Source organism: Variovorax glucosi, from assembly GCF_051216695.1.
Taxonomy (GTDB): Bacteria; Pseudomonadota; Gammaproteobacteria; order Burkholderiales; family Burkholderiaceae_C; genus Variovorax.
Genome location: NZ_JBPJZE010000001.1, coordinates 54186 through 280614, shown reverse-complemented (window position 1 = coordinate 280614; position 226429 = coordinate 54186). Strand labels below are relative to the sequence as shown.

Below are 226429 nucleotides of genomic sequence, written 5' to 3'. Positions count from 1 at the left end.
ACCGCTTCAACCTGAGCTTTCACGACCGCCTTCTGCAACTGGCCGGCAACGCCAAGCTGATCGCCACCTACCGCAAGCTGGTCAACGAACTCTCGCTGTTCCGTCGGCAGAACCTCACCAACGAGTCGATGACCGTCTACTCGCGCGAGCATCGACAGATCGTCAAGGCGATCGCTGCCGGCGACCCCGAGGCAGCAGGTCAGGCGATGTACCAGCATGTGATGAACAGCCGCGAACGCACGCTGCGCAACTACGAGCAGAAGCAGGCAGCAGCAACAGCCACTCCATCGCCGAGTGGCACGGTAAAGCAGATCAGGATCGAGGCATGACATGGCACTGACGCTCGCCGATATCGAGACCCTTTTTGCCAAGCACGGTGCGGCCCAGTACAGCGGCGAACCTGTCACGCAGCTCGAACATGCGCTGCAGACGGCGCGGCTCGCTGAAGAAGCCGGTGCCGACGACGAGCTGGTCACCGCCGCACTGCTGCACGACCTCGGCCATCTGCTGAATGACCAGGGCGAGTCGCCGACCCTGCGCGGCATCGACGACATGCACCAGTACTTCGCCCTGCCCTTCCTGCGCGGCCTGTTCGGCGAGCGGCTGCTGGATTCGATCCGGTGGCATGTCGACGCCAAGCGCTATCTCTGCGCGACGCGGCCCGGCTACTGGTCGCATCTTTCGGACGACTCGAAAAGAAGTCTCGCGCTGCAAGGCGGGAGTTTCAGTCCCGAAGATGCAGCCGCCTTCATCGCCCGCAAGCATGCGGGCGACGCTGTCGCGGTGCGTCTGTGGGACGATCTCGCGAAAGCGCCAGCCAGGCCGACACCGCCGCTCGCGCACTATCTGGCGATTGCCGAGCGCTGCGTGCAGAACCGAGCCGATCCCGGCGCGCCGCGTTGACGACGCCCATTTTCCTGGCCGTTCTCTGCGGCGCGTTTCTTCATGCCGGATGGAATGCACTGATCAAATCGGGCCGCGACAAGCAGCTCGATACCGCGCTCATCCACAGTCTCGGTTTTTTCGTGGCTTTGCCATTGCTGCTCTGGACCGGACTGCCGGACCGCGCCGCCTGGCCGTTCATTGCCGCATCGACGATCGTCCACGTGGGCTACTACATCGCGCTGGCAGGCGCCTACAGGCACGGCGACCTCGGCCTGACCTATCCGGTGATGCGCGGCAGCGCCCCGTTGCTGGTGGCGCTCGCGGGCTTTCTCTTCATCGGCGAGCAGCTTTCGGTATGGGCCTGGCTGGGCGTAGCGGTGATCTGCGCCGGCGTCCTGATGCTCGGCATGTCGCCGGCGGCGCTGCATGCGGGCAGCGCAGTACAAAGAAAGAAAGCGCTGCGGTTCGCCTTCGCCAACGCAGCGATCATTGCGCTCTACACAGTCATCGACGGTCAGGGCGTGCGCGCGTCGGGCGATGCGCTGGCTTATGTCGCGGCGCTGTTTCTTTTCGACGGCTTGCCGTACCTGGTGCTGGTCATGTGGCAACGCGGTGAACAGCGCGGCGCCGCGCTGCGCTACATGGCTGGCCGTTGGAAACTGTGCCTCGTCGGCACTGTCGCGTCACTCGGAAGCTACGGCATCGCGCTGTGGGCCATGACACATGCGCCCGTCGCGCTGGTCGCCGCGTTGCGAGAGACATCGGTGCTGTTCGCCGCCGTGATCGGCACGCTGCTGCTGCGCGAGCCTTTCGGCTGGCAGCGCGCCGCCGGTACGCTGGTCATCGTCTGCGGCGTGATGACCTTGCGGATCGGCTGACGTTGGCGCTCAAGGCAATCAGGCCTTGCGCACGCAATCCGCGTAGTAACGCTTCTTCCCGGTTTCGTCGACACGCGCGACCAAGCCGTGGATATCGGTCTCGAAGCCTGGGCACTCCTTGTTGAACTCGCGCGCGAACTTGAGATAGTCGACGATCTTCTTGTTGAAGACCTCGCCCGGGATCAGCAGCGGAATGCCCGGCGGGTACGGCGTGATGAGGCTGGTCGTGATGCGGCCTTCGAGCTCGTCGATTTCCACGCGCTCGGTCTTCCGATGCGCGATGTGCGCAAATGCATCGCTCGGTTTCATGGCAGGCGTCAGGTCGCTCAAGTACATCTCGGTCGTCAGGCGCGCGACGTCGAAGCGCGCATACAGCTTGTGGATGTGCTGGCAGAGATCGCGCAAGCCGAGCTTTTCGTAGCCCGGATGCAGTTGGCAGAACTCCGGCAGGATGCGCCACATCGGCTGGTTGCGGGCGTAGTCGTCCTTGAACTGCTGCAGCGCCGTCAGCAGCGTGTTCCAGCGACCCTTGGTGATGCCGATCGTGAACATGATGAAGAAGCTGTACAGGCCGGTCTTCTCGACGATCACGCCGTGCTCGGCCAAGAACTTGGTCACCACGCTGGCCGGGATGCCGGTGTCGGCGAACTTGCCCTGCAGGTCGAGGCCCGGCGTGACCACTGTCGACTTGATCGGGTCGAGCATGTTGAAGCCGTCGGCCAGCTTGCCGAAGCCGTGCCAGTTGCGCTTCGCGCTCTTGGCCTTGCTGTCGGTGCTGCCCTCGCCCTTCATGATCCAGTCTTCGGCACGGCCGATGCCTTCCTCGACGAGCTTTTCGGGACCCCAGACCTTGAACCACCATTCGTCCTTGCCGAATTCTTCTTCGACCTTGCGCATGGCGCGGCGGAAATCGAGCGCTTCAAGGATGCTTTCTTCCACCAGCGCGGTGCCGCCGGGCGGCTCCATCATGGCGGCAGCCACGTCGCAACTCGCGATGATCGCGTACTGCGGGCTGGTCGACGAGTGCATCAGGTAGGCCTCGTTGAACAGGTCCCGGTCGAGCGCGCGGTTCTGCGAATCCTGCACCAGCACGTGGCTGGCCTGGCTGATGCCGGCGAGCAGCTTGTGCGTCGACTGCGTCGCGAACACCAGCGAGTCCTTTGGACGCACCCGGCGCTTGCCCATCGCGTGATACGCGCCGTAGAACGGATGGAAAGCCGCATGCGGCAGCCAGGCTTCATCGAAATGCAGCGTGTCGACATAGCCGTCGAGCATCGCCTTGATCGTCTCGGTGTTGTAGATGACGCCGTCGTAGGTCGACTGCGTAAGCGTCATGACGCGCGGCTTGATCTTGTCGTGATCGACACCGGCCAGCAGCGGATTCGCCTTGATCTTGGCCTTGATCGCACTCTGTTCGAACTCGCTTTTCGGGATCGGACCGATGATGCCGAAATGGTTGCGTGTGGGCTTCATGAACACCGGAATCGCGCCGGTCATGATGATCGCGTGCAGGATCGACTTGTGGCAGTTGCGGTCGACCACCACGACGTCGTCCGGTGCCACGGTGTGGTGCCACACCATCTTGTTGCTGGTGCTGGTTCCGTTGGTGACGAAGAAGCAATGGTCGGCATTGAAGATGCGCGCCGCGTTTCGCTCGCTGGCAGCCACCGGGCCGGTGTGGTCGAGCAGCTGGCCGAGTTCTTCGACCGCATTGCAGACGTCGGCGCGCAGCATGTTCTCGCCGAAGAACTGGTGGAACATCCGGCCGACCGGGCTCTTCAGAAACGCCACGCCGCCCGAATGCCCCGGACAGTGCCAAGAATACGAGCCGTCTTCCGCGTAGTCGATCAGCGCCTTGAAGAACGGCGGCTGCACGCCTTCGAGATAGCTCTTTGCCTCGCGGATGATGTGACGCGCGACGAACTCCGGCGTGTCCTCGAACATGTGGATGAAACCGTGCAGCTCGCGCAGGATGTCGTTCGGGATGTGGCGCGCGGTCTTGGTTTCGCCGTAGATGTAGATCGGTACGTCCGCGTTCTTGCGTCGCACTTCGCCGATGAATGTGCGGAGGTTGAGCACGGCCGGATCGAGATCGGGACCGACGGTGAATTCCTCGTCGTCGATCGACAGGATGAAGGCGCTGGCGCGGCTCTGCTGCTGCGCGAACTGGCTGAGGTCGCCGTAGCTCGTGACGCCAAGCACTTCGAAACCTTCGGTTTCGATGGCGTCCGCGAGCGCGCGGATGCCGAGGCCCGAGGTGTTCTCGGAGCGGAAGTCCTCGTCGATGATGACGATCGGAAAACGGAATTTCATGCGGGCGGCTCCAGGGGCGCGGGGAAGGCAAGGCAAATAACGAAGAGGGGCGAGTGTACGGAATTCACAAGAATGTCGGCGTCGCCTTATGACTGAGAATGACAGCGTTCAACTAAAAGGAGATGACATGGCGGACTCCACCTGGTGGTGGCTCATAGCAGGAGGCGCCATCGTGCTCGAATTGCTGTCGGGTACCGTCTATCTCCTGCTGCTCGGCATCGGCTTCGCCGCCGCGGCGCTTTCGGCCCACGCGGGCTTCGGGCTCACCGCTCAGATCCTCGTCGCCGCGCTCGTGGGGGTCGGAGCGGTCGCCGTCTGGTATGCCGTGCGCCGCGGACGTCCTGCCGAAGCGCCCAGCCGGTCGAACCGCGACGTCAATCTCGACATCGGCCAGCAGGTGCAGGTCGACGCATGGAACGACGACGGCACGGCTACGGTGCGGTACCGAGGCGCGCAATGGACCGTCGTCCAGACTGCGAGCCGGAAGACGGCATTTCCACCCTCCCCAGGCATACATCGGGTCGTCGAAGTCGTGGGCAGCCGCCTCGTCGTCGACAAGATCTGAATTGCTTCCTCCCTGAAACCCAACCCTTCCACCTTCAAGGAACGCTCAATGGATTTCGCCGTACCCATGGTCATTCTGGTGATAGCCGTCATCTTCATCAGTCAGTCGGTCAAGTTCGTGCCGCAACAGAACGCCTGGGTGCGCGAGCGCCTAGGCAAATATCACAACACGATGACGCCCGGGCCCAACTTCCTGATTCCGTTCATCGACAAGGTCGCCTACAAGCACAGCCTGAAGGAAATACCGCTCGACGTACCGAGCCAGATCTGCATCACGCGTGACAACACGCAGTTGCAGGTCGACGGCATCCTGTATTTCCAGGTGACCGACCCGATGCGCGCGAGCTACGGCTCCTCGAACTACATCGTCGCGGTGACGCAGTTGGCCCAGACGTCGCTGCGCAGCGTGATCGGCAAGCTCGAGCTGGACAAGACTTTCGAGGAGCGCGACATCATCAATGCGCAGGTTGTTGCGGCCATCGACGAAGCGGCCCTGAACTGGGGCGTGAAAGTCCTGCGCTATGAAATAAAGGATCTGACGCCACCCAAGGAGATCCTGCAGGCGATGCAGCGCCAGATCACGGCCGAACGCGAAAAACGTGCGCTCATCGCCGCATCCGAAGGCCGGCGTCAGGAGCAGATCAACATCGCAACCGGCGAACGCGAGGCGTTCATCGCCCGTTCGGAAGGCGAAAAGCAGGCGCAGATCAACAACGCCCAGGGTGAAGCTGCCGCGATCACCGCGGTAGCCGAAGCGAATGCTTTTGCCATCGAGCGCGTGGCTGCCGCGATCCGCCAACCGGGCGGCGAGCAAGCGGTCCAATTGAAAGTCGCCGAGCGCGCTGTCGACGCTTACAGCAAGGTGGCTGCAGATGCAAAGACGACACTGATCGTGCCAAGCAACATGACCGACACGGCGGCGCTGATCGCATCGGCCATGCAAATGGTTCAGACAGGAAAGTCGGTCGGTCAGGTTTGAGATCGACGCATCGGCTGTTGCTATAATCGAGAGCTTCGCGGAACGGTGGATGAGCGGTTTAAGTCGCACGCCTGGAAAGCGTGTGAGGGTTAATAGCCCTCCGCGGGTTCGAATCCCGCCTGTTCCGCCAGAAGATTGAGTTAGAACGCTGATACAGAAATCGGAAATTCCAATTCCGGCATCACTCGGCAAACGAGAGAGCCCCTTCCAAGGGGCTATTTTCGTTGGCTTTACGCGCTCCGTTTCCAAGGAAAGTCATGCTCGCTCGCACACTCGACACCACCAAGGCGGTCGCCGTAGAGGTTCGCCGTGCCGCTGAAGATCTCGCCGTCGTAGCTACTGTCCTCGAACAGGAGCTCCCGGAAGAGGTTCAGGTCGGCGATGTCGCGTTGGCTATAGCCCACGCCGACGAGCTCGAGCAAAAGCTTTCGGCCTCGGCTGCAAAGCTGGTCGAAGCGAATGAAGCATTGGCACACGAAATCGAAAAACGTGTCGAGGTCACCAGGCAGCGCGATGAAAGCGAAGCGCGCGTTGCCGAACTGACAAAGGAAGTCGACGACTCCCGAGCGTCCTGATCCCGGCTCTAGGTTTTCGATAGTCCAGAACCTGAAAAAGGGCCCGAGGGCCCTTTTTTTTGCGGGCGATATCGCGTTGAAGCGATACCGCGTCCGACTACGCTCAGCGCACGACGGCGATTTGCGTGCGCGCACCGCCCTTGTACGTGTACAGCGTCAGAGCGCCGTTCTTGATGTCGCCCTTTTCGTCGAATGCGATCGGACCGGTCAGGCCCTTGTATTCGATCTTGCTGATTTCCGGCAGATACTTTTCCGGTTCTGAAGAACCGGCCTTGACCATCGCAGCGGCAAGCACTTCGACTGCGTCGTATACATACGGTGCATAGATCTGGACTTCGACGCCGTTCTTTTCCTTGAACTTCGTCTTCCAGGCATCCAGCGGCGCCTTGAAGTCACCGTCGACACCGCCAGCTTCGGCGCAGACGACCATGTCTTCGCCGATGGCATCGCCTGCCAGCTTGGCCAGTTCGCCAGTGCACATGCCGTCGCCGCCCATGAACTTGACGTTCAGGCCGAGTTGCTTGACCTGCTTGAGCATCGGGCCTGCGACGGCGTCCATGCCGCCGAAGAACAGCACGTCTGGCTTCGTGCCCTTGAGCTTGGTCAGGATGGCGTTGAAGTCGGTCGACTTGTCGGTGGTGAATTCGTGGCCGACGATGGTCGCGCCGGCAGCCTTGGCTGCCTTTTCGAATTCTTCGGCGACGCCTTGTCCGTAAGCGGTACGGTCGTCGATCACGGCAATGCTCTTGCCCTTCAGCGTTTCGACGGCGTAGCGGCCGAGCGTGCCGCCCAGTTGCGTGTCGTCGGCGACGACGCGGAATGCGGTCTTGAAGCCTTGACGCGTGTACTTGGGATTCGTCGCCGACGGCGAGATCTGGGGAATGCCGGCATCGCTGTACAGCTTGGATGCAGGGATCGTGGTGCCCGAATTCAGGTGGCCGACGATGCCGTTGACCTTGCTGTCGACCAGCTTCTGCGCAACGGCAGTACCTTGCTTGGGATCGCCAGCGTCGTCTTCTGCGATCAGTTCAAACTTGGCGACGCGGTCACCGATCTTCAGGCCGCGTGCGTTCAGGTCTTCGATCGCCATGCGTGCGCCGAATTCATTGTCCTTGCCCAGATGGGCGATCGCACCGCTGGTCGGTCCGACATGCCCGATCTTGACCAGGAGCGCGTCGACGGGGGCGGCGGCAGGAGCCGCTGCGGTAGGGGCGGAAGTGGCGGCAGGTGCTGCAGCTTCTTCTTTTTTGCCACAAGCCACGAGCGTGAGCGCAGCGAGTGCGACTGCAGTCCATTTCAATTGCATGAGAACCTCCAAGGAACGTATTGAATGAGTAGAAAAACGGTCTTTTGAACCGTGCACGACATCGGAGCAAGTTCCGCGCCGCCCTGAGTCCGTCGGCATCTTCGCACCTTTGAACGGGGCGGAGTGTAGCTGAGGCTGCACCAATTTCAGGCGAGGGTAGACCCAGGGTTTGCACGCAGTTCCCGAGCCAGGGCATCGGTCACGAGACGGCGCAATACTTTCTCGATTTCGCTGCGCAACTGAGGAACCATTACGTCGAGCTGCGCCTGAACGGCAGCCGCCACGACATCGCTCAGTTCGTTCTCCAGCGACGCGTCGACGCGTTCGAGCACCCGCTGCAGGAGTTCCTCTTCCAGTGCCACATTCTCTTCATTGGTGCGTTGGGAGGCAGGGTCGAGATCGAGCGCCATCGTGGTGCGGGAATCGGGTGTATCGATAACGGCCGCGATCTCGTTCTCGCCCTCCGGCTCGATCACCGTCGTCAGCGTCGGAACGAAGCGAGGCGGCGTGCGTGGCGTGCTGGCGACGGTCATGATGCACGCCCGACGGCCTGGAAATCATGCCGGACGATTGCGTACCCGCGATCGGCGTAATGGCGCCAACGCGAGCGAGCGGTCTGCCGATCGCCCTCGTCGTCGCTCACGATGTCGATCAGCCTCTCGAAGCGTTCGAAACCGGTCGGCACTTCCGCGCCGAGATTCAGCAACACCTGCCGATGCGGCAACTGGGCCGTATCGCGTCCGGCAAGCACCACGGGCGAGCGTGCCAGTACGGCCGGCTCGGCATCGATGCCGCAATGCGCGATGAAATCGACTGCCGAAAGCTGCCAGAGCGCCAGGTCGATGGCATCGAGCACTGCATCGTCGCCGACGACCACCACCTGAGCGCCGCGCGCTGCGACCGCTTTGCGGAGAAGCCGGCAGGCGTAATTCACCTTGTCGGGTGTATTGAAGTGGAAGTCGATGCCCGTCACGTCGACATCACTCAGGCAACACGCGTCTTGCGGGCAACCTTGCGCGGTGCCGGGACAGGCGTCGCGGCTTCCGATTCAGTGGCGGCGCGGTCGAGCAGATAGGTCAGAAGCAAGCCGACCGGACGGCCGGTAGAGCCCTTCGCCGCCCCGCTTTTCCAGGCGCTGCCGGCGATGTCGAGATGCGCCCACGGGAAGTCCCCGACGAAACGCTGCAGGAACTTCGCTGCAGTGATGGCGCCACCGGCACGGCCGCCGATGTTCGCCACATCCGCGAAATTGCTCTTCAGGCCGTCGGCGTACTCGTCGTCCAGCGGCATGCGCCAGCAACGGTCCTGCGAGCGCTCGCCGGCAGCCGAGAGCGCCGCCGCCAGCGCGTCGTCGCTGGAGAACAGTCCGCTGCGCACGCCACCCAAGGCGACCACGCAGGCACCGGTCAGGGTCGCGATGTCGATCACTGCAGCCGGATTGAAACGCTTCGCGTACGTGAGCGCGTCGCACAGGATGAGGCGTCCTTCGGCGTCGGTGTTGAGCACCTCGATTGTCTGGCCGCTCATGCTGGTGACGACGTCGCCAGGCTTGATGGCCCGGCCGTCGTTCATGTTCTCGCAAGACGGGATCAGGCCGATGACGTTGATCGCCGGCTTGATCTCGCCAAGGGCACGGAAGACGCCGATGACACTGGCCGCGCCGCACATGTCGTACTTCATCTCGTCCATGTCGGCAGCCGGCTTCATCGACACGCCACCGGTGTCGAAGGTGATGCCCTTGCCGATCAGCACGACGGGCGCAGCGTCTTTCGCTCCGCCCTGGTAGCGCATCACCACGAAGCGCAATGGCTCGTCGGAGCCCTTGGCGACCGCGGCGAACGAGCCCATGCCGAGCTTGGCGACTTCCTTCGGTCCGAGGACTTCGACCTTGATGCGCGGCAGCGCGCCGAGCTCTGCCGCAGCATCGGCGAGCATCGTCGGCGTGGCGTAGTTGGCAGGACGATTGCCCCATTCCTTGGCCAGCTCGACGCCCGCGACGGTGGCGCCGGCGGTCGCGAAGGCATCGGACACGTCGGACGCATTCGGCACGCCGAGCACGAGCTGGCGAATGCTGCGCGCATCGACCTTCGGCTTTGTGGTCGTGTAGACGTAGCTCGCATCGGCGGCTGCATACACGGCCGCATGGACGCTCGCATCGTCTGCAACGTGAGCGAACACGATCGAAAGACGCTTCGGATTGGCTGTCTTTACTGCGTTGACCGCAGCAGTCACGGCGCTGCGCACCGAGGCCGGCTTCCCGTCGCCGACGGAAACGAGCACCACGCGTGGCGAGACGATGCCCGCAGGGCGGTAGAGTGACAGCAGACGGCCCGCTTTTTCCGGCAGGTCGCCGGCTTTGCGTACTTCGTCGATGAGTGCCGCCAACACATCCTTCGATGCAGCGACGGCCTTTACCGTCTTGGCGGGGGTGTTGTCCGGTCCGACGAGCACGATGAGTGCGTCGGTCTTTTCGCTGACCGCCTGGGCGGTCGTGAGGGTCTTGAGCTGGAAGTCCATAATCCTTTTTTTCCCTCGACGATGTTATTCCATTCCTCTCTCCGCAAGGAGCTGGCCCGAAGCTTCGGTGCCACGCTCGTCGTCCTGGCCACGATCGTGATGACCATGATGCTGATCCGCACGCTCGGCCTGGCGTCGAAGGGCAGCGTCAATCCGTCGGATGTACTGCTGGTCATGGCTTACACGGTGCTCGGCTACATGCCGACCATTCTCAGCCTCAGTCTTTTCGTCTCGATCGTCGGCACGCTTTCGCGCATGTATCGCGACAGCGAGATGGTGATCTGGTTCTCGAGCGGCCGCAGCCTGATCGATTTCATCAAGCCGCTGTTCGGCTTCGCGTGGCCGGTGCTGGTGACGATCACGGTACTGGCTCTGGTCGGTTGGCCGTGGGCCAATTCGCAGACCCAGGGCATGCGCGACCAATACGAACGCCGCGGCGATCTCGAGCGCATCGCGCCGGGCGAATTCCGCGAATCGTCGGGCCGTAACCGCGTGTTCTTCATCGACAAGGACACGCCCGATGGCGCGACCGCGACCAACGTCTTCATCTCGTCGATCGAGCGCAACCTGCAGATCATCACCTCGGCGAAGACCGGCAACATAGACAACATCGGCGACATCCGTTACCTGATGCTGGGCAACGGCCAGCGGCTGGAGCGGCCGCTCGACGGCGCGACCGGCCTGAAGATCAGCGAATTTGAGACCTACGGCGCGAAGATCGGCAGCGACGTCGTCACGTCGACTGACGACACGCCGGTGCGTGCCCGCTCGACCCGCATGCTGATCTCGGATCCGAGCCCGGTGAACCAGGGCGAACTCGGATGGCGCCTGGGACTGCTGTTTGCAGGAATCAACTTCGTGCTGCTGGCGCTGACGCTCTCGAGCGTGAACCCGCGCGTCGGAAGAAGCGGCAACCTCATGCTGGCGCTGTTTTCGTTCATCGTCTACTACAACCTGCTGAATCTGGGACAGAGCTGGGTGGCCTCCGGGCGCTTCAGCGTGGTGGCCTTCATGCTGATGCTTCACGGCGGCCTGATGGCACTGGTCCTGCTATGGCTGGCCAAGCGCAACAACAACTGGGGTCGCCGTGCGAAAGCGCCCCCCCCGCCGACCCCTTCCCGCACGCCGGTAGCCCACGTTTGAAAACAATCCGTCACCTGATCTACAGCGAGATCCTGAGGTCCGTGGCTTTCGTCACGCTCGGGTTCCTGAGCCTGTTCTTCTTCTTCGACTTCGTCGACGAACTTCAAAGCATCAGCCGCTCGTCCGGCGACGGCTACGGAGCGCCGCAAGCGCTCGCGTACGTGGCACTGCTCATTCCGAGTCACCTCTACGAACTGCTCCCCATCGCGGTGCTCATCGGCACCATTTTCGTGATGGCGCGTCTTGCGCAAAGCTCCGAATACACGATCCTGCGCACCAGCGGCCTGGGTCCGTGGCGCGCGCTGCGGACGCTTCTGGTGCTGGGACTCGGCTTCGTAGTGCTGACCTTCGCCGTCGGCGACTACGTCGCGCCGTATGCCGACCGCGCGGCGCAACTGCTCAAGACGCGCTTCCGCGGCGAAGTCTTCGCGACGACCGGCACCACCGGAGCGTGGCTCAAGGAAAAGCAGGGCGCGATGTCGTATGCCGTCAACGTGAGCGCGCTGAACCGGGACGGCACTCTTGCGGCGCCGCGCATCTTCGAGTTCGATTCGAGGGGGTTCGTGGCCTCGCAGACCTCGGCCGCTTCGGCGCGCATCGAGGGCGACAGTTGGGTGCTCTCGAATGTCGACCGGCAGCAGTACGACACGCGCAGTACCAGCGATACCGCGCATATCAAGAACACCCGGATGCCGGAAATGCGCTGGCCGACGACGCTGACGAGCGAAATGGTCTCGGTCGCGCTGCTTAAACCCGACCGCATGCCGACGATCGATCTCTTCGAATACATCCGCCACCTCGAAGCCAACGGGCAGACGGCCCAGCGCTATGAGATCCAGTTCTGGCGCAAGGTGTTCTATCCGCTGTCCTGCCTGGTGATGGTGGTGCTGGCCCTGCCATTTGCGTATCTGCACTTCCGGCAGTCCGGCATCACGAGCTACGTGTTCGGTGGCGTGATGATCGGCATCAGCTTTTTCCTGCTGAACAATGTGTTCGGCTATATCGGCAACCTCGGAACCTGGCTGCCTTGGCTGACGGCGGCGGCGCCGGGACTGATATATACCGTGATGTCGCTGGCCGCGTTCGGCTGGCTGGTACTGAGGCGTTGACTATGCAAGGCATGCGAGGGGTGATTCTTTTTGCGCACGGTTCGAGGGATCCGCGCTGGCGCGATCCGATGGAAAGCGTTGCCGAGCGCATGCGTGCGCAGGAGCCGGGAACCGCGGTGATGTGCGCGTTTCTGGAGTTGGCAACGCCCGACATCGCAGAGGCCGCTTCGACGTTGATATCGGACGGCGCCCGAAGCCTTCGCGTCGTGCCGATGTTCCTCGGAATGGGCAAGCATGCGCGCGAAGACCTGCCGGAGCTGGTCGACGCATTGCGCCTGGCACATCCCGACGTTCCGGTTTCTGTCGCGCGCGCAATCGGCGAGGAGGCTGAAGTCACCGACCTCCTGGCGCAGATTGCCCTGCGGTCCTGACCCGGATCGAATTCGATAGATTCCGAAGGCATAATGAAGTCCGTAGAAAGACGGAATCTGTTATGAATCTTCATCAATTCAAGTTTGTGCAGGAGGCTGTCCGGCGCAACCTGAACCTGACCGAGGCTGCCAAGGCACTGCATACATCGCAGCCCGGCGTGTCCAAGGCGATCATCGAACTCGAGGAAGAGCTCGGTATCGAGATCTTCGCCCGCCACGGCAAGCGGCTCAAGCGCGTGACCGAGCCCGGCGAGCACGTGATCAAGAGCATCGAACTGATCATGCGCGAGGTCGGCAACCTGAAGCGTATCGGCGAGCAATTCAGCGCGCAGGACAGCGGCACGCTCTCCATCGCGACCACCCACACCCAGGCACGCTACGTATTGCCGATTCCGGTGGCCAATCTGCGAGAGGCGTACCCGAAGGTGAACGTCAGCCTGCACCAGGGCTCGCCCGATCAGGTCGCGCGAATGGTGATCGACGAAATCGCCGAGATCGGCATCGCTACCGAATCGCTCGACGGATATGCCGAGCTGGTCACCCTGCCCTGCTACGAATGGCAGCATGTGCTGGTGTTGCCCAAGGGACATCTGCTGGCCGAAAAGGAACGGGTGTCGCTCGAGGACATCGCGGCCGAGCCGATCATCACGTACCACCCGTCGTTCACCGGCCGGACGCGCATCGACCACGCCTTCGCGCAGAAGAAACTCACGCCGCGCATCGCGCTCGAAGCCATCGATTCGGACGTGATCAAGACCTATGTGCGTCTCGGTCTGGGCATCGGCATCGTGGCCGAGATGGCTGTTCGCGACGACACCAATGCCGATCTGGTCGTTCGTCCGATGGGCCACATCTTCGGCACCAATATCGCCCGCGTGGCTTTCAAGCGCAGCGCCTATCTGCGCAACTTCGTCTTCAAGTTCGCCGAATTGCTCAGCGACCGGCTCGATCGCAACCTCATCGCCAAGGCCCTCAGCGGCCATTCGCAGGACTACGAACTGTGACTTCCAATTTCGCTTCCACCGTACCGAACACGCCTCGCACGCCCGCTGTCGCCACCAAGCTGCCGGCCGTGGGAACGACGATCTTCACAGTCATGTCGGCACTCGCCGCCGAGAAGAATGCGGTCAACCTCGGCCAGGGCTTTCCGGATTTCGACTGCGATCCGGTTTTGCGCAATGCGGTGACACAGGCCATGGCCGAAGGCCACAACCAGTATCCGCCGATGCCCGGCGTGGCTGTGTTGCGCACCGCCGTGGCTGACAAAGTCGCCGCGCTGTACGACCACCGCTACGACCCGGCGACCGATATCACCATCACCGCCGGTGCGACGCAGGCGATCATCACGATCATCCTCGCCATCGCGCATCCCGGCGACGAGGTCATCGTGCTGGAACCCTGCTACGACGCGTACGTACCGAGCATCGAGCTGGCCGGCGGCGTCGTGGTCCGCGTGCCGCTGACGCCGGGCTCCTTCCGCCCCGATTTCGACAAGATCCGCGCCGCGCTGACGCCGAAAACCCGCGCGATCGTGGTCAACACGCCGCACAACCCGAGCGCGACCGTCTGGACAGCCGCCGAAATGCGGACGCTCGAAGAAATGCTCGCACCGACCGACGTCCTGGTGATCGCGGACGAGGTCTACGAGCACATGGTGTTCGACGGCGTGCGGCATGAAAGCGTCGCTCGTTACCCGAATCTGGCAGCTCGCAGCTTCATCGTCAGCAGTTTCGGCAAGACCTATCACGTGACCGGGTGGAAAGTCGGCTACGTCGCAGCGGCAGCGCCGCTGACGGCCGAATTCCGCAAGGTGCACCAGTTCAATGTGTTCACGGTCAATACGCCCATGCAGTACGCGCTGGCCCACTACATGGAGAGCCCCGCACCGTATCTGGATCTGCCGGCGTTCTATCAGCGCAAGCGCGATCTCTTCGCGGAAGGCCTGGCCAAAACCCGTTTCAAACTTCTTCCAAGCGCAGGCACCTATTTCCAGTGCGTGGACATCACCGATGTCAGCGATCTTGGAGAAGCGGATTTCTGCAAATGGCTTGCAACCGAAATCGGCGTAGCGGCGATTCCGCTTTCCGCGTTCTACGGCGATGGATTCGACCAACGCGTCGTTCGCTTCTGCTTCGCCAAGAAGGACGAGACCCTCCGACACGCACTCGGCCGGCTCGCGAAGCTCTGACGGTCATTGTCGACATCCCCTGACCAAGAGAAGGGCTTTTATCGCTTTTCGAGACGAAACCAGGGCGACAAGATGAGGCCATTCAAATTCGAATGTTCTCTGGAGAAATATATGTCCACCATCCTGCTGGTCGTGCTGATTCTGTTGCTGATTGGCGTGTTGCCTACCTGGGGTCACAGCAAGAGCTGGGGTTACGGCCCAAGCGGCGGTCTCGGTCTGGTGCTCGTCGTGGTCATCGTGCTCTTGGTGATGGGACGAATCTGACGAATCTGCCGAATTGACAAATGCCCGTCCCGGTCATGCCGCGACGGGCATTTTTCCGGATGCATGACGCCGCTGCGAATACAGATCCAGCGCCCTGTATGCAACGACCGACACTCCGAAAGCAACCGCGAAGTAAATTGCGGGCGATTGGATCGATGTCCGCTTCAACAACTCGAACACCGGAATGTGCAACATATAGAGAGGGAACGACACATCGCCCAGCATTCGCATCCACGACGAAGGCCTGCCGCCTGAACCCTGGCGAAGAATGTTTCGAAAGAGGAATACCACCGCTGCGAGGGTGCACATCCGGAGGATGAATGAGATGAGGTCGCTCTGGACGAATTGCGCCATCTCTCCATGCTTGAAACGATAGCCAGCCTGTATGGAAATACTCAGCGCTATGTAAATGGCGAACATCGCGGCAATCGATCGCATGATGTTGCCATTGCCATCGTGATTGCCACTGATGTCCCTGATGTCCCTGTTTCGCGCAAGCCGCATGCCCGACAGCCAGATGAATGCCAGCAACAACAGGTTCACGCCGAAAACGGTTCCAGAGTAATACGTCCAGTGAAAAAGCGTTCGTCCGCAGGTGTAGGCGCAAAACGCAACGAATGAAACTGCAACGAGGCGCTTCACCGTCTTGTCGGACAGGGTGAACAACAGCGGCGTCAGGCAATAAAGCCAGAATTCCAGAGATAGGCTCCATGCAGGTCCGACGATCGATGTAGGAACGACCAGCTGGTTCAAGAAGAGCAGATTGACGATCCACTCCGAAGCCGCAGGCAGCGCCTGGCTGCCCGTATACAGGACGATCCCCATTAAAACCAGGCTCGCCAGATACACCGGATAGATCCGCTTGATCCGGCGCCAGAGGAACTGTTCGGGCTCCTTGCGAAACGAAACGCCGATCGAATATCCGCTGACCAGCAGGAATCCGAGAATCGCCTCGAACGTCCCCAACATCGGAATGACGGTGAAGACGCCGATCGGCATCATCTCGGCCAGATGGTTGAAGGCGACAATGGACGCCAGCACGAACCGGAGCGCTGCTAGCTTGCTCCATGGGTCCACGGGAAGGGTTTGACTGGCTGTACCGCTCATAGCGGCCGCAGTCTATCGGCGTAGTACCTATGACATATTGCGCATATTGATACACCGTGCTGGCTGCGGGCCTTACCGGTTATTCGGCGCGAATGTCGTTCGCCTTGACGATTTCTCCATAGAGCTTGTAGTAATCACGCGTCAGCTTGGCAAGTTGCTCCGGCGAGCCGCCGCCGGGTTCGTCGCCGCGATCGACGATGCCCTTCCGGATATTTTCATCGGCCAGGGCGACGTTCATTGCGGCATTGGCTTTCCTGACGATGTCCGCCGGCAGGCCCGGAGGGCCGTAGAGGCCGATGAACGAGATGATCTCGAAATCCTTCAAGCCGGCTTCGGTCGCAGTCGGAATGTCCGGAAAAGCCGGAACGCGCTTGGGGCCGGTCACGATCAGCGGGCGCAACTGGCCCGACTTGATGAACGGCACCACGACAGAAGCGGCATCGAACATGGCGCTGACGCGACCGGCGATCAGATCGGTCATGGCCGGGCCGCTGCCCTTGTACGGCACGTGGTTCATTTTCGGCTTGCCGATGCGTTCGCGGAACAGTTCCATCGTCGCGTGCGTCAGGCTGCCGGGGCCGGCGGATGCGTAATCGATGTCCTTGCCCATCTTGTCCTGCGCCTTCACGAACGCAATGAACTCCTGGAGATTCTTTGCCGGCACCGTGTTGGGCACCGCCAGGATCAGGGACGACTGCAGCATCAACCCGATCGGCGTGAGCTTCAGCGGGTCGGCCATCGCCGTGTTGCGGTAAGTGTGCGGATTCAGGGTGACGGTGCCGTTGCCGACCAGCAGGCGGTAACCGTCCGCGGGCGCGCGCATGACGTTGTCGGTACCAATGTTGCCTCCGGCGCCGGCCCGGTTGTCGATCACGACGCCCTGCCCCAGTTCCTTCTGCATGCCGACCGTGACCATCCGGCCGGCAAAATCGGTTTGGCCACCCGGTGGATAACCGACCACCAGCGTCACGGTCTTGGTCGGCCAGGCGCCCTGGGCCCATGCCGGCGAACCGGCTGCAGTCAGTCCGGCGGCTGCAAGACCGATCTGGAGCGCCGAACGGCGCGAAAAAGACTGTTTCTTCTTGTCGGTCGAATGCATTTCTTCGTCTCCGGGTTGTATTGCAATACCTTGGCCGGCGTTTATGCCATGACATGCATCCGTCGGCAGCTATCCCTGGGACGTCGACGGGTCTATTGCGCCAATTGCGCCCAGGCCTTGTCCAGCCGCTTTGCGCTCACCGGCTGCGGCGTGCGCAACTCCTGTGCGAAGAAACTCACGCGCAACTCCTCGAGCAGCCAGCGGAATTCGAGCATCCTGTCGTCGACCACGCCCTTGCGTTCCGCGACCAGACGCCAATAGCGCTGCTCCTGCGGCCGCAATTCGGTCAGCTTGGCTGCGTCGCGGGCCGGATCGGCACGCAGCTTGTCGAGCCGTGCGGTGATCGCCTTGAGATAACGCGAGAAATGCTGCAGCTGCGTCCACGGCGTGTCGGCGATGAAGCGCTTGCCGACCAGGCGCTGAAGCTGCTGCGCGGTGTCGGCCGTGACTTCTGGCTGAATCTTCGTGTCCTTGATCTTGCGCACTGCCACTGCGTAGTCGGTCAGGATCGCCGCAGCCAGACGCGCGACCTCGTTCGCGATCAGCGTCAGTCGCCCTCTTCCCTCGTCGATGCGGCGCTTGAAGGCGAATTCGTCGGTCGGCAGCGGCTCCTGCAGGAACGCCCGGTCGAGCGCGACGTCGACGATCTGCGCGCGCAATTCGTCCGCGGTGCCGAGCGGCATGTAGGCGACGGCCATCTTCTGCAGATCCGGAATGTTCTTTTCAAGATACTTCAGCGCGTCCTTCAGCTGCAGCGCAAACAGCCGCCGCAGGCCGGCGCGGTGTTTCGCGGCCGATACGGCAGGCTCATCGAAAACCTCAATCGTCACCGCATCGCCGACATCGACCAGCGCCGGAAAGCCGACCAGCGACTGCGCGCCGCGCCGGACTTCCATCAGCTCGGGCAATTCGCCGAAAGTCCAGGCGGTGTAACGCGCCCCGGCCGGCAGCGACGGCGAAGCAGGCGCTGCGCTCGCCTGCTTCGCCTTGGCAGGTGCATCCGAAGCACCCGGCTTGCCGGCGCTCGGCACGGCCGGCGCAGCGCGCACGTTCAATCCAGCCAGCGCCTGGAACGCGCCCCGCGCCTGCGTTCCGAGTTCCGCCTTCAGCGCGCCGAGGTTGCGGCCCATGCCGAGCTGGCGGCCGTGCTCGTCGACGACGCGCAGATTCATGAACAGATGCGGCGGCAGCATGTCGAGCTTGAAATCGGCACGCAGCACATCGATGCTGGTCAGCGCGCGCGCGCGCTTCAACAGCACGTCGGTCAGCGAGCCCGCGCCGAAAACGTCGGGCTCGGCCAAGCTTTCGGTCAACTTGGCAGCCGATTCGGGCAGCGGCACCAGCCGTGAACGCGGACGCTGCGGCAGGCTCTTGAGCAGCGCCTGGATCTTGTCCTTCAGCATGCCGGTGACCAGCCACTCACATCGCTCCTCGTTGACCTGGTTCAGCACGAACAGCGGCACGGTAACGGTCAGGCCGTCCTTCGCGTCGCCAGGTTCATGCAAATAGGTGGCCGCGCAATCCACGCCGCCGAGTCGCACGGTCGCCGGGAACGACTGCACCGTGATGCCCGCCGCCTGATGGCGCATCAACTCGTCGCGCGACAGGAAAAGCAGACGCGGCTGGGCGCGGGAATTTTCCTTGTACCAATGCTCGAAAGTCGTGCCGCTCGAGATGTCCGGAGGCAGCTGGGCATCGTAGAAGGCATAGATCAGCTCGTCGTCGACCAGCACGTCCTGGCGACGCGACTTGTGCTCCAGCCCTTCGACTTCCTGAATCAGCTTGCGGTTGGTCGCCAGGAACGGCAGCTTGCTGTCCCACTGACCGCCGACCAGCGCCTCGCGGATGAAGATCTCGCGCGCGCCGACCGGGTCGATGTTGGAGAAATCCATGCGCCGACCGCTGTAGATCACTAGGCCGTACAGCGTGGCGCGCTCCAGCGCCGTCACCTGCGCGCCTTTTTTCTCCCAGTGCGGGTCGAGCAGCTGCTTCTTCAGCAGATGCCCGGCGACCTCTTCCAGCCACTGCGGCTCTATGTTGGCAATGCCGCGACCGAACAGCCGCGTCGTCTCGACCAGCTCGGCCGTGACGATCCAGCGCCCCGGCTTCTTGCGCAGATGTGCGCCCGGATGCGGGAAGAACTTGATGCCGCGCGCGCCCAGATACTCGCCCGATGGCCGTCCGCCGCCCTGCTGCTGTGTCGGCGCACCCCCGCCCCCGCTCGGCGCCTCTTCCATCTTCCAGCCGATGTTGCCCAGCAGGCCGGCGAGCATCGACAGGTGGAGCGCCTCGTAGCTGGCCGGCTGCGTGTTGAACTTCCACTTGTGCTCGGCGACGACCGTGAGCAGCTGCGAATGGATGTCCCGCCATTCGCGCACGCGCCGGATGTTGACGAAGTTCTGGCGCAGCAACTGCTCGTACTGGCGGTTGCTCAGCTTGTGTGTCGGCTGGGTTTCGGCCACGGCCGCAGGCGCCGCAGCGGCAACCAGTCGCTGCGCGATCGGCAGCACCGCAGCGCTCGCGCGTCTTGGCTGCAGACCTTGTGCCGCCTGCATCTCGCGCCGGGTCGTCGCGACCGGCGCGCCGCCTCTGGCATCGCCGAGCCATTTCCACAGCGTCAGGTAGCCGCAGAACTCGCTCTTCTCATCATCGAACTTGGCATGCGCCTGATCGGCCTGCTGCTGCATGTCCATCGGGCGATCGCGCACGTCCTGCACGCTGAGCGCGCTGGCGATGACCAGCACTTCCTCCAGCGCGCCACGCGAGCGTGCTTCTAGAATCATCCGGCCGACGCGCGGGTCGAGCGGCAGACGCGAAAGTTCTCGGCCGATGTGGGTCAGCTCATTGGCATCGTCGACCGCGCCGAGTTCGTTCAGGAGCTGGTAGCCGTCGGCAATCGCACGCCGCTGCGGCGGCTCCAGGAAAGGAAACTGCTCGACATCGCCCAGGTGCAGCGACTTCATCCGCAGAATCACGCTGGCCAGCGACGAGCGCAGGATTTCCGGATCGGTGAATCGTGGCCGGCCCTGGAAATCCTTCTCGTCGTAGAGCCGGATGCAGATGCCGTTCGCCACGCGCCCGCATCGTCCGGCGCGCTGGTTGGCAGCCGCCTGGCTGATCGGCTCGACCAGCAACTGCTCGACCTTGCTGCGGAAGCTGTAGCGCTTAACCCGCGCCGTCCCGGCGTCGATCACGTAGCGCGTACCCGGCACCGTCAGCGAGGTTTCCGCGACATTCGTTGCCAGCACGATCCGCCGGCCGTTGTGGCTTTCGAAGATGCGGTCCTGCTCTGCGGGAGAAAGTCGTGCAAAGAGCGGCAGCACTTCGGCATTGCGCATCACCGGCTGATTCGCCAGATGACGGCGCAGATGATCGGTCGCCTCGCGGATTTCTCGTTCGCCGGGCAGGAAGATCAGGATGTCGCCGGCGTTGTGCGGATCGCGCCAGAGCTCGTCGACGCCGTCGGCAATCGCATCGTTGATGTCGTATTCGCGCGACTCCTCGTAAGGTCGATAGCGCTGCTCGACCGGGAACGTGCGACCGGACACATAGATGACCGGCGCCGGGCCTTTCGCCGACTTGAAGTGCTGCGCGAAGCGGTCGGCGTCGATGGTCGCCGAGGTCACGATGATCTTCAGGTCGGGCCGGCGCGGAAGAATCTCGCGCAGGTAGCCGAGCAGGAAGTCGATATTCAGCGACCGCTCATGGGCTTCGTCGATGATGATCGTGTCGTAGGCCTTGAGCAGCGGATCGGTCTGCGTCTCGGCCAGCAGGATGCCGTCGGTCATCAGCTTGACCGACGCGTCGCGGCTCAGCCTGTCCTGGAAGCGCACCTTGAAACCGACCACGTCGCCGAGTGGCGTCTTCAGCTCTTCGGCAATGCGCTTGGCCACGGAGCTGGCGGCGATCCGCCGCGGCTGCGTGTGCCCGATCAGCTTGCCCTGTCCCGGCGGGCTGTTCAGCTTTCCGCGGCCCAGCAGCAGCGCGATCTTCGGCAATTGCGTCGTCTTGCCGGAGCCGGTTTCGCCGCAGACGATCACGACCTGATTGGCGGCGATGGCTTCGGCAATCTCTTCGCGGCGGGCGGAAACGGGGAGCGATTCGGGGAATTCGATGGCGAGCTTCGGGCGCGCAGCTGGGATTGCGGGCACGGAAGAACTGGGAGTGCGAGGTGAGGCAGGCGTGGGGGAACTCATGGGATACGCGATTATCTCATTACACGAGTTCACGTGCTACACTGATTCTCGCAAAGCCCTTCCAGGAGATATCTGATGGCCAATCTCACCGTATCGATCGACGAGAACCTGATTCGCAGGGCAAGAGTCCGCGCCATCAACGAGGGCACGTCGGTGAGCGCCCGCATCCGGGAGTTCGTTGCCGACTACGCGCAGGGCAGCGACAGGCGCAAGAGCGCTGGCGAGGCTTTTCTGGCGGCAGCTCGACGCAGCACAGCCAACAGCGAGGGGGCGTCCTGGTCGCGCGACGATGCGAACGATCGTGTCGTCGGCGGTCGCGAGGCTTCCGGTTCGTGATCACATTCTTCGATACGAACATACTGGTCTATACCGTCGATGCAGGCGATCCGGTCCGCCGGGAAATCGCGATCGACCGATTCGCTCGTGCCGTGAAGGAAGAAGAAGTGGTGTTGAGCACGCAGGTGCTGCAGGAGTTCTACAACATCACCACCCGGAAGCTCAAGCCGCCGTTGAGCGCGCGCGAGGCCGCAAGCCAGGTCGAGAAGCTCTGCGCCTTCGAGGTGGTCGGTGCCAGCGGCAACAGCATCGTCGACGCCATCGAGCTGCATCAGAAACACCTCCTGAACTGGTGGGATGCACTCATCCTCGAAGCCGCCTTGCGCGCAAACGCCGACGTTCTGGTTTCGCAGGACGGACAGCACGGTCGTCGGTTCGGCAAACTCGTCGTCGAGAATCCGTTCATGTCCGACTGAACGGACCGGTCCCATCCACTCCATCGCATCCGTCATCGAATGTCCGCAGTCTTCAATTTCACCTTCGTCCCCTGGTTCCGCTCGGTCGCGCCGTACATCCACATGCACCGCGGCAAGACCTTCGTGGTCGGAATCGCGGGCGAAGCGATCGCGGCAGGCAAACTCCAGAACATCGCGCAGGACCTGGCGCTGATCCAGTCGATGGGCGTCAAGGTCGTGCTGGTGCACGGCTTCCGGCCGCAGGTCAACGAGCAGTTACGGGCCAAGGGCCACGAGGCGCGCTACTCGCACGGCATGCGCATCACAGACGAAGTGGCACTGGATTCGGCACAGGAAGCCGCCGGCCAGCTGCGCTACGAAATCGAGGCCGCTTTCAGCCAGGGCTTGCCGAACACGCCGATGGCCGGTTCGACGGTGCGCGTCATTTCAGGTAACTTCATCACCGCGCGACCGGTTGGCGTGATCGACGGCGTGGACTTCAAGCATTCGGGACTGGTACGCAAGGTTGACAGCGTCGGCATCCGCCACACGCTGGATTACGGCGCGATGGTGCTGATGTCGCCGTTCGGTTTTTCGCCGACGGGCGAGGCCTTCAACCTGACGATGGAGGAAGTCGCGACCAGCGTGGCAATCTCTATCCAGGCCGACAAGCTGATCTTCCTGACCGAGATTGCCGGCATCCGCATCGACAGCGAGATGCCGGTGAGCGAAGACAACCCGATCGACACCGAGCTTCCGCTGGACGCCGCCAAGAAATTGCTGGCGACGCTGTCGCCAGCGCAACGTCCGACCGACACCGCGTTCTATCTTCAGCATTGCGTCAAGGCCTGCGAAGCCGGCGTCGAGCGCAGCCATATCCTGCCGTTTTCGGTCGATGGCTCGCTGCTGCTGGAGGTTTACGTACACGACGGCATCGGCACGATGGTTGTCGACGAGAAGCTCGAATCGCTGCGCCAGGCCACGGCCGACGACATCGGCGGCATCCTGCAGCTGATCGAGCCCTTCGAGCGCGACGGCACGCTGGTCAAGCGCGACCGCACCGAGATCGAGCGCGACGTCGATCACTACACGGTCATCGAGCACGACGGCGTGATCTTCGGCTGCGCGGCGCTTTATCCGTACCCGGACGAACGCACGGCCGAGATGGCGGCGCTTACGGTGTCGCCGCAATCGCAGGCGCAGGGCGACGGCGAGCGCATCCTGAAGCGCGTCGAGCAGCGCGCCCGCGCCATGGGCTTGCAGAGCATCTTCGTGCTTACGACGCGCACGATGCACTGGTTCATCAAGCGCGGCTTCGTTCAGGTCGATCCGGAATGGCTGCCTGACGAACGCAAGCGCAAATACAACCGGGATCGTCGCAGTCAGGTGCTGGTGAAGAAGTTCAACTGAGCGGCGAGCGCCTTCAACCGACCAGCGTCTGGTATGCGGCGCGGGTCGTCGGCGACACAGAGTCGAGCAGCAACGCATAAGACGTCTGGTGGCGCGCCATCATCCGCGCCGAAGCCACGGTCTTGGAGCGGCAGAACCAGTGGCAGGTGTGCTGCATCAGGAACAGCTCAGCCGACATCGTGAAAGCCTTGGCCTTCGGCGACAGCTGCTGGACATTGTCAGCAGCGCCGGCGATGCCGCGCGCGTGGATCGCCAGCGCCTTGCGCAGATCGAAGGTGGCGGTCGGCAACAACTTGTCGGCGTAAGGTACGGCAAACGGCAGCTTGCTGACGCGGGCCTGCGATTCGTCGACCTTGGAGAAGCCTGTCGCAAATCGGCCGAACTGCGACGATACCGATTGTTCGCTGGAGGCAAGCAGGTTCCAGATCTGGTCGCGCCGCTCTGGATCGTCTTCGCCCAGGCAGCGGAGGTAGCCCTGGGTCAGGCTCTCCATCAACTTCTCGATCTGGTATTCGCCGAGGTGGCTGCCGAGCAGGGCGATTCGGCGGGCCTGCTCCCTGGATTTGAGAACGTAGGCGCCGCCGAGGAGCAAGGCGGCCAGAAGAAGAAGGTCCATGAAGCGGGCGGTCGGTGCGCGAAGTAAGAATCAGCGCACATTGTCCGCGACAAGCGGACCCGCAAACCAGCGCGCCGATCAGCGCTGGCGCATGGGCATTCGGTCGATCTCGGCGAACACCGCCTCCAGTTTCACATCGGCGCCTTCGGTCATCTTGATTCCGCCATCCTTGCCGATCAGCAGGAACCTCGGCTTGCCGTCGGCCGGAATATCGAGTGCCTGCAGCATGGCGCGCGTGCGACGCGGGCCAAGCAGCTTGCCGTCGCGGCGCCCTTCGCCGGCGATGACGGTGTAAAGCACCATGTCGCGATCGATGAATGCCTCGCGCGACGTTGTCTTCCTGAGCGTTTGCTGCACCCGCTGCAGCAGCGCATCGTCGGCGGTCGGCACTACGATAACGATCGGCCGCGTCTTCCAGCGCTCGGCCGTCAGCGGGTTGTCGGCTGAAGTTGCCGCGGCAATTGGTGAAATGGCCAGTGCGACGATCGTGAAAGCGAACACGAACGGCAGACAGCGGGCGAATTGGCGTAGGTTCACGGTCTTCAACCTCCGGAAAGGAACGTGACCGCCACGATATCCGACCGGCGCCGCTAAGGGCTGGATTCAGGCTTCAGCTTTGTTCGCGGGACGCAGCCTGCTGCTCAAATTGCTACCACCCCCGAATTTGAGGGCCTCGAAAACGGCGGGCAGGACCTTCTTCGGGTCTTTGGAGATGTCCATGGAAGTGCTCAGTTCGCCAAGCAGAAATGGATGGACGTTTCTATTGTTGCAAAGTTCGTTGAACGCCGATTTCGACATCGAAGCCAAATGATCTTTGGCTTTCATCATTTGGCCATTGCGGACTTCGCTTACGACACGGATCAAATCGCTGACGGCTATTCTTTCGAGAGCCGAATAGTTATGACTCACGGCATTTGCAGAGCCAGGCTGCAGGAGCGATTGCAACGCGCTGTCGTTCGAGATGCTGCGCGAAAAAGATGGCGCCTCCTTTTTCGGCATCGCCGATGAATCGCGAAGGTTTGCCGATTTACCGATGGATGCTGAGGCATGGGCTGAATTGATGTTGGGCGCGGAGGACATGACGTTTTTTCAGTAAAAGGTAGAGGTCGCAGGTTAAGGCGGCATCTTTGAATCCTCAGTCGGAACGCTCCGAATCGCTTTGCATGCGGCCCTCCGATACGCTGGTGTCGATTGCTGAACTTCAGCCTTCGATTTTTGGGCGAAGTTTGCTGCTCAGTTCGCTCGCGCCAAGGTTCTTGAGCACGCCAAACACTTCTGCGAGCACTTTCTTGGGGTCTTTGGAACTGTCCATCGCCTTGCTGAGTTCGCCAAGCAGCATCGGATGAATATTGTTCTTCTTGAAGAATTGGCCAAGGTCGTAGTGCGACATCGTGTCCAGCCGGTCTTTGGCTTTCGAGAGGTCGCCCTGTCGAACATCTCGTACGACCCGCATGAGATCGCCGACAGCGGCTTTCTCGAGAAAAGAATAGTTCGCAATGACGCCGTTGCTGGCGCATGCCGACTGGAGTTGCGGCAGCCGCTCGCCGTCCGTTCGGACTCGCGAGAAAGGCTCCGCTATCGTCTTCGGACTTTTGGGATCTGCCGCAGCCGCGTCGCGTGGCGCGAGTTTTCCGATGAGAGAAGCGGCGCCAGCCGAATGAAGATTCGTGACAGACATGAGGTTCTTTCGAATGAAGGGGAGACGCAGCAGGTTATTGCGGCATTCCTGAAAACCCGGTCGGAACGCTCCGAAACTGAATCCTTCAGTGCGGCCGTGCAGGCGGCGTACCCCGTCAGGCGGATGCTGCGGGACGAAGGCGGCTGCTCAGGCTGCTCGCGCCAGACAGGTCCAGCACCCTGAAGACCTCGTTGAGTGCTGAGTAAGCCTCTGCGCGACCGTAGATCGCGATCTTGAGTTGTCCGAGCAGTGCCGGGTCGATCTTCCGGTCCACGAAGAAGCGGTCGAGATCGGCCGTCGACATCATCTCCAGTCGCTGCTTCGCCGCCGGCACATCATCGGCTTCGAGATCGCGGATGATGCGCAGCAGGTCGCCGATCACGGCCCTCTCCAAAAAGGGACGGCTGGGCTTCTTGCCGTCGACCTGGCCGGCCTCGCTCGTACCCGCCGTGGATCGCGCATCGGCATCGCGCGAGAAGACGAGCGGCTCGTTCTTTGCGGTCGCGGAAGCGCCGAGCGAATGGTCTTTGCGGGCGACTGCAGCAGCAGCGACGCCGGGAGTGGTGGCGGGAATCGACATGGGGTTCCTCAAGCTGGTCATGGAAAACCGACCTTACGACGCCCCCTTTCCGATTGCGGTCGGATTGCTCCTAAACCCGCGGCACTTCGTCCCGAAGGTATCGGCTACTTCTTCAGCCCCTGCAGCTTCGCGAACGCACTCGCCATCTGCCCCGCAGGCTGCGGCGAACTGTCGCGACGGGGTTGCTGTTGCTGACTGCGTCCAGCGCCCTGGAAGCGGCTGTCTCGGTTGTCGCCGCTGTCTCGGTTGTCGCGCCCTCCCCGCTCCCCACCCTGCCGGGCCGGCGCTGCGTCGAGCTTCATCGTCAGCGCGATCCGTTTGCGCGCCACGTCGACTTCCACAACCCTCACCTTCACGATGTCGCCAGTCTTCACGACTTCTCGCGCGTCGTTGACGAATTTGTGGCTCAGCTGGCTCACATGCACGAGCCCATCCTGATGCACGCCCAGATCGATGAACGCGCCGAACTGCGCAACGTTGCTCACCGTGCCCTCCAGCACCATGCCTTCGACCAGATCCTTGATGTCGTCGACACCGTCGTTGAAGCGCGCGACCTTGAAGTCCGGGCGCGGGTCGCGGCCCGGTTTCTCCAGCTCGCCGAGGATGTCCTTGACGGTAATGACGCCAAATTTTTCGTTGGCGAAGAGCTCTGGCCTGAGCGTCTTGAGCATGTCCGCGCGGCCCATCAGCTCGGTAATCGGCCTGCCGGTCTTCAGCATGATCTGCTCGACCAACGGATAGGTTTCCGGATGCACGCCGGTAATGTCCAGAGGGTTGCTGCCATCGCGCACCCGCAGGAAGCCAGCGCTTTGCTCGAAAGCCTTCGGCCCAAAACCGGTGACTTCGAGCAGCTGCTTGCGCGTGGAAAACGCGCCATTCGCTTCGCGCCAACGCACCACCGCTTTCGCCACGCTCGCCGACAGCCCCGAAACGCGCGACAGCAGCGGCACGCTGGCCGTGTTCAGGTCGACGCCGACCGAATTCACGCAGTCTTCGACCACCGCATGCAGCGTGCGCGCGAGTTCGCTCTGGTTCACGTCGTGCTGATACTGGCCGACGCCGATCGATTTCGGATCGATCTTCACCAGCTCCGCCAGCGGATCCTGCAGACGCCGCGCGATGCTGGCCGCGCCACGCAGGCTGACGTCGACGTCGGGCATTTCCTGCGACGCGAACTCGCTGGCCGAGTAGACAGAGGCGCCGGCTTCGCTGACGACGACCTTTTCGATGGCCACAGCCGGCGAGCCGGCCTGATCGGCCATCTTCGCAAGCAGCTTGATCAGATCCGCCGCCAGCTTGTCCGTTTCCCGGCTCGCCGTGCCGTTGCCGATCGCGATCAGGTTCACGCCGTGCCTGGTGCAGAGCTTGCCGAGCGTGTGCAGCGAACCTTCCCAATCCTTGCGCGGTTCATGCGGGAACACGGTCGCGGTCTCAACCAGCTTTCCCGTGGCATCGACCACCGCGACCTTCACGCCGGTACGAATGCCGGGGTCGAGCCCCAGCACGACGCGCGGGCCGGCAGGTGCGGCGAGCAACAGGTCGCGCAGGTTGTCCGCGAAGACCTTGATCGCGGTCTTCTCGGCGTCTTCGCGCAGCCGGGTGAACAGGTCGCGCTCCGTCGAAAGCGACAGCTTCACACGCCAGGTCCAGGCCACGCACTTGCGCAGCAGATCGTCCGACGGACGGCCCGAATGGATCCAGCCGAGATGGATCGCGATCCGGCCTTCGGCGATCGACGGCTTGCCGGGTTCCGGCTCGACCGGCAGCACCAGCTTCGCATCGAGGATGTCGAGCCCGCGCCCGCGGAACACGGCCAGCGCGCGGTGCGACGGCACGCGGCCGATCGGCTCGTCGTAGGCGAAGTAGTCGCGGAACTTGGCGATGTCGGCATTGTTCTCGTCCTTGCCCGACATCAGCGTTGACTTGAACAATCCCTCGGCCCAGAGCCATTCGCGCAGGCGCTGCACCAGCGTCGCGTCTTCGGCCCAGCGCTCGGCGAGGATGTCGCGGACACCGTCGAGCACGGCCGGAACGGTGGAGAAATCCGGGCCCGGCTTGCCATCGTCAAGCGTTTCGGCTGGCTTGATGAAGGCCTTCGCTTCGACCGCCGGATCGCGCGTCGGATCGGCGAATAGCATGTCGGCCAGCGGCTCGATGCCGGATTCACGCGCGATCTGGCCTTTGGTGCGGCGCTTCTGCTTGAACGGCAGGTAGATGTCTTCCAGCTCCTGCTTGGTGCCGACCGTGGCGATGGCGATGCGCAGCGCGTCGGTCAGCTTGCCCTGTTCGTCGATGCTTTTCATCACGGCGGTGCGACGGTCTTCGAGTTCGCGAAGGTAGGAAAGACGCGCTTCGAGTTCGCGCAGCTGGATGTCGTCGAGGCCGTCGGTCGCCTCCTTGCGATAACGGGCGATGAAGGGAACCGTGGCGCCGCTGTCGAGAAGCTCGATGGCGGATTTCACCTGGTGCTCGCCGACCCTGATTTCCTCGGCGAGCTGGCGGATGATTTTTTGCATTTCTGGAACGTTCCTGGCAGGCGCCGCCGGCCTGCGAGATAAAGCAGACAAGTTTGCCATAGCGTCTCCGGCGCTCACGTCACAATCCCGGGCGTATGTCCACCCTCCGAAAACTGCTCCGCGCACTGGCCACGATCCTGATGGTGCCGGTGCTGCTGTTCGAGGAATGGGGCTGGGAGCCGCTGGCAGCCCAGGTTTCGAAGCTCGCGCGCCTGCCTTTGTGGGCGCGTCTGGAAGACCGGGTGAGGAACCTGCCGCCCTGGGGCGCCGTCATGGTTTTCTTCCTGCCGGTGGTGATGCTGTTCCCCATCAAGCTGGCGGCGCTTTTCCTGTTCGGCCGCAGCCACTATGCAAGCGGTTTCGCGCTGCTCGCAGGCGCAAAGCTGGTCGGAACCGCCATCCTGGCGCGGCTTTTCCAGCTGGTGAAGCCGACGCTGTTGACCATCGGCTGGTTCGGGCGCTGGTATCCGCGCTGGACCGGCTGGAAGGACCAAGTACTTGACCGCGTGCGCATGAGCGCGCCGTGGCGCACAGTGCGTGCGCTCAAGGCTGGCACGCGCCGTCGCTGGCGTGCTTTCCGGCTGGGTGTCATGCAGGCATTCCGCCGTGTATTCAATTCTTAATATTCCACAACTAACGTCCACGTCCCTGCCTGGCTCCAAGGACTGCCGCACATGCGCCTCGATTTCCGCTCCCTACTTCTTATCATCCCCGCCTTCGCTGCAATTTCCACAGCACTTCTGCCCGGCACCTCCACTGCAGCCGAAACTCCCGAAACGACGGCCGTCCCCGAAGCCGAAAACTGGAACGCCCATCTCCAGGCCACCTATGTCTGGCAGCGCAAGCCGTCTTTCGCAGCCGCGTACTCGGGTCCGAACAGCCTGACGACCGACCGTGAGCGCAGCTACTCGTTCACCGCCACCGCATTTTTCGGTGCGCGACTGTGGCGCGGCGGCGAGCTGTACTTCAACGCCGAAGGCGCGCAAGGCGTTCCGCTTTCCAACCTGACCGGCTTCGGCGGCTTCACCAACGGCGAAATGGCGCGCTCCTCCGGCCCGAATCTGCGCATTTACCGCGCTCGTTTCTTCCTGCGCCAGACCTGGGACGGCGGCGGCGAGCAGACGCCGGTCGAATCCGGTGCCAATCAGCTCGCGGGCACGCACGACAGCCGCCGCTGGGTGCTGACCGCCGGCAATCTGTCGGTGCTCGACCTGTTCGACGGCAACGCCTACAGCCACGACCCACGCACGCAGTTCCTCAACTGGTCGGTGATGACGCACGGCGCCTTCGACTATGCGGCCGACGCGCGCGGCTATTCCTGGGGCGTGGCACTGGAGTGGTACCACGACGAATGGGCGGTGCGCGGCGGGCGATTCATACAGCCGATCGATCCGAACGGCCAGAAGCTCGACAACAATCCCTTCAAGCACTACGGCGACCAGATCGAAATCGAGCGCGGTCACGACATCGCCGGCCAGCCAGGCAAGGTGCGGCTTCTGGCCTTCAACAATCGCGCGCGAATGACGCGCTATGCCGACGCCAACGCGCTCGCCCAGCAGACCGGTACCGTGCCGGACATCAACGCCGCACGCTACGGCGCGCAGATGAAGCGCGGCTTCGGCATGAATATCGAACAGGCCGTGAACGACGACGTCGGCCTGTTCGCCCGTGCCAGCTGGGCCGACGGCAAGACCGAAACCTATGCGTTCACCGATATCGACCGCTCCGTCTCGGGCGGCGTGACCGTCAAGGGTTCGGCATGGAATCGCGCTCAGGACACCGTCGGCCTCGCGCTGGCTCAGAACGCCATCTCCAAGGCCCAGCGCGACTATCTGGCCGCTGGCGGCATCGCCTTCTTCATCGGCGACGGACGTCTTCGCTACCGGCAGGAAGGCATCGTCGAGGCGTTCTACAACATCAACGTGACCAGGGGGACCTGGATAACCTTCGACTGGCAATACATCCGCAATCCGGCTTACAACGCCGACCGCGGTCCTGTCCATGTCGGATCGGTGCGTCTGCATACGGAGTTCTGATATCTGGAAAACGTTTCTCCTGTTCCTCGCGCCGATGTTGCTCAGCAACATCCTGCAGTCGCTCTCCGGCACGCTGAACAACGTCTACGTCGGGCAGATGCTGGGGGTCGGCGCGCTGGCTGCCGTGTCGAGCTTCTTTCCGGTGATGTTCTTCTTCATCGCCTTCACGATCGGGCTCGGCGCGGGCGCCTCGGTGCTCATCGGCCAGGCCTGGGGCGCGCGTGACACGGCCAAGGTCAAGGCGGTCGCCGGCACCACGCTGACGGTCGGCGTGATCTTCGGTCTGCTGGTCGCGGTCTTCGGCGGAACCTTCACCACGCCGCTGCTTGCCGCACTCGGTACCCCGCCCGACATCCTGGACGACGCGACCCGCTATGCGCGGATCATGCTGATCGCCATGCCGGGTCTGTTCGTCTTCCTGCTGTCGACCGCGATGCTGCGCGGCATTGGGGACACTGTCACGCCGCTTTTCACGCTCGGCATTTCGACCTGCATCGGCCTGTTGCTCACGCCGGCGCTGATCCGCGGCTGGGGCGGATTGCCGATGCTGGGCGTCGCCAGCGGCGCTGCTGCGACGGTGGTCTCCTTCATCGTGGCGACGGTCTGGCTGGCTCTCCGGCTGCGCAGCAAGAAAAGTGCGCTGGCGCCCGACGCGGAATTCGCTCGCAGCCTTCGCGTCGATCCGAAGATCCTGCTGACGGTCCTGAAGGTCGGCGTGCCGACGGGCGTGCAGATGATCGTGATCTCGGTCGCGGAAATCGCGCTGCTGTCGGTGGTCAACGGCTACGGCTCCGACGCCACAGCGGCTTACGGTGCCGTGAACCAGGTCGTCGCGTACGTGCAGTTTCCGGCCATCTCGATCGCGATCACGGCCTCGATCCTCGGCGCGCAGGCCATCGGCGCCGGACGGGTCGACGAACTGGGCATCATCGCCCGGACGGGCCTGCTGATGAACCTGGCGCTAACCGGCACGCTGGTGCTGCTCGGCTACCTTTTCTCGCGCCACATCATGGGCGCGTTCATCACCAGCGAGCCGGTGATCGACGTCGCGCAGTCGCTGCTGCACATCATGCTGTGGAGCACGGTGGTATTCGGCATGGCGTCGGTGCTGTCGGGGATCATGCGGGCGAGCGGATCCGTGCTGGTGCCGACCTGCATTTCCATCGCCTGCATCGTGCTGATCGAAGTGCCGGTAGCCTGGGTGATGAGCCACCGTATCGGCCTGAACGGTGTGTGGGTCGCGTACCCGGTGACTTTCCTGGCGATGTTCGCGCTGCAGAGCGCGTACTACCGGCTGGTCTGGCGGAAGAAGGCGATCAGGCGGCTGATCTAGGCATTGTCCGCAGAGACGAAAATCAGGGTCGAGGCGCATTCGGGCGCCTGAACAACAAGGAGCCAGACATGGGCGCGCAATGGAAAGCAAAACACAAGGACCTGGCCGCGAATGCCAAGGGTCGCTTGTTCGGCAAACTGGCCAAGGAAATCATGATCGCCGCACGCGGCGGTGCCGATCCGGCGCTCAACTCGCGGCTGCGGCTGGTCGCCGAGCAGGCGCGCAAGGTGTCGATGCCGAAGGAAACGCTGGAGCGCGCCATCAAGAAAGGCGCGGGCCTCACCGGCGAGGCGGTTCATTTCGAGCACGTGATCTACGAAGGCTTCGCGCCCCACCGCGTTCCGCTGATGGTCGAATGCCTGACGGACAACGTGAATCGCACAGCGCCTGAAATGCGTGTGCTGTTTCGCAAGGGCCAGCTCGGCACGTCCGGCTCGGTCGCCTGGGATTTCGACCATCTCGGCATGATCGAAGCCGAGCCGTCGAAGCCGGATGCCGATGCGGAAGTCGCAGCCATCGAGGCCGGCGCGCAAGACTTCGAGCCCGGCTCCGAAGACGGTCACACGCTGTTCCTGACCGATCCGACAGATCTCGACATCGTCAGCCGCGCCCTGCCCGCGCAAGGTTTCACGGTGATCGCGGCGAAGCTGGGCTACAAGGCGAAGAACCCGGTCGATCCGGCCAGCCTGAGCGCGGAGGATCTGGAAGAGGTGGAGACGTTCCTGGCTGCGATCGATGCGAACGACGATGTGCAGAATGTTTATGTGGGGTTGGGTGGATAGTCGATCGAAGCAGAGCTCACCGTCGCACGTGCTTCGCCTTGCGCTGCTTTGGCCCCACACCCAAAGCAGCACGGGCCAGTGCATCGGCCTCGGCGTTGCGTGAGCGCGGTATCCAGACCATTTCGATCGATTCGAACGTCGCAACGAGGTCACGTGCGGCGTCGAACATGACGGCCAACCGTGCGATGGGTTCGGCGGCCGGGCCAGTGCCGCCGCCAAGCTGACCCACCACGATGCTGTTGTCGCTGTAGACCCTGGCGGCTGTTGCACCCAGAGTCTTCAGCTGCTCCAGTGCCAAAGTCACAGCCCGAAGCTCGGCCTCGTTGTTGCACCCGGCACCTTGCGGCGATTGCGACAACTCAAATCGGCTGCCATCCGGCGCTACGACGACGGCGCCGAGCCCCATCCGGCCCGGGTTAGGTATCGCGCTGCCATCGCACCATACGGTCCAAGTCGTCACCTCTGAAAGTGACAACCGCTCAGCCGCAACCGACCGCCGTGCCCGGCGCCGAAGTCCGCGTCAGATTGCCGACGTGTCGCGCGATCGCATCCGCAGCCTTCGCGGTCACCCGCTGAGCGCCTTGCGCCAACGCGTCGATGCCGCCGCCGACCGGCTCGCTGCCCGTCCACTGGCAGGTCGTGCTGCGCTCGCCGTCCGAGCGGCGCACGGTCCAGCTGAAAGCCGCATCGACGCGGCTGTTCTCGACGGCGTCGAAGTTCTGCAACTGCACTGCAATCCGCCAGGCCGGCTGCGCGGGTTGCCGTCCGCCTTTTGTCAGATCGACAGCGCCGAGTCGCGATGCGATGCCGCTGGCCAGCGCGTCGCGCATCTCGTTCTCGAACGACGACGCCCAGCGGTGCTGCTCCAGCAGCTCGACTTCCGCACTGGCCCTTCCGCTTGCGGGCGCCTTGCGCACAAGCATCTGCGGACGCGCGAGACGTTCCGCCATCGCAACCGGAGCGAGCTCGATGAACATCGGCACGGCAGAGGCGTTCGCAGGCACGACTCGCGAATCGGCAGGGGCGGCCAGCGTGAAGTAGCGGTCCGGCGGACTCGCGCAGCCGGCAACCAGCAAGGCAGCGGCACATGCGGCCAAGCCAGAAAAGATCTTCGAAAACGGCTTCATTTCTTGTCGTCCGGTTTGCCGCGCAGCAGCGATTCGGGATGGCGCTCGAGGTAATCGGTCAGTACGCGGACCGATCCGGCGGCGCGGGTCAGTTCCTGCAGCATCTGGCGCATGTCGGTCTGCAACGGCGAATCTTCCGCCAGCGTGCGCTCGGCGCTGCTGATGGTCTTGCGCGCGTCCTTCATGGCTGCGGTGATCTCCGGAGACACGTCGTTGTTCAGCGTGCGCGTGAGTTGCTCGGCGCCCTTCAGCGTCTTGTCGAGCGTCGCCAGCGAGGTGCGCACGTCCTTGCCGATCTCCTCGAACGGCACCTTGTTGACCTTGCCGACGATTTCCTGCACCTGCGACTGCAGCTCGTCGAGGCTGTTCTGCATCGTTGGCAGTTCGGACGGCGTCTTCGACGCATCGATCTTCACGACCGGCGCCTTGGGGAAGAAGTCGAGCGCCACGTAGACCTGGCCGGTCAGCAGATTGCCGGTGCGCAACTGAGCGCGCAGCCCCTTGGCAATCAGGAAGTTAAGCCTTTGCCGGCGCTGCGCATCGGTTTCCTGCGGCCTGGCGGGTTGCCCGACTACGCCCGCGACCGGACGCCGCAGACGATCGGGATAGATCTGGACCAGCACCGGCATGCGGAATTCGCGCTCGTCGCGGTCGAACTGCACGCCGATCGACTTGACCTCGCCGATCACGACGCCGCGGAAATCGACCGGCGCACCGGGCGACAGACCGCGCAACGACTGGTTGAAGTACATCAGCACGGTTTCGGCCGGGCCGTCCGGCACCTTCATTGCGGCGGATTCGTCTTCGGCCAGCGCGAACGCCGTGTTCTCCTGCGCGAACGGTCCGGGTGTGTCTTCGGGTGCGCGAAAGGCGATGCCGCCGAGCAGGATGGTGGCAAGCGACTGCGTGCGTAACGTCAGACCGCTGGCGTTGATCTGCATGTCGAGCCCGCTGGCATGCCAGAAACGGGTGTTGGCGCCGACGAACTTCTCGTAGGGCGCATTGACGAAGATACGCAGCGTGACGCCACGACCGTCCGGGTCCAGCTCGAAAGCCGCAACCTGCCCGACCTTGATGCGTCGGTAATACACCGGCGAGCCAACATCGAGCGAGCCGATGTCGTTGGCGCGCAGCAGGTACTGCTGGCCCGATGCATCGCGGGTCACGATGGGTGGCGTTTCGAGGCCGGTGAACTCCTTGGCGCTTTCGTCGGAAACACCGGCATCGGCGCCGATGTAGGCGCCGGAAAGCAGGGTACCAAGCCCCGAAATCCCCGATGTGTCCAGCCGCGGGCGGACCACCCAGTAACGCGTGTCCTGAGCGATGAAGGCGTCAGCATCCTTGTTGAGCTGCACCGTGACGGCAACATGCGAACGGTCGCGCGCCAGGCGGATCTTCTCGACGATGCCGATCTGCACATCCTTGTACTTCACCGCCGTCTTGTTCGCTTCAAGGCCTTCCGCCGTCTTGAAGGTCAGCTCGATCTCCGGCCCTTTGGACAGCAGAATGCGGGCGACGAGCGTGAAGCCGACCAGCGCCGCGACAACCGGGATCAGCCAGATCAGCGACGGCAGCCAGTTGCGCCTCCGCACGACCTTGGGGCGCGGCGGCACTGCAGGCGGCGGCAGCGCAGACGCAGACGCATCCGGCTGATTCTCTGGGTTGTTTTCGCTGCTGCTGCTCATTGGGATGTTTTGGTCATGTCGTCGATGTTCTCGGACTCTTCAATCTCGTCGTCGGGATGGCCGTCCCAGGTCAGCTTGGGGTCGAAGCTCAGCGATGCGAGCATCGTGAGCACGACGACCGCACCGAAGGCCGCGATGCCGACACCGGCTGTGATTTCGGCGAATCCCTGGATCCGCACGAGCCCGGCCAGCAGCGCCACCACGAAGACGTCGAGCATCGACCAGCGGCCGATCAGCTCGATCAGGTGATAGAGCTTCGCTCGCTCCTCGCGCCGCCAGTTGCTGCGCCGCTGGGCGCTGACGACAAGCACGAACAGTGCCGCCAGCTTGAACAGCGGCACCAGAAAACTCGCGACGAAGATGATCGCCGCGAGCCCATAGGAGCCGCTGACCCAGAAGAAGATGATGCCGCTGAGAATGGTGTCGTTCGAAGTTCCAAGCAGCGAACGCGTGATCATCACCGGCAGCATGTTGGCCGGTATGTACATCAGGCAGGCAGAGATCAGGAACGCCCAGGTGCGGTTCAGGCTGTCGGGCTTCCGGATGTGCAGGCGCGTGCCGCAACGGCCGCAGGCTTCTCCGTCGGCGGCACCTTTCCAAACCGTGCCGCAGTGCCGGCAGCCGATCAGGCCCAGATCGATGGCGCGCGCGACCGTCACGAAACCCGATCTCCGGCGGCGATCTCTTCGGCTACCTCGACGCCGACCTCGTCTTTCTGCGCGTCGTCGAGCATCTCCCAGAAGCCGCGCGGATCGAAAGCCAGAATGGCGGTCAGCAGCACGGTCAGGGCCATGAAAGCCCAGAGTGCCGGCCCGGGAATCACCGTCGCGAGGCCCGACAGTTTCACCAGCGCAACCAGCACGCCGAGCAGAAAGACTTCCACCATGCCCCAGGGGCGTAGCGATTGCATGGCGCGCACCATCCACGCGAACCCCTTGACGCGCCGGTGGCGCTGCAACGGAACCAGCAGCCACAGCAGGAAAAGCAGCTGAAGCAGCGGAAACAGCAGCGTGGTCACGAGCACCAGCAGCGCCACCAGAGACATGTTCTCGCCGGTCAGCGTGACGATGGCGCCGGCCAGCGTGGTCTGGCTGTGCAGGCCGCGCAATTCGATCTCGACAATTGGAAAAAGATTGGCGATCGCGAACATGATCAATCCGGCAACCGTCAGCGGCAGCAGCCGGCTCTGCTGCGTGCCGGAATGGCGATCGAGTTCGGTGCCGCAACGCGGGCAACTCGCCACCTCGCGACGACGCAACGGCGCGCGCGCATACACCGCATCGCAGCCCTCGCAGACGACGAGTTCGCTATCCGGCTTCATTCGCCCACCGTCCGCAGACGCAGGCAGCTGAAGACGCCTGCAACAGCCGCGAATCCGGCTGCGAGCACCAGCGCGATCAACGGTCCGAGGCCGTGCTGCGGGCTCCACACGCTGAAAACCGCCGCTACGACCACGGCGCCCAGCGTCTGGCCGGTGAGCCGCGCCGTGCCCAGCATGCCGCTTGCTGCGCCGCTGCGGTGCTTTGGCGGCGCGGTCACGATCGTGTGGTTGTTGGGCGACTGGAACAGCCCAAAACCGGCGCCGCACAGTGCCATCCGCCATGCGATGTCGAAGTTGGACGGCTCGGCCGGCAGTGCGGCCAGCAGCGCGAGGCCGGTCGCCAGCAGGCCGAGGCCGATGCCTCCCAGAAGGCCGTCCGGATACCGCCCGATCAGCCTGCCGGCGATCGGCGCCATCACGATGATCGCCAGCGGCCAGGCGGTGATCAGCAGACCGGCCTGGAGATGCGTGCGCCCGTAGACGTCCAGAAGCAGGAACGGAAGTGCGATGTAAGACAGCATTTGCGCAGCAAAAGCAGCTACCGACGTACCCATGGAAAGGGCAAAGACCGGTATGCGCATCAGGTCGATCGGAAACAGAGGCACCGCGAACGATCGCTGCCGGCGCAGGTAGACGAAGCCGATGGCACCGCCGGCTGCAAGCATCCCTAACGCGCCTGTGGTCGACACCGGCGGCGTTGCGCCGGGCACCGCCGATGCGCGAACCCCAAGCCCGTCGGCGCCGAGAAAGATCAGCGCGAACATCAGGATGTTGAGCAGCACGTCGACCCAGGTGAAGCGAGCCCCACCGGCCACTGCCAGCGCATTGAACGGCAAAGCCTTGCGGCCGAGCAGCACCACGGCGATTCCCAACGGCACATTGAAGGCGAAGAGCCACGGCCACGACGCCACCGAAAGAATCGCAGCGGCCACGGAAGGCCCGGCGACGGAGGCCGTTGCGACCACCATCGAATTGATCGCCATGCCGCGACCGAGACTGGCGGACGGATAGATCAGCCGCACGATCGCCGCGTTGACGCTCATGATCCCGGCCGCGCCCAGGCCTTGGAGCGCGCGAGCGGCGATTAGCGTGCCGAGCGAGTTGGACAGCGTGGCGGTGAGGGACGCAAGCGCAAAGACCGACATGCCGATGAGATAGACGCGACGGTATCCGATGCGATCTCCCAGCGAAGCCAACGGAAGCAGCAGAACCAGGATGGCGATCTGGTAGGCATTCACGACCCAGATCGCCTGCGCCGGGCTGGCGCTGAGTTCGCGCGCGATCCCAGGCAGCGCGAGGTTGACGATGGTGCCGTCCAGCACGGCAACACCGATCCCGAGGATCATCACCAGCATCGCCCTGTAACGCTGTGGCAGCGGCAGGCCGTCGACCGGAGCGCGCGCGCCAGCAGGCTCCAGATTCACGGCGGAAGATGCGGTGCCGGACGCCATGTCAGGTCGTCGGCAGAAGGCCCGAAACGGAAGCGACCTTGAAAAATTGAAAAGAGATCATTGCACCTATTGTCGCCATGCCCGCGATGGGCGGCTGTAGGCGCGGCGCGGGAGCTCGATGCTGGCTGTGCGCTATCGGTCGGCTACAGCACTCAGAACTCGAAACCCTTCGATGCAGACGCTGACGTGTCGCCGACGGACTTTGCTTGCGTGCTCATGTTTGGCGTTTCCGGCATTTTGTTAAGGGCGTCGTTTGCCCAACTTGCGACTCTCATTGCTCTTAATTCTTTATTCATTCCCATATTAGGACCATCTGCTTCATTGATGAATTTTCTCGCATCGCTGTCCTTATGGAAGAGCTTTTCCATTTCCTCCATCGCAGGGCCCTTGACGCCGCTTGCCTTGAGCGAGTCGTATGTTTCAAGCAATTCCTTGCCGTCGATCTGACCGCTCTTGAATGATTGCAACGCATCCTTCAGTACTGCCGCTCCCTCCTGATTGTCCGAGCGTCGCTGATTCAATCCTGCCGCAAGATTTCCGATTTCGGGATTTCTGAATTCCGCGCCGGACGTTGCACGCGCGCCTGAAGGTTGCCCGATCGATAAGCTCATATTGATTCCTTGTGGATTAGACAAGCACAGTCGCTATTGTCTAATCGCGCATTCTCACTTCGGCGCACAAGGAGTCGAGCGTCGGAATAATCTCAAAAACACCCGCGGAAAATCAACTTCCAGGATTGCCCCGACAGCCCCGCAGACTCGATCTCTCAAACTCTCAATTTCTCAACTGCGCCCGCAACTGCACCCCGATGTCAGGCCGCTCAAGAAACGGATCCGCCGGATTCGTCCCCGAGACGATGTGTTCCATCCGGCTCTTCACATTGCCCAGCGCCTTCGGATGGCTGAACACATAGAACTGATTCGTTTCGATCGCGTCGAATACTTTCGCCGCCACGTCGGCCGCACTCACCTTTCCGCTTCCCACCGCCTTGGCGATCATCGCGCGGCCGATCAGCTGGCTCTTCGTTTCCTCGCCGGCGGGCAACACACCGGGCCGGTTGCGATCGCTGGTCGTGATGCCGGTCGGTACGAAATACGGGCACAGCAGACTCGCACCGATCTGGTCGGTAACGAGCGCCAGATCTTGGTACAGCGTTTCGGTGAGGCTCACGACCGCCGCCTTGGCCGCGTTGTAGATGCCCATGTTCGGCGGCGTCAGCAGACCGGCCATGCTTGCGGTGTTGACGACATGTCCGCGCCATGACGGGTCTTGCGCGGCGGCTTCGAGCATCATCGGCACGAACAGGCGCACGCCGTGGACCACGCCCATCAGGTCGACGCCGAGAACCCAGTCCCAGTCGGCCGCGCTGTTCTCCCAGACCAGTCCACCGGCGCCGACGCCCGCGTTGTTGAAGACGAAATGCGGCGCGCCGAAACGTGCTTTCACCTCCAGCGCCAGCGCTTCCATCTGCGCGGCGTCCGCAACATCGACCTTGCGAGCGAGAACCGAAACGCCCATCGCCTCCATCTCGGACCGAGCCGCTTCGAGCGCGTCCTGCTGCACGTCGACCAGCACCAGATTCATTCCGCGCGCCGCGCCTATGCGTGCGCATTCGAGTCCGAAACCGGAACCGGCGCCGGTCAGCACCGCCGTCTTGCCGTTGAAATCCGCAATCATGGCGCGCCCGTTTCCGCCAGTTTCAACACGTAGCCGATGCGCGGGAAATGCACATGGACCGTACCGGCGCGCTCGTCCGTACGGCGCAACGTGTAGTGCATGCGGCTGGCGGCAACCAGCTCGCCGACGGTTTCCTCGAGCCCGAAAGTCTCGGCGCGGATCGAAACCTGGCTGCCACGCGGGATACCGTGGTCGTCCTGAAACGTGCTGTCGCTCAGCAGCGGGCGAGATGCTGCCGGTGTTGCTGCCTTGGAAACTGCAAGCGCTTCCTCCGCTGTCATCGGCGTCGACGCGCCATGGCCGATGTCAGCCATGCGGTCCATCCAGTCGATGACGGCCGGCGTCAGTTCCAGTATGTCCTTGACCGCATCGATCCGGCGGGTGTACCAGAGCGGGTGGTAGGCGGAAAAGTCCGCGATGCACGGCACTTCGCCGAGCAAAAAGGGCTTGTCGTCGAGCATGTCCGAGAGCCGGCGCAGGTACGACTTGTACGCGCCCGCCGCATCGGCCGGCCGCAGCCGCGTCATGCCGCTGGCGCTCATCTTTCCGCGGTCTTCGCCGAAAGCCTTTGCCGCTTCCGGCGGCATGCCGGAGAAAACTTCCGCCGCGCCTTTCGGTTGCAGGTTGTAGGCCATCGCGGCCCAGAACAGCGTGCTGTCGGCCCACTGCGCGAGGATGCGCGACATGCCCTTCTCAGGCTCCGGGTAGGCGGTCGGCATCGGCGCGATGTGTTCGAGCACGTCGGCGATCAGCGCCGTGTCGCAGTAGATATCGTTGCCGATCTGCAGCACGGGCGTGCGACGGTAGCCACCGGTCAGCGCCTCGAGGTCGGGCTTCGGCATGATGGCCGGGATCGAAACCGACTTCCACGCCAGCTTCTTGTGGCCCAGCAGCAACCGGACTTTTTCCGAGAACGGCGAGCGCGAATAATTGTGGAGGATCAGGTCGGACATTGCTTCTCCTTGCGTTCGTTCAGACGAGCTTGACGATCTGCTTGCCGAAATTCCGGCCCTTGAGCAGCCCGAGGAAGGCCTCCGGCGCCGATTCGATGCCGACCGCCACCGATTCGCGCGGCCGCAGCTTGCCGCTGGCAACCAGCCCGGCCAGTTCCTTCAGCGCCTCCGGCCAGACTTCCATGTGTTCGCTGACGATGAAGCCTTCGATCTTGAGCCGGTTGACGAGGATCAGCGCCGGGTTGGTCATCGGCAGAGGCTTGCCGTCGTAGCCGGCGATCATTCCGCACAGCGCGACGCGGGCGAAGGCGTTGGTACGCAACAGCACGGCGTCGAAGATGTAGCCGCCGACGTTCTCGAAGTAGCCGTCGATGCCATCCGGGCACGCTTCCTTCAATGCCTGGCTCATGCTCTTGACGTCGGGATGCAGTTTGTAGTCGACCGCGACATCGAAGCCGAGTTCTTCGGTGAGATAGCGGCACTTGTCGGGACCGCCGGCGATGCCGACCGTGCGGCAGCCGCGCGCCTTGGCCAGCGCACCGAACGCGCTGCCGACAGCGCCGCTCGCAGCCGACACCACCACCGTGTCGCCGGCCTTCGGCGCGATGATCTTCACCAATCCGTACCAGGCCGTGACACCCGGCATGCCGACCGCGCCGAGGTAGTGCGACAGCGGCACATGCGTCGTGTCGACCCTGCGCAGCGCGCCGGGCTGCGACGCGTCGACCACGCTGTATTCCTGCCAGCCGCCGAAACCGACGACCTGCTCGCCGACAGCGTATTTGGGATGCCTGCTCTCCACGATCTCGCCAACTGTCCCGCCCTGCATTATCTGACCGACCGGTTGCGGCGCCGCATAGCTTTTCGAGTCGTTCATCCGACCGCGCATGTACGGGTCGAGGCTCATGAAGTGGTGGCGCACCAGCACCTCGTTGTCCTTCAACGGCGGCGTCTCGGTGGTCACCAATTTGAAGTTGCTCGCAACCGCCTCGCCGTCGGGACGGTTGTCGAGCAGTTGTTGTCGGTTCGTGGGCATGGTGCGCTCCTGTTTCGTTGTGAGAGGTCAGTCCGTCGATGGCAGGCGGTCGATCACGCCCCGCTTCTTGACGTACTTGAACGTGCCGGTCGAATGCGCGCAAGCCCGTCCCGCTTCGTCGTAGATGGTCGCTTCTACGAACGCGATGGAAGCCGTGCGATGCATCAGCCGGCCGCGCGCATGCAACGGCCCGACCGACGGCTGCATGAAGCTGGTCTTCATCTCGATGGTGACGACGCCGTCCTCGGGCGTGTCGCTGCGTGCGGCTGCGGCCATCGTCACGTCGAGCAGCGTCATGCAGGCACCGCCGTGCGTCACGTCGAAGGTGTTCAGATGCTCGGGCTTCGCCGTGTAGAGGATCTCGGATTCGCCGTTCTCGAACTTCACCAGCTCGAAGCCGAGATGGCGCGCGAACGGAATCAGCCGGGCATAGGAGAGCTTGTCGACAGCGCCGGTCATGCGCCGGTTACCACGCTCACGCCGCCATCCACCGCCAGCCACTGCCCGGTGATGTGCTTGCCGGCGTCGCTGGCGTACAGCAGCGTGATGCCCTTCAGGTCTTCGTCGTCGCCTAACCGGCGCAACGGCGCGTGCGAAATCATCTTGTCCTCGCCCATCGATTCGATCAGGCCCGAAGCCATCTTCGTCTTGAAGAAACCGGGGCAGATCGCATTCACGTTGATGCCGTACTTGCCCCATTCGGCAGCCAGCGTGCGCGTGAAGCCGATGACGGCCGTCTTCGAGGTGTTGTACGCGATCGTCTGCATTTCCGGCGGGTTGCCGTTCAGGCCGGCGATGGAGGCGATGTTGATGATGCGACCGCTCTTCTTCGGAATCATCCAGAGGTTGGCGACCTGCTGTGCCAGCACGAAGTAGCCGCGCACGTTGAGGTTCATCACCTTGTCCCAGGCCTGCACCGGATGCGATTCGGCAGGCGCGCCCCAGCTGGCGCCGGCGTTGTTGATCAGGATGTCGATGGCGCCCATGCGCTCCAGCGTCTGGTCGGCCAGGCGACGCGTGTCTTCTTCCTTGCCGCAGTCGGCGGCGATCCAGCGCGCGTCGATGCCCGCGGCCTGCAGGTCGGCGGTCGCGTGTTCCAGATCGTCGGCCTTGCGGGAACTCAGCATGATGCGCGCGCCGGCCTCGCCGAGCGCATGCGCCATCTGCAACCCCAGCCCGCGCGAGCCGCCGGTGATCAGCGCAGTCTTGCCGGTGAGGTCGAACAGCGTTTGAACGTTTCGCGTCATGGTTTCGGGTCTTTCAGCCGTGAACGTACATAGATGAGAACGATACCGGTGACGATCGCCGCCACGCACGGCACGACGATCGACCAGCCGATGGCGGCGTCTTCGTCGAGCGTGGCAATGCCGAGCGCGAGACCGAAACCGCCGATGAAGATCAGCAGCCAGGTCCACTTTTCGAGCCGGACATAGGGATTGGGCGCATCGGCGGACGCAGCGACGAGGCCGTCGACGTGTTGGTCGGCAGGCGTGCGCGGGGGACGTGGCGATTGCGGCGAACGCGGCGAACCTGGATGTTGCGGGGAATTCGGCGGAGTGGGCGTAGCCATCAGAAAGCGTCCTCTGGGAGTGCCATGCAGGTCGGATCGCGACCCTCGACGACCCCGAGCCACGCGCCGATCTTCGGCAGTTCGTAATGAAAGAAATAACGGGTTGCGCCGAGCCGGCCCTGGGTCGCGGGCAGCGAAGACGCGGGGTCGCGCTCCAGGGAGCGCTGCGCGACATCGAGCCAGGTCCAGGCCAGCACGGTATGGCCGAAGGCCTGCATATAGGGTACCGCGTTCGCGAGGGCTTCCTGCGGATCGCCTGTCGCCCAGGCGGATCGGGTTGCGGAGACGATGCGCGCCGTAGCCGCGTCCAGCGCTGCCGCGTAATCGGCGAGCGACGGTTCGGCTGCCGCACGCCGCGCCGTCGCACCGATACGTCGACCCAGCAGCGCGAGCCCGCGCCCCTCCTCCATCACAACCTTCCGTCCCAGCAGATCGGCCGCCTGGATACCGTGCGTTCCCTCGTGGATCATATTGAGCCGGTTGTCGCGCCAGTACTGCTCGACCGGGAAATCACGCGTGTAGCCGTAGCCGCCATGCACCTGTATGGCGAGCGAATTGGCTTCGAGGCACCACTCGCTGGGCCAGCTCTTGGCGATAGGCGTCAGCACTTCGAGCAGCAGCCGCGCATCGTCGGCGGCCTGCGGATCGTCGGCGGAAGCAGCGGTCTTCTGCTCGTCGACCAATCTCGCGCAGTACAGCATCAGCGCCAGCGCGCCCTCGCAATACGACTTCTGCGCCAGCAACATGCGGCGCACGTCGGCATGTTCGATGATGCGAACCTGCGGCCGCGCGGCATCCTTGCCACCACCCGCCTTGCCGATCAGCCGGCCTTGCGGCCGGTTCTTCGCGTAGTCGAGCGACGCTTCGTATCCGGCCATACCGAGCATCGTCGCCGCCATGCCGATCCCGATCCGGGCCTCGTTCATCATGTGGAACATGCAGTGCAAGCCCTTGCCAGCCTCGCCGACGAGATAGCCGACCGCGCCGGCCTTGCCGTCAACGGGAAAGCGCCCTTCACCGAAATTGAGCAACGTGTTCGTCGTCCCGCGCCAGCCGAGCTTGTGGTTGAGGCCGGCGAGCGCGACATCGTTGCGCTCGCCAGTGAGATTGCCTTCGGTGTCGACCAGCTTCTTCGGAACGATGAACAGAGAAATGCCGCGCGTGCCCGGAACCAGTTTGCCCTCGACGTCCGGGATCTTCGCCAGCACGATATGGACGATGTTCTCGGTCAGCTCGTGGTCGCCGGACGAGATCCACATCTTGTTGCCGGTCAGCCGGTAGCGCGGGCCGAGCGGGTCGATCTCGAAGTCGGCGCCGTCCGGCACCGCCCGGGTCGCCACGTCGCTGAGCGACGAACCGGCTTGCGGTTCCGACAGGCACATCGTCCCTGACCACCGCCCCGCGAACTCGTTGTGCGCAAACACTTCTTTCTGCATCGGCGTGCCGTGGACCATCAGCAGGTTCGCGTTGCCGCTGGTCAGCATGCCGGAGCCGATGCTTACCGATGCCTTGGCGAAGAACGCATTGGCCGCCGCCTGCACGGTGTACGGCAACTGCATGCCGCCGATCTCGTAATCCTGCGCCGCGCTCAACATGCCGGACGCCGCGAACGCCGCATGCGCGTCGTGAGTGGCTTGCGGTAGCACGACTTTTTCGCCGTCGAAGCGCGGCTCCTGCGTGTCGATGGTGCGGTTGTGCGGCGCGTACTTTTCACGTGCGATGCGCTCGCAGGTGTCGAGCACCGCATCGAAGGTTTCGCGAGAGTGGTCGGCGAAGCGCTCCCGCCGGTTCAGCGACTCCGCGTCGAGCCAGTCGTAGAGCAGGAAATCGAGGGTCTGGCGGAAGGTCATCGGAACGCTCTCAAAGGACTTCGAAAACTCCCGCAGCGCCCATCCCGCCGCCGATGCACATCGTCACCAGCACCTTCTTCGCGCCGCGCCGCTTGCCTTCGATCAGCGCATGCCCGGTCAATCGCTGGCCGCTGACGCCGTACGGATGTCCGACCGCAATTGCGCCGCCGTCCACGTTCAGCCGATCCGCCGGAATTCCCAGCTTGTCGCGGCAGTAGATCACCTGCACCGCGAAGGCTTCGTTGAGTTCCCACAGGTCGATGTCGTTCACCGTCAGGCCCAGGCGCTTGAGCACCTTCGGGATTGCGAAGACGGGGCCGATGCCCATCTCGTCGGGCTCGCAGCCCGCAACCGCAAAGCCGAGGAAGCGGCCGAGCGGCTTCAGTCCCTTGCGCTCGGCGTACGTCTCGTCGACCACCACGCAGGCACCGCCGCCGTCCGAGAACTGGCTGGCATTGCCGGCGGAAATCACACCGCCGGGAATCGCCGGGCGGATGCCGCTGATGCCTTCCTTGGTCGTGCCGGCGCGGATGCCTTCGTCGTTCTCGACGGTGACTTCCTTCGTGCGCAGACCCAGCACCGCGTCGGCAAAACCGGCAGTCACCGTGATCGGCGCGATTTCGTCCCTGAAGCGGCCGGCTTCGAGCGCGGCCGTGGCCTTCTGCTGGCTCGACGCGCCGTATTCGTCCATCGCGTCGCGGCCGATGTTGTAGCGCTTGGCAACCTGCTCGGCCGTCTGCAGCATGTTCCAGTAGATCTCGGGCTTGTTCCTGACCAGCCACGGGTCGGAGATCATGTGGCGGTTGGCTTCGTTCTGCACGCACGAAATGCTCTCGACGCCGCCGGCCACGTAGACCTCGCCTTCGCCCGCGATGATGCGTTGTGCCGCGGTCGCGATGGTCTGCAGCCCGGACGAACAGAAGCGGTTGATGGTCATGCCCGACGTGGTGATCGGCAGGCCGGCGCGCAGCGCGATCTGGCGCGCGATGTTGGAGCCGGTCGCGCCTTCCGGCGTCGCGCAACCCATGATCACGTCATCTACTTCGGCGCCGTCGATGCCGGCGCGAGCCACCGCGTGCTGCACGGCATGGCCGCCGAGCGTCGCGCCGTGGGTCATGTTGAAGGCGCCTTTCCAGCTCTTGGCAAGCGGCGTGCGGGCGGTCGAAACGATTACGGCATTGGTCATGTGAGTCTTCCTGATGGGATGGTTCTGATCAGCTGAACTTCTTGCCTTCGGCCACCAGCTTCTGCAGCAGTGGCGCGGGCTGCCAGAACTGGCCGTCGTCGCGCGGGTTCTTCGCGAATCGCTTCATCGATTCGGCCACGTTGTAGAGGCCGACCTCGTTCGCGTAATGCATCGGACCGCCGCGCCACAGCGGGAAGCCGTAGCCGGTGAGGTAGACCATGTCGATGTCGCCGGACTTGCTGGCGATACCGTCTTCGAGGATGTGCGCGCCTTCGTTCACCAACGAATAAACCAGCCGCTGCACGATCTCCTCGTCGCCGATCTTGCGCGGCACGATGCCTTCGTCCTTGCGGTGCTGCTCGATCAGTTCCGCCACCACCGGGCTCGGAATCGCGTCGCGCTTGCCCGGTGCATAGTCGTACCAGCCGGCACCGGTCTTCTGGCCGAAGCGGCCGAGTTCGCAGAGCTTGTCGGCGGTGCGGCTGTACTTCATGTCGGCACGCTCGGTCGCGCGGCGCTTGCGGATGGCCCAGCCGATGTCGTTGCCCGCCAGGTCGCCCATGCGGAACGGACCCATCGCGAAACCGAACTTCTCGACCGCGCGATCGACCTGTTGCGGCGTGCAGCCTTCGTCGAGCAGAAAGCCGGCCTGCCGCGAATACTGCTCGATCATGCGATTGCCGATGAAACCGTCGCACACACCGGAAACCACGGCCGTCTTCCTGATCTTCTTCGCCAGCGACATCACGGTTGCCAGCACGTCCTTGCCGGTCTTCGCGCCGCGCACGACTTCAAGCAGCTTCATCACGTTGGCCGGACTGAAGAAGTGCATGCCGACCACGTCCTGCGGACGCCTGGTGAAGGCGGCGATCTTGTCGACGTCAAGCGTGGAGGTGTTCGACGCGAGGATGGCGCCAGGCTTGGCTATCTCGTCGAGCTGCGTGAAGACCTTCTCCTTGACGCCCAGTTCCTCGAACACCGCTTCGATGATGAGGTCGGCATCCTTCAGGTCGGCGTAGTCGAGCGTGGTCGACAGCAGCGCCATGCGCTCGTCGTATTTCTCCTGCTTGAGTTTGCCCTTCTTGACCTGCGATTCGTAGTTCTTGCGGATGGTCGCGATGCCGCGGTCCAGCGCTTCCTGCTTCATCTCCAGAATCTTCACCGGGATACCGGCGTTCAGGAAGTTCATCGAGATGCCGCCGCCCATCGTGCCGGCGCCGATCACGCCGACGGTCTTTATCTGGCGCTGCGGCGTGTCGGCCGCGACATCGGGCACCTTGGACGCAGCGCGCTCGGCCATGAACAGATGACGCAACGCCGACGATTCGGGCGACAGCATCAGTTCTGTGAACAGGCGGCGCTCTTCGGCAATGCCGGCGTCGAACTTCATCGTGGTCGATGCGCGCACCGCTTCCAGGCACTTGACCGGCGCGGGGTAGTTCTTCGACATGCCCGTCACCATGTTCCGCGCGAAAGCGAAATACGCTTCGCCGTTCGGGTGCTTGCTCGGCAGATTGCGAACCAGCGGCAGGTCTTCGGGCTTGGTGCCGGCGACCTTCTTCGCGAAGTCGATCGCTTCGTCGAGCACCGTTTCCGCCGATTCGGAAAGCTTGTCGAACAGCTTCTGGCCGTGCAGCGAGGCCAGCACCTCGCTCTTCACCGCTTCGCCGCTGACGATCATGTTGAGTGCGGTCTCGACGCCCAGCACGCGCGGCAGGCGCTGCGTACCGCCCGCGCCCGGCAGCAGGCCGAGCTTGACTTCGGGCAGCGCGACGCTGGTGCCCGGCGCGACGACGCGGTAGTGGCAGCCGAGCGCCAGTTCCAGCCCGCCACCCATGACGACCGAATGGATGGCCGCGACGATCGGCTTCTGCGACGCTTCGAGCGCCAGGATCACGCTTCCGAGGTTCGGCTCCTGCGCCGCTTTCGGCGTGCCGAATTCCTTTATGTCCGCACCACCCGAAAACGCTTTTCCGGCGCCAGTGATGACGATCGACTTGATTGCGTCGTCAGCATTCGCCTTGTCCAGGCCGTCGGTGATGCCGACGCGTGTCGCGAAGCCGAGCCCGTTGACGGGAGGATTCGCCAGCGTGATCACGGCGACATCGCCGACCACTTTGTATTCAGCCGTCATGCTTTTTTCCTTCGAAAAATAATAAAAATTCTAGGCATTTGGGAGGGACAGGCAACCGTCGGAAGTCGCTGGTGGGACTCTGCGTTTTCGAGCTTAGACCTCAAGCCACTCCTTGCGCGTCGCCGCATCCGCACGCAGGCTCGCCGGCGTGCCGTCGAACACGATGCTGCCGTGGCCCATCACCAGCGCGCGGTCGGAGATCCGCATCGCAATCGTCAGCTTCTGCTCGATCAGCAGCACCGAAATGCCGCGCTCTTTGAGCCGTTGCAGGTAGTCGCCGACCAGTTCGACGATCTTCGGCGCCAGCCCTTCGGTCGGCTCGTCGATGATGATCAGGTCGGGGTCGCCCATCAGCGTGCGGCACAGCGTCAGCATCTGCTGCTCGCCGCCAGAAAGCACGCCGGCTTCGGTGTGCTGCCGCTCCTTGAGACGCGGGAACATCCCGTACATGTCGTCGAAGGACCAGCGGCTTTTCGCGGCGCTTGCAGCGCTTGCGCTCTTCTGGCCAAGCATCAAGTTCTGGTGAACGGTGAGCTTGGAGAACACGTCGCGGTTCTCGGGCACGTAGCCGATGCCCAGGTGCGCGATCTCGTAGGCCTTGCGGCGCAGGATGTCCTTGCCCTTCCACTGCAGCAAGCCTTCCGCATGCACGAGCCCCATCACGGCCTTCGCAGTCGTCGACCGGCCCGATCCGTTGCGGCCCAGCAGCGCGACGATCTCGCCGGCGCCGACCTCGAACGTCACGCCGTGCAGCACGTGGCTCTTGCCGTAATAGGCGTGCAGGTCCTGAAGTTTCAGCATCTCAATGACCTCCCTGCGCGTCGATACCGGCAATTCCTGCGACTCCATCCGCAACCGGCGCACCCAGATACGCCTCCTGCACACGCGGATTCGCGCGTACGGCTTCGGGCGTGTCGAACGCGATCACCTCGCCGTAGACCACAACCGCGATCCTGTCCGCGAGTCCGAACACCACGCCCATGTCGTGCTCGACCGTGAGCAGCGTGCGCCCGACCGTGACTTCCTTGATCAGCGCGATGAAGTGCGTCGTCTCAGTCTTGCTCATGCCAGCGGTCGGTTCGTCGAGCAGGATCACGCTGGCGCCGCCCGCGATGGTCACGCCGATTTCCAGCGCGCGCTGTTCGGCGTAAGTGAGGTTCACGGCGAGCACGTCGCGCTTGGACGCGAGCCCGACCTGGACCAGCAGTTGCTCGGTGCGCTCGTTCGCATCGTGCATGCGCGAGAGAAACCGCAGCAGCGTGTATCGATAACCGAGGCTCCACAGCACGCCGCAGCGCAGGTTTTCGAACACACTCAGCTTCGGGAAGATGTTGGTGATCTGGAAGCTGCGCGACAAGCCCATCCGGTTGATCTCGTACGGCTGCCTGCCGTCGATGCGCTGGCCGTGCAGTTCGACCGAGCCGCTCGTCGGCGCGAGACGTCCGCTGATGAGATTGAACAGCGTCGACTTGCCCGCGCCGTTCGGCCCGATGACGGCAACGCGCTCGCCGGCCTTCACCGACAGGTTCGCGCCGCGGATGATTTCGGTCCTGCCGAAGTTCTTGCGAAGGTCGGTCAGCTCCAGCGCCGGCGAGGTTTCATTCTTGTAAGTCGATTCGCTCATGCAATCTCCGTGCGCCGCATGTCGAGTTCGATTGCTTCCTGCGCGTGCCCCCATGCCTGCACGAAGCGCCGGCGCACGACTTCAAGCATCGCGCCACCGACCAGCACCAGCGCCGCCGACACGATCCATGCCGTGGCGGTCGAGGTATCGAGCGCAAAACCGAAGAACTGCAGCGTCGGCCCGACGGCCGAATTGAGCTGCCGGTGATAGAGCATTTCGATCAGTGCGGCCGCGCCTGCCACCATCACGGCGCCAGTCGCGAGCAGGCCGGCATACAGCGCCCAGAACGGCTTGAAGCGGCCGAACCTGGCGACTCGGATATTCATCATCACCAGGCTCGCCACGCCGCCCGGCGCGAACATCACCATGAACAGGAACACGAGGCCCAGGTACAGCAGCCACGCCTTGCTGAGTTCCGACAGCAGCACCGAAGCGAACACCAGCAGCACCGCGCCGATGATCGGGCCGAAGAAGAAGCCGGCGCCGCCGAGAAAAGTGAACAGCAGATAGCTGCCGGAGCGCACGCTGTTCAGACTGTCCGCTGCGTTGACGATCTCGAAATTGATGGCAGCCAGCCCGCCGCCGATGCCCGCGAAAAACCCGGCGACCATGAACGCGAAGTAACGGACTCGCTGCGTGCTATAGCCGATGAACTCGACGCGCTCGGGGTTGTCGCGCACCGCGTTCAGGATTCGGCCGAGCGGCGTGCCGGTGAAGGCATACATCAGCGCGGTGCAAACGAAGCAGTAGGCGGCGATCAGGTAGTAGACCTGGATCTGCGGCCCGAAGCTGAAACCGAGGAACGGCATGCCATAGACGCGGTTGGCGGTCACCCCGCCTTCGCCGCCGAAGAACGTCGGAAACATCAATGCCATCGATGCGACGAGTTCGCCGAGGCCCAGCGTGATCATGGCGAAGGTGGTGCCGGATTTCTTGGTGCTGACATAGCCGAACAGTGCCGCGAAGAACAGTCCGCCGAGCCCGCCGACCAGCGGAATCAGCACCAGCGGAATCGGCATCTTGCCGCCCGAAGCCAGGTTCATCGCATGCACCGCGATGAAGGAGCCGAGACCCGTGTAGACCGCATGGCCGAAGCTCAGCATGCCGCCCTGCCCGAGCAGGATGTTGTAGCTCAGGCAGATGACGATGAGGTAGCCGATCTGCGAGAGCATGGTCAGCGCGAGGCTGCTGCGGAAAAGCATCGGCGCCACGATGAGCGCGATGGCGAACAGCGCCCAGACGGCGATGCGGGTGAAGTTGGGTTTCATCTCAATCTTCCCGCGTTCCGAGCAGGCCGCGCGGCCGGAAGATCAGGATCAGCACCAGGAAAAGATACGGCAGGATCGGCGCGACCTGTGAGATCGTGAGCTTGAGCAGCTCGTAGCCGAAGGTCTGGTCGGTGACCGCAACGCCGAGCGCGCGAAGGCCCGTGGCGGCCGACCAGTCGAGCGCCACCGCGAAGGTCTGCACGACGCCGATCAGCAGCGACGCCAGAAATGCGCCGGCCAGCGAACCCATGCCGCCGACCACCACCACCACGAAGATGATCGAGCCGACCGATGCGGCCATCGCCGGCTCGGTCACGTAAGTGTTCCCGCCGATGACGCCAGCCAGTCCCGCAAGTGCCGCGCCGCCGCCGAAGACCAGCATGAACACGCGCGGCACGTTGTGGCCCAGCGCCTCGACCATCTCCGGATGCTTGAGCGCAGCCTGGATCACCAGCCCGATGCGGGTGCGCGTGAGCAGCAGCCACACGGCCAGCAGCATGAGCAGCGCCACGGCCATGATGAATGAGCGCGACTTGGGAAACTGCGTGCCGTACAGCGTGAACAGCGGCCCTTGAAGTTGCGTCGGCAATCCGTACGGCACCGTCGACCGACCCCACACCAGCTGCACCACCTCGAGGATCAGATAGGACAGCCCGAATGTCACCAGCAACTCGGGCACGTGACCGAACTTGTGGACCCGTCGCAGGCTGTAGCGCTCGAAAGCCGCGCCGAGCGCGAACACAGCCAGCGGCGCCAGCACCAGCGCCGGCCAGAAACCGACGACGCCGGAGATGGTGTAGGCCAGGTAGGCGCCCAGCATGTAGAAGCTGGTGTGGGCGAAATTGAGCACGCCCATCATGCTGAAGATCAGCGTCAGGCCCGAACTCAGCATGAACAGCAGCAGCCCGTAGCTGACGCCGTTGAGCAGCGAGATGGCGAAGAATTCTGCGTTCAAGGTCGCTTCATCTGGCAAGACGTCGGCGTGCTCGCCACGTAGGCCTCATAGAACTTCACGGGCGCCAGCGTGTAGCCGGTGTTCTCGGGGCTGTACGGATTCTTCGCGTCGGCCTTCTGCCAGCGGGTGATGTACAGGCCCTGCTGGAGTTGATGGTCGGCCTTGCGCATCTCGACCTCGCCGTTGAAGCTGTTGAACTTCATGCCTTCCAGCGCCGCCGCCACCTTCAACGGGTCTGTCGACTTGCTCTTGACGAAGGCCTCGTTCATCATCGCGAACACGGTGTAGATGTCGGCTGTGTAGAGGTCGTCATTGAATTTCTTCTTGTACTCGGCCATGAGCGGCTGCATCACGCCGCTCGCGTTGTAGTGGGTATAGCCGACCTGCAACACCTTGCCATCGGACGCCGCGCCCATTGCAGTCGGTGTGCCCGTGGTGGCCGCGTAGTAGGTGTAGAACTTGACGTTCAGGCCGGCATCGTTCGACGCCTTGATCAGCAGCGCCAGGTCGGAACCCCAGTTGCCGGTGATGACCGTGTCGGCGCCCGACTGCTTGATCTTCGCGATGTAGGGCGCGAAGTCGCGCACCTGGGCCAGCGGGTGCAGGTCGTCGCCGACGATCTCTATGTCCGGCCTTTTCTTCTTAAGGTTTTCCTTGGCGAACTTAGACACCTGCTGGCCGTGCGAATAGTTCTGGTTGATCAGGTAGACCTTCTTGATCTCCGGCTGCTCCTTCATGTACGTCGTCAACGTTTCCATCTTCATGGAAGTGTCGGCATCCAGCCGGAAATGCCAGTAGCTGCACTTGCTGTTGGTGAGGTCGGGGTCGACAGCCGCATAGTTGAAGAACAGCACTTCCTTGCCGGGATTGCGGCCGTTGTGTTTCTCAAGCGCATCGATGATCGCCAGCGCGGGTCCCGATCCGTTCCCCTGCACCACGTAACGCGCACCCTGGTCCATGGCCGAGCGCAGCGCGCTGGTGGTTTCCTGCGGACTGAGCTTGTTGTCGATGCCGATGATCTCGAACTTCACGCCAGCAGCGTTCTTCTTGTTGAACTCTTCGGCGAGGAATTGGAAGGTCTTCAGCTGATTTGTGCCGACCGCGGCCATCAGCCCTGACAGCGGATCGAGCCAGGCGATCTTGACCGTCTCGCCCTTCTGCGCAAAAGCCATCGATGCGCTGAGAGCGCCTGCGGCAACGAGTGCCATGCCAACTGGATTCATTTCTTGTCTCCTGGTCTCTTCGTGTGAAGGCGACGCGAGGTTACAAGCCTTTGAACGCACGACCGTCAGGGATTGCCCGTAACGCCCGCGCATCGGAAACGCATCGCTATCCCGTTGGCGACATGTTCCTACCGCAAGGTAGAAAAATTGCGGCGATCAGATCGTCGGCAGCGTGTACCCGCGCAATTGCTCGCGCAGTTTCGCCTTGAGCATCTTGCCGGTCGCACCAATGGGAATCGACTCGACGAAGATGACATCGTCGGGCACCTGCCACTTGGCGGTCTTGCCTTCGTAGAACCTCAGCAGCTCCTCGCGCGTCACTTCCGCACCGGGACGCCTGACCACCGCGATCACCGGCCGCTCGTCCCACTTCGGGTGCGCCACGCCGATGCAGGCGGCCATCGCGACAGCCGGATGCGCGACCGCGATGTTCTCGATGTCGATGGAACTGATCCACTCGCCGCCCGACTTGATCACGTCCTTGCTGCGGTCGGTGATCTGCAGGTAGCCGTCGGGATCGATGGTCGCCACGTCGCCGGTCGGAAACCAGCCGTGGCCGTTGGCGTCCGGTACCAGCGGATCGCCGCCCTCGCCCTTGTAGTACGCCTTCACGATCCACGGCCCCTTGACCATCAGGTCGCCATAGGCCTTGCCGTCCCAGGCCAGCTCGGCACCCTCGCCGTCGACGATCTTCATGTCGACACCGAAGATCGCCCGCCCCTGTTTCAGGCGAATCGCGTTCTGCGCTTCGGCCGGCTGCGCAAGGTGCTTGTTCTTGAGCGTGCACAGCGTGCCGAGCGGGCTCATCTCCGTCATGCCCCAGGCGTGCAGCACGTCGACGCCGTAATCCTGCTGGAATGCCTGGATCATGGCCGGCGGGCATGCGGAGCCGCCGATGACGGTGCGCGTCAGGCTGCTGAAGCGCAGACCGCCCGGCTTCATGTGCGTCAGCAGCATCTGCCAGACCGTCGGCACGCCGGCCGCGAAAGTCACCTGCTCCGCCTCGATCAGCTCGTAGACCGATTTGCCGTCCAGCGCAGGACCGGGAAACACCACCTTGCAACCCGTCAGCGCGGCCGAGTACGGCAGACCCCAGGCGTTGACGTGGAACATCGGCACGACGGGCAGCACCGAATCGCGGGCCGAAAGGCACATCACGTCCGGCAGCGCCGCACCATAGGCGTGCAGGATCGTCGAGCGGTGGCTGTAGAGCGCGGCCTTCGGATTGCCGGTCGTGCCGCTCGTGTAGCACATGCTGGACGCGGTGTTCTCGTCGAAGGTCGGCCAGGCGTAGGTGTCGGACTGCGCGCCGATCCAGCTTTCGTAGCTTTCCAGGTTCGGTACGCCGCTGTCAGCGGGCAGGCGGTCGGCATCGCAGAGCGCAATCCATTTGCGAACGCCCGGGCACCTGGCGTGCACCGCCTGCACCAGTGGCAGGAAGCTCAGGTCGAAGCACAGGATCTTGTCTTCCGCATGATTCGCGATCCACGCAATCTGATCGGGATGCAGGCGCGGGTTGATGGTGTGCAGCACCCGGCCGGAACCGCTGACGCCGTAGTAAAGCTCCAGATGCCGGTAACCGTTCCAGGCCAATGTCGCGACCCGGTCGCCGAAACCCAGGTTTTCGCCGTCCAGCGCATTCGCCGCCTGGCGGGACCGCCGGGCCACGTCAGCCCATGTGTAGCGGTGAATGTCGCCCTCGACACGCCGCGAAACGATCTCGCCGTCGCCATGATGGCGCTCGGCGAATTCGATCAGCGACGAGATCAACAGCGGTTGGTCCTGCATCAAGCCCAGCATCGGGTGCACTCCTGGAAAATTTGAATTGTTGCCCAGCGTTCCGCAGCGACGTAGGGGGATTGCCCGTAATCCGCGAGTCGGCATGCGACGTACGGGAAAATCGACCCATGAGCTCGACATTCCCCGCCACCGAGGCAGACACCGAAACCCCGACCGCCCTGCCCTGGCGCAACGGTTTCGTCCGGCTCGGTTCTGCCTTCTCGACAAGGCTGCAGCCGACGGCGATCAGCGCGCCTTACTGGGTCGGCCGCAGCGATGCGCTTGTCGACGAACTCGGCCTTCCGGCCGGCTGGATCGACTCGGCGGAGGCTCTCGCCGCGCTGGCGGGCAACGCGGTCCTATCGGGCAGCGAGCCGTCGGCGAGCGTCTACAGCGGACATCAGTTCGGTGTCTGGGCCGGACAACTCGGAGACGGCCGTGCGATCCTGCTCGGCGAAATCGAAACGCCGCACGGTCCGCGCGAACTGCAGCTCAAAGGCGCTGGACGCACGCCCTATTCGCGCGGCGGCGACGGCCGGGCCGTGCTGCGGTCGAGCATCCGGGAATTCCTTTGCAGCGAGGCGATGCACGGCCTCGGCATCCCGACCACGCGCGCGCTGGCCGTGATCGGCTCCGACCAGCCAGTACGCCGGGAGGAAATCGAAACTGCTGCCGTCGTCGCACGCACGTCGCCGAGCTTCGTCCGCTTCGGTCATTTCGAGCACTTCGCGCATTCGGCAACCGACCGCACCGTCGAACTTAAGGCGCTGGCCGACGAAGTCATCGACCAGCACTACCCGGAATGCCGCACATCCGGACGCTTCGGCGGCAACGCCTACGCCGCGTTCCTGGAGGCGGTCAGCGAACGCACCGCGAAGCTGCTTGCCCAGTGGCAGGCAGTGGGTTTCTGCCACGGCGTGATGAACACCGACAACATGAGCATCCTCGGGCTCACCATCGACTACGGGCCGTTCCAGTTCCTCGACGGCTTCGATCCGGCGCACATCTGCAACCACAGCGATACGTCGGGACGCTATGCCTTCAATCAGCAGCCGAACGTCGCGTACTGGAATCTGCATGCGCTGGCGCAGGCGCTGCTGCCGCTGATCGGCGAGCAGGAAGTGGCCGTGGCCGCGCTGGCGTCTTACAAGACCGTGTTTCCGGAAGCGTACGACGCCCGAATGCGCGAAAAGCTGGGATTGAGCCACACCGCAGAAGATGCAAAAGATCCCGAAGACGATCGCGCGCTGATCGACGGCGTTCTGCGTCTGCTGGCGACCGAGCGCACCGACTGGACGATTTTCTGGCGCCGGCTTTCCGACTGCGGCGAACGCGGCGAGACGGCGCCCGTGCGGGACCTGTTCATCGACCGCTCCGGCATCGACGCATGGCTGCCGCGCTGGCTCGAGAAGCGCAACGCAACCGCCTCGATGCTGCCCATGCACCGGATCAATCCGAATTTCGTGCTGCGCAACCATCTCGGCCAGCAGGCGATCGAGCTGGCGCAGCGAAAGGACTTCTCGGGCGTCGCGACCTTGCTGAATCTTCTCGAAACCCCATTTGAAGAACACGCCGGCTACGAGACGTACGCCGGCTTCCCGCCCGACTGGGCCTCCACGATCGAAATCAGCTGCTCATCATGACCAACTCATCTTCCTCATCCGCCACGCCCAAGATCCAGAAAACCGATGCCGAATGGAAAGCCGTGCTTGCCGAAAAGGGCGCCGAGCCTGCCGCTTTCCAGGTGACGCGGCATGCCGCCACCGAGCGACCGTACACCGGAAAGTACGAAGCCAACTGGGCCGACGGCTCCTATCACTGCGTCTGCTGCGGCGCGAAACTGTTCGAGTCCGGCACCAAATTCGACGCCGGCTGCGGCTGGCCAAGCTTTTCGGAAGAAGCGGTGCCTGGCGCAATCACCGATATCGTCGACCGTTCGCACGGCATGACGCGCACGGAAAACGTCTGCACCAACTGCGGCGCGCACCTCGGTCACGTGTTCCCGGATGGCCCGACCGAGACCGGGTTACGCTATTGCATGAATTCGGCTTCGCTCGATTTCACGCCAAAAGACTGAACTGCCCGCTCGCGGCCACTTGATGAAACTACTGCTCGACTTCTTCCCCATCCTGCTTTTCTTCGTCGCCTTCAAGCTGGCCGACATCTATGTCGCCACAGGCGTGCTGATGGCCGCTACGGTGCTCCAGATGGCGATCACCTATGCCATCGAGCGCAAGCTGCAGGCGATGCAGAAGGCAACGCTGGTGCTGATCCTCCTGTTCGGCACGCTGACCTTGGTGCTGCACGACGACCGTTTCATCAAATGGAAGCCAACCGTGCTTTATGCAGCAATGGCGATCGGCCTGGCGGTCGCGCTCTGGGGTTTCCGGAAGAATTTCCTGCAAACCATGCTCGGCGCCCAATTGCAGTTGCCGACGCGGATCTGGACGCACCTGAACATCGCCTGGATCGGCTACTGCCTTTTCATGTCCGCCATCAACGCCTACGTCGCGCTGTATTTCAGCACCGAGGCCTGGGTCAATTTCAAGCTCTGGGGATATGCCTTCCCGATCGTTTTCCTGATCGCACAGGGTCTGTACATCTCGCCTCATCTCAAATCGGAAGACAAGCCCGCCGCATGACCGGAACATTTCTCCCGACCGCCGTCGATCTCGACAAGGCGCTGCGCAGTTCGATGGCGCCCACATCTCTCGAGGTCATCGACGAAAGTGCCCAGCACGCCGGGCATTCCGGCGCAGGCACCGAAGGCTACGGCACCCACTTCCGCGTGCGCATCGCTTCGCCGCTGTTCGAAGGGAAGTCGAGGGTGGCGAGACATCGGCTTGTGTATGATTCATTGCACTTTTTCATCGCTCAGGGCGTCCACGCCATCGCGATCGAAACGCTCTGAAAACCATCCGAGTTCCGACGCTCGACGTCGTTCCGTAAATACCTTCCCAATGAAAAACAAAACCCTCAAGACCATTGCGGTCGCGGCCGTCCTGAGCGCAGCCTCGATCGGCGCCTTTGCACAGAACGTCGCCATCGTGAACGGCAAAGCCGTGCCCAAGGCGCGACTGGATGTACTTGCACAGCAACTCGCAGCAGCCGGCCGGCCCGTCACGCCTGAAATGGCGCCCCAATTGCGCGAAGAAGTCATCGCCCGCGAAATCTTCATGCAGGAGGCGCAAAAGCAAGGTTTAGAAGCGACCGACGACTACAAGAGCCAACTCGAACTTGCGCGCCAGGCCATTCTGATCCGCACGCTTTTCGAGAACTACCGCAAGCAAAGTCCGGTAACCGACGCAGACGTCCAGGCGGAATACGACAAGTTCGTTGCGGCCAATGGCGGCAAGGAATTCAAGGCGCGCCATATCCTGGTCGAGACGGAAGATCAGGCGAAGAAGATCATCGCCGACCTGAACAAGGGTGCGAAATTCGAAGACCTGGCGAAGAAGCTGAGCAAGGATCCAGGATCGGGCGCCAACGGCGGCGATCTCGACTGGGCTGCACCAGCCAGCTTCGTTCCCGAATTCTCGGAAGCGATGATGAAACTCGGCAAGGGCCAGACCACCGCGGTTCCGGTCAAATCGCAATTCGGCTACCACGTGATCCGCGTCGACGACATACGTCAGGCGCAATTGCCGAAGATCGACGAAGTGAAGCCGCAAGTCACGCAGCAATTGCAGCAGCAGCGCCTTCAGAAATACCAGGAAGATCTTCGCGCCAAGGCGAAGGTGGAATAAAAAAAGCGGCTCCGGCCGCTTTTTTTATGTCCAACGAGTCGAGGGCGCTTAGCCGACCCACTTGCGCGCATTGCGCCAGATCTGCATCCATGGGCTCAAGTCATCTGGCTTGCCCGATGTCCAGCTCATCTGGATGTTGCGGAAAACGCGCTCCGGATGCGGCATCAGCGCGGTAAACCGACCATCCGGCGTGGTCACCGCGGTCAGCCCTTCCGCGCTTCCGTTTGGATTGAACGGATATTGCACAGTCGGCTTGCCCTGGTTGTCGACGAACCGCATTGCCGGAACAACGCGGCTCGCGTCGCCTCGACGATCGAAGTCGGCATAGCCCTCGCCGTGCGCAACCGCGATCGGCAGGCGGCTTCCGGCCATTCCGGTGAAGAACAGGCTCGGCGATTCAAGCACCTCGACCATCGAAAGACGCGCTTCGAAGCGCTCGCTCCGATTTGTCGTGAAGCGCGGCCAGGCTTCGGCGCCGGGGATGATGTCCGCAAGCTCTGCGAACATCTGGCAACCGTTGCAGACGCCCAAGCCGAAGGTGTCTGCACGGCTGAAGAACGACTGGAATTGCGCTGCAAGCTTCGGATTGAAGGTGATGCTTCGCGCCCAGCCGATGCCCGCGCCCAACGTGTCGCCGTAGCTGAAACCGCCGCAGGCGACCACGCCCTTGAAGTCGGCCAGATCGGCACGGCCGGTCTGCAGATCGGTCATGTGGACGTCGTGAGCGTCGAAACCGGCTTCGGTGAAGGCATAGGCCATTTCGACGTGCGAGTTGACGCCTTGCTCCCGGAGGATGGCGACTTTCGGGCGGGACTGGAGTATTGCGGGCGCGTCGAGGTTGCTGCCCGGCGCCAGGAAGAGATGCAGGCCGGGATCGGCTACATCACCCGCGGCAGCATGTTCCGCATCTGCGCAGGCAGGATTGTCGCGTTCGTGGGCGATCTTCCAGCTCACCGAATCCCAGACCTGATGCAGGTCGTGCAGCGTCGCGCTGAACACCGATTTCGCGTCCCGCCAGACTTCGAGCTTGCCCTTGCCGGCGTCCATGGTGGAGCTTTCGGGGCGCGTCTTGCCGACGAAGTGACTGCAGGCGCTCAGATTGTGCGAGCGCAACAACTGCATGACCTCGTTGCGCTCGGCGGTCCGGACCTGCAGCAGCATGCCCAGCTCCTCGCTGAACAGCGCCTTGAGCGTCAGTTCTTCGCGACGCGCGCCGACCTGCGTTGCCCAGTTCTTGGCATCGCCGGTTTCCATGCGGCTGTCGGAAATGCCGTCGCCTTCGGTCACCAGCATGTCGACGTTCAGTGCGACGCCGACATGGCCGGCAAAAGCCATTTCGCAGGCTGCCGCGAAAAGGCCGCCGTCGCTGCGGTCGTGCATCGCGAGAATCTTGCCGCCGGCGCGCAACGCATTCACCGCGGCGACCAGGCTGACCAGGTCTTGCGGATGGTCCAGATCGGGGACGACATCGCCACTCTGCCCCAACGTCTGCGCCAGGATGCTGCCGGCCATACGGTGCTGTCCGCGACCGAGGTCGATCAGCACCAGCGTCGTATCGGCTTCGTCGCGATCGAGTTGCGGCGTCAGGGTACCGCGCACATCGGCCAGCGTGGCGAAGGCCGTGACGATCAGGCTGACCGGCGAAGTGACCTTCTTCTTCTCTGCGCCGTCCGACCACTGGGTGCGCATCGACAGCGAATCCTTGCCGACCGGAATCGAAATCCCGAGCGCCGGACACAACTCGAGACCGACCGCCTTTACCGTCTCGTACAACGCCGCATCTTCTCCCGGCTCGCCGCAGGCGGCCATCCAGTTGGCCGACAACTTGACCCGCGACAGCTCGATCGGCGCCGACAGCAGATTGGTGATGGCCTCGGCCACCGCCATCCGGCCCGACGCGGGCGCGTCGAGCGCGGCCAGCGGCGTGCGCTCGCCCATGCTCATCGCCTCGCCGGCGAAGCCCTTGTAGTCGGCCAGCGTCACGGCGCAATCGGCTACCGGCACCTGCCACGGGCCGACCATCTGATCGCGATGCGTCATGCCGCCGACCGTGCGGTCGCCGATGGTGATGAGGAAGCGCTTCGACGCGACGGTCGGATGCGAGAGAACGTCGATCGCCGCTTTTTGCAGGTCGACGCCGGTCAGGTCGAGCGGCTTGAAGCTGCGCGTGACGGTCCTGACGTCGCGCAGCATCTTCGGCGGCTTGCCGAGCAGGACATCCATCGGCATGTCCACCGGCTGGGCAGCGGCGCCCTCGTCCGCAACCACCAGCTGGCGCTCTTCGGTCGCGACGCCCACCACCGAGAACGGACAGCGTTCGCGCTCGCAGAAGGCCTGGAACTGCGCCAGCGATTCCGGCGCGATGGCCAGAACGTAACGTTCCTGGCTTTCGTTGCACCAGATCTCCTTCGGCGCCATGCCGGATTCTTCGAGCGGCACCGCGCGCAGGTCGAATCGGGCGCCTCGCCCGGCGTCGTTGGTCAGTTCGGGGAACGCATTCGAAAGCCCGCCCGCACCGACGTCGTGGATTGCAAGGATCGGATTCGCCGCGCCTTGCTGCCAGCAATGGTTGATGACTTCCTGCGCGCGGCGCTCGATCTCCGGATTGCCGCGCTGCACCGAGTCGAAGTCGAGCTCGGCCGCGTTGGCGCCGGTCGCCATCGAACTCGCCGCGCTGCCGCCCATGCCGATGCGCATGCCCGGACCGCCGAGCTGGATCAGCAGCGAACCGGCAGGAAACAGGATCTTCTTCGTCTGCGTCGCGTCGATGCTGCCGAGGCCGCCGGCGATCATGATCGGCTTGTGATAGCCGCGCTGGACCGTAGCGCCGTCGGTGCCGGTGCTTTCGATGGCCTGTTCGTATTCGCGGAAATAGCCCAGCAGGTTCGGCCGGCCGAACTCGTTGTTGAATGCCGCGCCACCGAGCGGGCCCTCGGTCATGATCTGCAGCGGACTGGCGATATGCGCCGGCTTGCCGTAGTGCGCCTGTTGTCCGTCTTCGGGCCAGAGCTTCGACACGGTGAAACCGGTCAGGCCCGCCTTAGGTTTGGAGCCGCGGCCAGTCGCTCCCTCGTCGCGGATCTCCCCTCCGGCGCCGGTCGATGCGCCAGGAAACGGCGAAATGGCGGTCGGATGGTTGTGCGTCTCGACCTTCATGAGCACGTGGCTGAGCGTCGACTCCTTGGTGTAGCTTCCGCCGGCCGTTGACCGATCTGCGTCGCTGCGCGGCACGAAGCGTTCGATCTGCGTGCCCTCCATCACCGATGCGTTGTCGGCATAGGCGATCACCGTGTGCTGCGGACTCTGGCGCTCGGTGTGCCGGATCATCCCGAACAGGCTGTGCGACTGCGCCTCGCCATCGATGACGAAGTCGGCGTTGAAGATCTTGTGCCGGCAATGTTCGCTGTTGGCCTGCGCAAACATCATCAGCTCGACGTCGCTCGGATTGCGGCCGAGCCGGGTGAAGGCATCGACCAGATAGTCGATCTCGTCTTCCGCCAGCGCCAGGCCGAATTCGGCGTTGGCGGAAACCAGCGCCGCGCGACCGCCGCCCGACACGTCGACCTGCGCCATCGCCTGCGCCGGAAGTTCGGCGAAAAGCGCGGCGGCACCGTCGATGCCGGGCAGCACCGATTCGGTCATGCGGTCATGAAGCAGTGCAGCGACGACGGCCAGCGCATCGCCCTGGAGCACCGGCGTCTTGCCGAGCGTGCGGTCCAGCAGCGGCGCCTTCAGCGCGAGGTGGAATTGCGTGACGCGTTCGACACGGCGCAGCACCAGACCGCAGTTGTGGGCGATATCGGTGGCTTTCGACGCCCACGGCGAGACGGTGCCGAGGCGCGGCGTGACGACCAGTTCGGTCACGCCCTTGCTTTTCGGTGCGACGAACGGGTCGCCATAAGCAAGCAGAGAAGCGAAGCGCGCGCGCGCGGCATCGTCGGGAATGCTGTCGGTGACCACCAGATGGACAAAACGAGCCGTGATGGCGTCGATTCGCGAATCGACGGCCTGGAGCCGGGGAAGCAACTGGCGGGCGCGAAAGTCGCTGAGCGCGCTGCCGCCCTCGAACACGGTCACGACGGGTGGGCGGGTTGGGGTGGTCTGCGTCACGTGGCTGCCGAGTGAAAAAGAGCTCACAATTTTAGGCTACGCGACTGGGGACTTGGCTCAGGCCGTCGAACCGTCGCGGCGACGGGTGGGATAATTGTTTCATGAGCATTACCTACCACGACGCCGACGGCGCAGCCGCGATGCGCGTTGCCGGGCGCCTCTCTTCCGAGGTCCTGGACTACCTCACGCCTTTCGTCAAACCCGGTGTCACCACCAATGAGCTCGACCGCCTGGCGGGCGAGTTCATGGTGAAGCAGGGCACGACTTCGGCCTGCCTCGGCTACATGGGCGCAAGCTCCGTGCCGTACCCGAAGAACACGTGCACATCGCTGAATCACGTGGTCTGCCACGGGATTCCGAACGACAAGCCGCTCAAAAAGGGCGACATCCTGAACATCGACGTGACCGTCGTGAACGACGGCTGGTTCGGCGACAACAGCCGCATGTTCATCGTCGGCGACGCGTCGATCGCGGCCAAGCGGCTGGTGCAGATCACCTACGAGGCGATGTGGCACGGCATCCTGCAGGTTCGCCCCGGCGCACGGCTGGGCGATGTCGGGCATGCGATCCAGAAATTCGCCGAAGGTCACGGCTATTCGGTGGTGCGCGAATTCTGCGGCCACGGCGTCGGGCGCAATTTCCATGAGGAGCCGCAGGTTCTGCATTACGGCCGGCCCGGGACGCTCGACGAACTCAGGCCCGGCATGATCTTCACCATCGAGCCGATGATCAACGCCGGAAAGCGCGACATCAAGGAAGACGCCAAGGGCGGCCAGTACGACGGCTGGACGATCGTCACGCGCGACCACTCGCTGTCCGCGCAGTGGGAACACACGGTGCTGGTCACCGAAACCGGCTACGAGGTACTGACGTTGTCTGCCGGCAGCCTGCCGCCGCCGGCCTTCGTCACCGAGGCTGCGGCCGCGCCCCGCGTTGCTGCCACCGCTTCCGCTGCCTGACCGCGAACGCGCCGTGATCGAAGTCGCGAAGGTCGATGTCGCCACCCTGCGCGAGGCTTACCGTGCGCGGAAGCTGGCGCTGTTCGATACGCTGCGATTCGCCCGCGCACCGACGCGCAGCGTGCACGCGGTGTTGCGCCAGATTTCGGCGCTGGCCGACGAAACGCTGATCGCTCTCTGGACCGACGCGGGCTTCGGAAATTCGTTGACGCTGGCTGCCGTCGGCGGTTTCGGTCGCGGCGAGCTGTTTCCGTACTCCGATGTCGATGTGCTGCTCCTGCTGCCGGACGCCAACGCAGTGCAGGTCGAGCCGGCTCGGATCGAGGCTTTCATCGGCAATTGCTGGGATGCGGGGCTGGAGATCGGCTCCAGCGTGCGCACGCTCGTCGAATGCCTCGACGAAGCGGCGAGAGACGTCACCGTCCAGACGTCGCTGCTCGAGGCACGGCTGGTCACCGGAGACAAGAAACTCTTCACCAATTTTCGGAAACAGTTCTTCTCGGCCATCGATGCCAAGGCCTTCTTCGCGGCCAAATCGCAGGAAATGCGTCATCGACATCACAAGTTCGACGACACGCCTTATGCGCTGGAGCCGAATTGCAAGGAGTCGCCCGGCGGCCTGCGCGACCTGCAGAGCATTCTCTGGATCACCAAGGCGGCGGGTTTCGGCAATCGCTGGGAGGATCTGTCGAAGAACGGGTTGGCGACGCCGTTCGAAATCCGGCAGATCAAGCGAAACGAGGCGCTGCTGAGCTTGGTACGTGCGCGCCTGCATGTCACGGCCAACCGGCGCGAAGATCGCCTGGTGTTCGACCTCCAGACGGCGGTTGCCGCGACTTTCGGCTATGTCGGCGAGTCCCAGCGCAAGGCGAGCGAAGCGCTGATGCGGCGCTACTACTGGGCCGCGAAGGCCGTCACTCAGCTTTCGCAGATCCTGATGCTCAACATCGCCGAGCGGCTGCAACCGCTGGCCGAACAGCCGACCCGCATCAACGACCGTTTCCTCGAGAAGGCCGGAATGATCGAGGTCGCGAGCGACGACCTCTACCTCAAGGATCCGCACGCGATCCTGGAGACCTTCCTGCTCTACCAGAAGACCATCGGCGTGAAGGGCCTGTCGGCACGCACGTTGCGCGCGCTCTACAACGCGCGCCAGGTCATGGACAGCAAATTCCGCAACGACCGCGTGAACCATATCACGTTCATGCGCATGCTGCTGGAGCCGCGCGGCATCACCCACGCGTTCCGGCTCATGAACCAGACTTCGGTGCTGGGCCGTTACCTGCGACCGTTCCGCGGCATCGTCGGGCAGATGCAGCACGACCTCTTCCACGTCTACACGGTCGACCAGCACATCCTGATGGTGCTGCGCAACGTGCGGCGTTTCTTCATCGCCGAGCATGCGCACGAATACCCGTTCTGCTCGCAGCTCGCGGCGGGCTGGGACAAGCCGTGGATCATGTACGTGGCGGCGCTGTTCCACGACATCGCCAAGGGCCGCGGCGGTGACCATTCCACGCTCGGCGCGCGCGACGTGCAGCGTTTCTGCCGCCAGCACGACATTCCACGCGAAGACGCGAAGCTGATCGAGTTCCTGGTGTCCGAACACCTGACCATGAGCACCGTCGCGCAGAAACAGGACCTGAGCGACCCCGAAATCATCGGCGCTTTCGCAAAACGCGTCGGGAGCGAGCGCTACCTGACCGCGCTTTACCTGCTGACCATCGCGGACATTCGCGGCACGTCTCCCCGCGTCTGGAACGCATGGAAAGGCAAGCTGCTGGAAGACCTCTATCGCGCGACATCGCGCGCGCTCGGCGGCCACATGCCCGACCCGGACGCCGAAGTCGAATCCCGCAAACGCGAGGCGCTGATCGAACTGGCGCTTCACGCGATGCCTTTCGAATCGCACAAGGCGCTCTGGGAAACGCTGGACGTCGGCTACTTCATGCGTCACGACGCTTCTGAAATCGCGTGGCACACCAAGCAGTTGTCGCGCCATGTGCGTCTGAAGGGCGCGCCGATCGACTTCAAGGCGCCGCCGATCGTGCGGGCGCGTCTTTCTCCGGTCGGCGAAGGGCTGCAGGTGGTGGTCTATACGCCCGACCAGCAGGATCTGTTCGCGCGCATCTGCGGATATTTCGACCAGTCGTCGTTCAGCATCCTGGATGCAAAGGTACACACGACCAGCACCGGTTATGCGCTGGACACCTTCCAGGTCGTGATGGCGTTCATCCCGGAGCATTACCGGGATCTCATCAGCATGGTGGAAACCGGGCTGGCCGGAACGCTCGCGGCCGCCGGTCCGCTCCCGGCACCTAGCAAGGGACGGGTCTCGCGGCGCGTTCGCAGCTTCCCGATACAGCCGCGCATCAACCTGACACCCGACGACAAGGCCCAGCGCTGGCTGTTGAACATTTCGGCAAGCGACCGGCCGGGACTTCTGTATTCCGTGGCGCGGGTTCTGGCGCGGCATCAGCTCAACATGCAGTTCGCCAAGGTCACGACGCTGGGCGAGCGGGTCGAGGACACCTTCTTGATCAGCGGACCTGATTTGCAGGGGCAACGTGCCCAGTTGGCCATCGAGACCGAACTGTTCGACGCACTGGCTTCCTGACGTCCTGAAAACGTTGCGTCCGGTTTTGAACTGTCATCGTGACGGTCGACAATTTCGCTGACAATCAGCCGCTATTTTGGCAATTGCATTCAATCGAAAGGATTTCTCATGACCCGTAACGACGACACCGGCAAACTGATTCTTCGCCTCGCACTCGGTATCCTCATCCTGATGCACGGCATTGCAAAACTCAGCTCCGGCGTCGGCGGAATTGCAGGAATGCTGACATCGCATGGCTTGCCTTCAGGCCTTGCGTATCTTGCATATATCGGTGAGGTCGTGGCGCCGGTGCTTTTGATCGTTGGCCTCTTCACGCGGCCTGCGGCGCTGGTCATTGCAATCAATATGGTGTTTGCAATCTACCTTGCGCACATGTCGCAGCTTTTCACCATCGGCAAGACCGGTGGCTGGGCGCTTGAACTGCAAGGCATGTTCCTTTTCGCCGCCATCGCAGTCGCGTTCCTGGGTGCCGGACGATTCAGCATCGGTGGGATATCCGGCAAATTCAACTGATACAGCCCGACAACTGATGCAGCTGATGCAACTGAAGAAATTCAGTCGTCCGCTGCGTCCAGCCCGGGAAACAGCACTTCAGTAAATCCGAAGCGTGAGAAATCGCGGACGCGCATCGGATAAAGAATGCCATACAGGTGATCCACTTCATGCTGCACGACCCGCGCATGAAATCCGCTCACCGTGCGGTCGATAGGGTCGCCGTACAAATCGAATCCGGTATAGCGCACTTCTAGGAAACGCGGGACCACGCCGCGGAGTCCGGGAACCGAAAGGCATCCTTCCCAACCCTCTTCTTTCGCTGCTCCGATTGCAGTCACGACCGGATTCAACAGGACCGTGCGCGGCACGACAGGCGCATCGGGGTAGCGCGGATTGGGTCCGTCGGTGCCGAAGATCACCAGTTGAAGATCGACGCCGATTTGCGGCGCTGCGAGTCCCGCACCGTTCACGGCCCGCATCGTGTCGAACATGTCCTTCACCAAAAGGTGAAGCTCATCGGTGTCGAATTCGGCAACCGGTTGCGCAGTGCGCAGCAGCCGCGGATCGCCCATCTTCAATATTTCGCGCTCAGCCATTCGAATCGAGCCTAATTGTTGCCCTGCTGCACGGACGTGCCCTGGTTCGGATTTGCGGTGTGACCATATTGAACCGGTGCGCCTGCACCCTGATTGATCGGGCGTCCGCCACCACCACCCTGGCCGAAATTCGGCGGACGACCCGGATTCACGGATGGTTGCGTCGGACGGCCGGGCGGGCGAACGCCCTGACCCGGACGTCCTCGATCTCCTCGATCTCCGCGATCTCCGCGGTCATTACGGTCATTACGGTCATATCGACCGTCGTAACCGCCGCGGCGGTAATTGTCGATCTGCACGCCGCCATAAACCGGGCTGCCGCCGTAATAGGGACGACCACCGTAGTAGCCGCCTCCACCGCCGTAATAGCTTTCCTGGTAATAGACCGACGGTGCCGGGGCGGGCGCACCGTAATAGTAGGAATCGGAATAGCCGCCCACCGGAACGCCGACGCAGCCGCTGAGCAGCACGATCCCACCGGCACCCGCTGCCATGGTTGCGATCCGACGGAAGATATTTGTTTTCATGAACTTTCCTTGTTCGACGCCCCGATAACGGGAGGCGCTTGGCCGTATCAGGGAATGTCGATTCCTTTTTCAAGGATTTCCAGCATGCCCCCTTCATCGATTACCTTGACGCCCAACAAGTTCGCTTTTTCGAGCTTGCTGCCGGCTTCGGCGCCGGCGACCACGTAATCGGTCTTCTTGCTCACCGACCCCGCGACCTTGGCTCCGGCCGCTTCCAGCTTGTCTTTCGCTTCGTCCCGCGACAGCGTAGGAAGCGTGCCGGTGATCACGAAAGTCTTACCCGCTAACGGTTTGGGTGGCTTCGCGGTTGGCTCGAATTCTTCCCAATGCAGGCCGCACGCCCGCAATTGTTCGACGACTTCGCGGTTGTGCGGCTGATCGAAGAAGGTTCGCAGGCTGGTCGCGACGACCGGTCCGACGTCTGCGACCTCTAGCAACGCATCCTCGCTGGCATCCATGATCGCGTCCAGCTTGCCGAAATGTTTCGCCATTTCCTTGGCCGTACTTTCGCCGATGTGACGAATGCCGAGGCCGAAAAGAAAGCGCGACAGCGTCGTCTGCTTCGATTTCTCCAGCGCTTCGACCAGGTTGGCCGCCGACTTGTCCGCCATGCGCGCCAGCCCGGCCAGCGCGACGAAACCCAGTCGGTAGAGATCGGGCAGCGTCCTGACCAGATCCGCGTCGACCATCTGCTCGACCAGCTTGTCGCCCAGACCCTCGATATCGAGCGCGCGACGGGCCGCGAAATGCAGGATCGCTTCCTTTCGCTGCGCCGCGCAGAACAGTCCTCCCGTGCAGCGGTAGTCGACCTCGCCCTCTTCCCGCAGCGCGTCGGACCCGCAAACCGGGCACTTTCGCGGCATCGTGAACTGCGGGCCACGTTCTTCCGGCAAGCGCGCCAGGCTGTCGGGCGCCAGACCGACGACCTCCGGAATCACGTCGCCCGCACGCCGGACGATCACCGTGTCGCCGATGCGCACGTCCTTGCGGCGCGCCTCGTCTTCGTTGTGCAGCGTCGCGTTGGTCACCGTCACGCCGCCGACGAAAACCGGCGCCAGCTTTGCGACCGGCGTCAGCTTGCCGGTGCGCCCGACCTGCACCTCGATCGCCAGCACTTCCGTCAGCTGCTCCTGCGCCGGGTATTTGTGCGCCACCGCCCAGCGCGGCTCGCGCGAGACGAAGCCGAGCTGCCGCTGCAACGCCACGCTGTCGACCTTGTAGACGACACCGTCGATGTCGTACGGCAAGGCGTCGCGTTCCAGCCGGATCTTCTCGTGGAACGCGATCAGCTCGTCGGCGCCACTCGCGCGCTGCGTCTGCCGGGCCACGGCAAAGCGCCAATCGCCGAATTGCGCCAGCAAATCGTGCTGCGTCTCGAATTCCGGCCCGCCCTCTTCCGGCGGCGTGATCTCGCCCAGTCCGTAGGCGAAAAAGCTGAGCTTGCGGTCGTTCGTGATTGCCGCGTCGAGCTGCCGAACCGCGCCGGCTGCCGCGTTGCGCGGGTTTACGAACAGTTTTTCGTTCTTCTGGCCCTTGGCGATCTTCTCGCGCTGGCGATCGTTGAGCTTCTCGAACTCGTCTCGCCGCATGTAGACCTCGCCACGCACCTCGACCACCGGCGGCGCGCCTTCGAGCTTCAACGGAATCTGCCGGACGGTGCGAATGCCGGCCGTCACGTCTTCGCCGATTTCGCCGTCGCCGCGCGTCGCGGCCTGCACCAGACGGCCGCTCTCGTAGCGCAGGTTCATCGCCAGACCGTCGAACTTCAGTTCGCAGACGTAGACCACCGGCGGCGCGTCCGGTGCCAGCCCCAGCTCGCGGCGCACGCGCGTGTCGAAGGCGATCGCGCCAGCGGCCGTGATGTCGGTTTCGGTGCGGATAGAAAGCATCGGCACCTTGTGACGCACCTTGGCAAAACCTTCGAGTGCCTTGCCGCCGACGCGCTGCGTTGGCGAATCCGGCGTGCGTAAGGCGGGATTGGCATCCTCGAGTTCCTGCAGTCGCCGGAACAACCGGTCGTACTCGGCGTCGGGCAGCAGCGGCGCATCGAGCACGTAATAAAGATGCGCATGATGGCGGAGCTGCTCGGTGAGAGCAGCGATCTCGTGGGCGGCTGCGGAAACGTCGGACATGGGAAACCAGGAACAGGGTCGGAAAGAATCAGCTGAAAAGTCGGCGCGCCAACGGTGAGCCGGCAGCCAGGTCGCGAGACTCGAGCGTGTCGTAAAGCTGCTCCAGGTCGGCGCCGATGATGTCCATGGTCTCGTCGCGCAGCATCTGCCCGTCGCCGTCGGTGACGACGCCGTCCATCTCCAGCGCCAGCGCGGCGGCGGCCTCGCGCATCCGCGCAAAGGGCTTTTCGCTGCGATCGACCTGCGGGACGTCGAGGCTCAGCGTGAGTTCGCGGATCGCCGACTGGGCCGGATCGTCGGCGAGTGCGGCCTGCGTGTCGAAAGACAGCCCGATGATTGGCGGCATGCCGGCCTCGCCGGCCGGCAGCACCATCCGCCCAGGAATCATCCCGAACACGAAACCCAGCCGCGCGGCATTCTGTTGCACATAGCCGGGACTCCACGCCGCATGCCGCGCGCGCAGCACGAAACCGAGCTGCGCATCGTGACCGCTGGCGAACTGGTCGAGCTCGCGGGCGCGCGCCACTTCATCGAGCATTTCCGGGAATTCGGGGCCGCCGTTGAGCGCGTCGGCAAAGGCCTGCGCCTTCATCACGAACTCCGAATATTCGATCTCGTTCAACGCGCCGGTGCGGTTGGCAAGCTGCACGCCAATCTGGAAAGCGCCGTAACGCTGGCCTGCCACTGGCGTTTCCCATTCGCCGTTGTGCTCGTTCAGGCCTTCGACCGCGACCGGCTTGCTGCCCGCGCGACGCGTCGGCGGCATCGCGGCGATGGCCGCATCGCCCGACACCAGGCCGTCGAGCGACACCGGCGCGATGATGTCGATCAGCGGATCGAGCCCGCCGCGGCGCTCTGCCGTCATCGCGATCGGCATGGCGCTGGGCGCCGGCAGATCGGGATCGAACAATGGTTCGTGGCGCTCGTTGCCGGGCGTCGGATGCGGCTCGATGTGCAGCACCGGCCCGTCGTCGTCGCCCGAGCCGCCGCGGTTCAACTCGCCGAACGATGTGGTTCCGAACGATGTCGGCGTCGCGCCTTCGGACATGTCGGGCTGGCGCGGCGAATTCCGGCGCGACGCCCAGGTGTTGTAGGCCACCAGTCCGGCAAGCACGAGGCCCCCGAGGATGGCGAGGGCGACGGTGAGACTGCTCATGAAGGAAAACTCGCTGTCGAAATCGCTGTCGAAATGTATGGCGCGGAAGGAACTGGCATCGTCAGGCGGGCTCGACCATCGACACCGCGGACTCCATGTCCACCGCCACGATGCGCGAAACGCCCTGCTCCTGCATCGTCACGCCGATCAACTGCTCGGCCATTTCCATGGCGATCTTGTTGTGGCTGATGAACAGGAATTGCGTACTTTTGCTCATGGCTGTAACCAGTTTGGCATACCGCTCGGTATTCGCGTCGTCCAGCGGGGCATCGACCTCGTCCAGCAGGCAGAACGGCGCCGGATTCAGCTGGAAGATTGCGAACACCAGCGCGATGGCGGTCAGCGCCTTTTCTCCGCCGGACAGCAGATGGATGGTCTGGTTCTTCTTGCCGGGCGGCTGCGCCAGCACCTGGACGCCGGCATCGAGAATTTCGTCGCCGGTCATCACCAGGCGCGCGTTGCCGCCGCCGAACAGCTCCGGGAACATGCGGCTGAAATGTTCGTTGACGATATTGAAGGTGCCGCCGAGCAGCTCGCGCGTCTCGATGTCGATCTTGCGGATCGCGTCTTCGAGCGTGCCGATGGCTTCGTTCAGGTCGGCGGACTGCGCGTCGAGGAACAGCTTTCGCTCGCTCGCCAGCGTGAGCTCGTCGAGCGCGGCCAGATTGACGGCGCCCAGCGCAGTCACTTCGCGATTCAAACGGTCGATCTCGCCTTGCAGGCCGGTGAGCCGCACATTGCCGGTCTCGATCGACAGTGCGATGGCTTCCAGATCGGCCTTGGCATCTTCCAGCAGCGTCGCATATTGCTCGAAGCCGAGACGCGCCGCCTGTTCCTTAAGCTGGAATTCGGTGATGCGCTGACGCAACGGCTCCAACTCGCGTTCCAGCTGCAACCGGCGCTCGTCACTCGAGCGCAGCTGAAGCGTGAGCCCGTCGTATTCGCTGCGCGCCCGCCCGAGCGCCGTTTCGCGCTCCAGCTTGAGCGCGACCGCATCCTGCAGGCCAGCCTGCGCCGCCGCATCCGACAGCCGGGCGAGTTCGGCCTGCGCGCGTTCCAGTTCGTCCGCGAGAGACACCGTCTGCTGCGCCGCCGTGTCGATGGCCCGCCCGAGCTCGCCGCGCCGTGCTTCGACGCTGCGACGGGTGAAGGTCGCTTCCTGCGCCTGGCGTTCGAGCCCGCGATGCTGTTCGCGGCTGGCGGCGAGCGCGCGGCCGGCCTCGATCACGCGCTCGTCGAGCTGCGCGTGGCGCTCCTGGCTGTCGGCCAGCTGCATGTCGAGTTCCTCGAAGCGACCTTCGGCGGCGACGCGGCGCTCCTGCAGGTCTTCGAGTTGCGCATCGACTTCACCGAGGTCGGCGGCGAGCTGTTCGCTGCGCGCGCGCGTCTGCTCTGCGAGCTGGGTCAGGCGGAGCGTCTCTACCTGCAGTGCATGCGCCGACGACTGCGTCTCCGCAGCCTCGCGGCGGACGGCGACCAGGCGCTGCGCCACATCGGCGTAGGCGGCTTCGGCGCGGACCAGCGCGGTGCGCGCCTCGTCGCTGATCAGCGTCTGGGCGCGCAACTGGCGCTCCAGGTTTTCTATTTCCTGCTGACGCGCAAGCAAGCCGGCTTGTTCCGAATCCGGCGCGTAAAAGCTCACGCTGTGCGCGCCGACCGCATGGCCGCTCTGCAGATAGATGACTTCACCGGGCTGGAGCTTGTCGCGCTGCGCGAGCGCTTCATCGAAGCTCTCTGCCGTGCGGCAACCGTTCAGCCATCCGACCAGCAGCGCCTGCAAGCCGGCATCGCTCACACGCAGCAGATCGGACAGGCGCGGCAGATCTGTCGGCTCCGCAGACGGCGCTGCATCGGAAGGCGGGCTGTAGAACGCCAGCTTGGCCGGCGGCGCCGAACCCGCAAAAGCCCGGACCATGTCGAGCCGCGAGACTTCCAGCGCGCCGAGCCGCTCGCGCAGCGCGGATTCCAGCGCGTTCTCCCAACCCTGCGCGATGTGGATGCGGCTCCACAGCCCTTGCAGGCCGTCGAGCCCATGCTTCGCGAGCCACGGCGCGAGCTTGCCGTCGGTCTTGACCTTTTCCTGCAGCGTGCGCAGCGCCTCCAGCCGCGCCGAGAACTCGGCATGGCGCGCGCCTTCGGTGTTGACGGCCAGCTGCGCAGTTCGGCGGTCATCGTCGCGCTGCGGCACGGTTTCCTGCAGATCCTGCAGCCGGGCGTCGGCTTCGGCGGCAGCTTCCTGTGCCGCTTCGAACTGCGCCTGCATCTCGCGGAGCTTCTCTTCGTCGGGCGCGGCCAGCGATTGCCTGTCGCTGCGCAGGCGTTCGCTGCGGAGCGTGAGCTGGCGGCTCTGTTCCTCGATGTTGCGCTGGTCGGCGGCCAGCACCTGGATCTGCTGCTGCACCTGAACGACCGTCGCGCGCTGGGCGTTGGCTTCGTTCTGCGCGCGCTGCTGGGCGTCTTCGAGTTCCGGCATGCGCGCATCGTGCTCTTCGAGCTGCGCGGCCAGCAGTTCGGCCTGCTCTTCGGCATCGACGCCCTGCCCGGCCAGCGCTTCGAGTTCGACCTCGGCATCTTCGCGGCGTGCGCTCCATTGACCGATCTGCTCGCGCAGCTGCACCAGTCGCTGCTCGACCCGCTGCCGCCCTTCGACGACGAAGCGGATCTCGCCTTCGAGCCGACCGACTTCGCCGCTGGCTTCGTACAGCCGACCCTGCGCCTGATTGACCAGGTCGCCCGCGCCGTAATGCGCCTGGCGCACCGTTTCGAGTTCGGATTCGATGCGCCGCAGATCGGCGGTGCGCGATTCCAGATCGTTCAGCGCCTTGCCGGCGTCGGCCTTGACGCGCGCCTGATCGGCCTCGCTCTCGGTTCGCTTCAGGAACCACAGCTGATGCTGCTTGCGGGTCGCGTCGCCGGTCAGCGTGTTGTAGCGCTGCGCGACCTCGGCCTGCTTCTCGAGGCGCTCCAGATTGGCATTGAGTTCGCGAAGGATGTCTTCGACACGCGTGAGGTTTTCGCGCGTGTCGCCGAGGCGGTTCTCGGTCTCGCGGCGGCGCTCCTTGTATTTGGAGACGCCGGCAGCTTCTTCGAGGAACAGGCGCAGTTCCTCGGGCTTCGATTCGATGATCCGGCTGATCGTGCCCTGGCCGATGATCGCGTAGGCGCGCGGGCCGAGGCCGGTGCCGAGGAACACGTCCTGCACGTCGCGGCGGCGCACCGGTTGGTTGTTGATGAAGTAGCTGCTGGTGCCATCGCGCGTCAGCACGCGGCGTACGGCGATTTCGGCGAACAGCGCCCATTGGCCGCCGGCCCGGTGATCGGCATTGTCGAACACCAGCTCCACGCTCGAACGGCTGGCCTGCTTGCGCGTGGTCGTGCCGTTGAAGATCACGTCCTGCATCGACTCGCCGCGCAGCTCCGACGCACGCGATTCGCCGAGCACCCAGCGCACCGCATCCATGATGTTCGACTTGCCGCAGCCATTCGGCCCCACCACGCCGACCAGCTGGCCCGGCAGCAGGAAGTTGGTGGGTTCGGCGAACGACTTGAAGCCGGAAAGCTTGATGGAATTGAGGCGCACGGAGGGTCGGAGCAGCTCGGCGATGACGCCAAGGTGTTGATTTGTAAGGGAAAACGAGCAACCGGGCGGTTGCGGTGCGAGCTGTCGATGATAACGTGCGCGCCATGCCAGTTTTCTACGTCCTCCTCGGGCTCGCCCTCCTGCTTCAGGGCTGCGTCAGCCCGTCCACGCAACGCGCCGAACCGTACGCCACGCACGAATGGCTGCAGTCCAGCGCCAACCGCATCGCCAACCTCGCATTGCGCGACAACCTGCAGTCGATCAGGCGGGTTCAGCTGTCGCTCTACCGACGCAATCCGCGCGAATGGCGCAAATGGGCCGCAAGCCCCGAAGATGCGGTGCAGCGCACCTGGGACGCGGTGACGGTGGCGACCGCGCCGGTGGCGCCAAAGTCCTCCGATCCCACCGATGCACCGGCCGCACCCGTCGGCCCGCCCGCGCCGGTACCGCTCATACTGCAGCAACTGCACGGCGCGACCGGCATTGACGCCATCCGGCTCGCATTCCAGACCACGCCTGCGCCGTATGCCGGCGACCGCGTGGCCGCGCTCGTCGTCGGCTGGGCATCGATGCTCAAGCAGGCGAACGGCGACACCTGGGAGCAGACGATGGTCGACGGCGTGAATGCCGAGAACAGCTACCGCGCGGCGCGCAACGTCGAGATTTCGCTGTGGCTGATCGGCTCTAAAACAGGGTCGGACGGACAGCCCCTGCTGCTGGCGACCGAAGTCAGCGAGCGCGGGCGCAATCTGGTCGTCGACCGGGAATTGTCGAAAGTCGTGGCTCGGCTCGATCTGATGGCCGCGCAGGCCGACGAGAAATACCGCCGCGCCGCGCTGGACTTCACCCAGGGCTGGGTTCTCGGCAGCCTGGGGCCATTTCTGCAACTCGCAAAACCATAACCGGTACGCGCTCTCGAGTTCGGAAACATGTTTCCTTTTTCATTTGATCAGGTAATATCTTTACGTGGTCAAACGAGAACTCATCGAGCAACTTTCAGCACGGCGCGTTGTGCTTGGGCTGAGTCATGCCGAGGTCGCCGAGCGTTCGGGACTGACCGAGCGCTCGGTGCGCAACGTGCTCGGCACCGCTGCCAACCCGCAGCTCTCATCGCTGCTGGCGCTGGTCGATGCGCTCGGCCTCGAAGTGCAGCTCGCGCCTAAAGGTTTCGGCCCGACGACGACTTCGACGGATGCGGCCTACAAGCCGGTCGTCACCCGCATCGGCCACAAGGTGTCCGAAGCCATGCCGCAAGGCTGGCCCGATGCCGCCAATGCCGCCGATCCGCCCAGTACGCAACGATGAACGTCAAGATCCTGGAGATTGCGCTCGGTACGCAGCCGTTCGGCAAGCTATTCCAGTTCGCCGACCTGTGCCGTTTCGTCGCCGAGCCGGCACTGATCGCGGCGCCGCCCGCGCAGGTGCTGTCGCTGTCGATGGTGGCTGCCGACACCGCCGCGCAGTCGGCGCTCTGGAGCGACGTTCGCAATCCGCTGTTCAACGCGCAGGCCGGACGGTTGCCGGCTTTCTTCCAGAACCTGCTGCCCGAAGGCATCCTGCGCACCCACATCGCGCAGCTGCGCGGCTGCCGCGAAGACGATCACTTCGAGCTGCTGGCCGCATGCGGTGGCGATCTGCCGGGTGCCGTCAGCGCTCGGCCCGCCACGGTCGACCGCGCGACATTGCAGCGACTCGTCACGCAGGACCAGGACGCGCTGGAAATGACGGTGATCGCACTGCCGATGCCGCAAGGCATTTCCGTCTCGGGCGTGCAGCCGAAGCTCGGGCTTCGTCGCCAGGGCGGTCGCTACGTGGCGCGCACGCGGTCCGGCAACAGCACGCGGGTGATCGCCAAACTGCCGATCGCCGGACGGCCGCACATGCCGCAGCTGGAGATGCTGTCGCTCCAGCTGGCACGCGCTGCCGGCGTCGATACCTGCCATGCCGAACTCGCGCCGCTGTCGGCCATCGACGCCGAGCACAGTTACGCGCTGCCGGACGAGCCCGACTTCCTCGCCGTGACGCGCTTCGACCGCGACGGCGCGCGGCGCATCCACTTCGAGGATTTCGCGCAGGTGCTGGCCGTCGATCCGCAGCACAAATACGGATCGAGCTACCTCGCGATGGCGCTGGCGATGCAGGCCTTTCCGTCGCTCGGCGAACCGGCCGTGATGGAACTGGTGCGGAGGCTGGTCGTGAACGACCTGCTCGGCAACCCCGATGCGCACCTGAAGAACTTCGGCGTGTTGTATGCCGACGGCATCGCGCCGCGTCTCGCGCCGGCCTACGACATCGTCGCCTACGACGCGATGCAGGGCGCCGACGGCCATGCGCTGCCGCTGATTCCGTCGCCGACCCGCGCGAAAGATGCGAAAGATCAGAAACCCGCAATGCGCACTCTGCGCCCGCCGTTCTTCACGCCGACCTCCGTGCGCGCCTTCTGCTACAGCGCCGGCCTGAACGAGCCGCTGATGCGCCGCACCATCGCCGATACCGTTCGCGCAGCGCGCGCTGCCTGGCCTGCGATGACCGAAGCCTCCACGCTACCGGCGGCCTGGAAGCAGCGCATGCGGAACCGGCTCGAAACGCATCCGCTGTCACAAGGACTGACACGGCGCGGCACATAAAATGCAGGCCCTTCTTTGTCCCTCTTCCATCGGAAACCACATGAGCTCCATCAATTTCATCGGCGGCGAAAAAGGCGGTGTCGGCAAATCGGTCACGGCACGCGTCCTGGCGCAGTACTTCATCGATCACAGCCGCCCGTTCACCGGTTTCGACACCGACCGCTCGCACAGTTCGTTCACGCGTTTCTACGAAGGCTTTGCGTCGCCGGTGGTGGTCGACAGCTTCGAAGGGCTCGACACCATCGTCAACAGCTTCGAAACCAATCCGCAGCAGAGCGTGATCGTCGACCTGGCGGCGCAGACGCTGGCGCCGATCGCGCGCTGGATCAAGGAATCCGATCTGTTCGACGTGCTGGCCGAACTCGGCGTGGCAGTCAACTTCTGGCATGTGCTGGACGACGGCAAGGATTCAAGCGACCTGCTCGGCAACCTGATCGACACCTTCGGCAACCGCCCCAACTACATCGTGGTCCAGAACTACGGTCGCGGCAGCGACTTCGGCCTGCTGCTCGGTTCATCGTCGATGACCAAGGCGACGGCGCATTCGGCCAAGGTCATCACGCTGCCGCGCCTGCACGAAGCCAGCATGCGCAAGATCGACGCGCACAACAGCAGCTTCTGGAAAGCCGTGAACGACCGCGAAGGCGCGCATGCGCTGGGCCTGCTGGAACGTCAGCGCGTGAAGACATGGCTCGCCACGTCTTACGCGGCGTTCGACACGCTGCCGCTGTAAAGCCAAGCCCGCATGCAGAGACGACAGTTTTCCATGGGTGCGGGTGTCGTGATCGCCTCAGCAGCGCTAGGTGCAACGGCGCAGACGACGGGCGTCGACGAGGCTTTGGAGTGCATCGAGGCCGCCAGCGGCGGGCGCCTCGGCGTCTGCATTCTGGACACGGCCACGGGACGCCGAACGGCCTATCGGGCCGACGAGCGCTTTCCGATGTGCAGCACATTCAAGTTTCTTGCGGCCGCTTTCGTGCTCCAGCGATCCGACAGCGGCCTCGAAAAACTCACGCGCGCCGTCGCGATTCCGGCCAAGGCAGATCTGGTTCCGTACTCGCCTGCCACCGGCCCCAGCGCTGGCGGAACGATGACGATGGCGCAGTTGTGCGACGCCGCGATCACGCTGAGCGACAACACCGCCGCCAACCTGATGCTCGCAAGCTTCGGCGGACCGGCCGGGCTGACAGGTTTCACGCGCGCGCTCGGCGACCGGTCCACGCGGCTCGACCGCATCGAGCCGCTGTTGAACGAGGCAACGCCCGGCGACGAGCGCGATACGACGACACCGGCGGCGATGCTCGGCCTCATGGAGAAATTGCTGGTCGAAAACACGTTGAAGCCCGCATCGCGCGAACGGTTGACGGCCTGGCTGCTCGCGAACACCACCGGAGCAAGACAGATTCGCGCCGGCGTGCCGGACGGCTGGCGGGTCGGCGACAAGACGGGAGCAGGCGGTCATGGCACCGGGAACGACATCGCCATCGTCTGGCCACCCGGCAAGGACAGCGCACCATTCCTGGTGACGGCTTACCTGACTGGCACGTCCGGCCCCGTCGAACAACGCCATGCGACGCTGGCAGCCGTGGGAGCGCTTCTGCCGACGATCGCAGGCAGAAGCTGAAACCAGATCAGGCCGCGCTGCGGAGCCCCGGGCGATCGACCGAAATCGGCGCGCGCTTCGTGACCATCAGAAGCAGCAGCACTGCAAACACCGCGAACGCGATAAACGACCAGTTGGCGATCGACAGCCCGAACAGCGTCCAGTCGATCTTGCTGCAGTCGCCGCTGCCGCGAAAAATCATTGGCAGCGCGCGCTGCAGCGGAAAAGTCTCGATCATTCCGTAGATGTCGCGGCCGCAGGTCACGACCTCGGGCGGATACCACTGCAAGAAGCTCTGCTTGGCTGCGGTGAACGCGCCGCCGACCGAAAAAAGCAGCGCTAGTGCACTGCCGACCCGCTGACCCGTGCGACCACGCATCAGCGCCGCCAGACCGGTGAACACGGCCACCAGCACCAGCGCGTAACGCTGCACGATGCACATCGGACACGGTTCGAGTCCGACAACATGTTGCAGGTACGCGCCGAAAGCGAGCATGGCGATGCAGGCAGCGCAGATCAACGCCAGTGCCCGACGCGGCGAGCGGAAAAACCAGTCAATCAAGGTGAAACCCAATCTTCGACGAACACCTTGGCCTTGCGCGGGGTAGCGATCACGGTGTCGCCCTCCGTCAAGCCCAAGTCACGGAACTGTTGCGCAGGGAGTTGCGCTTCTATGAGAGTTCCGGAGCCCTGATTATCGGGATTCGATTCGACGGGTTGAAGTTCCAGTCGGGCGGTCGGTCCGACGACGATGGCACGCGACAGCGTCGCGACGATGCCGGTGCTGTCGCTGCCGGCGGCGCGCGGCACGTAGCGCGTCACCTCGATGTCGTGCGGTCGCACGTACGCAAGCGCCTTGGCGTCCTGCGCGCCGACATGTTCGGGTGAATTCAGCCGCATGCCGTCGAGCTGCACCTCGCCGTCGTTGGCGCGGCCATGGAACAGGTTCACGTCGCCGAGGAAGCCGTAGACGAACGGGCTGGCCGGATGGTCCCAGACCTCCTGCGGCGAGCCGACCTGCTCGATCTTTCCCTTGTTGATGACGACCACGCGGTCGGCCACTTCCAGCGCTTCTTCCTGGTCGTGCGTGACGAAGATCGAGGTAACGTGCAGCTCGTCGTGCAGGCGGCGCAGCCAGCGGCGCAGTTCCTTGCGCACCTTGGCGTCGAGGGCGCCGAAAGGCTCGTCGAGCAGCAGCACCTTCGGCTCCACGGCCAGCGCCCGGGCCAGCGCGATCCGCTGGCGCTGGCCGCCGGAGAGTTGCGACGGATAGCGGTCGGCCAGCCAGTCGAGCTGCACCAGCTTGAGCAGATCGGTGACTTTGGCCTTGATCTGCGCATCGCTCGGACGCTGGCTGCGCGGCTTCACGCGCAGGCCGAAGGCGACGTTCTCGAACACGGTCATGTGGCGGAACAGAGCGTAATGCTGGAACACGAAGCCGACCTGCCGCTCGCGCACGTGCACGTCGGTGGTGTCCTCGCCGGAGAACAGGATGCTGCCGGCGTCGGCGGTTTCGAGCCCCGCGATGATGCGCAGCAGCGTGGTCTTGCCGCAGCCCGACGGGCCGAGCAGCGCGACCAGTTCGCCCGAGGCGATGTCGAGGTTGACGTCGTTCAGCGCCCGGAAGTCGCCGAACTGCTTGCTGATATTACGGATTTCAATGCTCATGATTCTTCTCTTTTCAGGCCGTGGCCGGAGGGCGCTCGGGCGGCAGTTCGGCGATCAGCTTCATTTCGCGCTCATGGCGCCATTCGATGACTGTCTTGATCAGCAGTGTCACCAGCGCCAGGATCGCCAGCAGCGAAGCCACGGCGAACGCAGCAACCGACTGGTATTCGTTGTAGAGCACCTCGACATGCAGCGGCATCGTGTTGGTCTGCCCGCGGATGTGGCCGGAAACCACCGACACCGCGCCGAATTCGCCCATCGCCCGCGCGTTGCACAGGATCACGCCGTAGAGCAGGCCCCATTTGATGTTGGGCAGCGTCACGCGCCAGAAGGTCTGCCAGCCGGTCGCGCCGAGCACGATGGCGGCCTGTTCCTCGTCCGTGCCCTGCGACTGCATCAGCGGGATCAGCTCCCGCGCGATGAACGGGAAGGTCACGAAGACGGTCGCCAGCACGATGCCGGGTACGGCAAAGATGATCTTGATGTCGTGCGCGGCCAGCCACGGGCCGAACCAGCCCTGCGCGCCGAACACCAGCACGTAGATAAGACCCGCCACCACCGGCGACACCGCGAAAGGCAGGTCGACCAGCGTCGTCAGGAATGCCTTGCCGCGAAATTCGAACTTGGCGATCGCCCAGGCCGCGGCTACGCCGAACACCAGATTCAGCGGAACCGCAATGGCAGCCGTGATCAGCGTCAGCCGGATCGCGCTCCAGGCATCGGGCTCCTTCAGCGCCTCGACATAAGCGCCGAAACCCTTGCGCAATGCCTCTGCCGCCACGGCGGCCAGCGGCAGCACGAGGAACAGGAACATAAAGACCAGCGCCAGGCCGATCAGCGTGTGGCGGACCCATGGCGCCTCGGTCGTGCCGGCCTTGGCACGGCGCACCGTGCGTGCGTTGTTGCCGCTCATTTCACGCTCCTCCCGAACGACGGCGTTTCCAGCCCTGCAAGGCGTTGATCACCAGCAGCAGCAAGAACGAGATCACCAGCATCACCAGCGCGACCGCCGTGGCGCCCGCGTAGTCGTACTGCTCCAGCTTGCCGATGATGATCAGCGGCGTGATCTCGGAAATCATCGGCATGTTGCCGGCGATGAAGATCACCGAGCCGTACTCGCCGATCGCGCGGGCGAAAGCCATCGCGAAACCGGTCAGCAGCGCCGGCATGATCGACGGCAGGATCACCTTGGTGAAGGTCTGAAGGCGGGTCGCGCCGAGCGAAGTCGCGGCTTCTTCCAGTTCTTTCTCGGTGTCTTCGAGCACCGGCTGCACCGTGCGCACCACGAAAGGCAGGCCGATGAAGATCAGCGCGATCACGATGCCTGCCGGCGTGAACGCCAGCTTGATGCCGTGCGGCTCCAGGAACTGACCGACCCAGCCGTTGCCGGCCAGAAGCGCTGTCAGCGAGATGCCGGCCACCGCTGTCGGCAACGCGAACGGCAAGTCGACCAGCGCATCGACGATGCGCTTGCCCGGGAACTTGTAACGCACCAGCACCCACGCGACCAGCAGGCCGAACACCAGGTTGACCAGCGCCGCGATGAACGAAGCACCGAACGTCAGCCGGTACGACGCCATCACGCGCGGCGACGTCACCGCGACCCAGAACTGGTCCCAGGTCAGCGTGAACGTCTTGAAGACCAGTGCCGACAACGGAATCAGCACGATCAGGCTCAGATAGAGCACGGTGTAACCGAGCGTCAGATTGAAGCCCGGCAGAACGCGGCGCGTACCGCCTGCGCGATTCACGCGCGAAATCGGCGCTGTCGCGGACGACAGCGCCGAAGAAGAAACGCCGCTCATTTCGGTGCGCTGTAGAGCTTGTCGAATTGCCCGCCGTCGTTGAAGTGCACTTTCTGCGCTTCACTCAGGCTGACGAACAGTTCCTGCACGGTAAACAGCTGCAGCGGCTTGAAGGTCGACGCGTACTTCTTCAGCACGGCCTGCGAGCGCGGACGCAACGCATGCTTCGCCGCGATTTCCTGGCCTTCATCCGAATACAGGTAGTCGAGATAAGCCTTGGCCAGCGCGCCGGTGCCCTTCTTGTTGACCGTGCGCTCGACGACGGCCACCGGGTTCTCGGCCACGATGCTGATCGACGGGTAGACGGCATCGACCTTGCCGGTTCCGAATTCACGGTCGATGGAAACCACTTCGGACTCGAACGTGATCAGCACGTCGCCGATGTTGCGCTGCAGGAAGGCCGTGGTGGCATCGCGACCGCCGCGCGCCAGGATCGGCACATTCCTGAACAGCTTGCCGACGAATTCCGCCGCCTGCGCATCGGTGCCGCCCTTCTTCTTCACGTAGCCCCACGCGGCCAGATAGGCGTAGCGGCCGTTGCCGCCGGTCTTCGGATTGACGACCACGACCTTGATATCGGGCTGGATCAGGTCTTCCCAATCCTTGATGTTCTTCGGATTGCCGTTGCGCACCAGGAAAAGCATCGTCGAAGTGGTCGGCGAGGCGTTGTCGGGGAAGCGCTTGGCCCAGTCCTTGGCGACCACGCCGGCATTGGCCAGGAATTCGATGTCGGTAGAGGTGTTCATGGTGACGACGTCGGCATCGAGGCCGTCGGCCACCGCGCGCGCCTGGGCGCTGGAACCGGCGTGCGACTGGTCGACCTTCACGTCCTGACCGGTCGTCTTCTTGTAGTGGGCGACGAAAGCCGCGTTGTAGTCCTTGTAGAACTCGCGCGCCACGTCGTAGGAGACGTTCAGCAGCGTATTGCCTTGCGCCGCCGCATTGCCGCCGATGAGGGCCGACGAAGCCATCGCCAGCGCGAAGGCGATGGTCTTGATTCTGGAAGTCATAGAGATTGCGAAGATTGCAGGGGATGCGGAGAAGAGGGAGACGAGGGAGAAGAAGAAAGGGCGGAGGTCGACGGTGTTTCGATCAGGGACTGCAGCAATGCCAGGCCCAGGGGCCAGTCGCCATGACCGGAGTCGAGATTGATATGGCCCGCATTCTGCATGCGGACGAATTCGCTGCGCCAGGCACGCGCATAAGCGCCCGCGAGGCGCACCGGACAGAACGGATCGTTGCCGCTGGCCACGACGATGCTGCTGTACGGCAACGGTGCATAAGGCACCGGCGCGAAATCGTGCAGCGCCGCACGTCGCTCGGGATCGGCCGGCGCCACCAGCAACGCCCCGCAGATGCGTGCCGCCACCTCGGGCGGCAGGTGTGCCGTCGCGATGCAGCCGAGGCTGTGCGCGGCGACCACGACCGGCCCCTCCTGCGCAACGATCAGATCGCCGATCGCCCGAACCCACGATTCGCGGCGCGGCGAAACCCAGTCGTCCTGCACCACGCGCACCGCGCCCTGCATGCGCTCGGCCCACAGGCTCTGCCAGTGGCCGGGACCGGAGTCGCGCCAGCCGGGAACGATGACGACCGTCGGTTTCAAGGTCAAGGTTCTGCGCGCTTACTTGTTCGGCTGCGGCGTGATGCGCAGGTACGGCTTCACGGCCTTGAATCCCTTAGGGAAACGCTCGGCCAGTTCGGCGGGGTCCTGGATGCTCGGCACGATCACCACGTCGTCGCCGTCTTTCCAGTTGGCCGGTGTCGCGACCTTGTGGCTGTCGGTGAGCTGCAGCGAATCGACCACGCGCAGCAGTTCGTCGAAATTGCGGCCGGTGCTCGCGGGATAGGTCAGCGTGGCGCGGATCTTGTGTTGCGGATCGATCCAGTAGACGGTGCGCACGGTCGCGGTCGTCGATGCGTTCGGGTGGATCAGGTCGTACAGATCGGCGATCTTGCGGTCCGGGTCGGCCAGGATCGGGAAATCGACGGTGGTGTTCTGCGTCTCGTCGATGTCGGCAATCCATTGCTGGTGCTTGTCGACCGGGTCGACGCTGATCGCGATCGGCTTCACGCCGCGCTTGGCGAACTCGCCCGAAAGTGCAGCCGTGCGGCCCAGTTCAGTCGTGCAGACCGGCGTGAAGTCGGCTGGATGCGAGAAAAGGATGACCCACGACTTGCCGGCCCATTCGTAGAAATCGATCGGACCGCTGCTCGATTGCTGCTGGAAATTGGGTGCGGTGTCGCCGATGCGAAGCGTGGCCATGTCGTCGTTCCTCTGTTTCTTTGGGTCGGGGTCTGATTGTCGGAAGGGTTGCTCGGATAACAAACGAATATCTAATTGTTTGAATATGCCGTTTCATGAATAACGATTCGGCCTAGGCTCATCCCCGCGCAACTCTTCCGCGAGGAAGTCGATCAGCTGGCGGACAGCCGGAACCAATGCGCGGCGCGGCGCGTAGACGGCGTGGACGATGGCCGGCGGCGGCTCCCAGCCCGGCAATACCTCGACCAGTTCGCCGGACTTCAACTCCGAGCGGCACATGTAGTCGGGCAACATGCCGGCGCCGACACCTTGCAGGATCGCGAACTTGAGCGTCAGCAGGTCGTCGGCAACGTAGCGCGGCAGGTGCGTCATGTGGTGAAGGCGGCCATCCGGCCCCTGCAGTGTCTGGCTGGTGCGTCCTTCACCGTTCGACGACATCGCAACCGTGTCGATCCGTGCCAGATCCTCCGAACAGTTCACCGGCCCGTAAGCCGGAAAGCGCTTCGCGCTGGTGACCCAGAGCCCTCGACTCGTGCCCAGATGCCTGGCCGCCAGAGTCGCGCTGTCTTCGATCGCCGCCCGCACCCGCAACGCGATGTCGACGCCCTCTTCCACCGGATCGACCGGCCTGTTCAGCACCCGCATCTCGATCCTGACCTTTGGAAAACGGGCCATGAAAACCGGCAGCAGCGGCCCGACGCCACCCTGGGCCAGCGTGACCGGACAGCTGAGGCGCAAGGTGCCGCGCGGCTCGGTCTGCACCTGCGCCACTGCTTCTGCTGCCGCTTGTGCCGCGTCGCGCATGGCAGCGCAGTGGCGCAGATAGAGCTCGCCCGCCGGCGTCAGCGACAGCCGCCGCGTGCTGCGCTGGAGCAGTTGCACACCGAGCGACGCCTCCAGGTCGGCCACGCGCCGCGACAGCCGCGACTTGGGAACGCCGAGCGCCTTGCTGGCTGCAGTGAAGCCGCCGCGCTCTGCCACCTCGGCGAAAAAGACCATGTCGTTGAGATCCTGCATGCGTCGATTGTCCCAAATTCAGGACGATGAAGCGCAAATGTGCTTACTTATCAACCAGTCGTGCGAAAAATAGAATTCGGCACATGCCGAGCTTCTCGGTCAAACCATCGAGCCCTCGCGGCTTCAGAAAAGTGAACGAGATCATGAAACTGCTTCAAGTGGATTCGAGCGTGCTGGGTGCTGCATCGGCTTCGCGCGCGCTGACGGCGGAAGTCACCGCCGGATGGCTGCGTGCAAATGCAGGTACGACCGTCGAAGTGCTCGACCTGGCACAAGACACGCCCAGCCATTTCGATGCCAACTCGCTCGGCTCGAAGGTCGGCGTCCAGGCCGAGCCGACCGAAGCGCAGAAGCGCGAGAACGCCGTATCCGAGCGGCTGGTCAGCCAGTTCCTGGCTGCGGATGTCATCGTCGTGGGCGCACCGCTCTACAACTTCTCAGTGCCGACGCAGCTGAAGGCCTGGATCGACCGGTTGGCGCAACCCGGCCGGACTTTCAGGTACGGCGAAAAAGGTCCGGTCGGGCTGGCTGCCGGCAAGACCGTGATCGTCGTGTCGACCCGCGGCGGCGTCTATTCGACCAGCGCCGGCGGCGAGGCGATGGAGCATCAGGAAAGCTACCTGAAGACCATCTTCGGCTTCTTCGGCATCGACGATGTGCGCATCGTGCGCGCCGAAGGCCTCGCAATGGGCGACGTGGCCAGGTCGGCCGCGATGGCCGCAGCGCGCGGGCAGATCGCGGCAGCAGTCGCCGGCAGCGAACAAGCCGTCGCCGCCTGATCCTGCGATGTCTTCCGCGACGCCCTCAGGCGTTGTGGATCTTCACCCAGGCGACGTACTTGTCGACCCAGCTCTGCAGGAACTGCCTGCTGGCTTCGGAAACATGGCCCTTGTCGTCGAACAGGCCTTCCTTGTTCTGGATGAACGCCTCGGGCTGTCCCAGCGTCGGCACGTCGAGATAGGCCAGGATGTTGCGCAGGTGCTGCTGTGCCAGCGCCGTGCCGATGGCGCCGCCCGACACACCGATCACGCCCGCCGGCTTGCCGCCCCAGACGCTCTGGCCGTAGGGACGCGATGCATGGTCGATCGCATTCTTGAGCACGCCGGGAATCGACCGGTTGTATTCGGGCGAGATGAACAGCAGGCCCTGCGCGGACGAAATCTCGGTCTTCAGGCGCATCACCGATGGCGACGGGCTGGCGTCGTGGTCCTGGTTGTAGAGCGGCAGGTCGCCGATGTCGATGTGCTCGAAGGTGAACTCTTCCGGCGCCAGATGGGCCAGCGCGAGCGCCAGCTTGCGATTGAGCGAATCCTTGCGCAGGCTGCCGACGACGACGGCGATCTTGTACTGGGTCATGATTTTTCCTTGAACGGTGGATTGACGGATCGGTGCCGGATCGGTGAAGAACCGGCTGCTAATGCGGAAGCTGCACGTTCTCGCCGGTCATCACGCTCATGTCGCGCGCCACCTGCCCATGCCGCTTCCAGCCCTCGAAGGTGCGGCGAAAGTTCAGCACCGACACCAGGTAGTAAAGCGACTTGAAGACGCGCAACGCACCCCAGATCGGCGTCTTGCCGTAAATGTCGCCGGCCAGCAGCGACATCAGCCCTTCCTTGATGCCGAAGGGGTTGATCGGGTGCATGAACATGTCGCGGATGGTCGGGTTCGTGACCCGGTAGATGAACCACGAATATTCGCGCGGCCCCTTCTGCGCCATCGCCTCGAAAGCCTTGCGTGCGGTGGCGAGCTCGGCCGGACGGTCGAGTGCCGTAGCGACCAGTTCCGCGCCCTCGACCGCGCCCTGCATCGCGAGATACACGCCCGACGAGAACATCGGATCGATGAAGGTGAAGGCATCGCCCAGCAACAGGTAGTTGTCGCCGGTCGCATGCGTGCTGGTATACGAGAAATTGCCCGTGGCATGCACCGCATCGTCGACCAGCGTGGCGCCCTGCAAGCGCTCGACCAGCACCGGGCAGAGCGCGATGGTGTCCTCGAAGAATTCCTTCAGCGGCTTGTCGCGCGTCTTCAGGTAGTACGGCCAGCAGACCGCGCCGATGCTCGTCGTGCCGTCGGCCAGCGGAATGAACCAGAGCCAGCCGTGAGCGAACCAGCAGATGCTGATGTTGCCGGCCATCTTTCCTTCGAGCCGCTTCGCCCCGGTGAAATGGCCGAAGAGCGCGGTGGTGTTGTGCTTTTCGTTCTTCTGCTTGCAGCCGAACTTGTGCGCCAGCAGCGTGTCGCGGCCCGATGCGTCGACGACGAATCGCGCCTGCCAGGTGCGCTGCGAGCCGTCGTCGAGCTGAGTCTGCACGGTGGCGCCGTCATCTGCGAAAGCGACATCGCGCACCTTGCAGCCCTCGAACGCACGCGCGCCGCGCGCCTCGGCATTGCGGAACAGCATCTCGTCGAGGTCCGATCGCCGTACCTGCCAGGCCGACGGCATCGACTTGTCCATCGCATCCGCGAACTCGACGCTGGTACGGTGTTCATGCTCCGGCGAGACGAATTCGATGCCGTACTTCGGCATGCCCATCCTGTCGACCTGCTCCAGCACGCCGAGCTTCTCGAACAGCGCCCGGTTCGCCGGCAGCAGCGATTCGCCGATGTGGAAGCGCGGGTGATGCGCCTTCTCGGCCATCACCACGTCCCGGCCCTGCTGCGCGAGCAGCGCGGCGATGGTCGCACCGGCCGGACCGCCGCCGATGACGAAGACGTCGCAGCGCCCGGCTTCTTCGGTCAGCACGGGAGCTTCGCGTTGGGGGCCTGGGTCACGCTGCAGCCTTCCGGCACGTCCTGCGTCACCCAGACGTTGCCGCCGATGGTGGCGCCCCTGCCGATCGTCACGCGCCCGAGGATCGTCGCGCCGGCGTAGATGACGACGTCGTCTTCCAGCACCGGATGGCGCGGCAGACCCTTCTTGAGATGGCCGTCGCCGTCGAGCGGAAAGCGCTTGGCGCCGAGCGTCACCGCCTGATACAGCCGCACGCGCTCGCCGATCACCGCCGTCTCGCCGATCACAACGCCCGTTCCGTGGTCGATGAAAAAAGCCGCGCCGATCTGCGCACCGGGATGGATGTCGATGCCGGTCTGCGCATGCGCGCGCTCGGTCACGATGCGCGCCAGCAGCGTCAGGCCGAGCTTGTAGAGCTGATGCGCCATCCGGTAATGGATCATCGCCAGCACGCCGGGGTAGCACAGCAGCACTTCGTCCACGCTGCGCGCGGCCGGATCGCCGTGGAATGCGGCCATCACGTCGGTGTCGAGCAGCCGCCGCAAGCCGGGCAAGGCTTCGGCGAATGCCTTGACGCGCTGATGCGCGTCGGCCGTCAGCGAAGCCAGCTCTTCCGGCGAATGACGCCTGACGTGCCGCAACTCGAGCGTCGCCTGCGCGTGCAGCTGGTGCAGCGCCGCGTCGAGCGTTCGGGCGACATAGAAATCTTCGCTTTCCTGGCGCAGGTCGGTCGGACCGAGCCGCATCGGAAACAGCGCGCCGGTCAGCGCCTCGACCACCTGCGCCACCACGTCGCGCGAAGGCAGCTCGCGCTCGCCGCCCTCCTGCGAGCGCTGCTGCGAATTACGCCACTCGCGACGCGCCTGATGCAGCGCCGTCACGACCTCGTCCACCTGAAACCCTGCCATGTCCGCCTCGTCTTTCTGTCTGCAGTCGAAACCTGAAGCTTCGCATTGTGCAGAAGGGCGTGCGGATGCGAGGCGAGCCTTACTTCTTCGTATAGATCTGGTCGAACGAACCGCCGTCCGCGAAGTGGGCCTTGTCGGCCTTTGCCCAGCCGCCAAAAGCCTGGTCGATCGTCACCAGGGTCAGCTTGGGAAACTGCTTGTCGTACTTGGCCTTCGCCTTGTCGCCGGTCGGACGGTAGAAGTTGCGGCCGGCGATGTCCTGGCCTTCGTCGGAATACAGGTACTTCAGGTATTCCTCCGAAATGGCGCGCGTGCCCCTCTTGTCGACGACCTTGTCGACCACCGCGACGGTCGGCTCGGCCAGGATGCTGATCGACGGCGCGACGATCTCGAACTTCTCCGGGCCGAACTCCTTCAACGCCAGATAGGCCTCGTTCTCCCAGGCCAGCAGCACGTCGCCGACGCCACGCTGGACGAAGGTGATCGTCGAGCCGCGTGCGCCCGTGTCGAGCACCGGCACATTGGCGAACAGCTTGCCGACGAACTCCTGCGCCTTGGCATCGCCGCCGTACTTGCGCTTCGCGAATTCCCAGGCGGCAAGGTAATTCCAGCGCGCACCGCCGGAGGTCTTGGGGTTCGGCGTGATCACCTGAACGCCCGGCTTGGTGAGGTCGTCCCAGTCCTTCAGACCCTTCGGATTGCCCTTCTTGACCAGGAAAACGATGGTCGAGGTGTATGGCGCCGAGTTCTGCGGCAGGCGTTTCTGCCAGTCAGGCTTGACCAGATTGCCGTGCGTCGCGAGCGCGTCGATGTCGCCGCCGAGCGCCAGCGTGGCCACGTCTGCGTCGATGCCGTCGATGATCGAGCGCGCCTGCTTGCCGGAGCCGCCGTGCGACTGCTTGATGGTCACGTCCTGCCCGGTCTTGGCCTTCCAGTACTTCGCGAACGCCTGGTTGTATTCGACATACAGCTCGCGTGTCGGGTCGTACGACACGTTCAGCAGCGTGACAGGACCAGTCGCCGCGGGCTGCGCAGTGGCCGGCAATGTGGCAAAGCCGATCCCGCCGGCAATCGCTGCAACGGCAGCGACGGAAGAAAGCTTGATAAAGTCGCGACGAAGGCTCATGGGTGCTGCTCTCTTTGTTCTGCACGAAGGCATATCGATGAAGGCGCCGATTCTCTATTCGGCATAAGGAACAAGGAACGACTGATTTTTCAGTTCCTTATTACAAAACCAACTAAGGCAAAAATTAAAATGGCACGCATGGTCCAGTGCATCAAGCTCGGCACGGAAGCGGAAGGACTCGACTTCCCGCCCTACCCCGGCGATCTCGGCAAGAAGCTGTGGGAGAACGTCAGCAAGGAAGCCTGGGCTGCCTGGCTGAAGCAGCAGACGATGCTGGTGAACGAAAACCGCCTGAATCTCGCAGACCTGCGGGCACGCGAATACCTCAAGCGCCAGATGGAAAAGCACTTCTTCGGCGACGGTGCGGATGCCGTGCAGGGCTACACGCCACCACCGGGCGCCTGATTTCAACCGGATGACCACAGCACCGGCCCGGTGAACGAAACGGTCGACTGGCGCGCCGACGGCGTGCCGCAGAGCGTCCGCTTCGGCGATATCTATCACACCGAAACCAGCGCATTGGCGCAATCCCGCCATGTGTTCATCGCCGGCTGCGACCTGCCGGCCGCGTGGGCCGGATCGCCGCAATGGCGGATTCTCGAAACCGGCTTCGGTTTCGGCCTCAACTTCCTGGCCTGCTGGCAGGCGTGGCGCGATGATCCGTCGCGGCCGCGCATGCTGCATTTCGTCTCGATCGAGGCACATCCGGTGGCGCAAGCCGATCTTCTGCGCGCCGCCGCGGCCTACCCCGAACTCGCCGACCTTGCCGCTGCGCTCGCCGCACAGTGGCACGGCCTGCTGCCCGGGTTCCACAGGATGTCCTTCGACGATGGCCGCGTGCTGCTCACGCTGTGCATCGGCGACGTCCAGCCGACGCTGCGCGCCCAGCGTTTCGAGGCCGACAGCATCTTTCTCGACGGCTTCAGCCCGACGCTCAACCCGGCGATGTGGTCGCCCGAGATGCTGAAAGCCGTCTCCCGTTTCGCGCGACAGGGCACGCGCATCGCCACATGGACCATCGCACGGACGGTGCGCGACGCGCTGGCGCAGAACGGCTTCCAGGTCCGCAAGGCGCCCGGGTTGCCGCCGAAGCGAGACTGCCTGCGCGGCGAATTCGCGCCGACATGGACGGTGCGTCATCGCACGCCACCGGATGCGGTCGCCGTGCCGGGACGTTGCGCGGTGATCGGCGCGGGATTGGCAGGCGCCGCGGTGGCTGCGAGTCTGGCGCGGCGCGGCTGGCAGGTGTGCGTTTTCGATGCGGCCGACCGGCCAGCCGCCGGCGCATCCGGCCTGCCGGTCGGTGTGTTCGCACCGCATGTGTCGCCGGACGACGCGCTGCTTTCGCGACTGACTCGCGCCGGTTTGCGAATGACATGGCAGGAACTCGAAAGACGACTGAGCGAAGGCACCGACTGGCGCGCCAGTGGCGTGCTGGAAAAGCGTCCGCCGGGTGACGACCGTCTTCCTCCGGGCTGGCGGAAGGACGGACCGAACGAATCCTGGCACGCCGACGCCGCCCGGATCGCCCACGCCGAATTGCCGCCCGACACGGTCGCGCTCTGGCATGCGCGCGCCGGCTGGGCCATACCGGCGCGGCTGGTCGCTGCGTGGCTCGCGCAGCCCGGCATCGCGACGAGAACCGGGCAGCGGATTTCGCGGATCGAGGCCGAGACGGCCGCTGGCACCTCGCCGACCGTCTGGCGGCTTCATGCAGCCGACGGCAGCGTCGTCACCGAAGCCGATCGCATCGTCATCGCCGGAGGATACGAGAGCGCAGCGCTGGCACCGGACCAGCCGCTGCAACCCGTACGGGGCCAGATCGCCTGGGGCCGCACGCCGACGGGTGCCGATGGAGTCGACGAAATCGGACTGCCTCCGATGCCGATCAACGGCGACGGACACCTCATCGCACAGGTGCCCCTCGCGGATGGCATCGACGGCACCTTCTGGCTCACCGGCGCGACCTTCGACCGAGACCGAAGCGACAACCGGCCGAGCGAAGCCGACACTGCGGCCAATCGCGAGCGGCTCGCGCGTCTGCATCCGGGCGCGGCATCGGTTCTGGCGGGCGTTTTCGAAAGCGCCGACGTCGGCGTCTGGGCGGGCGTGAGATGCGCTTCGGCCGACCGGCGACCGCTGGTGGGGCCGCAGCATCCGGCGCTGCCGCAGGGCCCGTGGCTATGTACCGCGATGGGCTCGCGCGGACTCAGCTTCGCGGCACTCTGTGCGGAATTGCTCGCTGCCCGCTGGCACGGCGAACCTCTGCCGCTGCCGGCAGCGTCGGCTGCGGCGCTGGACACGGCGCGGTCCGGACGCAGGAAAGACGCGAGCTGAACGCCAGCGGTGCCGTCAGCGCTGCGTGCGGTTCAGCGCACTGACGAGCGCGGGAGCGATTTCCTGGATGAGCAGGCACTGGCTGGGATGGTCGCCGATCAGCGCGCTGCCCGGCATTCCCGGAAACTCGCTGTCCGCCAGACTCTGGACCAGCGACAAACCGCGAGCGGCACCGATCGCGCGCAGACCTTCGGTGCCGTCGTTGCCCTGGCCGGTGAGCACCAGCGCGATGCCGAGCGGCCCGTAGACCGATGCAGCCGACTTGAATAGCTGGTCGACCGCCGGGCGCGCCGTTCTCAATCGCTTGGGTCCGGTGACCTCGAGCACACCGCCGGCCTTGATGAGCGCATGGCAACCGCGAGGCACGACATAGACGTTGCCGGAAGCGATCGGCGTGTCGTGGACAGCCGAGGACACATGGAGCCGGCCCTCGCGCTGTACGAGAAGCGGCAGCGGATCGGGATCTTCGGGAGCGGAATGAATCAGCAGAACGATGGCGGCATCGAAATCGTCCGGCAGAGCCGAAAGGATCCGGCGCATCGCGGCCACGCCGCCGCCGCCTGCGCCAATGACGATCACACGTGTCGCGGCCATATCCAAACCCTCCCGGCTGAATTTTCCCGGACGATGCGCACCTTACGCACGGTGCGCGCGCGGCAGGTCTGTCGGTCAAGGCTGCGGGTGTTCATTGCGAGTCTCCAAGGTTGGAAGATGAACTGAAGGCACCCCGACAATAAGCTTCATAGGTCTAAAGACTACATCCTTGTGAGCATTTTCCTACAGGCTTAACCCGTATTTGCAGCGATGGCGATGCTTTCCGCGCTATTGGCGATTTCCGTCTTCTTCAGCCTGTAGAGCCCGACGTCGACCCGCCCCGACCGGAATCCGGCTTCGCAGTAGCAGAGGTAGTACTCCCAGAGCCGCTTGAAGGAGGCGTCGTAACCCAGCGGCTCGATGGTCGGCCAGGCCTGCAGGAAGCGGTGGCGCCATTCGGCCAGCGTCGTGGCATAGCTGATGCCGAATGACTCGGAGACTTCGAAGGTCAGGCCGGCGCGCGTCGCCTGCGTGCGCATCGCATCGACCGTCGGCAGCATGCCGCCCGGAAAGATGAAGCGCTGGATGAAGTCGGGACTGCGGCGATAACGGTCGAAATTCGCCTCGTCGATGGTGATCGCCTGAATCACGGCGGTGCCGCCCGGGGCCAGACGGTCGCGCAAGGTGTCGAAATACACCGGCCAATAGCGTTCGCCGACGGCTTCCAGCATCTCGATGGAAACGATGCTGTCGAACTGCCCCTCGACGTCACGGTAATCCTGCAGCCGCAGATCGATCTGCGCATCGAATCTCTCCGCACTCACCCGCTCCTGCGCATGCGCGAGCTGCTCCGTCGACAGCGTCAGGCCGGTGACCTGTGCGTTGCGTCGTTGCGCCATCGCGAGCGCGAGGCCGCCCCATCCGCAGCCGATCTCCAGCACCTTCGAGCCGGCACGCAGTTCGAGCAGTTCGACGATGCGGTCGATCTTGGCCGCCTGGGCTTCTTCCAGCGACTGTCCGCCGCCGTAGCCGCCTTCGCGGTACAGCGCGCTCGAATAGATCATTTCCGGGTCCAGCCACTGCGCGTAGAAGGCGTTTCCCATGTCGTAGTGGAAGGAGATGTTCTGGCGGCTGCCGCGCCGGGTGTTGGCGCGCGCCAGGTGCATCGCACGGCCGAGCCAGCGCGCCGGCAGCGAGGCGTCGAACACACGGCCCCAACCGGCCTCGTTGCGGATGCCGAACTCCAGCAGCGCCGCCAGGTCGGGCGTCGACCAGTCGCCGTCGCGGTACGACTCGGCCAGCCCGATGTCGCCGCGCAGCACCAGCCGCCCGAGCGGTCGCCAGCGGTGCAGCGTCACCGATGCATTCGGCCCCGGCAGCGCGCCGCGACCCTCCACACGCTCGCCGTTGGGCAATTCCACGCTCAGCGCGCCGCAGTTCACGCCTTGCAGCAGGCGGCCGAGCAGGCGGCGCAGCGGTCCGCGGGCGCAGGCCGACAGCGCGACGCCGATGCCGCCGCGCGACCTGTTCGGGCGCAGGGTGCTCGAAGGTGGTGGAGAAGTGCTCATGGATGACTCACGGAGTTGTCGTTCTTGATGATGGTGACTGCCAGTTCCGGTGCCGGCGGTCGAGGCTGCAGGCGCACGCCCTTGAGCCACAGGCGAAGCGCCTCCCAATGGATGGCGCCGACGACTTTCAGCGTCAGCAGCGGATGCGTGAAGAGCGCCGCCGCCAGCGCACCGTCGCTCAGCGACTTGCGCTCGGCGTCGAAATGCGCGACCAGGACCGGCCCATCGGCATCGCTGGCCGTGATGCCGATGGCCAGCCGATCGCGGTCTTCGCGCGGCGGCGCCACGTTGAAGCGGTAGCGCATCGCCAGACCCAGAAAGGGCGAGACGTAGAAATTCTTGGTGCAGTCCTGCACGATCTGCTCGCGCGTGCGATCGGCTTCGTCGACCTGGATCAGGTAACTGTGGCGCTGGCCGAAGGTGTTGTGCACTTCGTAGAGAACGGCCTCGAGCCCCGGTTCACCGTCGGGTCGATCGCAGAAGTACACGCTCAGCGGGTTGAAGGCGTAGCCGAAGATGCGCGGCATGGTCAGAAGCCGGATGGCGCCGCCCGTGCGCAGACCGGCGTCCTGCAACTGCCGTTCCACGTACGTCCGCAGGCCGATACCGTCACCGGCACCGTAATCGCGCTCATGAAGACTGAAGACATTGAAGCGGTTCAGCGAAAAAAGCCGCAACCGCCTGGCGAGCGCGGGCAATTCGTCGACGTCGAGCAACAGCGAGAAAACGCGGTACTGCAGACGGTGCCGCGCCGGACGCATCCGCTGATGCATCACGCGACCGCTGTAGAACGCAGACGTCACGCCTGCACCACCCGTCCCACCTTCGGCGCGCGAGGACGCACGCGGTCGGACTCGTTGGCCACGTTCCACGGGCGGCGAACGCCGCCGAGCATTTCCGCCACCGCGAGGCCGGCCTGCAGTCCGTCTTCATGAAAACCGGAACCGAAGTACGCACCGCAGAACCATGTCCTCTGCCGGCCCTGCAACGACCAAAGCTCGTCCTGCGCCTGCATCGCGGCGACATCGAACATCGGATGCTCGTAGATTTCGCTGCGGATCACATGTTCGCTGCGCGGCTCCCGCGTCGGATTCAGCGTCAGGAAAAGCGGTGTGGTGTCGGGTATGTGCTGCAGCCGGTTCATCCAGTACGTCACGCTGAGGCCATCGCCCTTCGCACGGTCGGCAGCGTAGTTCCAGCTCGACCAGACGGCCCGGCGTTGCGGCATGAGCGCCGGGTCGCTGTGCAGGACGGCGCGGTTGCGGGTGTAGCCGAAGTTGCCGAGCACGCGCCGCTCGTCCGGCGTGGCGCTTGGCAGCAGCCTGAGCGCCTGGTCGGCGTGCGTCGCGATCACGACGTGGTCGAAGCGCTCGGGAGCCGACGCATTTTCGGTATGGACGACGACGCCGCTCGCATCGCGGTCGATCCGCAGCGCGGCGCTGTTGAGCCGCAGGCGGTCGCCGTCGATGAAGCCACGGGTGAGCTTCTCGACATAGCGCGCACTGCCGCCCTTGACCGTGCGCCAGAGCGGCCTGTTGCTGAGCTTCAGCAACTGGTGGTTCTCGCAGAAGCGCACGAAAGCTTCGAAAGGGTAATCGCCGACGCGCGCCGCCGGCGTCGACCAGATGGCTGCAGCCATCGGGTAAAGATGATCGTCACGGAAAGGCCGGCCGTAGCCCTGGGCGTCGAGGTAGGCATCGAGCGGCATCATGCCGAAGCGGGCGGCGTCGCGCGGCGCCTCCCGGTAAAAACGGACCAGATCGCGCAGCATCGACCAGAAACGTGGCCTGAAAAGATTGCGCGGCTGAGCGAACAGCCCACGCAAGTCGGTGCCCGAATACTCCAGCGCGCCGTTGTCCAGGCTCACCGCGAACGACATTTCGGTTGCCGTCGTTTCCACGCCCAGGTAGGCGAACATGGCCGTCAGATTGGGATAAGCCGACTCGTTGTAGACGATGAAACCGGTGTCGACCGCGACCGGTCCGCCGGCAGACGGGGCTTCGACGGTGTTGCTGTGACCACCGGGGCGGCCGTCGGCTTCGAACAGCGTGACCCGGTGACGCTGGCTCAGCAGCCAGGCGGCCGACAGTCCGGAAATGCCGCTGCCGACCACAGCCACGTCGAGCACCGGCCCACCCGCTTTGGCGGTGGAGCTCTGGAACGGCGTCGTTCCGGCGTCATCGGCGCCGAAGTGGGTCTTTGCAGTCGTCATGGCAGGTTGTACGCAGCATTTTCGCGATTGGATTCCATCGTTTCTCGCATCAACCCATACACCATGAATGGCGGAAGCGCTGTGATCTAATCCCGCCGACGGTGCGTAGACGCAGCATGAACACCGTCCGACAGCCCATCGCGCCGCCTCCCGAAAGGGCTCCGGCGCAGCCGCGCGGCCTGTCGTTTGTCACTCTGCATCAGAGCCGGAACGCGATGCCCAGCAGCGAGGAATTGAACCGATGGGCACAGGCCGTGGCGCTCGATGGCGATCGCCAGGCCTTTGCAGCACTTTTCAAGCACTTCGCGCCTCGCGTGAAGGCGTATCTGATCCGTCTCGGCACGGCCGACGGACTCGCTGAAGAGCTCACGCAGGAAGCGATGGTCAGCGTCTGGCGCAAGGCTTCGCAGTTCGACGCGGCGCGCGCAGGTGCATCGACCTGGGTTTTCACCATCGCACGCAATCTGCGGGTCGATTATTTCCGCCGGCTCGGCAACCGGGCGCCGCAGGTCGACGGCCCGGAGGGGCACGAAGCGGACGAGCTGCCCGACACGCAACCGCGTCCGGAAGACCAGCTCGACATCCGTCAACGCGAAGACGGCGTGCGAAACGCCATGAAGCAGTTGTCGCCAGAACAGGCTCTGGTGCTGCGGATGTCGTTCTACGAGGACACGCCGCATGCGCGCATTGCAGCCGAGCTCGGTATTCCGCTCGGCACCGTTAAGTCGCGACTGCGACTGGCGATCGGCCATCTGCGCCGGCTGGTCGCGACATCGGAGGGAAACGAACAATGATCCAACACCATCCCCAAGACGAAATGCTGCTCGCCCACGCGGCCGGCAGTCTTGCAGCCGGACCGGCACTGCTGGTGGCCAGCCATATCGAGCAATGCAGCGTGTGTCGCGAGCGCATGGCGCTGCTGGACGCGGTCGGAGGTACCCTCCTGGATGCGCTGGCCCCGGCCACGCTCGCCCCGGATGCCTTCGTTCGCACTCTGAGAGCCATCGACACGATCGATAGAAACATTTTCGGCTCGACGTCGGAAACAATCGGCCGGTCCTCTTTTCCCTCCCTGCCGTCCGGCGCGACCTGGCCGAAGGCGTTCGAAGGTTGCAAGGTCACGCCATGGCGCTGGCTCGGCCCCGGCATGCGCTGGAGCCGGGTCACGCTGCCGCACGATTCGGCAGCCAATGTCTTCCTGCTGCGCATCGGCGCAGGCAAGAAATTGCCGCAGCACACGCACAGCGAAGTCGAGCTGACCCAGGTTCTATACGGCAGCTTCGACGATGGTCGTTCGGTCTTCGGCGCCGGCGATTTCGACGAGGCCGACGGCAGCATCCATCATCAGCCGGTGGTGCATGCGCAGAGCGAATGCATCTGCCTGGCGTCGGTGCAGGGGCGTGTGATGTTCAAGGGCGCGGTGGCACGCACGCTGGGTGCGTTGGTCGGAATGTAGTTCCGGACCGATTCACGCCCGATTTCAGCCTCTCGCGGCCATGCTGCCGACCACCGACGACGTGATCTTGCTTCCGGCAGCGGCAGCAACCGCCGTCACGAAGGTGCCCCAGCACAGATCGGCGATCGTCACCGTCCACGACCAGTTCTTGAGCGTCGCCTGATTCGTCAGGTCGTACGTCGCGTAGGCCATCAGTCCGAGCAGCGCTCCAAGCGCCAGCGCCGTGGTCCAGCGGCCGCTGACGAGACTCGGCGCGACAGCGAACACAACCACGCCGACCATGTAGATCACATAGAAGATCACCGCGGGCGCGGGCGAGAAACGCTCCAGCATGATGCTGCCGAGCGCTGGACGGTACAGCCGGTCGGCCATGACGGTGAGCCAGACGGCATCCAGCACCAGGAAGACCAGGGCCGTCGAAAGATACGACACGAAGAAATGACGGATGGACATGAAGCCTCCTGAATGTTGGAGTCGTCTCTACGCATCCGTCGCGCGACTGGATCAGCCGCGTCCTTCGCGGTCACCGCAGGCGGTATTTCAGCTTGCGTCCGCCGCCGACCGTCGAATCCAGCCCGACCCACTCGCCCTGCGCGGTGTACCAGACATCAACCGGCTGTACGGGACCTTCGATGCGCCAGCGCGTCGCGCTCACGCTTTGCCCGCGCAGCACGAACGATTCGGCGCTGCCACGCCCGGCTTCGGCGATCTTCACGGCCTCGTAGCGGCCGGTCTGCGCATTGAGCAACTGCGTCTGCGAACGCATCGCCGGATTCCAGTACGCAAAACTCATGACGCAACCGCCCAGTGTCTGCACCGGCGGCACGGCTGGCGTGACGGACGCCGGTGCCTCCGTCGATACGCGCAGGCCGTCGCTCTCCCCTACCGCACGCACCCGGCTGGCTTCGCCGTCGTCGTCGGTACTGCTGGAAAGCGCCCGCAGGCAGTCGCCGCGCCACTGCTCGGTCGCCTGATGGCGGTATCGGTACACCGTGAGGCCGAGCAGCTTGACGGTGAAGGCTGCGTCACTGACGACTTTTCGCATATCGGCGCCTTCCGCAGTCACGCTGAAACGGTGCGTACCGATCGGCTTGTCGTCCAGCGTGACCTGGAAGTTCCACTCGCCGGCACCCGCGCCCGCGCCCGGCTCGGCTGAATGCCCTGCCCCAGCCGTCAGCATGGCTGCGACGCCGAAGACAGCGGCGCGAACGGCGCTCACCGCCCGCCCTTTCGCGGCGCACCCGGAATGAAGGCGTTGGTGCGCGCGATGTAGTCGCGGTAGGCCGGTCGACGCTCGCCGATGTCTTTTTCCTGCAGGCTCACGCCCGACACCTTCAGCAGCAGAACCGTCATCAGAAGCGGCGACACCACGCTCCAGGCGCCTGCCCAACCCGCGCCACCGAGCGCAACGAGCCACAGACCCCACCAGACGCAGACCTCGCCGAAATAGTTCGGATGGCGCGTGTAGCGCCAGAGGCCGCGGTCCATCACCTGGCCCTTGTGCTTCGGATCGGCCTTGAAACTAGCCATCTGCGCATCGCCGACCGCCTCGAACAGCGCACCGAAGATCGCGACCGCGATGCCGATGCCATCGATCCAGTTCATGGGCTTCGCACCGGCCGCCGCGCCGACGTAGAACGGCGCCGACACGACCCATGCCAGCACCGCCTGCAGTGAAAACACCAGATAGAGACTTTTCCAGCGGAAATTCGGCTCGTTGCGCGCCCTGATCTCCTGGTAACGCCGCTCCTCGCCCTCGCCCCAGTTACGCCAGGTGATAAAGCCGCTCAGCCGCAGCGCCCAGAATCCGCCGATCGCGATCATCCACGCACCGCGCGGCCACGGGTCGGGCATCAGCAGCATGTAGACGATGCCCGCACCCACGATGAAGATTGCCCAGACGCGATCGACCAGGCTGACGTCGCTGCGGATGAAGCTGGCGATCCACGTCAGGACGCCGAGGAATGCGGTGAGCGCGAGGCCGGCGAAGGCGATCTGCAGCATCGACAGGTTTTCAGGCATTGGCATGAGGTTGGACATCGATCGGTTCCGGCACGGCGACGCCGTCGAAATGAATGGAAAGCCGCACGATGGCGGGAAGCAGCACGGCCCAGACGCAGGCCAGCGTCACGAGCGCGGCGGCCGGATGGACGAATTCGGCACCGCCCAGGCGCACGCCCGACGAAAACGAAACCGGCCCGAGCACCGCACCGAGCCCTGCCGCCAGCCAAGTCCGGTCGCGCAGCCAGCGCAGCGTGACGTTGAGCGCGATCGCGAGCAGCGCCCAGAGCGCGACGATCCAGTACGGCGCAAGGCTGGCGAAAGGCTGGCCGGACGGATAAGCGACGTTGCCGAGCAGCGTATTGATCGATTCGGCCGCAAAGCCAACCAACCCCACCAGCACGACCAGCCGGATTTCGGTCGACGGCCGCGCCGAAACGGCGAGGTGCCAGCCGATCACCGCCAGCACCAAGACCGTGCCGGGAAGCGGCATGCCGTGCGCAGCGCCGAGCACAGCCGCAAACCACCCCAGCTGCGACAACGCGAAGTTGGCGATCTGCACCCGGCGACTCGGCCTGACGACGCTCATATCGGATCGATCCGACCGCTCAGGCGCGTTTTTCGAACAGGTAGTGGCTCACGCACCAGCGCTGTCCTTCCTCAAAGCCGAAGAGCTCCGCGACCGACATGAAGAATAGCCGCCACCGCGTCCACCAGACCGCGGCGTCTTCGCCGTAGGTCTGGTTGAAAAGCGGCATCAGTTCGGCACGATGCCGGTCCATGTTGTCGAGCCAGGCTTCCGAGGTGCGCTGGTAATGCGTGCCGTCCCAGCGCCAGCGGTGCAGGATGCGCAGGTCGTCCTGGCAGTGCAGTGCTAGGTCTTCGCTGGGCATCATCCCGCCGGAGAAGAAATGCTTGCTCATCCAGTCGCTCTCGTCGCGCTCGACGAACGGGTACGGCGCGCCACGGTGCGTGAAAACGTGCATGAAGAAGCGTCCGCCAGGACGGAGCCAGCGCGAGACGTTGCGGAACGCTTGCGGCCAGTTGCGCAGGTGTTCGAACATTTCGACGGACACGACACGGTCAAAACGTTCGACGGTGTCGAAAACGTTGAAGTCGCAAGTAATGACGCGGAGGTTGTCCAGCCCCCATTCCAGCGCCTGCGACTCGATGTAGGCACGTTGCGAGTTCGAATTCGAAAGCACGGTGATGCGGCTGCGCGGGTAGCGCTCCGCCATCTGCAGAGACAGAGAGCCCCAGCCGCAGCCGAGCTCGAGCACGTCCTGCCCGTCAACCAGTCCCGCGCGCTCGCAGGTGATCTCCAGCGCTGCCGCTTCCGCACGCGACAGCGTATCCACGCCTTCCGGCCAGTAGCAACTGCTGTACTTGCGATGCATGCCAAGCACACGACCGAAAAAAGCGGCCGGCACTTCGTAATGCTGCTCGTTGGCTTTCTCGGGCAGCGGCGCCAGCTCGGCCTTGCCCATCTCGTCGAAGAAGCGCTGTGTGAGGTCGGCCACCTTGGCCGTGTCGCCGCTGTGCAGCTCGACGATGCGTTCGCGCAGCAACCGTCGGATGCCCTGCCGGATGATGGTGTCGGGAACCAGTCCGCGCTCGACCAGCCGGATCGCCACTGCGGTGTTTTGCGTCATGAGGTACTTCTCGAAGTTGCCGGAATCGGCGAAATTGATTTCGAGGCCGCTTTCGATCAGGTGTACGCAAGGCAAAGCGCCTTGGATTCGATTCGTGACCGAATGCACGGCGCTGCCCTACAAAATCAGCCGCCGACCGGACATCGCAGGCCCGCACAATGGGGACATGCCCACCCTCTACGACATCATCCACACCACGGTGTATCGCTACAGCAAGCCCGTTACCTTCGGCGAGCACCGCGTGATGTTCCGTCCGCGCGACAGCCACGATCTGCGGGTGCTGGCGACCGACCTGCAGGTCAGCCCGGAAGCGATCGTGCGGATGATCCAGGACCCGCACTCCAACTCGGTCGCGCTGGTTCAGCCGATCAGGCCGGCGCTGGAACTGCGGCTGACCTGTTCCTTCACCATCGAACGGGCGGACGTTTCGCAGGACCTGTCGCTGCTGTCGTCGTCGGCCGAATTCCTGCCCTTCGCCTACTCGCTGCAGGACCGGCTCGACCTCGAACACTACCTGCGTCCGCACCACGACGACCCGGACGGCAAGCTCATCGCCTGGGCGCACCAGTTCTTCCGGCACGATGGCCCGACGCCGACGCGCGACCTGCTGGAGCGCATGAACCAGCACATCAACCAGCATTTCCGCTACGAAACCCGCGACGAGGAAGGCACGCAGACGCCGTTGCAGACGCTGGCACTCAACAGCGGCACCTGCCGCGACTACGCATTGCTGATGATGGAAGCCACCCGCCGTCTCGGCGTGGCGACGCGTTTCGTGTCGGGCTACCTGTACGACGTCGCGCTCGACGCCAACGCCGTCCAGGCGAACGGCGGCGGCCGTGGCGGCGAACCGACCGTCGGCGCGGGCGCCACCCATGCGTGGTTGCAGGCCTATCTGCCGGGCGCCGGCTGGGTTGCGTACGACCCGACGAACAACCTGCTGGGCGGCAATCAGCTGATCCGGGTCGGCGTGGCGCGCGATCCGGCCTTCGCGGCGCCGGTTTCCGGCAGCTGGTTCGGCGATGCGGACGCGTACCTGGGCCTGGAAGCCAGCGTCACCGTGACCCGGCGCGCACGCTGAGCCGAAAAAGGACCGCGAAAATTGCGCTGGCTGTTCCTTGCGGTGTTCACCGCGGCGGTCGCGGCGGCGTATGCCATCTACAGCGGCAAGCTGGAGGTTCCCGATCGCTACAACCCGTGGGCGCCGCTGAACGTCACGGCGCCGCCCGACTGGCTCACCGGCATGAAGCTGGCCCGCACGCGTGACGACGCCGCGCTCTGCAGCGCCGCGCTCGCCACCACCGACATGCAGTACGACACGGTGCCCGACCGCGTGACCGGTGCCGGCTGCGGTTTCACGAACGCCGTGCGTTTGCGATCCGCGGCCGTCCGATTCGGGCCTCCGGTGCTGCTCAGCTGCCCGATGGCGCTGTCTCTATATATGTGGGAGCGGCATGCGCTCCAGCCGGCCGCCCAGCAACGGTACGGCCAGCGGGTCGCAGCCCTTGAACATCTGGGGAGCTATGCGTGCCGCAACGTGAACCTGGGCGAAGGCGTGCCGGCCGGTGCCTCTCGGAGTCGGCACGCGACGGCCGATGCGCTGGACATCGCCTCGCTGACGCTGGCCGACGGGCGCCGGATCAGCCTCGTCTCTGACTGGAAGAGCGGAAACGCAGCCGACAAGCCGCTGCACGCGCAATTTCTGCAGGACGCCCACGCCGGGGCCTGCCGCTATTTCAAGGGTGTGCTCGGCCCGGACTACAACGCGGCGCACCGCGATCACTTCCACCTGGAAACCGGCGGGTATTCGATGTGCCGATGAACGCGTTGGCTCCGGCTCGGCTCACCAGGGAAGCTTTTCGCCCGCGTAAGTGAAGAAGCCGCCGGTGTCGGCAACCGTCAGTCCGTCGACGACGTGCAGCAGATCGGCCGCCACGTCGTCCGGCTTCCGCCCGATCTGCGCCCCACGGAACGGCCCGGACAGCGCCGAATCAACAGTCCCCGGATGCAGCGCGACCAGCACCGCGTTAGGCTGGCTGCGCTGCACTTCGATCGCAGCCGTCTTCAGGAACATGTTGAGCGCCGCCTTCGACGCCCGATAGCTGTACCAGCCGCCGAGCCGGTTGTCCTCGATGCTGCCGACCTTGGCCGACAGCACGGCCAGCACGCCGCGTTCGCGGTCGAGCAGCGGCGCGAAATGCGCCATCACCAGCGCCGGGCCGAAAGCATTGGCGCGGAATGTCGCCTCCATCTGCGCATAGTTCAGTTGGCCGATCCGCTTCTCCGGCATGAAATCGGCGGTGTGGAGGATGCCGGTGGCGTTCAGGATCAGGTGGAATGGGCCCTGTTCGGCAAGCCGGCCGGCAGCCGCGGCGATGCTGGCTTCGTCGTCGAAGTCGATGGATGGATCGGTGCGACGACCCAGCGCGACAACGCCGCCGCAGCGCGGATCAGCCTGCAGCCGCGCAACTAGCGCCGCACCGATCGCACCGGACGCGCCGATCACGAGTGCATGGAAGTCATTGGGGAAGGAGTTCATTTTTTTAATCCGACGGGCTTGCCGCTTTGTGCCCTGCAATCCACTGCGCGAACTGCCGTTCCGCCTGCATCCTGAATTCGTTCCGCATCCGATTGCAGATCTGATGCGCGAGCCGGCGATGCTTCTGTTTGCGGACGCTGCCGAGCGTGGCGTCGTTCAGGTGTTCGATCGTTGCCGATTCGGCGCGGTCGTGGGGTTCGTTGAAATCCATCGGCAATCCGCACCAATGGCAGTTGACTCCGAATGTGGAGCGAAGATTTTGTATGCTCATCGACTTTTTAGCGCCGGGTCGAAGCCCGGCCGGCTTATCCGGAAAAGGCTGCCAATCAGCCTACAGCCCGCATGGATGCTGGCGAATAAGCTTATCCGCATAAAGCGCGAATCAAAAGATAGTTGGATTCAAAGCGCTGCGCTTCTACAGTTTCGGCTTCCTACAAGTACCACGATGTACCAATACACAGATTTCGACCGCCAGTTCGTGCACGCACGTGCGGCGCAATTCCGCGACCAGCTCACGCGCTGGCAATCGGGCAAGTTGTCCGAAGACGAATTCAAGCCGCTGCGTTTGCAGAACGGCTGGTATGTGCAACGCTATGCGCCGATGCTGCGTGTCGCGGTGCCGTACGGCGAAGTGTCGAGCGCGCAATTGCGCGTGCTGGCCCGCATCGCCCGCGAATACGACGAGCCCGAGGCTGCCGTCTACAAGACGGCCAACGAGGTGCAGGGCGCGATGGGCTCCCACAGGTTGCCGACGCATTACGCCCACTTCACGACGCGCCAGAACGTCCAGTACAACTGGATTCCGCTGTCGAAGAGCGCCGACGTGATGGACCTGCTGGCTTCGGTCGACATGCACGGCATCCAGACCAGCGGCAACTGCATCCGAAACATCACCAGCGACGAACGCGCGGGCGTCGCGGCCGACGAGATCGCCGATCCGCGTCCGTTCGCGGAAATCATGCGGCAGTGGAGCACGCTGCATCCCGAATTCGCGTTCCTGCCGCGCAAGTTCAAGATCGCCATCACCGGCGCCGGTGAAGACCGCGCAGCGACCGGCTGGCACGACGTCGGCCTGAAGCTGATCAGGAACGAAGCCGGCGAGCTGGGCTTTCGCGTGCAGGTCGGCGGCGGCATGGGGCGCACGCCGATCGTCGGCGCAGTGCTGCGCGAGTTCCTGCCGTGGAGCCAAATCATGAATTACCTCGAGGCGGTGATCCGGGTCTACAACCGCTACGGCCGGCGCGACAACATCTACAAGGCGCGCATCAAGATCCTCGTGAAGGCCGAAGGCCAGCGCTACATCGACGACGTCGATGCCGAATACACGCAGATCCTCGAACACGACGGCGCGCCGCACACCATCACGCAGGCCGAATACGACCGCGTCGCCGCCTCCTTCGTGCCGCCGCAACTCGCAACGCGCGTGATCGAGAGCACCGACAAGACCGAAGCTGCGCTGCGCCAGCACGCAGCCGACGACGAACAGTTCGCGCGCTGGCTGCAGCGCAACGTCGCGCCGCACCAGAATCCGGCGCTGCGCTGCGTCACGCTGTCGTTCAAGCGTCTGAAGCAGGCGCCGGGCGATGCGACGGGCGATCAGCTCGACATCGCAGCCACGCTCGCCGATCGCTTCAGCGCCGGCGAAGCCCGCGTCACGCACGACCAGAACCTGCTGCTGCCCTGGGTGCATGCCGAAGACCTGCACGCGCTCTGGACCGCAGCGCGCGCTGCCGGTTTCGCGAGCGCCAACGTGCGGCTGCTGACAGACATGATCGCCTGCCCCGGCGGCGATTTCTGCTCGCTGGCCAATGCGCGCTCGATCCCGATCGCCGAAGCCATCACCGAGCGCTACCAGGATCTGGACGAGCTGGACGACCTCGGCGAGATCGATCTGCACATCAGCGGCTGCATCAATTCCTGCGGCCACCACCACAGCGGCCATATCGGCATCCTCGGTGTCGACAAGGACGGCAAGGAGTGGTACCAGGTGTCGCTCGGCGGCTCCGACGGCTCCGACCTGAGCGGACCTTCGGTGGCCGGCAAGGCGGTCGGTCCGTCGTTCTCGGCGGCGGAAGTGCCTGAAGTGATCGAAGCGGTGCTTGGCGCCTACCGCGACAGCCGCACCATCGTCGACGGCAAGCGCGAAACATTCATCGACACGTTGCGGCGCGTCGGGCCGGACCCATTCAAGGCCGCAGCCAACGGCGCGCGCTTCAAGGCTGAAGACAAGTCCGTGGAGGTGTCGGCATGAACAAGTCCCTGATCCTGATCGCGTCCGAAGACCACGTCGACGACGGCAGCCCGAAAGTCCTGCAACTGCAGAACGATGCCGATCCGCAAGCCATCGAGGTGTGCCTGAACGATGTCGAGCGCATCGACCTGCACTTCCCGAAGTTCACCGACGGCCGCGCCTATAGCCAGGCTTTCCTGCTGCGCCGCCGCCTCGGTTTCAAGGGCGACATCCGCGCGACCGGAGACGTGCTGATCGACCAGCTGGTGCAGATGGAGCGCACCGGGTTCTCCAGCGCGGTGCTGAAGGAAGGCGTCGACGCATCCGATGCGCAACGCCAGTTCGATCGTTTTTCCGCCTTCTATCAAGGCGATGCGGTGCACACGGCGCCGCACTTCGCGTCGAATGCCGCCGCGAACTGAACGGAAGTTTCCATGAGCAACGATCTCGATCTACAACACGTCAACGCCGAACTCGGACGCAACGCCGAGGGCCTGGTGAACTGGGCCATCGGTCTCGGCCAGCCCGCCATCGTCACCACCAACTTCCGTCCTTTCGAAGCCGTAATCCTGCACATGGTCGCGCGCTCGAAGCCCGACGTGCCGGTGATCTGGATGGACAACGGCTACAACACCGAAGCCACTTATCGTTTCGCCGACGAAGTGACGAAGCTGCTGGGCCTGAATCTGCGCATCTACCTGCCCTTGCGCTCCCGTGCGCACCGCGAAGCGGTCGAAGGTGCGACACCGGCGCTGGACGATCCGCGGCACGACGCCTTCACCGCGGAGGTGAAGCTGGAGCCCTTCTCTCGTGCGCTGCGAGAAACGGCGCCCAAGGTCTGGTTCACCGCGCTGCGGGCCACCGACACGGCCGTGCGCGCCCAGATGGACCCGGTCAGCATCAATCCGGACGGCCTGATCAAGGTCGCACCGCTGCTGCACTGGTCGTCCAAAGAGCTGCACGAATACTGCGTCGCGCACGGCTTGCCGAACAACTTCGATTACGTCGACCCGACCAAGGGCGAAGACAACCGCGAGTGCGGCCTGCACCTCGAACATTGATGAACGCCCGTACCGAATCCGAATTGCTGCAGTCCACGATGCATCCGCCCGCCCATCTTTCCAACACCCACCTCGACGCGCTCGAGGAAGAGGCCATCTTCATCCTGCGCGAAGTCGCCGGCGCCTTCGAGCGGCCGACGCTGCTGTTCTCGGGCGGCAAAGATTCCCTGGTCCTGCTGAAGTGCGCCGAGAAGGCTTTCGGCAGCGGCCGGATTCCCTATCCGCTGCTGATGATCGACACCGGCCACAACTTCCCCGAAGTGACCGATTTCCGCGACTTCCGCGCGAAGGAACTCGGCGCAGAGCTGATCGTGCGCAGCGTCGAGGATTCGATGGCGCGCGGCACCGTGCGTCTCGCGCATCCCGGCGAATCCCGCAATGCGCACCAGTCGGTCACGCTGCTGGAGGCGATCGAGGAATTCCGCTTCGACGCGCTGATCGGCGGCGCCCGTCGCGACGAGGAAAAAGCGCGCGCCAAGGAACGCATCTTTTCGCACCGCGATTCGTTCGGCCAGTGGCAGCCGAAGGATCAGCGGCCCGAACTCTGGAACCTGTTCAACACGCGCCTTTCGCCCGGCGAGCATTTCCGCGTGTTCCCGATCTCGAACTGGACCGAGCTGGACGTCTGGCAGTACATCGAGCGCGAGAGCATCGCCCTGCCCTCGATCTACTACACCCACAAGCGCGAGATCGTCGAACGTCGCGGTCTGCTCGTGCCGGTGACGCCGCTGACACCGCCACGCGACGGCGAGCAGGTGCAGGTGCGCGACGTGCGCTTCCGCACGGTCGGCGACATCACGACGACCTGTCCGGTTGAAAGCCTGGCCGCGAATGCCGGCGACGTGGTGCTGGAAACGCTGACGGTCGACGTCAGCGAGCGCGGCGCGACGCGCATGGACGACATGACTTCGGAAGCATCGATGGAAAAGCGGAAAAAGGACGGGTACTTCTGATGAGCGAGATCGATACCGGCGCAGCCTTGCGCTTCATTACCTGCGGCTCCGTCGACGACGGCAAGAGCACGCTGATCGGGCGTTTGCTTGTCGACAGCAAGACCGTGTTGCAGGACCAGCTGGCCGGCGTCCAGCGCGGCGGCGAGACCGATCTGGCGCTGCTGACCGACGGCCTTTCCGCCGAGCGCGAACAGGGCATCACCATCGACGTGGCCTATCGCTACTTCTCGACCGTGAACCGCAAGTTCATCATCGGCGACGCGCCCGGGCATGAGCAGTACACGCGCAACATGGTCACGGCCGCATCGAGCGCCGACGCGGCGGTGGTGCTGGTCGACGCGACCAAGCTCAAGTGGGCGGCGGAAATCGGCGATGGGGAAACAGTTGAGCGCGAGTTGCTGGCGCAGACGCGCCGTCACACGCTGCTGTGCAGCCTGCTGCGCGTGCAGTCGATCGTTTTCGCGGTCAACAAGCTCGACGCCATCGACGATGCCGCGCTTGCGTTCGAACGGATCTCGGGTGCGCTGAACGCGTTCGCAGCCAGCGCCGATGTGAAGGTCGCGGCCATCGTGCCGATCTCCGCGCTCAAGGGCTGGAACGTGGTCACGCCGCATCCCGACTGGGCCGGCTACGACGGTCCGGGCCTGCTCGACCTGCTCGAAGGCCTGCCGGTCACCGCGCAGGATGAGGACGTGCCCTTCGCCTTTCCGGTGCAATGGGTCGAGAAATTTTCCGCTTCTGCCGATACGACCCAGGGCCGTCGCGTGTTCTGGGGTCGCGTCGCCAGCGGCCATGTCGCGCCGGGCCAGCGTGTGACAGTGCTGCCAAGCGGCCAGACCGCCACCGTCGCGCAGGTGCTCGACCACGCGCGCAAGCCGCAATCGGTGCACGCTGGCCACAGCGGCGGCATCGTGCTGGACCGCGAAGTCGACGTGTCGCGCGGCGACTGGCTGCTGGCGCCCGACGCCTTCACGCCCGTGCGCGAAATCACCGCCACCGTCGCCTGGCTCGACGATGAGCCACTGGTGCCGGGCCGGGTGTACTGGGCGCTGCAGGGTCATCGCTGGGTCAAGGCGAAGGTCGCGCGTATCGTCGACCGCGTCAACATCACGACGCTCGAATCCGAGCCTGCGACGCAGCTCGAAGCCAACTCCATCGGCGACATCGTGCTGACGCTGCAGCAGCCGCTGGCGGTGCTGCCGTTCGCGCAATCGCGTGCGCTGGGATCGCTGGTGCTGGTCGATACGGCATCGCACAAGACCTCTGCTGCGGTATTGGTTCGCCTTTAAAATGCCCGGTTACCCTCGATCAACCCCCAGGCCGCACCAAGCCGGCGACAGATTCCCCAGATTCCCATGACACACGTCGTTTCCGAAAACTGCATCCGCTGCAAATACACAGACTGCGTCGACGTGTGCCCCGTGGACTGCTTCCGCGAGGGGCCGAACATGCTCGTCATCGACCCGGACGAATGCATCGATTGCGCGGTCTGCATTCCCGAATGTCCGGTCAATGCGATCTTTGCCGAGGAAGACCTGCCGGCCGACCAGATCGCCTTCATCAAGCTGAACGCGGAACTCACCACGGCCGACGGCTGGAAGAGCATCACCAAACGCAAGCCCGCGCTGCCCGATGCGGACGAGTGGAAAGACAAGCCGAACAAGCTAGCGGAACTGGTCCGTTGATCCAGACCGACGCGCTGATCGTCGGCGCCGGTCCGGTCGGGCTGTTCCAGGCTTTCCAGCTCGGCCTGCTCGAAATCTCCTGCCACATCATCGATGCCCTGCCCCATGCGGGCGGCCAGTGCGTCGAGCTGTACGGCGACAAACCCATCTACGACATTCCCGGCACACCGGCCACGACCGGCCGCGGATTGATCGACGCGTTGCTGACGCAGGTCGCGCCGTTGCAGCCGACGATGCATTTCGGCGAACAGATCGCGACGCTGGAACGCCAGGACGATGGTCGGCTGCTGCTCGGGACCGACCGCGGCACGACCTTTCTGGCCAAGACGGTCTTCATCGCCGGTGGCGTCGGTGCCTTCGTACCGCGCCGCGTCTCGATCGCCGGCATCGAACGCTTCGAAGGCACGCGGCTGCTGTATCACCCCAACATGCATCCTGACGCGATCGAACGCTTCGCCGGAAAGGCCATCGTGGTCCAGGGCGGCGACGAATCCGCGTTGCAGACCGCGCTGGCGCTGAGCGCGCTCGAACGCCGCACCGGTCGCGGCGGCAAGGTCGCGCTGATGCATCGCCGCGACGGCTTCCAGGCCGAGCCGGAAACCGTCGCGAAGCTGCGCGAGGAGATCGAATCCGGCGACATGGCTTTCGTCGTCGGGCAGCCGACAGCCCTCGACGAAACGACGCTGCAGATCACGCGTCCCGATCAGTCGGTGCTCAACCTGCCGGTCGATGCGCTGATCGCCTGCCTCGGCATTTCGCCGCGCCTCGGCCCCATCGCCAACTGGGGCCTGCAACTGGACCGCAAGCAGGTGCCGGTCGATACGCAGAAGTTCGAGACGCGCGAACCCGGCGTGTTCGCGGTCGGCGACATCAACACCTATCCGGGCAAGAAGAAGCTGATCGTCTGCGGCTTCCACGAGGCGACTCTGGCCGCCTGGGGCGCTGCGGCCATCGTGTTCCCGGACAAGGCGATTCCGTTGCAGTACACGACCACCAGCACGCGCCTGCGTTCGCTGCTGAAAGTCGACTGACGCGCGATGTCAGGCGATATCTAGGCGATGACGGGTGCGGCGGTGCCGCCGACCGTTGCAGCCACGGTGATCGTCTTGCCTACCGCTGCCGTGTAGGTCGGCTGCTTCACGCTGCTGACGAACACGAACTCCGCCTTGACCGCAGCCGCAGTCACCGTCATCAGCAGATAGCCGCGCTGTGTGGTGTCGCAGTAATTCACGTCGTCGATCAGGCCCAGCCCTGCGCCGATGGCTGCATTGCCGAGTTGCGGCACGAGAACGCTGCCGTCGATGGAAGGCGCCAGCGCACCGAGCCCCGCGGATTCGAACCCGGTCGAAGTGACCGACGTTCCGGCGAACTCCACTCCGGCCTTCTCGCCAGCCAGCGTCGTGAGGTTGGTGAACCATGCATCGTGCGAATCGCCGGACAGGGTGACGAGCCGCTTGCCCTGCGTTCGGGCAGCCTGCAGGATCGCGTCGCGCTGCGACGGGTAGCCGTCCCACGAATCGAGGCTGTACGGAAGCCTGGGATTCACAGCCGGATTCAGCAATGCCGCCTGCGTGGCCGTCAGCGCAGCGGTGCCGCCGGCGGCACGTGTCGCCTTGGCCGTGAGAAACGCCGTGACGGCAGCCGGCACGCCGGCAGGGTTGGTCGTGAACGCCGTCAGGAGCGAAGCCGGCATCCACATGCGCGCCATGATGGTCTGGTTGCCGAGCATCTGCCAGGCGGCGGTCGATGCGTTCATGCCGTTCGTGAGCCAGTTCTGCTGCTCGATGCTCATCATCTGGCGCGAGGCGTCCGGACGAATGCCGGAAGCGTTCGGCGTGATGCCGGCCAGATAGCGGCCGATGCCGCCGTCCTTGTCGCCGTAGTTGTCGTACTGGCGGTCCCGGCCTTCGATGCGCGTGTCGAGCATGTGCAGCGTGAAGAGCCGGCCGAAGTCGAAGCGGCGGTAGATCTTGAGCAGGTTGGACGCGTCAGGCGTGCGGATCGGCATCCACTCGTGATAGACCTTCGCGGCGATGTTCTTGCGCGTGACCCAGTCGCCCTGCGTGGCCGGGTCGTGGTTCTCGGCGCCGTTCACGTAGCCGTTGTTGGCGAATTCATGATCGTCCCAGACGGTGATCCAGGGCATCTTCGCGTGCGCGGCCTGCAGGTTGAGGTCCGACTTGTACAGCGCATGGCGCGTGCGGTAGTCGTTCATCGTCACGATGTCGTTGGCCGGGCTCGTGATGCGGTTGCCGGGAATGCTGGTGTTGCCGTACTTCTTCGGGTCGGAACCGTATTCGTAGATGTAGTCGCCGAGGTGCAGCGCATAGAGCGCGTCGGTCTTGGTGACGGCGTCGTAGGCGTGGAAGAAGCCTTCGGAATACAGAGCGCAGGAAAACACGGCGAACTTGACCGATGCGATGTCGCTGGCCGGCAGCGTGCGCGTGGTGCCGACGGTCGACGAAGCGCCGGTGACGTCGCGGAACCGGTAGAAATAGCTCGCGCCGGCAACGAGCCCGGTCACGTCGACCTTGGCCGTGAACGATGCGGTTTCGCTCGCGGTCACGGTGCCGCTGCCGACGACCGACGCGAATGCGGCGTCGGTCGCTACCTGCCATGTCAGCGTCACATCGGCGGTGCTGTCAGGGATCTTTGCGTGGGTCCAGAGGATGACGCGGTCGGTCAGCGGATCGCCGCTGGCGACGCCGAAAGCGAACACGGCCGGCTTCGGTGCGGGCGCGGGCGTCGCCGTGGCGCTTGCATCGTCGCTCCCGCCGCCGCCGCAGGCTGCGAGCGAACCGACGGCTGCCAGCGCGATGGCGCTGGTGGACGACTTGACCAGAAAGTCGAGAAAGTCGCGGCGACGGCGGTTGGCGGCATCGCGTGGGTCGGATTCGAACGGGACGACGGTGGCAAACAGGTGTTTTTCTTGCACGATGGGCTTTGTGGTGGGCTACCGGCCGCATTGAATGCAAGGTGTGTGACGTGCGCGTGACCTGACGCGGGATCGATTCCTTAGCCGGTGCGCCAAGTCGTTGTCGACGGCAGCGCCCACTCGGGCGGATGACGCGACCATTCCTTGAGAAATTCGAGCAGATGCCGGACTCGCGTCGGCATGTTGCGGCGCGTCGAAAACACGACGTTGACGTCGAGTTCCTGCGGTATCGAGTTCGGCAGCAACACTTCCAGCAGTCCCGCCTGCAGTTCCTCCGACACCATGTAGTACGGATGCAGCGATATGCCGGCACCGAGCAGCGCGGCCTGCTTCAATGCATCGCCCAGGTTCGAACGCACGGTGCCGCGCACCTTGACTTCCCGAGACGGCTCGCCCTCGAATTTCCAGATGCCGGCGCCGGACTTGACGGTGTGGACGAGGCAGTTGTGGCGCGCCAGATCCGCAACCGTCGCGGGCCGACCGTGCAGCTTCAGGTAAGCCGGCGAAGCGACCACGACCTGCGGCGCCTTCATCAGCGATTGCGCGACGTAGCTCGCGTCTTCGAGCGATGGCGCGATGCGGATCGACAGGTCTAGCGCTTCGGCGACCAGGTCCGATCGGCCGTCGTCGTGCACCACCGTCACTTCGATGTCCGGATAACGGTGCGTGAACTGCGCCATCAGCCGCATCAGGTGGTAGGCACCGAAAGACGGCGGCGTGCCGACACGAATGGCACCGCGCGGCAACTGGACGACATCGCGGACTTCGCCTTCGATCGCATCGTAGCGCTCGACCAGTTCGCGCGCGGCTTCGAGCACGCGCGCGCCGGCATCGGTCAGCGCCACCTGTTTGGACGTCCGCTTGAGCAGCTGCGCGCCCATGGACGTTTCGAGCCAGGCAACGTGCTTCGTGATGGTCGCGGGCGAAAGCGACAGCTGCATCGCCGCGCGGACGAAGCTGCCGCAGCGTGCGACCTCGGTGAATATCTGAAGGCAGCGAAGGCGGTCCATACGGTCAATGTTTCGAAATCGGAAATCTTGAATTGTCGAACCGGGTGCGCTGCGGTGCAAGCCCGCCAATAGCATGGGCTCCGAATCGACCGACGACCCAACGTTTCAAGGAGACCTCATGACACTTCGCATCGTTCCGACTGGCGCCACGCTCGGCGCGCGTGTCGAAGGCCTCGATCTCTCGCAGCCGCTTTCTTCCGAGGTGTTCGGACAACTGCTGCAGGCGCTCGGCAACCATGGCGTGCTGAGCTATCCGGGCCAGGACCTGACCGCCGCCCAGTTGCGCGATTTTTCTCAGAACTTCGGCCGGCTGGAAGTCAATGTCGCGGGCGCATACCAAGAACCCGGCCTGCCGGAGGTGATGGTGCTGTCGAACATCGTCGAGAACGGCAAGCCGCTCGGCCTGTCCGATGCCGGTCAGGACTGGCACACCGACATGTCGTACGCCAGCATGATCGCGTTCACCAATGTTCTCTTCGGGATGAAGATCCCGCATCGAGACGGCCAGCCGCTCGGCAATACCGAGTTCTGCAACATGCACGCGGCCTTTGAAGAGTTGCCGCAGGCGTGGAAGGAGCGTCTCGAAGGCATGACCGTTCTGCACGACTTCGACAAGTTCTGGGAAATGATGCGCCGCGAGCGCGGCAGCGCGCGCCCGCCGCTCACACCGGCACAGCGTGCGGCACGTCCGCCCGTGTCGCATTCGATCTTTCTCGAGCATCCGATCACCGGCAAGCGAGTGCTTTATGCGAACCCCGGATACGCGGTGCGCATTCACGAGATGAGCCAGCAGGACAGCGATGCCGCGCTCGAATTCCTGTTCGCGCACCAGACGCAGCCGCAATACCGCTACGCACACCGCTGGCAGGTCGGCGACGTGCTGATGTGGGACAACATGGGCACCATTCACAACGCAATCCCTGACTACCGGCCCGACGAGCCGCGCCTGATCAAGCGCTGTCAGGTGATGGCCACGCGCTTCTTCCACGACGACGGCACGCCGCGCGCCGTGGCGCTTACGCAGCAGGACCGGCGCGAGACACAGCCCGCGTGAGGTCGATCTCATGACCGCCCGACGCTTGCCGGCCCCTCGCAACGTCGCCGGCTGCTATTCGATCGCCGACCTGCACGCGCTCGCCCGCCGGCGCCTGCCACGCGCGGTATTCGATTTCTACGACGGTGGCGCCGAGGATGAAGTCACGCTCGACGGCAACCGTCGCGCGTACGGCGACTGGCGCCTGGCGCCGCGCGTGCTGATCGACGTGGCCGGCGCGTCGTCGGCATGCGAACTGCTGGGTGCGCCGGCCGGCATGCCCGCTGCCATCGCGCCCACCGGCGCCGCCGGTTTTGGCTGGCGAGGCGCGGATCTGGCGCTCGCGAAGGCAGCGGCGAAGCTCGGAATCCCGTACACGCTGTCCAGCAGCGCGACCACCTCCATCGAAACCATCGCAGAGCAGGCGCCAGGACGCCTGTGGTTCCAGGCCTATGTGCTGCGCAACCGGGACTTCTTCTGGAAGCTCATCGAACGCGCGCGCGTGGCCGAGTACGAGGCGCTGGTCATCACCGTCGATCTGCCGGTCGGCGGCAAGCGCGAACGCGACTTCCACAACCACTTCTCGATCCCGTTCAGGTTCACAGCACGCAATGTGATGGATTTCGCGACACGCCCACGCTGGGCGCTCGAAATGCTGGCGCGCGGCATGCCGGTGATGGAAAACCTGCGTGGCCTTGAGACGGCCGCCACCAGCGCGACCGCCATCGCATCGTCGGTCGGCCGCAGCTACGACCCCGCCTTCGACTGGGCGCGGCTGGCCGAGGTGCGCGACCGCTGGCCGCGAAAGCTGATCGTCAAGGGCGTGAGCCGGGGCGAAGACGCCGAGAGGCTGGCGACGATGGGCGTCGACGCGATCGTCGTCTCCAACCACGGTGGCCGGCAGCTCGACGGTTCGGTGCCGAGCCTGCAGGCGCTGCCGGAAGTCCTCCAGGGCGCCGGTGGCAGATTGCCGGTGATGGTCGACGGCGGCATCCGTCGCGGCACCGACATGGCGAAGGCGCTGGCGCTTGGCGCGCACGGCGTGCTGCTCGGGCGTGCGACGCTGTTCGGCGCCGTGGCTGCGGGCGATGCCGGCGCGCAGCGGTCGCTGGAAATCCTGCACGACGAGTTGCTGCGGACCATGCGGCTGTGCGGCGCGCCGACCATTGCCCAGCTGACCGCCGACCTGCTGAGGCCAGCCCGCTGAGTTCAGTGAGACAAAGAGAAGGAAAAACCATGAAGAGACACAACCTCGCGCGCCGCCTCGTCCTGAGCGCCGCTTCCGCTTCACTGATTCTGGCTGCCGCGCTGCCCGCATATGCCCAAGTCGACTTCCCGAGCAAGCCGATCAAGCTGGTCGTCGGCTACAGCGCCGGCGGGCCGACCGACGTGCTGGCACGCGTGCTCGGCCAGGAGATCGGCAGCACGCTCGGCCAACCGGTCGTGGTGGAGAACCGGCCCGGCGTCAACGGCAACATCGCGACCGAGGCAGTGCAACACGCACCGCCGGACGGCTACACGCTGATCGTCAACACCCTCTCCCACAACGTCAATCCGCTGCTGCAGCCCGACCGAATCAAATACGACCCGATCAGAGATTTCACGCCGATCTCGATGGTTGCCGTTCTGCCGCAACTGATCGTCGTGTCCGGCGACTCGCCCTACAAGACACTGGCCGATCTCGTGAAGAAGGCGCAGAGCCAGCCGATGGCCGTCAGCTACGGTACCGCCGGCGTCGGCGGGTCGGCCCATCTGGCCGCCGCGCTGCTCGAACAGCGCACGAAGACGCAGATGAACCACATACCGTTCAAGGGCAACGCACCCGCGCTGACCGAAGTGATGTCGGGCCGCGTCGATTTCATGTTCTTCCCGATGATCGGCGTGTCCGACTTCGTCGGCGGCGGCAAGCTGCGCATCCTCGCCGCGACCACCGCGACGAGGCATCCGGACTATCCGCAGGTGCCGACCACGGCTGAACTCGGCTTCGCGGGATTCGAGGACTATGCGCAGCCGATCGGCTTTCTTGCGCCTGCCGGCCTGCCATTGCCCATCGCGGTGAAGCTGGACGCCGCCATCGCCACCGCGCTCGCAAAGCCCGCGATGCAGGCACGCCTGAAGTCGCTCGGCGCCGAAGTCAGGCACCTCGGACCCGCGCCGTACCGCGACTGGCTCGACAAGGATCGCATACGCTGGGCCGACCTGATTCGTACCGCCAACATCAAGGCTGAATAAGACATGCGCTGGATTCATTTCACCGCCCCCGGCGCCGCTGCGAGCGCCTACGGAATTCTCTGGCCCGATGGCCGCATCGCCCAGGTGCGCGGAACGCCTTTCGGGAACCACGAACAGACCGGCGCCGTGCACCGCCTCGCCGACGTGAAGATCGAGGTTCCGCTCATTCCGCGCACCTTCTATGCCGCCGGCCTCAACTACGTGAAGCACATTCGCGAATACGCCGCGTCGAGCAAGACGCCCATCGCCGAGCCGACCCATGCCGACATCGGATATCGGGCGGTCAACGCGCTGATCGCGCACGACGAACCGGTGGTGATTCCGTCGGACGCGCAACAGGTCGAATACGAGGGCGAAGTCGTCGTCGTCATCGGCAGGAAAGCGAAGAATCTCAGCGAAGCCGATGCGCTCTCCTGCGTGCTCGGCTACACCATCGGCAATGACGTGAGCGAACGGCTGTGGCAGGCTTCGGACCGGACGTTCTTCCGTTCCAAGAACACGGACACATTCAAGCCGATGGGACCGTGGATCGAGACAGAATTCGACATCGATGCAGCGGAGACCACCGTTCGGCTGAACGGCGAGGTGCAGACGCACTTCCGAACCGCCGACATGCTGTTCGACATCCGTACCTTCATCAGCCGCATGACGCGTTACATCACGCTGTACCCCGGTGACGTGATCTGGATGGGGACGGACGGAAAGTCCCCCAGACTCAAGGCGGGCGACGTGGTGGAGGTGGAGATCAGCGGATTGGGGTGCCTGCGCAATACATTCATCGACGCCAGGGATTAGGAGCTCGGCAGATTCCTGCGATGTCAAACTTGCCGCATGGAAATCGAATTCAAGTTTCTGGTGCCGCTGGATCGGCTGGGTGAAATCGAGTCGGCGCTGCGCGCGGGCGAGTTCGAACAGCTCGATCTGCAGGCACGCTACTTCGACACCCGCGACGGCGCGCTGGCAAGGGCAGATGTCGCGCTGCGAATGCGGAAGGAAGGCGGGCACTGGGTCCAGACCGCCAAGGCGCGCGGCGACGGACCGTTGGACCGTTTCGAACACAACGTCGATCTGGGCAACCCTACCGACCCAACAGCTCTTCCCGACATCGGCCTGCACGAAGGCACACACGTCGGTCATGCGCTGGAAGCAGCCATCGGCGATGCCGCACTGGTCGAGACCTTTTCGACGGCGATCCACCGCATCGTTCATCGACACACAGAATCCGACACGCAGGTCGAATTTGCACTCGATGTGGGCAGCTTGATCGCACAGGGACACGGCGGCGCACCGACGCGCGAGTCGGCGGTCTGCGAACTGGAGATCGAACTCGTGCACGGCGATGTGGCCGTGCTCGTGAGCGTGGCGAAGCGATGGGTCGCCGAGTACGGACTCGCTTTCAGCACAGTATCCAAAGCCGCACGGGGCCAGCGTCTGCTCGGCGGCAACAAGCCGGTTGCAGCGGTCAAATCGAGGGCGCCGAACTTCTCGACGCACGGCGAGAAGCAGCCGGACGGCGCGGAAATCCAGCGCCGGGTCGTCAGCGCGTGTCTGGCCCAGATCCTGCCCAACGCATCGGAAGTGGCGGCGGGCAGCGCAGATGCGGATGCAGTGCATCAGCTACGAATCGGCATCCGTCGGCTGCGGACGGCGCTGCGCGAACTCGACGGATTGGCTGAAAATCGGTTCGATCCTGCGTGGGAGGGGCCGCTGCGTCATACATTCGCCGCCCTGGGACGCAGTCGCGACGGCGAGTTGCTGACGACGAAGATGCAGCCGATGCTTGAAGCGGCTGGCGGTCCGCAGATCGCTACGACGGTCGAAGCCAACGACACGTCCGGAATGACGGTGTCGGAGACGGTGTGCTTGACGCCTTTTCAAATCGTGCTGGTCGAGCTCATCGGCTTCGTGACGCATGCATCGAACGACGCGCCGGCCGACGACGGTGCCGACAATCCTGCAAACGCGCGCAAGCTCATCGGCAAGCGACTGAACGGGCTGCATCGCAGGGTGGTGAAAGGCGGCAGGCGGTTCGAATCGCTGGAACCGGAAGATCAGCACAAGGTCCGAAAGCAACTCAAGCGCTTGCGCTATCTGGCGGAGTTCGTGGCGCCGCTGTTCGATGAAAAAAGTGCCTCCCGCTACATCGCGAAACTGACGCCGGCGCAAGACACGCTCGGCGACTTCAACGACATGAGCGTCGCGGCGGTCAGCTATCGCAGGCTGGCTGTCAGGGACCAGAAAGCGTGGTTCGCAGTCGGATGGCTCAATGCCTCGCAGCAGCATGCGACTCGCGACTGTCGCAAGGCGCTGGAGAAAATCGAAGACGCGCGGAAGTTCTGGAAGCCTGCCTGAACTACCGCCGCTGCCCTCACCCTAGCCCTCTCCCGGAGGGAGAGGGAACAAGACCAAATGCGCAACGGCCGTGCCCCGGGGCGTCGGCGGGTGGCTGAGGCTGGGGTCGGCTGTTGAGCCTCCGGCGGATGCGCCTCGGCTCGGGCGGATAAGGGCCGCAGATGTCTGAGCGCAGCGAGTTCCTACGGACCCCGCCCGAGCCGAGGCGCAGCCGCGAAGTCCGAAGGACCGGTGGCGACTGCCGTCCCCAGCCTCAGCCACCCGCCGACGCCCCGCGCCCCCCACATCAAACCGCCCCGTGTGCCTCCACATACAGCGCATACAGCGAATGGCTGCTCGTCATATACAGCCGGTTCCGCTTCGGCCCACCGAACTCCAAATTCGCGCACCGCTCCGGCAGGCTGATGAACCCTATCGCCTTGCCCTGCGAATTGAAAACCTTCACGCCATCCATCTCCGAAGACTTGCCTGCCGGAAGATAGGCCTTCATACCGCCGCCGATGTCCGTCGGCTCGGTCGAAAGCGCCCCGGTGTAGCCCCAGCCGCACCACAGATTCCCGTCGCGATCGACACGGAAGCCGTCCAGCGCACCTGGCCCGTCCGCGTCGATCAGCTTGGTCTTGTTCGACAGGCTCGCACCATCGACAGATACCTCGTAGCTCCAGATACTGCGGTTCGGCGTGCCCTTCCACTCGACGACGTACAGCTTCTTCTCGTCCGGTGAAAAAGCCAGCCCGTTCGGGTTGACCAGATCGGTGATGACGGCGGCGATCTTGCCGTCGGCCGCGATGCGGTATACGTTGGTGGTCGCCTGCTCCGGCACGGCTCTCGAGCCTTCCCATTCGCCGTTGATGCCGAAGATCGGATCGGTGAACCAGATGCTGTCGTCCGACTTCACGACGATGTCGTTCGGCGCGTTGAGACGCTTGCCCTCGAAGCTGTCGGCCAGCACCGTCACCGTGCCGTTCTTCTCGGTCCGCACCACGCGCCGTGTCACCGAATGCTCGCAAGTCACCAGCCGGCCCTGGCGGTCGCGCGTGTTGCCGTTCGCGTAGTTCACATTGGTCTTGTGCACGGTGAACTTGCCGGTCTTCTCGTCGTACTTCATCAGCCGGTTGTTCGGGATGTCGCTGCACAACAGATAACCCTCGGCCGGAAAGTACGCCGGCCCCTCTGCCCAACGCATGCCGGAGCCAAGCTGCTCGACCGTGCTGCTGTAGATGCGGTACTTCGCGAAGCTCGGATCGAGGATGAAGACGCGCGGATCGGGATAGCGTTGGTTCGGCTGGAAGTCGAACGACTGCGCACCGGCCATGCCGCTGAGCGCTGCGATTCCGGTGCCGGCAGCAGTCAGGAAGCCGCGGCGAGACGGGGTGGACTGGGTCGGTTCTTTTTGCATGCGATGTCTCCTTCTTTTCATTTTTTTGTCGACCGTGATTCAGGTCACCGGTGCCGGGTTGAACAGCACCAGCGCGTTGTGCAGCTTCCAGTGTTCGGCCCAGGTCTTCTTGCGTCCGCTGGCGACGTCGAGCATCAGATGGAACATCTCCCAGCCGACGTCGGCGATGGTCTTTTCTCCGGTCGCTATGGTGCCGGCGTTGATGTCCATCAGGTCGTGCCAGCGACGCGCGAGGTCGTCCCGTGTCGCGACCTTGATGACCGGCACTTCGGCCAGTCCGTAGGGCGTTCCGCGGCCGGTGGTGAACACATGCAGGTTCATGCCGGCAGCCAGCTGCAGCGTGCCGCAGATGAAATCGCTCGCCGGCGTCGCGGCGTAGATCAGCCCCTTCTGCTTCAGCTTTTCCCCCGGTGCGATCACGCCCGAGATCGGCGACTTGCCGCTCTTCACGATCGAGCCCATCGCCTTCTCGACGATGTTCGACAGTCCGCCCTTCTTGTTGCCCGGCGTGGTGTTGGCGCTGCGGTCGACGCGGCCCTTGTCGAGATAAGCGTCGTACCAGGCCATCTCGCGGATCATGGCTTCGGCGACTTCGGGTGTCGTGGCGCGCGAGGTCAGCTGGTCGATGCCGTCGCGCACTTCGGTCACTTCCGAGAACATTACCGTCGCGCCGGCCCGCACCAGCAGATCGGTGCAGAAACCGACCGCCGGATTGGCCGTCACGCCGGAGAACGCATCGCTGCCGCCGCACTGCACGCCGACCACCAGTTCGCTCGCCGGCACGGTCTCGCGGCGACGGGCATTAAGGCGCTCCAGATGCTCTTCAGCCTGCCGCATGATCGATTCGACCATCGACATGAAGCCGACATGCGCATCGTCCTGCAGGCAGACGACGTCGAGTTTCGGGCTGGCGCTGTCGCCCACATCGGCGACGTTGCGCTCGTCGATCAGCGGGATCGTGCCCGGCGGCATCAGCCGCTCCGGCTGCAGCTTCTCGCAGCCCAGGCTCACCAGCATCACCTCGCCGCCAAAGTTAGGGTTCAGGCTGATGTTGCGCAGCGTGCGGATCGGAATGATCGCGTCCGGCGCATCGATGGCGACGCCGCAGCCGTAGGTATGTTCCAGCGCGACCACGTCGTCGACGTTGGGGAATCTCGGCAGCAGCTCGGCCTTGATGCGCGTCACGGCGAAGTCGGTCACGCCGGCCACGCATTGCACCGTCTGCGTGATCGCGAGGATGTTGCGCGTGCCGACCGAGCCGTCGAGATTGCGGTAGCCCTCGAAGGTGTAGCCCTCGAGCGGCGGCTGCGGTGCGGGCTTGACGGTGGCGATCGGCAGGCCGACGAGTTCGCGCGCGGCGGGCATGCGGAGCAACCGTTCGTGGACCCAGGTGCCTGCCCTCAGGTCTTTCAGCGCATAGCCGATGACCACGTTGTAGCGGCGCACTTCACCGCCTTCCGGAATGTCGACCAGCGCGACCTTGTGCGCCTGCGGCACCTTGTCTACCAGCACGAGGCCGGACGGGAATGTGGTGCCGGCGGGCAGCCCGCCGTCGTTCACGACGATGGCCACGTTGTCGTGGTCGTCCATCGCGATGTAGAGCGGCGCTTGGGTGGCGATTTCAATCATGGGAGCGCTGTCTTGTCTATTTGGATTTTCAGGGGCGTTTGCCGATTTCAGCGGTCTCGCGCGTCCAGCCGCGCGCCTGCTCGCTCAGGCTCAGGCCGAGCCCCGGCCGGGTCGGCACGATCATGCGGCCGGCCTTGATTTCGAGGCGCTCGTTGAAAAGCGGTTCGAGCCAGTCGAAATGCTCGACCCACGGCTCGGTCGCATAAACCGCGCCCAGATGCACATGCAGCTCCATCGCGAAATGCGGACCGAGCATCAGGCCGGCCTGCTCCGCCTGCGCGGCGATCTTGAGAAACGGCGTGATGCCGCCGACCCGCGGTGCATCGGGCATCAGGTAGTCGGCTGCGCGATGGCGGATCAGTTCGCCGTGCTCGGCGGCGCTGGTCAGCATCTCGCCGGTGGCGATCGGCGTGTCGAAGGCGGCTGCAAGCGCGGCGTGGCCTTCGTTGTCGTAGGCGTCCAGCGGCTCCTCGATCCAGACCAGGTTGAACTGCTCGAAGATGCGGCACATGCGCTGGGCCGTCGGGCGGTCCCATTGCTGATTGGCGTCGACCATCAGCGGCATGTCGTCGCCGAGATGCCGGCGCACCGCCTCGACGCGCTGGATATCGATCTTGCCGTCCGGCTGGCCGACCTTGAGCTTGATGCCGCCGATACCGAGTTCCTTCGACGCCGAGGCGTTGACCACCAGCTGGTCGACCGGTGTATGCAGGAAGCCGCCCGAGGTGTTGTAGCACTGCACCGAATCGCGCTGCGACCCGAGGAATTTGGAGAGCGACAGGCCCGAGCGGCGAGCCTTCAGGTCGTACAGCGCGACGTCGAAAGCACCGATCGCCTGCGTCGACATGCCGCTGCGCCCTACCGAAGCGCCGGCCCAGCACAACTTCGTCCAGAGCTTGGATATGTCGCTCGGGTCTTCGCCGATCAGCGCCGGTGCGATTTCCTTCGCATGCGCGAACTGGCCGGGGCCGCCTGCCCGTTTCGCGTAGCTCAGGCCGAGTCCCTTGTGGCCGTCCTTCGTCTCGATTTCCGCGAACAGCATCGCGATCTCGGTCATCGGCTTCTGGCGACCGGTCAGGACCTTGGCATCGCTGATCGGGTTCGCCAGCGGCAGGTAGCAGGACGAAATGCGGATCCAGGCAATGCTGTCGGCGGCGTAAGGAACTTCGGTGGTCATGTGGCGGGCCTGATCAGTCGATCGAGATTTTTCCAACCTCGATCACCTTCTTCCAGCGTGCGTATTCCTTCTGCTGGAACTCGGCGAACTGGGCTGGCGAGTTGGCGACCATCTCGAAGCCGATCGAGGTGAACTGCTCCTTCACCTTCGGATCGTTCAGCGCTTCGATGAAAGCCGCATTTGCCTTGTCGCGCACAGCGACCGGCAAGCCCTTCGGCGCCACGATGGCCTGCCACGAAGCGACTTCGACGCCCTTCACGCCGACTTCGGCCAGCGTCGGCACGTCCGGGAAGATGGGAGAGCGCTGCGGGCTGGTGATGGCCAGCGCGCGCATCTTGCCGCCCTTGATGTACTGCGCCACCGAATTGACGTTCTGGAACGACGCATCGACCTGGCCGCCCATCAGGTCGCTGTGCGCCGGAGCGCCGCCCTTGTACGGAACGTGGATGCCGGTCGTGCCGGTCTGTTGCCAGAACAGTTCGGTCGTCAGGTGGTCGCTGGAACCATTGCCGGCCGATGCGAAGGTCATCTTGCCGGGATTGGCTTTTTCGTAGGCGATGACGTCGGCCACGCTCTTGTGCGGCGAGCCGGTCGGCACCACGAGGATGTTCGGCGAAGCGACTGCGACGGTGATCAGATCGAAGTCCTTCAGCGCGTCGTATTGCAGACCCTTGACCAGATGCGGAACGATCACCAGCGGGCCGAGCGATGTCACGAGAAAGGTGGCACCGTCCGGCGCCGCGCGCTTCACGAAAGTCGCGCCGATGGTGCCGGTCGCGCCGGCCTTGTTGTCGACGAGAAACGACTGCTTGAACTTGTCGGTCAGGCGCGGCGCGATGGCGCGCGCCACCTGGTCCGTCGAGCCGCCGGGCGGGAACGGGACGACCAGCGTCACCGTCTTCTCGGGCCAGGCTTGTGCGTTGGCGGCCAGGGCGGCGAGGCCCAGGGCGAGCGCGGTCAGGATCTTTTTCACGGAGTGTCTCCAGGTGGGTACGCTGCCGGAATCGACAGGCATCTAGTCGCAAAATGATAACGTTGTCATTTTTGAGGGTCAACAGGGTTTCCGTCGGGGTTTTCCCGTGTCCACGATGGGTCAATGGCCGGTCAGGCCGCTCTGATAACGTCACGGTCGATGTCCGCTCGCAACCGATCTTTTTCATGAACGCCGTATTGCCGATCAAGGCCGCCACCCTCCACGACGTCGCGAAAGCCGCCGGCGTTTCGCTCATCACCGCATCCCGCGCCCTGAGCAATCCGGGCGTGGTGTCGGCCAAGACGATCGCCAAGGTCCGGGCCGCAGCGGACGCCACCGGCTACATACCCAACCTGCTCGCCGGCGGGCTGAAGTCGAAGCGCAGCCTCCTCGTCGCGGGCGTCGTTCCGGCGCTGGCGGTCTCGCAGTTCCTGCCGACGGTCCAGAGCCTGACGACCGAACTTGCGGCGGCCGGCTACCAGTTCATCCTCGGGCAGACCGCGTACAAGTCCGAAGTCGAAGAAGCGGTGCTCAACGCCATGATCGGACGCCAGCCCGATGGCATCGTCGTCACCGGGCTGGTCGAGTCGCAGAAAGCGCGGGAGCGGCTGCAGCGATCGGGCATTCCGGTCGTCGAGACATGGGACCTGAGCGAGAGCCCGATCGACATGCTGGTCGGCTTCTCGCATGCCGCTGTCGGCGCGGAAGTCGGCCGGTATTTCCTCGAAAAAGGCTGGCGGCACATCGGCATCGCCAGCGGCAACGACCATCGCGCACGCATGCGGCGCGACGGCTTCCAGGCGGCATTGGGGCGCGAAGTGCCGACGGCTTTCGTCCCCGCACCCAGCAGCCTCGAACTGGGCCGGCGCGCGCTGTCCGACCTGCTGGCACAAGACCCGAAGCTCGATGCCGTCTGCTGCAGCTCCGACCAGCTGGCGCACGGCGTCATGGTCGAGGCGGCGTCGCGCGGGCTGCGCATTCCCGAAGACCTGGCCGTCTGCGGATTCGGCAATGCCGACTTCGGCGCCCACATGCTGCCGTCGATTTCCACCGTCCACGTCGACGGCCCTGAGATCGGCCGGCTGGCGGCGCGGCTGATCGTCGACCGTTGCCGCGGCGAGCCGATCGCGCAGCGGGTGATCGACGTCGGCTTCCGGATGATCGAGCGGCAGTCGACAGCGACGTAGCGCTGGTCGTCAGTCGGCGCGGATGTTCCGCTCCTTGATGATCTTTCCCCAGTACGCCGTGTCCTTCGCGACCAGCGCCGCAAGCGCCTCCGGCCCCAGATAGCGCGGCTCGATGCCGAGCGTGTCGGCGCGCTTCTTCGTTTCCGGCTGTGCCAGCGCCTGCTTGACGCTTTCCGACAGTTTCGCGATCACATCCGGCGGCGTGCCGGCCGGCGCGAACAGTCCCACCCACGCTTCCAGCTCGAAGCCCGGAAGGCCAGCCTCTGCGGTTGTCGGCACATCGGGCAGCATCGGATGGCGCGTCTTGCTGGTGACGGCCAGCGCACGCAGCTTGCCGGTCTGGATGTGACCGATGACCGACGGCGGCGTGGTGATGAATACTTCGACCTGGCCGCCGAGCACGTCCTGGATCGCCGCGCCGGAGCCTTTGTACGGCACATGCGTCATCTCGGTCTGGGTGGTCTGGTCGAACAGTTCGGTGCCGACATGCGACAACGATCCGTTGCCCTGCGATGCGTAATTCACCTTGCCTGAGTTTTGCTTCAGATAAGCGATGAACGATTTCAGATCCTTGACCGGCAACGAAGGATTCACGGTGATCACATTGGTCGCAGCCGCGATCAGCGCGACCGGCACCAGGTCCTTCGGCTCCCACGGCAGCTTGGCGAACATCGCCGGGTTGCCGACGTGGTACGCCGAATACGAAGCCAGCAGCGTGTAGCCGTCCTTGGGCGCGCGGGCCACCATCTGATAGGCGATGTTGCCGCTCGCGCCACCGCGGTTGTCGATCACGACGGCCTGACCGAGCAGACGCGACATCGGGTCGGCTGCGAGGCGCGCCGACGAGTCGACCACGCCGCCGGGCGGATTGGGCACGACGATGGTGACCGGTTTGGACGGAAATCCGGCGGCGGATTGCGCGAATGCAGGCAAGGAGGCAAACGATGCGCAGAGCGCGATCGAATACAGGGAGGCGGCGCACATCGCGCGGCGGCGGAGAATCATGGTTTTTGTCTCACGGGTTTAAGTTGTGAAGATTCTTGCGAAGGACGCGCCGGCGGGCAACCTCGTTTCCTATTACCTGAGCGCGGAACGGGATGTCTTTCGAAGCCGGAGCGTCGGCGACGCCGTGCTTCATCGCAAGCTCGACATCCCCGCGCTCCCTGCCCGGCTGCTGGCCGACTGGGAGAGAGAAACATCGCTTCTCGGACTGGAATCCGGCGACGTCGAGTCGCTCCCGCTGCCGCGTGCCCGCCTGCGCTGGCCTGACTACGGGACTTGCGTGCGTTCGATGTCGGAGTGGATTGCAACGCTTGCGCCCGGCCTGGGCGACGTGCTTGCCGACGCCGACATCGCCCTCATGACCTGCCGCGGCGCGCGCTATCACCACGATGGCGCGCAGTACGGCGGTGCTGCGTTCTGCAACCTCTTCCTCAGCGAAGACAAGGGAGTCGACCTGCATTTCCCCGGCACCGCGCAACGCATTCCGCTGGCGAGGGGCACAGCGGTGGTCTTCGACACCGGACAGCCGCATGCCGTCATCGACCGCCGAAGCAATGGATTTTCCGCGGACGACTTCCCTGCCGATCGCGACTGCGGCCTGGTTTTCCTGACCTGGGAACTGCCGATGGAGAACGCCGCAGTCGCCGATGCGCTCGGCGTGGCTTTCGACGTCGATCCGCAGCATCCGTCCCCGATCGACGAAGCGCAGGTCCGGCTCGATGGCCAGCGTGTCGATGTCTGTGCCGCATCCGGTCGCTGGACTTGCGGGTCGTCCGCATGCTGACCGCGATCCTGATCTTCATCGCCACCCTGGTGCTCGTCATCTGGCAGCCGCGCGGTCTGGGCATCGGCTGGAGCGCGTCGGCCGGCGCGCTGGTCGCGTTGCTGCTCGGCGTGGTCCAGCCTTCGGACATCGCGACGGTCTGGGGCATCGTCTGGAACGCGACCGCCACCTTCATCGCGGTGATCGTCATCAGCCTGCTGCTGGACGAGGCCGGTTTCTTCGAATGGGCCGCGCTGCATGTCGCGCGCTGGGGCGCTGGGCGCGGCCAGCGGCTGTTCGCTTTCATCGTGCTGCTCGGCGCGGCGGTTTCGGCGCTGTTCGCCAACGACGGCGCCGCGCTGATCCTCACGCCCATCGTGATGGCGATGCTGGTCGCGCTCGGCTTCACGCCGGCCGCCACGCTCGCCTTCGTGATGGCGGCCGGCTTCATCGCCGACACCGCCAGCCTGCCGCTGGTCGTGTCGAACCTGGTGAACATCGTCTCGGCGGACTTCTTCGACATCGGTTTCAACACGTACGCATCGGTGATGGTGCCGGTCGCCATCGCGGCCGTGGCGGCCAGCCTCGCAGTGCTGCTGCTGTACTTTCGCCACGCCATTCCGAAGACTTATGACGCGGCGCAACTCAGGGCGCCCGCCGAAGCGATCCGCGACCGCGCGACGTTCCGGGCCGGCTGGGTCGTGCTCGCACTGTTGCTGGTCGGCTTCTTCGGACTGGAACCGCTGGGGGTGCCGGTCAGCGCGGTGGCTGCGTTCTGCGCCGTAATGCTGCTCGTCGTGGCTGCACGCGGCCAGGTCATTGCGACGGGGAAAGTACTGCGCGGCGCGCCGTGGCAGATCGTCGTCTTCTCGCTGGGCATGTACCTCGTCGTCTACGGACTGCGCAACGCCGGGTTGACCGATCACGTCGCGTCGTTGCTGAACTTCTTTGCGCAAGGCGGCATCTGGGGCACGGCCATGGGCACCGGCTTCCTGACGGCGTTGCTCTCGTCGGTCATGAACAACATGCCGACCGTGCTGATCGGCGCGCTTTCCATCGACGCTTCGGGCGCGACCGGCGTGGTGAAGGAAGCCATGGTCTATGCCAACGTCATCGGCTGCGACCTCGGCCCGAAGATCACGCCCATCGGCAGCCTCGCCACGCTGCTCTGGCTGCATGTGCTGGCCAAGAAAGGCACGACGATCGGCTGGGGCTACTACTTCAAGGTCGGCATCGTGCTGACCGTGCCGGTGCTGCTCGTCACGCTGGCCGCTCTGGCGCTGCGGCTGGGTGCGAGCACCCTGCTGCCGTGATCATTGGTGGATACCCCAATGCCGCTGCAGGCTGATTGAAAGCTTCGCCGCCTAGTATTTCCGTGAACGACACCAGAACAACGGAGACACCATGGCAAGCCTTCACTCAGCCTATTCGATTCCACGCCGCAGCGCCCTCTTCGCCGGCCTTCTCGGCCTGGCCCTCGCCCTGCCCGGCTGCGGCAGCCTCGTTGGCAAGCCGGCGCCGGCCGAGATCCACGTCATGACCTCCGGTGGATTCACCGCCGCCTACAACGATCTACGTCCTGACTTCGAGAAACGCACCGGCCACACCGTCAAGACAGCCTACGGTGCGTCGATGGGCAATGCGGACGATTCGATCCCCAGCCGGCTCGGCCGCGGCGAGCCGGCGGATGTCGTGATCCTCGCGCGCTCCGCTCTCGACGCCTTGGCAAAAGACGGTAAGGTCGTGCAGGGCAGCCAGGTCGATCTGGTGCGCTCGGCCATCGGTTTCGCCGTGAAGAAAGGCGCGCCGCGACCGGACATCGGCACCGTCGAAGCACTCAGGCGCACGCTGATTGCCGCGCCGTCGATTGCGTATTCGGCCAGCGCCAGCGGTACGTATTACGAGACCGAGATGCTGAAGAATCTCGGCATCGAAGATCAGGTCAAGCCGAAGAGCAGGCGCATCCTGAGCGAGCGCGTCGGCACGGTGGTCGCTCGCGGCGATGCGGCGCTCGGGCTGCAGCAGGTCAGCGAACTGATACCCATCGACGGCATCGACTACATCGGGCCGCTGCCGGCCGAAGTCCAGCGCGTGACGGTGTTTTCGGCCGGCATCGCGACCGGATCGAAACATCCTGAAGCAGCGCGCGAGCTGATCCGCTACCTCAACTCCCCTGCCGCCGCACCCACCATCGCGAAGACCGGGCTCGAACCGCTCGCGGCGCGCTGAGATGGAACTTCCCAGCGTTTCCGCGCTGCCATTCAACCTCGTCGACGCGGCGCTCGTCGCCATCGTCCTGCTGAGTCTCTGGCGCGGGTGGCAGCGAGGCTTCGTCGCCGGCGTGGTCGAGCTAGCGTGCCTTGCCGGCAGCTTGCTGGCTGCGTTCTTCGCGACGCCTCTGCTGGGCAACATGCTCGACAGTCACCGTTTGCTGATGGAGCCCTGGGCTTCGCCAGCGGCTTTCCTGCTGGTCTTCATCGTTGCGCAGATCGCCATCGGCAGCGTGGCGCGATTTGTCGTCCGACCGGTCTATCCGGGCACGACGGCGCGCAAGGTCGACCGCCTGTTCGGCATCGTGCCCGGCGTGGCCAACGGCGTGATCAATGCGATGGTCGTCGCTGTGTTGCTCACCGCACTGCCGCTGACGGACGACATCACCAAGGCATCGCAGGAGAGCGAGCTGGTTTCGAAGCTGGGCGTACCCGCCGAATGGCTGGAGCGGCAACTCGGACCGATCTTCAATCCGGCGGTCGAGCGGACCATGCAGGCATTGACCGTCGCGCCCGAATCGAAAGAGCGCATCGCGCTGCCGTTCGTCGTCGGGAATCCGCCTTCGCGGCCCGAACTGGAGGCGGCCATGCTGGTGCTGGTGAATGAAGAGCGGGTCAAGGCCGGCGTGCGGCCGCTGGTCGCCGACCCCGAGACCGTCGAAGTCTCACGCAACCATTCGCGCGACATGTTCGCGCGCAGCTATTTCGCGCATGAGACGCCCGAGGGCAGGACGCCCTTCGACCGACTACGCGCGGCACGCCTGACCTACCGCGCGGCCGGCGAGAACCTCGCGCTCGCCCGCACGCTCGACATGGCGCACCAGGGCCTGATGAAATCGCCGGGACATCGCGCGAACATCCTCTTTCCCAACTTCGGGCGCCTGGGCATCGGCATCGTCGACGGCGGCCGTCACGGGCTGATGATCACGCAGACGTTCCGCAACTGAGTCCCGACTCCAACTAACGAGACATCCATGAAAAATCCTGCTCACACGCTCGTGACTGCCGCCAGCCGTCGCCACCTCCTGCAAGCCGGCGGCGCGCTCGCATTCGGTGGACTGCTGCCCACGTTCAGCGCCGCGCAAGGCACCTGGCCGACGAAATCCATCCGCTTCGTCGTGCCGTTCGCGCCGGGCGGCAGCTCCGAAATCGTCGCGCGTTCGAGTGCGGCGGAGCTCTCCAAGACCATCGGCCAGAGCGTCTTCGTCGACAACAAGCCCGGCGCGGCCGGCAACATCGCGATGGGTGAAGTGGCTCGCAGCGACGACCAGCACACCATCATCCTGGGCCACATCGGCACGCTGGCGGTGAATCCGTACATCTTCGAAAAGCTGCCCTACGACGCCAACAAGGACTTCAAGCCGGTCAGCCTGCTGGCCAAGGTGCCGAGCCTGTATGTCGTGCATCCCGACGTCCCGGCGAAGAATCTCACCGAGTTCATCGCCTATGCGAAGAAGAACCCCGGCAAGCTGAGCTACGGATCGGCCGGCAACGGCAGCGCGGGTCACCTTGCTTTCGAGTATCTGAAGATCACCTCCGGCGTGTTCATGCTGCACGTGCCCTACCGCGGCACCGGCCCGATGCTCACCGACCTGCTCTCCGGTCGGCTCGAAGCGTCGGCCATCGGCGCGGCGGCGATCCTGCCGTTCATCAAGGCCGGCAAGGTGCGCTGCATCGCGACCGGCTCGTCGAAGCGCCTGCCGCAACTCCCCGATGTTCCGACCGTCGCCGAACAGGGTTACCCTGGCTTCGAGATGACCCAGTGGTACGGCATGCTCGCGCCGGCCAGCATGGCACCCGCCAACGTCGCCAAGCTGTCGGCGGAAACGATGAAGGGCATGAAGACGAACGACGTGCTCGACCGGCTCAAGGGCGACGCCGCGGAATCGATCGGCGGCACGCCGGAAGAGTTCGCGAAGTTCATCGCCGTCGAGCAGGAGCGCTGGAAGAAGGTGATCGTGCGGGCGAACATCAAGCCGGACTGATGAATCTCGGGAGCCTGAAAACGTGGGCCAAGCGGATCAAGCGCGACGGCGTCACGCTCTGGTTCGCGGGCAAGCATCCCGCGACGCCGTGGTACGCGAAAGCGCTCGGGCTTTTCGTCGTCGCATATGCGCTGAGCCCGATCGATCTCATTCCGGATTTCATCCCGGTGCTGGGGTATGTAGACGATGTGCTTCTGCTGCCCGTGCTGATCTACCTGACGATCAGGATGCTGCCGGCCGATGTTCTTTCGGATTGCAGGATGCAGGCGGATGCGTGGATGGCGGCCGAGGGAAAGAAGCCGATCAGCCGGGTGGGTGCGGTGGCGATCGTGGTCATTTGGGTTGCGGTTGCAGCGGCGCTTTGGGTATGGTTAGCCCCGAATTGGCAGGACGCATCGCGTAGCCGTTGAATTTCGGAGAAGTCCGAACTGACGAAGAGATTTGCACGTTTACGCTTGAAATTACGCCGCGTGACGACTCGATCATGACGACTCGATCATGACGGCCGGCCAACCCTGAGCGAAAAATGAAACCGATCAATTCCACCCCTCGTCCAGTCGCCGACGGAATCGCAAATCTCAGGGCCGACGGGCTCGGTCGACAGACGAAAGCACCAACTACCTTCTCGCGACTGAAAGATCGAGCCGATTCCAACCCTTTGCAAGCGGCTGCGATGCCCAATGCGCTCGGTGGATTGTCGCCATGGCTTCAGGAAGTCGGTCGCAAGCAACCGACAATGCGCGCCAAGCTGGAGGCCGCGGGCACGGTCATCGATGTGCTTGCAAAGAACAAGATCTTTGCCGAGATCGGCGGAAGCCTTGCTGCACTTTCCTTGGGCGGCATTCGCGATCCGGCCAATATCGATATCCAGGTCGGAAACAAAACCGACTTCGGTCAAGCCTACAGTTTGCTTGGCAAATTGGACGTCGTCGCGCAAATGCCGGATGGTCGCACCGCGAGAGTGCAGGGTCAAAAGCAGAGCTTGATTCCCGGTGCATCCGGCTCGATCGATTTGAATTTCTCGTACAGCGACGGGAAGAAGGAAAAATTCCCTGTCAATCTGTCGCAGGAAAACTCGGCACTCGTATTTCCGAAACTGGCCGGTTCAGGCTATACGGGACGAATCGGAGTTCCATCGACTTCGACTGCACCGCGCCTCGTTGCCGGATGTCTCGGTCGATACATGGACGACCCAAAGACAGCCGAGAGAAAGCAGGATCTGCAGCAGATTGCAGCAATGCTTCGGCATTCGGGTGTCGACCTGAAGGATCCGGCCGAATGTTCGAAGCTGGTCAAAGTAATCGGCCAGGAATTCACGGAGTCCGAGAGCTCGCGCGCCGAGTCCCAACTGACTGAAATTCTCGGTTGGATGAAAGCCGGAAAGCTGTAGTCGACCGACATCGCATCGATCAGACCGGTCCGGATGAAAGCTCGGATCGGTCCTAGAATGGCGCCTCGCTAGGGGTGCTGGGTCCGTTTCGACGGACCCGGCTGAGAAAGTCCCTTTGAACCTGATTGAGTTAATCCTCGCGCAGGGAAGCCGGCCCGGTCGCCGTCACGCCGTTCGCGCGTGATGCACGTTCCCCTCTTCGGGAGCGTCGGGCCATGCCCACCTGCCACACGATTTGCCCGGAGCAAATGGATGGCATTGCACACAAGACGCGCAGCTAGCGCAACGGTTTCGCCGTCAGGCGCTGCATCGGCACGGGCGCGAAGCCGTGGTTGAGCGGTCCGTGACTGCCGTTGCCCGTGACGACATCCGCTCCGGCGGCGATGGCTCCGCGAACGTACGTTCTGGCGCGCTCTACGGCGTCGGCCAGCGAATGACCCAACGCCAGATGCGCGGCGATCGCAGACGACAACGTGCAGCCGGTGCCGTGCAGATTAAGGCTCGCGATGCGCGACGAGACAAATCGACGAGCGGCTTCGGAATCGCGCGCCATCAGTACATCGACCAGCGCATCGCCCCGCAGGTGCCCGCCCTTGAGCAGGACCGCGCGCGCGCCGAGCGCCAGCAGTTCCTCAGCCGCCTTGTCCATCGCATCGTCTCCTTCGATCGCATGCCCGATCAGCGATGCCGCTTCGTCGAGATTCGGCGTGACCAGCGTACATCGCGGAAACAACTCGCGCACCAGAGCGGCGGCCGTGTCGGCAGCGGTCAGCCGATGTCCGCTGCTGGCGACCATCACCGTGTCGAGCACCACGTTCGGCAACCGGTAGTTGTCGATGGCCCAGGCCACGATCTCGACGTGTGCCGGCGTCGGCAGCATGCCGAGCTTCACCGCGTCGACGCCGATGTCCTCGACCACGGCCTGGATCTGCGCTTTCAGGAACGCAGGCGTGATCTCCTGGATGGCGCTGACACCGAGCGTGTTCTGCGCCGTCAGTGCGGTGATCGCGGTCATGCCGTGGCAGCCAAGCGCGGCGAACGTCTTCAGGTCGGCCTGGATGCCAGCACCGCCGCCGCTGTCGGAGCCGGCGATGGAAAGCACGCGCGGGTAACTTGTACGAGTCGTGTGAATCGTGTGAATCGGTTCTCGCTGGTCGGTGGTGGTCATGCCAAAAATTATCGGGGAGCGGCGCAATGACGATGCGCGCGCCATTGCCCTTCGCTTCGGCGACCGTGCTCGGGGCGGGCCTGATGGGCCGGCTGATGGCGCTGACGCTGGCGCGCGCCGGCTGTCGCGTCTCGCTGTACGACGCCGGAAGCGCGGCGGCGGAAGGTGCGGCCGCACGGGTGGCTGCCGCGATGCTCGCGCCACTGGCCGAATCTGCGATTGCGCCGGCGCCGGTGGTTCGAATGGGACGTCATGCATTGACGCGCTGGCCGACGCTGCTCGCCGCGCTCGATGCGCCGGCTTTCTTTCAGCGCGAAGGCACGCTGGTGCTCTGGCATCGACAGGACGCGCCCGAAGCTGCGCGCTTTTCCGGTGTGCTGGCACGGTCTGCGGCGCAGCTGCCCGACCTGTTCGATTCGCAAGCCATCCGGCGACTCGACGGCGCTGGCGTCGCAGCGCTCGAACCCGCACTGGGCACGCGTTTCCCGCAAGCCCTGTTCCTCCCCGACGAAGGGCAGCTCGACAACCGCGCGCTGCTCGCCGCATTGCTCGCCGCGCTGGAGGCGATGCCGAACGTGACGCTCCACTGGAACCAGCCGAAAGCGCCGCAGGATTTCACGCCCACTGCCGATGCACCCGTCATCGATTGCCGTGGCCTCGGCGCGCGACCGCAATGGAACGCGCTGCGCGGCGTGCGCGGCGAAGTGATCCGCGTGCACGCGCCCGAAGTCGCGTTGCGCCGGCCGGTGCGGCTGCTGCACCCGCGCTATCCGATCTACATCGCGCCCAAGCCGGGTGGCGTGTTCGTGATCGGCGCGACAGAAATCGAGTCCGACGACATGTCGCCCGCCAGCGTGCGCTCGACGCTTGAACTGCTGAGCGCGGCCTACGCGGTGCACAGCGGATTCGGCGAGGCGCGCATTCTCGAGATCGCGACGCAATGCCGCCCGACACTGCCCGACAACCTGCCTGCGATCCGGCATCCGCAGCCGCACTTGCTGGAAATCAATGGCCTGTACCGCCACGGTTTTCTGATCGCGCCGGCCATGCTGGACATGGCGATGGAGTGGCTGACGACCGGCGAATCCTCGCTGGCTGCCGGATTCGGGCTCGTCGCGGCGAACGTCGAAGAGAAAGCCGCCGCATGACGACCGCGACTCGGACCTTGCTGCAGGTCCGCATCAACGACCGGCCGCATGCGATCCCGGCTCCCGCCGTGCTGGCCGATGCGCTGGCGCTGGCCGCAGCAGCGCCGCCGTTCGCGGCAGCCGTCAATCGCGTCTTCGTCCCGCGCTCGGCATACGGCACGCACACGCTGGGCGACGGCGACCGCATTGAAGTGATTCGCCCCGTGACGGGCGGCTAGAACGATCATGAAAAACCAAGCAGACAACGACGCACTGGTCCTCTACGGCCACACCTTTCCAAGCCGGCTGCTGCTCGGCACCGCGCGCTATCCGTCACCGGCCGTGCTCGAGGCTGCAGTCCGGCGTGCCCAGCCGGCCATGCTGACCGCATCGCTGCGCCGCGAAACGACACACGATGCCCCGGCAGCGCCGACCGCATCGAACGGCTTCTGGGATCTGCTGCGCCGCCTCGACGTTCCCGTGCTGCCCAACACCGCCGGATGCCACGGCGTGCAGGAAGTCGTCGCGACCGCGCACATGGCACGCGAGCTGTTCGAAACGCCGTGGATCAAGCTGGAGCTGATCGGCGACGACTACACGCTGCAGCCGGACACACTGAACCTTGTCGACGCCGCATCGCGACTGATCCGCGACGGCTTCCTCGTACTGCCGTACTGCACCGAGGATCTGGTGTTGTGCCAGCGGCTGGTCGATGTCGGCTGCCAGGCCGTCATGCCCTGGGCCGCGCCGATCGGGACCGGGCGCGGCCCCATCAATCCGTATGCGTTGCGGCTGCTGCGCGAGCGGCTCGACGTGCCGCTGCTGGTGGATGCCGGGCTCGGGCTTCCGTCGCACGCCTGCCAGGTCATGGAGTGGGGTTACGACGGCGTGCTGCTGAACACGGCTGTCGCGCTGGCGCAGGACCCGGTCGTGATGGCCGGCGCGTTCGCCGATGCGGTGCGCGCCGGTCGCGCTGCGCATCTTGGCGGCGCGATGTCGGCGCAGGAATCGGCGCAGCCGAGCACGCCGGTGCTGGGTACGCCGTTCTGGCATCACGCCGATGGAGGTACGCCGACATGAACAGCGAAGCGCTCCGCCTTCACGGCGATGTTTACGGCGATGTTCACGGCGATGCAGCTGCCATCGTGGCCGCACACGCCGAGCGTTTCGGCCTCGCGTGCAAGCGCGAACCCGTCGAATTCACTTCGACCGACGCCGTCTACAGGGCGGCCAAGGAAGGCTGCGTCGCGCTGGGCTTTGTCGACATCGACGCCGAATGCCTTGCCGGCGCATGGCGGGCGCAGACGCAGCGCACCGGCCACTTCGACGCGAACGCATGGCCGGAAGCACCCGAAGATTTCGGCCTGCGCACTTTCCCGCCCGCTGCTCGCCCAGACTCATTCACGCCCTGCCCCGACAAGCTCGGCCTTTACGCCGTGCTGCCCGATGCCGCATGGGTCGGCCGCATGGCGCGAGCCGGTGTGCCGACGGTGCAGTTGCGCTTCAAGTCCGACGATGCCGTGGCCGTCGAGCGCGAGGTGCGTGCCGCCGTCCAGGCGGTCCGCGGCACGTCGGCTCGGCTCTTCATCAACGATCACTGGCCGGTCGCCATCGACGCCGGTGCTTACGGCGTGCATCTCGGTCAGGAAGATCTGGACAGCCTCTCCCCGGCGCACCTCGAAAAGATCCGAGACGCCGGTCTGCGGCTCGGCGTCAGCACGCATGGCTATGCCGAAATGGTCCGCGCCGATGCGGTGAGCCCGAGCTACATCGCGATGGGCGCCGTCTTCCCGACAACGCTCAAGCGCATGGCGACCGCGCCGCAGGGCATCGCACGGCTCTCGGCTTACGCGCGGTTGCTGCGCGGCTATCCGCAGGTCGCCATCGGCGGCATCGACAAGGCAAGTCTGCCGGACGTGCTGGCCACCGGCGTCGGCTCGGTCGCCGTGGTGCGCGCACTCGTGGCGGCTGCCGATCCGGAAGCCGTCGCCGCCGAATTCATTTCACTGATAACGAAGACATCCACATGACAAACCACTACCCTACTCCGAAGCCGACGCCGGTCGCCCTGGCCGTCGCGACGACGCTGCTTCTGATCGCGTCCGCCGCAACTGCGCAATCGCAGACCAGCGCCGAGCCCACGCTCTCCGCCATCACCGTCGATGCGCGCTCTGCATCACCGCAAGCCGACATCAGCGGTTTCGGCGATCTGCCGCTGAAAGAAGTACCGCTGTCGGCCACCATCGTCGACAGCCGCCAGATCCAGGCCAGCGGCGCGCGTCGCCTGGCAGACCTGACGCAGTTCGACGCCTCGGTCACCGATGCGTATAACTCGGCTGGTTACTGGGACTACCTGACGGTGCGCGGCTTCGTGCTGGACAACCGCTTCAACTACCGCCGCGAAGGCCTGCCGATCAGCGCCGAGACATCGATTCCGCTCGACAACAAGGAGCGCGTCGAAATCCTGCGCGGCACCAGCGGTATCCAGGCCGGCACCAGCGCACCGGGCGGCCTGGTGAACTTTGTCGTCAAGCGGCCGACCGAGCAGGACCTGCGCGTGGTGCGCACGGAGATCAGCGGACGCGGCAGCGTGCTGGGTGCGGTCGACCTGGGCGGGCGCTTCGGCGAAGAGCGGCAGTTCGGCTATCGCCTGAACGTCGCCGCCGAAGACCTGAAGCCGCGCACCTACAACCTCGACGGCCATCGCAACCTGTTCTCGCTGGCGGCGGACTGGCGCATCACGCGCGACTCGGTCTTCGAGGCCGAAATCGAATACAGCAAGCGGACGCAGCCGAGCCAGAACGGCTTCAGCCTGCTCGGCAACACGCTGCCGGCGCATGTCGACCCGCGCCTGAATCTGAACAACCAGTCGTGGTCGCAACCGTCGGTCTTCGAAGGCCTGACCGGCACGCTGCGCTTCACACAGGCCATCAACACCGACTGGCGCTGGAGCGCGCAGGTCGGCCAGCAGCGCCTGAAGAGCGACGACCGTCTCGCGTACGCCTTCGGCTGTGGCGCCGAGGGCAACTTCGACCGCTACTGCTCCGACGGCACCTTCGATTTCTACGATTTCCGCAGCGAGAACGAGCGTCGCGTGCAGACCGCCGGCAGCCTGAATCTCAAGGGAAAGGCGACAACCGGCAGCGTGAAGCACGACTTGTCTTTCGGGCTGATGACAAGCCGCGTGCGCAACCGCTTCCAGGACCAGGCGTTCAACTACGTCGGCACCGGCAACGTACAGGGCACTGCGATCGTGCCGGCCGACCCGTCGCTGACCGACACCAACACCAACCGCGACGAGCGCTCGACAGAGTTCTCGGTGCAGGACGCGATCCGCTGGAACGACCGGCTCACGACCTGGGTCGGCGCGCGCTACACGCGCCTCGACCGCGAGAGCGTCCGCACCGACGGCTCCCGGCCAACCGGCTACAAGGACGGCATCACCACGCCGTGGCTGGCCGTGAGCTATGCGCTGCAACCGAATCTGCTGGCGTACGCCAGTTGGGGCAAGGGCGTCGAATCTCAGGTCGTGCCGAACCGTGCGTCGCGCTACACGAATGCCGGCGAGGCGCTGCCGGCGCTCACGTCGCGGCAGTGGGAGATCGGCTTGAAGGGCGGAGCAGAAACTTTCAACTGGCAAGTCGCGTATTTCGATATCCAGCGCCCGGTGACGAATCTGGATTTCTGCGTCAACACCGGCGCCGCCTGCACGATCGCGACCGACGGCAAGGCATCGCATAGCGGCCTGGAAGCCAGCTCGCAATGGACGCAAGGCCCGTGGCGCCTGGCCGGCAGCATGACGTTGCTCGACGCCAGGCGCGAAGGCAGCATCGCGCAGCCCGACATCAACGGCCAGCGCCCGACCAACGTGCCGAAGAACGTCGCGCGCGCGCAGGTCGCCTACCGCGTCGCCGCCGTGCCGGGGCTGGAACTGCAGGGCGCGATGTCGTACGAGGGCCGGCGCAACGTGCTGCCGGACGGTTCGATCCAGTTGCCGTCATGGACACGCTTCGATGCAGCACTGCGTTACGACACGAAGCTGAACGGCGTCGCCACCAGCTGGACGCTGGGCGTCGAAAACCTGGCCGACCGCCGCTACTGGAAGGAATCGCCATACCAGTTCGGCCACGTCTACCTGTTCCCCGGCGCGCCGCGCACGCTGCGGCTGGCAGTCACGGTGGCGCTGTAATCGGGGCGGTGCCCTCGATCTGCCACCACGGCGGCAGCAGGCGCAGCACTTCCGGCTGCGCGAAACGGTCGTCGAGCAGATGCAGCACGCCGGCATCGCTTTCAGTGCGGATCACGCGGCCCGCGGCCTGCACCACCTTGCGCATGCCCGGATAAAGATAGGTGTACGCGTAACCGTCGCCGCCGAAGCGCGCGTCGATGCGCCGGCGCATCGCCTCGTTGCGCGCGTCGTGCTGCGGCAGGCCGAGGCTGGCGATGAAAGCGCCGATCAGCCGGTCGCCCGGCAGGTCGATGCCTTCGCCGAAAGCGCCGCCGAGCACTGCGAAGCCCACGCCCTGCCCGCCCGGCCGAAACCGCGCGACGAAGGCCGCCCGATCCATCTCCGGCATGCCGGACGACTGCGCCCACACCGCGATCTGCGGATGGCATTCCGCGAACAGCGCCTGCGCCTTGCCTAGAAAGTCGAAGCTGCTGAAGAACACCATGTAGTTGCCGGGCCGGCGCGCGTACTGCGCAGCCACCGTGTCGACCAGCCTCTGCATCGAGCCGGCGCGGTCGTGGTAGCGGGTCGAGATGTCGCGGGCGATGTGCACTTCGAGCTGCGCCGAGCGAAACGGCGACGCGACTTCAAGCTCGGCTGCGTCGTCGGGCAGCCCGAGCATGTCGCGATAGAACGCGAACGGCGCGATGGTGCCGGAGAAGCAGACCGTGGTCATCGATGTGGCGAAACGCCACTTGAGATGCGGCGCCGGGATCAGGTTGCGGACCGCGATGGCATCCGATGGGCCCATGCCTTCGAGCGTGCTCTCGAACACCGAATGGTCGGCCAGCGATCCCGAAAGCCGCACGAAATGCAGCGCATCGAAGAAGAAGCGCTGCAGCGGGCCTTTCGCGTCTTCCGGCGTGGCTGCGAAGTGCTCGGCCATCGCCGCGACGGCGTCCTGCAGCGCCTGCTGCAAGGCTTCGGGCACCTCGTCGTGTGCGGCGTAGTCATCGGTCTGCACGTTCTGCATCGATCGCCATTCGCGCCGGACGCGGTCGATGACCAGCCGCAGCGCATTCGGCGCCAGCGCCCTCGCCTGCGACAGAGCGCCCGCATCGAGCGACGCCGAATACATGCCGCGCGCCCGCTCAAGCAGGTTGTGCGCCTCGTCGACGAGCACCGCGACGTTCCAGTCTTCCTGCCGCGTGAGCGCGTACAGGAAGGCGCTGCCGTCGAAGTAGTAGTTGTAGTCGGCGACCACCACGTCGGCCCAGCGCACCATTTCCTGCGACAGGTAGTACGGGCAGACCTGATGCGCGAGCGCGACTTCCCGGAGCGCGGCAAGCGGCAGGCGACGTGTTTCGACAGCTTCGGCGCGCGCGGCCGGCAACCGGTCGTAGAAGCCGGCCGCCAGCGGACAGGCGTCGCCGCTGCACGCGCGGCCAGGGTATTCGCAGAGCTTTTCGCGGGCGGAGAGCTCGACGATGCGCAGCGGCACCTCGTCCGCCGGCATATCGATCGGCGCGATCAGGTCGAGCGCTTCGAGCGCGATCGCGCGCCCGGACGTTTTGGCCGTGAGAAAGAAAACCTTGTCGGTGCCATGCGCAGGCCAGCCGCGCAACAGCGGAAAGATCGTTGCAACCGTCTTGCCGATACCCGTCGGCGCCTGCGCGATCAGACAGCGCTGGGATGCGGCGGCACGAAACACGCCCTGCGCCAGTTCGCGCTGGCCGGCGCGGAACCCGGCATGCGGAAACGAGATCCCGCCGAGCGCTGCGCGCAACGCTTTTCGATGGCCGGCCTCCTGCAGCGCCCAGGCCATGAAGCGGCGACAGAGCACCTCGAACGCGTCGCGCAATTCGTCGCGCGTGGCGCTTTCGACCAGCACCGTTTCCTCGCCGCTCGAAAGGTCGAGGTAGACCAGTGCCACGTCGATGGCGGGCAGGCCGTGCTTTTCACACAGCATCCAGCCGTAGGTCCGGGCCTGCGCCCAATGCAGCGCGCGGTGGTTCTGGCGGATGGCATCGAACTCGCCACGAAAGGTCTTTATCTCTTCGACGCGCGGTGCGCCATCGCCTTCGGACTGGAAACTATCGGCGCGACCGCGGACATGCAATCCTTCGAGGTCCGCCGACAGCGTGACCTCGCTCTGGTAGCCATCGCCGCGACGGCCCTGGACCAGCAGATGCCCGGCGATGCCTTCCTGCGCGCTGGGCACGGGGCCGAAGCGAAAGTCGAGGTCGCCGGCCTTGGCTCCGAATGCGCACAGCGACTTCACCGAGACGGCAAGCGCTGCGAGCGCGGCTTCGGCGACTGGCGGTTGGTGTTCGGTAGCGTTGTTCATCGACTGTTTAAATATACAGTCATCACAAAGTGTCGCAGACGCGATAGCTTCACCGGGTAATTCCTTGGAACGCATTGCAGCCGGCCGCCATAGGCTGCGGTTCCTGATTTCTCCCGGAGACTCTCGAGATGAACAACAAGAATGCATCCCTGCTGGCCATTGCCGCATCGCTGACGCTGGTCGCCTGCGGCGGCGGCGGCGGCGGCTCGAACACGCCGACGCCCACGCCGCCGGTGCCCGAGGAAACACGGTTGCAGGACAGCCGCACCAGTTTCGCGCCGGCCACCCCGCCGGCGACGACCTTCGCCGCGATGGCGGCCGCCAGCGGCGATACCGTCGACGTCTCCACTACGAGCCGCTGGGCCGGCGTGATCGGCAACGCGGCCTATCGCGTCGAAGTGCCGCCGAACTGGAACGGCAAGCTGGTCATGTACGCCCACGGCTATGCCGGCACCGGCAACCTGGTGTCAGTGCAGAACCCCCAGATCCGTCGCTACCTCATCGCCAACGGTTATGCCTGGGCGGCGTCGAGCTATTCAAAGAATTACTACGACGTCCGCGTCGGCGTCGAGGACACCAATGCCCTCGCCAATGCCTTCAACAAGATCGCCGCCGACAACGGCCGCGCGCTGACGACGCCGACCCGCATCTACATCACCGGCGTTTCGATGGGCGGGCACATCACTGCCGCCGCCATCGAAGACGAAACCTTCGCCACCGCGAACAACAAGGTCCGCTACAACGGCGCCGTGCCGATGTGCGGCGTGCTGGGCGACACGGAGCTGTTCGACTATTTCGGCGGTGCACAGGTCGCAGCGCAGGCGCTTGCAGGCGTGCCGAACAGCCCGATCACCAGCTGGCCGACGGTGCAGGCGCAGGTCACGGCCGCGCTGTTCACGCAATTCCCGGCAACGCCTGTCGCCACCACGGCGCAAGGCGCCAAATTCGCCAGCGTGGTGAAGAACCTGACCGGCGGCGAGCGGCCGATCTTCGACCTGGGCCTTGCCTACGGAGGCTCGTTCTCCGCTGTGTATGGCGTGTTCGGCCTCGACGGCACGGTCAACGGCATCCTGAACAAGAGTTCGCTCGACACCACCCGTTTCACCTACGTCATCGACAACGACCCGGCCGGCTCCGCCACGCTCAACGCGTCGGCGCAAAAGCTCAGCCCGGCGGCCGATGCGAACCGCCTGCGTACCGACGGCCTGCGCTGGATTCCGGTCACGACCGGCAACATCCGCATGCCGGTCGTGACGCTGCACACGCTCGGCGACCTGTACGTGCCGTTCAGCATGGAACAGATCTATCAGAAGCGCGTGACCGCAAAGGGCAACGGCAATCTGCTCGTGCAGCGCGCGATCCGGGGCGCGACGCACTGCGATTTCACCGTCGCCGAGCAGAACGAAGCCTTCGAAGCCATGATCCGCTGGGAACGCGACGGCGTGAAGCCGGCCGGCGACGACGTGGTGACGGCGTCGACGGTGGCACAGCCGAGCTACGGATGCCGCTTCACGCGCAACGCGATCGGCGCGGACGACATCGCGACGACTGCGCAGTTGCGCACGCTGATCGCCAGCGCTACTGTGCCTTGCCCGGCGCAGTAAGAATGCTCCGATGACCAGAGTCGGAATCATCGGCCTCGGCGCCATGGGTGGCGGCATGGCGAAATCGCTTCGCCGCGCGGGATACCACCTGCATGTGTTCGACGTGCGTCCCGGCGCAGCGGAAACGTTCGCGAACGATGGAGGAACGGCTTGCGGTTCGCTCGCCGAGCTCGGCGCGGCCTGCGACGTGGTCGTGTCGGTGGTCGTCAACGCGGCGCAGACGGAGAGCGTGCTGTTCGGCGAAGGCGGCATCGCATCCGCCATGCCGCCGGGCAGCGTTTTCGTCATGTGCTCCACCGTCGACCCGAACGTGTCGATCGCCTTCGAATCGCGCCTCGCCGAACTCGGCATCCTCTATATAGATGCGCCGATCTCCGGCGGCGCCGCGAAAGCCGCAAGTGGCGAGATGACGATGATGACGGCTGCCCGACCCGAGGCCTATGCGAAGGCCGATCCGGTGCTCGATGCGATGGCAGCCAAGGTCTATCGGCTCGGCGACAAGGCCGGCGCCGGCAGCAAGGTGAAGGTCATCAATCAACTACTGGCCGGCGTGCATATCGCAGCCGCGGCCGAAGCGATGGCGCTCGGCCTGCGCGAAGGTGTCGACCCGGCCGCGCTGTACGAAGTCATCACGCACAGCGCGGGCAACAGCTGGATGTTCGAGAACCGCATGGCGCACGTGCTGGCCGCCGACTACACGCCGCTGTCGGCGGTCGACATCTTCGTGAAGGATCTGGGCCTGGTGCTCGACATGGCGCGCGCCAGCAAGTTTCCGCTGCCGCTGTCGTCGACGGCGCACCAGATGTTCATGCAGGCATCGACGGCAGGCTTCGCAAAGGAAGACGACAGCGCGGTGATCAAGATCTTTCCGGGCATCGAGCTACCGAAGCCGGCGAACAGGAAGGCGGATTCCTGAACCTGCCGGCGCGCGTCCAGTTCGACCTCACCACGGTCCGGCTGTTCATCGCGACGGCCGAGACCGGCAGCATCACGCGCGCGGCCGAGCGCATCTGCCTGGCACCGGCAGCGGCTTCGCGTCGCATGAAGGAACTGGAGGCGCAGTTCGGTCTGCCGCTGTTCCAGCGCCTGCCGCACGGCATGGCGCTTACCGATGCAGGCCGGGCCCTGCTCGGCCATGCGCGCAGCATGGCAAGTTCGGTCGCGCGCATGCAGGACGATGCGCAGGCTTTCCGCCAGGGCGACAAGGGCGTGGTGCGCATCGCGGCGTGCACATCGACGGTGCTGCAATTCCTTCCGCTCGACCTGCTGCGCTGCAACGTCGCTTGCCCCGACGTGAAGATCGACCTGCAGGAGCTGAACAGCCCCGGCGTGATCCAGGCGCTGGGCCGTGGGCTGGCCGATATCGGCATCTACGAAAGCACGCTCGGCGCGGTGCCGCTGCCTTCGCTGCCCTATCACCACGACCGGCTGGTGCTGGTGGTACCGGCGGCGCATGCGCTGGCCGGTTGCGCCAGCGTCCGCGCCACCGACTTTCTCGATTGCGACGTCATCGGACTCAGCGAAGGCTCGGCGATCGCCGGCACGCTGGAGCGCGTGGCAGCCGAGGCGCAGCGCAACATCCGCATGCGGATTCGCGTCAGCAGCTTCGGCAGCATGATGGCAATGGTCGAGCAAGGCATCGGCGTCGGGTTGATGCCAGAACAGGTGGCGCACTCTTTCTACGGCAACCGGCGTTTCCGGCATGTCGAGATTTCCGAAGACTGGGCGGCACGGCGCTTCGTGCTGTGCCATCAGCCGTCGGCGGCGCTGTCGTCGGCGGCGCGTGCGGTGATCGAGGTGCTGGCCGATCCTGACGGCGCGAATCAGGTGAATCAGGTGAATTCGCAAACCGCGAAACCTGGTTGACGCAATCGGCGATGGCGTCGCACGCCGTCGACGCGCAAAGTCCGGGCACAACAAGCGGAGACAAGCCCGATGAGACCGATCCTTCTGCTGCGCCCGTTCGCCCTCGCGGCGATGCTGGCCGCAGCCTTCGCCATCCACGCACAGAGCGCATTTCCCAACAAGCCATTGCGCATCAACGTCGGCGCGTCGGCCGGCGGCGGCACCGATGTCATCGCGCGGTTGTTCGCCGAGAAGATGGGTGGTCCGCTGGGACAGCCCGTCATCGTCGAGAACAAGCCCGGCGCAGCCAACACCATCGCCGCCGATCTCACGGCCAAGGCGCCAGCGGATGGCTACACGCTGCTCATGGCGACCAATTCGGGCCAGGTCATCGCACCGCATCTGCTCAAGCTGAACTTCGATCCGCTGAAACAGCTGACGCCGATCGGCATGGTGGTGATCGTGCCGCACGTGCTGCTGGTGAGCGCAACCAATCCGGTGCGCAACTTCAATGAACTGCTGGCCGACATGAAGGCCCGGCCCGACGGTATCCGCTATGCATCGTCGGGCGTCGGCAGCTCGCAGCACGTCGCCGGCGAAGTCTTCATGGCCGCGACCGGCACGCGCATGACGCACATTCCGTACAAGGGCAGCTCGCAGGCGCATCAGGACATCCTGGCCGGTCAGGTCGAAATCATGCTGGACACGACCTCGTCCGCGATGGCGCTCATCAAGGCCGGCAAATTCCGTCCGCTCGCAGTGACGACACCGAAGCGTTCGGCCGAAATGCCGGACGTTCCGACGCTGGAAGAACTCGGCGTTCGCAATGCCGAAATGGCCACCTGGTACGCGATGTATGCGCCGACCGGAACGCCGCAACCGGTGCTGGACCGCATCACGCGCGACTTCAACACCGCACTGCAGCTGCCTGAAGTGCAGGCAAAGCTCAAAGGGCTGGCCGGCGAGCCTTCGACGCTCACGCGCGACCAGTTCATCGCCATGCAGGCAGCCGAAGACCAGCGCTTCGCCGCCATCCTCAAAGAACGCAACATCAGACTGGACTGACACCATGCTCCCACGCATCGCACTGACCATCGGCGACCCGGCCGGCATCGGCCCCGAAATTCTGGCGCGCGTGCTCGCCGACCCGGCTACCGCAGACAAGGCCGACATCCACCTCATCGCCAATCGTGAGGCGCTGGAAGCAGGAGCGCGCGCTGCCGGTGTACCGGTGCCGAGAGAAGGCCCGCATCTGCACATCGTCGACTGGCCGGGTCTCGACGGACGATTCGCGCCGTCGAAAGTCGGTGCCGACAACGGCAGGTTCATTCTCGACAGCCTGCGGCTAGGAACCCGCATGGTGCAGGACGGCGAAGCCGACGCACTGTGCTTCGCACCGCTGAACAAGGGCGCGATGCGGCTCGGCGGAATGCATCAGGAAGACGAAATGCGCTGGTTCGCGCAGGAGCTTTCGCACACCGGCAGCTGCGGCGAATTCAATGTGCTCGGCAATCTATGGACGGCGCGCGTCACTTCGCATGTCGCGCTCAGGGAAGTCGCAGGATTGCTGACGCCGGCGGGCGTGGCCGGCGCCATCCGCATGCTGACCGTCGCACTGCGCGCGGCCGGCATCGCATCGCCGCGGATCGGCGTTTGCGGACTGAATCCGCACAACGGCGACAACGGAAACTACGGCAGCGAAGAAGCGGACATCATCGAGCCGGGTATCGCGATCGCGGCAAGCGACGGGTTCGCCGCCGAAGGGCCGTACCCCGCCGACACGATTTTCCTGCGCGCACGCAAGGGCGCACTGGACGGCATCGTCACGATGTACCACGACCAGGGACAGATCGCGACCAAGCTGATGGGGTTCGACATCGGCGTGACCGTACAAGGCGGATTGCCGATTCCTGTGACGACGCCGGCGCATGGGACGGCGTATGACATCGTGGGTCAGGGAGTGGCGCAGTCGACGGCGATGGCGAGTGCGCTGGATCTGGCTTGCAGGATGGGAGCGAGTCATCGCGCGAGTCGTACGGTACCTGCATAGAGAATTCATCGCTGAACGACGAGCCCGAATGCAGAAAGCCCCGCTGTCTTTCGACAGCGGGGCTTTCGGTGCCTTGCGGCTTGTAAGTGGCTCCTCGACCTGGGCTCGAACCAGGGACCTACGGATTAACAGTCCGGCGCTCTACCAACTGAGCTATCGAGGAACAAGCCTCAGATTATAGCGCGAGAAATTGGCCTCGATCAAGCGATGCCAAACTTTTCGATTCATCCCATCTGAAGCCGGCGCACGACGCCGAGTCCGGAGAACCACGCGTCCATCGGCGTCGAATGCGCACGCTCGCCGAGTTCGCGGGGACGAAAGCACAGCAGTTCACCGGGCATGGTGACGGCCTCGAGGAGGACGTAGTGGAACTCGCCCTCTTCCAGCTCGTTCACGCTAAGCGCCAGTCGTCCTGTTCCAGTCATGATGTGCTTTCGGTTTCTTGAAGCCCCGGTTGTACGACGGACAAGTCGAAAAGCAGTGGAAGTTTTCCGCGCTGGTCGAACTCATCCAGCGCCGTAGTCAGGTTGAGGCGCCGTTACGTGAAAGAGTTCGCAACAATCTTTCGACATTGGCGCGTCTCATCCGATGCGCACCGGCACGAAGATGCGCTCCCCGTCCCTGAGGATCAACAGCGCCACCGACTTGTCTGCATGTGAAGCAACCTCGCGCACCTGCTCGATGCTTTTCGCCGGCGTTCCGTTGATGGCCAGCAGCACGTCGCCGGCCTGGACGCCCGCGCGCGCCGAAGGTCCGCCGGTATCCTCGATTAGCAATCCGATGTCGACCTTGGCTTCGCGGCGCTCCTGCGGCTGCAACGGACGCAGCGCGAGACCGAGCTTGCCCTGCGACGCATCCGCTTCGTCGTTGATCGCGACAGTCGGCGCCTTCTCCATTGCATCGCCGAGCTTCGCGGTGACCTCCGATCGCGCACCCTGGCGCCATATTTCCAGCGTGACCGCACTGCCGGGCTTGATCTGACCGATGACCGACGGCAGATCGCCCGACGACACGATCGCCTGACCATCGACCTTGCGGATCACATCGCCCGAACGCAGACCGGCCTTGTCCGCCGGTCCGCCCTTCTCCACGTTCGACACCAGCGCGCCTTCCGGCTTGTCGAGCCTGAACGAATCGGCGAAAGCCTGGTTCACTTCCTGCACCGCGACGCCTAGCCTGCCGTGGCTGGCCTTGCCGGTAGCGACGATCTGGTCCTTGACCTGGATCGCGACGTCGATCGGAATTGCGAACGACACACCCTGGTAGCCGCCGCTGCGGCTGTAGATCTGCGAATTGATGCCGACCACTTCGCCGCGCGAGTTGAGCAGCGGGCCACCCGAGTTGCCAGGATTGATCGCCACGTCGGTCTGGATGAACGGCACGTAGCTGTCGTCAGGCAGGGAGCGTCCCTTTGCACTGACCACGCCTGCCGTCACCGTGTTCTCGAAGCCGAACGGCGAGCCGATGGCCAGCACCCACTCGCCGACCTTCAGCTGTTTCGTACTGCCGAGCGCAACGGTCGGCAGGTTCTTCGCCTCGATCTTGAGGACCGCGATGTCGGTCTTGGCGTCCGAACCGAGCACCTTTGCGCGGTATTCCCTGCGGTCGGTGAGCTTGACGGTGACTTCCTTCGCATCCTTCACGACATGCGCATTGGTCAGGATGATGCCGTCGGCGCTCACGATGAAGCCGGAGCCCTGCCCGCGCGTCGGCACTTCGCGTTGCGGCTGCTGCTGTTGCTGCTGGCCGCGGCGACCTTGCGAGCCGCCCTGGAAATGACGGAAGAGCTGTGCCATCGGATCGTCCGGGTCCATGCCGGCGATGGCGTCGGATTCTTCGCTCGAAGCCTTCTTCGTGCCGGACACGCTGATGTTCACCACGGCCGGACCGTCGCGCGACGTGATCGTGGAGAAGTCGGGCATCGAGACGAGCGGCGCCGTGGACGCTGGAAGTGTCGCGGGCGCGGAGGTATCGGAAACAGCTGACGCGGCGTAAACCGTCTGCGGCGCTGAAACGGCGCGCGCGCTGCTGTAGGCGCCGGCGCCCACGGCGCCGATCACGCCGGCGGAAGCCATGGCGATCACGAGAGCCTTCGTCGAAATCGTTCGGGTGGTCATGTTGGAATCCTTCTATGAAACATCGCAACGTCGGATTGACGCGATGGAAGGAATGTCGGCGCGAAGACTTAAGCCCGGCTTAAACAACCGTGTCCGGCGCCGGAAAGACGATACGCACCGACAGCCCGCCCAAGGCGACCGATTCACCCAGTTCGATGCGCGCGTCATGCAGTGCGGCAATCGACTTGACGATCGACAATCCCAGCCCGCTGCCAGGCGCCTGCGGTTCGCCCGCACGGTAGAAGCGATCCAGCACACGTTCGCGCTCCGCCGGTGGCAGACCGGGCCCGCTGTCCTCGACGTCGATCTCCGGACCCGCTCCCGCCTCGCCCCGACCGGCCGCCAGGATGCGGACGTCGACCCGCCCTCCTTCGGGCGTGTACTTTACGGCGTTGTCGAGCAGATTGCGAAGCAGCATGCGCAACGCCTCCGGTTGACCGCGCACGGACGTCGCTTCCGCTTGCGCAATGCCGATGTCGATGCCGCGATCCTGCGCCGCAGCGACCACATCGGAGACGGCAATCCGTGCCAGATCGGGCAGATCGACCGTCGCCAGCGCAACGCCGGCCGCGGCACCGGCCTCGTGCCGGGCCAGCGCCAGCATCTGCTCGACCAGCCGCGTCGCCCGATCGATGCCAGCCACCAGACGGCGCACCGCGACTTCGCGCGTCGTGTCGTCGCCGGCGCGCTGCAGGCCCTGTACCTGCAGCTTCAACGCCGCCAGAGGCGAGCGAAGTTCGTGCGCGGCATCGGCGACGAAATGCCGCTGGGCATCGAAAGCCCGCCGGACCCGCCCGAACAGCAGGTTCAGCTCCTGCACCAGCGGACGCACCTCGGCCGGCAGCCCCGTCTCGCTGACAGGCGACAGGTCGTCGGCCTGTCGCTCGGCGACCTGGCGCCGCACGCGCGCGACCGGCGCCAGCGAAAGGCTGACGACCAGCCAGACCACCAGCATCAGCACCGGCGCCATCAGCGCGACCGGCGCCACGGTGCGCACCGCCAGCGCTCGCGCCATCTGCCGGCGCACCGCCATGTCCTGCGCGACCTGGATCACCAGCGCCCGCGTCTGCATCGAGAACACGCGGTAGGTCGTTCCACGTGCGCCGACGTCCGCGAAACCCAGCACCGCGAGTTGCGGCAGCGCCGCCTTGTCGGCGGACTCGAAGATGCGGACGCCGTCTGTGGTCCAGACCTGCACGACGAATTCGAAGTTCTGCTCGGTGCCGCCCAGGCCGCCGACCGTGCCTCCCGGCGGCAGACCGGAGCGCAGCGACAGCGCCATCTGCTGCATGTGATAGTCGAAGATCTCGTCGGCCTCCTGCAGCACCGTGCGATAGGCGACGAAGGCCTGCGCGCCGGCCGCCAGCACGATCGCGGCCAGGAGGAACACGAGCAAACGCGCGCGCAACGAGGTGCCGGCGAACCGAAGCTCCAGCGCCTTCACTTCGGCACCATGTAGCCGACACCGCGCACGTTGCGGATCAGGTCGGCGCCGAGCTTCTTGCGCAGGCCGTGGATGTAGACCTCGACTGCATTGCTGCTGATCTCGTCCTTCCAGCTGTAGAGCTTTTCTTCGAGCTGCGCCCGCGACAGCACCAGTCCCGGCCGCGCGATCAGCGGCTCGAGCACCGCCCATTCGCGCGCCGAAAGTACCACCAGCTGGCCTCCGGACGTCGCTTCGCGCGTGCCCGGATTGATGGTCACTCCCATGTGTTCGTACACCGGCTCGGCACGTCCCGACGCGCGACGCAACAGCGCACGAATCCGCGCCAGCAACTCGTCGAGATCGTAGGGCTTCAGCACGTAGTCGTCGGCACCGGCATCCAGCCCTTCGATGCGCTGCTGCACCGAGTCGCGGGCCGTGGCTATCAGCACCGGCATCCGCTCCTTGCGAGCACGCAACGAGCGCAGCACGGCCATGCCGTCGCGGCGCGGAACGCCGAGGTCGAGCATCACCAGGTCGTAGTGCTGCGAGCGCAACGCGCTTTCGGCTGCGTCGCCGTCCTTGACCCAGTCGACCGCATAGTCCTCCGCGCGCAGAAGATCGAGCACGGCTTCGCCGATCATCACGTCGTCTTCGAGCAGGAGCAGGCGCATCGTGGCTGGTTCCGAATGGTTTGGCTTGCGGGAACCGTGGAGTAAATCACAGTCGCGGGCCGGTCGCAGACGGTCACAGCCGGTCGAGCGCACGTGTCCGGGGTGGGGACGCGATGCGCGGGCGCGGGCGGGCAAGGAACGGCAGATCGGCGGGGAGCGCGTCGATTTCCGTATCGCTGAGTTCGGCTTCGACGATGTGCGAAGCAGCAATGGCGGGAGTCGGCAAGACCGCAGGAGCGGTGCCTGGACCGCGAACGACGCATGGTGGCGGTCGCTCGGCGGTCGGCTCTGGTCGATCTTTTCGCTCTTTTCGCTCCAGTCGCTCGGCATTCGCCGGGAACAGCCGGCCCGCAAAGAATCCGATGCAGGCGCCGAACAATGCCGAAACGACGAGCGCGGCGATCGTTGCGATCGTTGCGATGAGGTTGCTCATTCCCCGGATTCCGTTCCGCGCGCATCCCATTGGCGGAGCAGCTCGAGCGGAATCGCATCCGCGACCTGGACGAAGCGCTGTCCGACCATTCGCTCTGCCTGCTTCAGCAAGACCGCGACCGGGCTGCTTGGCTCATGCATCTCGAACCATTCCCGCGCGGCACGAATCCCCGCTGCGGCGTCATGCCTAGCCAACGGACTTTTCTGCGCTGCGGCTGGTTGTGTTTTCTCCAGGAACGCTTTCGGAATCTTCACTGGTTTCTCCATGGGCGGCAAGCCGTCTCGGACAAGCTCGAAAGGCGTCAGCAGGCGCAGAAGCCGGGCCAGCGACGGCGCCTCGTCGCCCAGTTGCGCGCGAGACCATGCGTCTATCGCTCGCACATGCGCTGCGGATTCGTCCAGAGCACGGATCTGAACGGCCGCGTCGCCCTGCCGGTCCGCGCGCGCGTCTTGCAACTGCTGCTCGACAACTTCAGGCAAGGCTGAGTCAGGTGCTCTCGACTTCGTCAGCGCGCGCTCGATGGCGCGCACAGTCAGGCGCGCCGCGGCGCTGTCGATCACCACGAGATCGCGGATCTCTCCCAGCAGCCCGTCCGGATCGGCCAGCGCGGCGACCGCATTGGCACGAATGGTCGGTTCGGGCAAGCCATCGAGATGCAGTTGGGGATGGACGTCGTCGGGCCAACGTTCGAGCACGGACCGGATCGAGCCCAACGCCGCTTCCAGGCCGGGCGCATGAGCAAGTGCAAGACGAGCCCTGCACCAGCCGACCATGATCGCGATGTCGCGCGTGCGCTGCAGCAGCGATTCGCAGTCCTGCGCGATGCCCGACCAGTCGCGCATGCCCGGCGTATCGACGAAGGTGCCGTATTGCGCATCCGTCCGCCGGGAGAGGCGTGCCATGACCAGGACGTGCGCCGGGTCGTAGTCGAGGCTGGGACCGCAGGGCAGTGCCGGATCGACAGGCTGGAGCAGCGACAGATCGTTCAAGCGCAGGCCGTTTCTGCAGATGACATGGCCGACTCCGGCTCGAACACCATGCCGACGGCATGACCCCGCGGTTCTCCGGCATCGTCGCCCAGCCATGTCGACCAGCCGAGGCGCTGCGATTCGTCCAGTCTTGCCGGCGGCACATCGTCCCTGCGCACACGCAATTCGACGTCCCAGACGAACTCGTAGCCCACGAAGGCCCGAACCCATTCGACGAGCACCGGCAGGTCGCGCCCGCCCGGCGTGAAGCGAAGGTAGTCCGCAAGACGAAGCGGACCGACCACCAGACGGAATTTCGACTGCCGGTCGGCAACGACTTCGCCCAGCACCGCGCCCTCCCCCAGGATGCACGAGACACTGGCCTGCCCGAGACGTGTCCGGTCCTGAGGGTCGATGCCTATCCAGTGAAGAACGAAGGTCTCCAGCACGACCTGCACACCGAAGTAATGCGCAAGCGTCCCGGCCAGTCCGTCGACGTGCCGCGATCCATGAACCAGATGCGCCGAGGCGGAAAGCCTTGCGTGGGCGGGCAGGACCGAATCGCGTATCTCCAGGGGATCGTGCCCGGTCAACCATGCCACGTAGCGGCTGAAGGTTTCGTCGTCGACGCGATCGAGGCCCGCCGCCGCCTGCGCCTGAGCCCACGCTCGGTAAACGTGGGTCAGGTAACGGTGATGGAACAGGTCGATGAAGTCGGCGAGCGTGGTGTCGCCATGGTGTTCAGTGCGCTCGCGCACCAGTTCGGTGTAGTGAAGCGGCAAAGGTCCGTTCGGTCCGAGCAGACCCAACCCGAAAAGCCGCACCATCGGCACCGACGGCTGATTGCCCCGCCCGGCCGCTGTCACCTCTCCGTCCGGCAACACGAGTTCGGCGACTTCGCGCGGCGCAAAAGCCAGCGACGCCACCTGCCCGAGTCGGAACGCCTCCTGCCGGGGTCGGCGCGCCAGTCCGATGCGCGGCGCGTCCGGCTGCGCGGCGCCGAAACGACGAAGCAATGCGATGAAGCCGCACGTCCAGGGCGCCTTCTGGAAACGCATCAGGAGTTCGCGCATCAGACGATGCCCCGGCCACCCATGCGTGCGGGCCAGCGCGCAACGGTTCCCCGCTGCACCGATTCCAGTGTCGTCTGCGTGAAGACATTGATGCTCACATGGCGCGCGAGGTAGTGCTCGAGCACGAGGCCGAAGAGATATGGACTGCCGCCCGAAAAACCTTCTTCGTCGACGCTCAGCACGCACTGCACGCCGCGCCCATAGATGAGCGGGCCCGCGCCCGGCAGGCGCTGGGTGACCGGCACGAGGCGCGAACCGACCAAGCTGTCGATCTGGCGTCGCTGCGCGTCGTTGTCGGTCGCGACGAAAAGCCGCAGCATGTCGCGCAGCGCCTGTGCGCCCTCGCGCTGCGGCAGATCGGCCAGCGGCAGATGATTGAAGCCGAGCTGCCTGATCAGGCGCCAGGCGATTTCGCGCTGGGCAAACGGCGTCTTCGGCGCAGTCGGCGCGCGAATCAGCCCGACGGAGATGACCGGAATCGAGTCGGCCGGCGTGAGGTCGGCGATACCGTCGCGCGGCACGAAGCACGGCAGGTCCCGATTGGTGAGCAAGGCCGTCACCGACAGCGCGCCGATGTCCTCCGCACAAGGCGCATCGTGCTGGTCGACCAGCGATACGAACACCTCGGTGCCGACATAGGGAGTGCGCCTGCCATAGCGCCTCGAAGTGTCCGAAGGCAGACGCGCCTCGCGTCGCAGCGAAAAGTAGCGACTATGGTTGCCGGCATCCTGGTTGCGCGTCTGGTACAGCGGACGAAACTCGGTTTCGGAGCGCGACCGGCCTTGCCGGCTGACGATCGACCGGATGGCGTAGACCTCGAAATCGACCGGCCGCGCGCGGTCGGGCACGACATGAAATTCAGGTTGTGCCGTGTCCGGTTCGATGCGATCCGTGCGGCGTTCGAACAGGTTGACGACAGGTGTGCAGAACAGCGCGAACTGGCTGGCGTCGACCACGGCAGCCAGCGTGCCGGGCGGTCGTGTGAGAAGCACCACGATCTCTGCCTCGCGACCTTCGATGCGGGCTAGCCCCTGAGCCAGCCCGGCGAGCGTGAAGAAATGGAAACGCTCCGGACAGGCGAAATACTCGTGCAGCAGGTTGTGGCCGTGAAATGTGTTCCATTGAAGCGGAAGCAAGCCCTCTCCGGGCGCCAGTCCCTCGTGCAGCAGCGCATCGCGCGTCACCACGTGCGGACGGTCGGACATGCGGCCCGGCGCGGCTGTGAACGTCGCGACAGCCGACGTGTGAAGCAGTTCGAACAGATGCGAAGAAACAGCGTCGTCGCCTCGCAGATAGATGGGCAGGCGGTCGAGCCCGGCAAGCGCGTTGAAATCGAGGTCGCCGACCACGCGCAGGCGAAGACGCAGCGCGCCGACGACCTGCACCTGCGGCGGCAGGTGGCGCGACATCGCAGGAATGTCGGGTGGCGCACCGGTCAGTCGCGCATCGACGATCTCTATCGGCCAGAGCGTGACGTCCTGGCTCGAGTGGAATTCGCACGGCGTCACTTCACCCGGAGGTATGCGCGAGTGAAAAGCCGTGCCTCGCGGCACGACCACGCCTCTCCTGAAGTCGCCTGCCGTGATGCCGGGGTGGAGTTGCGCGACCGCCATGGACGGCGTCGGGCTCAGGTAGTTCGGATAGAGCACTTCGAGCAGCCGCTGCGTGAAACGCGGGAATTCGGCGTCGAGCTTGATCTGCATGCGTGCCGACATGAAGCAGAACGACTCGATCAGCCGTTCGACATAGGGGTCGGCGATCTCCGTGCCGTGCATGCCGAGGCGTCGTGCGATCTTGGGATGCGATGCCGCGAACTCGCTCGCCATGTCGCGCATGTAGACGAGTTCGCTGTTGTAGCTTTCGAGCAGATGCGGGTCCATGGCGATTCCTGAGGTGTCCTACTCGGACGATGCGGTGTCGGGCAGGACAGACGAAGCGACCGCTGCATATGTCGTGCGCAGGCGGCTGGTATCGAGATCGACGCTGCTCTGCACCGTGAGCGAGAGCGGATATGGACGGGCATCGATCAGCGCATGAATCGCGAACTGCAGTACATGCAGTCCTCGCGGATTTAAGCGGTCCACGCCGGTCCGGCTGGCAAGCCCAGGGCCGCCGGTACGCGAGGGCTCCAACGGCACCACGCTGATGGAGTCGGGCAGCAGCCTCGGCTCATGGTCAGCAATGGCGCGCCGCACGTTCCGCTGGATGTCCGCCCACCGCCTGTCCGCCAGATTCGCGCCGGCCAACGGCGGCATGCCGAAGTTGACCGCCGATGCGGCCGCCCTGGAATGCAGCCGGCGATCGATCAGGTCCTCGACGTTCGTGGTGTTGAGCAGGAAAGCCAGATCGCGCTGCACGCTGTCGCGCAGCTGCGCAGCGGAGATCACGTAGGCGGCCGGCGATTCGGTCGATACGGAAGGCGCGTCGTCTCGCAACCGGTCGAAAAGGTTCGGCAGGAGTTGGGACTTCATGTTTCGCGCCTGTCGTCGCCCGGACGCACATGGCCGATGGCCATCGCGCTGTCGATGGAAAGCGAATGATGTTCTCGCCGCGTCAGCGCAGGCAACTGCGAGCCGGAACGACGCACGACATCGGGCGCGAAAAGTCGCAGGACGTCGGGCTGCATCTCGCGGTGCGCCAGGTCGGGTGCGCCGAATCCGTCGAAACTGCCAATGACGCTATCGATAGCGACCCTCGAAAGCAGAATGTCGCGCATCAGCAGGTACGGCTCGGCCTGCGCGCTGAGTTCCTCGAGCGTCGGCGCGCTTTCGCCTGCCGGCGCCATGGTCTGCTGCCAGTTCGCATGGCCGGCAAGCTGCATCGGATCACGCACGACAGCGACGAACTCGTCGTTGAGCAGAGCGAGAAGCTGCTCGTATTGCTCGCCGGCGCCGCGGCCGGAACGTTGTGCCGAATGGCTGGAAACGGGTCGGGCAACCGCCTCGATGTGCAGCGCCTCGAAAGGATCCGGCCTGCGGCAGGCGGGTTGATGCTCGATCAGCTGGAACCGCAACAGGTCCAGTTCCAGAATGTCTCCGACCTGCAGGATCGCCTGCTCCCCCGTTGCAATCCTGATTCCGTTCAGCGCACACACCAAATGGCGGCTGTGGTTGGACAACAGCCAGTTGTCGCCCCGCCAGGCGATACGACATCTGTCCGCAGCCTGCCATCTCGCAGCGCCGATCTGCGTCTCGCCGAGCGCGAGCGCCTGTGCCATCCCTCGCCCTTCCGGCGGCAGCGGGAGCAGACCGTCGATCGCGACACCACGCACGGACACGAGCTGCAACAGCAGACGGGCGTCCGCATGCCGAACCTGCGGGAACGTCGTCGTCACGGCGACCCGTTCCAGAGCGCCTCGAGCCGCACCGCCGCGTTGACGAAACCGCCAGCGTCATCCTGCTGCCAGAAAGCGCCTTCGAACCGACGCGCACCCGAAAACCTGGCGGTGCCGCCGCTGCCCGCACCGCACAAGCGGTCCGGCCAGTCGGGCCACGGCAGAAAGCGCACGCCGGCCAGCCGTCGCGCCAGGTCGTCCTGCGACGCCGCACCCATCAACCGATCGAGCAGCGCTCGACTGCGTGAGACAAGCGCTACCGGATCTGCTTCCGCACGACAGATCGGCGGCAGCAACTGCGTCGCGTTCGGCGAGTGCAGGCGCCAGAGCTCGCCGGTCGCCCTCTCCAGTGCGCGAATGTCGGCCGCTTCGAAAAGACCGGCATGCCGGGCGACGGCTCGCGCGAGCCAGAAGAACCAGTCGTGCGGGTACGCCGCATGCTTCGCGAAATGTCGGACCAGCCAACGGCGGTGAGCCAGCTGGTAGACGAGGAGTGCATAGGGCCGGCCCGTGCGGTCGAAAGAGCGCGCAACCACACCGACAACGTAGCGACGCGGCGCGAACGGCAACGCGCCGGGCGGCAGGACGAAGGCCGCAGGCAACGCCGCACTGGCGGGCGCGCGGTATTCGGAGGTCCTGTGCGGCTGAGCCGAGAGCCATGCTTCCCAGCCGTCCTGCTCGCCGATCCGGACACCGCTGCTGACGAAGTCGGAATGCGCGGGCAGCTTGCCCCAGATCGCAGGCTGGGTGACGAGATGCGCTGCGATGACACGTTTCATCATCTCCGCCTCACGCAGTGCGCCCCGGACAGCGAAAACCCTTGAGCAGATCGCTGTTGAAAGGATTCGGCTGGGTTCCGGTGCCGAGTTCGACCAGCGCCTTGCGACCGTCGAAAACGTACTCGACGCTCGACCGTCCGGGTGTAGCGGACGCCACCGACCGACCTTTGTCGAGCAACCTGAACAACGCCCAGGGGCCCTGCATCAGAACCGTCGATGTGGCTGCCGAGACACGTGGCTGAGCGGTCAGCTCGGCCAGGATGCCGCCGCGAGGTCCTGGCCACACGATGCTGAGGGGCTGAACAGGTCCGTGCACATAGCGTTGGCTTTGCCCGTCGATGTCCATCAGCAACTCGGTGATCGCCGGTTCTAGTTCGCGCACCGTAAGCTCCATCTTCCAGGCCATCTTCTTTCCGCCGGCATCGCGGAAGAAGACGTTGCGGATCTGCTGGCCACGGTAGAACGCATCGAGGCCGGGACCGTCGCGGGCGAGCAGCTTGAGCAGCTCTCCAAGAAGCGTCGGACCTGGCGCCGCACCGGCGATCGGCAATCCAGGCGCGCCGACGAGTGCCGGCAGGCCTCCCGACGAGACATCCAGTCCGTTGCCGGTGCCGGCGACGGTGCCGGCGCTGTCCGGACTCCTGTACCGCCACGGACGAACGCTGGTGTCCACGAGTGCGATCAGATACTTCGAGAAAAACTCGTCGAGTGCGCCGCCGGATGCGAAGACGAGCGTGAAATCCTCCACGGACGCGTCTTGCACGACGGACGAGAAGGGATAGCGCCCTTCGATGCCGCGCTTGCAGGGTTCGCTGACCTGCAGCGCCATCAGTCCCATCAGCCGGTCCAGTTGCAGTTGCGCCTGTCGGCGAAGTATTTCGGTCGCGCCCAGCACCACCTTGTCCGAGCTGCTGATCGCAAGGCCGCTCAGGATTTCCTTGAAAGGCGCGGGCAGTTTGCCGGCCTCCAGCCGAAGTCGGGCACCGGCCTCGCCGCCGTTGGCGCCGCTTCCGCCGCCTGGCGGCAACCCGCCGGCCGAGAGCGCCGTATCCGCGACAACCATCCAGGTGTAGAAATCGTTGATGAGCCCGGAAATCGCATCCAGTCGCTGCTTGCCGCCAGTCCCTTCCGGTGCGGTCCCGGCCGCATCCGCCGTGCCGGTGACGACTTCGCGCAACGCGGCAAAGTGGTTGTCGACAACGGTCCGCTCGAGTTGTCTTTCGCCCGTGTCGTCGACTTCCACCGCCACGGCCACCGCCGCTTTGCCGAACGCCGCAGCAGCCTTGTCGAGCAGTCCGGCTGCGTCCCCGGTCGATCTTGCGCGCGGCCCGGACAATGTGGTCTCGCGCACCGCTGCGCGCCCAAGCCGCGCGAGGGGCGAGTCCGGTGCCGCAAGCTGACGCAACACGCCAAGATCGAATCCAAGCCCGGCCTGTCCGCCCGAAACATCCGTCAGCCCGACCGTGCGCAGCGATGCGAGAAAGCCGTCCCAATGCATTGCATATTCGGCAAGATATTGCGTGCGGACGTGGACGATCCACTCGTCGGAGGCCTGCGGACTGCCATTCGACGCAGATGCATTGCCTCTTCCCATCACCCAATCGTCTTCCTTGAGGGCAGTCCGGACGAACATGCCGATGCGCGGCGCGAACAGACGGTGGTAGCCGTCATAGGTAAAGAGGCCCGGCACGCCCTTGTCCAGCGGCAGACCGTCCTTCCGACTGAAGACCGTGCCGACTTGAGGCCCGACCGCGCGCACGAGCGTGAAGTCCGGCGGCGCATCGGGCTGCATTGCCAGCTTCGCGCGCTCATAGACACGTTGCGTCGCGGTGTCGCCATCGAGAAGGCGCTGGACTGCGCGAATCAACGACTCGTCGGCCAGCGAAGCTGCCTGCACCACCCGGCCGTCGGCAAACAACGAATCGAAATGGGCCGCCATCGACGCACGCCCGGCAAGTTCCGCCATGCCGGAATCGTCTGTCGCCCCGCCGCGGACAGCGTCGGCCAGGAGCTGCGAGTCCCGGCGCACCCATTCCCTCACGCTGGCTGCGCCGCCCGCATCGGCATAGTGCTGTCGGTCGTGGAGCAATTTGTAGACGCGAAGGGTTTCGAAAGCGGCGCGGCTGTCGGCATCCTTCACGCTCTGCGCAAGCACCCGCTCCATCCGACGCAGGACGGGGGGAAGCAACACCACCGTCTGTAGTTCCAGGTAGGTCTTCGATCCCGCCTCGACCACGGGCAGGGCGCCGTACAACCCGTAGGTGAAACGCACCGGTGGGTGAGTTGCATCGAGACCGGCTTGTGTCGTCAGCGCGCGTGCCGCTTCCAGCAGTTCGGGAGCGCCGGCCGACGTCGAAGCCGCAAAGACGCTGCGTACCTTGTCGGTCAACAGAGCGGTCCGCTTGCCGACGGCATTCAGGTAGTCGCGGTTGAGGGCAAAGCTCGATGCAAGCGCCCCTGCAAGCCAGGCGAAGATCACGACGGCCGACAGATGACCCAGCAGGCGCAAGACGCGAAATCGAAGCTCCCAGCGCAGATTGGGTCGTACGAGATGCGCCTCCGGAAACACGACTTTTCTCAGGACATCCTGCAGGAAGAATCCCTGCCCGGCATGCGCAGGTCGGGTATCCGAGACGGTACGGGCCGCCGACCGGCGCAGGCGCTGCATCAGCGTGTACGGATCTGCCGGCAGGTCGACATCCGCCTGCGCGCCGCTGGTGAAGTAGACGCCGCGCAATGTCGACAACACCTGGGTACCGTCGTAGCGGGAGTCCAGAAACAAAGGATCGAGCAGTTCGCGCAGGGCACCCAGTGCACCGGAGAATTCACCCGGCAATGCGAAGAGAAGGCGGCGCCGGTCGCCATCGAACTCTTCGCTCATGCGCGCACGCAAGCCGTCGGCGAGACGCGCCTCGAGTTTGCCCAGAGCGTCACCGATCTCGTCGTGCAGGGTCTTGTCTGCAGCGCCTCGCTCGGTGTCGCGGCAGGGAAGCGTGAAGCCCCACGGCTGCGCCCTGCCCTCGCTTGTCAGCGACTGAAAATATGCTGCGAATCCGCGAAGCACATCGGTCTTCGTCACGATCACGTAGACCGGAAACCGGATGCCCAACCGCTGCCGCAATTCCAGCAGTCTGTCGCGAAGACAGACGGCATGGTCCGTCCGCTGCGACGCCGTCATCTGCAGCACCTCCACCATGCTCAGCGTCACGATCGCGCCGTTGATCGGCGCCCGTGCGCGGTGCTTTCTCAGCAAAGCCAGGAAGCCGCGCCATTCGGACGGATCCTTGTCCCGGTCGCCGTCGTGCGTGGCGTAGCGTCCGGCGGTGTCGATCAGAACCGCTTCGTTCGCGAACCACCAGTCGCAATTGAGCGTTCCACCGGAAGCGCCAGGCGTCAGCGGGAACTGGAGCCCCGCATTGCGCAGCGCCGTGGTCTTGCCTGCCCCCGGGCTGCCGAAGATCAGGAACCAGGGAAGCTCATACAAATAGCGCTTGCCTTCCAGAACCGTCCGCCACGCCCCGCCCCGCATCCTCAGCGTGCGCAACTGCGCCACTGCACGGCCGACCGTCGTCGCGACGTCCTTCAGTTTTTCCCTGGCCGGCTCCTCGGCAGCACGACGCTGTCCGAAAGAGAGCACGTTGGCCAGAAATTCGTCGTTGTTTCGCATAGCTGCCAACAGGCGATGCAGCCAATAAAGCGCACAACCGAACGCAAGCACACCAATGAGCAGAATGCGAACCCATGCTGCCGCTAGCGGTTTGGCATCGCCCAGCGAAAATGCCGGCCCGATTTGCCAGATCAGCAATCCGGCAGCCGCGACCGCGACGAGGCTTAGCGGCCCCGACGTCAGCCACAACACCGACAGCACGACCAGCAGCAGCACGCAGGCGATCCGTGCAGGGTCGGAGGCCAACGGCCGGATTCCGTCGACTGCGATCGCGGGCCCTGCAAACCAGACCAGCAACGCGAGGCCGAAAAGCAGTACAGAACCGAGTGTCTGCCGCGTGAGGACGAGCGCAAGAAATTGAGTGAATGAACGCATGGCTGGACGGTCAGTGAGTCGGAAGCGCCGAGGGGCGGGAGTCGGTGCCGCGGCTCACGACGATGTCGACGCGCCGGTTGCGTGCCCTGCCCGACGGCGTGGCGTTGTCGGCCACAGGTTCGGCATCCGCGTGCCCCTCGACCTTCAACCTGCCGTGTTCGACACCCTCAGCTTCCAGTACCGCCGCGACGGCCGCGGCGCGGCGCTCGCTCAATGCCTGGTTGTCCGGAACGGCGCGGGTACGGATCGGGCGGTCGTCCGTGTGGCCGACGACCCGCACCGAACCGGCGACCTGCCCGATCTCCGAAGCCACTTTGGCAAGCACCGGCAGGATGCGTGCATCCAGACGGGACTGTCCGGCGACGAACATCTCGTCGCCTCTGAACGTCACTGCGCTCTGCAATGCATCTTCCTGAACGCTGACGGTGCCCCGGGCGATCTCGACGGACAGCAGTTCCTTCAGACGCAGCGCCCGCGTGGCCGAGATTGCAGGGGCTGGGGGTTGCATCTTGCCGACCAGTGCGATGCGCTGAACGACGTCGGACTGGATGCGCAGGAGCCTGAATTTGTAGAAGCCTAAAAGAGCTATCAGGGCCAGCGTGGCGATGATTGCCGTCAACCATGGCGGAACGACGCGCAGGCGCCTGAAACGCCCGGCTGCGACGCCCTGCCATTCAGGCGACAGCGCATTGGCCACTTCTGCACGCGATGCGTTCAACAGGGAAAAAAGCCGATGGCGAATGGTTTCGATCTGCCGGCGACCACTGACGGCTGTCGCGTAGCGCCCCTCGAAACCGAGACCCAGAACGAAATAGAGCAACTCGATCAGATCGATGTGTTCGTCCGGACCGGAGACGAGCCGCCCAATGAGCAGGAAGACCTTGTCACCGCCGCGCGCGTCGTCGTGAAACGCGACGGCCAGCTGATGGCCGGCCCAGACGCCTGCCCCGCCGGCCGCACCGCCACCCCAGCGAGTGCTGTGCGCAGCCTCGTCGATGGCAGTACACAACGCATAACTCGCTCCGACCGCGTGCTCGTGGCGAACCTGCGCGTTGTTGCACAGCGACTGAAAACTCGACACTTCGCGCGTGAGAAGCCGATGAAAAATCTCGACCTCATCAGGCGCGAGTCCATCCGGCATGTCGGCCAGAGCTCTCAAAAGCGGCTGTGCAGCTTCCAGCAGAGGATTTCGCGCTGCCTTGACTTTCACGAGCCGCGCCTGCATCGACGGTTCGGCGGCGAGGGAGAGTGGACGTTTGTCGACGTACGGCGCGCCGCCTGGAATTTCTCCGTCGTTGCTCATGTCGGGGTCGGACCGGGACGGCTGCTCAAAAGCAGTTCCCGCGGAATGACTGTCGTCTTTCATTTTTCGCGAATCCCCCAGAGCTCGAGACGCAAGCCTGGAAAGTCGCCGGCAACGTGCAGTCCGAGTCCGCCGTGCTGGAGCAGGTGCTCCCACAACGGTCCGCGCGGATCGACCTGGAAGTAGACGAAACCCGCACTGAAGGGAATCTGTCTCGGTGGCACCGGCAACGGCTGCAGCGGAATCCCCGGAAGGTGAGTTCGTATCAGTTCGGCGAGACGATCGCCCGGGCCGACCTTGCAACGAGCAGCAAACTGGGCTGCAAGCTGATCGGGCGGGACGTGCGCCGCGACAGCCAGCACAAGACCCGAAAATCCTTGAAGGTCCGACGTGGAAATGTTCGCTACATACATTCCGTTGTCACGACGCTCGAGTGCAATGCATTGCGCGCTCCTGACGAGAACGTCGTTCAACAACGACTGCACATCAGAAACAAGCATCGCGAACGACGAAGCCGGATCGATATGACGGTACGGCGGATGTGCAACGGGACGGCGCGTATCGGCGCGCACGAAAGTCGACAACTCTCCTGCCATTGATCTCAGCAGCACGTACACCTCTTCAGGCGATGTCTCGCCCACCTCCAGCCAATGGGCGAGGATCGGCTCGCAACGGTTCAGTATCTGGAGCAGCAGAAAGTCGGAGACCTCGGCTGCATCTCCGGATTTGCCGTCGTTGCCGCTCAACCGGCCAGCAAGCGACTCTGCGCGAAGCCGGCAAAGCCCGTGCAAGCGACTCACCCAGTCGAACAGCAGCGGACTCGCTCCAAAGCCCGTGACGGGGGGAATGAATTCGCTGTCGAGCGTGATGCTGCCGTCCGACCGGAGTGTCGTCACGCGCGCCAACGGCAAGCCGATCCATGCATCCGTGAGCTCGCGGTGGGGCAGGAGTTTCAGCCGCAGGCGGGATAACTGGACTGTCTTCGGGCCTTGGCCGATCGAGTTGGCATCGCGCAGCTCCACATCGAACACCGAGAACCTGGCCAGCGACGATGCGGATGAACCGCCTTCCCCGAAACTTGTTTCCTCACCGTTCGGCATGCGTGCCGGAACCGCGAGGTGAATCACCTGCTCGAGGTGCTCCGGCTGAATTGCAAGCGGCGCCGGCGGCGGCGTCGACCCGGGAATGTCGAATGGCGTACCGTCGGCGAAGATTCCGACCGCATTCGCCAGCACCAGCTTGCCGACCGTAAGCGACTCGGTGTCGAGGCTGTAATGGCCGAATCCCCAGAAAAATGAGCCCAGAGCCGAAGCACGCTTGTGCGCGAGCTGCTCCAAATACCGTTCCTGCTGTTGGAAAAGTTGCGGCCGCAGGAACAGGCCTTCGCTCCAGGCAACCTTGTTGTACCAACTCATGAGGACTGCTCTCCGCTTTGATCACGGTCCCGGCGCGAAACAGCGGCACGTTGCGCGTATTCAGTCGACATGGACGACCTGAATGCCTTGCCGCTGCAGTAGGACTGCAAGCTTGAGTCGATTGGCTGGAAACGGCATGCGGTACCACGCCGCCTCGGGCGCCGAATCGATGTGCTTCACCGCGCGCCAATCGGCCTGAGCCAATTCGCGATAGCCAACCAGCAAGGCGACGGCTTCGATGTCTGGATGGGATTTGCGTCGGATGCGCTTCTGCTCGCCCGGTCGCAAGATGAACTCTTCGCTTCTCAGGAGGTCGCCGCTCAGCGCGATGCGATCGTCCGACTGCAGCGAGAAGTAATCAGCTGCCTCGAACCGTGCCGAAGAGCGAAGCTCGTAGAGCCGCACCAGCACAGGCGACGCACGCTCTTTTTCGTCGCGGTTCAGGTCGTCTGCCGCAGTGATCGTGATGTCGAGCGTCGTTTGCTCACGCAGAGGCTGGAATCCCTGAGCAGCAGCAGGCGCGATCCAGACGCTCGAAAGGAATAGAGCCGAAACCAGCGAGCGCAACGCATTGCGCACGCCCGCTCGAAAGCTTGCGATCGCTGGTGTTGTAGATGAGTAGGCAGGCATGGATGCGTAGCGACTTCGGACTCCGTTGGGCTTTTGCAGCGCGCGACGAAGCACGGCGCAAACCCGACGCGACATGACGCCCGGCTTGCTCCGCAACTCGACGGCCTTGCGGCCACGGAATCAGGATTCCTTGTTGCCCTTGATGTCGTACGCCGCAGTCACGGCCCCGCCGCTACCGCCCTGCGCGTTCTGCACCGCGTACTCCTGCTTGATCTTCGAGAACGACAGTCGGACTCGTTCCCTGACCCGCAGATCGTCCGAGTTCGAACCGAAAGGCTGAACGCTGGTGACGATGACATCGGAGAACGTAAATTTCAGGTAGTCGAGCGGAGCGCCGCCGGCCTTGCGAACCGTCAGAACGGCCTCCTGCACATGCTTTCCCGTGAGGCAGTACTTCATTAGGTTGGGACTCGAGCGGTCGATGTAGTGCTCGAATTCCAGATCCTCGACGGTGGCCTTGCCGGCACCGCCGCCAGAACCCGCGTGCATGGTGGATTCCTGCAGAACCTTCCAACTGAACGAAAGCACTTCGATTTCACTCTTGTGCGCCGCATCTTGCGACTCGCCTTCGATACCGTTGATCTTGAGAAAAATATCTTGTGACATGGAGACTCCCTGATTTTTTGTTGAGATTGCTGACTTGCGGCCGAGCTCAGGTTGCGTCGCGCAGTGACGGCAGCTTGGCGACCAGGCGCAGGGACACGGTCAGTCCCTCGAGTTGGAAATGAGGACGCAAGAAAAATTTCGCGCTGTAGAAACCGGGGTTGTCGTCGATGTCCTCGACGACGACTTCGGCGGCGGCCAGGGGCCGACGCGCCTTGGTGTCCTGCGACGAATTGACGGGATCGGCATCCACGTAATTCATGATCCATTCGTTCAGCCAGCGCTGCATGTCTTCATGCTCGCGAAAGAGGCCGATCTTGTCGCGCACGATGCACTTCAGGTAGTGCGCGAACCGCGTGCTGGCGAACAGGTACGGGAGGCGCGCGGCGAGAGTGGCATTCGCAGTCGCGTCCGGGTCGCTGTACTCCTGAGGCTTCTGAAGAGACTGCGCGCCGATGAACGCTGCATGGCCCGTGTTCTTGCGATGGACCAACGGAATCAGACCCGCCTTGGCCAGTTCGGCCTCGCGACGGTCCGAGATGGCGATCTCGGTCGGACACTTCATGTCGACACCGCCGTCATCGGTCGGAAAAACGTGACATGGCAAATTCTCGACCGAGCCGCCCGATTCGACGCCGCGGATCATCGTGCACCAGCCGTACTGCTTGAAGCTGCGATTGACATTGACGGCCATCGCATAGGCTGCGTTATTCCACACGTAATTCCGATGGTCGGCGCCATCGGTCACTTCCTCGAAGTCGAACGCATCGACCGGGTTGGTCCTCGCCCCGTAAGGCAGGCGTGCCAGAAAACGGGGCATGGCAAGACCCGCATATCGCGCATCCTCGGTTTCCCGAAACGCGTTCCAGGGCGCGTGCTCCAGGTTGGAGGTGATCTTGGCCAGGTCGCGCGGGTTTGCGAGTTCCTGCCACGATTCCATCCCGAGCAGGGACGGCGCGGAACCGGCAATGAACGGCGCATGCGATGCCGCTGCGATGCGTGACATCGCGGCAAGCAATTCGACGTCCGGCGGCGTATGGTCGAAGTGATAGTCGGCGACGAGGCAGCCGTACGGTTCGCCTCCAAGTTGACCGTATTCCTCTTCATAGATCCGTTTGAAAACCGGACTCTGATCCCAGGCGATACCCCGGTGCCGACGCAGCGTCCGGCGCAACTCGTCTTTCGAGACGTCCATGAAGCGGATCTTCAGTTTCTCGTCGGTCTCGGTGTTGGACACGAGGTGGTGCAAGCCCCGCCAGGCCGACTCGACTTTCTGGAACGTTTCATGGTGCAGGATCAGATTGATCTGCTCAGTTAGCTTCCGATCGATCTCCGCAATCACGGCCTCGATGGCGCTGTAAGCGTCGTCGTCGAGCGTGTGGGCGTGAAGTAGCGCCTGCTCGGCGAGCGTTCGTACAGCGGCGGCGACGGCGCCCCTGGCTTCATCCGTCCTCGGCCTGAACTCCTGATCGAGGCAGGCCGAGAAGTTCGATGGATCGGCAAACGGGGCGTCGAGCAGAGAAACGGCGCGATCCTGCAACGAGACCTGGGCGATGGTTTCGATCATTCGGACACCGCCGACGACGTTGCGGTGATTGCTTTCATCAGACTTCGGTCTTGAAGCAGCCGGTTCATCAGGGCCTCAGCGCCAGCCTTGCCGTCCATGTAGGTCTGGAGATTGGCAAGCTGCGTGCGCGCTTCGAGCAGGCGGGCCAACGGTTCCACGTTGCGAGCGATCGCTGCAGGGGAAAAGTCTTCCATCCGTTCGAAGGTGACTTTCACCAGCAGTTGCCCCTCGCCGGACAGTGTGTTGGGAACCGCAACTGCCACACGCGGGAGAATGGCTTTCATGCGCTCGTCGAAATTGTCGATGTCGATCTCGAGAAATTTGCGATCGGCAACGGGCGGTAGTGGCTGCGCGGGCATTCCGGACAAGTCGGCAAGCACGCCCATCACGAAAGGCAATTCGACCTTTTTCTCCGACCCGTAGAGCTCGACGTCATATTCGATCTGCACACGCGGCGCCCGATTGCGCGCTATAAATTTCTGACTGCTCAGACTCAATTAAAATCTCCTGTTTAACGACCAGCCGACGGCTTTATCAATTGAAGCAATCGAATGCCGCCCTATCAATGGCGCAACGATTTCAATGAAGGCATTTTTGCATCGGATACAAAAATTCGATTTCAAAACAAGATTTGCTCAGAATCGAAATGATCTTACAGATTAAACCAGCGGAATAATTCACAGTTATGCTATTTAATATATTTGACACAATCGAAATTCATAGTTAATAAAAGTCAATTCGAACACTTTCAATTTACCAGGCGTGCTTCGATAACTTTCTTCTGACTATTTCCAAGTTAAATACCTCCGAATGAAACTTCCTTGGCTAAACCCCGGCGAAAAGCTTCCGCCACCAGAAATGGCATGGGGTGAAAACGACCCCATCCCCGGCCTTCTCGCAGCCGGCGGTGCGCTGGATGTCGCCTCCCTTCGCGACGCCTATGCCAACGCGGTGTTTCCCTGGTTCAATGACGACCAGCCGATCCTCTGGTGGAGTCCCGATCCGCGCATGACGCTGGCGCCTGCATCGTTCAGGCTTCACAGATCGCTGCGCAAGGCGCTGCAGATCTTTCGTCTCGATTCCAATTGCGAAATTCGGATCGACAACGATTTCGAAAGCGTCATCCGCGCATGTTCGTCGGCACCGCGCGAAGGCCAATCCGGGACGTGGATCGTGCAGCAGATGATCGATGCCTATTGCAACTTGCACCGGGCCGGTTACGCGCATAGCATCGAAACATGGATCGACGGCGAATTGGTCGGCGGCCTGTATTGCGTTGCAATCGGTCGCGCGGTATTCGGCGAATCCATGTTTGCACGACGGACGGATGCGTCCAAGATCGCATTGGCCGCGCTGATCTGCTTCTGTCGTCGACATGGAATCTCGCTGATCGATTGCCAGCAGAAGACCGAGCACCTGGCCAGCATGGGTGCAAAGGAAATGCCGCGCAGTCAATTCGCGTCGCACGTTGCGCAAGCACGCGGCGAGCCGGCGCCGACATGGCGCTTCGAGCCCGTATACTGGGCCGAACTATTGCCCGCTCGACCTTTTCAGACGACGTGACGCATCCGAAGGAACTCCCTCTTCATGCCTTGCAGTTCTATGCAACGGCACCCTATCCGTGCAGCTATCTGCCGGACCGGCAGGCGCGCTCGCAAGTTGCGACGCCGAGCCACCTGATTCACAACGATGCCTATTCGGATCTGGTGCGCAGCGGGTTTCGCCGGAGCGGTATGTTCACCTACCGTCCCTACTGCGATGGTTGCAGCGCCTGTGTGCCGCTTCGCATCTGCGTGGCCGATTTCAAGCCGAACCGGAGTCAGCGACGCGCCGCAGCGCGCCATGCAGCCCTGCAGGCGCGGGTCCTGAAGCTGGGATTCATACCCGAGCATTACCAGCTCTATCTTCGCTATCAGAATGGCCGGCATTCGGGTGGCGGAATGGACCACGACAGCATCGACCAATACACGCAGTTCCTGCTTCAGAGCCGCGTCAATTCGAGGCTTGTGGAATTCAGGGAGACGACAGCCGACGGCAGCCCGGGCGCATTGAAGATGGTTTCGATCCTCGACGTTCTGAACGACGGTATTTCCGCGGTCTATACCTTCTACGAGAACGACGAAGCCGCGAGCTACGGCAATTACGGCGTGCTTTGGCAGATCGATCAGGCGCGCCAGCTCGGCCTGCCTTACGTCTATCTCGGCTACTGGATCGCCGAGAGTCCGAAGATGAATTACAAGTCGCTTTATCTGCCGCACGAAGTGCTTGTCGACGGTCATTGGAAATTGCCTGACGGTACCTGACAGTCACGCATCGATTTCACCAAGTAAAATCGCGATTCGGCCCTTGGGGGTCCATCACGGCGTTGCGCACATGAGAAAAACACAATCAGACGTTCCTGCGACTCCTGTCATACAGGTCATCGAGCGCATGTTTTCGCTCATCGACGTCCTGGCGTCGCGCGAGGAAGCAATCTCGTTGAAGGAAATCAGCGAGAAGACGGGGCTGCATCCTTCCACGACGCATCGCATCCTGAACGACCTCGCTGTCGGCCGATTCGTCGACCGGCCGGAAGCCGGAAGTTACCGACTCGGAATGCGCCTGCTCGAGCTCGGCAATCTCGTGAAGGGCCGGCTGAACGTGCGCGACGCTGCCCTCCTGCCCATGCGCGAACTGCACAAGCTGACTCAGCAACCCGTCAACCTCAGCATGAGACAGGGCGATGAAATCGTCTATATCGAACGCGCCTACAGCGAGCGGTCCGGTATGCAGGTGGTACGTGCCATCGGCGGGCGCGCTCCGCTGCACCTCACGTCGACCGGCAAACTGTTCCTGGCGGCAGACGACGCACAACGCGTGAGAAGTTACGCCACGCGAACCGGGCTGGCCGGCCACACACGCAACAGCATCACCCAACTTCCGCTGCTGGAGCGCGAATTGTCCAAGGCGCGACAGTACGGCATCGCGCGCGATAACGAAGAGCTGGAACTTGGGGTGCGGTGCATGGCTGCCGGCATCTACGACGACCAGAACAAGCTCGTCGCCGGGCTCTCCATTTCTGCGCCTGCCGATCGCCTCGACGACGGCTGGCTGCCGAAACTGCAGGCGACCGCAGCCGAGATATCGAGCGCGCTCGGCTACGGCGCCGCAGCGACCGCCGCGCCCGACTGATCAGTCTCCGGCAACGTGCTGCGTTGCGATCGTCTGCATGGAAGGCGACGCGAAATGCGTGGCCTCGACCCAGCGACGCACGCGTTCGGCATCACCGATACGGCTCAGCTTGCCGGCGGAATCGAGAAATACCATGATGAGCTTGCGACCGGCGATCTTGGTCTGCATCACCAGGCACTGACCCGCTTCGGAGATGTAGCCGGTCTTCTGCAGACCGATGTCCCAATCAGGGCTGCGCACCAAGCGATTGGTCGTGTTGTATTGCAAGGTCCGGTTGCCGACCTCTACCTGGTAATTCGGCGAAGTCGACAGTTCACGAACCATCGCGTTCGATGAAGCCGCGTTCACCAGCAAAGCCAGATCCTGCGCACTCGACTGGTTGTGGAAGGACAGACCGGTCGGCTCCACGTAGCGCGTGTCCTTCATGCCGAGCATCTTGGCTTTGGCATTCATCATGCTGACGAACGTCGCCAAGCCGCCCGGGTAGGTCCGGCCCAACGCATGCGCCGCGCGGTTCTCGCTCGACATCAGGGCGAGATGCATCATCTCGCCGCGGGAAAGCGTCGTGCCGATGCGCAGGCGGGAACTGCTTCCCTTCTCGGTGTCGACATCGTCCTGCGTGATGGTGATGAGTTCCTCGTCGGGCAGATGCGCTTCGCTGATGAGCAGGCCGGTCATCAGCTTGGTGAGCGACGCGATGGGAAGCACGGCATGGTCGTTCTTGCTGAACAGCACTTCACGCGTTTCCTGGTCGATGACGAGAGCAGCATTCGATTTCAGATCGAGCACGTCGCCAGTGCGGTGCAGACCCGCCATCTGACCGTAGGAGAGACGCGGCGTCTCGGCGACACGAACCACCGAGCGCCGCTGCACCGCCACCACGGTCTTGCCGTTGTTCTTGCGGATTGTCGCGATCACGTTGCTGCCGCCGCGAACAGACTTTTCGGCGTCGGCATTGCGTTGCGCACGGGGCGTCGTCTTGACTGTCGCGGCCTTGCGCTTGTCGCCGACAGATGCCTGTGCCTTCTTGACGCTTGTTTCTTTTTTCGCCGCCTGGGCTGCCGGAAGCAGCATCGCAGATGCGCACAGCGCCAGCGCAACTGCGCGCAACGCGGGCATCAACCGCTGGCTTGAAACTCGGTCGGAACGGGCTTCGGGCATCAAAACTCTCCAGCGGAAAAACAACAAGGTGTCGCAGTGTATCGAAATCGAAAAAAGCACGCAATAACAATTACTTGCGTGCCTTTCTTAATTCGAAATGCCGAATCTTCGCGCAAATTGTTACAAGACAGAATGACGCGAACTAAAGATGCACATGCGAAAAGTCGAGTCGTTGCGTGGTAGGCACGACTCGCCGTGCATCAGTCCGATAAGCAACGCACGGTCGGCAGCCGCGGCTGACCGCAAAAGCAGTTCGGCGCGGAAAAACACATGTTTTTCTGCGCCGAAGATCGGGACGAAGAGAAATCCCGCCATTCGGACGGGATCCCGGACGACAGATCAGGCCTGTGCTGCTTCGCCAAGCGTGTTGCGTGCGCCTTGCGCTCTCGCACGCTCAAGACCGGAAACGATCGCCTTGAGGGATGCCGAAATGATGTTGGCATCCATGCCGACGCCGAACAAGGTCTGGGTATCGTCGACACGAAGTTCGAGATACGCGACAGCCTGCGCATCGGCACCCGCGCCGATCGCATGCTGGTGGTAGTCGATCACACGGATGGCGTGTCCGGTCGTGTTCGCAAGTGCGTTGATGAAGGCATCGATCGGCCCGTTGCCGCGGCCTTCGATCTTGCGGATTTCGCCTTCCCACGGCATGTCTGCACGGAGGACGACGACCGCACTCGCGCCCTCGCCTTGCTCTTCAAGCACACGATGCTGCGGTCCGGTGATCGACTTGATGCGGTACTCGGTTTCGAACAGCTGCCAGAGATCGGCCGCGGTGAGTTCCTTGCCGGCGACGTCCATCACGCGCTGCACGTTCTGCATGAATTCCATCTGCAGACGCCGCGGCATCTCGATGCCGTATTCGCTTTCGAGCAGATAAGCCATGCCGCCCTTGCCCGACTGGCTGTTCACGCGAATCACCGCCTCATAGCTGCGGCCGACATCCTTCGGGTCGATCGGCAGATAGGGCATGTCCCAGATATCGCCGTCCTTGCGCGCCGTGAAGGCCTTCTTGATCGCATCCTGGTGCGAACCCGAAAAAGAGGTGTAGACGAGGTCGCCGACATACGGATGGCGCGGATGCACCGCGATCTGGTTGCAATGCTCGACCGTCACCCGGATCTCGTCGATGTTGGAGAAGTCGAGTTCAGGCGAGACGCCCTGCGTGTACAGGTTGAGCGCAACGTTCACCAGATCGAGGTTGCCGGTGCGTTCGCCATTGCCGAAAAGGCAGCCTTCGATGCGGTCGGCACCCGCCATGAGAGCGAATTCGCCTGCCGCGGTGCCCGTGCCGCGGTCGTTGTGCGGGTGAACGCTCAGCTCGATCGCATCGCGTCGCTCGAGGTGGCGATGCATCCACTCGATCATGTCGGCGAAGATGTTCGGCGTCGAATGCTCGACCGTCGACGGCAGATTCACGATGCACTTGTGCGACGCCGTCGGTGCCCAGACAGCAGTCACCGCATCGACGACACGCTTCGAGAACGCCAGATCGGTACTGGAGAACATTTCCGGCGAATACTGGAACGTCCACTTTGTATTCGGCTGCTTCGCGGCGCAATCGTTGAACATCCTGGCGTGCGTGGTCGCGAGCTCGACAATTTCGTCCTCGTCCATGCCGAGGACCACGCGACGCATGATCGGCGCGACCGCGTTGTAGAGATGCACGATTGCCTTCGGCGCGCCCTGGAGTGCCTCGAAAGTGCGCGTGATGAGGTGGTCGCGAGCCTGCGTCAGCACCTGGATCGTCACGTCGTCGGGAATGCGGTCTTCGTCGATCAGGCGGCGGACGAAGTCGAATTCGACCTGCGATGCCGACGGAAATCCGACTTCGATCTCCTTGAAGCCGATCGCGACCAGTGTCTCGAACATGCGCATCTTGCGGGCGATGTCCATCGGCTCGACCAACGCCTGATTGCCGTCGCGCAGATCGGTCGACAGCCAGATCGGTGCCTTGGTCAGAACGGCGTCGGGCCAGGTGCGGTCCTTGAGGCCGATCGGTGCAAAGGCGCGGTACTTGCTGGCGGGTTGCTTCAACATGCGATTCTTTCGATGGGTGATGCGATGGGTGACGCGATGGGTGACGAATTCACCAGCAACCCAAACAAAACGGCCCGTTGCTGATGCGAACGGGCCGTTGATGTGGGATGCGCGTGCGCTACCTACTCCGCCCGAGGGGGATCAGTAGTAGGGCCAGCGAAAACTTGTTCATGAGAGTCCCGAATATAGCAGAGCCGAGGCTACTTGTGCAGCCCGCGCTCGTCCGGCTCATCGGTGGAAATACTGATGACGCTGACCGGCTGACCCTTGGCACGCCGCCACGCATAGACCACATAACCGCTCAATCCGTAAGCGACGAAGACGCCGAACAGCACCGTCGGCGGATGGATGTTGATCACCGCGATGGCCAGTGCAATCAGCACGATGACAGCAAAGGGCACGCTCTTCTTCATCTGGATGTCCTTGAAGCTGTAGAACGGTGCGTTGGTCACCATAGACAGTCCGGCGTACAGCGTGAATGCGAACGTGACCCAGGTGATCTGCGTCCAGGAGAGATACAGCACCTCTCCGCCGCGCTTGCCCCACTCCGTCATCAGCCAGATGAAACCGGCGACCAAGGCCGCGGCAGCCGGTGACGGAAGCCCCTGGAACCAGCGCTTGTCGACGGTGCCCGTGTTGACGTTGAAGCGCGCGAGCCGCAGTGCACCGCACGCGCAATACACGAAAGCAGCGATCCAGCCCCAGCGCCCGAGGCCTTTCAGCGACCATTCATAGGCGATCAGCGCCGGAGCGGCGCCGAAAGAAACCATGTCCGACAGCGAATCCATCTGCTCGCCGAACGCGCTCTGCGTGTTGGTCATGCGTGCCACGCGACCGTCGAGGCTGTCCAGGATCATCGCGGCGAAGACGCCGAGCGCGGCCTGATCGAAACGCGCGTTCATCGCCATCACGACCGAATAAAACCCGCCGAAGAGCGCCGCCAGCGTGAACAGGTTGGGCAGGATGTAGATGCCCTTGCGACGCTTGCGCGGCGTCACGTCATCGGGGAGCGTGTCGTCATGCATGGGCGGTAGTCCCGGCAGTGACAAGACAGGAGGTAATTTTCATCGCGGAAGTGTAGTTCAGAGGTACTCGGGAGAGACCGGGACGCAAGCGGGACGCCACCGGGACGATCCCGATGCGAGACAACGAAAAGGGCCACCGCATGGTGGCCCTGAAACGCAAGAGCCCGAAGGCCCGGTTGCGAAAGTTCGAACTCAGTTCTTGCTCTGGTCGACCAGCTTGTTCTTCATGATCCACGGCATCATCTGGCGCAGTTGCGCACCGACCACTTCGATCTGGTGCTCCGCGTTGATGCGGCGGCGGCTGATCAGCGTCGGCTGGCCGGCAGCGGCTTCGAGCACGAAGCTCTTGGCATATTCGCCGGTCTGGATGTCCTTCAGGACCTGCTTCATGGCCTTCTTGGTCTCGTCGGTCACGATGCGCGGGCCGGTGACGTATTCGCCGTATTCCGCATTGTTCGAGATCGAGTAGTTCATGTTGGCGATACCGCCTTCATAGATCAGGTCGACGATCAGCTTGAGTTCGTGCAGGCATTCGAAGTACGCCATTTCGGGCGCGTAGCCGGCTTCCACCAGCGTCTCGAAACCGGCCTTGATCAGTTCGACGGCACCGCCGCAGAGCACGGCCTGTTCGCCGAACAGGTCGGTTTCGGTTTCTTCGCGGAAGTTGGTCTCGATGATGCCGGCCTTGCCGCCGCCGTTGGCGGTGGCATAGCTCAGCGCGAGGTCGCGCGCCTTGCCCGACTTGTCCTGATGCACGGCCACGAGGTGGGGCACGCCGCCGCCTTGGGTGTAGGTGCTGCGGACCGTGTGGCCCGGGGCCTTCGGTGCGACCATCCAGACGTCGAGGTCCGCGCGCGGCTGGACGAAACCGTAGTGCACGTTGAAGCCATGCGCGAACACGAGCGAGGCGCCCTGCTTGATGTGTGGTGCGACGTCGTTCTTGTAGACGTTGGCGATCTGCTCGTCGGGCAGCAGGATCATGACGACGTCGGCCGACTTCACGGCATCCGCCACTTCGGCGACATTCAGGCCGGCCTTGCCGACCTTGTCCCACGATGCGCCACCCTTGCGCAGGCCGACCACGACCTTGACGCCGCTGTCGTTCAGGTTCTGTGCATGGGCATGGCCTTGCGAGCCGTAGCCGATGATCGCGACGGTCTTGCCCTTGATGAGGCTGAGGTCGGCGTCCTTGTCGTAATAAACCTTCATGATGTTCTCCAGATAGTTGCTTGCTTCGAAGCAGTTGTGTTGTGCCGTTCGTCCTGAGCCTGTCGAAGGGCTCAATCCAGTCCCCGCTGGCGCAGGGGCTTCGACAAGCTCAGCCCGAACGGGCGGCGGCTGAGCTCCGATTCATGGCAGCGCTCAGACCCTGAGGATGCGTTCGCCGCGCCCGATGCCGCTTGCGCCGGTGCGCACCGTCTCGAGGATCGCGGCACGGTCGATGGCTTCCAGGAAGGCATCGTTCTTGACGTGGTCGCCGGTCAGCTCGATCGTGTAGCTCTTGTCTGTGACATCGATGATGCGGCCACGGAAGATCTCCGCCATCCGCATCATTTCTTCGCGCTCCTTGCCGACCGCGCGCACCTTGACCATCATGAGCTCGCGCTCGGTATAGGCGCCTTCGGTCAGGTCGACGACCTTGACCACCTCGATCAGCCGGTTCAGGTGCTTCGTGATCTGCTCGATGACTTCGTCGGAACCCGTCGTGACGATGGTCATGCGCGATAGGCTCGGGTCCTCGGTGGGCGCGACGGTGAGGGATTCGATGTTGTAGCCGCGGGCCGAGAACAGGCCCACGACGCGGGAAAGAGCACCGGGCTCGTTTTCCAGCAGGACGGCAATGATGTGTTTCATAAGTGCATGACTCCTCTTTTCGCCGCCCTCCCCCGCGCACGGTAATGCGCGGGCTCGGCGGGCAATAGATTCGTCAGTAAGAGATTAGGGGAAGCGAAGTTGCGAGGCGGCGAAAGATCAGAGATCTTCGGCGCCGAGCAGCATTTCGGTGATGCCGGCACCGGCCTTGACCATCGGATACACGTTTTCGGTCGGGTCGGTGCGGAAATCCATGAACACCGTGCGGTCCTTGAGCTTGCGTGCTTCGCGCAGCGCCGGCTCGACGTCTTCTGGACGCTCGATCAGCATGCCGACGTGCCCGTAAGCCTCGGCCAGCTTCACGAAATTCGGCAGCGCATCCATGTAGCTGTGGCTGTAGCGGCCGGAATACTCGATCTCCTGCCACTGGCGAACCATGCCGAGGTAGCGGTTGTTCAAGGCGCAGATCTTGATCGGTGTGTTGTATTGCAGGCAGGTCGAGAGTTCCTGGATGCACATCTGCACCGAACCTTCGCCGGTGATGGTGAACACTTCCGACTCCGGCTTTGCCAGCTTGATGCCCATCGCATAGGGAATGCCGACACCCATCGTTCCCAGTCCGCCGGAATTGATCCAGCGACGCGGTTCGTCGAAGCGGTAGTACTGCGCAGCCCACATCTGGTGCTGGCCGACGTCGGACGTGATGTACGTGTCGGCATCCTTGGTCATGTTCCAGAGCGTCTCGACCACGAACTGCGGCTTGATGACATCCTTGTTGCCACGGTCGTAGGCCAGGCAATCCTTGCTGCGCCAGGCCTCGATGGTGTTCCACCAGTCCGACAGCGCGCCGGCGTCCGGCTTCTGCGTGGCTTCGCGGATCATCGAGATCAGTTCGACCAGCACATCCTTCACGTCGCCGACGATCGGGATGTCGACCTTGACGCGCTTGGAAATGCTCGAAGGATCGATGTCCACGTGGATGATCTTGCGTTCGTTCAGCGCGAAGTGCTTGGGGTTGCCGATCACGCGGTCGTCGAAGCGAGCGCCGAGCGCCAGCAGCACGTCGCAGTTCTGCATCGTGTTGTTGGCTTCGACCGTGCCGTGCATGCCGAGCATGCCGAGGAACTTGCGGCTGCTCGCCGGATACGCGCCGAGACCCATCAACGTGCTTGTCACCGGATAGCCGAGCATGTCGACCAGCACGCGCAGTTCATTGCTCGCATTGGCAAGCAGAACGCCGCCGCCGGTATAGATATACGGACGCTTGGCATTGAGCAACAGCTGCAACGCCTTGCGGATCTGGCCGCCGTGACCCTTGCGCACGGGGTTATACGAGCGCATCTCGACCTTGTCGGGATAGCCGGTGTAGGCCGCCTTCTTGAACGACACATCCTTCGGGATGTCGACCACCACCGGCCCCGGCCGGCCGGTGCGCGCGATGTGAAAGGCCTTCTTCATCGTCATGGCCATGTCGCGCACGTCCTTGACCAGGAAGTTGTGCTTCACGATCGGGCGCGTGATGCCGACGGTGTCGCATTCCTGGAATGCGTCGGTGCCGATCGACGAGGTCGAAGTCTGGCCGCTGATGATCACCATCGGGATCGAGTCCATGTACGCGGTCGCGATGCCGGTGACGGCATTCGTCAGGCCCGGCCCCGATGTGACCAGCGCCACGCCGACTTCACCAGTGGCGCGTGCGAACCCGTCGGCCGCATGCACGGCTGCCTGTTCGTGCCGGACCAGCACGTGCTGGATGGTGTCTTGCTTGTAGAGCGCGTCGTAGATGTACAACACGGCGCCGCCCGGGTAGCCCCAGAGATATTCGACGCCTTCGGCCTGCAGTGCCTTGACCAGCACCTCGGCGCCCATGAGCTCTTGAGATTGATTGTTTGCCGCTGCCGACTGAGCCGATGCAGCTGCTGCTGCGGAAGCGAGTTCCGCCTTCGAGATTTCCATGATGAACCTTAGTGTTTTTTCGGGAACGAAAAACCTTGGGTGCTCCTTGCCAACCCTCGTGAGGCCGCGTCGGAACTTGAGACCAAAGCCATGGGCGGACTTCATATGTACCGCCGGACCGTGACCCGTTTGCCTTTTGACTTGCAATGCGAATTATGACATTGACAGCGCCCCGAAATCGCCGCCGAAGAACAACCCCGGGCGCCGATGCAATAATTAGCGTGAAAGACAACGCTCCCCCGAGAGCGAAACCCCACTCGGCGCCGCGATGCGCTGCCCACGCTTGGCCACCGAAAAAGAACTTTCCGATTTCCTGAAAAGCGTCGAACGACGCGCCTTCAAGCGGTCGATCTATCACGTGCGGGACGAAGAAGCCGCGCTCGACATCGTGCAGGACAGCATGATGAAGCTCGCGGAGCATTACGGCGACAAACCGCCCAACGAGCTCCCGATGCTGTTCCAGCGCATCCTGTCGAACTGCACGCTCGACTGGTTCCGGCGCCAGAAGACGCGGCGCGCGCTGTTCTCCAACCTGAGCGACTTCGAATCGCCCGACGATTCGGGCGATTTCGATCTGCTGGAAAACTTCACGGCGAACACAGATACCCGTGAAACCGAGAGCGCCGAGGACACCACGCGACGCGCACAGGTTTTCCACGAGATCGAAGAACAGATCGCGGCGTTGCCGGGCCGTCAACGCGAGGCTTTCCTGATGCGTTACTGGGAAGAAATGGACGTAGCCGAGACGGCAGCGGCCATGGGCTGCTCCGAAGGCAGCGTCAAGACCCATTGTTCGCGTGCAGTCCACGCGTTGAGCAAAGCGCTCACTGCCAAGGGAATATCGCTATGAACACCTCGCTTTCACCCGCCAATGCAACGGCTTCCTCCGCTCAGGAGGCACAGTTCGGCCGTCTGGTTGCCGCGCGCCTTTCGACTGGATCCGTAGATATGTCGCATGACATAGGCGAGCGTTTGCGTGTCGCGCGCATGCAGGCCGTCGCCCGCCGTCGACAGCCTGCCGAAGTTCGCGCAGCCGTACTTGCCTCCAACGGCGTCGCGACGCTGGGCGCCGTCTGGTGGACCCGGCTCGGCGCCATCGTGCCGCTGGTTGCGCTCGTTGCAGGCTTGATCACGGTCAGCGTGATGCAGGAAGAAAACCGCACCAGCGAACTCGCGGAGATCGATTCGGCCCTGCTGACCGACGACCTGCCGCCGGCGGCTTACACCGATCCCGGCTTCGCACAGTTCCTGAAGAACGACGCAATGTCCAACCGCTGACGCCGTTTCCGGCTCGTCGCCGCTTGTCCGTTCGCAACTCGCACCTCGCACCTAGCACCTCGTCTCGAAGACCCGTACCCGCCCGCATGCCATTCCAAGTTGTCAAACTCCCGCTTTCGTCGTTGAAGCGTGGTCTCGCATCCGCTTTCGTGGTGGGGGCGGTCGCGCTGTCGATGGCGGGAATCGGGTTCGTGGCAAATGCAGCGCCGGCACTGCAGAACGCACCGCCCGCGAAGACGGGAAGCGCCAAACCGGCACCCTCTTCCCGACCACATTGGCGCGATCTGACCGCTCAGCAGCAACAGACGCTCAATCCGCTCGCGGCTTCCTGGGACGATCTGTCCGAATCGCAAAAACGCAAGTGGATCGTCATTTCGCGCAATCAGGGCAAGCTTTCTCCGGAGGAAAGCGCCGTGCAGCACAGCCGCATGACCGAATGGGCCGGTTTGAGCCGTCAGCAGCGCGAGCAGGCGCGCTTCAACTTCGACGAAGTCAAGCAGGTTCCGGCAGCCGAGCGCAAGGCGAAGTGGGAGGTGTACCAGGCGTTGTCGGACGACGAGAAGCGCCGGCTGGCCGATAGCGCCGCGAAGCGTCCGCAGGGCGCGGCGGGAACGATCCGCCCCGTGCCGGCGCAGAAGCTTGCTCCGGTGCCGGCTGCGCGCGTCGCAGGCCGCCCGGGCCCGCGTATCGAGCTTGCACCGACGGCCTCGGCCGCAGCCGCCGCTGCTACGTCGGCACCTGCCCCCTCGGTGACGCCGGTATCTCCTCTGTTGCCGGCCAGGCAGACGCAGGACGACTCTTCATCGCCAGTCGCTCCGGCACCGGTCGTACCCCTGCTTTCGAACTGATCGCAAGGTGGCGATCGAAACACCCGGCCTCTGGCGCCGCATGGCCTGCTGGCTTTACGAGGGCATGCTGCTGTTCGCCGTCGTCTTCGTCGCCGGCTGGCTGTTCAGTACCCTGGGACAGATGCGTGACGCCATGGATTCGCGCCGTCATCTGTTGCAGGCATTTCTCTTCGTCGTCTTCGGCATCTACTTCGTCTGGTTCTGGTCCAAGGGCCAGACGCTGGCGATGAAGACCTGGAACATCCGCATGGTCGACCACGCCGGCCGGCCGGTCACGCAGGCACGCGCCGTGTTGCGCTATCTGCTCGGCTGGGTCTGGTTCCTGCCGCCGTTCGCAGCCATTGCACCTTTCAAGCTTTCAGGAGGCGAGTCGGTGCTGTTGATCGGCGGCTGGGTGATCGTCTGGGCATTGCTCTCGCGATTCCATCCGGAAGGCCAGTTCTGGCACGACGCCTGGGCCGGTACGCGGCTCGTCACCTCCAAACCGATGAGCCGCCGATGAGCAAAAACCTTCCGCCCGCCACCGAAGCGGTGAATCCACAGAAATCGCGTCAGGGCGTCGAGCGGATCTGGCACGCGACGCTGATCTCCATTGCCGGCTTTCGTGCCGGCTGGCGCGAAGCAGCATTCCGGCAGGAAGTGCTTTGCGCCGTCGTCATGGTGCCCGGTGCGTTCTGGGTCGGAAACAGCTGGGTCGAAGTGGCGATGCTCATCGCCTTGGTGGTCCTGGTGATGATCGTCGAGCTGCTCAATAGCGGCATCGAAGCCGCCATCGACCGTATCGGCCCGGAATGGCATGCGTTCTCGAAAGACGCCAAGGATCTCGGCAGCGCCGCCGTACTGCTGTCGATCCTTTTGTGCAGCGGTGTGTGGCTGGCTGCGCTCTGGCACGCATGCCAGCGGTGGAGCGCCGGCTGAACAGTCACGCGACCAAGGCATGATGAGCGGATGAATCCTGCTTTTTCAATTTGTGTCTATTGCGGCTCGCGCCCTGGCGAGCGTCCCGAATTCACCGAATCGGCCCAGGCGGTCGGCCGCTGGATCGGCGAGCGCCGCGGCCAGCTCGTCTACGGCGGCGGTCGAACCGGCCTCATGGGAACGGTGGCCGAGGCGACGCGGGCGGCCGGCGGCCGGGTCGTCGGCATCATTCCCAAGGCGCTGGTCGATCGCGAACTGGCCAACACCCTTTGCGACGAACTGCACGTGGTCGACACCATGCATGAGCGCAAGGCCATGATGGGAGAGCGCGCCGATGCTTTCCTGACGCTTCCCGGAGGCATCGGCACCTTCGAGGAATTGTTCGAGATGTGGACCTGGCGCCAGCTCGGGTATCACGACAAGCCGGTCGGCATCCTGAACGTGGCTTCCTACTACGACGGTCTTCTCGCGTTTCTCGCGCACAGCGTCGAGGAAGGCTTCATGGGAACGTGGCAGATGGGGCTGATCCGAAGTGGCGACGAGAGCGACATCTTGCTGCAGGCTCTGGTCGACGAAGCCGGGCGCCATCCGAAAGGCGACAAGCTGGCAGACATCGTCTGAGATCCGTCAGACGGCCGCTTCGTCTTCCTCGCCGGTGCGGATGCGGACCACGCGTTCGACGCTGGTGACGAAGATCTTGCCGTCGCCAATCTTTCCGGTGCGCGCCGCGTTGACGATGGCGTCGACGCAACGTTCGAGATCGCCTTCGTTGACCACGACCTCGATCTTCATTTTCGGCAGGAAATCCACCACGTATTCAGCGCCGCGATACAGCTCGGTATGGCCCTTTTGGCGTCCGAAGCCCTTCACTTCCGTCACCGTGAGCCCGGTGACGCCGACTTCCGCCAGCGCCTCGCGCACGTCGTCGAGCTTGAAGGGTTTGACGATGACGGTGATGAGCTTCATGGGGCTTACTTCCTGCAGGTTCGTTGAGTTACAGGCGATAGGGTAACGCCAATCCCTGCCAGCGCGGCGGTGCGGTTACTCGCCGGCTGGTACGCTCCGACGGCGATGCGCGCCAGTTCTTCCAGTACCTTCCCAAAAGCCCTGTTTCAGACCTTCTCGGAGTGGTTCGGCGGACAGGCTTATGTACTGCTCGTCTTCACGATGCTGGTCTGGGGCGCAAATTCCGTGGCGGCGCGGCTGGCCGTCGGCGAGATACCGCCGATGCTGCTGACATCGTTGCGCTGGGCAATCTGCTGCGTTGCACTCTTTGCGACGTCCCGGCGGGAAATCGCGGTCCACTGGCGAACCCTGATTCCTCACTGGCGTTACCTGCTGCTCATGGGCTCGCTGGGTTTCACCGGCTTCAACGCCCTCTTCTATGCAGCGGCGCATCACACGACCGCCATCAACCTCGCAATCATCCAGGGCACGATCCCGGTATTCGTGATGATCGGCGGACTGATCTTTCTGGGCACGCGTGTCCGTACGATGCAGGTGGCCGGCGTGTTGCTGACGCTGGCCGGAATCGCCGTCGTCGCGTCGCAAGGTCAGGTCTCGCTGCTCCGCTCGCTGGCCTTCAACATCGGCGACGTCTGGATGGTGATCGCGTGCATGCTTTACGCCTTCTATGCGCTGGGATTGAGGCGAAGGCCGGCCGTTCCGCCGATCGTGTTCTTCACCGCCGTCGCGCTGGTCGCAGCACTGGTCTCGCTTCCGCTGGCGGGCGCGGAGATCGTGCTCGGTCGGTCTTTCGTGCCCACGGGCAAAGGCTGGCTGCTGCTGCTCTTCACCGGCTTGCTGCCCTCGTTCATTTCGCAGGTCACGTTCATCAAGGCGGTGGGACTGATCGGCCCGGCGCGCGCCGGCGTGTTCATGAATCTCGTGCCCGTCTTCGGGCCGCTCCTTGCCGTCGCCGTGCTGGGCGAATCGCTTTCGCTCTATCACGGGTTGGCGCTGGCCCTTGTGCTGGGCGGCATCGCCATCGCCGAATATGCCGGCAAGCCGACCCTGCCGCACTCGCATTGAAAGACCGCCGTGTCAGATCCGTTACTCCGCATTCACGACAACCCCTCCGCCATCGATGCAGCGGCCTGGAACGAACTTCTCGCACTGCAGGCCGCGCCGAGCCCGTTCATGCGCCACGAGTACCTTGCGGCCATGCACGACAGTGCCAGCGCAAGTCCTCGCAGCGGCTGGACGGCACAGTTCGCGACCTTGTGGCGCGAAAACAAGCTGATCGGCGCCTGCCCGCTCTACGTCAAGGACCATTCGTACGGCGAATACGTGTTCGACTGGGCCTGGGCCAATGCCTATGAACAACACGGGCTTTCCTATTATCCAAAAGCCGTCGTCGCGGTGCCTTTCACGCCCGTACCCGGCTCGCGTCTGCTGGCCCGCGATGCAGAAAGCCGTGCGTTGCTCGTCCACGGGCTGCTGCAGTGGTGCAAGCAGGCGGAGTTGTCGTCGCTGCATCTTCTTTTCGGGGCTGACGAAGACATCGCTGCCTGCAGCGAATCGGGCCTGATGCTCCGCAACACGGTGCAATTCCACTGGTCGAACGCCGGTTATCCGGATTTCGACGCCTTCCTCGCCAGCCTCGCGCATGACAAACGCAAGAAGATACGCCAGGAGCGTCGCAAGGTGCGCGACGCCGGTGTCCGGTTTCGCTGGTCACGCGGCACGGACATCTCGGCGGATGACTGGGATTTTTTCTACCGCTGCTACGAGCGCACCTACCTCGAGCACGGCAACGCGCCCTACCTGAGCCGCGAGTTTTTCACGCGCATGGCAGCAAATCTGCCTGAGGCCTGGCTGCTTTTCATTGCAGAGCGCGACGCTCAGCCTATTGCCACCAGCCTGATCGCGCTGTCGACCGATGGTGCGCCCGATGTGCCGCCGGTGGCATACGGTCGTTATTGGGGCGCGCTCGAAAGGGTCGACTGCCTGCATTTCGAGGCTTGTTATTACCAGCCACTCGAATGGTGCATTGCCAACGGCGTGCAGCGCTTCGAGGGCGGCGCGCAAGGCGAGCACAAGATGGCGCGGGCCTTGATGCCCGTGAAGACCATTAGCGCACACTGGCTGGCGCACCCGGCGTTCTCGGACGCGGTGGAGCGTTTCCTCGAGCGCGAAGGCGCGGGAATCGAGAACTACATGGAGCACCTCGACGAACGCAGCCCGTTCAAGGCCGCTCCTTGATCAATCCTCTTTTTTCGGCCCGGTCAGGTTTCCGACGAAGCCGAGAACGCCGGCAAGGATCGCGAAGGTCGGACTGGTGAACAAACGGGTCTTGTGACCGAGGATGTCTCGCTTGAAAGCGAGTTTTGCTGCTGCGATGACTACCGGGGTGCTGATCGGGGGAACGGCCGCCTTTGCAGCAACAGGTTTCTTGGCTGCTTCGGGACCGGGCGGCGTCACGGGTGCGTCGTCAAGGCCACCGGGACGTGGCCCGGTGCCGACCTTCAGGTCGGGCTTGGCCGGCTTTTCGTCAGTGCCGGAACCGCCGAGCTTGAAGGGATTGCGCGTCCAGCTCGGCTTGAAGTCGCCGGAGTCGGGAGAACTTCCCATGCCGCTGTCGGGAAACGAGAAGATCGACGGCTGGCTCTTGAAACGACTGTCTACTGGGTCCGTCATTCGAATTCCGGGTTTCTTGTGCCTTCGGATCGAAGGTCAGGAAGCTTATTTCGCAGATGCCCCATCCGCACCCGGAATCGTCCGAAATCAGCAGTGGCCGCAGCCGCCGATCACTTCACGTAGTTGGCGATGCCATCCATGATTTCCTTCTTGGCCGAATCGATGCCTTCCCAGCCGAGGATCTTCACCCACTTGCCGGCTTCCAGGTCCTTGTAATGCTCGAAGAAGTGGCTGATGGCCTTCAGTCGCATCGGGTTCACGTCGTCGATCGAATTCCAGTGGCTGTAGATCGGCAGCACCTTGGTCGTCGGCACCGCAAGTACCTTGCCGTCGACGCCGGCTTCGTCTTCCATCATCAGGATGCCGAGCGGACGGCATGGGACGACGACGCCCGGCAGCAGCGGATATGGCGCGATCACCAGCACGTCGACCGGATCGCCGTCGCCGCTCAGGGTCTGCGGAACATAGCCGTAGTTGGCCGGGTAATACATCGCGGTGGTCATGAAGCGGTCGACGAAGAGCGCACCCGATTCCTTGTCCACTTCGTACTTGATCGGGTCCGAATTCATCGGGATCTCGATGACCACGTTGAAGGCGTCGGGGAGGTTCTTGCCGGGAGAAACTTTATCGAGGGACATGTCTTTGATCGTTGAAGTGGGAATCGGAAAGGATCCGAAGTAGAGCGAGCCCCCGTGAAAACGCAGGCTCGGACAAACCCGAAGTTTACTTTCCGCACGCCAAGCGAATTGACCGCACCGTGACATTTGCCTGTAAATTGGCCTTGTTGGCCAATCGGTTTTCGTTGTTTCGCAACGAAAGCTTCGAGGAAGCAACGCGACGGAAGCTCTGACCCGTACGCGTTGCGTACCTACTGGAGAAGCAAAGCATGATCGGCAACACCCCTCTCGTCCTCGCCATGGCCTGCGGCCTCGTCGCCGTCGGCTACGGCATCTGGGCCCGCAGCTGGATCCTCGCGAAAGACCCCGGCAACGCGCGAATGCAGGAAATCGCCGCGGCGATCCAGCAAGGCGCCGCGGCCTATCTTGCCAAGCAATACCGGGCCATCGCCGTCGTCGGCATCGTGCTGGCGGTGCTGATCGGACTCTTCCTCGACCTGACGACCGCTGTCGGCTTCGTGATCGGCGCTGTGCTGTCGGGCGCCTGCGGCTTCATCGGGATGAATGTTTCAGTGCGGGCCAACGTGCGGACAGCACAGGCGGCGACGCAGGGAATCGGCCCGGCGCTGGATGTGGCGTTTCGCGGCGGCGCGATCACCGGCATGCTGGTGGTCGGGCTGGGCCTGCTGGGCGTCTCGGGACTTTTCTGGTTCCTGGTGCGCAATGCGGCGCCCGGGATTCCCCTCGCCACGGTGCTGAATCCGCTGATCGGCTTCGCCTTCGGCTCGTCCCTGATCTCGATCTTCGCGCGGCTCGGCGGCGGCATCTTCACCAAGGGTGCCGACGTGGGCGCCGATCTGGTCGGCAAGGTCGAGGCCGGCATTCCCGAGGACGACCCCCGCAACCCGGCAGTGATCGCCGACAACGTGGGCGACAACGTCGGCGATTGCGCCGGCATGGCGGCCGACCTGTTCGAAACCTATGCCGTGACGCTGATCGCGACCATGGTGCTCGGCGCGCTGATGGTGACGGCAGCCCCGGTCAACGCCGTGCTGTATCCGCTGGCGCTGGGCGGCGTGTCGATCATCGCTTCGATCGTCGGCTGCTTCTTCGTCAAGGCGTCGCCGGGCATGGTCAACGTGATGCCAGCACTCTACAAAGGCCTCGCGGTGGCCGGCGCGCTGTCGTTGATCGCGTTCTGGTTCGTCACGGCCTGGCTGATTCCCGACAACGCCATCGCGCCGACGGGCAGCGCGCTGAAGCTCTTCGGCGCCTGCTTTGTCGGCCTGGCGCTGACGGCGGCGCTGGTCTGGGTCACCGAGTACTACACCGGCACACAGTACAAGCCGGTGCAGCACATCGCGCAGGCATCGACCACCGGGCACGGCACCAACATCATTGCCGGCCTGGGAGTCTCGATGCGCTCGACCGCATGGCCGGTGATCTTCGTCTGCATCGCGATACTCGCTTCCTATTCGCTCGCCGGTCTCTACGGCATCGCGGTGGCCGCGACCGCGATGCTGAGCATGGCCGGCATCGTCGTCGCGCTCGACGCCTACGGCCCGATCACCGACAACGCCGGCGGCATTGCCGAGATGGCAGAGTTGCCGCCGAGCGTGCGCGCCGTGACCGATCCGCTCGACGCGGTCGGCAACACCACCAAGGCCGTGACCAAGGGCTACGCCATCGGCTCGGCCGGCCTCGCGTCGCTGGTGCTGTTTGCCGACTACACGCACAAGCTGGAAAGCTACGGCCAGGCGATCACGTTCAACCTGAGCGATCCGATGGTGATCGTCGGGCTGTTCATTGGCGGGCTCATTCCCTACCTGTTCGGCGCGATGGCGATGGAAGCGGTCGGACGCGCGGCCGGCGCAGTCGTGGAAGAGGTGCGGCGCCAGTTCCGCGAGATTCCCGGAATCATGGAAGGCACGGCCAAGCCCGAATACGGCAAGGCGGTCTCGATGCTGACCGGCGCCGCCATCAAGGAAATGATGATTCCGTCGCTGCTGCCGGTGGTGGTGCCGATCGCGGTTGGGCTGCTGCTCGGCCCGAAGGCGCTGGGTGGACTGCTGATGGGCACCATCGTCACCGGCCTGTTCGTGGCGATCAGCATGTGCACCGGCGGCGGTGCCTGGGACAACGCCAAGAAATACATCGAGGATGGCCACCACGGCGGCAAGGGTTCAGAGGCCCACAAGGCCGCCGTCACCGGCGACACGGTCGGCGATCCTTACAAGGACACCGCCGGCCCGGCCGTGAATCCGCTGATCAAGATCATCAACATCGTCGCGCTGCTGATCGTGCCGCTGGTGGTGAGGTTCCACGGCGGCTGACGCCGCTGAGGCCTCTGACGCCGCTGACGCCGTAATCGGGCGTCGCGGCTTATTCGAGCTTGGCGCCGGAGGCCGCGACGATGCCCTTCCACTTGCTGAAGTCTTCCTTCACCAGCGCGGAGAAGGCCTGAGGCGTCATCGGACGCGCCTCGGCGCCCTGCGCGTGGATCGCGTCCCTGGTCTCCGGCAAGGCGAGCTGCTTGTTGACGGCTTCGTTCATTACGGAGACCACCTCCTTCGGCGTGTTGGCCGGCATGAAGATGCCATACCAGGAACTGACATCGAAATCTTTCAGCGCAGTCGATTCGGCGATGGTCGGCACGTCCGGCAGCGAAGGACTGCGCCTAGCGGAAGTCACAGCCAGCGCGCGCAGCTTGCCCGCCTTGACCTGCGACAGGGCCGACGGAATCGATGACACCATCATCGACACCTGACCGCTGATCGTGTCGATCACGGCCGGATTCGATCCCTTGTACGGCACGTGCGAGATCTTGATGCCCGCAGCCAGCTTGAACATCTCGCCGACCAGATGCGTCGTGGTGCCGTTGCCCGGACTGCCGTAGGTGATGGTGTCGGGCGCGGCCTTTGCTGCGGCGATCACGTCGGCCATGTTCCTGAACGGAGAACCGGCCGCCGTCACGATGACCAGCGGAGAGTCGGCGACCATCGCCACAGCCGTCAGGTCCTTCGAAGGGTCGTAGCTGACCTTGTAGAGCCAGGGCGCGACAGCCAGATTGTCCTTCTGACCCATCACCATCTCGTAGCCGGCAGCGGGCTGGCGGACGGCTTCGGAAATGCCGATGGTGCCACCCGCACCCGGCTTGTTGTCGATGACGATCGTCCACTTCGTCGCTTCGGACACGCGCGTGCCGACGATGCGGGCCAGGATGTCGGTGCCGCCGCCCGGCGGAAACGGCACGATCATGCGGATCGGCTTGTTCGGGTAGGTTGCGGTGGAAGCAGCCTGTGCGGAAACCTGGAGCGGCAGCAGGCCCAGCACGGGAATCGTCGAAATCGCCAGCAGCGGCAACAGTTTGCGGATCATGCGGTGTCTCCATCGTCGGCGCGAAACGAGCGCCGGACGCAGTGTCTCGGGTCGCCGAGTCTAATGGAGCGGAATCCGGCCGCCGCCTGGGCGCTCAGTTGAGACGCAGGCTGTGCGGAATGTGCGCTCCCTGCTCCGCGCGCAGCGGAATGCCCTGGAGCGTGTCGAAATCGGAAGCGGCTTCCGGCACCCGCATTTCGTCGAAGCCGTGCAACAGCGCCACCCAGCGCCCTGCCGGCGAACTTGCCGGCTCGTCGTTGCAGAACACGCCATCGCGCAGATAGAAGCTTTCGCCGGCCGGACGTTCGGCATGGAGTTCGCCGAGCCGCGTGATGGGGAACGCGTAGGTCACGAGCTTCTCGCGCGTCTTGCTGTCCTTGCCGCCGCAACTGAACAGGCCTTCCGCGGCGACAACCACGCACGAACCCTCGATCTGCGATTCGACCTGCGCCCCGTTGCGCCAGACGCCGTTCGGCAAGCGGACACGGACCTTGTCGATGACGAGATCGCGCTGCCTGTTGATGCTCGTGAGCGGCGGGACGAGCGACCGGAGTTGCCGCAAGCGATCGACGAAGCTGTCGTCGATGACGAACTGAACGTGGTGGGTTGCACCGCCCGATCGCTTGACAACCTGCATGATGACTTGGCGCGCATTGTTCACGGTGAATCTCCAGCTGAAACGACGAGAAGGTCGCTGAAACAGGCTGTTACACAGCCATCGTGGATTTCACCCTAGCGCGGATTCGAATTCAAGTACCCGTTTTGATTACACACCGTCGATTTCTTCGGCCAACGCCTTGCAGGACGGCGCGCAGACGCTCTGCGACTTGCCCAGCACCTGGCGGGTCCGCATCTGCGAACGCAGGCGGTGCTTGCCGCACATGAAGCACGACATCGTCGCGCCGCTGAACGATGCCGAGGCGCGAAACGGCGATCCGGACGGCTTGGATTTGTAACGAAGACCGTCGGCCACAACGGCAGTTTTCACATCGGGCTTGGACATTCTTGGAATCCTGGTTGAGTTTGTTGACAGGACGCGTCGCCTGCTCGATGCCCGTATTTTGGACGATGCGCCGGAAATGCAAGGTCCGGGCCACCCCTGCCGTCCGCAATGCCTTTGTGTCCAATTCCTTTTAATATGGCTTCCATGCAACTCAACTACATCGCCAACGCTTCCGTTCCGTCGTCTTCGGGCCGCACCCTCCCGGTCATCGATCCGTCCGACGGCGAGCAGTTCGACGAGATCCAGCGCAGCAATGCAGACGACATCGACACCGCCGTGCGCGCGGCGCGCGACTGCTTCGAAGGCGTGTGGCAAAAGGTCAGCGCGGCCGAGCGCGGACGGCTGCTTTACAGGCTGTCGCAGAAGATCGCCGCGCACGTCGACGAGCTCGCGCTGCTCGAACAGCGCGACTGCGGCAAGCCGGTCAAGCAGGCACGGGCCGATGCGCTGGCGCTGGTGCGCTACTTCGAGTTCTATGCCGGCGCCTGCGACAAATTCCACGGCGAAACCATTCCGTATCTCGACGGCTACAGCGTTTTCACCTGGCGCGAGCCGCATGGCGTCACCGGCCACATCGTGCCCTGGAACTACCCGATGCAGATCTTCGGCCGCTGCGTCGGCGGCGCTCTGGCGGCGGGCAACGTCTGCGTGGTCAAGCCGGCCGAAGACGCGTGTCTTTCGGTGATCCGCGTGGCCCAGCTGGCGGCGGAGATCGGCTTTCCGGCCGGCGCGATCAACATCGTGACCGGCTACGGCCATGAAGTCGGCGACGCACTGGCCCGCCATGAAGGCATCGACCACATCAGCTTCACCGGCAGCCCGAAGATCGGCACGCTGATCCAGCAGATCGCCGCCGAACGCCGCTGCCCCGTCACGCTGGAGCTGGGCGGCAAGAGCCCGCAGATCGTGTTTGCCGATGCCGACATCGGCGCCGCGGTGCCGGTGCTCATCAACGCCATCGTGCAGAACTCGGGCCAGACCTGCTCGGCCGGCTCGCGTGTGCTGATCCAGCGAGAAATCTACGAACTGGTGCTCGACCGGCTCGGTAAAGCGTTCGAGGCGCTGCGCGTCGGCCCGGCCGCGATGGACCTCGACGTCGGCCCGCTGATCCGCCAGACGCAACAGCAGCGCGTCTGGGACTTTCTCTCCGATGCGCAAGTCGCCGGCATTCCGATGGTGGCGCAGGGCGTGGTCGTCGACGAAGCGCCCGAAACCGGCTTCTACCAGGCGCCGACCCTGCTGCGCGACGTGCCGGTCGACCATCGACTGGCGCAGGAAGAAGTCTTCGGCCCGGTACTCGCGGCGATGTCGTTCAGCGACGAGGACGAAGCGGTGGCGCTGGCCAACGCGACGCAGTTCGGATTGGTTGCCGGCGTCTGGACGGAGAACGGCGCGCGCCAGTTCCGCATGGCCAAGCGCGTGCGCGCCGGGCAGGTATTCATCAACAACTACGGCGCTGGCGGCGGCGTCGAATTGCCGTTCGGCGGCGTGAAATCGTCAGGCTACGGCCGCGAAAAGGGCTTCGAAGCGCTTTACGGCTTCACGACGCTGAAGACGGTCGCGGTCAAGCACGGCTGAAGCGGCTTTCCCCGCGCGGTCAAAGGGACAGGTGGCATCGGGTAAATTGCCGCACCCCCAACGCCCAGCAATGACAGAAACCTCCGTTCCCCTCGCCGACATCCGCCGGGCGCGCCGCGCGCCGGGTCCGGCTTTTCCTGTTCCGGCGACTGGAATCCTTTTCGATCTTCTGGGCCGTCCGCTCACGGACCTGCGCATCAGCGTGACCGATCGCTGCAACTTTCGCTGCAGCTACTGCATGCCCAAGGAAGTGTTCGACAAGAACCACCGCTACGTTCCGCATGCCGATCTGCTCAGTTTCGAGGAAATCACCCGTCTGGCGCGGCTGTTCGCGGCCCACGGCGTGCGCAAGCTGCGCCTGACGGGCGGCGAGCCGCTGTTGCGCAAGAATCTCGAGGCCTTGATCGCGCAGCTTGCCGAGTTGCGCACCTCCGATGGCCAGCCGCTCGACCTCACGCTCACCACCAACGCCTCTCTGCTGGCCCGGAAGGCCGCAGCGCTCAAGGCGGCCGGTCTTTCGCGCGTGACGATCAGCCTGGACGCTCTCGACGACACCGTGTTCCGCCGCATGAACGATGTCGACTTTCCGGTCGACGACGTGCTGGCCGGCATCGCGGCGGCGCGCGAGGTCGGGCTGGGACCGATCAAGGTCAACATGGTCGTCAAGCGCGGCACCAACGACCACGAGATCCTGCCGATGGCACGCTATTTTCGCGGCACCGGCGTCGTGCTTCGATTCATCGAATACATGGATGTCGGCGCAACCAACGGCTGGCGGATGGACGAAGTACTGCCGTCCGCCGAAGTGGTGCGACGCATCGGCGAGGAATTTCCGCTGGTACCGATCGAGGCGACGGCCATCGGAGAAACCGCGCAGCGCTGGGCCTATGCCGACGGCCAGGGCGAGATCGGCGTCATCAGCAGCGTGACGCAGGCGTTTTGCGGCGATTGCAGCCGCGCGCGGCTGTCGACCGAGGGAAAACTGTATTTGTGCCTTTTCGCAGGGACCGGACATGACCTGCGTCCATTGCTGCGCGCGAACGAAGCCGCGGGTCTGGAAGTCGCGAGCGACGCGCAGATCCTGTCCGAGATCGGGCACATCTGGCACGGTCGTGACGACCGCTATTCGGAGCTGCGGGCGTTGCGCGCCCCCGAGGCGCCGCGCGTCGAAGGCGATGCGCCGCCGCCGCGACGCGTCGAGATGAGCTACATCGGCGGATGACTGACGGATGACGGGCGGATGAAGATCTCGGCGCAAGACGTCACCGGCCTCGTGCTTGCAGGCGGGCGCGCGACCCGGATGGGCGGTGTCGACAAAGGCCTTCAGCTTTTCGAAGGCACTGCGCTCGCGCTTCATTCGCTGCGGCGTCTGCGGCCGCAGGTGTCCGGAGTGGCCGTCAACGCCAACCGCAACCTGGCGGTCTACGAAGCCTTCGATGTGCCGGTCTGGCCCGACGGGCTGGTCGACTATCCAGGCCCGCTGGCCGGTTTTCTGAGCGGCCTTGCGCATTGCCGGACGCCGTGGTTGCTGACCGTGCCTTGCGACACGCCGCGATTTCCGCAGGACCTGGCAGAACGCATGGTCCAGGCGCTGGCTGATTCCGGCGATGCGGAGATTGCCGTTGCCGCTGCACCGGAAGCGGATCGTCAGGGCGCGATCGCATTACGCACGCAGCCCGTGTTCTGCCTGCTCCCGGCCGCGCTGCTCGGCAGCCTGTCGCTTTTCACCGCACAAGGCGGACGAAAGATCGACGCCTGGACGGCGCAGCATCGCTGCGTCGTCGTGCCGTTCGACCGCCCCGGCGACGCCACGGAAGCTTTTGCCAACGCGAACACGCTCGCGGAGCTGAAGGCGCTGGAAACCGCAGGAGCGCCGCGATGAAACGCATTGCCGACATCGCGGCCACTTTGGCCGGCTACGACCCCGATGCGATGAGCGTCGACGAGGTCCGGACGTTTCTCGATGATCTGATCGGCGACAGGTCGGTCAGCGCCTCCGAAACGCTGCCGCTGCGAGACGTGCTCGGGCGCGTTCTTGCCAGCGACGTGATCTGTCCGGTCGACGTGCCGCCGCATGACAACGCGGCGATGGACGGCTATGCCCTCCGAGGTACGGCACTTTCGGTCGGCGGCGATCTGCAACTGCGCGTCGTCGGCACGGCGTTGGCTGGGAAGACGTGGCAAGGGACGGTCGACGTTGCCGAAGCGGTGCGCATCACCACCGGCGCCGTCATGCCGAACGGACTCGACACCGTGGTGCCCAGGGAATTCTGCGTGATCGACGGCGACGAAGTCCGCTTTCCCGCGTCGGCATTGCGCTGTGGCGCCAATCGCAGGCTTGCCGGCGAAGACCTGAAAGCCGGCTCTCCCGCGCTGGCGCGAGGTTCGTTGATCGGGCCGGCCGCGCTGGGCCTTGTCGCCAGCCTGGGCCTGACGACGCTGCCGGTGCTGCGCCGCCTGCGGGTCGCCTACTTCTCGACGGGCGACGAGATCATGAGTCCGGGCGATGCGCCGCGCGAAGGCGCCGTGTACGACAGCAACCGCTACACCGTGTTCGGCCTCCTCACGCGCCTGGGCTGCGAGATCGTCGATATCGGTCAGGTCCGGGACGATCCGGCAGCGCTAGTGGCGGCATTGCGGATCGCGGCGCTGACTGCGGATGCCATCGTCACCAGCGGCGGTGTCAGCGCCGGGGAGGCAGATCACACGCGCGAAGCGATGCAGCGCGTCGGCGACATGGCTTTCTGGCGCGTGGCGATGCGCCCTGGACGACCGATGGCCGTCGGTCTCGTGTCGAGACCGGGCCATGAAGACGACGACGCCGGCACCGCCGTCCTGTTCGGCCTGCCCGGTAATCCGGTCGCGACGATGGTCACCTTTCTGGCCTTCGTCCGCCCCGCCCTGCTTCGGCTGATGGGCTGCAACGCAGATTGCCGCAGACCGGCACCGATGCTTCGCGCCCGCAGCGTCACGGCGATCGGCAAGCGGCCCGGCCGTACCGAATACCAGCGCGGCTTCGTCAGCGTCTCGCCGGGGGGTTCGCCCGACCGCCTTCCCGAAGTGCGGATCGCCGGCAATCAGGGCTCGGGCGTGCTGAGTTCGATGGTCGAAGCCAACGGACTCGTCGTACTGGGCCATTCGCAGGGCGACGTGGCGCCCGGCGAGACCGTGGATGTCCTGATGTTCGACGGCGCAATCTAGGCGTCGTCCAGGCGCGCTCTCACCGCATCCTGATCAGATCCCTGTTCGCTCAAAGCCGCCCCTGCGCCTTGAGCACGCCCTTGTTGGCCAGCGCGTCGGCGCGTTCGTTGCCGGGATCGCCGGAATGACCCTTGACCCAGCGCCACTCGATCTGGTGCCCGGCTTCCTGCACCAGCTTGTCCAGCCTCTGCCAGAGTTCGACGTTCTTGACCGGCTGCTTCGCGGCGGTGCGCCAGCCCTTGGCTTTCCAGCCGTGGATCCACTCGGTGATGCCCTGGCGCACGTACTGGCTGTCCAGGTAGAGCACGACCTTGCACGGCCGCTTGAGCGCAGCCAGCCCCTCGATCACGGCTTCGAGTTCCATGCGGTTGTTGGTCGTGTTGAGCTCGCCGCCGAAGATTTCCTTCTCGGTCGTGCCCGATTTCAACCACGCTCCCCATCCGCCCGGCCCTGGATTGCCCTTGCAGGCGCCGTCGGTGTAGATCTGCACTTCGTCCATCTTTGCTTTCCCGATCCGTCAATCTGTCTTGTGAATGCGCCCGGCGATCGGCACGGGCGCTGTCGTCGCACGCTTCCGGGCGGCAACCCGCCAGTCGGCATTGAGCAGACGCATGCCTCGCACGCGCTTGACCGCGACCAGAAAATACACCGCGCCGAAGATCGGCCACCAGCGCGCGCCGGCAGAGTCGAACCAGCGATAGCGCTCCAGCCACGCATCGGTGCTCACCGCGGGACGGTACGCACCGAACCGGCTCGATTCGACCTCGAAACCCAGCAGCCGCAACCAGTCGCGCATGCGCCGATAGCCGATGAAATCGCCGGCCTCCGGCAGGAACAGGTCGCCCAGTCCCAGCCGGCGGTACAGGCGTGCGCGCCTTTGCCGCAAGCCCCAGAGACTCGCCGGATTCATGCAGCAGATGACGACCCGGCCTTCCGGCACCAGCACGCGCTCGACTTCGCGCAGCGTGGCATGCGGATCGGCGTTGAGCTCCAAAGTGTGCGGCAGCAGGACCAGGTCGAGGCTGTTGGCCGCGAACGGCAGCGCGTCGAATTCGGTGAGCAACGCGGCATTTCCGTGGCGGCGGACCACCGCGTCGGCATCGAATTCGGTGCCCGGGTCCGCTGCGAGCCATCGGTGCGGAATGCGGTTGGCGCGCAGGCCGTCGACCTTGTCCAGCCCCAGCTGGAGGGCGTGGTAGCCGAACACGTCGGCCACCGCACGGTCGAACTGGTCCTGCTCCCAGGCAAGCAGGTAGCGGCCGGGCGGGGTATCGAACCAATCCTGCAAACCTATAATTTGACCGCTCATGAAACTCATTCCGCTGCCCGCTTTTACCGACAACTACATCTGGATGCTGCAGGACGGAGTCCACGCGATCGTGGTGGACCCTGGAGAAGCCGAACCTGTGTTCGATGCGCTGGCGCGCGACAATCTGCAGCTGGCCGCGATTCTAGTCACGCACCATCACGGCGATCACACGGCCGGCGTGCCCGCGTTGCGCGAAGCGACCGGCGCCACCGTATTCGGCCCAGCGCGCGAAAGCATTGCCCATCCTTATGTCCCGCTCTCGCAAGGCGACCATGCCGATGTACTCGGCCTGCGCTTCGAGGTCATCGATATTCCCGGCCACACCGCGGGGCATATCGCGTTCTTCCTGCCGGGTGCACCCGGCCGCGAGCCGCTGGTCTTCTGCGGCGACACCTTGTTCTCCGGCGGCTGCGGGCGTTTGTTCGAAGGCACGCCGGCGCAGATGCTGGCTTCGCTCGACGCGCTCGCCATGTTGCCGGACGACACCCGCATCTGTTGCGGGCACGAATACACACTTTCTAACCTGCGCTTTGCGCGCGCCGTGGAACCCCGCAACGCGGAGTTGACTCAGTACATGGCGCAGTGCGAGGCATTGCGCGCGCAGAACCGGCCCACGCTGCCCGCGCAGCTCGGCATCGAGCGCCGGATCAATCCCTTTCTTCGCAGTCGCGAAGCCGACGTCCTTCAGGCGCTGCATGCGCAGGCCGGACTCCCAGCCCATGCCGGCGAAGTCGAAGCCTTCGCCGCCTTGCGCCAATGGAAAAACGAATTTAGATGAACTTTCTGACTGCGGCCGTTCTCGCCGGCGCCCTCTTCCTCACGGGCTGCGCGAGCACGACCTCACCCAATTCCTCATCGGCACGCGCCGGCGGCACCGGCTCCACCGTCGGCGTTCCCGAAGGTTCGGCGGCACCAGTCTATCCGGGCGGACAGCTGACTCCGATCGCCAGCGCCGGCCAGTCCGGTTCGCGCAGCGTCGTCGCGCTGGCGCCGCCGGTCGATATGTGGGATCGCATCCGTCGCGGTTTCAAGATGCCCGACCTCGACACCGACCTGGTCCGCGACCAGGAGCAGTGGTATGCGACCCGGCCCGATTACGTCGCCCGCATGACCGAGCGCTCCAACCGCTACATCTTCCACATCGTCGAAGAGCTCGAGCGTCGCAACATGCCGACCGAGCTCGCGCTGCTGCCGTTCATCGAGAGCGCCTTCAATCCGCAGGCCGTCTCCAGCGCACGCGCCGCCGGCATGTGGCAGTTCATGCCCGCCACCGGCACTGATTACGACCTGAAGCAGAACATCTTCCGCGACGACCGCCGAGACGTGCTCGCATCGACCCGCGCCGCGCTCGACTACCTGCAGCGCCTCTACACCATGTTCGGCGACTGGCACCTGGCGCTGGCGGCCTACAACTGGGGCGAAGGCAGCGTCGGTCGTGCGATCGCAAAGAACCAGAAGCTGGGTCTTCCGACCGGCTACACCGACCTTTCCATGCCGGCCGAGACGCGCGGCTACGTCCCCAAGCTGCAGGCGGTGAAGAACATCGTGGCCGATCCGCTGCGCTTCCAGGTCGACCTGCCGGTGATCGCCAATCACCCGTACTTCCAGACCGTCACGCTCGCGCGCGATCTCGATGTGTCGCTCGCAGCCAAGCTGGCAGACGTGCGCATCGACGACTTCCGCGCGCTCAACCCTGCCGCCCACAAACCCGTGCTGCTCGCGGCCGGCACGCCGCAGATCCTGCTGCCCTGGGACAACGCAGCTGTGTTCCAGCGCAACTTCGATGCTTTCAGCCAGGGCCAGTTCGCCAGCTGGACCGCCTGGACCGTGCCGTCGACGATGACGGTGACCGACGCGGCCCAACGCTCCGGGATGAGCGAAACCGATCTGCGGGCCATCAACAACGTGCCGCCGCGGATGCTGATCAAGGCCGGCTCGACGCTGATCGTGCCGCGCGGCGCGCGCGTGATGGATGACGTGGGCGCGCTGGTCGCGGACACCGGCCATTTGAGCTTCCAGCCCGAGATCGTCACGCGTCGCACCGTGGTGAAGGCGGGCCGCAACGAGAGCGTCACCACCATCGCACGCCGCTACCGCCTGAGCCCGGCAAACGTCGCCGACTGGAACGATGTCAAGACGACGGCCGCATTCCAGCGCGGCTTCCAGGTCGTCGTGTTCCTGCCGGTGCAGGCTGCGCGTGCCGCCAGCGTCGGCTCCGGTACGAATACTGGCGCCAGTACCGGCACCCCTCGCGGCGTCGGTGCCAAGGCGCCAGTGCGCAAGGGTCTGGCGGCGGCCACATCGACGCCGAGAATGGCGGTAACGAAATCTTCCGGCCGCAGTGCACCGATCGTGAAGACGCCGCGCGGCGGAACGCCCTCGAAGACGAGGCGTTGAGCGACTAGAGCTTCCCGGTCTGGCTGCTCTGCGGTTGCCACTTCATCAGCCGCTTCTCGACCAGACCGACGATCGCGTCGAGCAGCAGCGCGAACGCGGTCAACACCACGATTCCTGCAAAGACGGTGTTGACGTCGAACGTACCCTCCGCCTGCAGGATCAGGTAACCGACGCCGCGTGCCGAGCCAAGATACTCGCCGACCACCGCGCCGACGAAAGCCAGCCCGACGGCGGTATGCAGGCTCGAGAACACCCAGCTGGTCGCGCTCGGCAGATACACCGTCCGCAAAAGCTGGCGCTGGTTCGCGCCGAGCATGCGCGCATTCGCCAGCACCACGGGGCTGACTTCCCGCACGCCCTGGTAGACGTTGAAGAAAACGATGAAGAACACCAGCGTCACCGCCAGCGCCACCTTGCTCCAGATTCCCAGGCCGAACCACAGCGCGAAGATCGGCGCCAGGATCACGCGCGGCATCGAGTTGGCGGCCTTGATGTACGGATCGAGTATCAGGCTGGCTGTCGGTGCCAATGCGAGCCAGAGCCCGCATGCAAGCCCCAGCGCGGTGCCGATACCGAAGGCCAGCACGGTCTCCAGCAATGTCGTGCCCAGATGCCGGTAGATGTCGGCATTGCCCGGCAAGCCGTCGGGAAACAGCACATTCTTCGTCACCGCGAACGGCAGGAACCAGCTCCAGATCCGGCCAGCGACCTGGATCGGTTCGCCGACAAAGAAGGCGAACTGCTGATTGCGCGAAGCCAGATGCCACGACAGCAGCAGAACCGCGAGCAAGCCGACCTGCCAGGCCCTTGCATTCCGCTGGCTCGGCTTGAACGCGCTCAGGATGCTCATGCGACTTTCTTCAACTGCTGGGCATAGCCCTTGAGCACCTCGTCGCGCAACACGTTCCAGATCTGCGTATGAAGTTCGACGAAGCGCGTATGCGTGCGCACTTCGGCCACGTCGCGCGGTCGGTCGAGGTCGATGACGAACTCGCCGATCGGATGCGTCGCCGGTCCGGCGGAGAGCACTATCACGCGGTCGCTCATCGCGATGGCCTCGTCGAGATCGTGCGTGATGAAAAGCACCGCCTTCTTCTTCGCGGCCCACAGGTCCAGCACTTCGTTTTCCATCAGTTGACGGGTCTGGATGTCAAGTGCGCTGAAGGGTTCGTCCATCAGGATGATGTCCGGGTCGACAGCCAGCGTCTGGGCCAGCGCGGCGCGCTTGCGCATGCCGCCCGACATCTGGTGCGGATAGCGGTCACCGAAACCGGAAAGCCCCACGCGTGCGAGCCAGGCTTCGGCCTGGTTGCGCGCATCGGCATCGGCGACACCGCGGTACTGCAACCCGAGCATCACGTTGTCGATGGCACTGCGCCACGGCATCAGCGCCTCGGTCTGGAACATGTAGCCGGCGCGGCGGTTGATGCCTTCAAGCGGCTGTCCGAACACCTTCACCGCGCCCGACGAAGGCACGAGAAGACCGGCGCCGACATTCAGCAGTGTCGACTTGCCACAGCCGGTCGGACCGACGACGGAAACGAATTCGCCCTCGCGGATGCGCAAGGTGGTGTCTGCGACCGCCGTGTACCCGGCACTCCGGCCGTCGTTGGCGCCGAAGGTGCAGCGGATGTCGAGCAGTTCGAGAGCGTAAGGATTCGATGCAACTGTCATGAGCGAGCGTGGTCAGCGGGCACGGTCAACGGTCAGGCCTTGAATCTGTCCTTTGCGCGCCGCGCGAACTCGTTCGTGAAAGTCTTGGCGAGGTCGATCCGGTCGGCCTTGACGCTGGTGTCGAAGCTGGCGATGGCATTCAGCGCCGTCTTCGGTCCGTCGGCCGGCAACATGCCGTCGGTCGACAGCGCCTCGCGCACCTTGTCGAACGACGCCAGATACAGCGCGCGGTCGCCGAGCAGGTAGTTTTCCGGCACCGTCTTGATGATGTCGCCCGGCCCTGCCGTCTGCAGCCACTTCAGCGCGTGGACGATGGCGTTAGCAAGTGCCTGGCAGGTATTCGGATTCTTCTGCACGAAGTCGGCCGATGCGTACAGGCAGCCCGAAGGCATCGGCCCGCCAAAAAGCTCCTGCGTGCCCTTGAGCGTGCGCGTGTCGCTGATGATCTTCACGTCGCCTTTCTGCTCCAGCATCGTCATCACCGGATCGACGTTGCTGATCGCGTCGATCTGACCCGAGCGCAATGCGGTGAGCGCGCCGGCCGATACGCCGACGCCGACGAAGCTCACGTCGCCGGCCTTCAGGCCTGCACGCGACAGGATCAGGTTGGCGACCATGTTCGTCGACGAGCCCGGCGCCGAAACGCCGATCTTCTTGCCCCGCAGGTCCACAACGCCCGAATAGCCCGGCATCGTCTTGGTCGAAACGCCGAACGCGATCTGCGGCGCCCTGCCCTGCATCACGAAGGCCTGGAAGATCTGGTTCTTGGCCTGAAGATTGAGTGTGTGTTCGTAGGCGCCCGAGCACACGTCGGCCGAGCCTCCGACCACCGCCTGCAACGCACGCGCACCGCCCGCGAAATCCGATATCTCGACCTCGAGCCCCTCGGCCTTGAAGTAGCCCAGTTGCTCGGCAATGGTGAGCGGCAGGTAATAGAACGCTGCCTTGCCGCCGACGGCGATCGAGATACGTGATTTTTCGAGCTTTGCCTGTTGTGCCCCGACATGATTCGCTGCGATGGCGACGATGCCCATCGCAGCGGCGACAGAAGTGAAAGTGCGGCGTTTAAGCATTCGCGGGCTCCCCGTAATCGATCTTGTTCTGGTGACAAGACGAGCTTAGGCGAGCCCAAAATCCGAAGCATCGGGAACATCCCGTGCGGGTTTCCACGGGACGAAGAAAGTATCTATCGACCCGCGAAAAGGATGGCGATGTTCGTGAAGAGTCCGAGCGCGAAGACCGCGCTTCTCGCCGTCCCCATGCCGCCGATGTAGAGCGCGATGAATGCAATCCGGAACACGACGTAAGCCGTCGCCAGCAGATCGATGCGACCCTGGCTGGCGCCGAGCTGATGGGCAACGATCACGGCGCCGATGAAGAACGGCAGCCCTTCGAAAGAGTTGGTTTGCGCCGCGATGGCACGAGCGCGCCAGCCAGTCTGTTGCGCAGCCCAGTCGCGCGGCTTCTGGTTGTCGTGTCCGCCGAACGCGCCGGCCTTGGCGATGTACGCGCAGATGTACGGGAGCATCGCGGCAACGAGCACGCACCAGTAGGCAATGCTCAACGCGGGAATGTGCATGTCTTCGATCCTCGTTTTTTATTCAGCGGCGGTCCACCAGCGCATGCGCGATGGTGCCGAGATCGACATACTCGAGCTCGCTGCCGGCCGGCACGCCGCGCGCCAGCCGCGTGACCGTCAACCCGCGCTGCTTCAACGTTTCGCCGATGACGTGCGCCGTCGCCTCGCCTTCGGCCGTGAAGTTGGTCGCGAGGATCACCTCGGTCACCTTGCCGTCCAGCGCGCGGTCGAACAGCTTCTGCAAGCCGATGTCGAGCGGACCGATGCCGTCCAGCGGACTCAGGCGCCCCATCAGCACGAAGTAATAGCCACGGAATGCGCCGGTGCGTTCGAGTGCCGCTTGATCGGCCGGCGTCTCGATGACGCAAAGCTTGGTCGCGTCGCGGCGATCGTCGAGGCAGACGTTGCAGATCGGCGCTTCGGTGAAGGTATTGCAGCGCTCGCAATGCCGCACGGTCGAAGCCGCCTGCTGCAACGCGCGCGCCAGCACCTGCGTGCCGTCGCGATCGTGCTGCAGCAGATGGAATGCCATGCGCGAAGCCGACTTCACGCCGACGCCGGGCAGACGCCGGAGCGCCTGGATCAGCGCATCGAGCGAGCTTGAATCAGCCATTCGATCCTTCGCAGGATCAGAAAGGAAGCTTCATGCCGGCAGGCAGACCCGGCATTCCGGCGGTGAGCTTGCCCAGCTTCTGCTCGCTGGTTTCCTCGGCCTTGCGCACGGCCGCGTTGAAGGCAGCGGCGACCAGGTCTTCGAGCATGTCCTTGTCGTCGGCCAGCAGGCTCGGATCGATGGTGATGCGCTTCACGTCGTGCTTGCAGGTCATGACGACCTTCACCAGACCGGCGCCCGACTCGCCTTCGACCTCGATCGTGGCCAGCTCGTCCTGCGCCTTCTTGAGGTTGTCCTGCATGGCCTGCGCCTGCTTCATGAGGCCGGCGAGTTGTCCTTTGTTGAACATGGGTGATCCTGGATTAAAAAAAATTAGTTGAAAGGGTTGGGTGTAGATCAGGTCGGCCGCAGCGTGCCCGGGACGATCTTCGCATCCCAGTCGCGCATCATCGACTGCACGTCCGGGTCGGCATGAATGGCTTCCTCGGCGGCACGTTGACGGGCGTCGGCTGCCAGCTTGTTGCGGCGCGCCGGGCTGTCCGAAACACCGCCGGGCTCGCCGACCTCGATCGTTATTCTGACCTCATGGCCGAGCACGGCCAGCGCAGCCTGCAACTTGTCGCGGCTTGCCGGCTGGTTGAGCGTCTCGCGCTCCACGCGCAGCAGCCACTGGTCGAGTTCGCGCGTGACGAGCTGCGATTGCAGCGCGAGCTCGCGGCACAGCGCGGTGATGGTTTCAGCGACGATCAGTTGCGTGACCGTGGCATGCCAGAAGTCGCCGTGTTCGCTGGGCGGCATCTCCGGATTCGCCACCACGTTGACGGCACTCAATGCGCGTGCACCGGCTGGCGGCTGCACGCGAACGGGCATCGCGAGCATCTGTCCGGCTGAAGCTTCGGGTGCCGGTGATGCGGCCAGCGCGACGGGCGCGGGCGCGGGAGAAGTAGCAGGAGCCGGAGCAGCGGTTTCGCGCACGACGAGCCGTTGCGCGGGTGGCGCAATCACCGGAGCGGACCGAACGCCGATCGCTGCCAGTGCTGCTGCCGGCGCTTCATTCAGAGTTTTTTTTTCCGCGGAGCCGGGCTGGCGTGTGTCGGTCGGTGCCGCATTCGTGCTGGACGGCTTGAAAGCCAGCAACCGCAACAGCACCATCGTCAGTGCCGCGTATTCGTCGGGTGCCAGACCCAGTTCACCGCGCCCGTGCAGACACAGGCTGTAGAGCAATTGCGTTTCATCCGGCGGCATCGTCATGGCGAGACGCTCGGTTTCGGCGGCGTCCGGGTCGATATCGCCGTTGTTGCCGCTGGCTCCGACACGCGACGGCACGGCCTGAAGCACTGCCATCGTCTGCAGAACCGACGTCATTTCTTCCAGCGTCGACGCCGCGCCGATGCCGTCGCGGCGCAGCAACTCCGAAGTTTCGACGACCGTCTTGCCGTCGCCGCGCGCCAGTGCATCGATCAGCGCGAACACCTGACTGCGATCGGCGCTGCCGAGCATCTGGCGTACGCCGCCTTCGAGCAGCGTTCCGTTGCCGAAAGCAATCGCCTGATCGGTCAGCGACAACGCATCGCGCATCGACCCGCGGGCGGCGCGGGAGATCAGCCGCAGCGCCTGCGCTTCCGCCTCGACATGCTCGGCCGCCAGCACCTGCGTCAGGTGCTCCAGTACCGTTTCGGGCGCCATCGGCCGCAGGTTGAACTGCAGGCAGCGCGACAGCACGGTGACCGGCACCTTCTGCGGATCGGTCGTCGCGAGCACGAACTTGAGGTATTCCGGCGGCTCTTCCAGCGTCTTCAGCATCGCGTTGAACGCGGTGTTGGTCAGCATGTGCACTTCGTCGATCATGAAGACCTTGAAGCGCCCCTGCACCGGTTTGTAGACCGCCTGTTCGAGCAGCGACTGCACCTCGTCGACGCCGCGATTGGAGGCCGCATCGAGCTCGGTGTAGTCGACGAAGCGGCCCGAATCGATGTCGACGCAAGCCTGGCAGACGCCGCAAGGCGAAGCGGTGATGCCGCCCTGCCCGTCGGCGCCCTGGCAATTGAGCGATTTGGCAAGAATGCGCGACACCGTCGTCTTACCGACGCCGCGCGTGCCGGTGAACAGGTAGGCGTGATGCAGGCGCTGGGTGGTCAGCGCATTCGACAGCGCCTGGACAACATGCTCCTGACCGACCATTTCTTCGAAATTTCGGGGCCGGTATTTGCGGGCAAGCACGAGATAGGACATTGATTCGATTTTACGTGCGCGCCGGAGTCCGCCTCGGGAGTACCGACACGCAGCGGCGATGTCGGACCTCGATCCGGGGACTTGTGCGACTGGTTTAGAATTGGGGCTGACGGGCCTCCCCGCATGGTGAAGCGGCCAACCGGGTCAGGTGGGGAACCAAGCAGCCCTAACTGCGTAGTCAGTGCCGGGGGTAAGGCTCGTCAACCTTCACCGATGTTTGTCACTCCATGCATGGAGTGAACAGGCATCTCGAATCAAAGTCTTCTGCTCCGCAGACAGTCCTTCGATATCCATCCCTCGCATCCAGGCCGGCCGCTCCGGCAGGCAACCATCGGATGACGGCTTCCAATTCGACGACATCGCACGCCACGTCCCACTGCGGCCGCGCAGTTACAAATGCGTCAAAGTTTACATTCTTGCCACAGGAAAAGTGAACTAAAGACCTACATAGGTTTCTAAAATGTGTACTTTTTACACACATTCTTCCTATGAGCGCTTTGCCAAATCGACTGAGAGCTTCACTTGCTTGTCTCGCTTGCGCTGCGCTCGTGGCTGCCTGCGGTGGTGGAGGAAGCGATTCCAGCGGAACGCCTGCCGCGAGCAGCACGACCGTGGTGACCACTTCACCTGCGTCAGCACAAACCGCGCCAACCGGCACGACTGCGGTGACGACTGCGACAACTGCGACGACTGCCACAACCACGACGACAACGACCGCGACGAGCGGCGGCGACGCGGTTCAGCCTGCCGCGCAGACGCCTGTCGCCGTCGCAACCTCGTCGCCGCTTCTGGCTCTCGCCAAGACCGCTGCCGGATCGGCGCCGACGTCCGTCGCAGCGATACCGACGCGCGCGGGTCCCGCTCCGACGCTTCTCGCGTCGGGCTTCATCCCGTCGTGGCCTTATCAGCGCTATTGGCTCTCGGGAGACGGCCGGAACAACGGCAGCGGTACGACCGCCGACAATCCGCGCCTCGATACGGTGGCCTTCATCTACAACTTCGCGAAGTGGGCGAAGCGACCCGCCGGAATCAGCAACAACTTCAACGACGGCAGCAAAGCCGATTACTGGACCACTGGAGCGGACTACGGTAACTCGCCGGCCTACATCGGCATCCGGACCAACTCCCGGTACGTTGCCATGCCGTCGCAATCGTTCTGCTACATGTCGCTCGTCGTGGACGGGAAGATTATTGTTCCCGGCGTGGACTACAAGGAAAACAATCAATACGCGGTCTGGGATCTGGGCACCAACGCCGATCGAAATCTCGTTTTCGTCGGCGACTCGGGCGCATGGATTTCCGAAGTCGTGATCGAAACCGGGGCCACCATCGCGCCCTACGACTTCACCGCGAGCCAGCCGGTGACGATGTCGTTCACGGGCGACAGCTTTCTCGGTCATCAGGCCATCGAAGAAACCGGCCTGAGCTTCATCGAAATGCAGGCCAGGTTGCTTGGCGCCAGCGCCACCACCGCGACGCACATCGGAGGTTCCGGCTACCGTGCAGACACCGACGCAGATCCGCTCACGCGGGCATCTTCCGCGCCGCGAATGGCTCGTTTCACCGAAGCCAAGCCGACAATCATGATGGTGGAGCTGGGCATCAACGACCCGTGGCCCGGTACCGGACCGACGACGACGGAATCCATGAAGACGGTGCTCCAGGGCGCCCGCACGGCAAATCCGGACGGCGTGCTGGTAGTGCTGGGCCCGTGGGGTCCCAAGGAGTTCGACGCGACCAACGTGAACGGCACTTACATAGCACGCATGAACGCGATTTCGGCCATCGTCGAAACCCTTCCCGGACCGTGGGTCGTGCTGGACAACCTCCGCGGCAGCTGGAAGACCAGCAAGGGAACCGTTCGCGGCGCCGTGCGTGGTCCATGGCAGACCGGAAACGGCAACGCGGGCGCGCCAACCGGCATCGGCAACGGCGACACATGGCTGAACGCCGACGGCGTCCACCCGTCGACACCCGTGGGAATCACAGGTCTGGCCGAAGTACTCACGTTCGAACTGCGGGCCGCACTGGCCTCGATGTAAAAATTCCTCGCTGCGATGCGCGAATCAGGCTTCCAGCTTCGCCAGCAGCGTCTCGGTCAGCGCCACTGTCCTGTGTTCCATCGCAGAGACGTGGTACGCGCCGAGAGCGAAACCCTCGTAGCTGATCGCCGCCACTGCGAAATGCTCGCTCAAAGCCGTCGCGGCGTCGTGCAGGCATTCGGCGATCGAACGCATCCCCTCCAGAACATGGCGCTCGTGCGAGCGACCGATGCTGACGCTGTAGTTAAAATAACAGTCGGCGATCTTCCAGATATCGACGTGCGGGTACATCCGGGACTCTTTCTCAATCTTTCATTTTGATGAAATTCGAGCAAAAAATCACGTCAGCCGCAAGCACTACCTTTGACGCGGAATCAGTTCGTTTCAGACACGAAAAGTAGTCTTTTGGCCGCAGTCGCACCGCTGGCCATGCTGGCGGTCATCAGATAGCCGCCGGTAGGCGCTTCCCAGTCGAGCATTTCGCCAGCCACGTACACACCCGGCATGGCCTTGACCATCTGCCGCTCGTCGAGGGCATCGAAACGCACGCCGCCTGCGCTGCTGATGGCTTCGGCGATGGGGCGTGCGGCTTTGAGGCGGATCGGGACGGACTTGATCGCTGCGGCGAGCTGTGCCGGATCGTTCATCGCGTCGCGCGACAGCGCCTCGTACAGCACCCCGGCCTTCACACCCTCCAGGCCCAATCGGCTCTTCAGGTGACTGCTGAGCGAGCGCGATCCGCGCGGATGCAGCACAGCGGCCAGCACCTGTTCGGACGAGCGATCAGGCAGCAGATCGAGCGTGAACGTCGCCTCGCCCTTTGCCGTGATCTCGTCACGCAACAGGCCGGAAACGGCGTAGATCAGGCTGCCCTCGACACCGGTCGCCGTTGCCACAAACTCGCCCTTGCGCGCGAAAGCCCTGCCCTGCGAATCGGTGAACGAAACCGCCACCGACTTGAACGGATGTCCGGCGAAGCGCTCGACGAAATGCGCGCTCCAGTCGAGGTCGAAGCCGCAATTGGCCGGCAGCAGCGGATCGACGACGACGCCGCGCGCCTGCAGCCAAGGCACCCAGGCGCCATCCGATCCCAATCGCGGCCAGCTGGCGCCGCCGAGCGCCAGAACCACGGCGCGCACCTGTTGCTGCACCGGGCCGGAAGGTGTCTCGAAATGCAGCGCCGTCGGCCCGGTTTCGGCAGTCGGCCAGCCGAGCCAGCGATGACGCATGTGGAATCGGACGCCGGCCGCACGCAGCCGCTGCAGCCAGGCGCGCAGCAACGGCGCCGCCTTCATGTCGGTGGGAAAGATGCGGCCCGAAGTACCGACGAACGTTTCGATGCCCAATCCGCGCGCCCATTCGCGCATCTGCTCGGGTCCGAAAGCCTGCAACATCGGCTCGATGGCGGCTCTCCGGTCGCCGAAACGGCTGGCGAAGATGTCGAAAGGTTCAGAATGCGTGAGGTTCAGGCCGCCGCGTCCGGCCAGCAGGAACTTGCGTCCGACCGAAGGCATGGCGTCGTAGACGTGGACCTGCACGCCGGCAGCGCTCAAGACTTCGGCGGCCATCAGGCCTGCGGGACCGCCGCCGATCACGGCGACAGCGTCGCCGGGGGAAGAAACATTCATTCGATGGTTACCAGTTCGCCCTGTCCCGTGAGGAATGCGAGATGCACGACCTCCCCGGGACAGGCGGTTTGCACGGCTGCGCGATAACGCTGCAACTGTGCGATCAATGAGGCGTCGCGCTCGGGGCGCGCCGCGGATTTGTAGTCGAGCACCCACCAGGCGCCGGTTTCGCGCCGACGAACCAGGCGGTCGATGCGCAGGATCTGCCCTTCGTGGACGAGCGCGACTTCGTTGCCCTGCCAGTCGAGCGCATCGGCATCCCAGGCCCAGGCGCCCTTGCCGACGCGAATGCGCTCGGCCGATTTCGCGGCACGCCTGGCGGTCGACACGTCGATCGCGAATTCGCGTGCCGCCGCACGAACCTGCGATGCGCTCAATGCGATACCGGGAACGGCCCATTCGAGCAGCCGGTGCATGGCCTGGCCGAAAGCCGACGAAGCGGCGTCGACTGCCGGCTCGAAGTCGGCTATGGCAGGCGGCCTCTCCACGTCCGCGTCAGGAACGACGACAGGTGCGCGCATGAGTCCGAAATGGCCGGCCAAAAGCGTATTCGCCTGCCCGGACAGATCGACCAGCGGTTCCTCGGCCAGCACCGGCTCGCAATGCGCTTCGAGCTGCGTCCACCAGCTTCCCTCGTTGGCTCGCGCGGGTTGCACCGCCGACAGCACCAGCCGCTCGCGGGCACGTGTCGTCGCGACATACAGGCCATTGAGTTCTTCCCGCAGACGCGCGGCCTGCTCTTCGACAAGCAGAGGAGCAGCGCAACCGGGTGGCGACTTCTCGCTCGCCATGAAGACGAAGCGCCGCGGCCGCTCTTCGTCGCCCTTCCATTCGACCAGCACGCCCATCGTCTGCGAGCGCGGCGCCGCGGCATCGCTGTCCAGCAAGAGGACGTTGTCGGCTTCCAGCCCCTTGGCGCCGTGGACGGTGAGCAGACGAACCGCGTCCGGCGCGGCCACAGTCGGCGCACGCACGCCGCCAGCGCGCAGCGACCGGACGAAGGCGTACGGCGTCGTGAAACGCGCGCCATCGATTTCGAGCGATGCGCTGAGCAAGCCGCGCAGGTTCGCCAGCACGGTTTCGCGCAGCGCAGGCGGTGCGGCGGCGCCGAAACGGGCCATCACGTCGCCGTCGTGGTAGATCGCGTCGAGCGCGTCGTGCGGCGGCAGTGCAGCCAGCCAGCCTTTCCAGCGCAACAGCTTTTTGCCGACGGCTTCCAGTGCAGCCTGGGCTTCTGTTCCGGTGTCGGTGTCGGTGTTGGCGTCATCGTCGCCTTGCATCAACGTGAACCAGTTCATCGCCGGCCGTTCGCGCTTCATGAGCGCGAGACGAACCAGCGCGTCATCGTCGATGCCGAACAGCGGCGACTTGAGCGCGCGCGCCAGCGAAAGATCGTGTCCCGGCGACACCAGCGCATCGACCAGCGCGACCATGTCCTGCACCTCCGGCGCGTCGTACAGGTCGTTCTTCTCGGGCTGCTGCGTGGCGATGCGGCGGTCGCGCAAGGCGTCCTGCAGCGCGGAAAGCCGGCTGCGGCGACGCGCCAGCACCATGATCTGCCGCGGCGGCGTGCCGTCGGCGATGCGCTCGGCCACCCATCGCGCGGCCTGTTCGCATTCGAGCTGCAGCAGGCGGGTTTCAGGAAGTATGCGGGGCGTTGTCAGGCTGTCGCGCCAGCGCAGTTCGCCGTCTTCGGAAAGCGCGCCCTGCCCCGCAGCCAGCCGCTCGACCGCGTCGCGCGGGATCTGCGGCAGCTTCTGCACGGCGCCGTCGTCCGTGCGCTCGGTGCTGTGATCGCGGAACCCTTCGAAGCGATTCAGCGCCTGCGCCGCGCCCATTGCTTCGTTCACCAGCCCGACGACGTTGCGCGCATTGCGGTGCGTGTGGTCGCAGGTGAGGAATTCGCCGCCGAGCCCTTCGCGGATGAAGCGCCGCGCGGCAATGAAAACCTGCGGCTCGGCGCGGCGGAAACGGTAGATGCTCTGCTTCGGATCGCCGACGATGAACACGCTCGGCGCCTTCGCTCCCGCGCCGACGTAGCCGCTCAACCAGCCGTGCAGCGCCTGCCACTGCAGCGGATTCGTGTCCTGGAATTCGTCGATCAGCAGATGCGCCACGCGCGCATCGAGCCGTTCCTGCACCCAGCCAGACAGCGCGGACTGGCTCAGCAGCAACTGCGCTGCCTGCTCGATGTCGTTCATGTCGATCCAGCCGTGCGCCCGCTTGACCTGCGCGAAGGCGTCGACAAGCAGCCGCGTCAGCCGTGTCATGCGCTGCTGGTAGAGCCAGGCGGCATGCTGGGCCTGCGCGGCGCAGAGCAACTGCAGCTCGACTTCGGCTTCCTGCGCCGCTTCGTATTTCTTCAGATGCTGGGTGAGCCGGTCATCGGTCGCGACGAAGAATGCCTTGCGCAGCCGTGCCAGCGCAGCCGGACGCTCGTCCATCGACGGCACGCCGGCGCCGAACACGTCGATCACCGCTTCGGCCGCTTTCTGCGGCGTCTTGTTGTTCTCGCGGCCCAGCGCCGATGCACGCGCCAGCCATTGCGTACGGACCGACTCGGCGCCCAGCGCATCGACCGGCGAGCGCAAGCCGTCGAGCGCCGCGTACATCGCGCCGAACGGCTGCACGTGCGAAGCGGCATCGCTCAACGTGAACTCGACGCGGCGCGTCAGCGCTTCGCCGAGCGCCTTGGCCGTCTGCGAACGTCCGTAGGTGGCGACGAGCGCCTGATAATCGTCCAGCGCATCGGCGTCGGCGGACACGGCCTCGAAGAATGGGCGCCAGGCATGAAGTCGCGCCTCGGAATCGTCTTCCAGCAATTCGTAGGTCGCGGGCAGCCCGAGCGAGCGCAACGCCGCGATCGGCGCGTTGCGAAGCAGTCCGGCGAACCATGCGTGGAACGTGCGGAATTGCACCGGCCGACCGCCTTCGAGCAGCTTTCGATACAGCCCCTGCAGACGTGGCGCAGCGGCAGCCGCAGCGACCGGGTCAAGCCCGCGAACCGTCAGTTCTTCGATCAGCGTCTCCGGCGCGCGACCGGCAAAGTCGGCCAGCCACTGGTCGAGCCGCTCACCCATCTCGCCGGCGGCCTTCTTGGTGAAGGTGATGGCCAGGATCTCATGCGGCTCGCAGGCGTTGTCGCCTTCGTCGAGGAGCGCGCGCACGATGCGCGACACCAGCATCCATGTCTTGCCCGCGCCGGCGCAGGCCTCGACGGCGACGCTGCGGCGCGGGTCGCAGGCGACGCGATAGAACGCGGGGCGCGTCACGGGCGCGCCGTTGTGCTCGTAGGCGGGTGCTTCGGCGACGCGCAGCGGTGCGAGATCCCGTGTGGCTTCTGCCGGGGCATGCGCGAAAACGATCGGCTTCATCGCCGGAGCCGTCGGATCGTTATCCTGCGCACCCCAGAAATCCTTGCGGCACAGACCGCGCGCAGCGCAGTGCTCGCACACCATGCCTTCGCCCAGCGCGGGCAACGGCGCGCCTTCGGCGATCCGTGCGAAATCGTCCATCAGGCCGGCGACCAGCACGTCGCGTGCTGCAACGACTTCGACCTGCTCGATGGTCCTGGTGCCCGACGATTTTTCGCCGACGTTCACATAGGCCGCACGCAGCGTGTCGTCGGCGACCAGCGCGGCGTAGAACGCCAGCTGCGTGTCTTCGGTCGGATCCTTGATCCGCTCCTGCGTGGTGGCTGTCGATTCGGTCTTGTAGTCGATGACGAAGGCACGACCATCCGGCGTCCGGTCGATGCGGTCGAGCCGGCCGACGAGTTGCAGCGTGCCGAGCGGCTGCTCTTTCCAGGGCTCGGATTCGACGAATTCGGCACCCGTGGCCTCATGGCTGCGCAGCCAGTCGAGATAGCCGTCGCGTACCGCCGGCCAGGCTGCGGCGAAGGGCAGGAATTCGGCCTCGCCAAGCGCGTATTCGCGGGTGGCGCGCTCGGCTGCAGCCTCCATGTAGGCCAGACGCACATCGGCTTCGTTTGCCGGACCGTCCTTCAGCGCGTCGTGGAAGTAACCGAGTACCGCGTGCAGCCAGTTCCCGAAGTCGCGCTTGTCGATCTCGGATTCGATCTCGTCGGCATTGCGCAGGCCAAGCTGGCGCAGCGCGAAGAAGCGGTACGGACAGCGGCGCAGGTCTTCGTAGACGCTGGTGGAGATGTTCTTCAACGGCAATGCTGCGCCGCTCGGCAGCGGGCGAGCGGTCGGCGCAAGGGCAATGTCCTCGATGCGACGAGGTTCGATGCCCGGCACGACGCCGCCATCGAGGCGCAGCGCCTGCAGCAGCGGGCTCGCGCGCACCGGTTCGCCGCTGGCATCGGCTTCGCGCCACGACAGTTCGCAATTCGGCTGACCCAGCGCCAGCGCCCAGGCATTGCGTTGCGCCAGTTCAAGCGCTTCGCGCTGCGGAAGACCGAGCGCCTCGCGTTGCGCGCGGGTCCAGCTGCCGGGCGGTTCCGGCGAGGCGGGAAGACGTTTTTCGTCGCAGCCGGGCATCACCACGGCGCCGAATGCGCGGCCGAGCAGTTGCTGGATCGGCAGCACGACGACGCGCGGCGCGACAGCGTTGTCGGCGACGACGAAGCTGCCGGCTTCGAGCACGTCGCGGACCCAGGCGATGAAATCGCCGAGCGTGATCTTTCCGCCGCCGAAAACGGCACCGTCCGATGCTTCGTGGTCGACATCCGCATCCAGCCAAAGCGCGGTGACGACGCGCATGCCGGCACGGTCGGCCGCAAGCGCTTTCCAGGCGCCGGTCGTTTCGAGCAGATGGCGGAGGTCGCGCAGCCATCCGTCGAGCGTTCGCGACCTGGCGAGCCCGGCGCGCTGCGCTTCGATGGTGGCGGTGAACGCGATCGTTGCGGCATCTTCGGGCCGGTCGCTGCGGCCGATGAAACGACTCCAGCGTCGCCACTCGCGCAAGCCTTCGCGGCGCAGTCGAGCTTCGAGCACGTCGACCGCATGCGAATCGGTTTCGACCAGTCCCTTGAGCCAGTCGAGCACCTGGTCGCTGGTGGCCTCGTGGCCGCAAGCGCGCAAGGCGCCCATCAACGTGGCCGCGGCGCGCGTGGTAGACAGCTTCCAGCCGGTTTCGTCGTGCGTGACCACACCCTGCGCGGCGAGTTGGGCGCTGATGCGACGGGTGAGCGCGCGATCGGTCGCGACGAGTGCAACGGGCGCATGACCTTCGGCGATCTGGCGAAGCACGCAGGCGGCGGCCAGTTCGGCTTCGTCTTCGGGATCGGTCGCGGAATGCAGTGTCGCGACAGGTTGTGCGGACGTCGAATCGCCGACGACCAGCGGCAGATGAGCCACCGCGTCGCGCATCTCCCATAGTTCGCAAAGCTTCAGCGTCAGCGGATCGGGCTGCAGGCCGTCCAGCACGATCAGCAGATCGGCCTGTGCGCCGACGGCAGCGCCCATGAGCACGTCGGTCGCGTAGGCCGAGTTGGCCGCCCATGCGAGCGCAATCGCATTCAGAGCGCCCTCGGTACGGAACCATTCGACATCGCCGTCGACGCGCAGCGCGGCGTAGATGGGCAACGCCCATTCGCTGCGCGCGTCCGGCATCTGCGCGGCAGCCATGGGCGCAATCTGATAGGCGAGCTCGACCAGCCGGCCGGCCAGCGCCTGACGCTCGACCGAGAAGCCGGACTGCGCAAGCAGGCCTTGCGCGGTGACGAGATCGCGGGCCATGTCGAAGGCGATGTCGTGCGCCGCCGGCGCGAACCCACCCGAACTGCGCGCCCAGTTGCGGGTCGTTTCGAAGCGCGGCGCAAAACCGGCGCGGCCGCAGTGCGTCCACATCGCGCGCGCCACGCCCATGAGTTGTGCGAACGGCACCAGCACGACGACGCGCGCCGCATTGACGCCGCGTGCGTCGAGCGTCTGCACGATGCGCGCGACGATGCCGTTGTCCGGATCGCACCACAGACGGTGCGCGGGATGATCGGCGGGAGGGAGGTTCATCGGGGGCCGTGGAATCGTTGGGGAATGTTCGAGGCGCGCAAACTTCGAGAGGTTCGGCTATCGGGCTCATAGGCGGGCGCGGTCAACGGCGCCGAGGCCTTTCTGTCACAATGACAAGTACTTTAGCCGCACCCCCAAACACGGCTTCCCACAGTGATCAACGGCGTATCAAAGCGCTCCAAGGACACCCTCATGGCCAGCGAACTCATCAAACACATTTCCGATTCCTCCTTCGAAGCCGACGTGCTCAAGTCCGGCAAGCCGGTGCTGGTGGACTACTGGGCAGAGTGGTGCGGTCCTTGCAAGATGATCGCGCCGATCCTTGACGAAGTCTCCGCCACGTATGAAGGCAAGCTGCAGGTCGCCAAGATGAACGTCGACGAAAACCGCGACATTCCGGCCAAGTTCGGCATCCGCGGCATCCCGACGCTGATGCTGTTCAAGGACGGACAGCTGGCCGCCACCAAGGTCGGCGCCATGAGCAAGGCGCAACTCACGGCCTTCATCGATCAGCAACTCGCCTGATCGACTTTGGAATTGAAAGCCGGCGCGCAATGCGCTGGCCTTCCGATTTTTCCTGTCATAATTCTTTCCAGATCGCCGGCTTGCCCGGTTTGAGTTCCCCGGTTCAAGAGGCAGTTCTCGCCTCTTCATCAACCTCCCCCCGTTTCTCGTTCGACAACACCCCGCAAGGGGTCGCTCCATGCACTTAAACGAACTCAAGGCACTCCACGTGTCTGAAGTCCTCAAGCAGGCCGAAGCCCTTGAGATCGAAAACACCGGCCGCATGCGCAAGCAGGAGCTGATGTTCGCGATCATCAAGAAGCGCGCGAAGGCCGGCGAACAGGTCTTTGCCGACGGCGTTCTCGAAATCCTGCCCGACGGCTTCGGTTTCCTGCGCAGCCCCGACACCAGCTTCACTGCCAGCACCGACGACATCTACATCTCGCCGAGCCAGGTGCGCCGCTTCAATCTGCACACCGGCGACATGGTCGAAGGCGAAGTGCGCACGCCGAAGGACGGCGAGCGCTACTTCGCGCTGACCAAGCTGGATGCCGTCAACGGCGGCCCGCCCGAGCAGAACAAGCACAAGGTGATGTTCGAGAATCTGACGCCGCTGTTCCCCAAGGAACAGATGAAGCTCGAACGCGACGGCATCAAGGGTGAAGAAAACATCACCGGCCGGATCATCGACATCATCGCGCCCATCGGCAAAGGCCAGCGCGCGCTGCTCGTGGCACCGCCCAAGAGCGGCAAGACGGTGATGATGCAGCACATCGCCCACGCGATCAGCGCCAACTATCCCGACGTCCACATGATGGTGCTGCTCATCGACGAGCGCCCTGAAGAAGTGACCGAGATGCAGCGCACCGTCAAGGGCGAAGTCATCGCTTCGACCTTCGACGAACCCGCCGCCCGCCACGTGCACGTCGCCGAAATGGTGATCGAGCGTGCCAAGCGCCTGGTCGAACTCAAGAAGGATGTCGTGATCCTGCTGGACTCGATCACCCGTCTGGCCCGCGCCTACAACAACGTCGTGCCTTCGTCGGGCAAGGTGCTGACCGGCGGCGTCGACTCTAACGCACTGCAGCGTCCCAAGCGCTTCCTCGGCGCCGCGCGCAATGTCGAGGAAGGCGGTTCGCTGACCATCATCGGCACCGCGCTGATCGATACCGGCAGCCGCATGGACGAAGTGATCTTCGAAGAGTTCAAGGGCACCGGCAACTCCGAAATCCACCTGGACCGCCGCCTGTATGAAAAGCGTGTGTTCCCGTCGATCCAGCTCAGCCGCAGCGGCACCCGTCGCGAAGAGTTGCTGCTGGCGCCGGAGATCCTGCAAAAGACACGCATCCTTCGCCAGCTCATGTACAACATGGACGAGATCGAGTCGATGGAGCTGATGCTCAAGAACATGAAGGCGACGAAGACCAATGTCGAATTCTTCGACATGATGCGTCGCGGGGGCTGAGAACCCCTCCCGCCCGCGCGTTATGCGATAATCGTGGGCTTCGCGAAAAGTGCGGCTGGACGGCGTGTCCGGTCGGTGGCTCTCGCAACGAAACTTAAGGAAATACCATGGCAAAAGAAGGCATCCACCCCAATTACCGCGAAATCCTGTTCGTCGACATGTCGAACGGTTTCAAGTTCGTGACCCGTTCGTGCGCAAACACGAAGGAAATGGGCAAGACGGACGACGGCCGCGAGCTGCCCCTGTACAAGCTCGACACCACCAGCGAATCGCATCCGTTCTACACCGGCACCCAGAAGTCGGTGAATGACATGGGCGGCCGTGTCGAACGTTTCCGCAATCGTTTCGGCAAGGGCAGCACGACGCCTGCTGCGACCACGGCCGAAGCAGACGCCAAGTAAAGCCGACGCCAGGAGCCAACGCTTCGCGTCAAGGGCAGCCCGGTTTACCGCGCTGCCCTTTTTCTTTGCCAGATCCTCCCAAGACAGCCGACATCCATTGAGCCAACCGACGCCCGCCATCGTTGCCCAGAGCGCCGTTCGCCGCTTGCCTCGCTTCGCATTGCTGCTGCTCTGCGCTGCATACCTGATGCCGGGGCTGATTGGCCGCGGCCCCTGGAAAAGTGCCGACATCACCGCTTTCGGCTACATGGCCGAACTCGCGCGCACCACCGAAGGCCTCGCACGCTGGCTCGACCCGATGCTGCTCGGCATCCGACCGGAGACGCCGTCGCTGCTGCCTTACTGGATCGGCGCGCTGGCGATCAAGCTGGCGCCGTCATGGCTCCATCCCGACCTGGCGGTGCGAATCGCATTTGCGTTGCTGCTGTGGGGTGTCTTCATGGCGTCCTGGTATGCGGCTTATTTTCTGGCGCGCACGCCGCGCGCCCAGCCTGTCGCGTTCGCGTTCGGCGGCGAGGCGAAGCCGACCGACTACGCGCGCGCCATCGCCGACGGCGCGCTGCTCGCACTGATCGCCTGCCTGGGACTGGCGCAGCTCGGCCATGAAACGACGCCGGCACTCGCGCAGCTCTTTTTTGCCACGCACATGCTGTACGGCGTGGCGGCCATGCCCTATCAGCGTCGCGGTGCGATCTTCGCGCTGGTGATCGGCACCTTCGGCATGTCGCTCAGCGGTGCGCCGACGATCGGGCTGACGTTGGGCCTCGGCAGCGCCATGCTGATCGTCCTGGGTGGCCGCAAGACGGCGATGGCGGCAGAAGATCCGTTCGACACCCACTACGGCGAAGTCGTCGGCGACATGCGCGGGTACTCGGCAAGAGACCCGCTTCTGATCGCCGGCATCGCCGTCCTCGCCGCCCTGCTCGTGATTTCCCTGGGTCTGTGGCATCTGCAGATCGCGTTGCCGGGCATGAATCCGAACAAGACGCTGGCAAGCGACCTGCGAAGCCTTGCGAAGCTGATGCTCTGGTTCACGTGGCCGGCATGGCCGCTGGCGATGTGGACGCTTTGGCGCTGGCGCGGCCAGCTCATGGCGCGTCACGTCGCTTTGCCCTTGCTGTTCGCCCTGGTGCCCGTCGCGGCCACATGGACCACCGACTTTTCCGACCGTTCGCTGCTGCTCGCCCTCCCCGCCGTCGCCATGCTGGCCGCATTCGCGCTGCCGACCTTGCGTCGCAGCGTTGCGGCGCTGGTCGACTGGTTCACCCTGCTTTTCTTCAGCAGTGCGGCCTTCGTCATCTGGGGTTACTGGATCGCGATGCAGACCGGATTTCCACCCAAGATGGCAGCCAGCGTGGCGCGCCTGACACCCGGATTCGTCCCGCAGTTCTCGTGGCTCACGCTGATCTTCGCGCTGGCGGCGACGCTCGCCTGGTGCTGGCTGGTGCGCTGGCGCACCGGCCGCCATCAGGCCGCGCTGTGGAAATCGCTGGTGCTGCCCGGCGGCGGCGCGGCGCTCTGCTGGTTGCTGGGCACGACCTTGTGGCTTCCGGCGCTCGACTACGCGCTCAGCTATGCGCCGCAGGTCCGGGCCGTTTCGGAACGGATCGCGCAGGGCGAGGCAGCGAAGCATCCGGACGGCCAGCCGGGATCGCAGCCCTGCGTCACATTGCTGGGCGTCGGCCGCGCGCACATCGCGGCGCTGCGCTATCACGGTCAATTCGATTTGCAACCGATGGCACTGCGAAACGGCTGCGATTGGATGCTGGTCGGACCCGACGCGATCTCGCGCGTTCGCGAAGTCGCGAGTTTCGACCAGTGGTCGCTGGTGGGCACGATGCGTCGCCCAAGCAGCGCCAGCGACGATCTGCTGCTTTTCCAGCGCGGCGGCAGCTGAGCCGACCGATGCCCGACGAAGCGCCGATGCCGGCGACCGTGGCGCCTTCCATCCCGAACGCAATACGAAACGAGCGCCGCATCATCGCGGGCCAAGCCGGCACCGTGCTGGTGGGTCAGCTGGCCGTGATGGCGTTCGGCGTGATCGACACCATCATTGCCGGCCGCTATGCAGAAGACGCGCTCGCGGCGCTGTCGGTCGGCGCTGCGATCTTCGTCACGGTGTTCGTCTCGCTGATGGGCGTTCTTCAGGCGCTGCTCCCGATATGGGCCGAACTCCATGGCGGTCGACGAAGCGCCGAGGTCGGCTCCTCGGTAAGGCAATCGCTTTATCTGTGCGGCGCAGCCGTCGTGGCGGGTATGGCTGTGCTGCTCCTGCCCGGACAGTTGCTGCAATGGACCGGCGTTCCGGATGCGATGCGGATCAGCGTCGAGCGATACCTGGCCGTGCTGGCGTTCGCACTGCCGCCCGTGCTGCTGTTCCGGCTTTTCAGCACGCTCAACCAGAGCCTCGGAAAACCGAAGCTGGTGACCTGGCTGCAGTTGGGTGCGCTGGCAATCAAGCTGCCGCTATCGATCTGGCTCACCTTCGGCGGCGCCGGCATGCCGGCAATGGGCCTGGAGGGTTGCGCCTCGGCAAGCCTGGTCGTCAACTGGGCGCTGCTCGGAAGCGCTGTCTGGGTATTGAGGCGCCAACCGTTCTACGCTGCCTACGGACTCTGGAAGAAGGTGGAAGCACCAGACTGGAAACAGCTCGGACGGTTCCTCCGCCTGGGCGTGCCGGCCGGCCTGGCAGTGCTTGTCGAAGTGACGTCTTTCACACTGATGGCGCTCTTCATCGCACGGCTCGGCACCGCCTCGGCAGCGGCGCACCAGATCGCGTCCAGCCTCACATCCGTCGCCTACATGTTCCCGCTGTCGCTAGCCATCGCGACCAGCGCACGCGTGAGCTTCTGGCTCGGTGCGGGCGACCCGGCAGCGGCGCGGCGCGCATGTCGCAAGGGTTTCGAGATGACCCTCGCATGCGCTCTCGCATGGGCGGGTGCGATGGTGCTGTTTCGCTGGCAGTTCGCCGGGCTCTATTCGGATCGCTCGGCCGTCGTCGCGGTCGCAGCGACGCTGCTGCTCGCTACCGCCGGCTATCACATCGCAGACGCCATCCAGACGCTCTGCGTTTTCGTGCTGCGCTGCTACCGCGTGACCGTCGCTCCGCTGCTGCTGTATTGCACGCTGTTGTGGGGCGTCGGCCTCGGCGGCAGCTACGTGCTGGCCTATCGCGGTCTGGGGCCGTGGCCGGCCCAGCAATCGCCGCTCGCCTTCTGGCTGATGAGCGCCGTGGCCTTGGCGGTGACGGCACTTCTTTTCATTGCGCTGCTCTGGCGCGCCGTGCATCCGGCACGACACCGAAACGCGTGAACGATCTCAGGCCGAAGCGCCCAGCCCCCGGCTGCTGACAATCGACATCGCATTGCCCGCGATCGGCCGTGCAGGCCGCAAACGTGCGACCGGGAACAGCAGCGCGAACCGCGAACCCTTCCCGACCGTGCTCTCGATCCTGAATTCGGCACCGTGGCGTTGCGCGACATGCTTCACGATCGCCAGCCCCAGCCCGGTTCCGCCAGTCTCGCGCGACCGGCTGCGATCGACGCGATAGAAGCGCTCGGTCAGCCTCGGTATATGTTCCGCCGCGATACCGGGACCGCTGTCCCGCACGGCGAACTCGGCACGGCCGTCCGGCAGTGTCCGCCATGTCACGGCAATCTCGCCGCCGCCCGGCGTGTAGCGGATCGCATTGCTCAGCAGATTCGACATCGCGCTCAGCAATTCGGTCGCCGCCCCCGCGATCTCCTGGTCGGCATCGACGGTAAACGTCAACCGGTGCCCGAGTTTGGGCGCCAGCCGGGCCGACAGCCCGCGCCCTTCGTCTTCGCACTGCGCCAGCAAACCTCGCGCGCGCGTCCAGTGGCCGAGCGTCGGCGCAGCGCTGCCTTCGAGACGCGACAGCGTCAGCAGATCGTTCACCAGTGTTTCCATGCGATGCGACTGCTGCGCCATCAGCGCGAGGTAACGGGAACGCTCTTCGACGTCGAGCGGCAGGGTCTGCAGCGTCTCGACAAATCCGGCCAGCACGGTCAGGGGTGTGCGGATCTCATGCGAGACGTTGGCGACGAAGTCGCGGCGCATCGCCTCGGCCTGTTCGAGCGACGTGATGTCGCGCGTGAGCAGCATGCGGCGGTTGCCCGCGTACGGATGCACCTGCACCGACACCCGCACCGGATGATTGGAGGGCCCGTGGCGCGCGTGGGTGGCGTCGATGACCACGTCTCGGCTGTAGTTCCAGGACGCCAGGTAGGCCACGAAGGCAGGATCCCGCACCAGGTTGGCCATGTGCTGCAGCATGTCTCGCTCGGCATCGATGCCGAACTGCCCGGCCGCCGTCTGGTTGCACCATTCGATGCGGCCCTGCTCGTCGAGCAGCACCACGCCATTGGGCGATGCCTGGATGGCGGCAAGGAACTCCTGCAGCCGCTCCTGCGCCTGCCGGGTCTGCTGTTCGCGCTCTCTCAGCAATTTGCGGATGCGGTCGGCCAGCTCGCCCCAGATACCGCCGCCGCGCGGAGAGAGCCCTGCTGCGTCGGTCCGCAGCACCTTCATCAGCCGCTGCGCGCGCCATATGTCGAGTGCGATCCAGAGCGCGGCGCCGCACCAGGCGCCCCAGCCCGCGGCATGCGCTCCGAAGACACTCGCCATGAGGATGCTGCCTGCGAGTGAGGCGAGAAGAAACGAAGCGACGCGAAAAGGCATGCGGCAAGATTAGCCGAGGTCGGCCGGGGAGGATTCGACTGACTTCAGACGGTGGCCTGCGCCGTCAGGCGATAGCCGGCACCGCGCACGGTTTCGATCATCGGCGCCGCTGCGCCGAGCGATTCGCGCAAGCGCTTCACGTGCACGTCGACCGTCCGCTCCTCGATGTACACGTGGTCGCCCCACACCTTGTCGAGCAGCTGCGCTCGGCTGTGCACGCGCTCGGCGTGTTGCATCAGGTAGCCCAGCAACTTGAACTCGGTCGGTCCGACCTTCAGCGGACCACCCTGCCACGTCACGCGATGCGTCGCGGTATCGAGCGCCAGTTCGCCGATTTCCACCCGCTCGGTCACCGCTTCGGGCGCGCGACGGCGCAACACTGCGCGAATGCGCGCCAGCATTTCCTGCGTCGAGAACGGCTTGGTGATGTAGTCGTCGGCGCCCGCGTCGAGCCCCGCCACCTTGTCCGGCTCGTCGCCGCGCGCCGTCAGCATCAGGATCGGAATCGCCTTGGTGCGCGGATCCTTCCGCCACTGCCGCGCCAGCTGCAACCCGCTCTGCCCCGGCAGCATCCAGTCCAGCAGGATCAGGTCCGGAACCAGCGTATCGATCTCGCGCTGCGCCGACACCCCGTCCTCCGACCAGATCGGATCGAACCCGTTGTGCCGCAGATTCACCGCGATCAGCTCGGCGATCGAGGATTCGTCTTCAACGATCAGGACGCGAGGTTTTTTCATAAGCTACTTTCAAAATGCACCGCCCGACTTAACGGCCAGTTCTCAAGACACCGCGGAACGGGCTTTGCCCGGCCGCCAGTGTCGCCCCTGATGAGGGGTAGGCGCTGCGACACGAAGTGCGCAAGCCTGGGGTCGAGTCACAACAGAGCGGATTCGATCTCTTCCATCGACGTGTGGCGCACATCCGCACCCTTGACGATGTAGATGATGAACTCCGCGATGTTCTTCGCATGATCGCCGATCCGTTCGATGGCCTTGGCCAGGAACAGCAGGTCGAGGCTCGCGGAGATGGTGCGCGGGTCTTCCATCATGTAGGTGACGAGTTTGCGCACGAAACCGTCGAATTCCTTGTCGATCAGGTCGTCCTCTTTCAGGATCGTCAGCGCAGCCGCGGTGTCGAGCCGGGCGAAAGCGTCCAGCGCCTTGCGCAGCAGTCCCGAAGCCAGATCGGCGGCGATCCGCAGATCGGTCGACGGCAAAGCACGCGCGTTCCCGCTTTCGATGATCGACTTCACCATGCGCGCGATCTTGTTGGCCTCGTCGCCGACGCGTTCCAGATTGGCGGTCGTCTTGCTGATGGCGATCAGCAGGCGCAGGTCGCGTGCGGTCGGCTGGCGGCGCGCGATGATCGACGACAGCTCGCGGTCGATCTCGATTTCCATCGCGTTGACGCGAATTTCGGTCTCGATCACGCGGTCGGCTGCGTCGGTATCGAACTGGGCCAGCGCATAGACCGCCTGGACGATCTGAGACTCGACCATACCGCCGAGTTCCATCACGCGCGACGAAACGCCGTTGAGTTCGCTGTCGAACTGGCTGGACAAATGCTTTTCGGTCATGGTGCTACCTATCAATGAATTCAGTCGTGAACACCGCGGAACCGGCTTTGCCGGGCCGCTGGTGTTGCCCCCGGAGGGGGTTGGCGAAGCGACACGAAGTGCGCGAAGACTGGGGGCGAGCCATATTTCTAGCCGAAACGGCCCGTTATGTAGTCTTCGGTTTCCTTGCGCTGCGGCTTGAAGAACATCTGCTCCGTCGCGCCGAATTCGATCAGGTCGCCGAGATACATATAAGCCGTGAAGTCGCTGCAGCGGGCGGCCTGCTGCATGTTGTGCGTCACGATGACGACCGTGTATTCGCTCTTCAGCTCGGCGATCAGTTCCTCGATCTTGGCCGTCGAGATCGGGTCCAGCGCGGAGCACGGCTCGTCGAGCAGCAGCACTTCGGGCTTGATCGCGATGCCGCGCGCGATGCACAGGCGCTGCTGCTGACCGCCGGAGAGACCGGAGCCGCTCTGCTGCAGCTTGTCGCGCACTTCGGTCCAGAGCGCGGCCTTCTTGAGCGCCCACTCGATGCGGTCGTCCATGTCGCTCGCGCTCAGGTTCTCGAACAGCTTCACGCCGAAGGCGATGTTGTCGTAGATCGACATCGGGAACGGCGTCGGCTTCTGGAAGACCATGCCGATCTTGGCGCGGATCAGGGCCACGTCCTGCTTGGACGTCAGCAGGTTCTCGCCGTCGAGCGAGATCGTGCCTTCGGCGCGCTGCTCCGGATACAGCTCGAACATGCGGTTGAACGTGCGCAGCAAGGTCGATTTGCCGCAGCCCGACGGGCCGATGAAG

At 64.4% G+C, this 226429-nt stretch carries 213 protein-coding genes, 2 tRNA genes, 1 other RNA gene, 1 pseudogene and 1 riboswitch (2 of these 218 only partly in view); of the genes and pseudogenes, 95 read left to right on the top strand and 122 right to left on the bottom strand.

The features are described 5' to 3' along the window. The 3 genes in view from ACSFA3_RS01375 to ACSFA3_RS01365 are tightly spaced (at most 1 nt apart) and all read left to right on the top strand, a layout consistent with a single transcriptional unit that may run on beyond the window. A protein-coding gene (locus ACSFA3_RS01375; protein ID WP_435503614.1) for a phosphonate utilization associated transcriptional regulator crosses the window boundary here: on the top strand, window positions 1-329 show its final stretch. 415 nt of this gene lie to the left of the window's left edge; only the last 329 of its 744 coding nucleotides appear in the window; its start codon lies beyond the left edge, outside the window; the stop codon is at window positions 327-329. Window position 330: 1 nt separating this feature from the next. After that, window positions 331-903, top strand: a complete 573-nt coding sequence (locus ACSFA3_RS01370) for a phosphonate degradation HD-domain oxygenase (protein ID WP_435503613.1) — start codon at window positions 331-333, stop codon at window positions 901-903. Continuing rightward, window positions 900-1763 (top strand): EamA family transporter, encoded by an 864-nt coding sequence (locus ACSFA3_RS01365; RefSeq protein ID WP_435503612.1) that lies wholly within the window; start codon window positions 900-902, stop codon window positions 1761-1763. The genes ACSFA3_RS01370 and ACSFA3_RS01365 overlap by 4 nt, the downstream gene beginning before the upstream one ends. Before the next feature lie 18 nt (window positions 1764-1781). Here the strand turns inward: ACSFA3_RS01365 and ACSFA3_RS01360 are convergent, their stop codons facing one another. After that, complete coding sequence (locus ACSFA3_RS01360; protein WP_435503611.1) at window positions 1782-4076, bottom strand: Orn/Lys/Arg family decarboxylase; 2295 nt, start codon at window positions 4074-4076, stop codon at window positions 1782-1784. Window positions 4077-4203: 127 nt separating this feature from the next. Here ACSFA3_RS01360 and ACSFA3_RS01355 point away from each other — a divergent pair, with 127 nt between their 5' ends. The 4 genes from ACSFA3_RS01355 (at window position 4204) to ACSFA3_RS01340 (ending at window position 6194) form a co-directional block, all read left to right on the top strand. Then, a complete protein-coding gene (locus ACSFA3_RS01355) occupies window positions 4204-4641 on the top strand; it encodes an NfeD family protein (protein WP_435503610.1) in 438 nt (145 codons plus the stop codon). Window positions 4642-4689: 48 nt separating this feature from the next. Beyond that, a complete protein-coding gene (locus tag ACSFA3_RS01350; RefSeq protein ID WP_435503609.1) occupies window positions 4690-5619 on the top strand; it encodes an SPFH domain-containing protein in 930 nt (309 codons plus the stop codon). A 39-nt stretch (window positions 5620-5658) separates the two neighbouring features. Then, window positions 5659-5749: transfer RNA gene (locus tag ACSFA3_RS01345), tRNA-Ser, on the top strand. 127 nt (window positions 5750-5876) lie between these two features. Then, complete coding sequence (locus tag ACSFA3_RS01340; protein ID WP_435503608.1) at window positions 5877-6194, top strand: hypothetical protein; 318 nt, start codon at window positions 5877-5879, stop codon at window positions 6192-6194. Window positions 6195-6297: 103 nt separating this feature from the next. On the opposite strand, the gene ACSFA3_RS01335 is transcribed toward ACSFA3_RS01340, so the two are convergent. The 4 genes from ACSFA3_RS01335 to ACSFA3_RS01320 form a co-directional block, all read right to left on the bottom strand. Continuing rightward, on the bottom strand, window positions 6298-7500 hold the full coding sequence (locus ACSFA3_RS01335) for a branched-chain amino acid ABC transporter substrate-binding protein (protein ID WP_435503607.1): 1203 nt from the start codon (window positions 7498-7500) through the stop codon (window positions 6298-6300). A 146-nt stretch (window positions 7501-7646) separates the two neighbouring features. Continuing rightward, complete coding sequence (locus ACSFA3_RS01330; protein WP_435503606.1) at window positions 7647-8033, bottom strand: hypothetical protein; 387 nt, start codon at window positions 8031-8033, stop codon at window positions 7647-7649. Beyond that, entirely contained in the window at window positions 8030-8473 is a 444-nt protein-coding gene (locus ACSFA3_RS01325) for a DNA polymerase III subunit chi (RefSeq protein WP_435503605.1), read from the bottom strand. The genes ACSFA3_RS01330 and ACSFA3_RS01325 overlap by 4 nt, the downstream gene beginning before the upstream one ends. Before the next feature lie 11 nt (window positions 8474-8484). Further along, on the bottom strand, window positions 8485-10017 hold the full coding sequence (locus ACSFA3_RS01320; protein WP_435503604.1) for a leucyl aminopeptidase: 1533 nt from the start codon (window positions 10015-10017) through the stop codon (window positions 8485-8487). A gap of 21 nt (window positions 10018-10038) precedes the next feature. Here ACSFA3_RS01320 and lptF point away from each other — a divergent pair, with 21 nt between their 5' ends. The 6 genes from lptF to ACSFA3_RS01290 all read left to right on the top strand — a co-directional run bounded on the left by lptF (window position 10039) and on the right by ACSFA3_RS01290 (window position 15092). Continuing rightward, a complete protein-coding gene (lptF, locus tag ACSFA3_RS01315) occupies window positions 10039-11160 on the top strand; it encodes an LPS export ABC transporter permease LptF (RefSeq protein WP_435503603.1) in 1122 nt (373 codons plus the stop codon). Continuing rightward, window positions 11157-12269 carry an LPS export ABC transporter permease LptG gene (lptG, locus tag ACSFA3_RS01310; protein ID WP_435503602.1) on the top strand — a complete coding sequence of 371 codons (1113 nt, stop codon included), beginning with the start codon at window positions 11157-11159 and terminating at the stop codon, window positions 12267-12269. The genes lptF and lptG overlap by 4 nt, the downstream gene beginning before the upstream one ends. A 2-nt stretch (window positions 12270-12271) precedes the next feature. Next, window positions 12272-12640: a sirohydrochlorin chelatase gene (locus ACSFA3_RS01305; protein WP_435503601.1), complete on the top strand. Its 369-nt coding sequence runs from the start codon at window positions 12272-12274 to the stop codon at window positions 12638-12640. 62 nt (window positions 12641-12702) lie between these two features. After that, window positions 12703-13644, top strand: a complete 942-nt coding sequence (locus ACSFA3_RS01300; protein WP_435503600.1) for a CysB family HTH-type transcriptional regulator — start codon at window positions 12703-12705, stop codon at window positions 13642-13644. Continuing rightward, window positions 13641-14828, top strand: coding sequence for a pyridoxal phosphate-dependent aminotransferase (locus ACSFA3_RS01295; RefSeq protein ID WP_435503599.1), 1188 nt, complete (start codon window positions 13641-13643; stop codon window positions 14826-14828). The genes ACSFA3_RS01300 and ACSFA3_RS01295 overlap by 4 nt, the downstream gene beginning before the upstream one ends. Window positions 14829-14939: 111 nt before the next feature. Further along, window positions 14940-15092 carry a DUF3309 family protein gene (locus ACSFA3_RS01290; RefSeq protein WP_435503598.1) on the top strand — a complete coding sequence of 51 codons (153 nt, stop codon included), beginning with the start codon at window positions 14940-14942 and terminating at the stop codon, window positions 15090-15092. 33 nt (window positions 15093-15125) lie between these two features. Here the strand turns inward: ACSFA3_RS01290 and ACSFA3_RS01285 are convergent, their stop codons facing one another. From ACSFA3_RS01285 to hrpA, 3 genes are all read right to left on the bottom strand, one after another. Beyond that, a complete protein-coding gene (locus ACSFA3_RS01285; RefSeq protein WP_435503597.1) occupies window positions 15126-16199 on the bottom strand; it encodes an acyltransferase family protein in 1074 nt (357 codons plus the stop codon). A 79-nt stretch (window positions 16200-16278) separates the two neighbouring features. Then, complete coding sequence (locus ACSFA3_RS01280; RefSeq protein WP_435503596.1) at window positions 16279-17298, bottom strand: Bug family tripartite tricarboxylate transporter substrate binding protein; 1020 nt, start codon at window positions 17296-17298, stop codon at window positions 16279-16281. Between the two features lie 92 nt (window positions 17299-17390). Continuing rightward, entirely contained in the window at window positions 17391-21494 is a 4104-nt protein-coding gene (hrpA, locus tag ACSFA3_RS01275) for an ATP-dependent RNA helicase HrpA (RefSeq protein WP_435503595.1), read from the bottom strand. 75 nt (window positions 21495-21569) lie between these two features. Here hrpA and ACSFA3_RS01270 point away from each other — a divergent pair, with 75 nt between their 5' ends. The 3 genes from ACSFA3_RS01270 to argA are packed head-to-tail and all read left to right on the top strand — an operon-like array spanning window position 21570 to window position 23635. Beyond that, window positions 21570-21830, top strand: coding sequence for a hypothetical protein (locus ACSFA3_RS01270; protein ID WP_435503594.1), 261 nt, complete (start codon window positions 21570-21572; stop codon window positions 21828-21830). Then, a complete protein-coding gene (locus tag ACSFA3_RS01265; RefSeq protein ID WP_435503593.1) occupies window positions 21827-22246 on the top strand; it encodes a PIN domain-containing protein in 420 nt (139 codons plus the stop codon). Before ACSFA3_RS01270 ends, ACSFA3_RS01265 begins: the two co-directional genes overlap by 4 nt. A 39-nt stretch (window positions 22247-22285) precedes the next feature. Further along, window positions 22286-23635, top strand: a complete 1350-nt coding sequence (argA, locus tag ACSFA3_RS01260) for an amino-acid N-acetyltransferase (RefSeq protein WP_435503592.1) — start codon at window positions 22286-22288, stop codon at window positions 23633-23635. Window positions 23636-23648: 13 nt separating this feature from the next. Here argA and ACSFA3_RS01255 read toward each other — a convergent pair whose 3' ends face one another. From ACSFA3_RS01255 to ACSFA3_RS01230, 6 genes are all read right to left on the bottom strand, one after another. Then, the gene (locus ACSFA3_RS01255; protein WP_435503591.1) at window positions 23649-24251 is read right to left on the bottom strand and encodes a hypothetical protein; all 603 of its coding nucleotides are present in this window, start codon (window positions 24249-24251) and stop codon (window positions 23649-23651) included. Between the two features lie 78 nt (window positions 24252-24329). Continuing rightward, a complete protein-coding gene (locus tag ACSFA3_RS01250; protein ID WP_435503590.1) occupies window positions 24330-24788 on the bottom strand; it encodes a DUF4174 domain-containing protein in 459 nt (152 codons plus the stop codon). A gap of 66 nt (window positions 24789-24854) precedes the next feature. Continuing rightward, complete coding sequence (locus ACSFA3_RS01245; RefSeq protein ID WP_435503589.1) at window positions 24855-25331, bottom strand: hypothetical protein; 477 nt, start codon at window positions 25329-25331, stop codon at window positions 24855-24857. Window positions 25332-25452: 121 nt separating this feature from the next. Beyond that, window positions 25453-25641: a hypothetical protein gene (locus ACSFA3_RS01240; RefSeq protein ID WP_435503588.1), complete on the bottom strand. Its 189-nt coding sequence runs from the start codon at window positions 25639-25641 to the stop codon at window positions 25453-25455. A 403-nt stretch (window positions 25642-26044) separates the two neighbouring features. Further along, window positions 26045-26509: a hypothetical protein gene (locus ACSFA3_RS01235; protein WP_435503587.1), complete on the bottom strand. Its 465-nt coding sequence runs from the start codon at window positions 26507-26509 to the stop codon at window positions 26045-26047. Window positions 26510-26613: 104 nt separating this feature from the next. Further along, window positions 26614-29025 (bottom strand): Tex family protein, encoded by a 2412-nt coding sequence (locus ACSFA3_RS01230; protein WP_435503586.1) that lies wholly within the window; start codon window positions 29023-29025, stop codon window positions 26614-26616. A 95-nt stretch (window positions 29026-29120) separates the two neighbouring features. Between ACSFA3_RS01230 and ACSFA3_RS01225 the strand changes: the two genes are divergently transcribed. The 4 genes from ACSFA3_RS01225 (at window position 29121) to ACSFA3_RS01210 (ending at window position 33176) form a co-directional block, all read left to right on the top strand. Beyond that, complete coding sequence (locus ACSFA3_RS01225) at window positions 29121-29648, top strand: hypothetical protein (RefSeq protein ID WP_435503585.1); 528 nt, start codon at window positions 29121-29123, stop codon at window positions 29646-29648. 51 nt (window positions 29649-29699) lie between these two features. Then, window positions 29700-31061 (top strand): carbohydrate porin, encoded by a 1362-nt coding sequence (locus tag ACSFA3_RS01220; RefSeq protein WP_435503584.1) that lies wholly within the window; start codon window positions 29700-29702, stop codon window positions 31059-31061. Continuing rightward, window positions 31027-32394, top strand: a complete 1368-nt coding sequence (locus ACSFA3_RS01215; protein ID WP_435503583.1) for an MATE family efflux transporter — start codon at window positions 31027-31029, stop codon at window positions 32392-32394. The genes ACSFA3_RS01220 and ACSFA3_RS01215 overlap by 35 nt, the downstream gene beginning before the upstream one ends. A gap of 68 nt (window positions 32395-32462) precedes the next feature. Then, on the top strand, window positions 32463-33176 hold the full coding sequence (locus ACSFA3_RS01210; protein ID WP_435503582.1) for a YebC/PmpR family DNA-binding transcriptional regulator: 714 nt from the start codon (window positions 32463-32465) through the stop codon (window positions 33174-33176). Between the two features lie 16 nt (window positions 33177-33192). Here ACSFA3_RS01210 and ACSFA3_RS01205 read toward each other — a convergent pair whose 3' ends face one another. From ACSFA3_RS01205 to ACSFA3_RS01100, 22 genes are all read right to left on the bottom strand, one after another. Then, the gene (locus tag ACSFA3_RS01205) at window positions 33193-33636 is read right to left on the bottom strand and encodes a ribonuclease HI family protein (protein ID WP_435503581.1); all 444 of its coding nucleotides are present in this window, start codon (window positions 33634-33636) and stop codon (window positions 33193-33195) included. A 19-nt stretch (window positions 33637-33655) separates the two neighbouring features. After that, a complete protein-coding gene (locus ACSFA3_RS01200; RefSeq protein WP_435503580.1) occupies window positions 33656-34303 on the bottom strand; it encodes a PqiC family protein in 648 nt (215 codons plus the stop codon). Then, complete coding sequence (locus tag ACSFA3_RS01195; protein WP_435503579.1) at window positions 34300-35988, bottom strand: PqiB family protein; 1689 nt, start codon at window positions 35986-35988, stop codon at window positions 34300-34302. The genes ACSFA3_RS01200 and ACSFA3_RS01195 overlap by 4 nt, the downstream gene beginning before the upstream one ends. After that, window positions 35985-36647: a paraquat-inducible protein A gene (locus tag ACSFA3_RS01190; protein ID WP_435503578.1), complete on the bottom strand. Its 663-nt coding sequence runs from the start codon at window positions 36645-36647 to the stop codon at window positions 35985-35987. The genes ACSFA3_RS01195 and ACSFA3_RS01190 overlap by 4 nt, the downstream gene beginning before the upstream one ends. Continuing rightward, entirely contained in the window at window positions 36644-37309 is a 666-nt protein-coding gene (locus ACSFA3_RS01185) for a paraquat-inducible protein A (RefSeq protein WP_435503577.1), read from the bottom strand. Before ACSFA3_RS01185 ends, ACSFA3_RS01190 begins: the two co-directional genes overlap by 4 nt. Continuing rightward, complete coding sequence (locus ACSFA3_RS01180) at window positions 37306-38760, bottom strand: MFS transporter (RefSeq protein ID WP_435503576.1); 1455 nt, start codon at window positions 38758-38760, stop codon at window positions 37306-37308. The genes ACSFA3_RS01185 and ACSFA3_RS01180 overlap by 4 nt, the downstream gene beginning before the upstream one ends. Window positions 38761-38912: 152 nt before the next feature. Next, window positions 38913-39371 (bottom strand): hypothetical protein, encoded by a 459-nt coding sequence (locus ACSFA3_RS01175; protein ID WP_435503575.1) that lies wholly within the window; start codon window positions 39369-39371, stop codon window positions 38913-38915. Between the two features lie 163 nt (window positions 39372-39534). Continuing rightward, the gene (locus tag ACSFA3_RS01170) at window positions 39535-40437 is read right to left on the bottom strand and encodes an SDR family oxidoreductase (protein ID WP_435503574.1); all 903 of its coding nucleotides are present in this window, start codon (window positions 40435-40437) and stop codon (window positions 39535-39537) included. Beyond that, window positions 40434-41390 (bottom strand): glutathione S-transferase family protein, encoded by a 957-nt coding sequence (locus ACSFA3_RS01165; RefSeq protein ID WP_435503573.1) that lies wholly within the window; start codon window positions 41388-41390, stop codon window positions 40434-40436. Before ACSFA3_RS01165 ends, ACSFA3_RS01170 begins: the two co-directional genes overlap by 4 nt. 19 nt (window positions 41391-41409) lie before the next feature. Continuing rightward, the gene (locus tag ACSFA3_RS01160) at window positions 41410-42426 is read right to left on the bottom strand and encodes an NADP-dependent oxidoreductase (protein WP_435503572.1); all 1017 of its coding nucleotides are present in this window, start codon (window positions 42424-42426) and stop codon (window positions 41410-41412) included. Window positions 42427-42453: 27 nt separating this feature from the next. Further along, window positions 42454-42885: a PaaI family thioesterase gene (locus ACSFA3_RS01155; protein ID WP_435503571.1), complete on the bottom strand. Its 432-nt coding sequence runs from the start codon at window positions 42883-42885 to the stop codon at window positions 42454-42456. Beyond that, window positions 42882-43673, bottom strand: coding sequence for an SDR family oxidoreductase (locus tag ACSFA3_RS01150; protein ID WP_435503570.1), 792 nt, complete (start codon window positions 43671-43673; stop codon window positions 42882-42884). Before ACSFA3_RS01150 ends, ACSFA3_RS01155 begins: the two co-directional genes overlap by 4 nt. Then, a complete protein-coding gene (locus ACSFA3_RS01145) occupies window positions 43670-43996 on the bottom strand; it encodes a hypothetical protein (RefSeq protein WP_435503569.1) in 327 nt (108 codons plus the stop codon). Before ACSFA3_RS01145 ends, ACSFA3_RS01150 begins: the two co-directional genes overlap by 4 nt. Continuing rightward, window positions 43996-45846: an acyl-CoA dehydrogenase gene (locus tag ACSFA3_RS01140; RefSeq protein ID WP_435503568.1), complete on the bottom strand. Its 1851-nt coding sequence runs from the start codon at window positions 45844-45846 to the stop codon at window positions 43996-43998. The genes ACSFA3_RS01145 and ACSFA3_RS01140 overlap by 1 nt, the downstream gene beginning before the upstream one ends. A 10-nt stretch (window positions 45847-45856) precedes the next feature. Next, entirely contained in the window at window positions 45857-47032 is a 1176-nt protein-coding gene (locus tag ACSFA3_RS01135) for an acetyl-CoA C-acyltransferase (protein ID WP_435503567.1), read from the bottom strand. Between the two features lie 28 nt (window positions 47033-47060). Further along, a complete protein-coding gene (locus tag ACSFA3_RS01130) occupies window positions 47061-49166 on the bottom strand; it encodes a 3-hydroxyacyl-CoA dehydrogenase NAD-binding domain-containing protein (RefSeq protein WP_435503566.1) in 2106 nt (701 codons plus the stop codon). 93 nt (window positions 49167-49259) lie between these two features. Further along, on the bottom strand, window positions 49260-49967 hold the full coding sequence (locus tag ACSFA3_RS01125; RefSeq protein WP_435503565.1) for an ABC transporter ATP-binding protein: 708 nt from the start codon (window positions 49965-49967) through the stop codon (window positions 49260-49262). 1 nt (window position 49968) lies between these two features. Next, entirely contained in the window at window positions 49969-50790 is an 822-nt protein-coding gene (locus ACSFA3_RS01120; RefSeq protein WP_435503564.1) for an ABC transporter ATP-binding protein, read from the bottom strand. Then, a complete protein-coding gene (locus tag ACSFA3_RS01115) occupies window positions 50787-52058 on the bottom strand; it encodes a branched-chain amino acid ABC transporter permease (protein ID WP_435503563.1) in 1272 nt (423 codons plus the stop codon). The genes ACSFA3_RS01120 and ACSFA3_RS01115 overlap by 4 nt, the downstream gene beginning before the upstream one ends. 1 nt (window position 52059) lies before the next feature. Continuing rightward, window positions 52060-53013: a branched-chain amino acid ABC transporter permease gene (locus tag ACSFA3_RS01110; protein ID WP_435503562.1), complete on the bottom strand. Its 954-nt coding sequence runs from the start codon at window positions 53011-53013 to the stop codon at window positions 52060-52062. Further along, a complete protein-coding gene (locus ACSFA3_RS01105; RefSeq protein WP_435503561.1) occupies window positions 53010-54236 on the bottom strand; it encodes a branched-chain amino acid ABC transporter substrate-binding protein in 1227 nt (408 codons plus the stop codon). The genes ACSFA3_RS01110 and ACSFA3_RS01105 overlap by 4 nt, the downstream gene beginning before the upstream one ends. A gap of 156 nt (window positions 54237-54392) precedes the next feature. Further along, on the bottom strand, window positions 54393-56036 hold the full coding sequence (locus ACSFA3_RS01100) for a 3-(methylthio)propionyl-CoA ligase (protein WP_435503560.1): 1644 nt from the start codon (window positions 56034-56036) through the stop codon (window positions 54393-54395). 107 nt (window positions 56037-56143) lie between these two features. Between ACSFA3_RS01100 and ACSFA3_RS01095 the strand changes: the two genes are divergently transcribed. Genes ACSFA3_RS01095 through ACSFA3_RS01075 form a run of 5 tightly spaced genes read left to right on the top strand, consistent with a single transcriptional unit; the run spans window position 56144 to window position 59761 of the window. Continuing rightward, on the top strand, window positions 56144-57658 hold the full coding sequence (locus ACSFA3_RS01095) for a protein adenylyltransferase SelO (protein WP_435503559.1): 1515 nt from the start codon (window positions 56144-56146) through the stop codon (window positions 57656-57658). Beyond that, window positions 57655-58092: a peptide-methionine (R)-S-oxide reductase MsrB gene (gene msrB / locus ACSFA3_RS01090; RefSeq protein WP_435503558.1), complete on the top strand. Its 438-nt coding sequence runs from the start codon at window positions 57655-57657 to the stop codon at window positions 58090-58092. Before ACSFA3_RS01095 ends, msrB begins: the two co-directional genes overlap by 4 nt. 22 nt (window positions 58093-58114) lie before the next feature. Further along, window positions 58115-58657 carry a septation protein A gene (locus tag ACSFA3_RS01085; protein ID WP_435503557.1) on the top strand — a complete coding sequence of 181 codons (543 nt, stop codon included), beginning with the start codon at window positions 58115-58117 and terminating at the stop codon, window positions 58655-58657. Beyond that, complete coding sequence (locus tag ACSFA3_RS01080; protein ID WP_435503556.1) at window positions 58654-58926, top strand: BolA family protein; 273 nt, start codon at window positions 58654-58656, stop codon at window positions 58924-58926. The genes ACSFA3_RS01085 and ACSFA3_RS01080 overlap by 4 nt, the downstream gene beginning before the upstream one ends. A 49-nt stretch (window positions 58927-58975) precedes the next feature. Further along, entirely contained in the window at window positions 58976-59761 is a 786-nt protein-coding gene (locus ACSFA3_RS01075; RefSeq protein ID WP_435503555.1) for a foldase protein PrsA, read from the top strand. A 48-nt stretch (window positions 59762-59809) separates the two neighbouring features. On the opposite strand, the gene purL is transcribed toward ACSFA3_RS01075, so the two are convergent. Beyond that, a complete protein-coding gene (gene purL, locus ACSFA3_RS01070; protein ID WP_435503554.1) occupies window positions 59810-63871 on the bottom strand; it encodes a phosphoribosylformylglycinamidine synthase in 4062 nt (1353 codons plus the stop codon). Between the two features lie 101 nt (window positions 63872-63972). Here purL and map point away from each other — a divergent pair, with 101 nt between their 5' ends. From map to ACSFA3_RS01055, 3 genes are all read left to right on the top strand, one after another. After that, window positions 63973-64830 (top strand): type I methionyl aminopeptidase, encoded by an 858-nt coding sequence (gene map, locus ACSFA3_RS01065; protein ID WP_435503553.1) that lies wholly within the window; start codon window positions 63973-63975, stop codon window positions 64828-64830. Window positions 64831-64843: 13 nt separating this feature from the next. Next, window positions 64844-67447: a [protein-PII] uridylyltransferase gene (locus ACSFA3_RS01060; protein ID WP_435504922.1), complete on the top strand. Its 2604-nt coding sequence runs from the start codon at window positions 64844-64846 to the stop codon at window positions 67445-67447. 108 nt (window positions 67448-67555) lie between these two features. Further along, entirely contained in the window at window positions 67556-67960 is a 405-nt protein-coding gene (locus ACSFA3_RS01055) for a DoxX family protein (RefSeq protein ID WP_435503552.1), read from the top strand. A 41-nt stretch (window positions 67961-68001) separates the two neighbouring features. On the opposite strand, the gene def is transcribed toward ACSFA3_RS01055, so the two are convergent. From def to smc, 5 genes are all read right to left on the bottom strand, one after another. After that, window positions 68002-68538: a peptide deformylase gene (gene def / locus ACSFA3_RS01050; RefSeq protein ID WP_435503551.1), complete on the bottom strand. Its 537-nt coding sequence runs from the start codon at window positions 68536-68538 to the stop codon at window positions 68002-68004. Window positions 68539-68549: 11 nt separating this feature from the next. After that, the gene (locus ACSFA3_RS01045) at window positions 68550-69065 is read right to left on the bottom strand and encodes a hypothetical protein (protein WP_435503550.1); all 516 of its coding nucleotides are present in this window, start codon (window positions 69063-69065) and stop codon (window positions 68550-68552) included. Between the two features lie 47 nt (window positions 69066-69112). Further along, window positions 69113-71197 carry an NAD-dependent DNA ligase LigA gene (gene ligA / locus ACSFA3_RS01040; RefSeq protein ID WP_435503549.1) on the bottom strand — a complete coding sequence of 695 codons (2085 nt, stop codon included), beginning with the start codon at window positions 71195-71197 and terminating at the stop codon, window positions 69113-69115. A 28-nt stretch (window positions 71198-71225) separates the two neighbouring features. Beyond that, the gene (locus tag ACSFA3_RS01035; protein WP_435503548.1) at window positions 71226-72353 is read right to left on the bottom strand and encodes a cell division protein ZipA C-terminal FtsZ-binding domain-containing protein; all 1128 of its coding nucleotides are present in this window, start codon (window positions 72351-72353) and stop codon (window positions 71226-71228) included. Between the two features lie 61 nt (window positions 72354-72414). Continuing rightward, window positions 72415-75933 carry a chromosome segregation protein SMC gene (gene smc, locus ACSFA3_RS01030; RefSeq protein WP_435503547.1) on the bottom strand — a complete coding sequence of 1173 codons (3519 nt, stop codon included), beginning with the start codon at window positions 75931-75933 and terminating at the stop codon, window positions 72415-72417. 104 nt (window positions 75934-76037) lie between these two features. On the opposite strand from smc, the gene ACSFA3_RS01025 reads away from it, so the two are divergent. The 5 genes from ACSFA3_RS01025 (at window position 76038) to bla (ending at window position 80184) form a co-directional block, all read left to right on the top strand. Then, complete coding sequence (locus tag ACSFA3_RS01025) at window positions 76038-76835, top strand: hypothetical protein (protein WP_435503546.1); 798 nt, start codon at window positions 76038-76040, stop codon at window positions 76833-76835. Window positions 76836-76899: 64 nt separating this feature from the next. Next, window positions 76900-77238 (top strand): helix-turn-helix domain-containing protein, encoded by a 339-nt coding sequence (locus ACSFA3_RS01020; RefSeq protein ID WP_435503545.1) that lies wholly within the window; start codon window positions 76900-76902, stop codon window positions 77236-77238. After that, window positions 77235-78560 (top strand): type II toxin-antitoxin system HipA family toxin, encoded by a 1326-nt coding sequence (locus tag ACSFA3_RS01015; protein WP_435503544.1) that lies wholly within the window; start codon window positions 77235-77237, stop codon window positions 78558-78560. The genes ACSFA3_RS01020 and ACSFA3_RS01015 overlap by 4 nt, the downstream gene beginning before the upstream one ends. A gap of 40 nt (window positions 78561-78600) precedes the next feature. Beyond that, window positions 78601-79293: a P-loop NTPase family protein gene (locus ACSFA3_RS01010; protein WP_435503543.1), complete on the top strand. Its 693-nt coding sequence runs from the start codon at window positions 78601-78603 to the stop codon at window positions 79291-79293. A 12-nt stretch (window positions 79294-79305) separates the two neighbouring features. After that, window positions 79306-80184, top strand: coding sequence for a class A beta-lactamase (gene bla / locus ACSFA3_RS01005; RefSeq protein ID WP_435503542.1), 879 nt, complete (start codon window positions 79306-79308; stop codon window positions 80182-80184). A 7-nt stretch (window positions 80185-80191) separates the two neighbouring features. On the opposite strand, the gene ACSFA3_RS01000 is transcribed toward bla, so the two are convergent. The 8 genes from ACSFA3_RS01000 to ACSFA3_RS00965 all read right to left on the bottom strand — a co-directional run bounded on the left by ACSFA3_RS01000 (window position 80192) and on the right by ACSFA3_RS00965 (window position 86919). Beyond that, window positions 80192-80737 (bottom strand): disulfide bond formation protein B, encoded by a 546-nt coding sequence (locus ACSFA3_RS01000; protein WP_435503541.1) that lies wholly within the window; start codon window positions 80735-80737, stop codon window positions 80192-80194. Continuing rightward, window positions 80722-81831, bottom strand: coding sequence for a sulfate/molybdate ABC transporter ATP-binding protein (locus tag ACSFA3_RS00995; protein WP_435503540.1), 1110 nt, complete (start codon window positions 81829-81831; stop codon window positions 80722-80724). Before ACSFA3_RS00995 ends, ACSFA3_RS01000 begins: the two co-directional genes overlap by 16 nt. Before the next feature lie 13 nt (window positions 81832-81844). Then, window positions 81845-82744, bottom strand: a complete 900-nt coding sequence (gene cysW / locus ACSFA3_RS00990; protein WP_435503539.1) for a sulfate ABC transporter permease subunit CysW — start codon at window positions 82742-82744, stop codon at window positions 81845-81847. A gap of 1 nt (window position 82745) precedes the next feature. Continuing rightward, complete coding sequence (cysT, locus tag ACSFA3_RS00985; RefSeq protein WP_435503538.1) at window positions 82746-83636, bottom strand: sulfate ABC transporter permease subunit CysT; 891 nt, start codon at window positions 83634-83636, stop codon at window positions 82746-82748. Continuing rightward, a complete protein-coding gene (locus tag ACSFA3_RS00980) occupies window positions 83633-84646 on the bottom strand; it encodes a sulfate ABC transporter substrate-binding protein (protein ID WP_435503537.1) in 1014 nt (337 codons plus the stop codon). Before ACSFA3_RS00980 ends, cysT begins: the two co-directional genes overlap by 4 nt. Continuing rightward, window positions 84643-85242: an RBBP9/YdeN family alpha/beta hydrolase gene (locus ACSFA3_RS00975; RefSeq protein WP_435504921.1), complete on the bottom strand. Its 600-nt coding sequence runs from the start codon at window positions 85240-85242 to the stop codon at window positions 84643-84645. The genes ACSFA3_RS00980 and ACSFA3_RS00975 overlap by 4 nt, the downstream gene beginning before the upstream one ends. An 18-nt stretch (window positions 85243-85260) precedes the next feature. Next, window positions 85261-85902, bottom strand: coding sequence for a peroxiredoxin (locus ACSFA3_RS00970; protein WP_435503536.1), 642 nt, complete (start codon window positions 85900-85902; stop codon window positions 85261-85263). A gap of 93 nt (window positions 85903-85995) precedes the next feature. Then, window positions 85996-86919, bottom strand: coding sequence for a LysR family transcriptional regulator (locus ACSFA3_RS00965; RefSeq protein WP_435503535.1), 924 nt, complete (start codon window positions 86917-86919; stop codon window positions 85996-85998). Window positions 86920-87062: 143 nt separating this feature from the next. Between ACSFA3_RS00965 and ACSFA3_RS00960 the strand changes: the two genes are divergently transcribed. After that, window positions 87063-87698 carry an FMN-dependent NADH-azoreductase gene (locus tag ACSFA3_RS00960; protein ID WP_435503534.1) on the top strand — a complete coding sequence of 212 codons (636 nt, stop codon included), beginning with the start codon at window positions 87063-87065 and terminating at the stop codon, window positions 87696-87698. Between the two features lie 25 nt (window positions 87699-87723). On the opposite strand, the gene ACSFA3_RS00955 is transcribed toward ACSFA3_RS00960, so the two are convergent. From ACSFA3_RS00955 to ACSFA3_RS00940, 4 genes are all read right to left on the bottom strand, one after another. Next, window positions 87724-88275: an NADPH-dependent FMN reductase gene (locus ACSFA3_RS00955; RefSeq protein ID WP_435503533.1), complete on the bottom strand. Its 552-nt coding sequence runs from the start codon at window positions 88273-88275 to the stop codon at window positions 87724-87726. Between the two features lie 58 nt (window positions 88276-88333). Further along, on the bottom strand, window positions 88334-89662 hold the full coding sequence (locus ACSFA3_RS00950) for an NAD(P)/FAD-dependent oxidoreductase (RefSeq protein ID WP_435504920.1): 1329 nt from the start codon (window positions 89660-89662) through the stop codon (window positions 88334-88336). Further along, window positions 89659-90561, bottom strand: coding sequence for a serine O-acetyltransferase EpsC (gene epsC / locus ACSFA3_RS00945; protein WP_435503532.1), 903 nt, complete (start codon window positions 90559-90561; stop codon window positions 89659-89661). Before epsC ends, ACSFA3_RS00950 begins: the two co-directional genes overlap by 4 nt. Before the next feature lie 79 nt (window positions 90562-90640). Then, window positions 90641-91687, bottom strand: a complete 1047-nt coding sequence (locus tag ACSFA3_RS00940) for a sulfate ABC transporter substrate-binding protein (RefSeq protein WP_435503531.1) — start codon at window positions 91685-91687, stop codon at window positions 90641-90643. Window positions 91688-91816: 129 nt separating this feature from the next. On the opposite strand from ACSFA3_RS00940, the gene ACSFA3_RS00935 reads away from it, so the two are divergent. Next, window positions 91817-92092 (top strand): oxidative damage protection protein, encoded by a 276-nt coding sequence (locus tag ACSFA3_RS00935; protein ID WP_435503530.1) that lies wholly within the window; start codon window positions 91817-91819, stop codon window positions 92090-92092. Between the two features lie 30 nt (window positions 92093-92122). Further along, a complete protein-coding gene (mnmC, locus tag ACSFA3_RS00930; RefSeq protein WP_435503529.1) occupies window positions 92123-94024 on the top strand; it encodes a bifunctional tRNA (5-methylaminomethyl-2-thiouridine)(34)-methyltransferase MnmC2/FAD-dependent 5-carboxymethylaminomethyl-2-thiouridine(34) oxidoreductase MnmC1 in 1902 nt (633 codons plus the stop codon). Window positions 94025-94039: 15 nt separating this feature from the next. Here the strand turns inward: mnmC and ACSFA3_RS00925 are convergent, their stop codons facing one another. From ACSFA3_RS00925 to ACSFA3_RS00910, 4 genes are all read right to left on the bottom strand, one after another. Further along, window positions 94040-94618: a chemotaxis protein CheB gene (locus tag ACSFA3_RS00925; RefSeq protein ID WP_435503528.1), complete on the bottom strand. Its 579-nt coding sequence runs from the start codon at window positions 94616-94618 to the stop codon at window positions 94040-94042. 191 nt (window positions 94619-94809) lie between these two features. Further along, entirely contained in the window at window positions 94810-96126 is a 1317-nt protein-coding gene (locus tag ACSFA3_RS00920) for a class I SAM-dependent methyltransferase (protein WP_435503527.1), read from the bottom strand. Continuing rightward, the gene (locus ACSFA3_RS00915; protein ID WP_435503526.1) at window positions 96123-96929 is read right to left on the bottom strand and encodes a DUF1365 domain-containing protein; all 807 of its coding nucleotides are present in this window, start codon (window positions 96927-96929) and stop codon (window positions 96123-96125) included. The genes ACSFA3_RS00920 and ACSFA3_RS00915 overlap by 4 nt, the downstream gene beginning before the upstream one ends. Further along, window positions 96926-98338, bottom strand: a complete 1413-nt coding sequence (locus ACSFA3_RS00910) for an NAD(P)/FAD-dependent oxidoreductase (protein WP_435503525.1) — start codon at window positions 98336-98338, stop codon at window positions 96926-96928. The genes ACSFA3_RS00915 and ACSFA3_RS00910 overlap by 4 nt, the downstream gene beginning before the upstream one ends. A 116-nt stretch (window positions 98339-98454) precedes the next feature. Between ACSFA3_RS00910 and ACSFA3_RS00905 the strand changes: the two genes are divergently transcribed. Together ACSFA3_RS00905 and ACSFA3_RS00900 are read left to right on the top strand one after the other, a co-directional pair. Beyond that, window positions 98455-99132, top strand: a complete 678-nt coding sequence (locus ACSFA3_RS00905; RefSeq protein ID WP_435503524.1) for a sigma-70 family RNA polymerase sigma factor — start codon at window positions 98455-98457, stop codon at window positions 99130-99132. Then, complete coding sequence (locus ACSFA3_RS00900; RefSeq protein WP_435503523.1) at window positions 99129-99794, top strand: ChrR family anti-sigma-E factor; 666 nt, start codon at window positions 99129-99131, stop codon at window positions 99792-99794. The genes ACSFA3_RS00905 and ACSFA3_RS00900 overlap by 4 nt, the downstream gene beginning before the upstream one ends. A 24-nt stretch (window positions 99795-99818) precedes the next feature. Here ACSFA3_RS00900 and ACSFA3_RS00895 read toward each other — a convergent pair whose 3' ends face one another. The 5 genes from ACSFA3_RS00895 to ACSFA3_RS00875 all read right to left on the bottom strand — a co-directional run bounded on the left by ACSFA3_RS00895 (window position 99819) and on the right by ACSFA3_RS00875 (window position 103447). Then, window positions 99819-100247 (bottom strand): DUF2177 family protein, encoded by a 429-nt coding sequence (locus ACSFA3_RS00895; RefSeq protein ID WP_435503522.1) that lies wholly within the window; start codon window positions 100245-100247, stop codon window positions 99819-99821. Between the two features lie 70 nt (window positions 100248-100317). Beyond that, entirely contained in the window at window positions 100318-101013 is a 696-nt protein-coding gene (locus tag ACSFA3_RS00890; RefSeq protein ID WP_435503521.1) for a DUF6134 family protein, read from the bottom strand. Next, window positions 101010-101834 (bottom strand): DUF1295 domain-containing protein, encoded by an 825-nt coding sequence (locus ACSFA3_RS00885; protein ID WP_435503520.1) that lies wholly within the window; start codon window positions 101832-101834, stop codon window positions 101010-101012. The genes ACSFA3_RS00890 and ACSFA3_RS00885 overlap by 4 nt, the downstream gene beginning before the upstream one ends. Beyond that, window positions 101809-102384 carry a DUF2878 domain-containing protein gene (locus ACSFA3_RS00880; RefSeq protein ID WP_435503519.1) on the bottom strand — a complete coding sequence of 192 codons (576 nt, stop codon included), beginning with the start codon at window positions 102382-102384 and terminating at the stop codon, window positions 101809-101811. Before ACSFA3_RS00880 ends, ACSFA3_RS00885 begins: the two co-directional genes overlap by 26 nt. Window positions 102385-102403: 19 nt before the next feature. Continuing rightward, on the bottom strand, window positions 102404-103447 hold the full coding sequence (locus ACSFA3_RS00875; RefSeq protein WP_435503518.1) for an SAM-dependent methyltransferase: 1044 nt from the start codon (window positions 103445-103447) through the stop codon (window positions 102404-102406). 166 nt (window positions 103448-103613) lie between these two features. Between ACSFA3_RS00875 and ACSFA3_RS00870 the strand changes: the two genes are divergently transcribed. Both ACSFA3_RS00870 and ACSFA3_RS00865 read left to right on the top strand, forming a co-directional pair. After that, the gene (locus tag ACSFA3_RS00870; RefSeq protein WP_435503517.1) at window positions 103614-104528 is read left to right on the top strand and encodes a transglutaminase family protein; all 915 of its coding nucleotides are present in this window, start codon (window positions 103614-103616) and stop codon (window positions 104526-104528) included. 21 nt (window positions 104529-104549) lie between these two features. After that, window positions 104550-105269 (top strand): extensin-like domain-containing protein, encoded by a 720-nt coding sequence (locus tag ACSFA3_RS00865; protein ID WP_435503516.1) that lies wholly within the window; start codon window positions 104550-104552, stop codon window positions 105267-105269. A gap of 21 nt (window positions 105270-105290) precedes the next feature. Here ACSFA3_RS00865 and ACSFA3_RS00860 read toward each other — a convergent pair whose 3' ends face one another. Together ACSFA3_RS00860 and ACSFA3_RS00855 are read right to left on the bottom strand one after the other, a co-directional pair. After that, entirely contained in the window at window positions 105291-105986 is a 696-nt protein-coding gene (locus ACSFA3_RS00860; protein WP_435503515.1) for an SDR family NAD(P)-dependent oxidoreductase, read from the bottom strand. Window positions 105987-105990: 4 nt separating this feature from the next. Continuing rightward, entirely contained in the window at window positions 105991-106197 is a 207-nt protein-coding gene (locus ACSFA3_RS00855) for a hypothetical protein (protein ID WP_435503514.1), read from the bottom strand. A gap of 234 nt (window positions 106198-106431) precedes the next feature. Between ACSFA3_RS00855 and ACSFA3_RS00850 the strand changes: the two genes are divergently transcribed. From ACSFA3_RS00850 to ACSFA3_RS00820, 7 genes are all read left to right on the top strand, one after another. Then, the gene (locus ACSFA3_RS00850; RefSeq protein WP_435503513.1) at window positions 106432-108237 is read left to right on the top strand and encodes a nitrite/sulfite reductase; all 1806 of its coding nucleotides are present in this window, start codon (window positions 106432-106434) and stop codon (window positions 108235-108237) included. After that, window positions 108234-108638 (top strand): DUF934 domain-containing protein, encoded by a 405-nt coding sequence (locus tag ACSFA3_RS00845; protein ID WP_435503512.1) that lies wholly within the window; start codon window positions 108234-108236, stop codon window positions 108636-108638. The genes ACSFA3_RS00850 and ACSFA3_RS00845 overlap by 4 nt, the downstream gene beginning before the upstream one ends. Before the next feature lie 12 nt (window positions 108639-108650). After that, the gene (locus ACSFA3_RS00840) at window positions 108651-109277 is read left to right on the top strand and encodes a phosphoadenosine phosphosulfate reductase domain-containing protein (protein WP_435503511.1); all 627 of its coding nucleotides are present in this window, start codon (window positions 108651-108653) and stop codon (window positions 109275-109277) included. Further along, window positions 109277-110230 (top strand): sulfate adenylyltransferase subunit CysD, encoded by a 954-nt coding sequence (gene cysD / locus ACSFA3_RS00835; RefSeq protein ID WP_435503510.1) that lies wholly within the window; start codon window positions 109277-109279, stop codon window positions 110228-110230. Before ACSFA3_RS00840 ends, cysD begins: the two co-directional genes overlap by 1 nt. After that, window positions 110230-111519: a sulfate adenylyltransferase subunit 1 gene (locus ACSFA3_RS00830; protein ID WP_435503509.1), complete on the top strand. Its 1290-nt coding sequence runs from the start codon at window positions 110230-110232 to the stop codon at window positions 111517-111519. Before cysD ends, ACSFA3_RS00830 begins: the two co-directional genes overlap by 1 nt. 66 nt (window positions 111520-111585) lie before the next feature. Continuing rightward, entirely contained in the window at window positions 111586-111915 is a 330-nt protein-coding gene (fdxA, locus tag ACSFA3_RS00825; protein WP_435503508.1) for a ferredoxin FdxA, read from the top strand. Continuing rightward, on the top strand, window positions 111912-112946 hold the full coding sequence (locus ACSFA3_RS00820) for an NAD(P)/FAD-dependent oxidoreductase (protein WP_435503507.1): 1035 nt from the start codon (window positions 111912-111914) through the stop codon (window positions 112944-112946). The genes fdxA and ACSFA3_RS00820 overlap by 4 nt, the downstream gene beginning before the upstream one ends. A 20-nt stretch (window positions 112947-112966) precedes the next feature. Here ACSFA3_RS00820 and ACSFA3_RS00815 read toward each other — a convergent pair whose 3' ends face one another. Next, entirely contained in the window at window positions 112967-114850 is a 1884-nt protein-coding gene (locus ACSFA3_RS00815; RefSeq protein WP_435503506.1) for an alkaline phosphatase D family protein, read from the bottom strand. Window positions 114851-114930: 80 nt separating this feature from the next. Next, the gene (locus ACSFA3_RS00810; RefSeq protein ID WP_435503505.1) at window positions 114931-115860 is read right to left on the bottom strand and encodes a LysR family transcriptional regulator; all 930 of its coding nucleotides are present in this window, start codon (window positions 115858-115860) and stop codon (window positions 114931-114933) included. A 118-nt stretch (window positions 115861-115978) separates the two neighbouring features. Here ACSFA3_RS00810 and ACSFA3_RS00805 point away from each other — a divergent pair, with 118 nt between their 5' ends. Genes ACSFA3_RS00805 through ACSFA3_RS00785 form a run of 5 tightly spaced genes read left to right on the top strand, consistent with a single transcriptional unit; the run spans window position 115979 to window position 121477 of the window. After that, window positions 115979-116914, top strand: coding sequence for a TauD/TfdA dioxygenase family protein (locus ACSFA3_RS00805; protein ID WP_435503504.1), 936 nt, complete (start codon window positions 115979-115981; stop codon window positions 116912-116914). 10 nt (window positions 116915-116924) lie between these two features. Beyond that, a complete protein-coding gene (locus ACSFA3_RS00800) occupies window positions 116925-118100 on the top strand; it encodes an alpha-hydroxy acid oxidase (RefSeq protein ID WP_435503503.1) in 1176 nt (391 codons plus the stop codon). A gap of 29 nt (window positions 118101-118129) precedes the next feature. Further along, on the top strand, window positions 118130-119125 hold the full coding sequence (locus tag ACSFA3_RS00795) for a Bug family tripartite tricarboxylate transporter substrate binding protein (RefSeq protein ID WP_435503502.1): 996 nt from the start codon (window positions 118130-118132) through the stop codon (window positions 119123-119125). A 3-nt stretch (window positions 119126-119128) separates the two neighbouring features. Further along, window positions 119129-119920: a fumarylacetoacetate hydrolase family protein gene (locus tag ACSFA3_RS00790; protein WP_435503501.1), complete on the top strand. Its 792-nt coding sequence runs from the start codon at window positions 119129-119131 to the stop codon at window positions 119918-119920. 36 nt (window positions 119921-119956) lie between these two features. Then, the gene (locus ACSFA3_RS00785) at window positions 119957-121477 is read left to right on the top strand and encodes a CYTH and CHAD domain-containing protein (protein ID WP_435503500.1); all 1521 of its coding nucleotides are present in this window, start codon (window positions 119957-119959) and stop codon (window positions 121475-121477) included. Window positions 121478-121763: 286 nt separating this feature from the next. Here ACSFA3_RS00785 and ACSFA3_RS00780 read toward each other — a convergent pair whose 3' ends face one another. From ACSFA3_RS00780 to ACSFA3_RS00765, 4 genes are read right to left on the bottom strand one after another with little or no spacing between them, the layout of a single operon-like run. Further along, window positions 121764-122876 carry an SMP-30/gluconolactonase/LRE family protein gene (locus ACSFA3_RS00780; protein WP_435503499.1) on the bottom strand — a complete coding sequence of 371 codons (1113 nt, stop codon included), beginning with the start codon at window positions 122874-122876 and terminating at the stop codon, window positions 121764-121766. A gap of 39 nt (window positions 122877-122915) precedes the next feature. Next, window positions 122916-124505: a galactarate dehydratase gene (gene garD, locus ACSFA3_RS00775; RefSeq protein WP_435503498.1), complete on the bottom strand. Its 1590-nt coding sequence runs from the start codon at window positions 124503-124505 to the stop codon at window positions 122916-122918. Between the two features lie 28 nt (window positions 124506-124533). Further along, the gene (locus tag ACSFA3_RS00770; protein ID WP_435503497.1) at window positions 124534-125682 is read right to left on the bottom strand and encodes an L-talarate/galactarate dehydratase; all 1149 of its coding nucleotides are present in this window, start codon (window positions 125680-125682) and stop codon (window positions 124534-124536) included. 13 nt (window positions 125683-125695) lie between these two features. Further along, the gene (locus tag ACSFA3_RS00765) at window positions 125696-126655 is read right to left on the bottom strand and encodes a Bug family tripartite tricarboxylate transporter substrate binding protein (protein ID WP_435503496.1); all 960 of its coding nucleotides are present in this window, start codon (window positions 126653-126655) and stop codon (window positions 125696-125698) included. A 185-nt stretch (window positions 126656-126840) separates the two neighbouring features. Between ACSFA3_RS00765 and ACSFA3_RS00760 the strand changes: the two genes are divergently transcribed. Further along, on the top strand, window positions 126841-127842 hold the full coding sequence (locus ACSFA3_RS00760; protein WP_435503495.1) for a LacI family DNA-binding transcriptional regulator: 1002 nt from the start codon (window positions 126841-126843) through the stop codon (window positions 127840-127842). Window positions 127843-127851: 9 nt separating this feature from the next. Here ACSFA3_RS00760 and ACSFA3_RS00755 read toward each other — a convergent pair whose 3' ends face one another. After that, a complete protein-coding gene (locus ACSFA3_RS00755) occupies window positions 127852-128844 on the bottom strand; it encodes a Bug family tripartite tricarboxylate transporter substrate binding protein (RefSeq protein ID WP_435504919.1) in 993 nt (330 codons plus the stop codon). A gap of 28 nt (window positions 128845-128872) precedes the next feature. On the opposite strand from ACSFA3_RS00755, the gene ACSFA3_RS00750 reads away from it, so the two are divergent. The 7 genes from ACSFA3_RS00750 to ACSFA3_RS00720 all read left to right on the top strand — a co-directional run bounded on the left by ACSFA3_RS00750 (window position 128873) and on the right by ACSFA3_RS00720 (window position 135252). Further along, window positions 128873-129628, top strand: a complete 756-nt coding sequence (locus ACSFA3_RS00750) for a hypothetical protein (protein ID WP_435503494.1) — start codon at window positions 128873-128875, stop codon at window positions 129626-129628. Next, window positions 129622-130920, top strand: coding sequence for an arsenic transporter (locus ACSFA3_RS00745; RefSeq protein ID WP_435503493.1), 1299 nt, complete (start codon window positions 129622-129624; stop codon window positions 130918-130920). The genes ACSFA3_RS00750 and ACSFA3_RS00745 overlap by 7 nt, the downstream gene beginning before the upstream one ends. Window positions 130921-131011: 91 nt before the next feature. Next, complete coding sequence (locus tag ACSFA3_RS00740) at window positions 131012-131836, top strand: substrate-binding domain-containing protein (RefSeq protein ID WP_435503492.1); 825 nt, start codon at window positions 131012-131014, stop codon at window positions 131834-131836. A gap of 1 nt (window position 131837) precedes the next feature. Further along, complete coding sequence (locus ACSFA3_RS00735) at window positions 131838-132824, top strand: CvpA family protein (protein ID WP_435503491.1); 987 nt, start codon at window positions 131838-131840, stop codon at window positions 132822-132824. A 27-nt stretch (window positions 132825-132851) separates the two neighbouring features. After that, window positions 132852-133862, top strand: a complete 1011-nt coding sequence (locus ACSFA3_RS00730; RefSeq protein WP_435503490.1) for a Bug family tripartite tricarboxylate transporter substrate binding protein — start codon at window positions 132852-132854, stop codon at window positions 133860-133862. Next, window positions 133862-134272 (top strand): YkvA family protein, encoded by a 411-nt coding sequence (locus ACSFA3_RS00725; protein ID WP_435503489.1) that lies wholly within the window; start codon window positions 133862-133864, stop codon window positions 134270-134272. The genes ACSFA3_RS00730 and ACSFA3_RS00725 overlap by 1 nt, the downstream gene beginning before the upstream one ends. Window positions 134273-134388: 116 nt before the next feature. Further along, window positions 134389-135252: a hypothetical protein gene (locus ACSFA3_RS00720; RefSeq protein ID WP_435503488.1), complete on the top strand. Its 864-nt coding sequence runs from the start codon at window positions 134389-134391 to the stop codon at window positions 135250-135252. A 60-nt stretch (window positions 135253-135312) separates the two neighbouring features. Continuing rightward, window positions 135313-135417, top strand: a riboswitch (TPP riboswitch). Window positions 135418-135529: 112 nt separating this feature from the next. Here the strand turns inward: ACSFA3_RS00720 and thiD are convergent. After that, complete coding sequence (gene thiD, locus ACSFA3_RS00715) at window positions 135530-136420, bottom strand: bifunctional hydroxymethylpyrimidine kinase/phosphomethylpyrimidine kinase (protein ID WP_435503487.1); 891 nt, start codon at window positions 136418-136420, stop codon at window positions 135530-135532. Window positions 136421-136452: 32 nt separating this feature from the next. On the opposite strand from thiD, the gene ACSFA3_RS00710 reads away from it, so the two are divergent. From ACSFA3_RS00710 to ACSFA3_RS00690, 5 genes are read left to right on the top strand one after another with little or no spacing between them, the layout of a single operon-like run. Next, window positions 136453-137568, top strand: coding sequence for an FAD-dependent oxidoreductase (locus ACSFA3_RS00710; protein WP_435504918.1), 1116 nt, complete (start codon window positions 136453-136455; stop codon window positions 137566-137568). After that, window positions 137565-137786, top strand: coding sequence for a sulfur carrier protein ThiS (gene thiS / locus ACSFA3_RS00705; protein ID WP_435503486.1), 222 nt, complete (start codon window positions 137565-137567; stop codon window positions 137784-137786). Before ACSFA3_RS00710 ends, thiS begins: the two co-directional genes overlap by 4 nt. A 7-nt stretch (window positions 137787-137793) precedes the next feature. Further along, window positions 137794-138627: a thiazole synthase gene (locus ACSFA3_RS00700; protein ID WP_435503485.1), complete on the top strand. Its 834-nt coding sequence runs from the start codon at window positions 137794-137796 to the stop codon at window positions 138625-138627. After that, window positions 138624-139577, top strand: a complete 954-nt coding sequence (locus ACSFA3_RS00695; RefSeq protein WP_435503484.1) for a thiamine phosphate synthase — start codon at window positions 138624-138626, stop codon at window positions 139575-139577. The genes ACSFA3_RS00700 and ACSFA3_RS00695 overlap by 4 nt, the downstream gene beginning before the upstream one ends. Further along, a complete protein-coding gene (locus ACSFA3_RS00690; RefSeq protein WP_435503483.1) occupies window positions 139574-141736 on the top strand; it encodes a TonB-dependent siderophore receptor in 2163 nt (720 codons plus the stop codon). Before ACSFA3_RS00695 ends, ACSFA3_RS00690 begins: the two co-directional genes overlap by 4 nt. On the opposite strand, the gene ACSFA3_RS00685 is transcribed toward ACSFA3_RS00690, so the two are convergent. After that, window positions 141720-144062, bottom strand: coding sequence for an ATP-dependent DNA helicase (locus tag ACSFA3_RS00685; RefSeq protein WP_435503482.1), 2343 nt, complete (start codon window positions 144060-144062; stop codon window positions 141720-141722). The genes ACSFA3_RS00690 and ACSFA3_RS00685 overlap by 17 nt on opposite strands. A gap of 128 nt (window positions 144063-144190) precedes the next feature. Between ACSFA3_RS00685 and ACSFA3_RS00680 the strand changes: the two genes are divergently transcribed. From ACSFA3_RS00680 to ACSFA3_RS00660, 5 genes are all read left to right on the top strand, one after another. Then, complete coding sequence (locus ACSFA3_RS00680; protein WP_435503481.1) at window positions 144191-145666, top strand: alpha/beta hydrolase; 1476 nt, start codon at window positions 144191-144193, stop codon at window positions 145664-145666. 10 nt (window positions 145667-145676) lie between these two features. Next, complete coding sequence (ltnD, locus tag ACSFA3_RS00675; protein WP_435503480.1) at window positions 145677-146582, top strand: L-threonate dehydrogenase; 906 nt, start codon at window positions 145677-145679, stop codon at window positions 146580-146582. Continuing rightward, window positions 146579-147532: a LysR family transcriptional regulator gene (locus ACSFA3_RS00670; RefSeq protein ID WP_435504917.1), complete on the top strand. Its 954-nt coding sequence runs from the start codon at window positions 146579-146581 to the stop codon at window positions 147530-147532. Before ltnD ends, ACSFA3_RS00670 begins: the two co-directional genes overlap by 4 nt. 69 nt (window positions 147533-147601) lie before the next feature. After that, a complete protein-coding gene (locus ACSFA3_RS00665) occupies window positions 147602-148576 on the top strand; it encodes a Bug family tripartite tricarboxylate transporter substrate binding protein (protein ID WP_435503479.1) in 975 nt (324 codons plus the stop codon). Window positions 148577-148580: 4 nt separating this feature from the next. Continuing rightward, window positions 148581-149561 (top strand): 4-hydroxythreonine-4-phosphate dehydrogenase PdxA, encoded by a 981-nt coding sequence (locus ACSFA3_RS00660; RefSeq protein ID WP_435503478.1) that lies wholly within the window; start codon window positions 148581-148583, stop codon window positions 149559-149561. Window positions 149562-149648: 87 nt separating this feature from the next. Here ACSFA3_RS00660 and ACSFA3_RS00655 read toward each other — a convergent pair. From ACSFA3_RS00655 to tssB, 19 genes are all read right to left on the bottom strand, one after another. Next, window positions 149649-149724: transfer RNA gene (locus tag ACSFA3_RS00655), tRNA-Asn, on the bottom strand. A gap of 61 nt (window positions 149725-149785) precedes the next feature. Next, the gene (locus ACSFA3_RS00650) at window positions 149786-149986 is read right to left on the bottom strand and encodes a hypothetical protein (RefSeq protein WP_435503477.1); all 201 of its coding nucleotides are present in this window, start codon (window positions 149984-149986) and stop codon (window positions 149786-149788) included. Window positions 149987-150142: 156 nt separating this feature from the next. Continuing rightward, window positions 150143-151678 carry a Do family serine endopeptidase gene (locus ACSFA3_RS00645; protein WP_435503476.1) on the bottom strand — a complete coding sequence of 512 codons (1536 nt, stop codon included), beginning with the start codon at window positions 151676-151678 and terminating at the stop codon, window positions 150143-150145. A 79-nt stretch (window positions 151679-151757) separates the two neighbouring features. Further along, complete coding sequence (locus ACSFA3_RS00640) at window positions 151758-153122, bottom strand: ATP-binding protein (protein WP_435503475.1); 1365 nt, start codon at window positions 153120-153122, stop codon at window positions 151758-151760. Beyond that, the gene (locus ACSFA3_RS00635) at window positions 153119-153775 is read right to left on the bottom strand and encodes a response regulator (protein ID WP_435503474.1); all 657 of its coding nucleotides are present in this window, start codon (window positions 153773-153775) and stop codon (window positions 153119-153121) included. Before ACSFA3_RS00635 ends, ACSFA3_RS00640 begins: the two co-directional genes overlap by 4 nt. A 73-nt stretch (window positions 153776-153848) precedes the next feature. Continuing rightward, window positions 153849-154208: a hypothetical protein gene (locus ACSFA3_RS00630; protein ID WP_435503473.1), complete on the bottom strand. Its 360-nt coding sequence runs from the start codon at window positions 154206-154208 to the stop codon at window positions 153849-153851. After that, entirely contained in the window at window positions 154205-155197 is a 993-nt protein-coding gene (locus ACSFA3_RS00625; protein ID WP_435503472.1) for a type VI secretion system protein TssA, read from the bottom strand. The genes ACSFA3_RS00630 and ACSFA3_RS00625 overlap by 4 nt, the downstream gene beginning before the upstream one ends. Continuing rightward, window positions 155194-156249: a type VI secretion system baseplate subunit TssG gene (gene tssG, locus ACSFA3_RS00620; protein WP_435503471.1), complete on the bottom strand. Its 1056-nt coding sequence runs from the start codon at window positions 156247-156249 to the stop codon at window positions 155194-155196. Before tssG ends, ACSFA3_RS00625 begins: the two co-directional genes overlap by 4 nt. Beyond that, window positions 156249-158129 carry a type VI secretion system baseplate subunit TssF gene (tssF, locus tag ACSFA3_RS00615; RefSeq protein ID WP_435503470.1) on the bottom strand — a complete coding sequence of 627 codons (1881 nt, stop codon included), beginning with the start codon at window positions 158127-158129 and terminating at the stop codon, window positions 156249-156251. Before tssF ends, tssG begins: the two co-directional genes overlap by 1 nt. An 18-nt stretch (window positions 158130-158147) precedes the next feature. Beyond that, on the bottom strand, window positions 158148-158720 hold the full coding sequence (tssE, locus tag ACSFA3_RS00610; protein WP_435503469.1) for a type VI secretion system baseplate subunit TssE: 573 nt from the start codon (window positions 158718-158720) through the stop codon (window positions 158148-158150). After that, the gene (locus tag ACSFA3_RS00605) at window positions 158717-159583 is read right to left on the bottom strand and encodes a TagK domain-containing protein (protein ID WP_435503468.1); all 867 of its coding nucleotides are present in this window, start codon (window positions 159581-159583) and stop codon (window positions 158717-158719) included. Before ACSFA3_RS00605 ends, tssE begins: the two co-directional genes overlap by 4 nt. Next, a complete protein-coding gene (tagF, locus tag ACSFA3_RS00600) occupies window positions 159580-160362 on the bottom strand; it encodes a type VI secretion system-associated protein TagF (protein WP_435503467.1) in 783 nt (260 codons plus the stop codon). Before tagF ends, ACSFA3_RS00605 begins: the two co-directional genes overlap by 4 nt. 10 nt (window positions 160363-160372) lie before the next feature. Next, window positions 160373-164404, bottom strand: a complete 4032-nt coding sequence (tssM, locus tag ACSFA3_RS00595; RefSeq protein ID WP_435503466.1) for a type VI secretion system membrane subunit TssM — start codon at window positions 164402-164404, stop codon at window positions 160373-160375. Between the two features lie 10 nt (window positions 164405-164414). Beyond that, entirely contained in the window at window positions 164415-165707 is a 1293-nt protein-coding gene (gene tssL / locus ACSFA3_RS00590) for a type VI secretion system protein TssL, long form (RefSeq protein ID WP_435503465.1), read from the bottom strand. Between the two features lie 59 nt (window positions 165708-165766). Next, the gene (tssK, locus tag ACSFA3_RS00585; RefSeq protein ID WP_435503464.1) at window positions 165767-167122 is read right to left on the bottom strand and encodes a type VI secretion system baseplate subunit TssK; all 1356 of its coding nucleotides are present in this window, start codon (window positions 167120-167122) and stop codon (window positions 165767-165769) included. Window positions 167123-167182: 60 nt separating this feature from the next. Further along, the gene (gene tssJ, locus ACSFA3_RS00580) at window positions 167183-167701 is read right to left on the bottom strand and encodes a type VI secretion system lipoprotein TssJ (RefSeq protein WP_435503463.1); all 519 of its coding nucleotides are present in this window, start codon (window positions 167699-167701) and stop codon (window positions 167183-167185) included. Window positions 167702-167872: 171 nt separating this feature from the next. Then, window positions 167873-168358: an Hcp family type VI secretion system effector gene (locus ACSFA3_RS00575; RefSeq protein ID WP_435503462.1), complete on the bottom strand. Its 486-nt coding sequence runs from the start codon at window positions 168356-168358 to the stop codon at window positions 167873-167875. 46 nt (window positions 168359-168404) lie between these two features. Beyond that, window positions 168405-169922 (bottom strand): type VI secretion system contractile sheath large subunit, encoded by a 1518-nt coding sequence (gene tssC / locus ACSFA3_RS00570; protein ID WP_435503461.1) that lies wholly within the window; start codon window positions 169920-169922, stop codon window positions 168405-168407. Beyond that, on the bottom strand, window positions 169919-170419 hold the full coding sequence (gene tssB, locus ACSFA3_RS00565; RefSeq protein ID WP_435503460.1) for a type VI secretion system contractile sheath small subunit: 501 nt from the start codon (window positions 170417-170419) through the stop codon (window positions 169919-169921). The genes tssC and tssB overlap by 4 nt, the downstream gene beginning before the upstream one ends. A gap of 361 nt (window positions 170420-170780) precedes the next feature. Here tssB and aat point away from each other — a divergent pair, with 361 nt between their 5' ends. The 3 genes from aat (at window position 170781) to ACSFA3_RS00550 (ending at window position 173093) form a co-directional block, all read left to right on the top strand. Further along, window positions 170781-171485 carry a leucyl/phenylalanyl-tRNA--protein transferase gene (gene aat, locus ACSFA3_RS00560; RefSeq protein WP_435503459.1) on the top strand — a complete coding sequence of 235 codons (705 nt, stop codon included), beginning with the start codon at window positions 170781-170783 and terminating at the stop codon, window positions 171483-171485. Further along, window positions 171482-172225, top strand: coding sequence for an arginyltransferase (locus ACSFA3_RS00555; RefSeq protein ID WP_435503458.1), 744 nt, complete (start codon window positions 171482-171484; stop codon window positions 172223-172225). The genes aat and ACSFA3_RS00555 overlap by 4 nt, the downstream gene beginning before the upstream one ends. 70 nt (window positions 172226-172295) lie before the next feature. Then, the gene (locus tag ACSFA3_RS00550; protein ID WP_435503457.1) at window positions 172296-173093 is read left to right on the top strand and encodes an IclR family transcriptional regulator; all 798 of its coding nucleotides are present in this window, start codon (window positions 172296-172298) and stop codon (window positions 173091-173093) included. Here ACSFA3_RS00550 and ACSFA3_RS00545 read toward each other — a convergent pair whose 3' ends face one another. From ACSFA3_RS00545 to ACSFA3_RS00520, 6 genes are all read right to left on the bottom strand, one after another. Then, window positions 173094-174254: a serine hydrolase gene (locus ACSFA3_RS00545; RefSeq protein WP_435503456.1), complete on the bottom strand. Its 1161-nt coding sequence runs from the start codon at window positions 174252-174254 to the stop codon at window positions 173094-173096. It lies immediately after the preceding gene. A gap of 339 nt (window positions 174255-174593) precedes the next feature. After that, a complete protein-coding gene (gene leuA, locus ACSFA3_RS00540) occupies window positions 174594-176297 on the bottom strand; it encodes a 2-isopropylmalate synthase (RefSeq protein ID WP_435503455.1) in 1704 nt (567 codons plus the stop codon). 200 nt (window positions 176298-176497) lie between these two features. Beyond that, window positions 176498-177322 carry a CDP-diacylglycerol--serine O-phosphatidyltransferase gene (gene pssA, locus ACSFA3_RS00535; RefSeq protein WP_435503454.1) on the bottom strand — a complete coding sequence of 275 codons (825 nt, stop codon included), beginning with the start codon at window positions 177320-177322 and terminating at the stop codon, window positions 176498-176500. 192 nt (window positions 177323-177514) lie between these two features. Then, window positions 177515-178531, bottom strand: a complete 1017-nt coding sequence (ilvC, locus tag ACSFA3_RS00530; RefSeq protein ID WP_435503453.1) for a ketol-acid reductoisomerase — start codon at window positions 178529-178531, stop codon at window positions 177515-177517. Window positions 178532-178684: 153 nt separating this feature from the next. Then, window positions 178685-179176 (bottom strand): acetolactate synthase small subunit, encoded by a 492-nt coding sequence (gene ilvN, locus ACSFA3_RS00525; protein ID WP_435503452.1) that lies wholly within the window; start codon window positions 179174-179176, stop codon window positions 178685-178687. 117 nt (window positions 179177-179293) lie between these two features. Beyond that, complete coding sequence (locus ACSFA3_RS00520) at window positions 179294-181090, bottom strand: acetolactate synthase 3 catalytic subunit (RefSeq protein WP_435503451.1); 1797 nt, start codon at window positions 181088-181090, stop codon at window positions 179294-179296. Window positions 181091-181373: 283 nt separating this feature from the next. On the opposite strand from ACSFA3_RS00520, the gene ACSFA3_RS00515 reads away from it, so the two are divergent. The 6 genes from ACSFA3_RS00515 to ACSFA3_RS00490 all read left to right on the top strand — a co-directional run bounded on the left by ACSFA3_RS00515 (window position 181374) and on the right by ACSFA3_RS00490 (window position 184755). Continuing rightward, window positions 181374-181940 carry an RNA polymerase sigma factor gene (locus ACSFA3_RS00515; protein ID WP_435503450.1) on the top strand — a complete coding sequence of 189 codons (567 nt, stop codon included), beginning with the start codon at window positions 181374-181376 and terminating at the stop codon, window positions 181938-181940. Further along, window positions 181937-182368 carry a DUF3619 family protein gene (locus tag ACSFA3_RS00510; RefSeq protein WP_435503449.1) on the top strand — a complete coding sequence of 144 codons (432 nt, stop codon included), beginning with the start codon at window positions 181937-181939 and terminating at the stop codon, window positions 182366-182368. Before ACSFA3_RS00515 ends, ACSFA3_RS00510 begins: the two co-directional genes overlap by 4 nt. An 86-nt stretch (window positions 182369-182454) precedes the next feature. Then, window positions 182455-183216, top strand: a complete 762-nt coding sequence (locus ACSFA3_RS00505; protein ID WP_435503448.1) for a DUF3106 domain-containing protein — start codon at window positions 182455-182457, stop codon at window positions 183214-183216. Between the two features lie 13 nt (window positions 183217-183229). Next, a complete protein-coding gene (locus ACSFA3_RS00500) occupies window positions 183230-183718 on the top strand; it encodes an RDD family protein (protein ID WP_435504916.1) in 489 nt (162 codons plus the stop codon). Further along, the gene (locus ACSFA3_RS00495) at window positions 183715-184134 is read left to right on the top strand and encodes a diacylglycerol kinase (RefSeq protein WP_435503447.1); all 420 of its coding nucleotides are present in this window, start codon (window positions 183715-183717) and stop codon (window positions 184132-184134) included. Before ACSFA3_RS00500 ends, ACSFA3_RS00495 begins: the two co-directional genes overlap by 4 nt. A gap of 30 nt (window positions 184135-184164) precedes the next feature. Beyond that, entirely contained in the window at window positions 184165-184755 is a 591-nt protein-coding gene (locus ACSFA3_RS00490; protein ID WP_435503446.1) for an LOG family protein, read from the top strand. A gap of 6 nt (window positions 184756-184761) precedes the next feature. On the opposite strand, the gene ACSFA3_RS00485 is transcribed toward ACSFA3_RS00490, so the two are convergent. Then, window positions 184762-185100 (bottom strand): P-II family nitrogen regulator, encoded by a 339-nt coding sequence (locus ACSFA3_RS00485; protein WP_435503445.1) that lies wholly within the window; start codon window positions 185098-185100, stop codon window positions 184762-184764. A gap of 105 nt (window positions 185101-185205) precedes the next feature. On the opposite strand from ACSFA3_RS00485, the gene ACSFA3_RS00480 reads away from it, so the two are divergent. Then, window positions 185206-186165, top strand: coding sequence for a DMT family transporter (locus tag ACSFA3_RS00480; protein WP_435503444.1), 960 nt, complete (start codon window positions 185206-185208; stop codon window positions 186163-186165). Between the two features lie 9 nt (window positions 186166-186174). After that, window positions 186175-187338, top strand: coding sequence for a GNAT family N-acetyltransferase (locus ACSFA3_RS00475; RefSeq protein ID WP_435503443.1), 1164 nt, complete (start codon window positions 186175-186177; stop codon window positions 187336-187338). Here the strand turns inward: ACSFA3_RS00475 and ACSFA3_RS00470 are convergent, their stop codons facing one another. After that, window positions 187339-187773 (bottom strand): hypothetical protein, encoded by a 435-nt coding sequence (locus tag ACSFA3_RS00470; protein ID WP_435503442.1) that lies wholly within the window; start codon window positions 187771-187773, stop codon window positions 187339-187341. Window positions 187774-187883: 110 nt separating this feature from the next. Further along, the gene (gene ppa, locus ACSFA3_RS00465) at window positions 187884-188411 is read right to left on the bottom strand and encodes an inorganic diphosphatase (RefSeq protein ID WP_435503441.1); all 528 of its coding nucleotides are present in this window, start codon (window positions 188409-188411) and stop codon (window positions 187884-187886) included. 248 nt (window positions 188412-188659) lie between these two features. Here ppa and ACSFA3_RS00460 point away from each other — a divergent pair, with 248 nt between their 5' ends. Beyond that, entirely contained in the window at window positions 188660-190723 is a 2064-nt protein-coding gene (locus ACSFA3_RS00460) for a sodium-translocating pyrophosphatase (protein ID WP_435503440.1), read from the top strand. Window positions 190724-190772: 49 nt separating this feature from the next. On the opposite strand, the gene ACSFA3_RS00455 is transcribed toward ACSFA3_RS00460, so the two are convergent. The 3 genes from ACSFA3_RS00455 to ACSFA3_RS00445 form a co-directional block, all read right to left on the bottom strand. Beyond that, window positions 190773-191768 (bottom strand): Bug family tripartite tricarboxylate transporter substrate binding protein, encoded by a 996-nt coding sequence (locus tag ACSFA3_RS00455; protein ID WP_435503439.1) that lies wholly within the window; start codon window positions 191766-191768, stop codon window positions 190773-190775. A 94-nt stretch (window positions 191769-191862) separates the two neighbouring features. Further along, on the bottom strand, window positions 191863-192429 hold the full coding sequence (locus ACSFA3_RS00450; RefSeq protein WP_435503438.1) for a hypothetical protein: 567 nt from the start codon (window positions 192427-192429) through the stop codon (window positions 191863-191865). A gap of 105 nt (window positions 192430-192534) precedes the next feature. Further along, the gene (locus ACSFA3_RS00445) at window positions 192535-192771 is read right to left on the bottom strand and encodes a hypothetical protein (RefSeq protein WP_435503437.1); all 237 of its coding nucleotides are present in this window, start codon (window positions 192769-192771) and stop codon (window positions 192535-192537) included. A gap of 144 nt (window positions 192772-192915) precedes the next feature. Here ACSFA3_RS00445 and ACSFA3_RS00440 point away from each other — a divergent pair, with 144 nt between their 5' ends. The 4 genes from ACSFA3_RS00440 (at window position 192916) to moeA (ending at window position 197550) form a co-directional block, all read left to right on the top strand. Then, entirely contained in the window at window positions 192916-194349 is a 1434-nt protein-coding gene (locus ACSFA3_RS00440) for an aldehyde dehydrogenase family protein (RefSeq protein ID WP_435503436.1), read from the top strand. Between the two features lie 70 nt (window positions 194350-194419). Continuing rightward, window positions 194420-195571, top strand: a complete 1152-nt coding sequence (gene moaA / locus ACSFA3_RS00435) for a GTP 3',8-cyclase MoaA (protein WP_435503435.1) — start codon at window positions 194420-194422, stop codon at window positions 195569-195571. Window positions 195572-195589: 18 nt separating this feature from the next. Continuing rightward, complete coding sequence (gene mobA, locus ACSFA3_RS00430; protein ID WP_435503434.1) at window positions 195590-196231, top strand: molybdenum cofactor guanylyltransferase MobA; 642 nt, start codon at window positions 195590-195592, stop codon at window positions 196229-196231. Next, a complete protein-coding gene (gene moeA, locus ACSFA3_RS00425; RefSeq protein WP_435503433.1) occupies window positions 196228-197550 on the top strand; it encodes a molybdopterin molybdotransferase MoeA in 1323 nt (440 codons plus the stop codon). The genes mobA and moeA overlap by 4 nt, the downstream gene beginning before the upstream one ends. Before the next feature lie 49 nt (window positions 197551-197599). On the opposite strand, the gene rnhA is transcribed toward moeA, so the two are convergent. Then, on the bottom strand, window positions 197600-198049 hold the full coding sequence (gene rnhA, locus ACSFA3_RS00420) for a ribonuclease HI (protein ID WP_435503432.1): 450 nt from the start codon (window positions 198047-198049) through the stop codon (window positions 197600-197602). Window positions 198050-198067: 18 nt separating this feature from the next. Continuing rightward, a complete protein-coding gene (locus ACSFA3_RS00415) occupies window positions 198068-198838 on the bottom strand; it encodes a class I SAM-dependent methyltransferase (protein ID WP_435504915.1) in 771 nt (256 codons plus the stop codon). Between the two features lie 19 nt (window positions 198839-198857). On the opposite strand from ACSFA3_RS00415, the gene gloB reads away from it, so the two are divergent. Both gloB and ACSFA3_RS00405 read left to right on the top strand, forming a co-directional pair. Next, the gene (gene gloB / locus ACSFA3_RS00410) at window positions 198858-199637 is read left to right on the top strand and encodes a hydroxyacylglutathione hydrolase (protein WP_435503431.1); all 780 of its coding nucleotides are present in this window, start codon (window positions 198858-198860) and stop codon (window positions 199635-199637) included. Further along, on the top strand, window positions 199634-201256 hold the full coding sequence (locus ACSFA3_RS00405) for a transglycosylase SLT domain-containing protein (RefSeq protein ID WP_435503430.1): 1623 nt from the start codon (window positions 199634-199636) through the stop codon (window positions 201254-201256). Before gloB ends, ACSFA3_RS00405 begins: the two co-directional genes overlap by 4 nt. Before the next feature lie 4 nt (window positions 201257-201260). Here ACSFA3_RS00405 and ACSFA3_RS00400 read toward each other — a convergent pair whose 3' ends face one another. From ACSFA3_RS00400 to dnaX, 7 genes are all read right to left on the bottom strand, one after another. Next, complete coding sequence (locus ACSFA3_RS00400; protein ID WP_435503429.1) at window positions 201261-202106, bottom strand: ABC transporter permease; 846 nt, start codon at window positions 202104-202106, stop codon at window positions 201261-201263. Continuing rightward, window positions 202103-202930: an ABC transporter ATP-binding protein gene (locus ACSFA3_RS00395; RefSeq protein WP_435503428.1), complete on the bottom strand. Its 828-nt coding sequence runs from the start codon at window positions 202928-202930 to the stop codon at window positions 202103-202105. The genes ACSFA3_RS00400 and ACSFA3_RS00395 overlap by 4 nt, the downstream gene beginning before the upstream one ends. 32 nt (window positions 202931-202962) lie before the next feature. Then, complete coding sequence (locus ACSFA3_RS00390; protein ID WP_435503427.1) at window positions 202963-204003, bottom strand: ABC transporter substrate-binding protein; 1041 nt, start codon at window positions 204001-204003, stop codon at window positions 202963-202965. Window positions 204004-204116: 113 nt separating this feature from the next. Further along, window positions 204117-204509: an MAPEG family protein gene (locus ACSFA3_RS00385; protein WP_435503426.1), complete on the bottom strand. Its 393-nt coding sequence runs from the start codon at window positions 204507-204509 to the stop codon at window positions 204117-204119. A gap of 22 nt (window positions 204510-204531) precedes the next feature. Beyond that, window positions 204532-205122, bottom strand: coding sequence for a recombination mediator RecR (recR, locus tag ACSFA3_RS00380; RefSeq protein ID WP_435503425.1), 591 nt, complete (start codon window positions 205120-205122; stop codon window positions 204532-204534). 16 nt (window positions 205123-205138) lie between these two features. After that, window positions 205139-205471, bottom strand: a complete 333-nt coding sequence (locus tag ACSFA3_RS00375) for a YbaB/EbfC family nucleoid-associated protein (RefSeq protein ID WP_435503424.1) — start codon at window positions 205469-205471, stop codon at window positions 205139-205141. A gap of 47 nt (window positions 205472-205518) precedes the next feature. Continuing rightward, complete coding sequence (gene dnaX, locus ACSFA3_RS00370; protein WP_435503423.1) at window positions 205519-207354, bottom strand: DNA polymerase III subunit gamma/tau; 1836 nt, start codon at window positions 207352-207354, stop codon at window positions 205519-205521. Window positions 207355-207462: 108 nt separating this feature from the next. Between dnaX and ffs the strand changes: the two genes are divergently transcribed. Beyond that, window positions 207463-207559: signal recognition particle sRNA small type (gene ffs / locus ACSFA3_RS00365), an RNA gene on the top strand. 460 nt (window positions 207560-208019) lie between these two features. Continuing rightward, a complete protein-coding gene (locus ACSFA3_RS00360; RefSeq protein WP_435503422.1) occupies window positions 208020-209396 on the top strand; it encodes an SGNH/GDSL hydrolase family protein in 1377 nt (458 codons plus the stop codon). A 24-nt stretch (window positions 209397-209420) separates the two neighbouring features. Here the strand turns inward: ACSFA3_RS00360 and ACSFA3_RS00355 are convergent, their stop codons facing one another. The 4 genes and pseudogenes from ACSFA3_RS00355 to ACSFA3_RS00340 form a co-directional block, all read right to left on the bottom strand. After that, window positions 209421-209687 carry a hypothetical protein gene (locus tag ACSFA3_RS00355; RefSeq protein WP_435503421.1) on the bottom strand — a complete coding sequence of 89 codons (267 nt, stop codon included), beginning with the start codon at window positions 209685-209687 and terminating at the stop codon, window positions 209421-209423. An 83-nt stretch (window positions 209688-209770) separates the two neighbouring features. Continuing rightward, on the bottom strand, window positions 209771-211024 hold the full coding sequence (locus tag ACSFA3_RS00350) for a TIGR03862 family flavoprotein (RefSeq protein WP_435503420.1): 1254 nt from the start codon (window positions 211022-211024) through the stop codon (window positions 209771-209773). Continuing rightward, the gene (locus ACSFA3_RS00345; protein WP_435504914.1) at window positions 211021-214398 is read right to left on the bottom strand and encodes a UvrD-helicase domain-containing protein; all 3378 of its coding nucleotides are present in this window, start codon (window positions 214396-214398) and stop codon (window positions 211021-211023) included. Before ACSFA3_RS00345 ends, ACSFA3_RS00350 begins: the two co-directional genes overlap by 4 nt. Window positions 214399-214455: 57 nt before the next feature. Further along, window positions 214456-215526, bottom strand: a pseudogene (locus ACSFA3_RS00340) (RecB family exonuclease); the annotation flags it as partial. 1665 nt (window positions 215527-217191) lie between these two features. Here ACSFA3_RS00340 and trxA point away from each other — a divergent pair. The 5 genes from trxA (at window position 217192) to ACSFA3_RS00315 (ending at window position 222681) form a co-directional block, all read left to right on the top strand. Beyond that, on the top strand, window positions 217192-217524 hold the full coding sequence (gene trxA / locus ACSFA3_RS00335) for a thioredoxin TrxA (protein ID WP_435503419.1): 333 nt from the start codon (window positions 217192-217194) through the stop codon (window positions 217522-217524). Window positions 217525-217702: 178 nt separating this feature from the next. Beyond that, on the top strand, window positions 217703-218968 hold the full coding sequence (gene rho / locus ACSFA3_RS00330; protein WP_435503418.1) for a transcription termination factor Rho: 1266 nt from the start codon (window positions 217703-217705) through the stop codon (window positions 218966-218968). A gap of 107 nt (window positions 218969-219075) precedes the next feature. Then, entirely contained in the window at window positions 219076-219369 is a 294-nt protein-coding gene (locus ACSFA3_RS00325; RefSeq protein WP_435503417.1) for a type B 50S ribosomal protein L31, read from the top strand. 97 nt (window positions 219370-219466) lie between these two features. Continuing rightward, window positions 219467-221266 carry a hypothetical protein gene (locus ACSFA3_RS00320; protein WP_435503416.1) on the top strand — a complete coding sequence of 600 codons (1800 nt, stop codon included), beginning with the start codon at window positions 219467-219469 and terminating at the stop codon, window positions 221264-221266. A 26-nt stretch (window positions 221267-221292) separates the two neighbouring features. Next, complete coding sequence (locus ACSFA3_RS00315; RefSeq protein WP_435504913.1) at window positions 221293-222681, top strand: MATE family efflux transporter; 1389 nt, start codon at window positions 221293-221295, stop codon at window positions 222679-222681. Between the two features lie 6 nt (window positions 222682-222687). On the opposite strand, the gene phoR is transcribed toward ACSFA3_RS00315, so the two are convergent. The 4 genes from phoR to pstB all read right to left on the bottom strand — a co-directional run. Next, entirely contained in the window at window positions 222688-224070 is a 1383-nt protein-coding gene (gene phoR / locus ACSFA3_RS00310) for a phosphate regulon sensor histidine kinase PhoR (RefSeq protein WP_435503415.1), read from the bottom strand. A gap of 44 nt (window positions 224071-224114) precedes the next feature. Beyond that, a complete protein-coding gene (gene phoB, locus ACSFA3_RS00305) occupies window positions 224115-224807 on the bottom strand; it encodes a phosphate regulon transcriptional regulator PhoB (protein ID WP_435503414.1) in 693 nt (230 codons plus the stop codon). A gap of 137 nt (window positions 224808-224944) precedes the next feature. Continuing rightward, window positions 224945-225646 carry a phosphate signaling complex protein PhoU gene (gene phoU / locus ACSFA3_RS00300; RefSeq protein WP_435503413.1) on the bottom strand — a complete coding sequence of 234 codons (702 nt, stop codon included), beginning with the start codon at window positions 225644-225646 and terminating at the stop codon, window positions 224945-224947. A 128-nt stretch (window positions 225647-225774) separates the two neighbouring features. After that, window positions 225775-226429: the 3' portion of a phosphate ABC transporter ATP-binding protein PstB gene (gene pstB / locus ACSFA3_RS00295; RefSeq protein WP_435503412.1), read on the bottom strand. 128 nt of this gene lie beyond the right edge of the window; 655 of the gene's 783 nt are visible here — the last part of the coding sequence; the start codon falls outside the window, past its right edge; the stop codon is at window positions 225775-225777.

What these genes read in the sequence shown, in the direction of transcription:
- ACSFA3_RS01370 (WP_435503613.1), top strand. Translation starts at nt 331, where the DNA reads ATGGCACTGACGCTCGCCGATATCGAGACCCTTTTTGCCAAGCACGGT.
- ACSFA3_RS01360 (WP_435503611.1), bottom strand. Translation starts at nt 4,076, where the DNA reads ATGAAATTCCGTTTTCCGATCGTCATCATCGACGAGGACTTCCGCTCC.
- ACSFA3_RS01355 (WP_435503610.1), top strand. Translation starts at nt 4,204, where the DNA reads ATGGCGGACTCCACCTGGTGGTGGCTCATAGCAGGAGGCGCCATCGTG.
- ACSFA3_RS01350 (WP_435503609.1), top strand. Translation starts at nt 4,690, where the DNA reads ATGGATTTCGCCGTACCCATGGTCATTCTGGTGATAGCCGTCATCTTC.
- ACSFA3_RS01340 (WP_435503608.1), top strand. Translation starts at nt 5,877, where the DNA reads ATGCTCGCTCGCACACTCGACACCACCAAGGCGGTCGCCGTAGAGGTT.
- ACSFA3_RS01335 (WP_435503607.1), bottom strand. Translation starts at nt 7,500, where the DNA reads ATGCAATTGAAATGGACTGCAGTCGCACTCGCTGCGCTCACGCTCGTG.
- ACSFA3_RS01330 (WP_435503606.1), bottom strand. Translation starts at nt 8,033, where the DNA reads ATGACCGTCGCCAGCACGCCACGCACGCCGCCTCGCTTCGTTCCGACG.
- ACSFA3_RS01320 (WP_435503604.1), bottom strand. Translation starts at nt 10,017, where the DNA reads ATGGACTTCCAGCTCAAGACCCTCACGACCGCCCAGGCGGTCAGCGAA.
- lptF (WP_435503603.1), top strand. Translation starts at nt 10,039, where the DNA reads ATGTTATTCCATTCCTCTCTCCGCAAGGAGCTGGCCCGAAGCTTCGGT.
- ACSFA3_RS01305 (WP_435503601.1), top strand. Translation starts at nt 12,272, where the DNA reads ATGCAAGGCATGCGAGGGGTGATTCTTTTTGCGCACGGTTCGAGGGAT.
- ACSFA3_RS01300 (WP_435503600.1), top strand. Translation starts at nt 12,703, where the DNA reads ATGAATCTTCATCAATTCAAGTTTGTGCAGGAGGCTGTCCGGCGCAAC.
- ACSFA3_RS01290 (WP_435503598.1), top strand. Translation starts at nt 14,940, where the DNA reads ATGTCCACCATCCTGCTGGTCGTGCTGATTCTGTTGCTGATTGGCGTG.
- ACSFA3_RS01285 (WP_435503597.1), bottom strand. Translation starts at nt 16,199, where the DNA reads ATGAGCGGTACAGCCAGTCAAACCCTTCCCGTGGACCCATGGAGCAAG.
- ACSFA3_RS01280 (WP_435503596.1), bottom strand. Translation starts at nt 17,298, where the DNA reads ATGCATTCGACCGACAAGAAGAAACAGTCTTTTTCGCGCCGTTCGGCG.
- hrpA (WP_435503595.1), bottom strand. Translation starts at nt 21,494, where the DNA reads ATGAGTTCCCCCACGCCTGCCTCACCTCGCACTCCCAGTTCTTCCGTG.
- ACSFA3_RS01270 (WP_435503594.1), top strand. Translation starts at nt 21,570, where the DNA reads ATGGCCAATCTCACCGTATCGATCGACGAGAACCTGATTCGCAGGGCA.
- argA (WP_435503592.1), top strand. Translation starts at nt 22,286, where the DNA reads ATGTCCGCAGTCTTCAATTTCACCTTCGTCCCCTGGTTCCGCTCGGTC.
- ACSFA3_RS01255 (WP_435503591.1), bottom strand. Translation starts at nt 24,251, where the DNA reads ATGGACCTTCTTCTTCTGGCCGCCTTGCTCCTCGGCGGCGCCTACGTT.
- ACSFA3_RS01245 (WP_435503589.1), bottom strand. Translation starts at nt 25,331, where the DNA reads ATGTCCTCCGCGCCCAACATCAATTCAGCCCATGCCTCAGCATCCATC.
- ACSFA3_RS01240 (WP_435503588.1), bottom strand. Translation starts at nt 25,641, where the DNA reads ATGTCGCACTACGACCTTGGCCAATTCTTCAAGAAGAACAATATTCAT.
- ACSFA3_RS01235 (WP_435503587.1), bottom strand. Translation starts at nt 26,509, where the DNA reads ATGTCGATTCCCGCCACCACTCCCGGCGTCGCTGCTGCTGCAGTCGCC.
- ACSFA3_RS01230 (WP_435503586.1), bottom strand. Translation starts at nt 29,025, where the DNA reads ATGCAAAAAATCATCCGCCAGCTCGCCGAGGAAATCAGGGTCGGCGAG.
- ACSFA3_RS01225 (WP_435503585.1), top strand. Translation starts at nt 29,121, where the DNA reads ATGTCCACCCTCCGAAAACTGCTCCGCGCACTGGCCACGATCCTGATG.
- ACSFA3_RS01220 (WP_435503584.1), top strand. Translation starts at nt 29,700, where the DNA reads ATGCGCCTCGATTTCCGCTCCCTACTTCTTATCATCCCCGCCTTCGCT.
- ACSFA3_RS01215 (WP_435503583.1), top strand. Translation starts at nt 31,027, where the DNA reads ATGTCGGATCGGTGCGTCTGCATACGGAGTTCTGATATCTGGAAAACG.
- ACSFA3_RS01210 (WP_435503582.1), top strand. Translation starts at nt 32,463, where the DNA reads ATGGGCGCGCAATGGAAAGCAAAACACAAGGACCTGGCCGCGAATGCC.
- ACSFA3_RS01200 (WP_435503580.1), bottom strand. Translation starts at nt 34,303, where the DNA reads ATGAAGCCGTTTTCGAAGATCTTTTCTGGCTTGGCCGCATGTGCCGCT.
- ACSFA3_RS01195 (WP_435503579.1), bottom strand. Translation starts at nt 35,988, where the DNA reads ATGAGCAGCAGCAGCGAAAACAACCCAGAGAATCAGCCGGATGCGTCT.
- ACSFA3_RS01185 (WP_435503577.1), bottom strand. Translation starts at nt 37,309, where the DNA reads ATGAAGCCGGATAGCGAACTCGTCGTCTGCGAGGGCTGCGATGCGGTG.
- ACSFA3_RS01180 (WP_435503576.1), bottom strand. Translation starts at nt 38,760, where the DNA reads ATGGCGTCCGGCACCGCATCTTCCGCCGTGAATCTGGAGCCTGCTGGC.
- ACSFA3_RS01175 (WP_435503575.1), bottom strand. Translation starts at nt 39,371, where the DNA reads ATGAGCTTATCGATCGGGCAACCTTCAGGCGCGCGTGCAACGTCCGGC.
- ACSFA3_RS01170 (WP_435503574.1), bottom strand. Translation starts at nt 40,437, where the DNA reads ATGATTGCGGATTTCAACGGCAAGACGGCGGTGCTGACCGGCGCCGGT.
- ACSFA3_RS01165 (WP_435503573.1), bottom strand. Translation starts at nt 41,390, where the DNA reads ATGTCCGACCTGATCCTCCACAATTATTCGCGCTCGCCGTTCTCGGAA.
- ACSFA3_RS01160 (WP_435503572.1), bottom strand. Translation starts at nt 42,426, where the DNA reads ATGCCCACGAACCGACAACAACTGCTCGACAACCGTCCCGACGGCGAG.
- ACSFA3_RS01155 (WP_435503571.1), bottom strand. Translation starts at nt 42,885, where the DNA reads ATGACCGGCGCTGTCGACAAGCTCTCCTATGCCCGGCTGATTCCGTTC.
- ACSFA3_RS01150 (WP_435503570.1), bottom strand. Translation starts at nt 43,673, where the DNA reads ATGACGCGAAACGTTCAAACGCTGTTCGACCTCACCGGCAAGACTGCG.
- ACSFA3_RS01145 (WP_435503569.1), bottom strand. Translation starts at nt 43,996, where the DNA reads ATGGCTACGCCCACTCCGCCGAATTCCCCGCAACATCCAGGTTCGCCG.
- ACSFA3_RS01140 (WP_435503568.1), bottom strand. Translation starts at nt 45,846, where the DNA reads ATGACCTTCCGCCAGACCCTCGATTTCCTGCTCTACGACTGGCTCGAC.
- ACSFA3_RS01135 (WP_435503567.1), bottom strand. Translation starts at nt 47,032, where the DNA reads ATGACCAATGCCGTAATCGTTTCGACCGCCCGCACGCCGCTTGCCAAG.
- ACSFA3_RS01130 (WP_435503566.1), bottom strand. Translation starts at nt 49,166, where the DNA reads ATGACGGCTGAATACAAAGTGGTCGGCGATGTCGCCGTGATCACGCTG.
- ACSFA3_RS01125 (WP_435503565.1), bottom strand. Translation starts at nt 49,967, where the DNA reads ATGCTGAAACTTCAGGACCTGCACGCCTATTACGGCAAGAGCCACGTG.
- ACSFA3_RS01120 (WP_435503564.1), bottom strand. Translation starts at nt 50,790, where the DNA reads ATGAGCGAATCGACTTACAAGAATGAAACCTCGCCGGCGCTGGAGCTG.
- ACSFA3_RS01115 (WP_435503563.1), bottom strand. Translation starts at nt 52,058, where the DNA reads ATGAAACCCAACTTCACCCGCATCGCCGTCTGGGCGCTGTTCGCCATC.
- ACSFA3_RS01105 (WP_435503561.1), bottom strand. Translation starts at nt 54,236, where the DNA reads ATGAATCCAGTTGGCATGGCACTCGTTGCCGCAGGCGCTCTCAGCGCA.
- ACSFA3_RS01100 (WP_435503560.1), bottom strand. Translation starts at nt 56,036, where the DNA reads ATGCTGGGCTTGATGCAGGACCAACCGCTGTTGATCTCGTCGCTGATC.
- ACSFA3_RS01095 (WP_435503559.1), top strand. Translation starts at nt 56,144, where the DNA reads ATGAGCTCGACATTCCCCGCCACCGAGGCAGACACCGAAACCCCGACC.
- msrB (WP_435503558.1), top strand. Translation starts at nt 57,655, where the DNA reads ATGACCAACTCATCTTCCTCATCCGCCACGCCCAAGATCCAGAAAACC.
- ACSFA3_RS01085 (WP_435503557.1), top strand. Translation starts at nt 58,115, where the DNA reads ATGAAACTACTGCTCGACTTCTTCCCCATCCTGCTTTTCTTCGTCGCC.
- ACSFA3_RS01080 (WP_435503556.1), top strand. Translation starts at nt 58,654, where the DNA reads ATGACCGGAACATTTCTCCCGACCGCCGTCGATCTCGACAAGGCGCTG.
- ACSFA3_RS01075 (WP_435503555.1), top strand. Translation starts at nt 58,976, where the DNA reads ATGAAAAACAAAACCCTCAAGACCATTGCGGTCGCGGCCGTCCTGAGC.
- map (WP_435503553.1), top strand. Translation starts at nt 63,973, where the DNA reads ATGAGCATTACCTACCACGACGCCGACGGCGCAGCCGCGATGCGCGTT.
- ACSFA3_RS01055 (WP_435503552.1), top strand. Translation starts at nt 67,556, where the DNA reads ATGACCCGTAACGACGACACCGGCAAACTGATTCTTCGCCTCGCACTC.
- def (WP_435503551.1), bottom strand. Translation starts at nt 68,538, where the DNA reads ATGGCTGAGCGCGAAATATTGAAGATGGGCGATCCGCGGCTGCTGCGC.
- ACSFA3_RS01045 (WP_435503550.1), bottom strand. Translation starts at nt 69,065, where the DNA reads ATGAAAACAAATATCTTCCGTCGGATCGCAACCATGGCAGCGGGTGCC.
- ligA (WP_435503549.1), bottom strand. Translation starts at nt 71,197, where the DNA reads ATGTCCGACGTTTCCGCAGCCGCCCACGAGATCGCTGCTCTCACCGAG.
- ACSFA3_RS01035 (WP_435503548.1), bottom strand. Translation starts at nt 72,353, where the DNA reads ATGAGCAGTCTCACCGTCGCCCTCGCCATCCTCGGGGGCCTCGTGCTT.
- ACSFA3_RS01025 (WP_435503546.1), top strand. Translation starts at nt 76,038, where the DNA reads ATGCCAGTTTTCTACGTCCTCCTCGGGCTCGCCCTCCTGCTTCAGGGC.
- ACSFA3_RS01015 (WP_435503544.1), top strand. Translation starts at nt 77,235, where the DNA reads ATGAACGTCAAGATCCTGGAGATTGCGCTCGGTACGCAGCCGTTCGGC.
- ACSFA3_RS01010 (WP_435503543.1), top strand. Translation starts at nt 78,601, where the DNA reads ATGAGCTCCATCAATTTCATCGGCGGCGAAAAAGGCGGTGTCGGCAAA.
- bla (WP_435503542.1), top strand. Translation starts at nt 79,306, where the DNA reads ATGCAGAGACGACAGTTTTCCATGGGTGCGGGTGTCGTGATCGCCTCA.
- ACSFA3_RS00995 (WP_435503540.1), bottom strand. Translation starts at nt 81,831, where the DNA reads ATGAGCATTGAAATCCGTAATATCAGCAAGCAGTTCGGCGACTTCCGG.
- cysW (WP_435503539.1), bottom strand. Translation starts at nt 82,744, where the DNA reads ATGAGCGGCAACAACGCACGCACGGTGCGCCGTGCCAAGGCCGGCACG.
- cysT (WP_435503538.1), bottom strand. Translation starts at nt 83,636, where the DNA reads ATGAGCGGCGTTTCTTCTTCGGCGCTGTCGTCCGCGACAGCGCCGATT.
- ACSFA3_RS00980 (WP_435503537.1), bottom strand. Translation starts at nt 84,646, where the DNA reads ATGACTTCCAGAATCAAGACCATCGCCTTCGCGCTGGCGATGGCTTCG.
- ACSFA3_RS00970 (WP_435503536.1), bottom strand. Translation starts at nt 85,902, where the DNA reads ATGGCCACGCTTCGCATCGGCGACACCGCACCCAATTTCCAGCAGCAA.
- ACSFA3_RS00965 (WP_435503535.1), bottom strand. Translation starts at nt 86,919, where the DNA reads ATGCAGGATCTCAACGACATGGTCTTTTTCGCCGAGGTGGCAGAGCGC.
- ACSFA3_RS00960 (WP_435503534.1), top strand. Translation starts at nt 87,063, where the DNA reads ATGAAACTGCTTCAAGTGGATTCGAGCGTGCTGGGTGCTGCATCGGCT.
- ACSFA3_RS00955 (WP_435503533.1), bottom strand. Translation starts at nt 88,275, where the DNA reads ATGACCCAGTACAAGATCGCCGTCGTCGTCGGCAGCCTGCGCAAGGAT.
- epsC (WP_435503532.1), bottom strand. Translation starts at nt 90,561, where the DNA reads ATGGCAGGGTTTCAGGTGGACGAGGTCGTGACGGCGCTGCATCAGGCG.
- ACSFA3_RS00940 (WP_435503531.1), bottom strand. Translation starts at nt 91,687, where the DNA reads ATGAGCCTTCGTCGCGACTTTATCAAGCTTTCTTCCGTCGCTGCCGTT.
- ACSFA3_RS00935 (WP_435503530.1), top strand. Translation starts at nt 91,817, where the DNA reads ATGGCACGCATGGTCCAGTGCATCAAGCTCGGCACGGAAGCGGAAGGA.
- ACSFA3_RS00925 (WP_435503528.1), bottom strand. Translation starts at nt 94,618, where the DNA reads ATGGCCGCGACACGTGTGATCGTCATTGGCGCAGGCGGCGGCGGCGTG.
- ACSFA3_RS00920 (WP_435503527.1), bottom strand. Translation starts at nt 96,126, where the DNA reads ATGAGCACTTCTCCACCACCTTCGAGCACCCTGCGCCCGAACAGGTCG.
- ACSFA3_RS00910 (WP_435503525.1), bottom strand. Translation starts at nt 98,338, where the DNA reads ATGACGACTGCAAAGACCCACTTCGGCGCCGATGACGCCGGAACGACG.
- ACSFA3_RS00905 (WP_435503524.1), top strand. Translation starts at nt 98,455, where the DNA reads ATGAACACCGTCCGACAGCCCATCGCGCCGCCTCCCGAAAGGGCTCCG.
- ACSFA3_RS00900 (WP_435503523.1), top strand. Translation starts at nt 99,129, where the DNA reads ATGATCCAACACCATCCCCAAGACGAAATGCTGCTCGCCCACGCGGCC.
- ACSFA3_RS00895 (WP_435503522.1), bottom strand. Translation starts at nt 100,247, where the DNA reads ATGTCCATCCGTCATTTCTTCGTGTCGTATCTTTCGACGGCCCTGGTC.
- ACSFA3_RS00885 (WP_435503520.1), bottom strand. Translation starts at nt 101,834, where the DNA reads ATGTCCAACCTCATGCCAATGCCTGAAAACCTGTCGATGCTGCAGATC.
- ACSFA3_RS00880 (WP_435503519.1), bottom strand. Translation starts at nt 102,384, where the DNA reads ATGAGCGTCGTCAGGCCGAGTCGCCGGGTGCAGATCGCCAACTTCGCG.
- ACSFA3_RS00875 (WP_435503518.1), bottom strand. Translation starts at nt 103,447, where the DNA reads ATGACGCAAAACACCGCAGTGGCGATCCGGCTGGTCGAGCGCGGACTG.
- ACSFA3_RS00870 (WP_435503517.1), top strand. Translation starts at nt 103,614, where the DNA reads ATGCCCACCCTCTACGACATCATCCACACCACGGTGTATCGCTACAGC.
- ACSFA3_RS00860 (WP_435503515.1), bottom strand. Translation starts at nt 105,986, where the DNA reads ATGAACTCCTTCCCCAATGACTTCCATGCACTCGTGATCGGCGCGTCC.
- ACSFA3_RS00855 (WP_435503514.1), bottom strand. Translation starts at nt 106,197, where the DNA reads ATGGATTTCAACGAACCCCACGACCGCGCCGAATCGGCAACGATCGAA.
- ACSFA3_RS00850 (WP_435503513.1), top strand. Translation starts at nt 106,432, where the DNA reads ATGTACCAATACACAGATTTCGACCGCCAGTTCGTGCACGCACGTGCG.
- ACSFA3_RS00845 (WP_435503512.1), top strand. Translation starts at nt 108,234, where the DNA reads ATGAACAAGTCCCTGATCCTGATCGCGTCCGAAGACCACGTCGACGAC.
- ACSFA3_RS00840 (WP_435503511.1), top strand. Translation starts at nt 108,651, where the DNA reads ATGAGCAACGATCTCGATCTACAACACGTCAACGCCGAACTCGGACGC.
- cysD (WP_435503510.1), top strand. Translation starts at nt 109,277, where the DNA reads ATGAACGCCCGTACCGAATCCGAATTGCTGCAGTCCACGATGCATCCG.
- ACSFA3_RS00830 (WP_435503509.1), top strand. Translation starts at nt 110,230, where the DNA reads ATGAGCGAGATCGATACCGGCGCAGCCTTGCGCTTCATTACCTGCGGC.
- fdxA (WP_435503508.1), top strand. Translation starts at nt 111,586, where the DNA reads ATGACACACGTCGTTTCCGAAAACTGCATCCGCTGCAAATACACAGAC.
- ACSFA3_RS00810 (WP_435503505.1), bottom strand. Translation starts at nt 115,860, where the DNA reads ATGGACCGCCTTCGCTGCCTTCAGATATTCACCGAGGTCGCACGCTGC.
- ACSFA3_RS00805 (WP_435503504.1), top strand. Translation starts at nt 115,979, where the DNA reads ATGACACTTCGCATCGTTCCGACTGGCGCCACGCTCGGCGCGCGTGTC.
- ACSFA3_RS00800 (WP_435503503.1), top strand. Translation starts at nt 116,925, where the DNA reads ATGACCGCCCGACGCTTGCCGGCCCCTCGCAACGTCGCCGGCTGCTAT.
- ACSFA3_RS00795 (WP_435503502.1), top strand. Translation starts at nt 118,130, where the DNA reads ATGAAGAGACACAACCTCGCGCGCCGCCTCGTCCTGAGCGCCGCTTCC.
- ACSFA3_RS00790 (WP_435503501.1), top strand. Translation starts at nt 119,129, where the DNA reads ATGCGCTGGATTCATTTCACCGCCCCCGGCGCCGCTGCGAGCGCCTAC.
- ACSFA3_RS00785 (WP_435503500.1), top strand. Translation starts at nt 119,957, where the DNA reads ATGGAAATCGAATTCAAGTTTCTGGTGCCGCTGGATCGGCTGGGTGAA.
- ACSFA3_RS00780 (WP_435503499.1), bottom strand. Translation starts at nt 122,876, where the DNA reads ATGCAAAAAGAACCGACCCAGTCCACCCCGTCTCGCCGCGGCTTCCTG.
- garD (WP_435503498.1), bottom strand. Translation starts at nt 124,505, where the DNA reads ATGATTGAAATCGCCACCCAAGCGCCGCTCTACATCGCGATGGACGAC.
- ACSFA3_RS00770 (WP_435503497.1), bottom strand. Translation starts at nt 125,682, where the DNA reads ATGACCACCGAAGTTCCTTACGCCGCCGACAGCATTGCCTGGATCCGC.
- ACSFA3_RS00760 (WP_435503495.1), top strand. Translation starts at nt 126,841, where the DNA reads ATGAACGCCGTATTGCCGATCAAGGCCGCCACCCTCCACGACGTCGCG.
- ACSFA3_RS00745 (WP_435503493.1), top strand. Translation starts at nt 129,622, where the DNA reads ATGCTGACCGCGATCCTGATCTTCATCGCCACCCTGGTGCTCGTCATC.
- ACSFA3_RS00740 (WP_435503492.1), top strand. Translation starts at nt 131,012, where the DNA reads ATGGCAAGCCTTCACTCAGCCTATTCGATTCCACGCCGCAGCGCCCTC.
- ACSFA3_RS00735 (WP_435503491.1), top strand. Translation starts at nt 131,838, where the DNA reads ATGGAACTTCCCAGCGTTTCCGCGCTGCCATTCAACCTCGTCGACGCG.
- ACSFA3_RS00730 (WP_435503490.1), top strand. Translation starts at nt 132,852, where the DNA reads ATGAAAAATCCTGCTCACACGCTCGTGACTGCCGCCAGCCGTCGCCAC.
- ACSFA3_RS00725 (WP_435503489.1), top strand. Translation starts at nt 133,862, where the DNA reads ATGAATCTCGGGAGCCTGAAAACGTGGGCCAAGCGGATCAAGCGCGAC.
- ACSFA3_RS00720 (WP_435503488.1), top strand. Translation starts at nt 134,389, where the DNA reads ATGAAACCGATCAATTCCACCCCTCGTCCAGTCGCCGACGGAATCGCA.
- thiD (WP_435503487.1), bottom strand. Translation starts at nt 136,420, where the DNA reads ATGACCACCACCGACCAGCGAGAACCGATTCACACGATTCACACGACT.
- ACSFA3_RS00710 (WP_435504918.1), top strand. Translation starts at nt 136,453, where the DNA reads ATGCGCGCGCCATTGCCCTTCGCTTCGGCGACCGTGCTCGGGGCGGGC.
- thiS (WP_435503486.1), top strand. Translation starts at nt 137,565, where the DNA reads ATGACGACCGCGACTCGGACCTTGCTGCAGGTCCGCATCAACGACCGG.
- ACSFA3_RS00700 (WP_435503485.1), top strand. Translation starts at nt 137,794, where the DNA reads ATGAAAAACCAAGCAGACAACGACGCACTGGTCCTCTACGGCCACACC.
- ACSFA3_RS00695 (WP_435503484.1), top strand. Translation starts at nt 138,624, where the DNA reads ATGAACAGCGAAGCGCTCCGCCTTCACGGCGATGTTTACGGCGATGTT.
- ACSFA3_RS00690 (WP_435503483.1), top strand. Translation starts at nt 139,574, where the DNA reads ATGACAAACCACTACCCTACTCCGAAGCCGACGCCGGTCGCCCTGGCC.
- ACSFA3_RS00685 (WP_435503482.1), bottom strand. Translation starts at nt 144,062, where the DNA reads ATGAACAACGCTACCGAACACCAACCGCCAGTCGCCGAAGCCGCGCTC.
- ACSFA3_RS00680 (WP_435503481.1), top strand. Translation starts at nt 144,191, where the DNA reads ATGAACAACAAGAATGCATCCCTGCTGGCCATTGCCGCATCGCTGACG.
- ltnD (WP_435503480.1), top strand. Translation starts at nt 145,677, where the DNA reads ATGACCAGAGTCGGAATCATCGGCCTCGGCGCCATGGGTGGCGGCATG.
- ACSFA3_RS00665 (WP_435503479.1), top strand. Translation starts at nt 147,602, where the DNA reads ATGAGACCGATCCTTCTGCTGCGCCCGTTCGCCCTCGCGGCGATGCTG.
- ACSFA3_RS00660 (WP_435503478.1), top strand. Translation starts at nt 148,581, where the DNA reads ATGCTCCCACGCATCGCACTGACCATCGGCGACCCGGCCGGCATCGGC.
- ACSFA3_RS00650 (WP_435503477.1), bottom strand. Translation starts at nt 149,986, where the DNA reads ATGACTGGAACAGGACGACTGGCGCTTAGCGTGAACGAGCTGGAAGAG.
- ACSFA3_RS00645 (WP_435503476.1), bottom strand. Translation starts at nt 151,678, where the DNA reads ATGACCACCCGAACGATTTCGACGAAGGCTCTCGTGATCGCCATGGCT.
- ACSFA3_RS00635 (WP_435503474.1), bottom strand. Translation starts at nt 153,775, where the DNA reads ATGCGCCTGCTCCTGCTCGAAGACGACGTGATGATCGGCGAAGCCGTG.
- ACSFA3_RS00630 (WP_435503473.1), bottom strand. Translation starts at nt 154,208, where the DNA reads ATGAGCAACCTCATCGCAACGATCGCAACGATCGCCGCGCTCGTCGTT.
- tssG (WP_435503471.1), bottom strand. Translation starts at nt 156,249, where the DNA reads ATGCGCGAACTCCTGATGCGTTTCCAGAAGGCGCCCTGGACGTGCGGC.
- tssF (WP_435503470.1), bottom strand. Translation starts at nt 158,129, where the DNA reads ATGGACCCGCATCTGCTCGAAAGCTACAACAGCGAACTCGTCTACATG.
- tssE (WP_435503469.1), bottom strand. Translation starts at nt 158,720, where the DNA reads ATGAAGTCCCAACTCCTGCCGAACCTTTTCGACCGGTTGCGAGACGAC.
- tagF (WP_435503467.1), bottom strand. Translation starts at nt 160,362, where the DNA reads ATGAAACGTGTCATCGCAGCGCATCTCGTCACCCAGCCTGCGATCTGG.
- tssM (WP_435503466.1), bottom strand. Translation starts at nt 164,404, where the DNA reads ATGCGTTCATTCACTCAATTTCTTGCGCTCGTCCTCACGCGGCAGACA.
- tssL (WP_435503465.1), bottom strand. Translation starts at nt 165,707, where the DNA reads ATGAGCAACGACGGAGAAATTCCAGGCGGCGCGCCGTACGTCGACAAA.
- tssK (WP_435503464.1), bottom strand. Translation starts at nt 167,122, where the DNA reads ATGAGTTGGTACAACAAGGTTGCCTGGAGCGAAGGCCTGTTCCTGCGG.
- ACSFA3_RS00575 (WP_435503462.1), bottom strand. Translation starts at nt 168,358, where the DNA reads ATGTCACAAGATATTTTTCTCAAGATCAACGGTATCGAAGGCGAGTCG.
- tssC (WP_435503461.1), bottom strand. Translation starts at nt 169,922, where the DNA reads ATGATCGAAACCATCGCCCAGGTCTCGTTGCAGGATCGCGCCGTTTCT.
- aat (WP_435503459.1), top strand. Translation starts at nt 170,781, where the DNA reads ATGGCATGGGGTGAAAACGACCCCATCCCCGGCCTTCTCGCAGCCGGC.
- ACSFA3_RS00550 (WP_435503457.1), top strand. Translation starts at nt 172,296, where the DNA reads ATGAGAAAAACACAATCAGACGTTCCTGCGACTCCTGTCATACAGGTC.
- ACSFA3_RS00545 (WP_435503456.1), bottom strand. Translation starts at nt 174,254, where the DNA reads ATGCCCGAAGCCCGTTCCGACCGAGTTTCAAGCCAGCGGTTGATGCCC.
- leuA (WP_435503455.1), bottom strand. Translation starts at nt 176,297, where the DNA reads ATGTTGAAGCAACCCGCCAGCAAGTACCGCGCCTTTGCACCGATCGGC.
- pssA (WP_435503454.1), bottom strand. Translation starts at nt 177,322, where the DNA reads ATGCATGACGACACGCTCCCCGATGACGTGACGCCGCGCAAGCGTCGC.
- ilvC (WP_435503453.1), bottom strand. Translation starts at nt 178,531, where the DNA reads ATGAAGGTTTATTACGACAAGGACGCCGACCTCAGCCTCATCAAGGGC.
- ilvN (WP_435503452.1), bottom strand. Translation starts at nt 179,176, where the DNA reads ATGAAACACATCATTGCCGTCCTGCTGGAAAACGAGCCCGGTGCTCTT.
- ACSFA3_RS00520 (WP_435503451.1), bottom strand. Translation starts at nt 181,090, where the DNA reads ATGGAAATCTCGAAGGCGGAACTCGCTTCCGCAGCAGCAGCTGCATCG.
- ACSFA3_RS00510 (WP_435503449.1), top strand. Translation starts at nt 181,937, where the DNA reads ATGAACACCTCGCTTTCACCCGCCAATGCAACGGCTTCCTCCGCTCAG.
- ACSFA3_RS00505 (WP_435503448.1), top strand. Translation starts at nt 182,455, where the DNA reads ATGCCATTCCAAGTTGTCAAACTCCCGCTTTCGTCGTTGAAGCGTGGT.
- ACSFA3_RS00495 (WP_435503447.1), top strand. Translation starts at nt 183,715, where the DNA reads ATGAGCAAAAACCTTCCGCCCGCCACCGAAGCGGTGAATCCACAGAAA.
- ACSFA3_RS00490 (WP_435503446.1), top strand. Translation starts at nt 184,165, where the DNA reads ATGAATCCTGCTTTTTCAATTTGTGTCTATTGCGGCTCGCGCCCTGGC.
- ACSFA3_RS00485 (WP_435503445.1), bottom strand. Translation starts at nt 185,100, where the DNA reads ATGAAGCTCATCACCGTCATCGTCAAACCCTTCAAGCTCGACGACGTG.
- ACSFA3_RS00480 (WP_435503444.1), top strand. Translation starts at nt 185,206, where the DNA reads ATGCGCGCCAGTTCTTCCAGTACCTTCCCAAAAGCCCTGTTTCAGACC.
- ACSFA3_RS00470 (WP_435503442.1), bottom strand. Translation starts at nt 187,773, where the DNA reads ATGACGGACCCAGTAGACAGTCGTTTCAAGAGCCAGCCGTCGATCTTC.
- ppa (WP_435503441.1), bottom strand. Translation starts at nt 188,411, where the DNA reads ATGTCCCTCGATAAAGTTTCTCCCGGCAAGAACCTCCCCGACGCCTTC.
- ACSFA3_RS00460 (WP_435503440.1), top strand. Translation starts at nt 188,660, where the DNA reads ATGATCGGCAACACCCCTCTCGTCCTCGCCATGGCCTGCGGCCTCGTC.
- ACSFA3_RS00455 (WP_435503439.1), bottom strand. Translation starts at nt 191,768, where the DNA reads ATGATCCGCAAACTGTTGCCGCTGCTGGCGATTTCGACGATTCCCGTG.
- ACSFA3_RS00445 (WP_435503437.1), bottom strand. Translation starts at nt 192,771, where the DNA reads ATGTCCAAGCCCGATGTGAAAACTGCCGTTGTGGCCGACGGTCTTCGT.
- ACSFA3_RS00440 (WP_435503436.1), top strand. Translation starts at nt 192,916, where the DNA reads ATGCAACTCAACTACATCGCCAACGCTTCCGTTCCGTCGTCTTCGGGC.
- moaA (WP_435503435.1), top strand. Translation starts at nt 194,420, where the DNA reads ATGACAGAAACCTCCGTTCCCCTCGCCGACATCCGCCGGGCGCGCCGC.
- mobA (WP_435503434.1), top strand. Translation starts at nt 195,590, where the DNA reads ATGAAGATCTCGGCGCAAGACGTCACCGGCCTCGTGCTTGCAGGCGGG.
- moeA (WP_435503433.1), top strand. Translation starts at nt 196,228, where the DNA reads ATGAAACGCATTGCCGACATCGCGGCCACTTTGGCCGGCTACGACCCC.
- rnhA (WP_435503432.1), bottom strand. Translation starts at nt 198,049, where the DNA reads ATGGACGAAGTGCAGATCTACACCGACGGCGCCTGCAAGGGCAATCCA.
- gloB (WP_435503431.1), top strand. Translation starts at nt 198,858, where the DNA reads ATGAAACTCATTCCGCTGCCCGCTTTTACCGACAACTACATCTGGATG.
- ACSFA3_RS00405 (WP_435503430.1), top strand. Translation starts at nt 199,634, where the DNA reads ATGAACTTTCTGACTGCGGCCGTTCTCGCCGGCGCCCTCTTCCTCACG.
- ACSFA3_RS00400 (WP_435503429.1), bottom strand. Translation starts at nt 202,106, where the DNA reads ATGAGCATCCTGAGCGCGTTCAAGCCGAGCCAGCGGAATGCAAGGGCC.
- ACSFA3_RS00395 (WP_435503428.1), bottom strand. Translation starts at nt 202,930, where the DNA reads ATGACAGTTGCATCGAATCCTTACGCTCTCGAACTGCTCGACATCCGC.
- ACSFA3_RS00390 (WP_435503427.1), bottom strand. Translation starts at nt 204,003, where the DNA reads ATGCTTAAACGCCGCACTTTCACTTCTGTCGCCGCTGCGATGGGCATC.
- ACSFA3_RS00385 (WP_435503426.1), bottom strand. Translation starts at nt 204,509, where the DNA reads ATGCACATTCCCGCGTTGAGCATTGCCTACTGGTGCGTGCTCGTTGCC.
- recR (WP_435503425.1), bottom strand. Translation starts at nt 205,122, where the DNA reads ATGGCTGATTCAAGCTCGCTCGATGCGCTGATCCAGGCGCTCCGGCGT.
- ACSFA3_RS00375 (WP_435503424.1), bottom strand. Translation starts at nt 205,471, where the DNA reads ATGTTCAACAAAGGACAACTCGCCGGCCTCATGAAGCAGGCGCAGGCC.
- dnaX (WP_435503423.1), bottom strand. Translation starts at nt 207,354, where the DNA reads ATGTCCTATCTCGTGCTTGCCCGCAAATACCGGCCCCGAAATTTCGAA.
- ACSFA3_RS00355 (WP_435503421.1), bottom strand. Translation starts at nt 209,687, where the DNA reads ATGTACCCGCACGTCGATATCTGGAAGATCGCCGACTGTTATTTTAAC.
- ACSFA3_RS00350 (WP_435503420.1), bottom strand. Translation starts at nt 211,024, where the DNA reads ATGAATGTTTCTTCCCCCGGCGACGCTGTCGCCGTGATCGGCGGCGGT.
- ACSFA3_RS00345 (WP_435504914.1), bottom strand. Translation starts at nt 214,398, where the DNA reads ATGAAGCCGATCGTTTTCGCGCATGCCCCGGCAGAAGCCACACGGGAT.
- trxA (WP_435503419.1), top strand. Translation starts at nt 217,192, where the DNA reads ATGGCCAGCGAACTCATCAAACACATTTCCGATTCCTCCTTCGAAGCC.
- rho (WP_435503418.1), top strand. Translation starts at nt 217,703, where the DNA reads ATGCACTTAAACGAACTCAAGGCACTCCACGTGTCTGAAGTCCTCAAG.
- ACSFA3_RS00325 (WP_435503417.1), top strand. Translation starts at nt 219,076, where the DNA reads ATGGCAAAAGAAGGCATCCACCCCAATTACCGCGAAATCCTGTTCGTC.
- ACSFA3_RS00315 (WP_435504913.1), top strand. Translation starts at nt 221,293, where the DNA reads ATGCCGGCGACCGTGGCGCCTTCCATCCCGAACGCAATACGAAACGAG.
- phoR (WP_435503415.1), bottom strand. Translation starts at nt 224,070, where the DNA reads ATGCCTTTTCGCGTCGCTTCGTTTCTTCTCGCCTCACTCGCAGGCAGC.
- phoB (WP_435503414.1), bottom strand. Translation starts at nt 224,807, where the DNA reads ATGAAAAAACCTCGCGTCCTGATCGTTGAAGACGAATCCTCGATCGCC.
- phoU (WP_435503413.1), bottom strand. Translation starts at nt 225,646, where the DNA reads ATGACCGAAAAGCATTTGTCCAGCCAGTTCGACAGCGAACTCAACGGC.